This is a genomic window from Pusillimonas sp. DMV24BSW_D, from assembly GCF_011388195.1.
GTDB classification, from domain to species: Bacteria; Pseudomonadota; Gammaproteobacteria; order Burkholderiales; family Burkholderiaceae_B; genus Neopusillimonas; species Neopusillimonas aestuarii.
In genome coordinates, this window is sequence record NZ_CP049990.1 from 1,365,041 (window position 1) to 1,591,334 (window position 226,294).

Here is a 226,294-nt window from a genome sequence, read left to right on the forward strand (position 1 = left end):
ATGCGGCCCCCGATCGCCCTTACAACGCCAGCCCTGATGCCATGATGGTTGGTTTAGGTGCCGTTCGGTTGTCTTTTCAGCCCGATTATCAGGCCCGAAAGTGGATTCCGGTTGTTGACCCCCCGGTTCGGGGTATTCGGGTGCAGGGCGAGGTGACATGGAGCGATGCAGTTTGCCCGGGGTCGCCGCGGGTCTCAACCCAAGTTTTCCCCAGTGCGTCCGGAGCGGTTGTTGTGCAAGTTGATGGAACGGCGGCAGGATCTTGTGGCGAGTTTAGTGTTTATCGTCTTGCGATGAATCAGCCCGCCTACTTCGACGCTGTTTTTCGTTTGTTGTGGCGTGAGCTTGGCGGTACGTTAGGCAGGGGTATTCGACAAGGTGAAACCCCTCCCGGCGCCTCGCTTTTCGTGTGGCATGATTCCGAGACGCTTTCAGATATGATTCGCCAGGTAAATAAGTACAGCAATAACGTCATGGCGCGTACCCTCTTGTTAACGCTGGCTGCTGAGTCCGGCGCCTATGGCGCAACGCCCGAAGCCGGTGCGCGGATTGCGCTCGATTTGTTGCGCCGCCAGGGCATTGATACCCGTGGTTGGGTTATTGATAACGGTTCAGGTTTGTCGCGCGATGGCCGCCTGACGGCGACCGGTTTGGTGCAAATGCTGGATACGGCTTGGAACTCGCCGCTTATGCCTGAGTTCATGTCGTCTTTGGCCATTGCGGGGGTTGATGGAACGGTTCGCCGACGTCTACGTAATGACGAAGCGCGCGGGATGGCGCATTTAAAGACGGGAACACTGCGTGATACCCGGGCGATTGCAGGGTATGTGTTGGGTGAGAGCGGCAGGCGATACGCCCTGGTCAGTATGGCCAATGGCAATCGAACCGGCGCCATGCGATCTTTTGATGATGCACTTATTCGTTGGTTAAGCACTCAGTAAGGGTGGCTGGACTTCAAGTTAAAGGCCGGCTGTAAAACAGCTAAACTTGCTACCTGAGTCTTTTAATTTTCCCGCAGGAATGTTGCATGCCAATACATGAAATACGCCACCCCCTGATCCGACACAAGTTGGGCTTGATGCGCAAAGCGGATCTCAGCACCAAGAATTTTCGCGAAATGTCGCAAGAGGTGGCGGCGCTTCTAACCTACGAGGCAACCAAAGATCTGCCTCTTGAACCTACGGTGGTGCAAGGCTGGTGTGGCCAGATCAATGTAGAGAAAATTGCCGGTAAAAAGGTTACGGTGGTACCGATTTTGCGCGCCGGCATCGGCATGCTTGATGGTGTGCTTACCCTGATTCCGGGCGCCAAAGTCAGTGCGGTCGGCATAGCCCGCAACGAGGAAACCCTGCAGGCGCAAACTTATCTTGAACGTTTGGCGGATTCCCTTGATCAACGTCTGGCACTGATTGTCGACCCCATGTTGGCCACCGGGGGCTCGATGGTTGCGACCATCGATATGCTGAAAAAAGCCGGTGCCAATAATATTCGTGCTTTGGTTCTGGTGGCTGCGCCGGAAGGGATTAAGGCAGTTGAGACTCAGCATCCCGATGTGCATATTTATACGGCTTCGATCGATAGTCATTTAAATGACGATGGCTATATTATTCCGGGCCTGGGCGACGCCGGAGACCGAATTTTCGGCACGCGTCAAAAGCACGCCTGATCGGCTAAAGAGCGTAATCAGTCATTTTATTTAACATTTGTCAATTGCGTTTTAGCGCCAGTCCGGTACTATGAAAAGGTAAGCGGGCCAATTAATCTGGCCCGCCGTGATCACCACTAATTTAACTAAAGGGGTGCAAAAATGGCTAAGAATGAACTGAAAGCTCAAGAAGAAGAGTTTATTGAAGGCGTGAAGGAAAGCCTTGACGACGCTGAGAAGCTGCTTCGCGAAGCAGCCCAGGCAAGCGGTGAAAAAGCTGAGGAATTGCGCGAACGCGCCATGCAATCGCTGCGTCGCACGCGTTCAGCTTTGTACGACACGCAAGATGCCCTGCTTGAGCGGGGTCGTTTGGCCGCACGTGCCACCGACGATTACGTGCATGACAATCCGTGGCAGGCAATAGGTGTCGCGGGCCTTACGGGTTTGCTCATCGGCATGTTGATCAGTCGCCGTTAAGAAACGGCCCGAAATCATGTTCATCGCTTCAAGGGGCCCGTTTTAGATGGCACTTCGACAATCCGCCGGCCAGTTGGCTGCAACGCTGGTTTCCATCGTCGGTACACGTTTAGAGCTTTTCTCAATCGAATTGGCGGAGCAGCGCGTGCGCCTGATCAAGGTCATGTGCCTGACAGTGGGTGCAATATTGTGCCTGGTGCTCGCGTTGCTGGTTGTTTCGCTTTTGGTTGCGCTGTATTTCTGGCCAACCGAATATCGGTACGTGGCACTGGGCTTGTTGGCGTTGGTGTATTTGTTCGTTGGCCTGGGTTTGGCCTGGTGGGTCAGAAAAGAGCTTTGCGCCAACCCTGTCCCCTTCGAAGCAACACTGGATGAACTGAAACGTGACCTTGCTCTGGTCAATCGTTTGCAGGAAGTGGATCGTGCCGATCGCAATCCAGGAGATGCGCCATGAGCTCTACGATGTCGCGCGCCCGAGAGCGCGCTTTGCGAAAAGAGCTGCTTAGGGCCCGCGCGGCCGTCGAGCGCCAGTCGTTGCGTAAATCCACGTGCGACGTCGTGCACGACATCTCGCCCGCAGCATTGGTTCGTAGCGTCGTACCGCGTTCGTTGTCGTCTGGTAAAGGGGCGGGTGCCGCGCTCATGCAGGGCGCCCGCTTTTTAAGCCGTTATCCGTTTCTGGTTTCTACTTTGTCCGGCCTGTTTTCAGGAAGGGGGCGTTCGCGCACTCGCTTATTGAAGGCCGGTGTGGGTGTTGTTGCAGCGTGGCAAATGGTGAAGCTGTTAAAGCCCGGTCAGGGCTCGCCGGACTCATCTTAAGGCGGCACAACATTACCCCAGGCCCAAAGTCGGCCAAATTTCGTCAATTCGGCTTTTAACCTTTTCGTCCATCACAATTGGTCGGCCCCACTCTCGCTGGGTTTCTCCCGGCCATTTGTTGGTTGCGTCCATTCCCATTTTGCCGCCCAACCCGGAAACGGGCGAGGCGAAGTCCAGATAGTCGATAGGGGTGTTTTCCACTAACACAGTGTCTCGTACCGGGTCCATTCGGGTTGTCATGGCCCAAACAACTTCTTTCCAGTCGCGTGGGTTAATGTCCTCGTCGACCACTACGATAAATTTGGTGTACATGAATTGACGCAGGACACTCCAAAGGCCGAACATCACGCGTTTGGCATGTCCGGGATATTGTTTGCGGATCGAGACAACGGCAAGCCGGTAGCTGCACCCTTCGGGCGGCAAATAAAAATCAACAATTTCAGGCAGTTGGCGTTTTAATAAAGGGACGAAAACCTCGTTCAACGCCACGCCCAAGACGGCGGGTTCATCGGGCGGCTTACCCGTGTAGGTACTGTGGTAGATGGGGTTTCGGCGCATGGTGATGCGATCAACCGTGAAGACGGGAAACCAGTCTTGCTCGTTGTAATATCCGGTATGGTCGCCGTACGGCCCTTCCAGGGCCATTTCGTAGCCAGACTCTTTCGGAGGCGTCGTCGCGCCCTGCGGGTTCGTTGGCAGCGCGCCGGGGTCGGTAGACGGCAGTATATGGCCTTCCAGCACAATCTCCGCATACGCTGGGACCGACAGTTCGCTGCCGATTGCTTGCGTTAATTCAGTGCGGGCGCCCCGCAGCAGACCGGCGAATTGATATTCCGAGAGGTTGTCGGGAACCGGTGTGACGGCGCCCAGAATAGTAGCCGGGTCGGTTCCCAGCGCAACGGCAATCGGGAACGGTTGGCCGGGGTTCGCAAGACAGTGGTCGCGAAAATCCAATGCGCCGCCTCGATGCGATAACCAACGCATTATTAATTTGTTGCGTCCAATTTGTTGCTGGCGATAAATGCCCAGATTTTGGCGTCGTGCATTCGGGCCGCGCGTAATTACCAGCCCCCATGTCAACAATGGGGCAATGTCCTCGGGCCAGCAGTGCTGCAAGGGTATTTGGTTCAGATCGACGTCTTTTCCTTCCAGCACAATTTCCTGGCAAGGCGCGCCCCGGATTTTCTTCGGACTCATGTCCCAGAGGGCCGACTTCAGGGTGGCGACTTTTGCGAATGCATCCCTCAGCCCTTTGGGTGCCTCGGGTTCTCGTAACGAAGCCAGCAACTCCCCAATATCGCGTAGGGCACTAACGTTATCGGCGCCCATGCCCAAGGCCACCCGATGCGGTGTGCCGAACAGGTTGGTTAGTACCGGCATGGCTGCCGGCTGACGCTGATGTTGTACGTTGCGGAACAAAAGTGCCGGCCCCTGGGTCTGAAGGACACGGTCGCTGATTTCGGTCATTTCCAGATGTGTGGAAACGCCGGCATGAATTGTCTTCAGTTCGCCAATTGACTCAAGTTGCGCTATAAAGTCGCGTAAATCACGATATTTCAAGAGATATTCACCCCTATGGTTCTAAACAGTTCGGGCCAGGCCCTTGCCCGTATTTTTCGAAGTGTACGCCATCAACTCGCTGAGTTGGTGCACGTGTGTGCTGTATATCTGGGTCTGGCTGTTCTGGTCACTGTTGCACTCAGCCTTACGGTGCCGGCATTGAAGGAACAAACCCGTCAGGTTCATACTGCTTTGCTGGCCAGTTTGCGTCCTGCCTCTCTGCAAATCGATTTGTTTTCCCTGCCGGAGCGGGGTTTTAGTTTCGGTGCTTTGTTGTCGGAGCCCGACTGGGCGAGGAGTGAGTGGGCCGAAGCGCCGTTAACCGATAGCATGCCCGATGCCGATCAACCGTTTTCGCAAGCAATGGCCGAAGCAGATGACTATGTCATTCCAGGGGTAACGTCAGAGCAAAGCAAAGCGCTTCGCAGCTATATCGCTCGCAAATACCGCATCGCGCACAAGGCGGCGGGTGTGCTTATTCAGAATGTGTTTCAAGTCGCACGTCAGCGAGAACTCGATCCCCAATTGGTCCTTGCCGTTATCGCAATCGAGTCTCGCTACAATCCGTTTGCTGAAAGTCATGTTGGGGCGCAGGGGCTGATGCAAGTGATGACACGTGTCCATAAAGAGAAATTTGTTGATTTTGCCGATGGGGTGGATGCCGCGTTGAATCCTTTGGCCAATATTCAGGTGGGCACCCAGATTCTGTACGACTGCATCAAGCGGCGTGGTTCAATTCGCGCCGGTTTGGCTTGTTACGTTGGCGCGACCGGTCCGGGCGACGGCGGTTACGGCAATAAAGTGCTGGCCGAAATGCGCCGTATAGCGCTTGCGTCGGGCATTGCGCCCAGCTTTAAGCTGTAGTTCGGGTTAGCGCAGAAATTGGGCTATGCGTCCAACGGCCTCTTCCAGTCGGTTTAAGCCCAAGGTGTAGGAAAAGCGCAGCATTTTTTGGGCATGTGCGGGGCCAAAGTCGCGTCCGGGCACCGCCGCAACATGAGCCTGGGCAAGCATCTGCTGCGAAAACGCTTCACTGTCGTTACTGTGTCGGCTAACGTCGGCGTAAACATAGAACGCACCATCGGGCTTAACCGGAACGGTTAGCCCCATTTTTTCCAGTTCCGGAACCAGATAATCGCGCCGCTGTTTGAATGAAAGGCGGCGGTTTTCATAGACGCGCATGACTTCCGGCTCAAAGCAACTGAGGGCGGCATGCTGCGCCAGACTGGGTGCGCAGATGGTCAGGCTGGCCGCGAGTTTGTCTATAGCGGCGATCATGGTTTCGGGCACAATCATCCAGCCCAAGCGCCAACCCGTCATGTGAAAATATTTTGAAAAGCTGTTGATAATAATGAGATTGTCATCCAGGGTCAGGGCGCTTTCGGGCTTTTCATCGTAATAAAGACCAAGATAGATCTCGTCCATAATGACGAAGCCGCCACGGGCATGAACTGCCTCAATCAGCTTCTTGAGTTCAGACTGCAAAATGCGTGTGCCAGTGGGGTTGCTGGGCGAAGCGATCACGACACCGCGCGTATCCGGGCCCCAATGCGTTTCGATATCGTGTGCCGTTAGCTGAAATTGTTGCTCGGGCCCGCACGGAATCAACTTGGGTCGACCACCTGCACAGCGTATGAAGTTCTGGTTGGCCGGGTAGGATGGGTCGGGCATGAGTATCTCAGCCCCCGGGTTGATCAATGCCGTACAGGCTAATAAAAGTGCACCGGAGGCGCCTGACGTTACGATAATTCGTTCAGGCTTCACACGGGCACCGAATTCCTCGCCATAATAATGCGCAATGGCTTCGCGCAAGGGCGCAAGGCCTAGTGGGGGGGTGTAACCACTTAGTCCGGCGGATGAAGCCCGGTTCAGTGTTTCCACCACTTGGGCCGGCGCGGTGAAATCGGGTTCGCCGATGCCCAGGCTGATAATGTCGTGCCCTTGTGCAATCAGTGCCGCCCCCTGTTTGAACACCTCAACGGCGTAGAATGGTTGAATCTCGGAGCATCTTTGGGCCAATTCGGGCATAACGGAGTCTCTTTGCAGGTCACGGTTTATTGGGTTTAAAGCGTTATTTAATCGTATTATTCAGTTCAAAGGAAATCAGGCATGCCGTCGCTGTCACGCCGCGCGTTTTTCACGGGTCGGCGCATCACGAATGATCCATGGGAAAATTTTTGCCAACGAATGCGCCGTTTAGTGCAGGGAAGCTTTTTTAACGAGGGTCGGGTCGACGGTTTCGGTCATGCCAGGCTGTCTGCCAAGACACCGGCCGACGCGCATCACGCGCTTATGTTGTGCAATGAATACGAAGTCGTGTTCATGCTTGATGGCTTGGAAGAAGAGGCGCAGCAACCAGGGACGCCGGTATTGTGGGTTGATCCCAGTATCTATTTGAAAACCTGTCAGCCGGTGCCCGAAACAGACGATAAGTGGTTTGTACAGCCAGGCTGTTTCGTTGCGGAGCTTAAGCAAGCCGGCTTGAAGCAGTTTGACGCGTTTCCCGATTATTTAACCGTTGCGGCATTGCTTGCCGATCGAGTTCATATGAATTTGCCCACGGGTGAGCTTGGGCGTATGGGCTTAAGCCATGCCGGCGTGCTGTTCGCCGATGAAACGAAGGCGGTTTTAGGTCCTTTCGGGGAGAGGCAACAACAACCTTTGGGCACTTTAACGTTGCAGCAACTTGCCCCTGCACTTTTTCGCCTTGCTTCAGGAGACTCCGCCAAGCTATGTGCCGACGCCTCTCACTGGCCCGGTCGATATCGCCTCGATGCGTTGATGCCGGTCGATGGTCAAGAAGTGAACTTATCGCACTTACTGTTCGGGCACGGGGGGGACTTATGCTGGGCGGAGTGGTTTGTGTTTCGGGTGATGTCGGAGCCAGTTGAGCCGCTACCGTTCCGGGGTGTGGCGTCGGACGCGTTTGATGATACGGTCGTTTATGCAGTGCAAGATATCGATTTGCACATCAAGAATCAGTTTGACCCCTGTGGTATTTTCCCCCACCCGGGCCAGGCTTTGTAATTTTTTAACCGGGCATGTGTGTATCATTCCCTTTGTTTCATTCTTTTTTGACGTAAACGGACCATCATGGAAGAGAATCTTCGTAAAGCCGCGCTTGAGTATCACGAGAAAGGGCGCCCTGGGAAAATTGCAGTCACCGCCACCAAACAATTGTCGAACCAGCGCGATTTGATGCTGGCCTATTCTCCGGGTGTGGCAGCCGCTTGCGAAGAAATTGTGTCAGATCCCCAAAACGCCCGGCGCTTCACGGCGCGAGGCAATCTGGTTGGCGTCATCACCAACGGTTCGGCTGTTCTGGGGCTAGGCAACATTGGTGCCCTGGCATCGAAACCGGTCATGGAAGGCAAGGCGGTACTCTTCAAAAAGTTTGCAGGTATCGATGTCTTCGATATTGAAATTAACGAATCGGATCCCGAGAAACTGGTCGAAACCATTGCACGTCTGGAGCCCACGTTCGGTGGCATTAACCTGGAAGACATTAAAGCACCGGAATGTTTCATTGTTGAGCGCAAATTGCGCGAGCGCATGTCAATCCCGGTTTTTCATGACGATCAGCACGGGACGGCAATCTGTGTGGCTTCGGCCTTTATCAGTGCTTTGAAAGTCGTCGAAAAAGATATCGACAAGGTCAAGGTGGTGGTGTCCGGGGCGGGCGCGGCAGCGCTGGCTTGTCTTGAGCTGATGGTTGATTTAGGCTTGCCCGCAAAGAATATATGGGTTTCTGACATTGAAGGGGTGGTGTACCAGGGCCGTACGGAGCTGATGGACCCGGAAAAAGCCCGTTACGCGCAGGAAACCGAGGCACGTACGTTGGGCGATATTATCGAGGGAGCCGACGTATTCCTGGGGTTGTCCGCCGGTGGCGTGTTGAAACCCGAGATGGTGGCCCGCATGGCCTCGAATCCCATTATTTTGGCCTTGGCGAATCCCAGCCCTGAAATACTGCCGGAAGACGCCCATGCCGTGCGCGACGATGTTGTGATGGCAACCGGCCGTTCCGACTATCCAAATCAGGTTAATAACGTGTTGTGCTTCCCCTATATGTTCCGCGGGGCGCTCGACGTTGGTGCAACCACGATTACACGTGGCATGGAAAAAGCGGCCGTTGAAGCCATTTCACAGTTGGCGCAGGAAGAGCAGAATGACGTTGTGGCGGCTGCATACGGCAGTTACGGCGTATCTTTCGGGCGCGAGTATCTTATTCCCAAGCCGTTCGATCCGCGTCTTATTTTGCGCATTGCGCCGGCCGTGGCAAAGGCCGCCATGGACGACGGCGTGGCAACGCGCCCCATTGAAGATTTTGACGCATACGCAGAGCAATTGCAGCAGTTCATTTATCGCTCGGGTTCGTTCATGAAGCCCTTGTTTTCCGCCGCCAAAGCAATGGTGCGTGATGGCGGCAAAGCGCGTATTGTGTTCACGGAAGGGGAAGATGAACGCGTATTGCGGGCGGTTCAAATCGTGGTGGATGAACATTTGGCAAAGCCTATTCTCGTCGGACGTCCGGCCGTTCTGGAGGCGCGCATTAAGCGCTTTAACCTGCGCCTTAAGTTGGGTGTGGATGTTGAGGTCACCAATCCGGATTACGACGAGCGTTTTCATCAGTACTGGACAACCTATTGGGAAAAAATGTGTCGCCGGGGCGTCAGCAAAGAGATGGCGCGGGTCGAGATGCGTCGTCGCCTGACGCTAATTGGGGCGATGATGGTGCATCTGGGCGATGCCGACGGCATGATTTGCGGTACGGTTGGGGCCTATGCCGATCACCTGCGCTTTGTTGACGAAGTTATTGGCAAGGCGCCTGGGGCAAAAACGTACGCCGCCATGAATATTCTGTTGCTCTCCGAGCGGACGGTGGCTCTGGCTGATACCCATGTGAATGACGACCCCTCGGCGGAGCAAGTTGCTGAAATTACCATGGCGGCGGCGGCACAAATGCGCCGCTTGAATATTGAACCGAAAATAGCGTTGTTGTCGCGTTCAAACTTCGGCACGGGTAGCTCGGCGTCCGGCGAGAAGATGCGTCAGGCGCTCGAGATGGTACATGCCCAGGCACCCGATCTTGAGGTTGATGGCGAAATGCACGGCGACTGCGCGTTGGACGAATCGCTGCGCGAGCGCATTTTGCCCTCAACGACATTGAAAGGTGCGGCCAATTTGTTGATTTGTCCCAACGTTGACTCGGGTAATATCGCGTATAACTTGCTTAAAACAGCGGCTGGTGGCAATGTTGCGATTGGCCCGTTTTTGTTGGGCGCAAATGCGCCGGTGCATATCCTTACGTCCAGCTCAACGGTGCGCCGCATTGTCAACATGACCGCAATGGCGGTGGTCGACGCAAACACGCTAAGCCCATCCCCGTAATACGTTTTTTATCGGAGGCGCAATGACCCAGTCCGCATTGCAAAAGAAGCTGAAAAAAGGGGGCCAGATTGACGCCCTTTCAGTCAGCCAGGAAGAAGTGGCAAAACAGGCCGACGCGCTGGGTATCACTTATTTCCCCGTTGAGTGTGATCGTGCCCGTAGTCGCTCGGCTGTGCTAAGGGCTGTTGTGAAAGCGGTTGATTTTCCCGAGTTTTTCGGGGGTAATCTGGATGCTTTTTACGATTGCCTGTGCGATACGGTTATCGATCAGAAAGCAGGGCTATGCCTTTGGTTTCACAATTTGCACTCGGGCGATCCGGCGCTTGAGGAAGACTCAAAAGCCATTATCTCGGTTTGTGAAGATGTGGTGGAGTACGCCGCGAATAATGGGCGCAGCTTTTCTTTCGCGGTTCAACACGCCGGAAAACATCCCGACCCCGAGCCGGGTGTTGCGCCGGTTCCGTACTCCGGCAGTTAACGCATCGGCCCCCGCGCCGCTATTCCCAGTCTTGCAGGGCACTAATGGCCGATACCATGGCCAGCCCTGCGGTTTCTGTTCTTAATATGCGCTTGCCAAAACGAACTGGTTTTACCCCGGCCTGATCAGCCTGCGCCATTTCTTCATCCGACCAGCCACCCTCGGGCCCAATGAGCAAGGTGATGTGATTTGAGGATGGGTTCAGCACGTCGCGTAACGAGTGCGGGGCGTCGGGGTGGCAAATCAACGTCAGGTCGGTGGTTGCCAACAGGGATGGCAGTGTTTTTGGTTCGGTAAGTTGCATGAGTTGGTTGCGACCGCATTGGGCGCAGGCCGACTCAATAATTTTCTCCCAATGGCGCATTTTCTTGCCAATGCGTTCGGCGCCCAGATTGACTACACTGCGCCGCGCCATAATCGGAGTGAAGGTGCGTACTCCTGTTTCGACCGCTTTTTCGATGATCCAATCCATTTTGTCCGACGAGACCAACGCTTGTCCTAACGTTAAATGGCCGGGTAATTCAATATTTCGAGTTTCATAATGATGAATATGGGCCAGGGCTTTTTTGCCTTCAAGGATTAAGGTCGCGTGATATTGCCCCTGTCGGCCGTCGAACAATACAATCGGTGTGTCGTGCTTAAGGCGTAAGACTCGAACGGCATGGTGGGCCAGTGTGTCGGGTAGTTCAATCGTATCGCCACATTGCGGCGAGAAGGGGTAGAAAAAGCGCGGAGCAGTCATGGAGGGGTGTCCGGGGTAAGCAAATGGTCCTCGAAGGCCGGGTGCCTGAAAGCCTGTAATTCTAGCGTGCCGCCGTCAAAATGTTGCGTTCATTTGACATGTAACAGGCTAAATGTGCGGTGGGTGTTAAAATGTTCGGCTTTGCAATCTTTCTTTATTGGGGTTTGCCCTGATAGGGTTCGCCTTTATACAGCGAGTATCCAATGAGCGTTTCGCCGACCCAAGACTCTTCCCTGGCTAATGCCGTACGTGCTTTGGCCATGGATGCCGTGCAACAAGCCAAATCCGGACACCCCGGTGCGCCCATGGGCATGGCTGATATTGCTGAAGCATTATGGACGCGCCACCTGCGTCATAATCCAGCCGATCCGGCGTGGCCCAATCGAGACCGCTTCGTGCTGTCCAATGGGCATGGGTCCATGCTTATTTATGCTTTGTTGCATCTAAGCGGCTACGATTTGCCCATTGAAGAATTGCGTAATTTTCGTCAGCTTCACTCGCGTACCCCGGGCCACCCTGAAGTAGGGATTACGCCCGGTGTGGAAACAACGACCGGCCCGCTTGGGCAGGGGGTGAGCAACGCGGTTGGTATGGCGCTGGCCGAGGCATTATTGGCCAAAGAGTTCAACCAAGACGGCCACGCCATTGTTGATCACTTCACATACGCGTTTGTAGGTGATGGCTGCCTCATGGAAGGCATTTCCCACGAGGCCTGCTCGTTGGCCGGAACCCTGAAATTGTCGAAGCTCATTGTCTTCTACGACGACAACGGCATTTCCATCGACGGCGAAGTGAAAGACTGGTTTGCCGACGACACACCCAAGCGCTTTGAAAGCTATGGCTGGAACGTTATTCGTAATGTCGATGGCCATAATGTTGCGGCTGTTGATCAAGCCATTGAACAGGCCAAAGCCGGGGCTGGTGAAGGGCGCGGCCCCACGCTTATATGTTGTCGCACTGTTATTGGTAAAGGCGCGCCGAATGCGGCCGGTACCGAGAAAGTGCATGGGGCGCCTTTGGGCGAAGATGAGATTGCCGCAACGCGTGCAGCAATCGATTGGCCGCATGCCCCATTTGAAATCCCCGATCATATTTACTTACGTTGGGACGGTCGCATTAAAGGGAAGTTGTGGCAGTCGGAATGGGAAAACCAGTTCGACGCCTATGCTAAAGCGCATCCTGAATTAGCGGCCGAATTCATTCGTCGCATGAAAGGTGAGTTGCCTGCTGAGTTTGCAGAGCAGGCTGCGGCGTTCATTAAGGCCACAGCAGAGCGCGCAGAAACGGTTGCCAGCCGCAAGGCATCCCAATTTGTTATTACGGCTTTCGCGCCCTTGCTGCCGGAAATGTTAGGTGGGTCGGCCGACCTTACCGGTTCGAACTTTACCGACTGGAAGGGGGTTGCGCCGGTACGTGCCACGAATGCTGGCGTGCAATTCGGCCGCCATATCAACTACGGTGTGCGCGAATTCGGCATGGCCGCCATTATGAACGGCGTGGCCTTGCATGGCGGGTATTTGCCCTTCGGCGGCACTTTCCTGACTTTCTCCGATTATTCCCGTAATGCCATCCGTATGGCGGCGCTGATGAAGCAGCGGGTGGTACATGTGTTCACGCACGATTCAATTGGCCTGGGCGAAGATGGCCCAACCCACCAATCGGTTGAGCACGCTGCCAGCTTGCGTTTAATTCCAAACTTGCACGTATGGCGCCCCTGCGACACGACTGAAACCGCTGTGGCCTGGGCTGAGTCCGTTTCGCGCCCGGCCAGTATTGGCATGAATGTGAACAATGGCGGGCCGTCGGCGTTGCTGTTGTCGCGCCAGAATCTGCCTTTTGTCGAGCGGGACGACACCACCATCCAGGCAATTTCGCGTGGCGGCTACGTTCTACGCGATGCAGACAACTTCAAAGCCATCATTATTGCGACGGGCTCCGAAGTGTCCTTGGCATTGCAGGCGCAACAGCAACTGGCCGAAAAAGGCATCCCGGTACGTGTGGTTTCCATGCCATGCACCAATGTTTTCGACGAGCAAAGTGCCGAATGGAAACGCAGTGTGTTGCCTGAAGGCGCACCACGTGTTGCTGTTGAAGCCGGCGTGACAGCCGGTTGGTACAAGTATGTGGGTTTAAACGGCGCAGTGGTGGGGCTTGATTCCTATGGTGAGTCGGCGCCGGGTGGGGTGTTATTCAAACATTTTGGTCTCACCGCCGAAAGGGTGGCCGAGGTCGTTGAACAGGTTTTGTAAACAGGAGAAATGTCATGGCAATTCGCGTAGCGATTAATGGGTATGGCCGTATTGGCCGCAATATTTTGCGTGCTCACTACGAAGGCGGTAAGTCTCACGATATTGAAATCGTGGCGATCAACGATTTAGGTGACCCTAAAACCAATGCTCACCTTACCCGTTACGACACCGCTCATGGTCGGTTCCCCGGCACGGTTGAGGTTGACGGTGATTACATGGTGGTCAATGGCGACCGCATTCGTGTGCTGGCCAATCGCAATCCCGCTGAATTGCCTTGGGGTGATCTGGGTGTCGACGTTGTGCTGGAATGCACCGGCTTTTTCACCAGCAAGGAAAAAGCTAATGCGCATATCCAAGGCGGCGCCAAGAAAGTGATTATTTCCGCGCCCGGCGGTAAAGACGTTGACGCCACGGTGGTGTACGGCGTGAATCACAATGTATTGAAAGCGTCTGATACAGTCATTTCCAATGCATCGTGCACGACGAACTGCCTGGCCCCTCTGGTACTGCCTTTGCACCGCAAAATTGGTTTGGAAAATGGTTTGATGACCACTATCCACGCCTATACGAACGACCAGGTACTTACCGATGTTTATCACTCTGATTTGCGTCGTGCGCGTTCCGCCACCTCCAGCATGATCCCCACCAAAACCGGTGCTGCGTCGGCTGTGGGATTGGTTCTGCCTGAATTGAACGGCAAGCTCGACGGCTTTGCCATGCGCGTCCCCACTATTAACGTTTCCATTGTTGACCTGTCCTTTGTTGCCTCGCGCGATACATCGGTTGAGGAAGTGAACGCCCTTTTGAAGGAAGCGGCTGCATCGGCGGAATTGAAAGGCATTCTGGATTACAGCGAAGAGCCTTTGGTGTCGGTAGACTACAACCACACCTCGGCATCCAGCACGGTTGATGCAGGCTTAACCAAAGTCTCGGGTCGTCTGGTCAAGGTGTGCTCCTGGTACGACAACGAGTGGGGCTTCTCCAACCGTATGCTTGATACCACGGTTGCGTTAATGTCAGCCAAATAAGTTGTTTTAGTCCACACAAGGGCGGGGGTTCCCGCCCTTGTTCCATTTCATCGCTCTCTTGTTCTTCACATGCCTACCGTTAAAACCCTAACCGCTCTTGCCCGTTCGAATGCGCTGAAAGACAAACGCGTGTTCATTCGTTCCGATCTGAATGTCCCCTTCAATGATACGGGGGAAATTTCCGAAGATACGCGTGTTCGCGCTTCGGTACCGGCCATTCGCCTGGCACTCGAGGCCGGCGCGGCAGTAATGGTAACTTCGCATTTGGGGCGCCCAACAGAGGGGGCGTTGACTGAAGCCGACTCGCTGGCACCGGTGGCTAAACGCCTGGGTGAGTTATTAGGGATGAATGTTTCGCTGGTGAGCGACTGGGTGGACGGCGTGAATGTTCAGCCAGGCCAAGTGGTATTGCTTGAAAACGCTCGTGGCAACGTGGGCGAGAAAAAGAACGATGAAGCGCTGGCACGCAAAATGGCAGCTTTGTGCGACGTCTATGTAAATGATGCTTTCGGCACGGCGCATCGCGCCGAGGCTACCACGCACGGCATTGCGCAGTTTGCGCCTGTTGCATGCGCGGGCCCCTTGCTCGAGGCTGAATTGGACGCTTTGGGTAAAGCGTTGAAGGCGCCGCGCCGGCCAATGGTGGCCATTGTGGCGGGTTCAAAAGTGTCGACCAAGCTTTCAATTTTGCGTGCGTTGGCCGACAAGGTCGATCAATTGATTGTGGGCGGCGGCATTGCCAATACGTTCATGCTGGCCAAAGGCTTACCCATTGGAAAATCTTTAGCTGAACCCGATCAGGTTGAAGAAGCGCGCGCGGTAATGGACATTATGCAAAAGCGTGGTGCAGACGTACCCATTCCGGTTGATGTGGTGTGCGCCAAAACCTTTGGTGCCGATGCGCCGGCCGAGGTTAAAGACGCCGAAGATGTGGCGAATGACGACCTGATTCTGGATATCGGCCCCAAAACTGCCGCCCAGTTGGCTGATATATTGAAGCAGGCGGGTACCATTGTCTGGAATGGCCCTGTGGGTGTTTTCGAGTTCGATGCGTTTGCCAAAGGCACGCAGACTATTGCGCAAGCCATTGCCGAATCGAATGGGTTTTCCATTGCCGGTGGCGGCGATACGCTGGCTGCCATTGCCAAATTCAATATCACTGATAAGGTCGGATATATCTCAACCGGCGGCGGCGCGTTCCTGGAGTTCCTGGAAGGTAAGACTTTGCCTGCCGTTGATGTGCTGGAACGCAGGGCGCAAGACTAAGGTCCTTTTGAACAACAGGAGTATTGTCGATGTCTGAGTCAGGTCGTTTATCTCGTGCCCATCCCGATCAACTATTAGTGGGTTTGGTTTCTATTTCAGATCGTGCCTCGTCCGGTACATACGAAGACAAAGGCATTCCTGCTTTGCAGGATTGGCTGGACACTGCGTTGACCGAACCTGCTCAGTTTGCGACACGCCTGATTCCCGATGAGCCGGATCAAATTTCAGCAACGCTAATCGAGTTGGTCGATAAGGTTGGTTGCGACCTGGTGCTGACCACCGGAGGAACCGGCCCTTCGCGTCGCGACGTGACGCCCGAGGCGACGCTGGCAGTTGGCACAAAAGAAATGCCTGGTTTCGGCGAGCAAATGCGCCAGATCAGCCTGCGTTTTGTGCCAACCGCGATTTTGTCGCGCCAGGTGGCAGTCATTCGTGAAACCCCCGAACATGCGGCGTTGATTATTAATTTACCGGGCCAACCCAAAGCCATTAAAGAAACGCTGGAAGGCTTGAAAGATGCCGAAGGCAATGTACTGGCGGCAGGCATTTTTGCCGCTGTGCCTTACTGCATTGATTTGATCGGCGGCCCTTATATAGAAACCCGGGAAGACGTGGTGCGGGCGTTCCGTCCCAAGTCGGCGCTTCGGGTAAAATGAACCCTTTATATTAATTTGCTTTCAGGAGTCTTTTCATGGCCCTCGTATCCATGCGTCAGCTGCTCGATCATGCTGCCGAAAACGGTTATGGTATTCCCGCGTTCAACGTCAATAACCTTGAGCAGGTCCAGGCCATTATGGGGGCTGCCCATGAAACCGATAGCCCGGTTATCATGCAGGCCTCCGCAGGTGCCCGCAAGTACGCCGGTGAAGGCTTTCTGAAGTATCTTATTCAGGCTGCTGTAGAAAGTTACCCGCACTTGCCGGTGGTCATGCACCAAGACCACGGCCAATCGCTGGCGGTGTGTCAGGGTGCGATCGACCTGGGCTTTACCAGCGTCATGATGGACGGCTCGTTGAAAGACGACGGTAAAACCATTGCCGAATACGAATACAACGTCGACGTAACCCGTAAAGTGGTTCAAATGGCGCATAAACTGGGTATTACCGTAGAAGGCGAGCTCGGCTGTTTAGGGTCGTTGGAAACCATGAAGGGTGACAAGGAAGATGGCCATGGCGCCGAAGGCACGCTTACCATGGAGCAGTTGCTTACTGACCCTGAGCAGGCTGCCGATTTCGTGCGTCAAACCGAGCTCGACGCCCTGGCGATTGCCATTGGCACCAGCCATGGTGCTTACAAGTTTAGCCGCAAGCCTACGGGCGACATCCTGTCGATTTCGCGTATTAAAGAAATTCACCAGCGCCTGCCCAACACACATCTGGTCATGCATGGTAGCTCGAGCGTTCCCCAAGAGCTGCTTGCCGAAATTCGCGAGTTTGGCGGCGATATGAAGGAAACCTATGGGGTTCCCGTGGAAGAAATTCAGGAAGCCATCAAACACGGTGTACGCAAAATCAATATCGACACCGATATCCGTTTGGCCATGACGGGCGCTATTCGCCGCTTTATGGCCGAGAACCCGTCCAAGTTCGATCCACGCGATTATCTGAAGCCTGCCCGAGCGGCAGCCAAGGAAATTTGTATGCAGCGTTATCAGCAATTTGGTTGTGCCGGTAACGGCAGCAAAATTAAACCTGTTGCGCTTGATGAAATGGCGCGCCGTTATTCGGCCGGCGACCTGGCGCAAGTGGTTCAGTAAATGTCCGCCCTGCATCAGTCCAGCATCCAGTCCTTGCCCCTGCTTGCACGGGGTAAGGTGCGCGATATGTACGCGGTTAACGACGATCTTTTACTTATTGTCGCGTCCGACCGTATCTCTGCATTCGATGTCATTCTCGACGACCCTATTCCCGGGAAAGGGCAGGTGCTTACTGCCTTAACTGAGTTTTGGTTGCAAAAATTGGGGCATATTGTCCCGAATCACGCTACCGGTATCGACCCGGAGTCGGTGGTGGCAGCTAACGAACGCGATCAGGTGCAAGGTCGTGCCATGGTGGTAAAACGCCTGAAGCCTGTCATGGTTGAAGCCGTCGCGCGGGGGTATTTAATTGGATCGGGCTGGAAAGACTATCAGGCAACGGGCGCTGTGTGTGGTATTGCGTTGCCTGCTGGTTTGAAACTGGCCGGCCGTTTGCCTGAAGCCATTTTTACGCCGGCCGCCAAGGCCGAAGTGGGTGAGCACGACGAAAACGTTGAGTTCAACCATTTGGTAGCGGAAGTGGGTCAAGCCATGGCGGAAAAAATCCGTGCCGTTACTTTGCAGTTGTATCGCGAAGCCGCTGAATTTGCGCTTGGCAAAGGCATTATTATTGCCGACACCAAGTTCGAGTTCGGCCTCGACGCGCAAGGGCAGTTGCATTTAATGGACGAAGTTCTTACGCCCGATTCCTCACGGTTTTGGCCGGCGAATGAATACAGTGAAGGTATCAGCCCACCTTCTTTCGACAAGCAGTTTGTGCGCGATTGGCTGGAACAGCAACCCTGGAACAAAACAGCGCCGGCACCGCATTTACCCGACGACGTGATACAGAAAACCGCAGCCAAGTATCACGAGGCGTTAACCCGTTTAACTACTTAAGACATACCGTTGCCGGGTGAAGTCATGGCCGGTTTCGCGTATTGTTTAGGCCATTGTTATTGCCATGAATCAATCATCCTCTGTCTTGAACAATAGTGCCCCCTTGGTGGGGGTTATTATGGGCTCTTCCAGCGACTGGGAGGTGATGCGGCATGCGGTTGATATGTTGACGCAGTTTCAGGTGCCGCACGAGGTTAAGGTTATTTCAGCACACCGCATGCCCGCCGATATGGCGCAGTACGGCGCTGATGCGCGCAGGCTGGGGCTTCGGGCCATTATTGCCGGGGCGGGGGGCGCCGCCCATCTGCCCGGTATGATGGCCGCGCTTACCCCAGTTCCTGTTTTCGGCGTTCCTGTGCCGTCGCGCTATTTACGTGGTGAAGACTCATTACTGTCTATTGTGCAAATGCCTAAAGGTGTGCCGGTTGCCACGTTTGCCATTGGCGAAGCAGGTGCGGCCAATGCGGCCTTGCATGTTATTGCCAATCTGGCCACAACAGATGCACGTCTGGCAGAGCAGCTGGATGCATTTCGCCTAAAACAAACGGAAGCGGCCCGGGCAATGGTTGTGCCTCCGCTGCAGTCTTCTTGAGTTGATGAGTTTATGTCTGACGATCGCAACAACACAATCGTAAAGCCAGGGCAATGGCTGGGAATGATAGGTGGGGGTCAGTTGGGTCGTATGTTTTGTCATGCAGCTCAGCGCATGGGTTACAAGGTGGCGGTGCTTGACCCAGACGCCAATAGCCCGGCCGGTGCTGTTGCAGATTTCCATTTGCTCGCGGCATACGACAATGAATCGGCGCTGACCGAGCTCGCGCAGCGCTGTCCGGCGGTCACTACCGAGTTCGAGAACGTTCCGGCCGATAGTTTGCGGTTTATTCAGGCGCTTGGCTGTAATGTAAGCCCGTCGGGTGATGCCGTGGCGATTGTACAAAATCGAATCGAAGAGAAGGCGTTCATTCAGAAAGCGGGTGTCGAGGTTGCGCCTTATATTCCCGTACGTTCTGAAGATGATTTGCAAAGCGCGCCGGAATCTTTGTTCCCGGGCATTCTGAAGGTGGCGCGTTTGGGTTATGACGGAAAAGGTCAAGCAAGGGTCGCTTCGCGGGTGGAGGCATACGAAGCCTTTGTTGAGTTCAACAAAGTTGACTGCGTTCTTGAAGCCTTGATGCCGCTTCAGCGCGAAATCTCAGTTGTCATGGCGCGCGGCTATAACGATGAATGTGTTTTTTATGCGCCCGCTGTTAATGTGCATCACCATGGTATTTTGGCGGTTTCAAGCGCTTCTCCTCAAGCCGGTGAGCAGGATTTAAGCAATGCGTTGCTTGCTCAGGCGCGCGATGCCGCCGCCGGCATTGCCAGGTCGCTTGATTATCGGGGCGTATTGTGCGTGGAGTTTTTTGTATTAGACGGCGGCGTTCTGCTGGCCAATGAAGTGGCGCCACGTCCTCATAATAGCGGTCACCACACAATCGATGCGTGTGTCTCAAGTCAGTTCGAGCAACAGGTTCGGGTTATGGCCGGTTTACCATTAGGTCATCCGCAGGCGCACAGTGCTTCGGTAATGCTGAATCTATTGGGTGACCTTTGGTTTAACGATCAGGGGCAGTATGAAGAGCCCGATTGGCCGGCCGTTCTGTCGCTTCCCGGAGCGCATTTGCATTTATACGGCAAGGCCGATGCGCGCCCAGGCCGGAAAATGGGGCATATTACCGTTGTTGCCGAATCCCTCCAGCGCGCAACGGATCAAGCTGACGAAGTAAAGCGTTTGTTGAAGCTGCCTTATTAAGTACGGCCGTTAATATTAAAAGCATAAGCCATTTAAGCGTGAATACCCGCACCACTTATGACTCAATCCATCAAGCTGCCCAACAACTGCTGGCGGGGCGGCTGGTTGCGTTCCCAACTGAGACGGTTTATGGCCTGGGGGCGGATGCCGAGAGCCCTGAAGCGGTAGCGCGTATTTACGCGGCCAAAGGACGGCCGTCCAATCATCCGGTTATTGTGCACGTTGCGCCAGGTGCCGACCTTTCCTATTGGGCCAAGAATATCCCCGACGAGGCGCATGCATTGATACGTGCATTCTGGCCGGGGCCGCTTACACTTATCCTTGAGCGTGCAGATCATATTCCAGCCCAGGTCAGTGGCGGGCAGACTACCATCGGGTTGCGCTGCCCCGCGCATCCTGTTGCGCGTCAATTGCTTGAGGTTTTTTCAGCCCTGAAGAACGGTAATGGGGGGGTCGCTGCGCCGTCGGCGAACAAGTTTGGCCAGGTTTCGCCCACCCAGGCAAGTCATGTACGTGACGAGTTTGCTGGTCTGGACGAAACGGACCTCTTTGTGCTTGAAGGGGGCAGTTCTGAAGTAGGGATTGAGTCTACGATTCTGGATTTGTCTCGCCTTGAAAGCGTGGGGCCGGTTTTGTTACGACCAGGGCATATTTCCGCCACCGATATTGCCGGTGTATTGGGGGTAATGCCGCGTGAGCATGCGGACGCAGCGGCGCCGAAAGTATCCGGCTCGTTGAAAGCGCACTATGCACCTCATACGCCGTTGTTATTGCGTTCCCGGGTGGATATTGATCGCCTTGTCGGCTTAGGTGTAGACGCGGTGTTATCGCTTGCCGGTTTGGACTCGACACTACGCGGAAACCAGCGCGTGGCGATATTGGCCATCGGCCCGGTGGCCTCAGATTTAGGCGGGAAATCGGATGCCGGGTTTACGTGGGTGTCGGCAGCGGAAGACCCCGTGGCTTATGCCCGGGATCTGTACGCCAATTTACGACGCCTTGACCTTGGTGGTTTTGATTGCTTGTTGGTGCAGGCACCGCCCGAAGAGGCGGCCTGGCACGCTGTGCAAGACCGATTGAAGCGCGCTGCGGCGGCATTCAGCAGTTAACCTGCTTTTTGCGTGTGTCTCAGCGCGTTTATACACCCAGGTAGCGGGTTAAAAGCTCGGGTTGTTTTGACAGGGTTGCACTGTCTTTTTCTTCCACCACGACACCTTTTTCAAGTACCACGCAGCGGTCGGTGTTGGCCAATACCTTGCGGAAATTCCGGTCGACAATCAGCGTGGACACACCACTTTTACGAATGGTGTCGATAATGCGCCAGATTTCGGCCACGATAAGTGGCGCCAGGCCTTCAGTTGCCTCGTCAAGAATCAGGATATCCGGGTTGGTCATGAGGGCGCGCCCAATTGCCAACATTTGCTGCTCACCGCCCGAAAGCTGTTGCCCGCCGTGGCCAAGGCGCTCAGTCAGGCGTGGGAAGGTTTCCAGTACACGATCGTAGTCCCAATCGTTACGGCCGTTCACGCCTGAACGAGCAGCAACCAGCAGGTTTTCGCGCACATTCAGGTTGGGAAAAATGCCGCGTCCCTCGGGTACATAGGCGACACCTTCACGTGCAACTTGGTAGGGTGCGGAGCGCGTGTGATCTTTGTCGCGAATAACGATATTCCCGCTGGTTGGGCGCAAATGGCCCATCAGGGTGCGAATAAGCGTGGTTTTACCCATTCCGTTGCGGCCCAGAAGACCAACCGACTCGCCCGCCTGAATTTTCAGATTAACGTCGAAAAGAACATGGCTTGCGCCGTAGAAAGTATTCAACCCCTGAGCGTTGATCAATACGGTCATTCGTCTTCTCCCAGGTAGGCCGTTTGTACTTCGTGGTTCGTGCGGATGGCTTCAGGGTCGCCATGCGCAATAACGGCCCCGTTCACCATTACGGTGATGAGGTCGGAAATTCGAAATACGGCATCCATATCGTGTTCCACCAGCAAAATGGCGTGTTCTTTTTTGAGTGAGTCCAGCAGGTCCAACATGCGGTCGGTTTCTTCCGCCCCCATGCCCGCCAACGGTTCGTCGAGAAGCAGAACGGTTGGATGTGTGGCCAGGCACATGGCGATTTCGAGCTGACGTTTCCCACCGTGTGATAACAGCCCGGCGGTGTGGTCGGCGTATTCGGCCAAACCGGTTAGTTCCAGCGCGCGGTCGGCTGCTTCATTACTAATGCGGCAGTTTTTTGCGGGGGTCGCCCAGCTCCAGAATTTTTGGTGCTTGGCTTGCGCCGATAAACGGCAATTTTCATGTACCGTTAAGGTTGGGAAAATGGTGGTGCGCTGGTAGCTTCGGCCCAGGCCGGCACGTGCCCGATTAGGTTGGGGCCACCGAGTAATGTCCGTTCCGTTCATGATAATTGAGCCTTCATTGGGTGGAATTTCCCCGGAAAGCACATTGATGAGCGTGGATTTACCGGCGCCGTTGGTACCAATTACCGCGTGGACTTGACCCCGATCGAGGTCGACGGAAACATTGTCGATGGCGACCAGGCCGCCGAAGCGGCGGGTGACGTTTTTGGCCGACAATAAGGTTTGTGTCATGCTTTACCTCTAGTGTGCAGCAGGTGAGCCGGCCGAAGAGCGGCGGCGGGCGCGAAGTTGTTCAGGCAGTCCGATTAAACCTTTGGGCATGAGCGCTACCAGAATAATAATGGCCAGGCCGAAGGTGAGATGCCAGTGAACGGCAAACTCGCCGAACAATGCTTGCGACTGGAATATTTCCTGCAGCAAAATGAGTGTAATGGTGCCGATAACCGCGCCTGAAAGCCGCCCCATACCGCCCAAAATAACCATGAGTAATACCAGGCCCGACTGTTCCCAGTTCATCAGTTCAGGGTTCACATAACCGTCTTTGGCAGCATAAAGAATGCCGGCAAGACCACCCAAACCACTGGCAATGATGTAAGCCGTGAGCTTATACCCGAATGTTGAAAAACCGGCTGCGCGCATGCGCTGCTCATTTACCAGAATGCCGGTAAGCGCAGCGCCGAAACGCGAACGCATGAGCATGGCAAGAAACACCCATGTAAAGGTTAGGCAAACCAGCACAAACATGTAGAAAACGTAGGCGTTATCGAGATTTAGGATAACCCAATCACCAATGCGGAATTCGGGCCGAACGTACAAATAGATCCCATCGCTTCCGCCACCGATTTTGGTGTCGTGAAAGACGTAGTAAGCCATTTGTGCAAACGCCAGGGTGACCATAATGAAATAGACACCTTTGGTTCGCAACGACAGCGCGCCGGTAATCAGGGCATACACCATGGCGATCCCTATGCTGACGGGTAACATCCACAATAAATTGCCGGACTCGTATTCGGGCGACAATAAAGTAACCGCGTAGGCGGAGATACCGAAGAACGCGGCATGGCCAAGGCTGATGAGGCCGGTGCAGCCAACCAGCAATTGCAGGCTAAGCGCAAATAATGAATAAATCATGATTTTGACGATCAGCGCAGTGTAGTACTCGGACGTGACCAAGGGCAGCAGCGCGGTGACGACAAAAAGTAGCAGGGGCAGAATAAAGTTGCGTATCGAGGAGTGCATTGTTGTTAGCCTTGCTTGAAGAGCCCCTCGGGCTTGAATAACAGGATGGCGGCCATCATGACGTAAACCAGAACGCCTGCGGCTTGCGGAAACAGGACTTGGCCGAAGGTGTCGACAAAACCGATGAGCATGGCCGCAACGAATGCCCCTTTAATTGAGCCAATGCCGCCAATAACGACCACAACGAAACAGATAATAAGAATTGAGTGGCCCATGCCGGGATAAACCGAAGACACAGGAGCCGCAATGGCACCGGCAAACGCCGCAAGCGCAACGCCCAGCGCAAAAACAATACGGAACAAGCGGTTAATATCGATGCCCAGAGAGTTGATCATGTCGCGATTACTGGCGCCGGCACGAATCATCATACCCAGGCGCGTGTGTGTAAGTAACCAATAAAGCAAGCCGGCAACGACCAGACAGACCACCGAAATGAAGAGACGGTAGGTGGGGTAAGTCATGATGTCGCCGAGCGAAATGGCCCCACTTAACCAGGACGGCGTATCGACACCATGAACGTCGTTATCAATAATGATGCTGCGCAGCTCTTCAAACACCAGGATAAGGCCGTAAGTCATGAGGACTTGCTGCAGGTGATCGCGATGATAAAGATAGCTGTAAAAAGCCCATTCCAGGAAGTAACCCAGAATGGCCGACAAAATAACGCAGGCGAGCAGGGTTGTAATAAACCCGCCGCCCACATACTGTTCAACAAGAGGCCCTAGCGCGAAGGCCATGTAGGCGCCGATCATGTAGAAGCTGCCATGAGCCAGGTTGATGATGCCCATGATGCCGAAAATGAGTGTTAGCCCACTGGCAACCAGGAAGAGCAGTAGCCCGTACTGGACAGCGTTCAGACATTGAATAAGGAAAATGACCGGATCCACATGGCCTCCTTTAGTATTGTTTTTTTATAGGGTGATTACATTAGTTTGCAGCCGCGGCTGGGGTCAGCCAGATCCTCAACCGCGATTTTCACAGGAACGTTTTCCATGCCTTTAACTTCGCGCAGGTAGAAATCCTGAACGGGGTTGCCGGATTTGGAGATGGTGAAATCGCCGCGTGGGCTCTTGATGGTTGCATTGCGGATGGCATCGCGCATTTGGTCTTTCTTGCTGATATCGCCGTCAACCGCTTCCATACCGGCCGCCAGCATTTGTGCTGCGTCGTAACCCTGAACCGCATATACATCAGGTGGTAGATCGGGATACTTCTCGGAATAGTTCTCGCGGAACTCTTTGTCGAGGTCGTTATCCAATCCATCGGCGTAGTGCAGCGCAGTGCGCAAGCCCTGAGCGGACTCACCTTGTGCTTTAAGCGTCCCGTCGGTCAGGAAGCCGGCGCCAACCAGAGGGATTTGATCTTTAAGACCTGCGGCTGCGTAATCCTGTACGAATTTCACTGCGCCACCGCCTGCAAAGAACGTATAGACGACGTCAGGCTTGATCGAAGCGATTTCCGTGAGCAGCGGCTGGAACTCAACCTGGGGGAAAGGCAGGGTCAGGTGTTCAACAACTTCGCCGCCGCCTTTTTCGAATGCTTCCTTGAAGCCGTCAGTGGACTCTTTGCCCGCGGCGTAGTTCCAGGAAATGGTTACGGCCTTCTTGTGACCATCTTCCGCAGCGACAACACCCATGGCGTAGCCAGGTTGCCAGTTCGAAAATGAAGAGCGGAAGACGTTCTTGCTGCACAGTGGTCCGGTAATGGCAACGGCGCCGGCATTCGGAATAATGAGGGTAACGTCGTTCTCGGTGGCTGCTTTGGCCAGGGCCATGGCCACACCGGAGTGAACCGTACCGATCAGAACATCGACGTTGTCGCGTTTGATCAGGCGGTTGGCGTTATCGGGGCCTTTGGATGGGTTGGACTCATCGTCGACGCGGAAATAGGTGACTTCCTGACCGGCAAGTTTGCCACCTTGTTCTTCCACATACATTTTGAAACCGTTTTCAATGGCTTCACCCAATTGAGCATAGGTGCCGCTATAAGGCAACATAAAGCCCACTTTGACTTCGGCCGACGCAGCGCCTGCGCCGAATGCGAGAGAAAGGGCGAGTGCGGTGCCCGTTAAGACTTTCTTCATTGTGTCTACTCCTTGGTGTTGTAAAGGTACTGCTATGGCTGCGCATAGGCGCAATAAAAACAGGTTCACGGGTTGGTGGGTGATGTTTCGTTCAGTTTTTGTATGAAAGCCACCAACGCCTGGTTCAGGACTTCCGGCTGATCTTTATGGGGAGAATGACGGCAATCATCAATAATACAGAGTTCTGTGTGCGACACTATCCGTTGTATCCCTTGGATTTGGGCCAGTGTGCCGTACTCGTCGTTTTTCCCCTGAATCGCCAGAACAGGGCATTGGATTTTGGGCAAATAGGCTTCAATGTTCCAGTATTTGAATTCGGGGTTAAGCCAGATGTCGTTCCAACCCCAGAATGCCGAGTCGGGGTTCTGATGATAACGGGAGAAGCGTTGTGGCAGATCAGTGTTCAGGTATGCTTCACGTGCTTGCTCAATGCTGGTTGTTGTGACATCTTCAACAAAAATATGGGGCGCCGCTACTGCAATGGCCTTGGGGCGGCTGGGGTACATCGCCGCATAAAGCAGCGCAATGGAGCCGCCGTCGCTGTGTCCGAACAAAATAGGCCGCTCGTGCTCCATATTCAGCGCTTTCAACAGGGCCGGCAAGGCCTTTTCCGCTTGTGTATGCATGTAACTAAGCGGCCATTTTTCCTCGGGAGGGCGGGGAGTACTGGCGCCGTAACCATAGCGCGAATACACCAGGCCACGGCAGTTGGCTTGTTCGCAAAGTTGCGCCGGCCAATCGCGCCACAAGGCAACAGAACCCAACCCCTCGTGCAGAAAAATAATCAGGTCCCGGTCGGTTTTCTCGGGCGAGATGAACTGGCATTCCAGCTCATAATCGCGATCGTCGATGTGAATGGGGACTTGGCGGTGGGTGATGGACAGATTACTCATGTTGAAATCTTAGCTGTTCTGTTCGCGCTGGCGCAGTCGGAAACGCTGGATTTTACCCGTAGCTGTTTTGGGAAGATCTTCGACAAAATGGATCGTGCGTGGGTACTTGAACGGCGCCAACTGGGATTTCACATAATCCTGCAGTGTTTTCTGAGCCTGGGCGTCTGCGATGATGCCGGAACGCAGTACGACGTAGGCAGATGTTTTTACCAGCCCCTGGCTGTCTTCAACGCCGATGACCGCCGCTTCAAGAACGGTTTCGTGCTGGATCAGTACATTCTCCACTTCAACGGGGGAAACATACTGGCCACTCACTTTGATCATGTCGTCGCTTCGGCCGGCATAAGTGTAATAACCGTCTGCATCGCAAACGTACTTGTCGCCGCTTTTAAGCCAATCGCCCAACATGGTTTCACGTGTTTTGGCGCGATTGTTCCAATACATCAGTGCCGCGCTGGATCCCCGTATATATAGATCACCGATGGCGCCGGCGGCAACGGGTTTACCAGAGTCGTCGCGCAGCTCAACTTCGTATCCAGGTACCGGCTTTCCAGTGGTGCCGTAACGGACATCGCCCATTTGGTTTGACAGGAAAATATGCAGCATTTCGGTGGAACCGATGCCGTCGAGAATGTAGCAGCCAAAATGGCGTGTAAAACGTTCGCCCAGATCTTTGGGCAGTGCCTCACCTGCTGAGGCACAGACTCGCATGGCGACATCTTCCTTGGCCGGCAGGGCGGGCGACGCCAGCATACTGGCGTACAGCGTGGGTACGCCATAGAAAACAGTGGGTTTGTGTTCTACAAGACGTTTGAAAACGGCTTCAGGGGTGGGGCGCTCTCCCATTAGCACGACGGTTGCACCGACTGATAACGGAAACGTCAGTGCATTGCCCAAGCCGTAAGCGAAAAAGAGTTTCGCGGCGGAAAAAGCGATGTCGTCTTCGCGAATCCCCAGTACGGGTTTGCCGTAGAGCTCGGCGGTGTACCAAAGGTTGCCGTGGCTGTGAACCACCCCTTTAGGCTGACCTGTGGAACCCGAAGAGTAAAGCCAGAACGCGATTTCGTCGGCTTTTGTGTGTACAGGCGGCAACTCTTCTGCCTGTTGCATGAGTGTGTCGAAATGGGCTACATCGGCGGGCAGCTCGTTCGCGTCGACCCCGGCTACGACGACCTTCTTGACTTCGTGGCGGGAGTTTTTCATGGCCGACTGAACCGTTTCCAGCAGGCTGGGTGAGGTGAACACCGCTTGCGCCCGACTGTGTTCAAGCATGTACGCATAGTCGTCGGCCGTTAACAGGGTGTTGACCGCAACCGGCACCACGCCGGCATGCAGGCCGCCCAGAAAGACCACCGGCCAATCAACGGTGTCGTGCATCACCAGTAAAATTCGCTCTTCCCGACGGATGTCCAGGTTTTTGAGCAAGCCCGCGAAACGGGCGGAAAGACCGGCCAGCTCACCGTAGGTAATTTTGCGTGTGTCGTCGATATAGGCAGTTTTTGACGCGCGCGAACGGTTGAACTCAGCCAGATACTGGGCGTAATTCAATTCTGCAGGGCAGACTTCCATTTTGTTGTCTCCGAAAAAAGGAGGCCTGTCGGGTTATTGGAAGCACGACAGGCAATAATTTGTTTTATTAACTTTCAGAACCTGCTGCCTGGGCCAATTTGCCCAAGACGTCGGGAGAACCTTGAATGGCCGCGAGCCGGTGATAAAAGCGCAGGGCGCGCAAGCCGCCCAGTTCCTCGCCGCCGCCGGCGCGCCCTGGGCCGCCATGGTTCGATTGCGGCATCACGTTGCCGTGCCCGGTATGGGCTTTGGCTACGTCGTTGTTGATAAGGTGTACACGACCGTGGCTTTCCGCCAGGATTGCGGCTGCTTGCGCCAGGAAATCGGGTTGATTGCTGTATACCGAGGCAACCAATGAACCCATGCCGCGGCGAGTCAGCGTGAAGGCGTGTTCTGTATTGCGATAAGGGATGAGCGTGGCGACCGGGCCAAACACTTCCATTTCGTGAACCAGAGGATGGTCGTCGGGATTGCGCACCCCGAATAGTACAGGTGGCACGACCGCTCTATTTTCGTTGTCGAGATCAATGGTACTTTCCGTGCGGCCATCGAACAGAATATCGCTACATTTCGCCAGTTTTTCAATGCCCTCGAGAATGGCGTCGCGTTGTGAAAGATTCACCAGGCTGCCCATACGAACGCCTTCTTTGCGCGGATCGCCCACCGTAATGGTTTTCAATTTGTCGGAAATAGCCTGCGCCACAGCATCGTATTTCGACTCGGGGACAAAAATGCGGCGTATTGCGGTGCATTTCTGGCCCGATTTGATGGTGAGTTCACGCACCACTTCGCGCACCAGCAACCCGGTTGCGTCATCATCGGTGTCGGGGCCCAGAATCGCACTGTTAATGCTGTCGGTTTCCGCGTTGAAACGTACGCCGTCATGCTTGATGCGGGGATGGTCGCGCAACGATGCGGCCGTGTCGGCCGAACCGGTGAAAGACACGACATCAAGACCGTTCAACGCGTCGAGCAAAGCGTCGGGTCGGCCGCAAACAATATTCAAGGCGCCGGCCGGCAGGATGTTGGCGTCGACGACATCTTTCACCATTTCGTGCGTTAACCAGGCGGTGGAGGTGGCGGGTTTGATGACAACGGGAACGCCGGATAGCAGCGCGGCCGCGGCTTTTTCCCACAGGCCCCACGCAGGGAAGTTGAATGCGTTGATGAAGAGCGCCAGCCCCTGAATGGGGACGTAAATGTGTTGGCTGGCAAAAACGTTGTCTTTTGCCAGCGGAGCCGATTCACCGTCGAGGCGCAGGGCTTTTTCCACCATTTTGGAGCCGGCTTTGGCATAGAAGGACAGCGTGTAGATGGCGCCGTCGACGTCGACCGAACTGTCATTTTGCACCGTGCCGGAATTGCGCAGTGAAATTTCAAAGTACTTATCGCGATTTGCCTGAAGTACTTTCACAATATCGCCCAGCAATCCGGCGCGCTCGGCATAGCTTAATTTTCGCAAGGCCGGCCCGGCTTGTTGCCTGGCGTAATCGTAGGCGGCATGCATGTCCAGGCCATCGGCACTAACGGTGGCCAACGTCTCACCCGTGATGGGGTCGAGAACCGGGCTGCCTTTGCCGCTTCCTTCTTGCCAGCGTCCTTCAAGATAGTTTGCGAGTTTTGTCATAACGTGTCTTTTTCTCGTAGAAACAGGTGCGGTACTGTGATGGGTGCCGTTGTGTAGCGGCCATTTTGCCGAGCACCTTGCAAACAGGCGGCCCAGTGGGCCATAACCTATGAACGGGTGAATTCGATTTTGCCTTCGGGCAAAAGATACAGAACCAATGCCTGGCCCTGACTCACGGTGGGGCGGTGAGCCGTGTCGGGCCCATACACCAGCCAGCCGGCCGGGTGGTTGTCGAACTTTGCAGTGTCGTCGATGGGCATGATCAGGTCGATTTCGCCATTGGGGTGGCGATGGTGCGGCCCGGCCAGGTCTTTCATATCGACCACATCGACCGAATAACCATTGAGCACATCTGTTGGCTTGATAACACGCCCGTAACGAATGCCGCCCCCCTCGTATTGGCACATCCAGCCTTGAGCAACGCCTGTGCGACAGGCGTTGACGATTTCGTTGTAAACGTCGCCCCCGACGGGAAAAGTTTGATTCAGGTCGTCTTGCAACGTTTTATTCAACGGGCGGTCGCCAATATGATTGGTTACTTTTTGAATGAGTTGCTGAAATGTCTCGAGGTTCATTTTTATGTATCCTTTCTTAGCGGAGTCGAGTGTCGGGTCGAAGCAATAAAATGCCATTTAACCCGGCAAGGCGCCCTCGCCAAGACTCAAAATTAGGCCTTTTCTTTCCAATTGTCAAGCATTATAATGCATCTATATCGACTCATTAGGGTTTTTCTGGGTGAACAATAAAGCATTAAATCAGAAAGTCCTGGCGGCTGAGGAGACAGGCAGCCAGGATCGCGACCCGTATCTTATCGCCCTCGGGGAGCGGGTACGGCGGCTACGCGCTATTAGGGGGATGACGCGCAAAGAACTCGCCCGAGCTGCGCGTGTATCCGAACGCCACCTTGCCAATCTTGAGCGAGGTGTAGGAAACGTTTCTATCCTGGTTCTGCTGCAAATTTCCAAGGCATTTAATTGTGTTTTGGCGGAATTGGTGGGAGACGTCACCACTTCCACGCCTGAGTGGCTGCTCATTCGGGAGCTGTTGCAAAATCGCTCGGAGCAGGAGCTTCAGCAGGCACGAGAAGCGCTGGCGCAACTGTTTGTCGGGCAAGCCGTTTCCGCAGCAGGCAATCGTACAAAGCAAATTGCCGTGGTGGGGTTGCGCGGTGCCGGAAAATCAACCTTGGGGCGCATGCTGGCGGCTGATATTGGTTATCCCTTCGTTGAGCTCAGTTCGGAAATCGAGCGCGTGGCCGGGTGCGGCATCCTGGAGATCCACAGTCTGTATGGGCCTACAGCTTATCGGCGTTATGAGAAACGTGCTCTTGAAGAGTCGCTGCAACTGTATCCTGAAATGGTGCTTGCCACGCCAGGGGGAATTGTTTCCGAACCTTCAACCATGAATTTGCTGTTATCCCATTGTTATACCGTATGGGTGAAAGCAAGTCCGGAAGATCATATGGCGCGTGTGATGGCGCAGGGCGACTTCCGGCCCATGGCCGGCAATAATGAGGCCATGGCCGACCTTAAGCGCATTCTGGCCGGGCGCGAGGCATTTTATTCGAAGGCCGACTACGTATGCATGACAAGCCAACGCAGTTTGTCGGAAGTGTTCGATGCGCTGCGTACGCACATCCGCGAGGTTGCCGGCCTGCCTCTTGCGTAAGTGCACTTTAGTGCAAGCATGCATTTTTTTGCATAAAAAAGTTGACGCCGGAAATTTGTTGCATTATTATGCATCAAAAATCAATAGATGCATTATTGTTCCGGTTAAATAATTAGGAGACTCATCCATGAGTGAAGCCGCTACCCTCGTCGATTTTCGCACCGATCCCAGTCAGTACAAGCACTGGGAACTCAGTTTTGATGGCCAGGTGGCCACCCTTGCGATGGACGTGAACGAAGATGCTGGTCTGCGTCCCGGGTACAAACTGAAACTGAATTCCTATGACCTGGGTGTCGATATCGAATTGCACGACGCGTTGCAGCGCATTCGTTTCGAACATCCGGAAGTTCGCACTGTTGTCCTCACCAGCAAGAAAGACCGTATTTTCTGCTCGGGCGCCAACATCTTCATGCTGGGGTTGTCATCCCACGCCTGGAAGGTGAATTTCTGTAAATTTACGAATGAAACCCGTAATGGCATTGAAGACTCCAGTCGCCACAATGGTTTGAAATTTATTGCCGCTGTAAACGGCGCATGTGCCGGTGGCGGTTACGAAGTTGCGCTGGCATGCGACGAAATCCTGCTGATCGATGACCGTTCCTCCGCCGTTTCTTTGCCGGAAGTACCGCTCTTGGGCGTACTGCCGGGTACGGGTGGGTTAACGCGTGTTACCGACAAACGAAAAGTTCGCCACGATCGCGCCGATATTTTCTGCACTTTGGTGGAAGGCGTGCGCGGGGAGCGAGCCAAGAATTGGCGTCTGGTTGATGACATCATCAAGCCTGCGCAATTTGAAGAGGGTGTCAAGAAACGTGCCGCCGAGTTGGCTGAACAAAGCAATCGTCCTGCCGACGCCAAAGGTGTTCAACTGACACGCGTTGAGCGTGAGGAAAGTGATAACGGCGTGAAATACAAGTACGTCGAAATCACGATTGATCGTGAGCAGCGCTCGGCAACCTGGGTCGTCAAAGCGCCCGATGCCGATGTACCGACCGACATCGCCGGCATTGAGTCTCAAGGTGCCGCCTGGTGGCCGCTGCAAATGGCGCGCGAGCTCGACGATGCGATCTTGCACATGCGTACTAACGAGTTGGACATTGGAACCTGGGTTTTCAAGACCGAAGGCGATGCTTCCCGCGTGTTGGCGGCAGATGAAACTTTGCAAAAGCTCGGTGATAACTGGCTTGTTCGCGAAACGGTCGGCATGTTGCGTCGTACGCTTGCCCGTCTCGATGTCTCCTCGCGTTCGCTGTTTGCCCTGATCGAACCCGGTTCATGCTTTGTGGGCACGCTGCTCGAGCTGGCGCTGGCTTGCGATCGTACTTACATGCTGGATGATCCTGAAACCGACAAGCCTGCCCAAATTGCGGTTAATGAACTGAATTTCGGCGCGTATCCCATGGTGAATGCGCTGAGCCGTATCGAACGTCGCTTCTACGAGGAAGCGCCGGCTATTGACGCTGTCCGTGCCAAGATTGGCAGCGCAATTGGTGCTGAAGAGGCAGAGTCGCTGGGTCTGGTTACCTACTCTCTCGATGACATCGATTGGGACGATGAAGTGCGCATTGCGCTGGAAGAGCGCCGTGCATTGTCACCTGATTCGCTGACCGGCCTGGAAGCCAATCTGCGTTTCGGCGTGAAAGAAACGATGGAAACCCGTGTGTTCGGCCGGTTGTCGGCTTGGCAAAACTGGATCTTCTATCGGCCGAATGCCTCGGGCGACAAAGGTGCCCTGCGGTTGTATGGCAAAGGTGAGAAAGCCAGTTTCGACTGGGATCGTGTGTAAGTTAGGCGATAACCAATTAAGGAGTCAACGACATGTCCGGTATTAATTATTCCGAGAAAATCCCAAACAACGTCAATTTGTCCAGTGACCGCACGTTGCAACGTGCGCTGGAGCATTGGCAGCCCAATTACCTGCAATGGTGGCAGGATATGGGTCCGGAAGCGTCCCAGGAGTTGGATGTCTACCTGCGCACGGCGGTTAGTGTAGATCCCAGTGGCTGGGCCCACTTCGATTACGTAAAAATGCCCGATTACCGCTGGGGTATTTTCCTGGCCCCGCAAGACGGTGACCGCAAGATTCACTTCGGTGAGCATTTGGGTGAAGCCGCTTGGCAAGACGCGCCCGGCGAGCATCGTGCCAATTTGCGTCGGATTATCGTCACCCAGGGCGACACGGAACCTGCATCGGTCGAGCAACAACGTCACTTGGGGTTAACAGCGCCTTCACTGTACGACCTGCGTAATCTGTTCCAGGTGAACGTGGAAGAAGGTCGCCACCTATGGGCCATGGTTTACCTGTTGCACCGTTATTTTGGTCGCGATGGTCGTGAAGAGGCCGATGCACTGTTGCAGCGTCACTCCGGTAGCGAAGACAGCCCGCGTATTCTGGGTGCGTTTAATGAGAAAACTCCAGATTGGCTGGCTTTCTACATGTTCACGTACTTTACCGACCGCGACGGCAAATTCCAGCTTAGCGCGTTGTCCGAGTCGGCGTTCGATCCACTGGCACGCACCACCAAGTTCATGCTTACAGAAGAAGCGCATCACATGTTTGTGGGCGAGTCGGGTGTGTCGCGTGTATTGCAGCGTACCGCTCAGGTCATGAACGAATTGAAAACAACTGATCCGGAAGCGATTCGCAAAGCGGGTGTGATCGACTTGCCAACCATTCAGCGTTATCTGAATTTCCACTACAGTGTCACCATCGACCTGTTCGGTGCCGACCAGTCCTCGAACGCTGCTATTTTCTACAGCGCCGGTTTGAAAGGTCGACATGAAGAAGGCAAACGTACCGATGACCACTTGCTGAAGAACGATACCTATCCGATTCTTGAAGTACATAACGGCGAGCTGCGTGAGATTCAGGTGCCTATGCTGAATGCCTTGAACGAAGTACTGCGTGATGACTACATCCGCGATTCGGTTGCCGGTGTGAACCGTTGGAACAAAGTGCTGGAGAAGGCAGGCATTGATTTCCGCCTGACTGTGCCGCACAAAGCGTTCAACCGCCGTATTGGTACTTTGTCAGGAATTCGTGTGTCGCCCGACGGAACGGTATTGACCGAAGAGCAATGGAACGCCAACGTCGACAAGTGGTTGCCGACCGAGGAAGACCGTGCTTATGTTGCTTCCCTGATGGGGCGTGTTGTTGAGCCCGGCAAGTTTGCCAACTGGATTGCACCGCCTCCCATGGGTATCAACCGTCAGCCAATTGATTTCGAATACGTTCGATTCAACTAAAAAAGCGTAGACTAACAGTGTGCCGGGGCGCCTTTACCGGGTGCCCCGGCACATTGATCTTGACAGCATATCGTCACATAGCCGCACATTTTCAGTAGTGCGTTACGGAGACCAAAAATGACAACGGCCACCACAGTCATGAAACAGCATTTAATTGATCCGGAAATTTGTATTCGCTGTAACACCTGCGAAGAAACTTGCCCGATCGATGCCATTACACACGACTCCAACAACTACGTGGTGGATGCGTCGATATGTAATGATTGCATGGCCTGTGTGCCGCCGTGCCCCACCGGCGCAATCGACAACTGGATTCAAGTGGTAAGCGACAACGCTTACTCCATTGAAGAGCAATTTACCTGGGATGAGTTGCCCGAGCCGCAGGAAGCGCCGGAAGGTGCGGAGGTCGTCGAGGCAAAGGCGCCGGCAGCACCAACGGCTTCTGAGGCGCAAGAACAAGAGGGTGACCAAGACCTCGAGAACAAACCATTTACGGCAGCGGGTGCCAGCATACCGCCTTGGTCGGCAGCCCATCCTTATACCAACCTGTATACGCATAAAAACCCGGTTACCGCGACCGTAGTGGGCAATTACCGCGTTACCGACAGCGATACAGACAGCGATATTCATCATATTGTGCTTGATATGGGTGACACACCCATGCCGCTTCTGGAAGGCCAGTCAATCGCGATTTTCCCTGCGGGTGAAGACGAGAACGGCCGTTCTTATCATGCGCGGCAATATTCCATTGCCAGCCCGCGCGACGGCGAGCGCCCCGGTTATAACAATTTGTCGATTACCGTAAAACGGGTTGTGGAAGACCACGACGGCAAACCCGTAAAAGGGGTATGTTCGAATTATTTGTGCGACCTGCAAAAGAACGACTCGGTGAAGTTGATTGGCCCATACGGCAACAGTTTCCTGATGCCGAATCTGCCTGACTCAAATCTGGTCATGATTTGCACCGGTACAGGGGCTGCGCCCATGCGTGCCATGACGGAGCATTGCCGTCGCCTGAATAAAGAAGGCAAATATCGTGGCAAATTAATGTTGTTTTTTGGGGCGCGTTCTGAGCGTGAGTTACCTTACTTTGGGCCGCTCATGAATTTGCCGAAAGACTTTATCGATATCAACCTGGCGTTGTCGCGGCAGGCCGATCGCCCTAAAAAATATGTACAAGACGTGATTCGCGAGCGCGCGTCTGATGTTTTGGCATTGATCAACGATAGCAAAACCTGCATTTATGTTTGCGGCTTGAAAGGCATGGAAGAAGGTGTGTTGGCTGCACTGAAAGACATCGTTACGGAAAGCGGCAAGAAATGGGAAGATGTTCACGCCCAACTTAAAACCCAAGGTCGGTTACACTTCGAAACTTACTAGTATTCAGTTCAATCGATTAAAGGTTGTATTTAATGAAATTCAGTGAGTTTCGAGACGGCATGGTCATCAAGCACCCGCCTGTGGTGCTTGACGAAAAGACCATGATCGACTTTGCCAAACAGTTCGACCCACAATGGTTTCATACTGATCCCGAAAAGGCCGGTAACAGCCGCTGGGGCGGCCTGATTGGCAGCGGTTGGCTTACTTGTAGTTTAGCGATGCGTATGGCAGCTGATTCTGCCTTGGCAGGCTCTGAAAGTTTCGGGTCTCCCGGCGTTGATAAGATTCGTTGGTTGCTACCCACGCGCCCCGGCGATGCTTTGCGTTTGGAGCTTACGGTTAATAACGTGCGCGTTTCAGAAACGCGTAAAGATTTGGGGATCGTGCGCTGGACATGGCGTGTGTATAACCAGAATGATGATCAAGTGCTGGAGTTGGAAGCCACGAGCTTGTTCGATTTGGGGCAGGCCTGATTGCTTGGGGTTTTTAGCGCTCATCTTCAGCAATTCGCAAAGATTTTTTTGGAGGCTGATATGAAAAACCGAAAATTAGTCGCGACATCTGTTCTGGTTTCTTTGCTGTCATTCACTGGTTTAGCCGTTGCCGGCCAACACGGAATGGCTAACCAGCCGCATGCGCCGGGTATGTCCGGCGCGAACAATATGCCTGGCCCGATGGGTAATTCAGCGAATATGCCTCGGTCAGGTATGAGCGGAATGATGATGGGCGATCAAGCCGGCATGGGTGGCATGATGATGGGCGGGTGCCCCTTAATGGCGGGCATGGGTGATGTTTTAAGCCCGCGGGAGCAGATGAAAATGCATGCCGAGATGATGCAATCAATGGGGCAGATTATGCAGAAGTATGCTGACCGCGCCGAATAAAAAGTTAAAAGCTGCCGGGCCTGACGTCATGAGTTGCGTATGTCGTCAGGCTTCTCCGCCGGCCAGTTACTGAACGCGATGAAGTACAAAAGAATCAGGTTGGCTAACGGAATCAATATCAATATACCCATCCATCCTGGGTAACCGATTCGCTTGCAGATACGCCAGGCGGGAATGACCACCAAAACGGCAATAACCAGCATCCATAGCCAGTGGCCAAACCACATACCGTCGTTAAACATGTAATTTCCCATCATGAGGTCCTTTTAAGAAATATTTGTTCTGTAATCGCAATCGCGATCATGGCCACAACCGCTACTGCGATCACGAATGAGTCTGTGTTCAACTTAACCCAAACGAATCCGCCCAGGGCCAGTAAATCCAGGATAATCGCTATGGCGGGAACCCAAGCCTTGGCTTTGATATCTTCGCGCAGATAGCGTAGTACCCCCCAATGTATGGCGATATCCATAACAAGGTAGAACACGATACCTAGCGCAGCAATGCGCGAAAGGTCAAAAAACGCGGTCAGAATCAAGCCCAGAACAACGGTATAAACCAGGGTGTGTTTCTGTATGCTGCCCGGCATGCCGAAATGGCTGTGAGGAACAAGCTTCATTTCCGTAAGCATGGCCAGCATTCTGGAAACGGCAAATATGCTGGCCAGAATACCGCCCGCAGTGGCCAACATGGCAATGGCCACAGTGAACCAGACACCATATTCGCCCAACGCCGGCCTGGCGGCGGCGGCCAGTGAGTAGTCTTGAGTTTTAATGATTTCCGACAGGGAAAGGTTGCCGGCTACCGCAAAGCCTACCAAGGTGTAGATAACGACGCAAGCCGCAATGGAAATGATAATGGCACGGCCCACGTTGCGGTGGGGGTCTTTTACTTCTGAACCGCTGTTGGTGATGGTTGTAAAGCCCTTGAATGCCAGAATGCCCAGAGCAGTAGCACCAAAAAAATTGCCAATACTGTTGCCGGCTTCATTGCTATTGGAAAAGTTAACGGCGATGCCGTCGGCAACCCAGACACCGACTAGACCAAAGATCAGAATACCGCCGATTTTCAGAACGCCGATGAAGGAAGCCGTTCCCTGAATAAATTGATTGCCGGACAAGTTGATGAGAAAAGCCGCCAGAATCAAGAGCACCCCTAATAGGGGTACCATATAGCCGCTGTCGTCGCCACCGAACAGCTGCATGGTATACGAGCCAAAGGTTCGGGCAAGAAAGCTTTGGGCAATGACCATCGAAAAATACATCAGTAATGCATTGAACGCGGTGGGAAGCCGATTCCCATAGGCTTTATGCAGATACATGCCGATACCACCGGCCGATGGGTAGGCATTTGAGATTTTGATGTAGGAATAAGCGCTGAAGCTAACGATAACGGCGGCTGCCAGAAAGGCCAGCGGGAAAAGCGCGCCGGTCATTTGTGCCATTTGTCCGGTTAGCGCAAAGATGCCCGCGCCAATCATGACGCCGGTGCCCAACATGACTGTGCCGCCAAGTGTCAGGCTGTTTTCACGATAGTGGGAAGTTCGGTCTTGATTCTTGCTCATGCAGCCCTTTCATAGCTTTTTTAAAGGGTACGTCTGGTATGAACATTAATCAAGGGTTTAAAAAATTCGCATCGCTGAAGAGCTATGTTGAGAGCATAAAAAAAACGGCAAAGCATGGTCACAAGCTTTGCCGTTTTTATTGACTGCCTTGTTATTGAAGAAATGACTCGGCAATCATAATTGTTAGCATCAGAAAAATGCCTGCAAACCGGTTTGTGCGCGGCCCAGAATCAGGGCGTGAACGTCGTGCGTACCTTCGTAGGTATTCACCACTTCCAGGTTCACCAGGTGGCGTGCAACACCGAACTCGTCGGAGATACCATTACCACCGAGCATATCGCGAGCCATACGGGCAATATCAAGTGATTTGCCGCATGAGTTGCGCTTCATGATGGAGGTGATTTCAACTGCGGCAGTGCCTTCGTCTTTCATGCGGCCCAAACGCAGGCAGCCTTGCAGACCCAGTGTGATTTCGGTTTGCATGTCGGCCAGTTTCTTTTGAATGAGCTGGTTTTGCGCCAGGGGGCGACCGAACTGTTTGCGATCGAGTGTGTATTGGCGGGCGGTGTGCCAGCAGAACTCTGCCGCACCCAAGGCGCCCCAGGCAATACCGTAGCGGGCCGAGTTCAGGCAGGTGAAGGGGCCACGCAAGCCGCTGACACCGGGCATCATGTGATCTTCGCTTACTTCCACTTCGTCCATGACAATTTCGCCTGTAATGGAAGCGCGCAGACCGACCTTGCCGTGAATGGCAGGTGCCGACAGACCTTTCATGCCTTTTTCCAGGATGAAGCCGCGGATTTTGCCGTCGAAGTCACCACCAACACATTTCGCCCACACAACGAAAACGTCGGCGATGGGGGAATTGGTGATCCACATTTTTGTACCGCTTAGCTTGTAGCCACTGTCGGTTTTTACTGCGCGGCTTTCCATGTTGCCGGGGTCGGAACCGTGGTTAGGTTCTGTTAAGCCGAAGCAACCAATCCACTCGCCGCTGGCCAGCTTTGGCAGGTACTTCTGTTTTTGCTCTTCGCTGCCGAATTCGTTAATCGGTACCATCACCAGGGAGGATTGAACGCTCATCATGGAGCGGTAACCGGAATCGACACGCTCAACTTCGCGTGCGATGAGGCCGTAGCAGACGTAATTCAGGCCGGAGCCACCGTATTCAGTGGGGATAGTGGGGCCCAGCAAGCCCAGTTCACCCATTTCACGGAAAATTTCAATGTCGGTTTTTTCGTTGCGGAAGGCTTCCAGAACGCGTGGTGCGAGTTTGTCTTGCGCGTACGCTTGAGCGGCATCCTTTACCATGCGCTCTTCTTCTGTAAGCTGTGAATCAAGTAACAGGGGGTCTTCCCAATGGAAGGATGGGGCCGAGGACATAATGAATGCGCTCCGAAAATAAGTTTAGGTTTAAAGTATTTTACCGAAAACGCAACCCAAGGTAAACGTATTCGTACCAATACTGGCAGGTTATGTGAGTTATTGGCACAATGCAATTGATAAAATTGCACAATGTCGTGACAAATGTGCACGTTTCGAGTCATCACAAAGCCGATATGGGAGAACTAATGCGTAAAGGCGTGCCGAACTTAGGGGCTTTGCAGGCATTTGAGGCAACGGCGCGCCTGGGATCATTTTCGCGCGCCGCAGAGGAATTGTCACTGACCCATAGTGCCATTTTTCGGCAGGTGAATGGGCTGGAGGAGCGCTTGGGTGTCGCGCTTTTTAGTCGTGTGCGTCGGCGTATTGTGTTAACCGATGCGGGGGCGGAATATGCCGCACGTGTTCGCCATCATCTGGAGCAGTTGGAAAAAGACACGTTTAGTTTAATGTCGCGTGCCGGGCTGGGTCATAGTTTGCATATTGCCGTGCTACCCACATTGGCTACGACGTGGCTCATTCCGCGTTTGCCGGCTTTTCAGTCGCGTCATGCCGATATCGCGGTGAGTTTGTCCAGTCGCACGTTGCCGTTTCAGTTTGCCGACCATCCTTTCGATGCGGCTATTTATCATGCCGAGCAGCCGTGGGCCGCCACGCAAGGTATTCGCTTGTTTCCCGAAGAGGCGCTTGTTCCGGTTTGTTCTCCCTTCCTGTATGAAATTGCACAACATGCGTCGGATGGGTTGGCAGGTCTAACGCATTTGCACATGATGTCGCGGCCCGACGCATGGCGTGACTGGTATCGTACGCAGGGTCTTGAATACTTGCCCGGTGTCGCGGCGGGTCCTCGTTACGAGCTCTTCACGATGCTATTGGCGGCAGTGCATGCAGGGCTGGGGGTCGGATTGATTCCGCGCTTTTTGGCTGATGAGGCGCTGGCAAATGGTGACCTGGTCGTGCCGTTCGACGGGGCCCTGGCTGTGCGGCAGTCGTACTATTTCAGTTACCCTGTTCATGTCGGGAAAACCGACGCACTGATTGCTTTTGAGGCATGGCTGCAGGAAACGGTTGAAGAACAGGCGGGTTGAAAAAGATGATGGGAACGAGGCAGGTTGCAGGCTATTTTATCTCGGCTCTGATAGTTGGTAGTTTGTTGTCGGGCATGTCAGTAGCGTTGGCCCGTACACCGGTCAACCCTGAAGAGGCAACAGGTTGGACTGAAAAGTCTTTGGCTCGCGCCGATGACTACATGATTTCAGCCGCGAATCCTCATGCCTCAAAGGCAGGGCTGGCGATACTGGATGCCGGCGGTAGCGCCGTCGATGCTGCGATTGCCGCACAGTTGGTGCTAAGTTTGGTTGAGCCTCAGTCTTCAGGGCTCGGAGGGGGCGGGTTCATGGTGGTGTTCGATGCAGCAAACCAGCGCCTTCGCACTTACGATGCGCGGGAGACCGCGCCGGTGGATTCCAATGGAAGCTATTTCAAAGTTGACGGCGAGGTATTGCCTTTTTGGGATGCGGTGAATAGTGGATTGTCGGTGGGCACTCCAGGTTTGTTGCGTGGCCTGGAAAAAATGCATGCCGATGGCGGGCGCTTGCCATGGGCCGACCTATTCCAGCCGGCAATCCAACTTGCGCGAGACGGCTTTGCGGTGTCGCCCCGTTTGCACGGGCTGCTGCTACGCAGTAAAGAGTTGCGCCAAAGCAAGACCGCCCGGTCTTACTTTTACGATGCGCAAGGCAAACCACGCCCTGTGGGTTATGTGTTGAAGAACCCCGCATTGGCCAGTGTGTTTGAGCAGGTGGCACAACAAGGTGCTGATGCGTTCTATGACGGTGTCATTGCCCACGATATTGTCAGCGCGGTGCGGTCGCACGCAACGCCGGGCACGCTTGCTTTGCCGGATTTGGTCTATTACGAAGCGGTGCCGCGCGAGCCGCTTTGTGTGGCTTATTTAGAGTACGAATTATGCGGAATGGGTCCGCCCAGTTCGGGTCCAGTTACGGTAATGCAAATTTTGCTGATGCTAACGCATACAGATATTCTTGATTACGCCCCTAACTCGCTCGAAGCCGTTCATTTATTTGCCGAAGCGGGGAAGCTGGCGTGTGCGGATCGTGATGTGTATATTGCCGACCCTGACTTCGTGTCCTTTCCTGTGAATACATTGTTGGCCCCCCGTTATATTGCCCGGCGCGCCGCTTTAATTAACCCCGCTCGCGCTATGCCGCGTGCCCGGGCGGGCAATCCGCTTGGAGAAATCTCTACGTTTGGCAAAGACCGTTCTCCTGAGTTACCTTCAACAACACATTTGTCAGTTGTCGATAAAGATGGAAATGTGGTGTCGATGACAACTTCAGTGGAGTCGGCATTTGGCAGCAAAATCATGGTGCGCGGTTTCTTATTAAACAACCAGCTCACTGACTTTTCTTTGCGCGGTGTCGATGAAGCCGGCATGCCGGTTGCCAACCGCGTTGAGCCGAGCAAGCGTCCTCGCAGTTCCATGGCGCCCATGATCGTGCTGCGGGACGGCAAGCCTTATATGGCTATCGGTGCGCCCGGTGGCCCATTCATTATTAGTTTTGTGGCTAAAACGCTATTAGGCGTGTTGGGTTGGGGGCTGGACATTCAAGCTGCAATTGCGCTGCCCAATCGGGGGAGTTGCAATTATGGCACCGAGATTGAGCAGGGAACGCAGCTTGAGTCGCTTGCAACCCCTCTTGAAAAAATGGGCCACAAAGTGCGTTTGGAGTCGCTGCCCAGCGGCTTGCAGGGCATTGTCATCACGCCCGACGGCATCGAAGGCGGAGCCGATCCGCGCCGCGAAGGCGTGGCACTGGGGCGTTAATGTTTTTTAATGAAAGACCACTGTTCGGCTGCCATTCAGCAAAATGCGATGTTCCACATGGCTGCGCACGGCACGTGACAGCACCAGCGACTCAATATCGCTGCCTACCTGGGTAAGATCTTTTGCACTCATATTGTGGTTCACGCGCTCGATATCCTGTTCAATAATCGGGCCTTCATCCAGGTCGGACGTGACATAGTGCGCAGTGGCGCCGATAATTTTGACACCGCGTGCATGCGCCTGATGGTAGGGTTTGGCCCCCTTGAAACTGGGCAGAAAGCTGTGGTGAATGTTAATCGCACGACCCGAAAGCGCACGACACATTTCGGTGCTTAGAATTTGCATATAGCGTGCCAGTACGACCAAGTCTACTTGTTGTTCGTTCACCAGCGCAAGAATGCGTTCTTCCTGTTCCCGTTTTGTTTCGGGGGTGACGGGAAAGTGGTGAAACGGAATGTCATAAGCCTTGGCCATGCCGGCGTGATCGTTGTGGTTCGACACGACACCGACAACGTCGACATTCAACTGGCCGCTGTGTGTGCGAAACAGCAAGTCGTTTAAGCAGTGCCCTTGCCGGCTGGCAAGAATCAGCAAACGCGCTTTGCGTTGCGCATCATGGACACGCGCCTGCATACTGAACTCCTGGGCAACTGCCTGGAACTGCTGTTCAAGCTCTTCTGCTTGCTGATGCTTGGGAAGTTCAAAGTGCACGCGCAGGAAGAACTGTTTGGTTTCGGTGTCGCCGAATTGCTGGGCATCCAGGATATTGCCCTGTCGCTCCAGCAACCAGCCTGAAACACGATGCACAATACCGGTTCGGTCGGGGCAGGACAGGGTCAGAATGTAGTCGTTCATCGTTATCGGTTCGATTTAATCTTGGTTTTCAAGGGCCAGGCGGCATCGCCGTGCGATAGCCAAACAGGCAGTCAGACCTGGCGATTCAATGCCCATTAAATGAACAACACCAGGCACGCCATGCCATGCCGGGCCGGCAATTAAAAAGTCGGCGGCGGGTTGGTCCGGGCCTACAATTTTTGGGCGAATACCGGTGTAAGACGGCATCAGGCCATCGTCTGACAAATTTGGCCAGTATTGTCGCACAGCTTTATAAAAGCGCTCAATGCGGGAAGGGTCAACGGCGTAGTTTATTGTGTCCACCCATTCTGTGTCGGGTCCGAACCGCGCTTGCCCGGCCATATCCAGAGTTAGGTGCACACCCAAGCCTGCTTCGTCGGGCATCGGGTAAATCAGATGCGAAAAGGGTGATCGTTGCATCAGGCTGAAATAATGGCCTTTGCAATAATGGGCGTTTGGGCGCGGTGTGTGCGCATGCCAGGGGAAAAGGCGGGCGATATTCGGTGCCGCCAGGCCGGCTGCGTTTACGACATACCGGGCTGTTAACGACATGGGGTCGGCACCACCGAACTCCAGATGAAAGTTGCCGCTGGCCTGTTCGGCACTTTGAAGCGGTGTGCGAAAGACAAATTGGCAGCCTGCTTGCTCGGCCTGTCCTTGCAAAGAAAGCATAAGGGCGTGGCTATCGATGATGCCGGTTGACGGTGACAGCAAAGCCGCCTGACAAGTGAGTTCCGGTTCCAGGGCAACAGCCTCTGAGGCGGATAGCCATTGAATGTCGGTTACCCCGTTCGTCAACGCGTTGTCGTGCAATGTTTTCAACGCGCCCAACTGGTTGTTGTTGGTGGCGACGATTAACTTGCCGGTTCGTTTGTGCGGTATGTCGTATGCCTCACAATAGTCGTATAAATTTTGTCGTCCGGCCACGCAAAGCCGAGCTTTCAGACTGCCGGCGGGGTAATAAAGGCCTGCGTGAATGACTTCGGAGTTACGCGAACTGGCACCGGTACCGATTTGGCCTTCGGTCTCTACCACCAACACTTCGTGGCCGGCCCGGCTTAGTTCACGTGCTATGGCTAGCCCGATGACACCGGCACCGACGACAATGCATTCAATGTCGACATTCATGAGAGATGCTGAGTTCAGGGTGCCAGGCGTTGGTATGACCAAGCGCTGTTTGGTTGAAGTTCGTAAGCGATTCGGTCGTGCAGCCGCGATGGGCGGCCTTGCCAGAACTCGACATAGTGAGGAGTGAGACGATAGCCCCCCCAATGTTCAGGCCGGGGTGGGTTATCACCCAGCTCATTGGCCAGTTTCCGTGCCCGTGCGTCGAGTGCTTCGCGGGTAATGGGTTGGCTTTGGGGGGAAGCCCAGGCGCCAATGCGCGACGCTAAAGGGCGACTGTGGAAATACGTGTCGGACTCACTTTGTGCAACCTGTTCCACCCGTCCTTCAAACCGAACTTGTCGCTCAAGTTCCGGCCAGAAAAAGAGTGCACTTGCAAAGGGTTGCTCAGCCAGGGCCTGGCCTTTACGTGACTGATAGTTTGTGAAAAACACCAGGCCGCGTGCGTCAAACCCCTTCAGCAAAACGATGCGGGAAGACGGCTGCCCATCCTTTACCGTACCGAGTGTCATGGCAGTGGGTTCAATCACTTCTGCCGTTAGGGCTTCATTGAACCAGAGTTGAAACTGATCGAAGGGATCCGCTTTAACGGTATCTTCACGTAGCGCGTTTTTTTGATAGTCGCGTCGGATATCGGCAATAGACATAATGGTTAGTGTTACGTTTGGGCGCGATTGGCGTAATCAGGTTTGCGGCGGATCGGCGGTATCGTTTCGCAATTGACGAACCAGCGCGTTAAGGCGTGCATCGTGAATGCCGTGATCGCTTAGTGCCTGTGCGGTTTCCAATACGTACTCGATGCAGGGGCCATAGGTACCATGTGCATTGTGGATGATTTCCACCAATTGTGCGTGATTCAAATTGCGAACATAACCATCTTTTTTGCGGTCGACCACAAACACTAGTGCGGGTGTTTGGCCATGTGGTGTTTGACAAAGCAGGTGCCGGGGAATGTATGCGGCACTGGGCATTTCTCGTCTCCACAGTTCATCCAGTGTTTCCGGGATGTCACTGGAACCGACTCGATAAATCATACCGCGGCAGGATCCACCGTTGTCGAGCCCGAATACCAGGCCAGGGCGCTCGGGTGTGCCGCGGTTGATGCGGGACCACAAGCAGAGTGAGCGGTGGTAGCCTTTCAGCAGTGCCGAACGTCGTTCAAGGTAATGAAAGTTCGGGCGCCATACCAATGAACCGTAGCCAAAAACCCATAAGTCCTGGTGTGGTTGCAGGCGACGCATAAACGCTTCAACTGATGCCTGTCGTTCGGCATCAGTCAGGCGCCGAAATGTGCCTGGATTAGGTGTACAGGGGATGTTTGTGGAGACAGCAGTAGTTTTCACAATGCGTTCGACAAGACGATAGCCAGAAGTTTATTTGCCCAATTGGGCCATGATCTAATAGTACTACTATCGTGAGTCGGGTATGTGTGAGTTATGGATAATTTCGAGTCTTCAACAGACGTGGAGCGTCGGTTTTCGGGCCTGGCGCGCTTATATGGTGATGGCGCGCCGGAGCGGCTGGTCAACAGCCATATTGGTGTTGCCGGTTTAGGCGGCGTCGGCTCATGGTGCGCCGAGGCGCTGGCCCGTAGCGGCGTAGGAAATCTGACGCTCATCGACCTCGATCATATTGCCGAATCGAACATTAACCGACAGGTGCATGCTTTAACCGACACGTTGGGGCAGTCGAAAGTCGAGGCCATGGCGCAACGCATTCGGGGTATTAATCCGGCCTGCCGGCTCACGAACATCGATGACTTTGTCGTGCCGGAAAACGTCAGTGCGGTTTTTGGGGAAGACGTTCAATTAATTATTGACTGCACCGATCAAATCAGCGCGAAAGTGGCGATGATTCTTGAGGCTCGTCGCCGCCGTATTCCTATTATTGTTTGCGGTGGTGCGGGGGGTAAAACCGACCTGCTGGCGCTGAAAGTAGACGATCTGGCCTTTTCAACCAACGATGCGCTGTTGGCAAAGTTGCGTAACGTTTTGCGGCGCACCCATGATTTCCCGAAAGGCTCGGTGAGTGGTAAAGCGCGCCGCCGTGTTGCCAAGATGGGCGTGCGCGTTATTTGGTTTGACCAGCCCGCGGTGTTGCCGGCTGCGTGGATGGAGGCAGAAGCGCCGGCCGGGGCGCTACAAGGGTTATCTTGCGCGGGCTATGGTTCTGCGATGGCATTAACCGCAGTCATGGGTTTGGCTGCGGCAAATGACGCCTTACAACAGGTATTGAGGAAAAACGCAAAATCTTAGGCGATGTATCCCTGTACCAAGCGAGTCTTCTGGTTATGCCGCCATAAACGTTTTTAGCACCTGACCCGTGTGTGACCGCTCGGCAATTTTCATAATCGCTTCAGGCGGGCCGTTTTCAACCAGACGACCACCGTTCGTGCCGCCTTCGGGGCCCATGTCCACAATCCAGTCGGCTTCGGCAATGACGTCCAGATTATGCTCAATGACCACCACGGTGTTGCCCGCTTCAACCAGGCGGTGCAGCACATGAATCAGCTTTTCAACGTCGGCCATCGATAGCCCGACGGTGGGTTCATCGAGCACATAAAGGGTGTGGGGTGTGCGTGATGCGCGCCCCGTTGTGATAACGCCTTCGGTTAAGCGTGCCTTGGTGAGTTCGGTAACCAGTTTGATGCGTTGTGCTTCGCCGCCCGACAGCGTGGGCGACGGTTGCCCTAATGTTAAATAACCTAAACCCACATCTTGCATCAGTTTCAGTGCGCGAGAAATTTTCGAATGGGCCGTGAAGTGTTCAACGGCGTCATCCACGTCCATTTTCAAAATTTCACCGGCGCTCTTGCCCTGCCAGTTCACATCGAGTGTGTCGCGGTTGAAACGTTCACCGTTGCAGGCATCACAAGGCACTTTAACGTCGGGCAGAAAGTTCATTTCAATGGTCCGCAGGCCTTGACCTTCGCAAATGGGGCACCGACCATCGCCCGTGTTGAACGAGAAACGCGCCGCCGTCCAGCCACGTAGCCGCGCATCACGCGTGTTGGCAAACAGTTTGCGAATATCATCCCAGAAGCCGACATAAGTGGCGGGGCACGAGCGCGGTGTTTTGCCTATGGGTGTTTGATCAACTTCCAATACACGATCAATGGTTTCCCAACCGGTAATTGATTCGCAGCCGTGCCATTGTGTACTCGATTTACGACCGACGGCATGGGCCAGGTTGTCGAGCAAAACATCGCGCGCCAGCGTGGATTTTCCTGATCCGGAGACGCCGGTGACAACACTGAGGCAGCCGATGGGGATGCGCGCATTGACGTGCTGCAGGTTATGAAGGTGCGCGCCATGGATTTCAATCATCGGGGTTTCGTTGTGAATAACGCGACGCGGTTTGAAAGGGTGCTGCAACGGGTGTTTCAGGTAGCGCCCGGTAAGCGATTGGGGATCCTGCATGATTTCGTCCACGGTTCCCTGAGCCACCACTTGGCCACCCCGCACGCCGGCGCCGGGGCCCATGTCGATAATATGCTGGGCTTTTTTAATGGTGTCTTCGTCGTGTTCAACCACCACAAGGGTGTTGCCGTTCTCTTCAAGGCGGGCCAGCGCTTTCAGCAGAATCTGGTTGTCGCGCGGGTGCAAACCGATAGTGGGTTCGTCCAGCACATAGCAAACGCCTTGCAGATTCGAGCCGAGTTGTGCGGCCAGGCGAATGCGTTGGGCTTCACCGCCCGACAATGTGGGGGCGGCGCGATCCAGGCTTAAATAGTCGAGCCCCACTTCGCGCATAAAGTTCAGCCGCCCTTTGATTTCCTGCAGGATGTCGCGTGCGATTTCCGCATCGCGACCACGTAACACAAGCCCGTTGAAAAAAACATCGGCCTCGGCCACCGACCACGAAGCCAGTTCCGCAATACCTTTGTCGCGCCAGAGTACGGCACGGGATACGCGATTCAGCCGGGCGCCGTTGCACGAAGAGCAACTATGCGCTTCGCCTTCGTACCAGGCATTCCACGCCGTTTCTTCGCCGGTTTGGGTTTCGTCGAACCCTTGCAGGCGCAGGCCGGTACCGAAGCAATCGGTGCACCAGCCATGTTTGGAGTTATACGAAAACATGCGCGGATCGGGTTCAGGAAAACTGGTGCCGCAGCAGGGGCAGGCCCGTTTCACCGAAAAATGCTGTGCCGCAAGCCCTTGCAACGCTTCGAAGTTTCGGCGGTCGTCGATTGGGCCGGATGCGTCGGTAAGCGGTGCCAAGACGGTCAGGGTGCCATGGCCGTGCTCCAGCGCCTGCCGAATGGCCTGGCGCAGCGCCAGCTCTTCTTTCGGATCGACGATCAGATCGGCGATCGGCAATTCAATCGAGTGCTCTTTGTAGCGGTCGAGGCGGGGCCACGGCGATACGGGTATGAATTCACCGTCGACACGAAGGTGAGTGTAGCCTTTGCCTTGGGCCCATTTCGCCAAGTCGGTGTAATAACCCTTGCGCGCCGATACCAGCGGCGCCAACAGGCCAATGTGCTGTCCTTTGTGGTCGCGAATAAGTTGGGCGGCAATTTGTTCGGGCGATTGCGAGCTAACTTCAACGTTGCAGTCGGGGCACATTTGGGTACCCAGTTTGACGTATAGCAAACGCAGAAAATGGTGGATCTCCGTCATGGTGGCCACGGTCGATTTACGCCCACCACGACTGGTGCGTTGCTCGATGGCGACGGTAGGCGGAATGCCGTAGATGGCGTCGACATCGGGTTTGCCGGCCGGTTGCACAATGGCGCGGGCGTAGGCGTTCAACGATTCAAGATAACGGCGTTGCCCTTCGTTGAACAGGATATCGAACGCCAGCGTGGACTTGCCCGAGCCCGACACGCCCGTGATGACCGTGAAGGTATCGCGTGGAATGTGGACGTTGACGCCTTTCAGATTATGTTCGCGCGCATTCAGAATGCTGATGTTGCGGGATAAGTTATGTTGTTTGCGCAACGACGTTTGCAGCGGCGTCCCTGCTTCATTGTTGTGGCTTGTACTGGTTGCTTGATAGGGCTTTGAGGGCTCTGCCAGTGTGGGGGAAGAAAAGACAATATTGCCTTCATATTCGCTTAGCGCCCGGCCTGTATAAGAGCGCGCGTTCTGCATGATGTCGTTGGGTGTGCCGGCGGCAATCAGTTCCCCGCCGCGTTCTCCGCCGTCCGGCCCCAGGTCGAGCATCCAGTCAGCCGCGCGTACCACATCCAGGTTGTGTTCAATAATCAATAAAGAGTGGCCGGCTGCGAGTAGTTTTCGGAACGCGCGCATGAGTCGGGCCACGTCGTCGAAGTGCAGGCCGGTGGTGGGCTCGTCGAATAAAAACAAATTGCCGCGCTTGGCAACCTTGGCACTTGAAAGGGTGCTGCGCGAGGCTGCAGCAAGATGGCCGGCCAGTTTCAGCCGTTGTGCTTCGCCACCGGAAAGTGTCGGTACGGGTTGGCCCAGTCGCACATATTCAAGCCCAACGTCGGCCAGTGGGGCCAGGCCGGTTTGTACATCGCGCAGGCCCGAAAAGAAGCTTAGGGCTTCGTTAACGGTCATCTCCAGCACTTGATCGATGGTCGCGCTGCGGCCTAGATGTTCTACGCGTACTTCCAGTACTTCCGGCCGATAACGTTTGCCGTCGCAATCCGGGCATCGCAAATACACATCCGACAGGAACTGCATTTCCACATGTTCGAAGCCGGTACCGCCGCAAGTGGGGCAGCGTCCATCACCATTGTTGAAGCTGAATGTGCCGGCCGTATAGCCGCGTTCTTTGGCCAATGGCGCCTGGGAAAACAGTTTGCGAATAGCGTCGAACGCGCCGACGTAACTGGCGGGGTTGGATCGTGCCGTCTTCCCAATGGGGCTTTGGTCCACCATGATCACATCGGCAATCAGTTCCGCACCTAATAAATGAGTGAAGGGGCCCGGCGCTTCCGTGGGTTTGCCTTTTTGCTTCAGCAGGGCCGGGTACAGTACGTCTTGCACCAATGTCGATTTGCCTGAACCCGATACCCCGGTAAGGCATACGAGGCGGCCCAGCGGAATGGAAACCGACACATTCTTGAGGTTGTTGGCCGTTACACCTTCCAGTAAAAGTTTTGGTGTGCCGGCTTGCACTGTCATTGGGCGAGGCGCTTCCACACGTAATCGATTGCCCAGATAGTTCCCTGTGAGCGTATCCGCATTGCGCAGTTCATCCGGGTTGCCGTCAAAAATAATTTGCCCACCGCGTTCTCCCGGCCCTGGGCCGATATCAATAATACGGTCGGCGGCCACCATAACCTGCGGGTCGTGTTCCACCACAACCAGGGTGTTGCCGTTGTCACGCAAACGCTGCATGACTTCCACAATGCGATGCATGTCGCGGGGGTGAAGGCCAATAGAAGGTTCGTCCAGAACAAACAGGGTATTGACCAAAGAGGTGCCCAGCGCGGTGGTGAGGTTGATGCGTTGAACCTCTCCGCCGGACAGCGTGCGGCTTTGTCGGTCAAGCGATAAATAGCCCAGCCCGACATCACACAGAAAGTTCAGGCGAGCCCTGACTTCATTCAACAGCAAATCCAGTGCTGCATCGAGCGCCGATCCGAAACTCAATTCAGCGAAAAACCCTTTAACCTGATCGATAGGCAGTTGCATGAGGTCATGCACACTCAGGCCGGGCAGCGCATTCAATTGCGCTTGCGTCCATTCGGCATGAACCGGCATGAAACGGGGAGTGGTACTGGATGCGGGAACGACATGTTGGCCCAGGCGCCAAAGCGTGGCGTCTGGCTTTAGCCGCGCGCCGCCGCAATGGGGGCAGGGGGTGTAGCTGCGATATTTCGATAGCAACACACGTACATGCATTTTGTAGGCTTTGGTCTCCAGCCAATCAAAAAAGCGCTGCGCGCCATACCATTGTGTTTGCCAGGCTTTAGGCCCACCTTTCCAGTTTGGGTCACCATGAATGACCCAGTGCTTCTCGGCTTCGGTCAGATCGCGCCAGGGGGTGTCGAGGCGCACTTCAGCTGCGGGTGCATAACGTTGCAACTCTTGCTGGCATTCCTTATAGCTATTGGTTTGCCAAGGCTTAATGGCGCCTTCCCGTAGCGTTTTGGTCTCGTCCGGCACGACCAGGCCGAAGTCGATCCCCATGACGCGACCAAACCCACGGCAGTGCTCGCACGCGCCTAACGGCGAGTTGAATGAGAAAGTACTGGGTAATGGGCGCGCGTAATCAATGTTGCATTGTGCGCAATGCAACCGGTTACTGAAGCGCCATGCTGTTTCCGGTTCGTCGGGGCCGTCGGAGGCATAAATGGTGATGTATCCCCCGCCTTGTTTAAGGGCGGTATCCAGGGCCTCCATGACACGGCTGCTTTCCGCATTGCCGAAACGAAAGCGGTCTTGTACAACGTGCAATTGCAAACGGGTTTGCGTGTCGGTAGCGGCTTTTTTGCCGGCTTTTGTTTTCGGTTTGCTGCGGGCAGTGTCAACGGTGTGGCTGCCAGTGAAAGTGATCGTTTCCTGATGGTGAACTCGGGTGTAGCCTTGTTGTTCCAGGAACCCGCGAATTTCTTCTTCGCTGAACGAGGCAGGCACAGACACGGGAAAAGTGATGATCAGACGCGGATCGTGTTCACGTGTACGTTCGGCCAGCGCTTGCTGAATTGACCGTGGGTCGTCGCGCCGCACTTCTTGGCCGCAACAGCGGCAAAACAAACGCCCCATACGTGCAAAGAGCAACTTGATATGGTCGTTCAGCTCGGTCATGGTGCCGACGGTGCTGCGCGAGTTGCGTACTGGGTTGACTTGATCGATGGCGATGGCCGGCAAAATGCCTTCAATACGGTCAACCTGAGGTTTATCCATGCGGTCGAGAAATTGGCGTGCGTAGGGTGAAAAAGTTTCCACATAGCGCCGTTGGCCTTCAGCATAAAGGGTGTCGAACGCCAAAGAGCTTTTGCCCGAGCCCGACACACCGGTAAGAACCAGCAGTTCGCCGTTCTGAATGGTGACATCAAGGTTTTTAAGGTTGTTTTGGCGTGCGCCGAATATGCGGATAGGAGCGTTCATGAGAGGTTACAGCAGGCGAATTGAGTTGAACGTGGAGTTTACGGTAGAATAGTGGGTTAAATACAGTTCGGAGAATGTCATGGCTGAAATCAAGCGTAACCGTCGTAACACCATTGAGCGTCGTTGCCTGGGTAAAGCGTTCAAGCGTCTTTTTGTGCGCTCGCCCAAAGGCGTGTTCAAAATGCTGGAAAAAGTAAAGCGCGCCTGATTTCTTTCAGGTTTCGTTGAAAAGCCCGAAGTATTCATTGCTTCGGGCTTTTTGTTTGGTTTTCTGGGTGCACCGGTTAATGTAATTTTTTCGGGTCGCCTGATTGAACATGGAATGCGTCCTCGCCGTTATCCGGTTCATCGTCATCGTCGTCAGGCGCAGGTTCAGGTTCGTCGAGCTGGAATGGCAGTACCCCTTCAATTTCCAGGCTCCAGGCAATTTCATCGCCCTCATGATCCACTTTAATAAAGCGGATACCTTCGAGGTCGGACAATTGAATGGCCCATAAGAACTCGCATTCGTAGATATCGTTTTTACCGACGGTTAACCCGCCCTTATTACCCAAAATGCGCGCTTTCTTTCCGCCGATGGCAACATTGACACCGTCTTCATCGGTTTCGTCTTTCCCTAGTGGAATCCCGAAAATCACCCATTCAAAGCCGGTTTCCTCAGCGTCAATGAGCTCAGCAAGCACGGGCTTGCCAATATAAGCACTCAGGGCGTCGGCTGTGCGGCCGAGTTTGTCGAGTTCTTCTTGGGTGAAAACAAGGGGCGCCGGCGCGCTGGATGTCATAGCGATAACCTGTCTTTCGATTGCAAAGCTTTATTCTAGTTGATTAACCCGTCTTAACAAGAACGGCCTGTTTCTGTCATGGCTGCGGCTTTATTTTTCTTAACAGCCTACAATCGGGGTTTGTTATTTAACGGTTTTTGAATTCAAGGTATGGCTCAATACGTTTACACCATGAATCGGGTCGGCAAAATTGTGCCCCCGAAGAAACAGATTTTGCGTGATATTTCCCTGTCGTTTTTTCCAGGTGCCAAAATTGGCGTGCTGGGCTTGAACGGCGCAGGTAAATCCACCTTGCTGAAAATCATGGCAGGTGTGGATAAAGAAATTGAGGGGGAGGCTATCCCCATGCCGGGTATTAAAGTAGGGTATTTGCCTCAAGAGCCTCAACTCAATCCAGAGCACACGGTCAGGCAGGCGGTAGAAGAGGGCATTGGCGAAGTCTTTGAGGCACGTAAACGCCTCGATGAGGTTTACGCGGCCTATGCCGAGCCCGACGCCGACTTCGACGCATTGGCTGCCGAACAGGCGGAGTTGGAGGCGGTCATTGCGGCAGCTGCGTCCAGCGGTTCAGACGACATCGAAACTCAAATGGAAATCGCGGCCGACGCGTTACGTATACCCGCCTGGGATGCGCAAGTCGACAACCTGTCTGGAGGTGAAAAGCGCCGGGTGGCATTATGCCGTCTTTTGTTGTCCAAGCCCGATATGCTGTTGTTGGATGAGCCCACCAACCACCTGGACGCGGAAAGTGTCGAATGGTTAGAAGTATTTTTGCGCAAATTCCCGGGTACAGTGGTGGCGGTTACTCATGATCGTTATTTCCTCGACAACGCGGCTGAGTGGATTCTGGAGCTCGACCGCGGGCATGGGATCCCCTGGAAAGGGAACTACAGTTCATGGCTTGAGCAAAAAGATGCACGTTTAAAGCAAGAAGAGGCTTCCGAGTCGGCACGCCAGCGCACCATCAAGAAAGAACTGGAATGGGTGCGACAAAACCCGAAAGGGCGTCAGGCAAAAGCTAAAGCACGTCTGGCAAGGTTTGAAGAGCTGTCTTCCCACGAATACCAGAAGCGCAACGAAACCCAGGAAATATTTATCCCCGTTGCCGAGCGTCTGGGTAACGAGGTGATTGAGTTCGACGGCGTTAGCAAGGCTTTTGGAGATCGCCTGCTCATGGATAACTTGAGTTTCAAGGTTCCAGCCGGCGCAATTGTGGGTATTATCGGGCCCAATGGCGCTGGTAAGTCGACCCTGTTTCGCATGATTAGCGGGCGTGAACAACCCGATTCGGGCAATGTGAAAATTGGGCAAACGGTGAAGATTTCCCATGTGGATCAATCGCGTGATGCATTACCCGATGATAAAACGGTATTTGATGCGCTGTCAGACGGTGCAGATCTAATCAACGTGGGTAAGTTTGAAATGTCGTCGCGCGCTTATTTAGGGCGTTTTAATTTCCGTGGCGGCGATCAGAATAAACACGTTGGCAATTTGTCGGGTGGTGAGCGGGGCCGCTTCCATTTGGCTAAAACGCTTATCGCCGGCGGTAACGTACTATTGCTCGACGAACCGTCCAACGACCTGGATGTTGAAACACTGCGTGCGCTTGAGGACGCCCTGCTTGAGTTCGCCGGTACGGTCATGGTGATTAGCCACGATCGGTGGTTTCTCGACCGGATTGCAACGCATATTTTGGCATTCGAAGGTGATTCGCAAGTGGTCTTCTTCGATGGCAATTACCAGGAGTATGAGGAAGATAAGCGTCGTCGATTGGGTGAAGAAGGTGCAAAGCCCAAGCGCATACGCTACAAATCGCTTAAGTGAGTTGTTACAAAATGCGTGTCTAAAATACGTTTTTCATGGTGGGTTTGTTTATATTAAGATACATTATTTGCGTCTCTTAACAACGCCCATGGCCATATTTTGGCAATCTGAACCCATCGCATTTGCGTTTGTTATTCATAAATTGGAGGGATCCATGCAATACAAGAAATTCAGTAAATTGGCTGCAGTGATGGTTTTTGCCGGGGCGATGGCCGGCTGTTCAACCTGGGACAACATGACCGGTCGTGAAAAAGCTGCCGTAACCGGTGCAGGTGTGGGTGGCGTAGTTGGCGCTGCTGCTACAGGCGGCGGTGTGTTGGGTACGGTCGGTGGTGCCGCAATTGGTGGTGTAGTTGGTGATCAAATCGGCAAGCACAACGATTAATTATTCGGCTCGCGCAAAGTAGTTAATTAAATGAAACGGCCCCTGCACTTATGTGCAGGGGCCGTTTCACTTCGCCTTTTTCACGTACTATCTGGCTGAGGGTTACGCGCGTCGGTTGTCCATTTGAGGCATTTCGATTTTTACCTCAAGGACTTCCAGCGAGTCGTGACGATCGAGGTTAACCTTGATGTCGTCGGGCTGAATTTTCACATATTTGGAGATGACGTCCACCAATTCTTTTTGCAGTTCGGGCAGAAAATCCGGGGCGGCGCTGTTTCCGCCGCGCTCATTAATAAGAATAAGCTGCAAACGGTCTTTGGCGACACTGGCCGAGGTTTTTTTCTGCCCCAATAAAAATGAAAGAAACGACATATTACTTACCCCCGAACAGACGCTTGAGCAGGCCGGGTTTTTCGTAGTCGGTAAAGCGTAACGGACGTTCTTCGCCTAAATAACGTGCCACGACGTCTTGGTAGGCTTCAGAAACGTCGCTACCACGAACATGAATGGCCGGTATACCTTGATTTGACGCCTGCAAGACTGATTCTGATTCAGGCACGACTCCTAAAAGCTTAATGCGCAGAATATCCTCGATGTCTTGCAACGACAGCATTTCTCCGTCTGAAACGCGTTTTGGGTTGTAACGCGTTAGCAACAGGTATTCTTTAATAGGATCTTCGCTATGGATGGCGCGATGCGATTTGGATGAAAGGATGCCCAGAATACGATCGGAGTCGCGCACTGACGAAACTTCCGGGTTGGTGACGACGAGGGCATCGTCGGCGAAATAGGAAGCCATAAGCGCGCCTGTTTCAATACCCGCGGGGGAGTCGCACACGATGTATTCGAAGCCCATATGTTTGAGTTCGTTCAACGTTTTTTCGACACCTTCGCGGGTTAAAGCATCTTTGTCGCGTGTTTGGGATGCGGGCAAAATGTAAAGATTTTCAATTTGCTTGTCGCGGATAAGGGCCTGTTTCAGTGTCGCTTCGCCTTGAATAACATTGACGAAATCATAGACAACCCGTCGTTCGCAACCCATAATCAAATCCAGGTTTCGAAGGCCGACGTCGAAGTCGATAACGACGGTTTTAAACCCGCGCATGGCCAGGCCGGAGGAGAAGCTGGCACTGGTGGTTGTTTTGCCCACACCGCCTTTGCCGGATGTCACTACAACAATTCGCGCCATGACGATATTTTTCCTTTATGTTGGATAGAGTAAATCACGTAATCGTATAGCAAAACAGCTATAAAAAGGTAACCGGGTTTAGCCTTTTGAATCCAGCGGCAAAATATCCAGCTTATCGCTTTGCAACTGAACGATGGCCGGCTTGTTGCGAACACTGGCCTCCAGTTCGGCTTCTATGACTCGATAAACTCCGGCTACCGCCAGGAGTTCTGGATCGAGCTGCGTAGCGAAAATTCGTGCGTTGGTATCGCCACGGGCACCGGCCATGGCTTTGCCTCTTAGGGGGCCGTAAACATGGATATTGCCGTCGGCAATGACTTCCGCACCTTGGCTTACCATGCCTACCACAATGAGGTCGCCGCCTTTTGCGTAAATGCGCTGTCCCGATCTCAGGGGGCGGTCTATCACCATGGTGGTGGACGCAGGTTCAATGTTTTCTTTGGGTGTCGAGGCCGGAACGGCATCTGTTTTACCGGCCATTGAGTCGATGGTTTGCGTGGCATTGGAACTTGAGTTCGGGCTCGTGTTTGCCGGCGCAACATTTTTGGAAGGTGCATTCGACAAGTCGACAGCCGTTAAGCCCTCACGTAGCGCCGATTCCAGATTCTTGTCGTTGGCCATCACGCCGATTGGCGATAATTTGTGTGCCCGAAGGGCTTTCAGCAGTGCCTTCCAGTTAATATTTTCCGTCAGGGCGGTTGCATCAATGACAATTGCTTCATTTTCGAAAAATGCACCGGCGTCTTTCATGCGCTGATCCAGCGCGTTAGTGAGCGCGTTGAGGTCGGCACTGTGCAGCACCACACGAATGGCATACAGTGTTGCGCTTTTGAAGTCGAGCGCGCTGAGATCGGGTTTTGAGGAAGAGTCGCTCACGGAATTCAGAACAGTTTATAAGGGATGGGCGCTATTGTGCCTTTCAGCGCGTTGCGTTGCAATATTTCACACCCATGTGTCTTTTAAGGTAACGGCGCGGTTAAGAACCGGTTTTTCCGGGGTTGAGTCAACTTGATCGGCGACAAAATAACCCAAGCGTTCAAATTGCCAGGTTTTCCCGGGGGCGGCAATGGTGCCGGGCTCAAGCCAGCCTTTGATTGTTTGACAAGAGTCTGGGTTCAAGGCCTCAAGAAAGTCTTTGTCGCCGGCATCGGGATGCGGATCTGCGAAAAGACGATCATACAGCCTTATTGTGGCGGGCACGGCATGCTCTACGCTGACCCAAGTAATATTGCCTTTGACTTTGACGGAAGACGCACCGGGCGTACCGCTTTTCGTATCGGGCAGGTACTCGGCGTGGACTTCAATAATGTTGCCGTCTTCGTCTTTCACACACCCCGTGCAAGTAACGATGTAGCCATATTTTAGCCGGACCGTATTTCCTGGGAAGAGCCGGAAATATTTCTTGGGCGGCTCTTCGCGAAAGTCGTCACGTTCAATCCAGAGTTCACGTGAGAAAGGGAACTCCCGTTGGCCGGCTTCGGGGTGATGTGGGTGCCGCGGGGCGTGGCACAGCTCGGTTTGATCTTCAGGGTAATTGGTAATGATCAGCTTGACGGGGTCGAGAACGGCTACGCTGCGATCGGCGACAGGGTCGAGATCATCGCGCAATGCCTGTTCGAGTGTGCTGTAGTCAATACGGGAATCGGCCTTGGAGACGCCAACGCGTTCAACAAACAAACGAATCGATGAAGGCGTATAACCGCGTCGGCGCAACCCGACCAAAGTCGGCATACGAGGGTCGTCCCAGCCTTGTACATGCCCTTCGCGCACCAACTGCAGGAGTTTACGTTTGCTAGTGATGACATAGTTCAGATTCAAACGGGCGAATTCGTACTGACGGGGCAAGGGTTCACCCAATTGGCCAAGTTCGGCCAGCCTGGCCAGAATCCAGTCGTAGAAGGGGCGCTGATCTTCAAACTCCAGCGTACAAATACTGTGTGTGATGCCTTCCAGCGCATCTTCCACAGGGTGGGCCCATGTGTACATGGGGTAAATACACCATTTATCGCCGGTACGATGATGTTTGGCGTGTCGGATGCGATACAGAACGGGGTCGCGCATATTGATATTGGGCGAGCCCATATCAATTTTCGCGCGCAAAGCCATGCTGGCGTCGGGGTGTTTCCCGTCGCGCATTTCTTCCAGGCGTTGCAGTGATTCTTCAGCAGGTCTGTCGCGCCAGACCGAATTTTTGCCCTTCTCGGTGAGCGTTCCCCGGTTTTCGCGCATTTGTTCAGGGGTTTGCTCATCGACGTATGCGTAGCCGGCCTGGATCAAGGATTGGGCGAAAGCGTACATGGTGTCGAAGTAGTCGCTGGCGTAATAAAGGTTTGTTTCACCTTCGTATTGCCAGTTGAAACCCAACCATTTCACCGTATCAATAATCGATTGAACGTACTCGTCGTCTTCTTTTTCCGGGTTTGTGTCGTCGAAACGCAGATGACAAGTGCCTTGGTAGTCGCGTGCCAGGCCAAAGTTCAGACAGATACTTTTTGCGTGGCCAATATGCAAATAGCCGTTGGGCTCGGGAGGGAAGCGGGTACGGATTTTGGCCGGGTCGGGTGTGCCGTTTTGTTGTACCGATAACGGACCCGGGCGTCCGGCCCAGCGTTTACCTGCAAAACGGTTGGCTGCGAGGTCGTTTTCAATAATCGTGCGCAGGAAATTAGAGCTGGGAGTGGAGCTGGATTCCGTGGTCATAAGGTCGAAAGCTAATACGAGAGAGTCAATACAATATTAAAAGAGCATTTTGCCATGATCTGCACCATTTGCCTGTGAGAGAGTCCGCGGTTAGCATTATGTGGCACATTATTCGCGGGATTCTATGACGAACTCACCCCTTTGGTTGGCGCAAATCCAATTTTTCACCAGCTTAGGCTTCCTTTCTTTGTTCCTGCTGCTTGAGTTGGGGTTGGCATGGTTGCTGGTTTATTTTAAGTTGCGGGCGGTGTCGCCGGGCCAACGCGTTTGCTTTATTCAAGCATACCGTTTCTGGGCGCGTATTTTTGCACTGACTAGTATTTTAGCGCTGGCGGCGGGGTTTCCCGTGCTTATTCAACTGGGTACGTTGTGGCCGGGGCTCATGGCCCGCATCGGCGAGGTGGCCGGGCCCTTGCTTGCGGCGGCGGTGTTAACCACTTTCATCATGAAATCCTGCTTTTTGGGCGCGATGCTTTTCGGACAGCGTCGTATGTCGGATCGTGCGCATACGTTAGTCGTCGTCATGGTTGCCTGTGGGACGTCTTTAGCGCTGTTTTGGGTCCTGGCGTTATTTGCCTGGATGCAAGCGCCGGCGGGTGGGCAGTTCCTTGAGGGCCGGTATCAGGTGACGAGTTGGTTCGACGCGCTTTTTAGCCCGTTTCTGTTCACTTTTGTATGGATGACCTTAGCGTTGGCTTTGTTTGGCGCGGCGTTCATGATGATCGGAGTGACGGCTCGGCAATCGTTGTGGCAGCCTGTTGACGATAGTCACAGGCAAGTGTTTCGCACGGGGTTGTTTGCCGCCGTGCTGTCGTCAACGTGCCTGATCGGTGCGTTGGGTGTTTATAGCCAACAGGTGGCTGAACTTCAACCTGGAAAAGCAGCGGCAACCGCCGCGTACTGGCAAACTGGAACGCGTCCCGATATGGCATTGTTCGGCTGGCCTTCGGAAGCACAACAAATAACGCGTGGTGCGCTGGCGATCCCCAGTCTGGGACGATTTGCCTTGGGGCGTGATGAAATGGGCAGAGCAGTTGGGTTGGATGAGTTTGCCGGCATGCATGCGCCGGTCGCTCTAACTTTCTGGTCATGGCGCTTTTTAATTTTGGTTGTTGTTTTGGCTTGGGTGCTTGGAGTGTGGTTTTTGTTCAGGTTGCGTCGAAAATCGTTTGATATTTCGGCCATTTCGCAGCGAATGCGCCGTGGTTTTAGTGGTCTGACTTATCTTGGGTTGCCTGTATTTGTGTTTTGGTTGGCTTATGTATGGTTTGGCCAACTGCCCTATGCGGTCAACGGCAGTGTGACAACAACCGAAATTCTGACCGTTACCGGTGCCGGCGAAATTTTTGCCGGGTTACTGGCTTATAGCGCAGTGTACGTGCTGTTTTTTGTGGCATTTATTCGACTCGTACGGTATTTCATGCGATATGGGGTTATTCCGGTTGGGCGTCAAAGGGGCAGGGCATGATTGATTCTTTGGTTGCGTTGTTGGGTTTGCAAGCCCACGACCCCCATTTTTGGATGCCGTTGGCGTTCATGTTCCTGTTCTTCGCACTTGTTGTTGCAGGCACCGTCCTTGATGGTTTCGATATTGGCGTTGGTTGCCTTGTTCCCTTCGCATCACCCGTTTTGCGTATGCGGATGTTGGCATTGCTAAGCCCTTGGCGCGACGCCAATGAGTTTTGGCTGTTGTTGGGCTTAACCTTGCTTGCGACCGCCTTCCCTTTGGCCTGGGAGGTGGTCATGGGGCAGTTGTACGTCCCGCTAACGTTGCTGGGGTTGGGCGTTTTTATGCGTTCGGCCGCATTTGAATTGCGTTTACGCTCACCGATTGCGTCTCAAAACGGTTGGGCGCTGGTGTTTGCCGTGGGTTCGTGGATGACCGCGTTGGCGCATGGTTATTTGCTTGGGCAAATCGTCACTGGCTACGAGTCGGGAGCAGGCTATGTCAGCTATGCGGGGTTTGTGGCGCTTTGTGCGGTCGCCGCGTATAGCTTGTTGGGCGCTGCGTGGCTCATGATGCGTGAGCCGGGCGAGCTGCGTGTAAGGGCGGCGTATTGGGGGCGTCAGGCAGTGCGCTGGGCGGCTGCGGGTGCGGTCGCTGTGTCACTGGTACTTGCGTTTGCCAACACGGGGGTGTTTTTGCGCTGGACGTCAGGGTCGCAATGGTTGGTAATCGTCTTGCTTTGGGTTTGGATCCTGATCAGTTTCATGATTATTGAAATGATGCTGCAACGAACCATTCATCGTAGTTATCGTCATGCCTGGCTGCCGTTCTTATTGGTTTTGCTGGTTTTCCTGATTACGTTGGGCGGTCTCGGGTATAGTTTTTTCCCTTATCTTGTCCTTGATAACGTCACCATCTGGGACGCCGCCGCCTCGGTGGATGCTTTACGGCTTATATTGGCGGCGGCTGTGATTGCTTTGCCGGTGGCGTTGATTTTCAATATTTGGGTGTACTGGCGGATGTTTGGGGTGTCGCGTCCCCCTCAACCTCCGGCTTTTCGGCAACGGGCAAATTAACTTTCACCTCAAGCCCGGGGCCGGGCTTGGCGTTTGCCAGGCTTAAATGCCCGCCGTGGGCACGGGCAATGGCGTCAGACAGGGCTAAACCCAATCCAACTGATCCGGTTCGGGTGCGCGCTTTGTCCAATCGGGAAAATGGCCGCAGGGCTTCAGCATGCTGCGCAGCGGCGATCCCGGGTCCGTAGTCACGTATATGAATACATGCACTACCTTCTTCCAGCGTAAGCGACACCTCTACCGGGGGCTCGCCGTGATTCAAGGCATTGGTGACCAGGTTGTCAATCAGGCGCCCCAGCGAAACCGGATCCGCCTGAATCCAGACGGTGGTTGTTGGCATACCCATTAAACGAACCTCACTGCCGGCGGTTTCCCAGGCGTTGATTTGCTCATCCAACCATTGAGTCAGGTTGAGGGGGCTGAAATGATAGGTGCTGGGGTCGGTTCCACGAACAAAACCAATAAATTGGTTAACCATGCGCTGCATATCTTGAATGTCTTTGCGCAGACCGTCTTTAACTTCGCCATCGTCGATCATCTCAGCACGCAGCCACATGCGAGACAAAGGGCCTTTCAAATCGTGGGGCAACCCGGCAAGAAGCGTGCGCTTGACCGTTTCCGACTCGCTAAGTGCATCCAGCATGGCATTGAAACGCTGCCCCAAAACTTTTGTTTCCGTCGGGCCCGACGGCGTTACACGTTGCGGCTGGCCGGCTGCCAATTGATCGGCTGCCCGTGCCAGTCGCGTAAGCGGACGGGTAATATGCCAGGAAAAAGCGGCGGCGACCAACAACAGTAGTCCCATCCCCCCCAGCCAGGCGAGAATTGTTTGGCTGCTAACGGGGGGGGATAAGCGATCAAGGGGGATAACCAGCCATTCCCGGGTGCGCTTGTCGGGGTTGTCGAAGCGGTTGTCGAGAGAAATATAAAGTCGGGGGAGTTCGCCTCGCGATAATCCAACGCGTGTGCCATCATCAAGCCGGTTGTTCAGGGCCGTTACGAAATGGCGCAGTTCACGTCGTAAGTCGTCGGGTGGTGAGCGTCGTTGTTGATCTGTTTCTTCCTGATTTTTACGTCTTCTTTCGATATTCCGGGTATTGGAAGGCAGCGTTCGAGACCATAATTGCCACTCGCCCCGCGACGCGTGCTTGACCAGTTCGGCTCGCGCATGTTCCGGTACCTGAGCCAGAGAGGCGCGTAAAGTTCTAATTGTGGTGGCAGTAACTTCAACCGTTACCTCTTCGGTGAATTTCTGACGAAAATGCGCAACTGTTGCAAGTGTGGCGGCCTGTACCACCAGCAAAGTGCCCAGTGTCAGCAAAATTAACCGCGTGCTGAGCGAACGCGGTACCAGGCGCTGCGTGAAATGCTTGAATTTCATATTCAGGGCGAAAACCGGTATCCAACCCCCCATACGGTTTGAATGTAATGGGGTTGTTTGGGGTCATTTTCTATCGCGCGACGTAACCGCAGTATGGCGATGTCAATTGCCCGATCATTTCGTTCACCTTCTTCGTCGTCGCGCGCGAGCGCAAGCAGGCGCTCTCGTGATAACGCTTTGCCGGGGTTGCGAACCAGCGCTTCGAGCAAGTTAATTTCGCCACCAGTAAGTTTGATGGGGGTGTTGTCTTTCAGAAGTTGCCGGCGTGCAGGGTCGAACGTGAACGGTCCGAAATGAACAGGTTGTTCTTTAACCAGCGCGGAGGCGCCTTTTTTGCGCCTCAGTACGGCCTCTATGCGGGCCAGCAGTTCTCTTGGGTCGAAGGGTTTGCCCAGATAATCATCGGCGCCGGCCTCCAGGCCGAGTACACGATCGATAGTGTCATCGCGCCCGGTGAGCAAAATAACGGGAATATCCTCCCCCATTTGGCGTAGGCGGCGGCAGGCTTCAGCACCATCGCCATGAGGCAACATGCGGTCGAGCACGATGAGATCGGGCGTGTAGCGTTCAATGCGTGCAGGCAGGTCGTGGCTATCGTTCGATAGCAAAGTGTCGTAGCCATGACGATTCAGGTAGTCGGCCAGTAATTGCCTGAGCGCCGGATCGTCATCAACAACCAGGACTTTGGTAAGCGTTTTTTCCATGGTGCGTCAAGTTTGCTGGCTGAATCAAATTTGGGCAAGAGGTAGAAACCAATTGAAATCTGTTGCGTACTATAAAATGCCCGCTGAGCTGTATTCCAATAGGGGCGGCTCGGTAACGCATCCTGTCTTAACTGCTAATAGATTTTTTTGGTTTATTAATGTCTTTCTCTTCCTCTTCTCCTCTGGACGTCTTACAGCAGGTTTTTGGTTATGACTCGTTCCGGGGGAATCAACATGAGATTATCGAACATGTTGTAAATGGGGGAGACGCTTTGGTTCTGAAGCCCACCGGGGGCGGCAAATCCCTCTGCTATCAAATTCCAGCATTGGTACGTAAAGGAACCGGTATCGTGGTGTCACCGCTTATCGCGTTGATGCAGGATCAAGTCGATGCATTGCTTGAGTTGGGTGTACGTGCCGCTTTTTTGAACTCCACACTTGACTGGCGCGAGGCACGTCAGGTGGAGCAGGGGTTCAGGGCGGGGCAACTCGATGTGTTGTACGTGGCGCCGGAACGATTATTAACGGAACGGTGTCTGGCTTTGCTTGAAGAGGGTGATATAGCACTTTTCGCCATTGATGAGGCTCATTGTGTGTCGCAATGGGGGCATGATTTTCGACCAGAGTACCTGGGCCTGTCGTTATTGGCCGAACGCTGGCCGCAGGTGCCCCGGATCGCGTTAACGGCTACAGCCACCACAGCAACGCGTCATGAAATTATTCAACGGTTGGGGCTGGAGCAGGCCGGGCTGTTTATTTCCAGTTTTGACCGTCCCAATATTTGCTACCGGATGGTTGAGAAACGCGAAGTAAAACGACAGTTGCTTGATTTCATTCAATCTGAACATCGCGAAGATTGTGGGGTGGTTTACGCGCTCTCGCGATCACGCGTTGAGGATACAGCAGCGTTTTTGGCCCGCAATGGTATTGCGGCGCTTCCTTACCACGCCGGTTTGTCGGCTACACAGCGTGCGCAGAACCAAGCCCGTTTTTTGCGCGAGGAGGGGGTGGTGATGGTGGCAACCATTGCATTTGGAATGGGGATTGATAAACCCGACGTTCGTTTTGTTGCCCATATCGACATGCCCAAGTCTGTTGAGGGCTATTACCAGGAGACAGGTCGTGCCGGTCGCGACGGTTTGCCGGCGACAGCGTGGCTGGCATACGGTTTGCAGGATGTGGTGCAACAACGCCGGATGATTGATGAGTCGACTGGTGATGAAGTGTTCCGGCGTCGTTCCGCTGCGCAACTCGACGCTATGCTTGGGTTGTGTGAAACCGTGGATTGCCGTCGTCAGCGGCTGTTGGCTTATTTTGACCAGACTATCGGGCCTTGTGGCAATTGCGATGTTTGCTTGAGTCCTCCGGAATCGTGGGATGGAACGGTTGCCGCGCAGAAATTATTGTCGGCGGTTTATCGCTTGTGGCGTGAACGCGGGCAGCGGTTTGGCGCAATACATTTAATTGATATTTTGCGCGGCAAGACAACCGACCGCATCAGGCAGAATCAACATGACTCTCTGTCGGTGTTTGGTGTGGGTAAAGATTTGTCGGAGCAGGCCTGGCGCGGTGTTTTACGCCAGTTGCTCGCACGCAATATTCTTGCGGTTGACCAAGAGGGCTACGGTACATTGGCGTTAACCGATGAAAGCCGGGCTGTGCTGAAAGGTGATGCCACCCTCATGTTGCGCAAAGAAACTCTGGACGCGCGTAAAACGCGGCCGGCCAGGCAACGTGCGGCAATGGACGATTTACCGGCTGATGCGCTTGCGCGTTTTGAGGCGTTGCGGGCGTGGCGCGCCGAAACGGCCCGCAGCCATGGGGTTCCGGCCTACGTTATTTTCCATGATGCTACGTTGCGGGAGGTTGCGCTGTCGTGCCCGCAAAGCTTGAGCGACCTGGCTCATATTAACGGTGTCGGTGCCCGTAAACGCGAGGCATACGGCGAAGAGTTGCTGAGCAGCATAAGGTCGGTCTGATGCCTGGGCCGCACGTTTGCGGGTGGCGTTGACGCGTTTATTCAAAAAGGTCGGGTGTGTTGTCGCGTGATGTGGGGGCGGCAAGGCCCAAATGACGCCAGGTTGTCTGTGTGGCCATGCGTCCACGGGGGGTGCGTTGGAGATAGCCGTGCTGGATCAGGTATGGCTCGATAACGTCTTCAATCGTGTCACGCTCTTCGCCAATGGCTGCTGCAAGGCTGTCGACACCTACCGGACCGCCGTCGAATTTGTGCACGATTGCATCAAGCAGTTTACGGTCCATTAAGTCGAGCCCCTGTGGATCGACATCCAGCATCGACAGCGCGGCGTTGGCTGTATCCGCGTTGATCACGCCGTCGGATTTCACCTCGGCATAATCGCGCACCCGTCTAAGCAGTCGATTGGCAATTCGAGGGGTGCCGCGTGCCCGCCGCGCAATTTCCTGGGAGCCATCCGGCGTAATCGTGACATTCAGCAAGCCTGCACTGCGGGAGACAATATGGGTAAGGTCGGTAACGCTATAAAACTCAAGGCGCGAAACAATACCAAAGCGGTCGCGCAGGGGGTTGGTTAGCATACCGGCGCGTGTGGTGGCACCCACCAGTGTGAAGGGTTGCAGGTCGATTTTTACGCTGCGGGCTGCCGGGCCTTCACCGATCATGATGTCGATCTGGAAGTCTTCCAATGCCGGGTAGAGAATTTCTTCTACGACCGGCGACAAACGATGGATTTCATCGATGAACAAAACATCGTTGCGTTCGAGATTGGTTAGCATGGCGGCGAGATCGCCGGGACGCTCAAGGACAGGCCCTGATGTTTGGCGCAACTGGACGCCCATTTCCTGCGCAATAATGTGTGCCAGCGTGGTTTTACCCAGCCCGGGGGGGCCAAAAAGCAGAACGTGGTCGAGCGATTCGCTGCGTTGTCGTGCGGCGGTAATGAAAATTTCAAGTTGTTCGCGCACATTGTGCTGCCCGACGTAATCAGACAGCATGCGTGGGCGCAGGGCCCTTTCAAGCGTATCTTCGTTAGGGGAGGAGGATTGCGGTGCGACGATTCGCGGCTCTGACGCGGTGCCCGAGAAGGAATCAGAATGAATAGCCATGGCTCAGTTCAGCTTGAAATATTGCGTTAATCGTACACGAGAACGATGGGGTCGGCGACTCTAGCGTGCCAGCGACTTCAGGGCCTGGCGGATGCCGTCGGAAACATCGATATCGGCGGGCAGCGCCTTCAATGCCGCCTGGGACTCACTGTTTGAGTAGCCCAGCGCCATGAGTGCGTTCAAAATGTCATCGCGACCGGAGCCCGTGTTGCCGCCACCACCATGATGGGCCGGCGTGCCGAGTTTGTCTTTGAGTTCGAGCAGCAGACGTTCAGCCGTTTTTTTGCCGATGCCGGGTACACGTGTTAGACGGCCGGTTTCCTGTTCCCGAATGGCCAGTGCCAAGTCATCGGTGGTCATGCCTGAAAGTACCGCCAAAGCCGTTCGCGCACCGATCCCGGTAACCTTGATTAAAGCGCGAAAGGTGATGCGTTCCTGAGCAGTAAGAAAGCCATACAGCACATGGGCATCTTCCCGGATGGCCAGATGGGTGTACAACGTAACCTGGGCGCCCATATCAGGCAGGTCGTAAAGGGTGCTCATGGGTACATCGATTTCGTATCCCAGCCCACCTGCTTGTACGCAAATAGTGGGTGGGGTTTTGTCGAGTAACGTGCCGGTAATGCGTCCGATCATGTCGATCCCTTATTCAATAATGTTCAGCGCGACAAACGGCCGCCGCGCAAACGCGCGCCGCCCCGGCCTGATAGTGCTCCGCCGGCATGTAGTTTTGCGGCCAGAGCACCCACGTGTGCATGGCAAATAGCACAAGCCAGGGCATCGGCCGAGTCCGGCGAAGGCAAACCGTTCAGGTTCAATAAACGCTGAACCATGGCTTGTACCTGTTCTTTGGCGGCGTGGCCGTTTCCAACGACGGATTTTTTTATTTGCAGTGCCGTATATTCGTGGACGTCGAGGTGATGGTCGGCCAGCGCACACATTGCCGCGCCGCGCGCCTGCCCCAATAGCAAGGTTGAGGTGGGATTCGTATTTACAAATACTTTTTCCAGCGCGGAAACGGTGGGGTGATGTGCCTGAATGATCTCCCTGACATTATCCAGAATGGTTTTCAGGCGCTGCGCCAGGGGTAGGTCGGCCGGAACCTGAATGGTGCCACTGGCCACATAGCCAAGGCGCATGCCTTCGACATCGATAATGCCGAAGCCGGTGCGCCGAAGGCCGGGGTCAATGCCAAGGACTCTCATTAATGACGGAAATGACGGGTGCCGGTGAGCACCATGACAATACCGCGTTCGTTGGCGGCGGCAATGACTTCGTCGTCGCGCACGCTGCCGCCGGGCTGAATAACACACGTAGCACCGGCTTCGGCCACTACGTCCAGGCCGTCACGGAAAGGGAAGAAAGCGTCGGAGGCGACGGCGGAACCGGCCAGACTCAGACCCGCGTTTTCAGCTTTGATGGAGGCAATGCGTGCCGAGTCAATACGGCTCATTTGGCCCGCGCCAACGCCCAGTGTCATGCCGTTTGCGGCAAAGACAATGGCGTTCGATTTCACATATTTTGCAACTTTCCAGGCAAACAGCATGTCGTGCAATTGTTGGGGAGTGGGTTGCTTATCCGTAACGACCTTAAGCAGGCTTTCATCCACCTGGAAGGTGTCTGGAGTTTGTACCAGCCAGCCTCCGCCAACCCTTTTAATGTCCATCGGGTTCTGGGCATTACCACTGGGCACCTCAAGCACGCGAACGTTCTTTTTGCTGGTAAATACGGCCAGTGCTTCGCCTGAATATGCCGGAGCCAATAGCACTTCGACAAACTGTTGTTCCGTAATCGCCCGGGCGGTTTTTTCATCAACCGGACGGTTAAAGGCAATAATGCCGCCGAAAGCAGATGTAGGGTCGGTTTTGAAGGCTTTTTGATAAGCTTCTTCCGAATTTTCCGCTACCGCCACGCCACACGGATTGGCGTGCTTCACAATTACGCAGCCACACGTTTCAAGGCTGCGTACGCACTCCCAGGCTGCATCGGCATCGGCAATGTTGTTGTAAGAAAGTTCTTTGCCCTGAAGCTGGCGATAGCTTCCCAACAGACCGGCGCCGACCGGTTGGTCAACATAAAACGCAGCAGCCTGATGCGGGTTTTCGCCATAGCGTAGCGTTTGTTCGCGTTTCATTTGCACTGTAAGCACTGCCGGCCAAGGGGTGCGCTCGGGTTCTGCGTTTTGTGCCGGCGCTTCGTTTGCCAGGCTGCTTAAGTAGCCGGCAATGGCCCCGTCGTAGGCTGCGGTATGGGCATAAACCTTTGCTGCCAGGGCCAGTCGTAGGGCGTAGGAGGGCTTACCGGCTGGGCCGTCGATATCGGCCAGTACTTTTTTGTAATCAACTGGATCGATTACAACGGCGACGCCGCCTTCTTCGGTACCATGATTTTTTGCCGCCGCCCGCAACATGGCCGGCCCGCCGATATCAATGTTTTCCACTGCATCGGCAAAAGTGCAGCCCGGCTTGGCAATGGTTTCGCGAAAGGGATATAAATTCACAACCAGCAAATCAATGCGGTCTATATCGTGCGCTTCCAGCGTTTCTAAATGTTCAGTACTATCGCGACGTGCCAGTAGCCCGCCATGAATTTTTGGGTGTAACGTTTTGACGCGGCCATCGAGAATTTCCGGTGAGCCGGTGTGTTGGGCTACTTCGGTAACAGGCAGGCCCGCGTCGGCAAGCATTTTTGCCGTGCCGCCGGTTGATAAAAGTTTAATGCCGCGCTCAACCAGTGCTTGGGCAAATTCAACGATACCGGTTTTGTCGGAAACCGAAAGCAGGGCGGTTTGTATCTTCATGGGTACGACTCAAAAGTAGATGGGTTCAAGGTTGCAAATCGTGCGTGCTGAGTTTTTTGCGCAGGGTGCTGCGCGTAATACCCAGCATGGCGGCCGCTTTTGACTGGTTGCCGTGCGTTTTTTCAAGCGCGATTTGCAAAACCGGTTTTTCAACGCAATTGACCACCATGGCCAGAATATCGTGTGGCTCAGTGTCTCCCAGGTCGGCGAAATAACGTTCCAGATGCTCGCGTACACACTGTTCAATGGGGTTGGGATAGTTCATTCTTTTCGCTGTTGTGAGTTCAGGCGGCCAGCGCCTGTGATGGTGTTGTTAAATATTGTTCGGGTGCGAACTGGTCGAACCAGGCTGCCAGGGCGGCGAGTTGTTCTTGACTTTGGTCGCTTTGATTGATGCGTTGAATTAAGGGCGCGCTAAGGGGAAGTTTGCCCAGATACCATCCAACGTGTTTGCGTGCCGATCTTACACCAGTGTACTCGCCGTAGAAACGATAGTGATCTTCAAGGTGTTCGAGCAGGCAATCGCGTAATTCCCCGAAGGTAGGGGGAGGCAGGTAAGTGCCGGTTGCCAGAAAATGATCGATTTCCCGGAAAATCCAGGGGCGGCCTTGGGCTGCGCGGCCGATCATAATGGCATCGGCCCCCGTGTAATTGAGAACAAAACGGGCTTTTTCCGGACTGTCGATATCGCCGTTGGCGATAACGGGGATCTGCAAGTGGCTTTTGACTTCTTTGATGGTGTCGTATTCCGCATGCCCGTTGTATAAGTCGGCGCGCGTGCGCCCATGTAATGTAAGGGCGGAGATGCCCGTGTTTTCCGCCAATTTGCCGATGCGAAGTGCATTGCGCGAGTGGTGATCCCATCCGGTGCGGGTTTTGAGCGTGACGGGGATGCCGAATGGTCGACACGCGCTAACGACGCTTTCAAGAATGCGGGCAATGAGGTCTTCGTGACGCAGCAAAGCGGAGCCGGAGGCGACATTACACACTTTCTTAACCGGGCAGCCCATATTGATATCAATAATTTGGGCGCCTTTGCGAATATTGAAAACAGCGGCTTCCGCCATCATTTCAGGGTCGGCTCCCGCAATTTGCACTGCGATGGGGTCGATTTCCCCGTCGTGGTTCAGGCGACGTGATGTTTTGACGCTGTTCCATAAGCGAGGATTACTGGCTGCCATTTCAGAGACGGCATAGCCCGCACCCAACCGCTTGCACAGTTGCCGATAGGGGCGATCGGTTACACCTGCCATAGGCGCAACAAATACATGATTGGGGAGGGTCCAGGGGCCGATTTGCATGGGGGCATTTTAACGTTCCCTGACCAGGGTGGGGAGAGGGAAATAAATTCGGTTACCGACGCAGGCCTTGTAACAGATGATGAGCAAGCGGCATACGCGCTCCAAAACTGAGGTCCATACCGAATAAGGCCAGCCCTGCCGCATGTTCTACAAGAGGCTGTTTGGTTGCGAATATGCGCGGCAGGAAGTCGGTAATGCCTGTGGTGAGCCAACGGTCGGGTTTGCGCAGCTGTGTGTAGTGTTCCAGCATTGGGCCGGGATCCTGGCTTGGTTGAGTGAGCCAAAAACGCAAAGTGTGTGCAAGCTGCGCTGCGTCCCGCAAACCCAGATTAAGCCCCTGGCCTGCAACCGGATGCACTGTTTGAGCGGCATTACCGATTGCAATACCTCGCCGGCTGATGCGTGTGGGGCCTGCATGAAGAGACAATGGGTAAACAGCGCGCTCGCCAAGCACTGATAAGGTGCCCAACCGCTGGCCGAAAATACGTTGAAGTTGTGTATTGAAATCGGGCTCAGGCGCCTGACGCAGCTGTGCGGCGGTGTCGGGTTGGCAGCACCACACCACTCCATAGTGGTTTGAGCCGGAGGGGTGGGGCAGCAGTGCCAGCGGGCCCTGCTGCGTAAACCGTTCGAATGCCCAACCCGGGCGGTGTTCGCTTGCCGTAACCACAGTTAATACTGCACATTGATCGTATTGTTTCTCGAGCCCTTTTGGGCGAATGCCGTCAGATTGCACACCGATATAAGCTTGAATTCTGTCGGCATCGTTCACGACTTCAGGCAGCGCATTGAATTGCAGTTCGGCTTTGTTCAGTTCAATGCAAGTAATACCGCTGTTGCTCAGTGCGTGGTGTAATTCGGTTAACAGGTCAGTGTAGCTGATCACGCCCCCAAGTTCCGGAACATTAAGGTCGGCATGTTGAATCAGGGTTCGGCCCAGCCGGCCTTGTTGCGAAACATGAACCGTTTCAATGGGCCGGTAATTTGACGGCCAGGCATGCAGTTTACGTAGCAGCTCAATACTGCCATGGTTGACGGCAATTGAGCGCGGGTCGGGCGCGTGATCGGGTGACGTGCCCGGGCGCGCGAATGACGCGCCAACCAGCGCAATCCGTTCGGGCTGTGGGGCGTAGCGCGCAAGCATTAAGGCAAGCGCGCTACCAACCGGGCCGGCGCCCGTGATCACAATATCGTAGTCGGGGTCAGACATAATTGGGCCGAGCTTGAATACAATTCGGCTATTCGGTTATGAGTTTAAGCAATGTCTACACATCGAAGTAAAGTTATTGTATCCCTGCTGGCGGCTGTGCTGGGCGTGTTTGGAGCACATTGGTGGTATCTGCATCGTCGTGGTGCGTGGTTGTTTACGCTGGTAACCGCCGGCCTGTTGGCGTTTGCGCTTAGCCGCCCGGTTTGGTGGGACACACCCGCTTTTTTGCTTTTGTTCATTCCGGCCGCAGCCGGTTATATTGAGGCACTCATCTTCTGTCTTAAGCCCGACAGTTGGTTCGATCAGCGCTATAACAATGGTGTGCCGGTTACTAAAACCGGCTGGGGGCCGGTTGTAATCGCTATTCTCACCACGTTATTTGGCGCAACAGTCGTTATGTTCGGTCTCGCAATGACCGTGATTCATGTTTATGAACAGTTGGGTTGGCTGGATGGCTATACTTACTGAAAAATAGCCTGGCCCCTTGTCGAACAAGCTTCTACAGGCTATAATTTTGCTTCTTTGGTTATACAGGAGCTTTCTGCGGTGAATACCGACTCAAGCGACGACAGTTGTCGATTATCTATCGACCGAACAAGTCACTAGGGCGATTTCGGCAGTAAGCCATGCCACGCCCGGTGACACAAACAAGGGTGTGGCAGTCAATTTTTCGGAATTCTTCCGAACAACCGACTCCACTTTGAATATGAATAGATTCTGCGCAGTCAGTGCGCGGGTCATCACGCTGTGCTTATTTTCGTCAAAATGGCACGCGGAGGAGTTGTGTTATGCGTTTATTCAATCTTTTTTTGCGTCGTGCCGGTGTACAAACCATGCCGGCTGGTATTGTCAAAAAGCCGGCCGTGTCGCGTTTAACGCTGGTTTGTTCCCGCGCAAACATGGGGCAAATTCGTAAAACACTTTATCGCGACTTCGGTGTGGCGGGGCTGAGCGTTGGTTCAATGCAGGTCGACCGCGCACCCGATCCGGCGCTGGTCACAGCGTGTGTCACGGTTTCTTGCCCCGATGACTTGAAGCCGGCACTGATGAATCAGGCGCGCCAATTGAAAAAACTGGAAGGTGTGCGCGATGTACGCTGGGGCGATCATCGGCATATTGTTTTAAACTAAGCCGGTTGTCTTTCACAGAATCTGTGTCATGGATGTCCTCGGTTGGTTGACGCCGTGGGAGTTCTCCCCGGCCTTATTGCTCATGTTTTTCGTGGGCATTGTTTTGTTTGTTCGTGGCACACGTGTGCATCGGGTTTCGGCAGCGCGTCAGGCGCTGTTCTGGGTGGGCCTGGTGTTTCTTTACCTGTCGCTTCATACCCGCGTTGATTATTACGCCGAGCGCTTGTTCTTTGCACATCGGCTGCAGCATCTTGTGCTTCATCATCTTGGCCCGCTGCTTATCATGGGGGCGTACCCGGGGCAGGTGCTGCGTGCCGGCTTGCCTTTGTCGCTACGGGCTTGGTTACGTCGGTTTTTGCAAACACCGTTTGGGCGCTTCTGGGTTTGGTTGTTAACGCACAAAATCCTTGTGCCGTTCATGTTCGTGTTTCTCGTTGTGGTCTGGCTGATTCCCACTGTCCAGTTTTATTCCATGCTCGATTGGCGCTTGTATCGCCTGATGAACTGGTCAGTGGTTATTAGCGGCTTTTTGTATTGGAATTTGATTCTCGATCGTCGGCCAAGCCCTCCTGCGGTTATGTCGCCGGGCGGGCGAATTATTTCCCCGGTTATTACCATGGTGCCGCAAATGGTGGTGGGAGCCATCATTACCTTCACCGAATATGACCTTTACCCAATTTTCGACCTCTGCGGTCGGGCTATTCCAGGCATGTCCGCCGTGACCGACCAAGGTATCGGCGGTCTTACAATGTGGATTCTGGCGGGGTTTGTCGAGGTATTCGGTTTATTGTTTGCATTGGGTACGCTAATGCGTTTGTCCGCCAAAAAGCGGTTGAAGACACCGCGTCCGCGCGCTATACCGGCTAAGGCATCGGGGGCGGCATGAGGTTAAAGCGCTGGCTGTGCACGGCTTTTCTGGTGTGTGCTGCGGGAGTGAATGGTTTGCAGGCCCAACCTGTGGGGTTGCCAAGCATGGGTGCAGCCTCCTCGGCCGACCTTTCTCCCGCGTTAGAGCAAACCCTGGGCGACGCCATTATGGAACAAGGGCGTCGTTTCCCTTCTTACATTAACGATGCCGATGTCTCTCAATATTTGTTGGGCCTGGGGCGTCGTTTAAGCCAGGCTTCATCGGGCGCAGATGTCACCGTCTTTGGCGTTCGCGACCCTTCAATTAATGCGTTCGCGCTGCCGGGGGGCTACGTTGGTATTAATAGTGGTCTCATCGTGGCGGCCGATAACGAGTCACAGTTGGCTTCGGTTGTTGCGCACGAAATCGCGCACGTCTATCAACGCCATGTTGCCCGCGGCATGACACAAAGCACGAAGTCACGAAATATTGCATTGGCGTCAATTGCCGGCGCGTTGCTTGCAGCTTTGGCGGGTAGTGGTGATCTGGCCATGGGTGTTGCGGCATTCGGCCAGGCGGCGGCGGTTGATCAACAACTTGGTTTCTCGCGTCAGGCTGAACAAGAGGCGGATCGGGCCGGCTTTGAGATGCTCACCAAGGCAGGGTTTGATCCGGCGGGAATGGTGCAGATGTTTTCCAAGCTCGAGAACGCCGCACGGCTGAATCGAGGTGAGGGTGGCGGTGCTTACGCAAGTACTCATCCGCTTTCCATTCAGCGTATGTCCGATATTGAAAACCGTGCAAGGGGAATGTCGGCAGGGCGGCATCAAGATAGTGACGCCTTCTGGTTTGTTCGGTCCAAGCTGCGCGTTCTTCAAGCGCGCGACTCTGGCTCCGCACGCAATGCCGAGTCTGTGTTGCGGCAAGAAGCGTCCCAATATGAAGGGGTCAGGCGTGCTGCGGCGTGGTATGGGCTGGCGTATCTGGCGTGGGAACGCAAGGCATATGACGAGGTTGCGCAGGCCTTGCGCCAAGCCGGAGCTCAAGGGGTTCAGTCGCCGCCCATGGCCAGCCTGGAAATTGATTTGGCGATGGCCCGGAATCAAGTTGAACAAGCACGTCAAATTGCTGATCGGGCTCTGGCGCGTTGGCCCGAGAACCAGGGAGTAGGCTTGGCCGCCGTTGAGGCATTATTGAAGAACAATGAAACGTCCGCTGCGTTAAAACAGCTGGACAATTTAATTGAGCGCTGGCCTGAAGAGCCGCGGTTTTATCAACTGCAGGCGCAAGCCTTTGAACGTCTTGGTCAACCGGTTAAGGCGCGTCGGGCCATGGCTGATTATTACGAAAAAATGGGTGCTTTGGCGGCTGCGGTAGAACAGCTTCAGCAGGCAAGGGGACTTTCCAATGATTTCTACGAGCAATCAGAACTTGATGTGCGTATTCGGGAACTTCAGGACCGGGTGAGAACCAATCGTGAGTTACTTGAACAGTTCAGATAAGGCGTTCGAAATAGTTGGCCATTCGGTTAGGCAGCCAGTTCAGGTTGCCGGGAAAGCCACCGGTAATAAAACCCACGTGCCCACCTTGCGCCGGTTGGTGCAACAAAATGGCATCCGAGCATTCGCTCGTTCCAGGTAAAGATGCCTCGGGTATAAACGGATCGTTGCGGGCGTTTAAGATGAGCGTGGGCCTGCTGACTGACTTGAGCACGGGTTTGGCCGAGGCGCGAGTCCAATAGTCAAGTGCATTCTTATAGCCATGCATGGGCGCTGTGTATAAGTCGTCAAAATCACGTATGGTTTTAACTTGTCCTAGCTTGAAAGTATCCGTGATGCCGGGAAAACGCTGTGCTTTTTCGCGAATTTTGGTGATCATGCTTTTCAGAAAATAGCGCGAATACACCTGACGACCAGCCGGTGTGCGCGATAAAGCCTCTCCTGCCGCCACCAGATCGAGTGGTACTGAAATAGCCGCACAGGCATGCAGCCAATGTGTATCTTCCGCATTTTCACCCAAGTATTTAACCAGTGCATTGCCGCCTAACGAAACCCCGGCGGCGTGCCATTTGGCGTTGGGAGCTTTGGCTTTGAGTTGCGCCAAAATGAAGCCGATTTCATCGGTGTCACCCGAGTAGTATGCTCGGGCCATTCGGTTTGGAAAGCCTGAGCATCCGCGGAAATGCGCGACAACAACAATCCAGCCGCGTGCCCGAAAATAGTGCGCAATAGATTGCGCGTAACGGCTTTGGCTGCTGCCCTCCAAGCCGTGAAACAGGACCAAAGCCGGGATATCGTGGGCATGGTTGAGAGCTTGCCGGTCGGGTGGTTCCAGCCAGCGTCGGGCGGCTGTATGTGCCAAAGCGGGATCGGGTTCAACTTTGCGGTTATCGGCGGAACGATCGGCGAACAATCCCGGTGCAGTCCAATCGAAGTCGACAAAATCGCCGTCGGGTGTGGTGACACGTTCGCGTATAAATGCAACCCGATGAAAGCGGGCGCCTGCAGCGCCCCAAATCGTTTGCATATGTCCATTCGGTAACCACCAGGGTGTGGGACAGACGGAAGGATCGAATTGAGCGTTCACTGAGTGCGTAAAGCCCTTGAAATTAAAACTTGAGGGGGGAGCCAGGTTAATGGCCGTGCACTGTCTGGCCTGGTTTGAGCTGGTAAGTTGCGCTGCAATAAGGACAAACGCCCTGGCCGGATTTGGCCACTTCGATATAAACCCGGGGGTGCATTGACCAAAGCGGCGCTTTGGGCCCGGGGCAATATACCGGCAGGTCGGAGGCATCGACCTCGATGACGTCACCATGGGGAACAGATTTGTCTTCTGCGCGATTCATGAAGGTTCCTGAATAGAAGAATACCGAATGGCGGCATTGTACCAATTGCGGGCATTCACGCAGAATGACTCAACAAACTTGGTTGAGTCGGATATCATTTATCGTTTTAGCATCAACTGTCAGCATGCTGACATATTTTATAACGGGGTTTTGCCTTGTCCTTGCCGTCCAGCCATTCGGTGTCCTTGAAGCGGGCACGCGCCTGGCATAGTTTCAACACAGGTTTTCGTCAGGTTGCACCTACCATGGTTGCAACAAGTTTATGGGGCTTTGTGACCGGCATCGCCATGATCAAAAGCGGCATGTCCGAGGTGATGGCGACCTTGATGACATTGTTTGTGTACGCGGGTTCCGCCCAGCTCACTGCTTTGCCGCTGATTGTTGCTGGTGCACCGGTCTGGCTGATTTTTTTGGCCGGTTGCGTAGTAAATATTCGTTTTGTTATTTTCGGTGCCGCATTGCAGCCTTATTTTCGCCGTTACCCTTTTCTGCAACGCCTGGGGTTAGGGTATTGGTCCAGCGACATGGTTTTTGTCTTATTCATGACGCGCTACGGTGATGCGAAAAAGCGGGGGACCCGGGATCAACTCTATTTTTATCTTGGGGTGATCGTTCCAGGCTGGATTTCCTGGCAGATTGCCTCTATTGCCGGCATTTATCTGGGTGCGGTCATTCCTCAGTCGTGGTCGCTCGAGTTTGCCGCCACGTTGGCCTTGCTGGCCATTACCGTTCCGCTGGTGAAAAATATCCCCATGGCGGTTGCGTTGGTGGTGGCGGGTTGTATTGCCTGGGTAGGGCAACCACTGCCGCTGCGGCTGGGGCTGGCCGCTGCCGTTATAGGTGGAATTGTGGCGGGTGTTATGGCCGAAAAGCATCGTGATCGTGCTATAGGAGGGCGTCATGTTTGAACCGGGGACTGACGCTTACATTTTGGCCGTCATTGTATTTTTGACGCTATGCAGTTTGATTACCCGAGCCGGATATTTTTTGTTTGGCGACTATCTGCCCTTAACCGACGGCATTCGACGCGCGCTGCGTTATGCGCCGCCGGCAGCGCTAATCGCCATTGTAGTGCCTGAGGTTTTGCCTTGGGGGGAAGGTGCGGCTGCCTTTGTAGACCTTAAAATGCTGGCGGTGTTGGTTGCAGTGCTCGTTTATTTGCGTACTCGCAGTGCGGTGTTGGTGATGGTAAGTGGGATGGTGGCGTATTGGGTAATACGCGCGCTATTGGGCTAGGTGGGGCGAAAAGGGGTGCGATAACGCTAAGTCGTGGATATTTAACGACACTTTCGACCGCGTATCGACGTCGCATTTCGACCTGTACGTCCGCCTGCGTTAAAATAGTCGTGTTTTAAATCCGCATGGGCGCATTAATTTGCCGTGCGGCATAACCCGATTTCGATGGCAGATACCACTATTTCAGATCTTACTCCCCAGACTTTTTCCGAGCTCGGATTGCATGCCGACATCCTTAAAGCGGTAGCAGCAACGGGATACACATCCCCCACTCCGATTCAGGCGCAAGCCATTCCCGTTGTAATGCAAGGCCGCGATGTAATGGGTGCAGCCCAAACCGGCACAGGCAAAACCGCTGCATTTACACTACCTATTCTGCACCGGCTTATGTCGGTTGCCAATTCCAGCGCATCGCCGGCGCGCCACCCGGTTCGCGCATTGGTTTTAACGCCCACTCGGGAGTTGGCCGATCAAGTTGCCGACAACGTTTCAACATACGGTGCTTCAACACCATTGCGTTCGGCAGTCGTTTTTGGTGGTGTTGATATCAACCCGCAGCGCGATGCATTGCGTCGAGGTTGTGAGGTGTTAATTGCGACGCCTGGTCGGTTGCTTGACCATGTAGAACAAAAGAACGTGAACCTCGGTCAGGTCGGCATTCTTGTGCTCGATGAAGCGGATCGGATGTTGGATATGGGTTTTCTGCCCGATCTCGATCGTATCGTGCGTCTGTTGCCTGCGCAGCGTCAAACGCTATTGTTTTCCGCCACATTCAGTAATGAGATTCGCAAGCTGGGTCGCAGTTGGTTGAAAGATCCTGTTGAAATTGAGGTTGCAGCGCGTAATGCGACAGCGGAAAATGTAACTCAAATTGCCTATCCGCTGGGGGGTAACGATAAGCGGTTGGCAGTGACGCACCTTGTGAAGTCGCGCGGCCTGAATCAGGTGATTGTGTTTTGCAATACGAAAATCGGTACCAGCCGCTTGGCCCGCCAGCTTGATCTCGACGGTATTCGTTCAGAATCCATCCATGGCGACAAAAGTCAGCTTGAGCGCATGAAGGCGCTTGAGGCGTTCAAGGCGGGTAAGCTTGAGGTTTTGGTGGCCACAGATGTCGCGGCGCGTGGGCTCGACGTTGCAGGTGTGCCTTGTGTCATTAATTACGACTTACCTTACAACGCGGAAGATTACGTGCATCGCATCGGGCGTACCGGGCGTGCCGGAGCCTCGGGCGAGGCCATCGCACTCTTTGCACCTGATGAAGAGCGCTTTTTGCTTGACATTGAAAAGCTGATTAAAAAGAAAATTCCGCGTGGCACCCTAGATTTGCCGACGCCGGCGCGTCGATCTTCTTCCTCTTCTGCATACGAGAGCCGTGGCCGCCATCGTGATAGCAGCCGTTCTCGTGCACCTGTGGATGATTTTTTCTCGCGCCCGTATGTTGCCGCAAATGTTGAAGCCAAGCCACGTTTACCCACCCATACCAGCGATACTAAAAATACCCGCAAATCGGTAGGTGTTTTGTTGGGTGGGCGTTAGTTATTCACCAGCATGGCAACCGGCCCTGGGCCCGACTCCGACACAGGTAGCTCGGGCGCTTTGCGCAGCAGCGTTTCCAAATGCCCAATGTGAGGCAATAAGGGTCCGAAAAAACGATTTCCGCTATCGTCCTGAATCAGGACGGTGGGAAAGTTTTCAACGTCTTCCTCATCAAGCAACTCCGGATTTTCTTCGATGTCCACCCATATAAAAGTGTGGGTGGGCCATTGTGCAGCCAGGGCGCGAAAATCATTCAAATATTGTCGGCAGGTGTCGCACCATTCTGCGCAGTAGCAAATAACGGAAACCCCTTTGTGTATCGGTTCGGATGCAAATGCCGTTTGTAATGCGGTAAGGTCGTTGGGGAGTAGATAAAAAGACATGAAACGCGATGAAATGGTTGGCGGTCACAAAAAGAATGGGCTTTTGATTATGATAGACCAATGTCAGGAAAAAGGTTGATGCATGAATGATCGCAATGATGTAGTTGTCAATCGGAACGGGCCTGGAAATCGGGGTATGAACGCGGTAACCGAAGCGATGAAACGGGCGCTGATATCTCAGTTCCATCCGAAGATGTTGTTAGCCCTGTTTCTGCCGTTCATTATCGCGCTCTTGGGCGCAATTATTCTGATTTGGGCTTTTTGGGAGCCGCTAACCGGGTGGTTGAATACTGAGATGGCCCAATGGGGCGTCGTGAATACAGTTGACGAATGGATGCTGGCTATTGGTCTGTTTTCCATCAAGCTGTATATGGTGCCGTTACTCGCTGTAGTCATTCTATTGCCGTTGTCCGGCATCCTGGGCCTGGCCATTGCCGCTATTTTCGTCATGCCTATCGTGCTTCGCCATTTGGAGCGGCGTCAGTACCAGGGCTTACGCCGGCAAGGCAGTGTCATTGCCGTTCAGGGCGTTTGGAACGCTGTGTGGGTGGGGGGGTTGTTTGTGATTGGCTGGTTGCTCACCATGCCTTTGTGGTTGATTCCTCCATTTGCTGTGTTGTTACCTGTTTTTTGGTGGGCTTTTGCGTTTACCCGTATGTTGCGGGTTGACTCCGTGCTGGAGCATGCCAGCCCTCAGGAGCGTCGTTTGCTTTGGCGTCGGCATGGTCGAGAATACTGGATATTGGGCGGCATTATGTCACTTATTAATTTGTTCCCACCGGCTTGGCTTGTGCTGCCGGTTTATTCCGCGCTGGTGTTTGCGCATTTCAGCTTGAGCGCGCTTGAAAATATGCGACAAGAAACGGTGGTTGATGTTTAACTATTTACACGAACGAGGTTAAAGCGGGTAATGAGTACAACAAGAATAAGGCTGATTATCATCGGCGATGAAATTCTCTCGGGGCGGCGGCAAGACAAACATATGCCCAAGCTTATTGAATTGTTGGGGCAGCGTGGTTTGCAACTGGGCGGTGTTGAGTTGGTGTCGGACGATCGTCCCACTATTGTGCAAACGCTTAAGCGCAGTTTTGCCAGTGACGACGTGGTTTTTTGCTGTGGCGGGATTGGCGCAACCCCAGATGACCAAACGCGCCAATCGGCGGCTGAAGCCTTGGGGGTTGATTTGGCCTTGCACCCTGAGGCCGAGCGCCTGATTTCAGAGCGCTGCGCGGAAATGGCGGCCAAAGGTAACGGGAGTGCCGATATGAGCTTGCCGGAAAACAAACAGCGTCTGCAAATGGGGGTATTTCCAGTGGGGTCGGAAATTGTGCCGAACCCGTATAACAAAATTCCGGGTTTTTTCATTTCAAATCATACTTTCATGCCCGGTTTCCCGGTTATGGCATGGCCGATGATGGAGTGGACACTGGACCATCGTTATCGCCAATTGCACCATCAAACCCCGCGCGTTGAGCATTCGTTTCTGGTTTACAGCTTGCCGGAATCCCGAATTACCCCCGCCTTGGAGGAGCTGGAGCGTCGTTGGCCTGGTGTAAAAGCCTTTAGCCTGCCCAGCATGGGTGACGGGCGTTCGCATATCGACTTAGGGGTCAAAGGAGAGCCACAAGCTGCCTCTGAAGCACTTGCGTATTTGCGGCAAGCCGTTATAGAGGCGGGTGGATCGCTGACACCTTAGGCAGGTTTTGAGTACAACGCTTGAAAAAACTTGCACAGTGACGGCATAATTTCATAATATGATAATGTCGCAGTGCATCATTTTCATTGGTTAACTCATATCATGTCCGAATCGCGCGCTTCAGCCAATTCTTCACCTATTTCCATTCAAGTTTTAGAGCGAGCCATGTTGCTGCTCGATGTTTTGGCACACCAAGCGGAACCCGTCGCGCTGAAAAGCCTGGCGGCGCGAACTGGGTTACATACGTCAACAACGCATCGAATTTTGAATGATCTCGTGGCCGGCCGTTATGTTGAACGAGTGGACAGTGGACTGTATCAATTAGGGATGCGGTTGCTGGAGTTGGGTGCTTTGGTGAAAGGGCGTTTGAATGTACGCCAGGTGGCGCTTGAGCCCATGAGAGAGTTGCATAAGCTTACCGGTCAAACGGTTAATCTGGCCGTGCGGCAGAACGACGAAATTTTATATATCGAGCGCGCCTGGAACGAGCGTTCGGGCATGCAGGTTGTTCGCGCTGTGGGCGGGCGTGCACCATTGCATTTAACTTCGACCGGTAAATTATTTCTTTCGGTTAGCGATGTGCGGCAAGTTAAGGCTTATGTGGCGCGTACGGGCCTGGCGGGCGCCACGCCTAACAGCATCATCGATGCCGAGCTGCTTGAGCAGGAGTTGGCTGGTATCCGGCGATCCGGCTATGCCCGTGATAACGAAGAGTTGGAGTTGGGCGTGCGATGCATTGCCGCCGGTATTTACGATGATGCGGGTAACTTGCAGGCCGGTTTATCCATTTCGGCGCCTGCGGAGCGTATGCACGATGAGTGGATCGCAGCCTTAATTGAAACCGCTGGACGAATTTCAGAGGCGTTAGGTTACGAAGGGGTGCGTCTTGAGCAAGCGTGGCATGCCTAAGCGAACATATTCATATTGCAACGCGTCAAAAAAGTATTGACATGGTTGTTTTTTAAGGTTAAATTTAAATTGTGCAGTGCAATATTTAACCTTTTAAAGGAAACACCATGAGCGCAATTCCACAATCTATTTATGCTAACCAGAAAGCGTCGCTCGACAAGATCCTGGCTGCTCAGGGTTCAATCTTCGGCGGCTTTGAAAAACTGGTTGATCTGAATCTTAAAGTCTGGAAAGCAACTTTCGATGACGTTGCCCGTGTATCGCAGCAGGCTATCGAATTGAAAGACCCTCAGGACGCAGTTGCTTTCACCAGCAATGCAATGCAACCCAATGCCGACAAGGCAGTGGCTTACAGCAAACATGTATACGACATTTTTACTTCGGTTCAGGCCGACTTAACCAAACTCACTGAAGAGCAGGTTAATGAAAGCCAGCAGCAATTGCATGACGCCATTGAGGAGTTTGCAAAATCTGCCCCTACCGGTTCTGAAAGCGCCATTGCGCTAATGAAGTCGTCAGTGGTTAGTGCAACGAATGCTTATGAAACTGCCACCAAGGCAGCCAAGCAAGCGTCCGACGCCGCTCAGTCGAACATCACCGCTGCAACCAATGCCAGCTTGAAGGCGGCAACTGAAGCTGCTGAAGCAGGCAAGAAAGCAACAAGTCGCGCTCGTAGCGCGTCGTAATGAGCGGGTTGCCGCCGGCGATGCGTGGTTAACCTTCCAGGTTTTGGTCACGCAACGCTTGAACGCATTCAGTAATCAGTGCCGGGCCATTGTAGATAAGCCCGGTGTATAACTGAACAGCGTTGGCACCTGCCCCGATTTTCTCGCGTGCTTGCTGGGAACCCAGTATGCCGCCGACACCAATAATGGCAAATTCTTTGCCTAGCTGTCGTCGCAAACGGGCAATCACGGCTAAAGAGAGCTCATGAACGGGCGGCCCCGACAGGCCGCCCGTTTCATTTGCGTGAGGCATACCTGTAACGTCATCACGACTTAAGGTGGTGTTGGTTGCAATGACGCCATCTACACCATAGCGTTGAAGAACCGCCGCGATGGCGTCGACTTGTTCCGCGGATAGATCGGGTGCGATTTTCACAACGAGCGGAACACGCTTCTGGTGTTTGTCTTCCAGTTCCTTTCGGGCTGTTTGCAACTGCGACAATAAGTCGGTAAGTTCGCTTGCCTCTTGCAATGCGCGTAAATTCTGGGTGTTGGGCGATGAGATATTCACCGTGACGTAATCGGCATGCGGGTATACGCCGTGGTAACCAATCAGGTAGTCGTCTACTGCGTTCTCGATAGGGGTTGTGGCGTTCTTGCCAATATTCAAACCTAATATGCCGCCCTCGGATCGCCAGTGACTTTTCTGTACATTTTTCAGGAATATGTCAAGACCGTCGTTATTAAACCCCAGGCGATTAATCAGCGCATGGGCTTCGGGTAGCCTGAATAATCTGGGCTTGGGGTTGCCACTTTGCGGTTTTGGGGTCACGGTTCCGACTTCGATAAAACCGAATCCAAGATTGCCCAACGCGTCAATGTGGGCACCGTTTTTGTCGAGCCCGGCGGCCAGACCTACAGGGTTGCGTAATTTCAACCCCATTAGCGTCGATGGCAAAGCCGGCCGATTTTCCACTAGCCTGCGTGTCAGGTTGCAGTCGTAAGCCTTCTGTAAAGCGTTCAGAGTAAGTTCATGGGCCTGTTCGGCATCGAGCGAGAACAGAGCCGGGCGCGCCAGCGCATAAGAATTGAAAAGAAACGACATGAAAATTCAGATTAACTGGTGTGGGTTAACCCACCGGCCATTGACATAGATTTGATGGGGGTGGAATTGGGATTTATATGCCATTTTACGGCTTTCCGAAATCCAGTATCCAAGATAAAGCCAAGGGAGTTGAAGCGCGCGGCAGCGTTCAATTTGCCAAAGAATGCCGTACGTTCCCAGGCTGCCTTGCGCTGCGGGCTCAAAGAAGGTGTAAACCGCCGACAAGCCGTTGTCGAGGATGTCGATGATCGAGATCATCATGAGTTGCCCGTCGACCGGCTCGCGGAACTCGACAAGTGAGGAGTTCACCCGGCTGGTCAGTAAAAACTGGTTGTACTGCGCCTCGCTGTCGTCATCCAGTCCGGAGTCATGGTGGCGCGCCTGAATATAGCGCTGATACAGTGAAAAATGTTCCGGCTTGAATGCAAGAGGCTGGGTACGTGCACGCAGGTTTTGATGTTGTTTCCAAATTCGTTTCTGAGTGCGATTGGGCGAAAACGCGGCGACATCGAGACGAATAGGCTTGCATGCATGGCAATTGTCGCAATGCGGCCGGTAAGTAAACAAGCCGCTGCGCCGAAACCCCTGTTCCACCAGGCGTGAGTACATATTGCTGGTAATGAGATGCATCGGGGCTGCAACCTGCGATCGCGCCTCGCGACCCGATAAGTAACTACAGGGGTAAGAGGCCGTTGCATAGAACTGCAGGCTGTGGCATTTAAGGTCGGCGGGGTCGCTCATAAATAATATGCAAACAAATGTCGGCACGGATATTATGGCGGGTTTGTCGCTCCCTGTGCAAACACCCCGTGCTGTAAAAGCTGGCCCGACTGCCAGGGAGGCGCCGGGCGCTCGAGGGTTTTGGCTAATGCGTGCAGAAAGTGGGCGCGTGAAACGGGCTTGGCGCCCAAGCTGGCCAGATGCGTTGTTTCTTGTTGACAATCGATTAGCTCAACGCCGTGGTTCTTTAGAAAACGGGTCAGGTAAACCAAAGCAAGTTTGGAGGCATCGCTGACTCGTGTGAACATCGATTCGCCAAAAAAGCAGCCCCCTATACTTACCCCATATAAACCGCCCACCAGCTTCCCTTCATGCCAGGTTTCAATGCTATGGGCAAAGCCGGCACGATGCCACTCTGTATAAACATCCTTAATCCAGGGTGATATCCAGGTGCCGGGTTGCCCGCCGCGTGGCTGGCTGCAGGCATCCATGACCGCTTCAAAGGTCATATTTGCAGTAATGCGAAAGGGCGCGTTTGGTTGCTGTTCTGTTTGCTGTATTGGCTTGAGCTTTTTTTCCAATGAGCGCGACACTTTAAGGTCGGAGCAACGCAAAACCATGCGTGGGTCAGGGCTCCACCATAAAACAGGGTCGCCATCGCTGAACCAGGGAAAAATCCCTTTTGAATATGCTTCATGGAGGCGCTGAATACTTAAGTCGTAACCGGCGGCCAGCAAACCGTCGGCCGGCGCGGTTGCCGGGTGGGGCAAGGGCTGGTCGGGTTTTATCCAAAGAATAGACGACACGTTGGAGCCCGATGACTTAATGCAGATGCAATAACCAATTCATGCGCTAAAAATCATGCATTGGAAGAGGAACATCGTAGTGATGAACCGGCGGCTTTTTGTCGGGTGAGTCGAAAACACCGTTTTTCTTATCATCCAGATAGTGTTCCAGCGTTGTTATAACGGTGCGAAAGGCCAGTTCATCCCAAGGGATGGTTTCCGGACTGAAAAAATCTGCCTCCAGGCTTTCAGGCCCGGGTGCCAGCTCAGGGCTCAACACTTTGGCCAAATAGAAGAAGTGGACCTGTTCGGCATGAGGCACATTGATAACGGTATAAAGTGGGCCAAGTTCAATTTGTGCGCCCGCTTCTTCCTGAGTTTCCCGCATTGCCCCTTGCGCCGTTGTTTCGCCTAGCTCCATGAAGCCGGCTGGTAGCGTCCATTTGTTGTATCGGGGTGAAATGGCGCGACGGCACAGTAGGATTTTGTCATTGAAAATGGGTAACACCCCCACGACATTGCGCGGGTTCTGATAATGAACCGCACCGCAGCTTTGACACACTGCGCGTAAACGATTGTCATCTGGTGGCGTAATGTAGGAGATTTCGGTTGCGCACTGGCTGCAGAACTTTTGTGACCGCGGCGCGGGGAAATAGAACGAGGACGGTTGAGTAGTCATAAAACGTTGAATTGTTATGGACGCTGGAAGTGCGCGATTCAGTTAAGCATAGCCTAAGGCCGGCAGTCGTACAAAGCCAAGTTGCGCCTCTAGCCAGGGCGCCGGACAGTATCGCAATGGTACCGTATTCTCTGCGACGGATTGTAAAGCGCTACTTAACAATAATGTGGTTGACGTATCTTGAGGAATACGGTCGGGACAGTCGGTGAGTTTTTGACCATCGGCGGTATGCAGTTGCTCCAGTACGGCCAGCGTATCACGGCCGGCGATCAGGCCGGGGCCGTGTTCTGTCTGGGCGTAAAGTTTGCCGGCGTCGTCAAGCCACCAGGCCTGAATATGCTGAACTGCTTGTTGGGTGTGTGTTGTGAGAGCGCCGGTTTCGTTTGTGTGAAAAATGTAGGGCGCGGCATCAAGACGCACATATACTTTTTGCGGCCCATTCTGAAAATACCATTGGCCGTTATCGCAGTGTGTGTAGTTACGATTGATGAAACCAATAATTTGCGCATTTGTAATTGATTCGCCGGGCGTGTCGGCATGGGTGGCATCGCCTTTTGGATGCAGGCGCCACTTACCGGTTTCCGTTAAGGAAAGCCAGCCATATACGTCGGGTACACTTGGCCAGCGGGCCATTGCTTCAAGAACGCGTTTGTCCATGCAAGCATGTTAGCACTTGGCGTGAGTGATGGTGATGGGGATAAGTACTGGAGGCGCAACTCGGAATCGAACCGGGGTACACGGATTTGCAATCCAAATATCAACCTCAATAACCATGCGGGTTTCGGCTGTTTTTTGCTTCGCAAAGTAGCATTTTTAGCCATTTTGAAAGCCCCTGTTTATGCGGGTGTCGTTCGAATTGCGAAGCAAAAACTACCGTGTCGGGCCCACCTTTTTACCCAGCCTATGCCTCACATAGTGAGCGGTCATTTTTTCACTGGTGTGGCCTAATTGGTCTTTGGCTGCGGACATGCCTTGAGTGTCCTCTTTGTCGGTTCCGGCCTTGGCGCGAAGGTCACGAAACTGGAACGACTCGGGGTCAATCCCGGTTTCTTTTCTGACGTCTCTGAGCCAGGCTGCTACCGTCCTACGCGAAACCGGCCTGCCGTACTGGTTGAGTACCAAGTAAGTGCTGATGATCTTGTATTGGCTGCGACGGGCCCTGACTCGCTGAATGACTGCCTCCAGTTCCCCGGTAACCGCGATTCTCAATTTGGCCGAAGTCTTCCCCTGACGGATGTGTAAATACCCGTCTTTAATGTCGTGCTCAGTCAGTGACACGGTGTCGGCTGGCCTTTGCCCGGTCAGGTATGCCAAATCCATGGCATCCCGTAGCGGCTCTCCAGCAGCCTTCCACGCGGTCTGATACATGGAGTCCTCAACGTACACATCGCGGCCCGATTCCTTCAGGGCTTTAACACCCTGGCATGGGTTTGTTGCGGCCGTCAAACCAATTGATCGAGCGTAATTAAAAATAATACTAAACAGCGCCCGCTCTCGGTTCGCCCTAACGTGTCCGGTTTCTTTGGTGATCTTCTGGCCATTTTCCTGCATCCACTTCTTGGCTTTTGCAATTCGCCATTGCAAGAACTGGTTGATGTGTACCGGCTCGATTTCATCTAAAAAACCGTCGCCAAAGAATTCGCGCAAATTCACAAGTTCTTTCGGTGTGTCTTTCTGGCTGCGAAAGGACTTGGTCGGCAGGACCTCAACAAGATAACGATCGGCGGCGTCATTAAATGTTGGGCTAACCACGTTTTCTAATTGTTCGTATTTGGCCCATTCTTGCAAAGCCAGAATGTAATCACTGCCCAGGGCTTTTTCCTTTCTGCCTGCCATTTCATAGTAGTAGTAGGTTTTCCCGCTACGTTGCTTTCTGGCTCTCATGCGCGGGGGCAGGTTGGTATTTTTGTATGGCTTTCGGCCCATATTGTCACCTCATTTGTAACACCTTCGGCTGCCACTTCGGTTTCGGATTTTCGATTTTACGCCCGGTTAGGACTTCAGCAACTACCATCGGCTTGCCCCTGGCGCTTGGATAAAATGGCACTCCGATTTTGCGCAAGTGTTCGCATTGCAATTGTTCTCGTGTTTTGCCACCTTTGCCGGTTCGGATTTCGGTAAAGTCGGCCAACTGTTCATCTGTAAGGAACATGTCTGCACCTCCAATTTCCACGCTTTCGCGGTTACTTTCAGTATTTCAGTGATTCGGGTCATTAGGGCTTTGCATTAACCAGTTCTGTCACGTAGTCGCGCATGTGTCGTGACAGTTCTTTCATTGATTTGTCAATTAATACGCCGTCGCCCATGTGCGCTTCATCGAATGACAAGCCGCTGTTGCGCTCTTTAAACCAATCATCGAAGCTTGGCGCCTTCGCGGGCTCGGCTGGCTGTGTCCGTTCAATCTGAGCATGTATTTCTGCTGCTCTCTCGCAAGCCTCAATCGTCCCGCCATCAAACAGCTTTACGTAGGCGCTGATACGGTGCCAGTTAGGGCCAGCCTCATTGACTCGTGCAATGGCGTCTTTGTGCAGGTAGTGCTTTTTGCAGTTCACATCGGTTATGCAGATCATAGCTTGTACCTCCTTCTGGAAATTGATCCCAGGTGCGCCCGTCGAGCAACCGGCCCGCTAATTTTTTGCCGACTCGAAATACGTGTCGCGCATCTTTGGCAACTGGATTTGCTGCTTCGCCGCCTGAGTAGATTCCATTCGTCTCAACCCATCCGCCTGACTGCGCTGCATCAAAGGCTTCGTCGTCAAGGCTCGCCGCAGAAGCGTTGGCGAACTCTCCCCACTGTTTGAAAAGAAATGGCACGCCAGCCGCTTGGCACTGATCGCGCAGGGAGCGTGCCCAGTCTGGGTGCATGGGCCGGGCTCTGGGGCCACTTTCACCGCCGACGATGACCCAGTCCAGCGCAGGACCATCGGAGCCGCCACACTTCGTCGCACGAAAGCCGGAAAGCGCGTTGTCACAGTATGCCCAGCCACTGTCCGGTGAGCTTCGCATAATCCGCGTCAGATCGACGGGCCCCAGCAAGGGTTCCATGGACAGGAACCGTACACGCGCCGGCACGGCCAGCTGCTTGGGAATGTCTCGGTCGGCCTCTGCCTGGTTGACGATGGTGGCGCCGAGCCAAACGTTTGCTGGCGGTTCACCGTCCAGCCAGCACCCGATCCAGTTGGCAAGGGCCCCGCGTGTGCCGTGGTTCTGAGCCACTGAAAGCGATTCCGCGATCATGCCGCGCACGTTGCCGACTCGCTTGGTGAGAAGAAGCCAGTCCAGGTTTGGCGTCGCGCGAATGATGTCTAGCAGGTCGACACGCCAAGCCGTCGACACTTGGTTGTCAAATACATCGGCCAGGCTGGCACAGAAAACGCGCTGGCGGCGTCCATGCTTAGCAAAGAATTCCGCATGCTTTGCGTTCCAAGCCAATGGCTTTTTCCAATTGGCGGCGCTGGTACGGCGCCGTGCTGCGCCGGGACCCCAATTGACAGGTTGACCACCGGAGAAACGGGCATTACGCGTCTCGGCATAGCAGTGGTCGCACCCGGGGCCGACCTTTTGGCAGCCCTCCCACGGATTAAAGGTGTGATCCGTCCATTCGATTTTTGAGTTTTCGCTCATAACCGACCCCCAAGCAAACGACTGCTCGGCCCCTGTGGACTCTGCTTGTCGCCACGTAGCTTTGCTATCAGCGCTTCAAGGTATTGGTTGTGCTTAACGACCAGGTCGTAATCATCAAGCAGCACATAGTCGCCATCAGGCTTTTCGACGATTTCCGGCACCGAAATACCGTTGCTGTAGAACTTGGTTCCTAATCCGAATCTTTTCGGGGCAGGACAGTTATTGACCGGCTGCCCGTAACCCGGCGTGGAATCAGTGTCTTTATCGGTTGTCATGGGGTTTTCCAGTGGGTTATTCACAGTTTGTGGGGATAAGTTGGGTTACTTGATCCGATGCACGCGCCGGTCAATGACCCCTGGAGGCAAGTTGTCGTTACCGATGGCCTCGAGGAACGGAGTTTCGCCGCCATTGTTGGCCCGGATGTAATCGACCTCCACCTTGGCGCTGTTGATAATCACCTGGCTCATATCGCTGATGGCCTTAGCTTGTTCGACGCTCAATTTGTCTTTCTTGAGCAAGTCCATTGCGTCGAATAGACCCTCACGTAGATCGTTGATGTTTCTGGACACGATTAATTCTCCTGTTCAAGGCACCGCGCAATTGGATGGCATGCGCAATCTCTTTCGGGTAATTGTGTAAAGTGTTGCGCCGCATGTTTTCGGCGCGGGTGATAAGTTCAAGCCGATCAACGGTGATTTCGTCGTACTCGACGGTGTGTAATCCGGGCTTAAATCTAACAATGTGACCGTCAGGTATCGGGCCGCACTCCCTTTCCCACACAAGATGGGCCACAGGCCGCCACCGCTTTGCCGGGTAAAGGTTTGGGTCGTCAGTTACCTTTTGCTCTAAGGCCCCATATTTGGTGACGCGAAGCGACCCAAGAGGAACGTAATTGTGTTGGGCGGCACCATGCATTTGGCCTTTTTTGAACTGCGTTCTTTTGGTGTTGGGGTGGTGGCCAGTTAAGCCTGGCTTGCCCTTGTTCCACGGTGTATGCCCGGCTTTGAACTGCGTTTCTTGCCCCACTTGATCACCTCGACGCAACCGGCTGGCATGAGGGCTTGCCAAGTACTCTTCGGTTTTCTTGATCCCAAGACGCTTTGCCTGGCCATAGACTTGCTTTACGGTTCTGCCGAGTTCTTTGGCGATTATTTTGGTTGGGGTGTTGGGATAGTATTTTTTAATTGCCTCCAACTCGACTTGCGTCCAGCTTCCTTTCCCACCTTCGGTAAGTGTGCTTTGTTTTATGAGGTCTAGCATTGTCGTTCCTCGAGCAGTTCTTTAATCTGCACCTGCCTCAAAATGTCATTGACATCATCAGGATTACTTCGGGCTAAAGCTCCCTGCAGGCGCGGTATGTCACGCTGAAGCTTGGCCAACAAGGTCGCCGATACCGGTATCGCGTATTCGATCCCTTTGTGAAACTCTTTCAGCGAATCTAACGGCAGGTTCACCTGGTGGCGCAGCTGGTACATTTCCAGATGGTCGATAACGCCCTGCAGGGCCACGGCGGTGTCGTACCACTGACCGTCTTCCAAATCTCGAAACATCGGCACACCACGTGCAGAGCAATTCAGGGTGCCGTCTTTGGCGATCTGATCCACGATGTCTTGCAGGGGGCTGAAGGCTCGATAGGCTTTAACCAGCATCGGGATTTCGGCGCGTTTGGGGCAATAGTGTTTGCTTCGCTTTCTCATGCCTCACCTCGGGTCAAGAAAGTATCTAACAGGGTGGCTTCAATTACCCCGGCCAAGTCGCCCAAAGAGCCCGTGTTATCGATCACGGCGTCAGGCCAAATGGCTGCGACTTCCGTTTCCGATTGGTGGTCGACATGTTTTGCTTCCGCGACCGGTCGGCGTACTCTCCAGATTGATCCACCAAGCGATTGAATGAACTGCGCCTCGTTCAGAAAACGAACATCGGTTATGACGAGGCGTCTGATGCCATCCAAAGCCATGCAATCTATCCAATGTCGCATCAGGTCTGTCCAATACCGCTCGTTTTGGTGCCGTCGGTACTCAGTTCCCCACCAGCGCATGATTTCCCTGGGGGATCTGGCTTCGGCCAGGTCAACACCCAGTTCCGTCATCCGTTGAATGAACCCTGAGTCGGCGCAACGATTAATGGCCAGCGCTGGGGTGCGGCGCTCTTTCTGTTCAACTGAAAAGAGCGCACCATCGATCCGGAATGCAGAAATGATTTCGCGGCGAAGGGGTGCGGCAAAGGCGGTGGTGGCGAAATCATGTTGAGAAAACATGATGTCAGCACACGTGTCCTTGCCGGCGCCGGCTCGACCGGCCAGGCCAATTAGGTGAAGTGAGCTGCGCGTATTCTTTGGTGCGCACGCCAGTACAGGATTAGTGGCCATAATTTCCTCTTCAATGTTTCCGGTAGGTTTTGGTTAAGTCGCCTTTGACGGTGTGACCTCTTCGGCGCAGTTGATTTGAAAAGCGGGCGCGATCATGGTGGCTGTGCGATGCTTGCCGCAATAAGCCGTAATAGCTGTTGGCCGATTCATATAGGTTCTTTGAGTCCATTGACCTGACTCGGTCCATGGCGAGATTGAACGTGCGCCGGCGTAGCGTACGATGCCATGGCTTGATTACCTGCCCAACAAAATCAACACCACGATCAAGCGGTTGGAGAATCGTTTTCTTTGGGTTTAAGCTGGCATTGAGTTCGTTTTGCAGGACTGTTTCGATTTGATGTCGTGCTTGGTTCAGCCACTGCGGCGACTCGTGCAGTAGTACGAAATCATCCACGTAGCGTATGTAGTGCCGGCACCTTAGGCTGTGCTTTACGAACTGATCCAGCACGTTCAGATATACGTTTGCAAAGAACTGGCTGGAAAGGTTGCCTATGGGCAGGCCCAAATGAGAGGGCTGATTGCACAGGCGTTTATGTGGCGGTACCAGCTTTAGCAGCGCTGGGTTGCCACGCAATTCGTAGTTTTCACGGGGATCATGAAACAAGATGATGTCTGCCAACTGGAGCCACCATGGTTCATGGATGTGCCTGGCCAACAAATTGCGCACGATCCGTTTATCGATGCTCACAAAGAAGTTGGCCAGATCGCACTTCATATAGTGCGCAGGTCGGCTCCAGTTTTGAGTAATGCTCCGGGCTTTGGATTCAAGCCGCGTGGCTGCGTAGGCAGTTCCTCGGCCTGGGATACATGCGCAGGAGTCGGCGATAAAGCGAGCCGTGAATCGTGGGGAGATTTTGTTGTGCAGTAAGTGATGAACCACGCGGTCGCGGAAAGTCGCGGCCCACACCTCTCTTGGCTTGGGGTGGGTGATGATGAAGCAAACCGATTTGCCGGGCCGGTAATGCCCGTGTACGAGCTCGTCGTGAAGTTCACGCAGGTTTTCTTCCAGGTTCTCCTCAAAAGCAAGGGCGCTGGCACTATTGCGTTTTCGTTCACGGCAGTCAAAGTAAGCGTCCAGCATTTCGCCAAACGTAAAGTCAGCAGGTGCGCTCCAATCTGCGGACGGCACGGGCGCGAAGCTCGACACCCTTGTCGTTGTTGTTCTGATTGCCGTTGTTGAAGTTCTGATTCCAGGCGTAGCTGGACTCATCGTGCTATCTACGTCGCCCGGTCGATTAGTCAACGGGGAAACTGCGCAGGACCTGGCCGGCAATGTGACGGGGGTTTCCTTTGTGCGCATGTCGGTGCCTTTGTGAGGCAGCGGCACGACCAGATTGAATTTCCGCTCAGTCATGACGGCCTTGACCTCCATGAATCGGGCGGGTTGCGGCGCGGCGCCATCCATTGGCCTGCTTACCAATACTCGTTGTTAATTCGACCGCCTTTGCGTAGCTCGGGCGGGAGATAACACGCTTGTCGTGACCGAGCCGTAGCATCAGGTTGATTACCTGGACCCGCTCCAACAGTTCAATAAGGTGCGGTTCTTTGTCTTGTGCGACATTGGCCCGAAACACCAGGACAACAATTTCAATGCACTCGTTGGAAATTTTCTCGCCAATCGAGCGTTTGAAATTACGGTCCATGTGCTTAACGAGCTCGGTGACAACATCGAGCAAGTTGTAAGCGACCTTGTAAATGGGCAGGTTGGTGTGGATGGCCATGCTGGTTAAATGACTGAATTAATCAATAATTAATCTGCGGACGGCACGGGCGCGAAGCTCGACACCCTTGACGAAGGTGTCCTGAATGCCGTTGGTGAAGAGCTGACCCCAGGCGCGGCTGGAATCGCTCTCGTGTTCCTGGTTCGACCAGTACCAGGTGCTGGCGAATTCACCACGTAGGTTCGCAAACAAAAGGGCCTGTTCCTGACGTGAGGGCAGGTCGCAGCCATTTTTTGCCGCCCATTTACCCGCTTTGGCCCACGTGGCTTCTTCAATCTCGCCTGGCAGTAGGATCAAATGGTGCGAAGGCTGGCCTTCAGTGCCGAGTGCGATGCCGGCGTAACGTTCGCCCGGGAAAAGCTTGATTGTTGTGGCCGGAACTTCGTAGTCGTTCGGCTGTAGCTGGTTTGCGTACGTGTTGATCAGGCCTGCCAAGCGCTCTTGCTCGGCTTTGATCGATTCAAGTGTGATGGCTGTCATGCTCACCTCAAATTGTTAAATGATTAAATGGGCAATCTGCGGACGGCACGGGCGCGAAGCTCGACACCCTGGTCGAGGCTGAGCTGACCGCCGTAGCTGAAGTACTGCAACCAGGCGTAGCTGGAATCGATTTCGTGCTCCTGGTTCGACCAGTACCAGTCTTTTTGGAACTGATCCCTGCAGGTGTTCCAAAGCATGGCAAGCTCGATCTTGTTGGGCAGGTCGCCGCCGATGCTCTTGGCCCATTCAAGCTGCTCCGACCAACTGGCGTCGTCGTTGTCGCCCGGTAGCAGAATGAGGTGGTACACGTCCCCGCGTTGATCGCCGATTGCGCCGATATAAGTTTCGCCTTCGGCAAGAGGGGGTATTTGTAGTTGCTGCATGGATGCTCTCCTTTTGGTTTAGTCGATATCGCCGGCGGCGATTCGTTTCACGTCGATGCGTGGTTTTGGTGCTGGTTTTGCCCTTGCTTGTTCAAGTGCAAGAGCGGTATTTGATAAAGCGATCGCCAAACAAGGAATTTCCAGTGCCTGTTCGAATGAAAGTCTTTGTATGCGGGCAAGCTTGAATGCCTTTAGGAGCTGGTCTCGGGTCGCTGTTGACTTCATGGCTTCACCTTGTCAGCCTGCGGCGATGTGCCTGGCCACCAGATAGGCGGCTGAGACCGCGATCAAAAAAGCCCACGCACCCAGCCATGCGACTTTTGGTATGCATTCGCTTTGGCTAATTGGTCGCAGGCGGTACTTGTTCGACAGATACGGCCGCAGGTACTTCATCCAGATGCTATCCAATGCGGCCGCAAGGGCCAGGGCCGTGGTGAGTAGGAGTAGGTATGCGGTCGTTGTCATTGCTTTGCCTTAACTGTTCTGTGGTGCATGACTAAAGTATAGAATTATCTAAACATTAATGTCAAGAAAAATCTAAACTTAATTTGTACATGCCTTCTGCGGCGTTACGAAAAAGCTCTAAAAAAGGGGGAGCAGTAGTTAGTTAGCGCCGAGGGGCTGGTTCAAAGCAGCCTTTAGCGATCTGTGTCTGGCTCTCGATTATGTCGAAGAGCGTGTCGATGTCATGGCCTGCCGATTCAATTGTGTCTCGGCCGGTCTGGATGTACGTAAATAATGCGAGTTCAATTGCTTTAAGTGCGCGATGCCCGCTGTCGAATTCATCGCTCGCGATTTGAACGTATCCGTCGTGCTCTGGTTTCTTGTTATCATTCATGCCGCTATCCTTATATAGCAAGTTGCAGTATTAATGCCTCGGAGGGTCCAAGCTCCGGGGCGTTTCTTTTACAACTGCAAATTACACTGTATAAAAATACAGTACAAGTAATAACCAGTGGATAACTTGTGGATAGCTTTTGGGAGCCGTTTAGGGGTGTGGCGCTGCGGGAATGATTGAGGGAAAACCCCAGTCAGAACGACCGGGAATTAGGGAGGGACAATAAAAAACCCGCCGGGGCGGGTTAGAGTGCGGATAAATTAGAGGCCCGGGAACGGAATTTGCCTAGCCCCTGTTCTATGTTCCAGAACTCGAATAACTTCGTATTCGGTTTTTGCCCCGCTGGTGGATTGCCATTGTCTAACGCGTACGTCGCACACCAGTACATCGCCTTTCGCGAAACTAATTTGGTTCATATCTACCTTATGCTGAAAATCGGCGTCAGCGATAGACGCGCTGATTGTCGAGTTTCCGTCATGCAGACGCCACTTGTTGTCTTCCTTGAAAGCCAAAGAGACTATTGAGAAAACCATCTTCCTTGTTTCATCAACTAACAAGTCATCTTGCGCTTGCGGCGCGGAATACCAGCTCACTTCATCGGAACTGATCGTTGCAGATGCCTTACTTTCTGTGCCAGCATAAAACTTATTCACGCCTTCTTTTGTAAGGGGCTCAAGCATACGTTCTGTCGCTTCCCTTACAGCCATGTCACGCAATAACCTCAAAACAGCAAGCTCAATTTCAAGTTGATCATTGTCAACATGTAGAATTGCGGTGTTTTCTTTAGCTTCTACGCGTTGAATTTGCCTGCCTTTTAACCATCCTAGGACCTGAAGCAAGCCCTTGCGTCCTGCGCTCGCCGAAATACCCAAAAGAGCCAATATAGAGCTCGCATTCGCAACAGCAGCAGCGCCGTCAGATGCGAAAATATCGCGCATTTTAGTTAGCAAATCGGTAATAAGCGAAAAATCAATCCCGAATGATCCGGTTTTGAAACTTCCTTTCACGTTCACCTGAGGCCTTACCTTTTCGCCACACAATGCTTGCGTAGAAGCGGAAAGCAAATCGCCAACAGCAAGAAGCGCAGGCGCAAGCTCTTGAACGTCCATTTGAGACGTTTCAAGTGCGGGGCCGTCGAAGGTAATACGGAAATCACTCATATCTGTCATTCTAGCTTTTTCCTGTTGATTTATACAGATTAAGTCGCACCCCACATCAAACTAAACTTTCGTTACTTACAGGGCAATATCACCCCTTCCTGATCCCCACCAACCTACAGCCCGAACCCGCACCAAAGGGGGGCTATGCTTTTTTGATGTCCAGGCCAAGCAAGTTGGCCGACTCAAGCAAAGAGTCTTCAACTTTCGACAATTCAGCTGGTTTCAGGCTGCGTATCTTTTGTTCATCAACGCGTTTAAAAGGCCAGTCTTTAGAGCCGTCTGCTGGCCAATCAAACCATCCGTCTGGGAGGTCGCATGCAACCTCCAATTTTTCGACAACTCCTTCACCCATGCTTAGGCCGCCGTTGTAAGACGGAGACAAAAATTGACCGATGCGGGCACGAGCATATCCATACTGAGCCCCAAATTTCGCCTGATTTCCTTCAGCTCGTTCTTGGATGAGCTGCTGCAATCGTGCGCGGCGGTTTGCGTGTTTTTTTAGCCTTCGGTCCATTTTGAGATTAAAGCAAGAAAATTCTAAACCGTGGTCTAGATAATTCTTGACTTAATGTATAGAAATATCTAAACTTTATTGCATGAACGCGAATCAAATTATCGAAATCATGGGCGGGCGGGCTGAGGTGATGCGCATAACACGTCTCAGTAAAGGCCGACTTTCGCAATGGGTGAAGCAAAACGAAATCCCCCGTGCGTGGATGATGTTTTTCCACGAGCGACACCCTGGAGTTATCCCTCATCCAGACACCCTCAAGCCAGAACTCAAAGAGGCTGAACATGCGTGAAATCTACTCCCGACTTGTTTTGTGGTTGATTCGGCCTGCGCTTGAGCGGCATCAGTCGAAATCGAAACCGTCGCTAATCAATGCCCAGCAGATCATTGACGTCATGCTCAAAGACCTGCGTAAAAACGGGCCGATTAGTCGCGGCATGAAAGGGGGCCTGTAATGGACAAGCCCATCTTGCGCAATGTCGCCGTCGATGTGGGCGGCGACGTTATTCAAATGTCGTTCTGTGACGCTAGCCTTTTGCACGTTCGCGAAGTGTCTTCAAAAGATTGGTCAGCTCATTTTCAAGTAATGAAATCGCCTGTTTGGAGGCATCTGGCCCGACCATTGTTGCTCTTATTGCTGCGCCTGCTTCTTCTATCGCATCGGCGAGTTTCAGCAGCCGTGGATCGCCTCGATCAAAAGCTACTTGGGTCAAAGCCATGACGGTTACGTACGCAAGATTCGATTGGGCCAAAGCTACATCAGCAGTCGTTTGCGGGTCTTTCATGGTCAATCCTTTTCGTAAAAGTTTGGTTACTGGAATCTCCGAGCTTAATCGATTGGGATTGACCGCCTCAATGCAAGGTTGTCGCGCCGTAAGGTCCCGCTCCGTAGGCTTCATTGAAAAGCAACCGATCAAAAACGCCGTCTATGTGGTCGTCGGTTGGTTCTCCAAAGGCGCTGCGGGCAAGGTAGGTCGCATATTCATAAAGCTCCTGCATGTCTTCGTGAGAGAGGGTTACTCCGTTTCCGATATCCAAAAATCTTCTCCTTTAGTTATTCGAAGTGTTATTTCCATTGCGTTCATCTTCGCTTATAGAGCATGGTCGCGCCACGTCAAAAAGGGCTGATATATGACAACACCCAATAATCAATGCGAAATTAGCGCTCATTCTTGGGGTCGAGGCGTTCCTTCATCCAATGAAGAGCGGCGTCGGGGCTTTGAAGCGCTTCTTTATCCGCGAGTGCCTTACGAACAAGTTCAATATTTGCGTCAGCCTGCCACTCAAAACTCGAAATCGTCTGCTCGGAACAGTTCTGAGCGACAAAGAAGTCCTTTCCGAACGCCACATCACGATGTAGCTCTGACTCTAGGGCTCGTAGCCCTTCTAGTGGCAATACCCTTATTAGGGAAGCAAGTAGGGAGTTTTGAGCGATGAACTTCCCCAGCAGAGAATCAATATTGTGCTCGTCCATGGTCAGTCCTTTTCGGAAAGGTTTGGTTACAGGAATCTCTAAGCTTAACCGATTAGGATTGGCCGCCCATAATCCGTGGAAGCCCGAAAAGTCCGATGAGCGTATTCCCATTGGACCTCCCGACACCATTTCCAAGTTCAAAGGTGATCTATGACAGTGTTCATTGAAGTGGGGACGCGCGTGCGGTTGCCTAGCGGCCTGCAGGGGTCTTTTGTGCGTTGGAGTGCTCGGGTTGTGGATAAATATGCGCCACGCACCGAACGAGAATACGAGCGCGTAGCCGTTTTAAAGGTGAACGGTGAGGTGCTGGAGTTCAGTGAGCGTTTCATACAGCGCGTGTTGATTGGGGAGGCGCAATGAGCTATTCATTTGAGGTAGCCGCTTTGTCCACGGTTTCCGACTATGACGGCGGCGCGAAGGCATTGGGCGCAGTGGTGGACATCAATGGCTCTGTTCTGTCGCACAAGGTGTGCCTAACCGACAAAGCCAACCATTTAACGGTGCCGCAGGCGCGAAAGATCATGCAGGCAACAGGTGACTACCGCATGCTGCATGGGCTGGCCACCGACCTGGACCATATTTGCATTCAAGTCTCCAGCGTGGGCAATGGCAATCGCATGTTTCGCTCGATCTCGGATGCGGCGCGGGAATTCGGTGATTTTCTTGGAGCGGTGACGGCTTCTGTTGAGGATGGCAACGTCACCCCAAATGAGTTGCGTCGCATCGACCGTGAACTGGCCGAAATGATTGTGGCGGCGAATCAGCTTCGGTCTTTGTGTGCAGCTACCAAAAGCAAGAGGTAAGCCTATGTCACGTCCTCCTGATCCCAAAACTACCGAAGCCTTGGCGGCGTTGCTTGAGCAGCCGATGACCGCACGTGAGCTTTGCTTGCGACTTGGCTTGCCCGAGCGCACGGTGAAAAACATTTGTCATCGTCTGGTGACGCGTGGCCAAGTGCAGGTTGTGCGCCGGCAGAGGATTCCGCAAGCCCGTCGACCGGTTGCTTGTTACGGCAAAAGTGTCTCATCGACCATTTTCGACTATGGGGTCTCGGCGCTATGGCGATAAACGCAATTGAAACCTATGTGCTGGGGCTAAGCCACGAGCCGCCTTAAGCTCCCGTCAATTAAATCCCTTATCCAATTTATGTTTGTGCCTGCTTTTCAGCGGGTACAGGGTTTTTGTTTTCTCAAGAAACGTAGAGGTGTGTATGACGCATCCTGTCCAGTCGGCGCCAACAGCGCAGCGCAGCCAGGTGAACCGCCTGGTTGATCAATGTATTCCCACGTTCGAGGATTTCTGGTCTGCGTGGCCACGTCGAGAGGCCAAGAAAGCAGCATTGAGGGCTTGGGGCAAGTTGTCCACAACCAAACAGATCGCGGCTTTTCAGGCGCTGCCAGATCATATTGCCCAGTGGCGCAAGGAAGGGCGGGCACGCTGCCATATTCCACACCCGGCCACCTGGTTGAATGGTGAGCGCTGGGAAGACGAATTGGGTGGTGACGTGTTCCCGCCACTGCCAAAGCCCAAACGCCAAAGTGGCCCGCCCTGGTGGACATCGCACGTGTTGATGGAACGTAAAGGTCGGGAAGTAGGTGCAGGACCGGCCAGGCCGGGTGAGACAACCGAACAGTACAAAGCGCGTATTCAAGCCGTGCTTGACGAAAACCAGCATTACGAAGCGTAGAGACGCGGGCGTGGGTCCCGCGCCTTTAAACGCAACAGGGCCTGTATGGGCCGGCAGGACAAGAAACACCGCGCCACCGCGAGCGCGTAAGAAACCGGTACCGGTACGTTGCTTGGCAACTAGGGTGCAACTCCCGAACAATCCGGCGGGCTGGCCGTATCCACAGGCCCGGGGGCAGGCGTAATAAGCCTGAGGTGTGGATCCGCGAAAGCGGGTGGAAGCCGTCCTCTCTACCTCCTTTTTTTGTGCGTGGGGGGTAGGGGGGGCCTTTTGTGGAAGTGACAGGGGATAACAGTGTCTTTTAGGAAAGAGAATCGATGCAGGAACTCATTTTCGTCCAAAATTGCCTGGAGGCCATTCAATGACTCATAAACGTTTGCCTGACATTCAGGCACGGTTCGATGCATGGGGTTTGTGGGTAACTCGTGGCGGCGGTGCCGCCGGTGGCGCAATGCATCCATTGGCTAGGTTGATGGAGTGGAAAAGCGGCAAGCGTGTGAGCGTAAGTGGCGACGGTGGGTTCACGTCATTCGTGCCGGTTGATGATATTGAGTGTGGCTTAACCGACGAGGCCATAGGGTCACTGCCGCCTGACCTGCGCGATGCGGTGAGGGCATGGCACACATGTAAAGGCGGGACGTTGGATACGGTTTCACGCGACCTGGGTGTTGTTCGTGGAACTTTGCATCGGCGGCTTTGCCAAGCTGACTATCGTGTTGCTGAGTGGCTAATGGAGCGCAGCAAGCGACCCAAAACGTGCGCCCTGTAACATTTTGAATTATGAGACATATACTGGATCGTGGATAATCCTGTACATTCCTGCGGAGCTTGCGACGCAATGCTCTGAACAACAAAGCCCGAGCCTTCAAACAGCCGGGCTTTTTGTTTTCTGGTTGTCTCCTGAGGCTTTTTCGAAAGCCCTTGTCCCGGCAGCATGCTGATGCTTGCCGGGTTTTCTTTTTTGGAGGTCGAGATGTTTGGTTCTGATGATCCCGATAAGTGCATATTCTCACCCAGGCGTCATAAGGGGCTGGGGCCTGGCATATCGATTTCCCATTCTTGAATGGCAACAATCAAAACTCGAATCAGCTTGGCATGGTGGATACGTTGGTACTTGATGGGCGTTGTGCTCATGGCAAGGCTGACGAACTCTGAGCCAGACCCTGAAAAGGTTGGCTATTGGGTAGCGAGGTCGGTTCGAACCAAAGTAATCAAATGAGCGAACCTACTTCAGCGCAGCGTGGTTACGGCTACAAGTGGCAGAAAGCACGTGAGTCGTTCTTAAAGAAACACCCGCTTTGTGTGTTTCATGGTCAGCAGGGTAGAACGGAGTTGGCAACCGTGGTCGACCACAAGGTCCCACCCCGAATGAAAGAAGCCATTGAAAGCAATGATCCAGAGCAGCTGAAAGAGGCAAGGCGCTTGTTTTGGGACCGCAACAACTGGCAGTCATTGTGCAAGACCTGTCACGACAGCATCAAACAGCGAATGGAGAAGTCGGGCGCTGTCGTAGGCTGCACATTGGATGGCCTCCCCTTGGATTCCGGACACCACTGGAACCGGTAGGGGGGGTGAAAAAGTCCAACGGGCCTGCGCTCTAGACCGCTCCCCCCAATCTCTTTGCAACGGCGGGAAAAATGGGAGGGGGGTATACCGAAATACATAGGTGATTTATGGCTGGTAACAATAATTCTGGCAGAAAGGCTTTGCCGGCCACTGTGCATTTGTTGCATGGAAATCCGAGCAAAAAAAGTGCGGCTGAATTGAAGGCGGCGCAACCGGGTAAACCAGATTCCGAATTGGCAGTGAAGATCCCGCCGTGTCCTGCGTTTTTAACGACTGACGCTAAGGCTGAGTGGAAGCGCATTGCCAAAGACCTGAAAGTGCTGGGCATGGTCAATGAGCTGGACCGAGGTGAGTTAGCGGTTTACTGCCAGGCATGGGCCGATTGGAAGAAGGCGCGGGAAATGATCGAGGGCCTGGGTGAGCTGGGCATGATCGACGAAACGCCGAACGGCTTCAAGCAAATCAGCGTTTGGATGCAGATCGCCAATCGTGCCGAGGAACGCATGAACAAGGCCGGCTCAAACTTTGGCTTCAACCCGGCAGCGCGAGCCAAATTAGGTCATACACAAACGCCTCAAGGTGAGCTTTTCCCGAATGAGCAAGCAAATACCGCAGCCAAGTATTTTTGAGGGGATTCAGGCTTACGTTGATGCTGTCACGTGCGGGGAAATTGATGATCCTGTAACCCTGTTTGCCGCGAAAACACTGCGTGGTGATTATGTTGCAGGACTCCATGTGCGTGATGCATGTGCCCGTCATCTGCGTGACCTGGAGCATGGGGCAGATCGAGGTTTAGTTTGGGACCTCCAGGCGGTTCACCGTGCGATTGGGTACTTTCGTGAAGTGCTTTGTTTGAACGGTGGGGAATACGAAGGCGAGCCGTTCAACCCGAATCCATGGCAGTGCTTCGTTATCGGCTCGTTGCACGGATGGCGTGCGAGGGATGGTTACCGACGCTTTCGTGTGGCCTACGTAGAAACGGCCAAGGGGTCGGGCAAGTCTCCCCTTGCAGCGGGCATGGGCTTGTATGGTCTGACCGCTGATGGTGAGGCCCGGGCGGAAGTGTACGCGGCCGCGACGAAAAAAGATCAGGCAATGATTCTTTTTCGCGACGCGGTGGCGATGGTCGATCAGTCGCCATTGTTGAATGACCGTATTGAGAAGTCCGGGCGTGGCGAGAAAGTTTGGAACCTGGCATATCCCGCCGCCGGTAGTTTCTTTCGGCCCATTAGTGCTGATGATGGTCAGTCGGGGCCTCGGCCCCATACGGCGTTGCTCGATGAGATTCATGAGCACAAAAGCCGCACAGTGGTTGAGATGATGCGGGCCGGCACAAAAAACCGGCGCCAAGCGCTGATTTTCATGATTACCAATAGCGGCGTGAACAAAACAAGCGTTTGTTGGGAGTACCACGAATATGGTTGCAGGGTGTCGGCGGGACTGGTCGAGGATGACAGTTTCTTTGCTTTCATCTGCGGCATCGATGAGGGCGACGATCCTTTTAAAGATGAGTCGTGCTGGCCCAAGGCAAATCCTTCGCTTCAGTTCGGTCGCGAGGGAGAAGAAAACGGCGGGGTTCCGGGCTACAAATATCTGAGGGAACAGGTCACTGAAGCTAAGGGCATGCCCGGTAAAGAGTCAACGGTGCGCCGCCTGAACTTTTGCCAGTGGGTCGAAGCGGCATCGCCATGGATTGGCGCCGATGTTTGGCTGGGTTGTAAAGATGATCCAGTCGACGATGCGTTGCTTGAAGACCGTCGGGCTTGGGGCGGGTTGGATTTGTCCAGCACGCAGGATTTAACCGCCTTCACGCTGATTTTTGAGCCGGTTGAGCATGACCCTTTTTGGAGAACCCGGGCGTGGTTCTGGCTGCCGGGTGACGGGTTGCACGAAAAGGCCGAGCGAGATCGGGTGCCTTACTTAGCGTGGCGGGATGCGGGACATTTAATCGCCTTGCCTGGCCGCGCTATCAACAAGTTGGCTGTACTTCACCAGCTTCATCAAATTGCTGGCTTGTATGACATTCAAGGAATTGCTTACGACCGGTGGCGAATTGAAGACTTGAACTCTTTGATGGGTAACGAGGGGGTAAGCCTGCCAAATTTGGAGCCCTTTGGCCAAGGTTTCAAAGATATGGGTCCTGCCATTGATGAACTGGAGCGTCGGCTACTTGACCGTGAGCTTAAACACGAGGGCAATCCGGTATTAACTTGGTGCGCTGCAAATGCCATTACCAACTCGGACCCGGCAGGGAACCGCAAAATTGCCAAAGACAAGGCAACTGGACGGGTTGACGGAATTGTGGCTCTAACCATGGCCACGGGTTTGGCCAGCCGGGAACCGGCGAAAGAAGAGTCTGTGTATGAGCAACGCGGCGTTCTATTATTTTGACAAGGGTACATGATGGGGATATTTAGCCGGCTTCTCGGCAGGCGTCCACACGCCCAGGCCGGCGGGGCTAGTCTTAGCGACATTATTCGCGGAGGCAATACGAGCTCTGGGGCGATAGTGACTGAAGCGTCTGCGATGCGCGTGGCTGCGGCGTGGCGGTGCGTCAATATTATTGGTGGCGCGGTAGCGACACTCCCGCTTGACTTAATTGCGCGTGAAAGCGAGAACGTCCGTCGTCCGGCTGTCGGCCATCCACTGCGTCCGGTATTAACGGTCAAGCCCAATCCTTGGCAAACGCCTTCCGAGTTTCGTCGGATGATGCAGGCGCATTTGCTGCTTCGCGGTAACGCATACGCGCGGAAGGTAATGGTGGGGCGCAATGTTGTTGCTTTGATTCCATTGCATCCAGACCGCGTGCAGGCCGAGCAGCTCAACTCACTTGCTATGCAATACAAGGTGAGCGGCGCCAACGGGTCGACCACGATCCTGGCCCAAAAGGATGTTCTGCACCTTCGCGGGATGTCTCTTGATGGCGTTACCGGTATGTCGGTGTTGTCGAACATGCGCGAGTCGTTGGGTCTTGCGTTGCAGACTGAACAGGCGGGTGCGCGGCTCTTTAAGAACGGCCTGTTAGCGGGTGGGGTAATCGAGCATCCGGGCAAGTTATCGGCGGAAGCGGCGAAAAACCTGAAGGAATCTCTCGATGAAAAAAACGCCGGCGCGGAGAATGCGGGCAAATGGATTCTCGCCGAAGAGAACATGAAGTTAAACCCTGTCTCGCTTTCGGCAGAAGATGCGCAGTGGTTAGGAACACGAGACTTTCAGCGCTACGACATTGCAATGTTTTTCGGCGTGCCGCCTCACATGATTGGGGCGACCGAGAAAACGACGAGCTGGGGTTCGGGCATCGAGTCGCAGGGTATTGGGTTTGTTACTTACACCCTGAATGATTGGATAAAGATATGGGAAGAGTCGATCAAACGCGATCTTCTACCCGAGGCCGAGTGGGAAACCATAGATGCCAGATTCAATGTTAACGGCCTGCTTCGTGGTGATGCGAAAGGCCGTTGGGAAAGTTATGTGAAGGCTTTGCAGTGGGGCGTGTACTCGCCCAATGAGGTGCGAGCCATGGAAGATCAGAACCCGCGCGAGGGCGGTGATGTGTACTACGACCCGCCGAATACTGCGGGTAATAATCAAGAGGAGCCGAGCAATGAGCCTGCGCCAGTTACCGAAAATTAATGCGCTTTCTATCGATGGAGTTAAGTGGGATGCACCCAGCGATGCAGTGGGGCGGTGGGATGCGGCTGTCAAAGGCGCGGCGGACGCCGACACGATCACCATATACGACATGGTCGGTTCTGACGGTTGGTCTGACGGCGTGACGGCAAAACGAGTTGGGGCTGCCCTTCGAGCAATCGGTTCTCGCGACGTGACGGTGCTGATCAATTCCCCAGGCGGTGATTTTTTCGAAGGGTTGGCAATTTACAACCTCTTACGTGAGCATCCGCACAAAATCACGGTCAAGGTCGTTGGGTTGGCGGCGTCGGCGGCATCGATTATTGCCATGGCAGGCGATGAGATTCAAGTCGCCAAATCGGGATTCATCATGATTCACAATGCCTGGTCGCTGGTGATTGGGAACCGGCACGATTTGCGCTCCGCTGCCGACGTCATGGATCAGTTTGATGCGAGCATGGCCGACCTTTACTCTATTGCCGCCGGCATCGATGTGAAAGAGGCTGCGCAACTTATGGACGCAGAAACCTGGATGAATGGTCAGGCCGCCGTCGACGCCGGGTTCGCAACAGGTTTATTGCCTGCCGACGAGATTATCGAAGAGCAGGACCAGAAAAACTCAGCCCTTGCCGCCAAGCGGCGGGTAGATAGTCTTTTAGCAAAGCAGGGCATGCCGCGTTCCGAGCGGCGTGCTTTGCTTGAACAAATTAAGGGTACGCATGACGCTGCCCCAGGTGCTACGCACGACGCTGGTACCGATCTAGTGCCCGATCTTTTGCGGGCGATAGCAGCACTGAGGCAGTAACCCTAAACCCTACCCATGGCCCGCATTTGTGCGGGCTTTTTCATTTGTGGAGTAAACAATGAAACCCAATCATCTTATTCGCGGTATCCAGTCGGTGCACGCCGACGCATCCAATCCTAAGGAAGTGCTGGCCGAACTACAACGCGCCTGGCATGAATTTAAGGTCTCCAATGACGCGCAGCTTGCTGAGGTTAAGAAAGGCGTCCATGACGCCCTGTCCGCTGCCAAGCTGGAGAATATCAATGCGGCCATGAACGAGATGCAAGCCACTATTGCAGAACTCGCCGTCAAGGCAGCGGGCTTTGAAATGGGTGGCACAAAGCAGGCAGACAAAGATGTCGTCGCTCATGCGAGCGCATTTAACCAGTGGTTTCGCAAAGGTACCGAGGCAGGTTTGCGTGATCTGGAAGTGGCGGCTCGCCTCACAACGCAATCTGACCCGGACGGCGGTTTTGTTGTGCCTTCGGAAATGGAAAACACCATTGACCGCGTATTAGGCACCCTCTCGGCGATGCGTGGCCTGGCAACGGTTCGCCCCATCGGCGCAGCTTCTTATAAGAAGTTAGTCAGTCTTGGCGGCGCCACTTCCGGCTGGGTCGGTGAGAGCTCAGCTCGCTCCGAAACAGGCACGCCTAACTTGTCAGGGCTGGAGTTCCCAGTAATGGAGCTATACGCGCAGCCTGGGGCTACTCAAACCATGCTGGACGACGGTTCGATGAATATCGAGCAGTGGTTAGGTGATGAGGTGTCGATTGAGTTTGCCGAGCAGGAAGGGGATGCGTTCATTAACGGAAATGGCGTCGCCAAACCTCGTGGTCTGTTGTCTTATCCTGTGGTTGCCAATGCAAATTACACCTGGGGCAAGGTTGGCTTTGTTAAAAGCGGCAAGTCGGGTGGTTTTGCGGATCCTACTACTTCGGTCAGCCCAGCAGATGCATTGATTGATCTGTACTACGCGCTTAAGTCCGGCTATCGCACTGCTGCCTCGTGGCTGATGTCGGATGTCACGATGAACAAAGTGCGCAAGTTTAAGGATGCTGAAGGATCGTACATTTGGGCGCCGCCCACTGGCGCTGGTGAAGTTGCCACCATCCTTGGGAAACCTGTGCAAACCGACGACGGCATGCCCTCTGCGACCACGAACGGTAATTTGGCGGTTGCCTTTGGTGACTTCAAGCGGGCGTACTTAATCATCGATCGGATTGGTATTCGCGTGTTGCGCGACCCATACACCAGTAAGCCTAATGTTCTGTTTTACACGACCAAGCGGGTGGGTGGCGGCATACAGAATTTCGAGGCCGTCAAGTTTCTGCAGATCAACAGCTAATAGGGTATCGGCCCCAGCGCCGATCCTCTAAGGCCACTTCTTTAATAGCGTTTAAGGAAATCATTATGAAAGACTTGAAAAACAATATCGCGGTGGTGTCCGCGTTAGCCGCGGCCGTGCACACAGCGACCAAAGCCGACGCAGCCATTGTTGATTTGCAGGGCGCCAATTCGGCAACGGTTGTTATCAACACAGGTGCCATTGCCGGCGCGGGTGACTTTACTGTCAGTTTGGTGCATGGCGATGAGTCAGATTTGTCTGATTCGGCAGCCGTCACCGCTGGTGATTTGCTGGGCGAGTTCCCGGCGAGTTTGGCGGCCGACAGCGCCTATAGCGTTGGCTACCGCGGTGTGAAGCGTTATCTGCGTGTAGTTATTACCCAAAACAGTGGGACTTCCATCGCCGCAGCAGCTGTGATCGTTAAGGGTCATTTGAACCTGGCTCCTGCGGTTTAACGTAATAAGGGCGTCCTTTGTGGCGCCCATTCACTGGATAGCCGCATGTCGCTAAAAGTAATTACGCCGCCCGCTGCAGAGCCGGTCTCCTTGCAAGAAGCGAAGTTGCACTTGCGGATAATTGCTGCATTGTCGGATACAGCTACGCATCCGGAAGATGCGATGATTGAGTCACTGATCGTCGCGGCTCGCCAAGGTGCGGAGCATCTGACTGGGCGAGCATTGATGCCGCAAACGTTCGAGCTTGGGTTGGACGGCTTTGTCGATAAGATCAAGCTTCCGATGCCTCCTTTGGTTTCGATTACGAGCCTGACATATGTGGATGTCGCAGGCAACGTCCAGGTTCTGGACTCTGCTGATTATGAAGTGGACACTTATAGTGAGCCAGCGAAGATCGTCAGACCGTATGGGACTTTCTGGCCCGCTACAAAATGCCAGCCCAATGCAGTAATGATTCGCTATGAAGCGGGTTACGCAAATGCGACTGATGTGCCAAGCCAGATCAAAAGTTGGATGCTGCTACGTATTGGTTCTTTATACTCGAATCGCGAAGACGTGAACGTTGGCAACATTGTTACCGATTTCAAGTTTGCCGATCGTCTGCTTGACGCCTACAGGACCTATTTATGAGAGCGGGAATACTTGACCGGCTGATCAAGGTTCAGCGTCAGAGTGCGACGGAAGACGATTGGGGTGTGCCGGTATCAGGCTGGGTTGAGGTTGCCACTGTTTGGGCGAGCGTTAAACATGCTTCAGGCCTTGAAACGGTTAAAAGTGGCGTTAATGTATCGGTTGTAAAAGCTTCAATTCGTATTCGACGTAGAACCGATGTGACCGCAGGGATGCGAGTGTTGTGCGAAGGCAAGGTTTATGACATACGCGCCGTGCTTGAAGATGTGAGTGATCGGGTGTACACAGACCTGGTTTGTGAATTAGGGGCAAACAATGGCTAAGCAAGCGGTTCGCGTTGAAGGATTGCGAGAACTAGGCATGGCCTTGAAAGAATTGGACAGTGGGGTACAGAAACGTATTGCGCGGTCTGCTACCGCAGCTGGGGCCCGAGTCATTGCCAAAGAAGCCAAGCAGCGTGTGCCGGTTGATTCTGGCAAGGTAAAGAAGAACATTCGCACCGCTAACCTAAAGCCAAAACAACCAGGCACTCAGGAAACCGCAGTGGGGGTGAGGGTCAAAGGCAAAACTGCCGACTCGGCCTTTTACTGGCGATTTCTTGAGTTTGGCACTGCCAAGATGGAAGCCAAACCCTTTCTAAGGCCGGCTTTTGAGGCGAAGAAGATGGAAGCCGCCGACAAGATTAAAGAGCAGCTGGGCAAACGCCTGGAAGCCGAAGCCAAGAAGATCGGCCAGACCATAGGCAAGGTGAACCGAAAATGAGCCTAGAAACTGATTTACGTACTGCGCTCTTGCCGTTGGTCAACGCTGGTGTTCATTTTGGCGTTGTGCCTGTGGATAAATTGCCCACTGACGCCAACAGAATGACATGGACCGCCATTGTCTTGCCCACGCAAATAGTGACGCCAGAAAATACGATCTGCGGTGCGTCGGACATGGAAGACTATCGGGTGCAGATTGATGCCTACGCAGGGCATCCCGGCGTGTTGGCAGGCTTACGAGCGCCCATATTCTCAGCGATTGACGCGACTTTTGAGCACGCTGAGCGAATCAATGATGTTTATGAGTACGACGCTGACACCAAACTTCACCGACGAATGATTGAGTACAGCATCCGCTTCTAATTACTTTCAACTTTTACACTGACCCGCCTTGTGCGGGTTTTTTATTGGAGCAATGAAATGGCACAAGGCAAAGTCACCCCGGTTAAAGGGTCGAAACTTTTCGTTCAAACAGGCGTGTCTGAAACGCCTGAAACTATTGATTCGGTCACCGCGACGAATCCCGGCACAATTGACATTACCGCGACCACTTTGGTTAAGGGCGATATCGTCACCATATCGGGTGTTGGTGAGGGTTTCGATGGCGAGTATGCAGTGAGCGACGTAGCAACCGGCACCGTTACACTAGCAGGCGCTGATTGGTCTGACCTTGAGGTGCCCGGCAGCATCACCGGTGCCGAAGCGGCCAAACATGAGTTTTCAGCCAATTGGTGCGAGGTTAACAGCTTTAACCGCGCCGGTGGCACGATTAACCAGACTGACGTCTCAACTTTTTGTTCTGCCCGCCGCGAGTACGACCCCGGCCTGGCGGATTCGGGCACGATTCAGTTTAACTTCAACTACGCCCCTGCAACTACGGTTCAGGACAAGTTCAAAGAGTACGAAAACAGCGCTGGCAAGTTCTGGATCAAGCATGTATTGCCACGTAACCAGGGCACGATGCTTTATTACGGCGGCATTCAAACTGGCGTAGGCGCTGAGGGTTCGACCGGTGGCGTGTATACGTCCAGCGTCACCATCCAGCTTTCCGGTGATTACTACCGCATCGCGGCGTAAGGAGGGCAAATGTCAGCTAAACAATTGAAAGAGGCATTCGCCAATCAGAAACTGAACAGCGCCGTTGTTGAAATTGATGGTGTTGGCAAGGTCCTGATTCGAGAGTTAACCTTCGGCGACATTGAGCACTTAGACTCTTCCGGAACTCAGGATGGGAACGCGCGAAACCTTGCATTGGCGCTGTACTCGGAAGACGGCAAAGAACGGATTTTCGATCCAGATAATCAAGACGATGTGGAGATTATTAAAGGTTTATCGAATCGTATGGTTAACAGGATTGCAGGAGCGCTTCAGGTAAAAAACTAACGCCCCGGCGCGAGTTCATGATCGAGCTGAGTCTCGCGTTGGGGAAAACCCTCGAAGAGCTGCGGCAAATGCCTGAATCGGATTTCAGGCTGTATGAGCAGTATTACCGCAAACAGCCATTTGGTAACTGGCGTTCCGATTACAACGCCGCGCGAGTTGCACAGGCGATGGCCGGCGGCAAGCTGGAGGATTTGATGCCGTTCTGGTTTGAGAGTACGGGCGATGATCCGCTTGAGGATTTATTTGCAGGCGCGGTTGAGTTATAGCCTTTGTAGTTATCGACAGGGGTTTAGCCGTCCAGTGTCGAAGAACACAATAACTGTTTTTGTATACAGTATTGTGTGTTACGCTACTCCTTGCTATGTTGTTTCAAATTTTACAATTTGAAGGAATGTAGCGATGTTGGCTTTAGATCAGTTGGAAATAAGTCGTATTATCGTCCACCATATCCCGGGATCGGTTAACAAGGAGACAGCGACACCTTCGTGTTCAAATGAGTTGTTAGCGTTGCCACCGGCTGGCTTAGATATGTTTTCTAAACGCCTAGCAAAATCTTTGGGTCACAGCTCTAAAGGTATCAGGGTAGATATACAAAATACTGATGCTCATGGGTTTTTTCAGCGTGCGGCCCAAATGATGTTAGCAACAGAGACTGTTGAAGACTTTATAGCAACTTCGAAAGTTTTCGCTCAGTTACTATGCGATGCGCAGGGGATTAAAGCCTTAGTAGAAAGCAAGCTTTTGGTTATGTCAGGAGTTACTGGTGAGTTTCAGCGTCCCTTTGTTGCGGTTGTAAAAGCGGATATGCAGGACGCCTTAGCTGAGCTTCCTGCGGATGGAGGCGCAACAATCAGCTATTTAGAGAATATTTTTTTAACTGAGGCACAGCGTCTTTTTAAAATAGGCTTTCTGCAGCAGAACGTTGCGAGGCCCAGGATTAATGATGGCTTGAGAAATATTGAAGATTACACGATTCATTTATTTGATCATTTGCTGACATCAACGGAAACTCGCAACGCAGCGCACTACTTTTATGCTGGTTTTTTAGGTACTGATGTTGCCGCATCGGATAGAAGGCTGACGCAGGATTTTTATGAGAAAACATTGAGGTTCTTTGAGTCGAGGAACTATGATGCTGATGAGTTGATAGAAAAAGGGGAAACGTTAAGATCGGAGTTGAGAAGCAACGATGCGACAATTTCAACTTCAGACTTTGCTCAAAAGTATCTGGAACCAGCGGAAGCAGATGATTATGAGCAGTACATGAGAAACCAGGCGTTTCCTGCCCATGCTATCGTGAAGGATACTGAGTATGTCAAGAATAAAATTAAGCGACGCAGAAAGCTTGTATTTAGCTCGAAAGTGATAATCACCACTCCGTCAGATGGTGAGGATCTCGTTATGGTTGAGGAAGCGAAGGACGATACTACTATCGTGACTATTTCTGGGAAGTTGACTAAGAGTGAATAATGAACGCAGAGTTTCTTGATTGGTTTTCGGCAAAAGAAACTGCTTTTGCGCAGTGGGGTGAGTTTGTTGTCGAAACAATCAAAGCGCGTGTTCGGGCAGATATTGGTGATGCGAGATATGCGAGCTTTTTTAAGATTGAGCCATCGTATCGGGTCAAGGTTATTGATTCGATAAAGGAAAAGCTTGAGCGCAAAAAATACTCTCATCCACATGATGAGATGACTGACTTGGTTGGAGCACGGTTTGTCGTTTTATTGCGGTCGGATATTGATGTCTTGGATCGAGTAATTCTCAATAGAAGTTGTTGGTCGGTTAGTAAAGATAGAGACTACATAAACGAGACTCTTTCTGATCCCTCCGTTTTCGATTATCAGTCTATGCATTACTTGGTTCGAAACCCGGCAACTCGCATCCTGGCGGATGTGGAGATCCCGGAGGGTTTGGCTTGTGAGGTGCAAGTCAGGTCTTTATTACAACACGCGTACGCAGAGCTAGTTCATGATGATATTTATAAGGCTGATGTATTTGTGCATGAGGGCACAAAAAGATTGGTGGCCAGAAGTATGGCTCTCATGGAATCAACAGATGGAATATTCGTCGAAATATCTCGGGAACTTGAAAACATCAGGAGCGCTCAAACGTGTTTGTTTGAGGCGGCCAGACTGGTATATAGAGACATCAACTCCGATGCTGAAGATAAGCCAACAGAGCTTTATCATGTAATAGCTGATACGTATCGCGACGCCCTGAAAGAAGTTTCTCAACGTGACCTTAATGATCTGATGAAAGATCATCGTCGCCGACAACAAGTTAGAAACAGGGCACTGGATTCTTGCTTATTCTCGGATCCAGCATGCGTGCTTGTCTATTGGTTAACTGCCAATAGAACACGACGTACCTTTCGCGAATGGCCGAGAGATGATCTTAGGAAAGATTTAGAGCAAATAGCTGCCGATTTGGGCATAGCTCCGCAATAGCGAGTTCATACAAAATATAATTTTTTATTCTCGGCTCTGCTTCGGCAGGGCCTTTTTTATGGGTGTTCGTTATGGCTGGTGGTGCGTTAGGTCGCTTAAACGTTTTGCTTGGGCTGGACAGTACCGAGTTTTCGCGCGGCCTGAATCGGTCGGAGTATCAAGCGAAAAAGACGTTTGAGAACTTTGAGCGACAGGCCAAGCGGGCTGCTACCGCTTTTGTGGCCATCGGTGCGGTGGCAGGTGCTGCCTTTGTCGCCTGGACGAACGAAATGGCGCAGACCGGTAAAGAGTTGGATCGGCTGTCTACGCTATCAGGTACAAATGCGGAAACGCTTCAGCGCTGGTCTTACGCTGCCCAGTCGGTGGGTATTGAGCAGGAAAAACTATCAGACATTCTCAAAGACACGCAAGACCGGGTCGGTGACTTTCTGACTACCGGCGGCGGGCCGATGGCAGACTTCTTTGAAAACATTGCGCCAAAGGTTGGTGTCACCGCCGAGCAGTTTCGCAATCTTTCAGGGCCTGATGCTCTGGGTTTGTACGTTTCCAGCTTACAAAAAGCAGGGTTGTCTCAATCCGAGATGATCTTTTACATGGAAGCAATGGCGTCGGATTCGTCATTGCTGATTCCGCTGTTGCGTGACAGCGCTGCCGGCATGTCTGAAATGGGGGCAGAAGCTGAGCGTCTTGGCCTTGTTATGACCAACGAAACAGTTGCGGCGGCGAAAGAACTAGACAGGAATTTGCAGCAACTGACGGGTGTTGTGAAGGGCGCGTCAACAACAATGGCAAATTCATTTTTACCGGTGATGCTTGATGTTTTTGATGCATTTAAAGACACAAAAGAAGAAACATCGTTGCTATTCGGCGAGACTCAAAAACTGAGCAACGACAAAAACTTAGATGACTGGGCGCAGAATACGGCTTTGGTATTTGCTCATGTTTATGACGCTGTGAGCGCAGTTGTAGACATGGTAATAATAGCTGGCAGTAGCATCTCCGCTGTTGTGGCTGACAGTAAAGCGGCATTAGCGACAATGGCAAACATTCTGCCAGATTGGGGTGTGCCGGGTCTGATGGCGAAATCAGTTGGTATTGATGCGTCAGACGAGGGCGTGCGACGTATTGTTGAAGAAGCCGCAAAAGCCAGAGAAAAAGTTAATCAACAGCTATCAAATATATGGAATAAGCCGCTTTTAACCGACGCTTTGCGTGATAGTTTTAGCAACGACGAATTACGCATGTGGGAGGCGATGCAGTTGCCCACGATAACAGTTAGGCCAGATGGGGTAGGCTCATCCAGCAAAGCTAAACAAGAGCGCGACATCGTGTATGGCAGCATCGAACAATTGCTTGAGGCGGAAGGTGAGCTTATCCGCATGACTGAGCAGTATGGAATTGTTCATGAAAAAACAATGGACGGTGTTTCGGAATTCACGCTCGAGGCTGCTCGCAATATTCAGAATTCCTTGGGTGACGGCCTATATAGCATCCTCACTGGCAACTTCCAGGATATCGGCCAATCATTTGGCGACATGATTACGCGCATGGTTGCTGATGCAGCGGCGGCAAACTTAGCTGAAGCTTTGTTCGGCAATTACAGTAAAGACGGGGAAGTGGGGGGGCTTATAGGTCGTGCCGTGAGTTCCATATTCGGGCCAAGCATTACGGCAGGCTCGGGGTTTGATCTTGGCGCACAGAGCTATTTGAATACGCCACCCACTTTCGCATCCTGGTCGTCATTCGATTCTGGTGGCTACACCGGCCCGGGCGGCAAATACGAACCTGCGGGTATCGTGCACCGCGGTGAGTATGTGTTGAATCAGCAAGCCACGCAGCGGGTGGGGGTGGGTGTATTGGATCGAATCAATAAGGGTTATGCAAATGGCGGACTGGTCGGCAGCGCCGCGGCTGGAGGCTCACCTCAAGTCATTCTGAACAACAATTCCAGTCAACCCCTTTCAGCAAGTCAGCCCGAGGTGAGCTTTGACGCAATGGGACGGATGATGATCAAGGTGATGTTGAATGACTTGCAAAAGAATGGGCCTTATGCTCGCCAACTTAAAAGGTCGATGTGATGGCTACATTTCCTTCATACGCAAAGCTGTTGCGCGCCGGATATTCGGAAGAGCCGGATTACGGTGTTTTACGCACCGAAATGGATGGCGGCATTGCTAAGCAGCGTCCACGCTACACGACGCCTATAGTGACGCGGGAGGCCCAGATCAAGGTAAGCAGCAAGGCCGATAAGGCCTCGTTTGACGAATGGGTGAGAACAGAGATCAACGGCGGCGCAAGCTGGTTTACATGGATTGATCCGCTCAGCGGTACAAGCAAGCAGGCGCGTATCGTTGGTGGAAAATACCAGTGGACAAGTCCTGGGATAGTTTGGGTTGCCGCTTGCCAAATAGAGACAATCGGATGACGTACACAAATCAAGGTCGTCGTGTTCTAAATGCAACCAGCCCCGATGAGCCATTACTCGAGTTGATCGAAATCACTCATGCTGACCTGGTCGTGCCGGCAAGGTTTGTTAATGACACGGTGGAAATAACGAGCAACGGTGGGCTGTTCCACGCAACCTCGTTCCGATTGACCAGGCCTGACGATGTGGATGAGCAAACGCCCACTGCAAAATTGGCAGTAGACAACGTTGGACGCGAGCTCACGCAATGGCTGGAAGTAAGCAATGGCGGCAAAGGTGCGCGGTGCCGAATCCTCGCGGTCCTGCGTTCAGACCCCGATGTGTATCAATTCGATATGACGCTAGATTTGTCGGGCATTTCGGTTAACAACATGGAAGTATCCAGCACGCTTGGCTTTCAGAACACGCTGATGCAGCCAGCCGTTGCAGTGCGCTACGACACGATCACTGCGCCGGCGATGTTCTAGTAAGTTGTCATACTGCGTGCTAGTATTTCCATATGTAAAAGAACCTATGAGGGGCTTGATGCGGTGGATTGTTTTGTCGATTGTCGTGGCGCTGGCGGGGTGCTCTGGTATAGAGCCAGGGAAAACATATCCGTCTGAAGCGTTTAACGTATCGGTAACTTATCAAGAGGCGTACCGTCGCGCTCAATCGCACGGCCATGAGTGTTTGTCGACATTCGTTACGAGCGGAGACTTATACACTGATAACCAAACTGGCATTGTCCGCGTTTCGATACCTAAGTTTATGTACACCGGCAGAGAGTCGCTTAAAGTAAACGTGTCCGCTACAGGGGAGAGCAGTGCGAAGGTAGTCGCCACTGTTGACAATGTTGGCGTATTCGACCAAAGGCAACTTGAAGCAATAAGAAAAACTATTGAATCAGGTTCTCCTAACTGTAGGTAAAAAAACTCACATATCTATAACCGCCTCCGGGCGGTTTTTTATTGGCTCACTTCGGTGGGCCTTTTTTATGGGCGTTAGAAATGCATTGGTCTGACAATTACGTAGGCATTCCGTACATACCTGAGACTGCCGACTGCGCCGTACTGGCGGTGCGCGTAGCGAAAGAGGTATTCGGCAAAGACATTTCATTGCCCGTTGCGCATGCCGCCACCATTCGCGCCCAGGCTAAGCAGATCAACGACTTGAAAGACGATTATGCGGAACGCATCAATGCGCCGGCAGACGGCCAGCCTGTGTTGCTGGTTGGGCGAGGGCATAGCTGTCACATCGGCATCATGTGCTGGACCGCTGGCGAGTGGTGGGTTTTGCATGCCAACCAGTCATTTCAGTTCGTGACGCGTGAAAGGCTCCGAGACATGACACGCATTCATTATCGGGTTGAGGGTTTCTATAAATGGCTGTAACCGTCGAAAATCCTTCGCTGGTAGTCCATCCACATGCATTGGTGGGCGACGGACGCCTTTCAGTTGTTGAAGCATTTCGAGAGCGTGAAACGCTAGGCGCGTACATCAAGAGAACCGGCGTTGTTGTGCCTGCTGGTCCTGTGGCGGTGTGGCATAACGGCGTTCGCGTGCCTGATGCTTTGTGGCAGCAATTGATCCCGCGCACCGGGGACCAGGTTGTGATCCGTGCTCGTGTGATTGGTGGTGGCGGCGGAAATAAAGTCTTGCGCACTGTCGCAATGGTTGCACTTGTTGTTCTGACTTATGGTGCTGGGTCTTTCGGCGGTTTAGCGGCAATGGCTGGAAGCTACTCAGCATTGGCTGGGGCGGCCTTGATGATCGGCGGCACGCTCCTGATCAACGCACTCATACCCCCGCCTACCGCTACGGCCGCACAGCTCGGCCAGGGCGGCAAGTATGAGTCCAGCCCGACTTACGCCATATCTGGTGGGCGTAATCGGCTGCGCCCGTGGGAGCCGATGACATTGATTTTCGGGCGCCACAAGGTTGTGCCGGACCTGGGTGCAAATTATTACACCGAGTACGTTGGCGAAGATCAGTACCTGAATCAAGTTTTCAACTTTGGGTTGCAGGCCGGCTCTCTTCAGTTGTCTGACTTCAAAATTGGCAACACGCCGATCAACAACTATCAGGGTGTTCAGCTTCAAACGTCGAATGCCACAGGCGCATTAACGCTGTTTCCGGGCAACGTAGACACGATTCAAGGCTTTGCACTTGCTTCTGGGGTGGTAAACAGTCGCACGACGGCAGCCAACACCAACTACATATCTGTTGAACTGGCAGCGCAACTCTTTTACGTGCGCGATGACGGGGGTATTGACGCTCGCTCGGTTGATTTGCGAATCCAGTATCGGCCCGTAGGTGGGGCGTGGACGGACATAGGGTTGTTGCAAGACGCCATCTATGCCACGCACTATTGGAGCCTTGAATATTTTGACGCCTATGCAGGCATGTATCAGTACAAGTACGGCTCGACGAACTACGCAGATCACACCGAAGGCGAGCAAGAGCTTATATCTGCAGGCGACTACTACAACCCACCGATTTATGGCCGCTGGCGCTGGAAGCCGCATCCGTTTCAATTAGGGCAGCCGTGGCAGGGCCAAGCGCCTGATCCGGTGATTGGGTATTCCAGCACGCCTGGGGTGCGCATGACTGGCGCCAAGCAAGAGCCGACACGCCGTACGGTTTCGTGGTCGGTCGCCCCTGGCCAATATGAGGTACGCGTATGGAAAGTTACCGGTGACATTAAGAACAGCCGCGAGTCGAACGAGGCGGCAGTCAATCAAATTCTGGCTTATCAACCTGACACCGCTGACTATACCTGGCAGCAGCGGGTTGCTTTACGAGCAAAGGCCACCGGGCAACTAAACGGTGCTATTGATGAGTTCAACGCTATTGCGCAAGTCTATTGCCCTGTCTGGAATGGCTCGGCCTGGGTGTGGGCGGCGACAAGCAACCCGGCGTGGTCGTTCTTGTGGTTTGCTCGCGGCAAATATGATTCATCCAGTGGCAACCGTGTTTATGGTGCCGGACTTCCCGACGCTCAGATTGACATTGAGGCGGTCAAAGCCTGGGGGGCATGGTGCGATCAAAAGGGTTTGACGTTTGATTATGTGCTTGATCGCAAAATGTCTTCGGCGCAAGTCTTGCAGATGATCGCTCGGGCTGGCCGTGCATCCCCAACGTGGCAGACCGGCAAATTGGGCGTGGTGTGGGATGCAGCAGACTTGCCTGTTACAGCGATATTTGGCCCGTTCAATATTAAGGCCGGTTCGTTCGAGATTGATTACATCGCCGAGGGAACCGCTGACGAGATTGTGCTCAATTTCATCAATCCTGCGCGTAACTGGCAAATGGATGAGGTGCGCGTCAAGGTACCTGGCGCAACAACAACGAATAACCCGCTTCAACTTGATTTCGACGGCTGCACGAATCCAGTGATGGCGGGGCGCGAGGCAAACTTACTTGCGGCAAGCCAGGTTTGGCATCGTCGGCGGGTGTCGTGGGAAACCGATATCGAAGGTTGGGTGGCCGGTCGAGGGGATGTGGTACAGATCAGCCATGACCTAACCGTGTGGGGGTACTCGGGCCGGATGCTGGCCAGGGACGGAAACGTTATCACGCTTCAAAACACGGTACCGTCCGACGGGGCCGGAACGATGTTGATTCGTGGGCCTGAGGGCCAGATGAAAACAGTGTCGGTTACGTCTGCCGTGGGCGATGTGGATACCGTGACAATCACATCGGATATGTCGGACTTTCCCTTGCCGGGCGATGAGGGTTATGAGGATGTCCCGGTCGTGGACTGGGTATGGATGTTCGATCCACTGGCAACGCCTGGTCGCAGGTTCAAGATTACGTCAGTTGAGCCCACCGAGGATGGGGTGAAATTTGAGGCCATTGACGACGACCCCGAATACTACGCCAGCGAAAACAACCCATACTTATATACCCCGCCGAAAGATGGTGCTTTGCTGGCTGGGGTTGTTTTCAGTATCGGGTTCTCCGAGACGCTTGTTAACGTCCAGGCCGATATATCAGAGGTCAGTATCAATTGGGTGCTGTCGCGCTCAATGGCCGCCGAGGTCGTGTTCAGCATTAACGGTCTGGCTCAACCAGCCGTCAGGACAGACAACCGGAAAATATCCATTCAAGCAAAAACGCTTGATGTTGTGAACGTGACGGTGACGCCTGTGGGTTCTACCGGGCGTGGCCAGCCAACAACGAACAGTTACACTGTTGAAGGCCTGACAACGCCACTACCGGCGCTCACCGGTCTGAACAGCGTGTTCCGAGACGGCCTGACAACGCTGGTTTGGGAAAGGGTGGTTGATATTCGTCAGCCTCAATACGAAGTGCGCCTTGGGGCTAATTGGGCCAATTCGCGCATTGTGGCGATCACGAGCAACCTAGAAACCTTGGCTGTTGGCAACGGTACGTATTGGGTAGCGGCGAGATTTAACTACCGTGGCACGATTGTTTACGGCCCTGCCGATAGCCTGCAAATATCCGGGGCGACATTGGTTCGCAACGTCATCATCGTGCAAGACGAGGCACCGGACTGGACAGGCACATTAACGGGCGGTGCCTATGTTTATGACGGTTCGCTAACACTTGAGCCGCAAGGTGACTTTCTGGCGATACCTGATGTTTTCCAAGAGCAAGACATTCTTTGGTACGGCGGGCCAGCATCGAGCGGGACGTATACAAACCCAATTGCCGAACAAGTCGATATCGGGTATGTCACGCCGGTTCGGGTGGATTTTGACGTTGACGTTATTGCCCGGAACCTGACTACCGATATTTTGCTAGCGCCGGATATTTTTGCGATAGAGGACATCCTGAATGGCTCAGATTTGCAGAAGATCACGGTTCGACCTCAGATTCGCCATGCTCAGGTTGCAGGCGTTTGGACGCAGTGGCGCGACCACGTACCCGGCCTTTACAACGCTCGATACTTTGATGTGCGAATCATCCTCGAAACGAGCGACCCGCTCATTGTGCCGTTCATCGACAAATTCGAATGGTCGATTGACGTACCGGACCTGACACAACGCGCCGAAGAGGTGGCGGTCGGAACGGGCGGTTTAACGGTCACGTACGACAAAGAGTTTCATGCTCGACCAAACGTTCAGATCACGATTTTGGACGCCGAGGAAGGCGATCAGGCAAAGCTAACAAGTTCAGACGCGGCTGGGTTCACCGTCACGATCATAAACGGCGGGCCAGTCGAGCGAAGTATTAACTGGATCAGTCAAGGTTACTAGCCCCTTCGGGGGCTTTTTTAATGGGAAATTGATATGACACAAAGTTCAATCCAGCTAAACACAACACCGCCGTATTCTGGCGCTGATGCAGTCGATGATACCAACAAAGCATTGCAGACCATTGCAACCGACTTCGCAGGGACAACTGATCCGGCAGGGCTGGACGGATGCGGGCCTTATTGCACCTGGGCCGATACCGCCAATGGTTTGCTGAAAAGGCGTAATGCGGCTGATACGGCTTGGGTGGTCGAAGGTGAGTTATTCCAGTACAAGGCCAACCGCAACGGCGATGGAACGCAAAACTTTAACGTTGCCTCGCTCAACGGCGGTCAACTAGCAGGCTTTAGAAACAAGATTATTAATGGAAACCCAGTAATTAACCAACGCGGCGTTTCCGGTACCGTAACATTAGCGGCAGGCGAATATGGGCATGATCGCTGGAAAGCAGGTAGTGGTGGGTGTACATACACGTTTAACACAGTTGAAAATATCACGACGATTACTATTTCTTCTGGCACATTGATGCAGATTATTGAGGGGGTTAACTTAATGTCAGGGCAGCATGTTTTGTCTTGGCAAGGTACGGCACAAGGACGTGTGGATTCAGGAAGTTATGGCAATTCTGGTGAAGTATTGGGAACGGCTGTCGGCGGGACGAACCAGGCCGTTGAATTTAGTACAGGAACCCTTAGTTTAGTGCAGTATGAGTCTGGTACAGTGCCTACGCTTTTTGAATTTCGAGGTTTTTTTGAAGAAACCTTATGTTTTCGTTACAGTGAATTAGTAAATGGGTATGCTATATCCACTCTTGGCGAGGTTTCTATTGTTGAGTTTAAGGCTAAAAAAAGGGGTACACCTAGTTATTCAGGTTTAGTCTTGAGCAGTGGGTCAGGTGCGGTATTTTCTGCTGTTCCTAATACATCAGTAGCGACAGCATCAAATCCTCAAGGGTGCTATGGAATTATCCAATCAGCAGTTAACTCTGTGCAGGCATACTTCAGGCTATTTATTGACGCGGAGCTATAAAAATGAACATACAAACAGTAATCGAACACGACGACGCGTACATAATAAACGGGGACATTACTGTAATGAAAGGCAGTGGACACCGTTTTCTTATTGATATTGCTGACTGGATAGCACAAGGCAACACGCCCGAGCCATACGTAGAGCCTCCAGCACCCGTGCCTCAGTCTGTCACCCGCCGTCAGGGCCGGTTAGCACTGCTGCAAACACCGCACGGGGAAGTCACTAAACTGGATGTCGTCGAGGCGGCCTTGGAATCCATTTCGGACCCTATGCAAAAGCGAGCGGCCCTGATCGAATACGACGCCGATACTTGGGCACGCAACAACGCATTTTTGCAGGCCATGTGGGCCCAGCTTGGCGGCACCGAGCTTGAATTGGATAACCTATTTAGGACGGCCGCAACGCTTTAGCAGCCACAACCATTGAACCCAGCCCCTTTCGAGGGGCTTTTTTTATGTCCAACCGAAAGGGGAAGAGATGCCAGCTGATTGGTTTAACCACTTGGAAAAGATCCTGCCTGGCTTGCTGGGAAGTATGGGGGCAATGCTGTGGATACAAGGATCGTGGAAACGAAAGCTAGCGCTGTTTGCGTTTGGCGGCGTTATGGCTTGGTATGCCACGCCTTGGATTTATCAAAAAACCGGAATTAGCGAGGGCTTTCTGGGGCTGATGGTTGGGCTTTTCGGGATGGCAATTGTCGATTCGGTATTTCGGATCTGGGCAGATCTCGGTTTGTCATCGATTGTGCGCGAATTTATTCGGGCCCGACTCGGGCTGCCACGGGAGTGAACCATGGAAGAGTTTGTTATTGCGCTGTTGTGCTTTGTCAGTCTGGCCTGTGTGGCCGGCGCGTTCAGTCAGTGTTATTCAGGCACTTTGTTGCAACGAATTGGCATGGCCTTAATCGCCTTTTGGGCCATGTGGCGGGCTGCGCTGATTATTCAGGAAGGGGATGTGCACCCGAGTATGGCCTTGGGTGCGCTGGGCATGGCGGTATTTGCCGCCGGCACGATGATTAAAACTTGGTTGTGGAGGTATCGAAAATGACGCTTGGTCAGAAACAACGAAAATTTACTCGAATGATTGCGGACTTGATCTGTTTCGCCTATAGCCAAGGTTATGAGCTGACTTTCGGCGATGCTTACCGCGATCCTCGTGTGCACGGACATGTTGGGCAAAAGAAATCTTATAGCAGCGCCAATAGCCTACATAAAGAACGCTTGGCGGTGGACTTCAATCTTTTCAAAAACGGCCAGTATTTGACCTCGACCGAGGATCATCGTCAGCTTGGGGAGTATTGGGAGTCTATCGGTGGCTCATGGGGTGGGCGGTTCAATGACGGCAATCACTACTCGATTGAGCATGGTGGTCGTAAATGATTAAGGCACTGATTGGTTGGAAAGGGTACGTGGTTGCGGCCGCTCTGGCTGGAGTGGGCGTATGGGTAGTTCAGGGCTGGCGATACGATGCAAAGATCAGTCGCATTGAGACTGCCCAGGCAACCGCTCTGGCCAACGCCCAGGCGAAAGCGCGACAAATAGAGCAGGCCAGTCAGGCCGCAATAGAAGAGGTAGCGAAAAATGCTGATGAAAAAATTGCCGTGGCTACGGCTGATGCTGATGCCGCTCGTAATAGTGCTGGCCGGCTGCGCACAGAGCTTGCCCGCTTACGTCGAGCATCCGAAAATGCCGTCGTTGCCAGCTCAGGCAAAAGCGAGTCTGGTATCGACACCATCGGTGTGCTCATCGACGTGCTCGAAGGGGTGGAACGAAACGGTCGAGAAGTCGCTGAATATGCTGACCGGCTCAAAGTAGCTGGGTTTGCATGTGAAAGGGCATATGAACGTTTGCGTTAGAGTTGTCGATCTATGATGTCCGAACTGCGTATCTGACGCAACAAGATCAAACGTACTTATGGTATAATCTTTGTAACGATATGGGTGTCCATGCAAAATCAGGGGGATTCCAATGAAGTATTACAAGAAGTTTATTCCAGAAAAATGGCAGGTATATGCGTATGAAGCGGATGGATCACAAGATGACCATATTGGTGAAGAGATGATCCCGATAACAGTAGAAGAGGCGAAAGAAATAGCGAGCGCTGAGAAGGATCACGTAGCCCTTGATATTCTAAGAGCAGGCTCTACAGAGCGAAATTGGAGGTGGCCGCCTAAAGCCTACCAGGAAGCTATAGGTCAAATTGCAGTATGCTCTTCTAGCCTTGAGGTTCTCATCCGTACTGCAATCTGGCATGTTGCGAATCTGGATAGTTCAGTTGGTAGAGCGTTCACCGGCAAGGCTCGAATTGGTGAGCTTTGCGAAATGTTGAAAGCGCTAATTGAAATCAAAGCTCCTCATCTCAAGGACGATGTCGCGCAAATCACATCGCAGATCAAGGAAGCATTTACTCGCCGGGCTATCTATATCCATCAGGTATGGAGCGTCAAAGACGGATTGCCTGCTGTTGGAAAGCTTTTTATTGAGAGGTATGAGCGGCTTGAGAATCTATCGCCAGTCTCTTTGAGTGACATGTACAAGTTGGCAGACGACATGCACGCTGTAGAAGGGAGGATTATGTCTCAGATAATTGCTCCTTTATTACCTCAACCCGAACGCGGCTCAAATTAGCCGCTACTAAACGGTGGGACTCCGTACTTCTGGAGCCAGCACGTGGACGGAAGATGTGGCGAGACGTCGAGTTGCCACGTCAAATAGGCTCTCCTGCGTCCGCCAACTGATATCTACTATTTCCTATCTTTTTGGTCACCTGCCACCAATGAAAGGCCGATTCCGACCTTGGGGTAGAGAGTATCTCAAGCGCTTGGTTGACAGTTATACCTGGGTCAACCCACTCAAGGGCATTGTCGGGGCTTAAACATATTGGCCGTCGGTCGTGAATGTCCACCATACCGCCTGCAGCGTCATCGGTCACGATCGCGAACCCCGTTTCAGCAAGTACGTCTTTGCCTGGTTCCCAGGCAGTAATCCCTGCCATCAATATCGGCGCTTCATCTTTCGGGCTGATGTACCACGGCTGTTTGTCGCCTTTTTCGCCTGTCCACTCATACCAGCCGTCTGCCGGCACAATGATTCGACGCGTTAGAATGGGCTTCCAAAAGGGTGAACCTTTAAGCACGGTGTCCAGGCGCGCGTTGCTGGCCGGTCCGCGCTTGTACCAGGGTGGTTTATACCCCCAAAACAGGCGGTCAAACTGCTCTGTGCCATCGCCTATTCGGTGGAAAACTATTGGGCGGGTACCTGGCGGCACGTTGTACTTGAGACCGTCATCGAGAATTTTGCGCATATTGGTACGCAGCGTCTCGCCGTATTCATGGACTTCCCGCGCCTGTCGAATCCTGCCACACATTTTTGTCCTCGAACATTATCCGCCATGTCTGATAGTAGCGGTGTCCCTCGATTTCTTCAAAGCCTGTGACAACCATTATTCGATCACTGTCGAGCGCTATTAATTCGGGTTCATGCAAGTCCGGGATAGGTGAAGCTATGTAGCCTCCGAATTGATCGTGACGCGACAAGGTCAGCCGGGCAGTTGTTCGCTTTAGTTCAGGGTGGGGCATCCAATACATATGAACTGGACCGGGAACGGCCGCTTCCCAATCACGGTCGTGAAGTAATTTGCCAAAACGATGGGTTCGTATAATTGATGCTTTCATTGTGCTGTATAAATATACAGCAATTTAGGGTTTAGCAAAGGCGCAGTTAACAACAAAAAGCCCACCGAAAGGGCGGGCTGATTTTCGTTTTTGCGAAGCAAAGGGTGTTTTGCGAAGCACGGCAGGTTTTGAAAGTGCTGGAAACCCGCGTAAATATTGGAGGCGCAACTCGGAATCGAACCGGGGTACACGGATTTGCAATCCGCTGCATAACCACTCTGCCATTGCGCCGTGGGGAACGTACACGTTACATTGTACGTAAAAAAGGGAAGCGTTGTGGGCTTCCCTTTAGGTATCTGGAGCGGGAAACGAGTCTCGAACTCGCGACCTCAACCTTGGCAAGGTTGCGCTCTACCAACTGAGCTATTCCCGCAAAAAAAGCACTGCTTTTTGTTCTTAAAACCCGTGTTGCCTGTTTCAAGAAGCTTCGCAGTATATATGAAATTTTTTACTTGGGCAACTTAACAGCTTTGGCTGTTCCTTTGCCGGGCAAAAAATTTTCCTAGCTACGAAAGAACAAGATAATAACATATTTTTTATTTCAACGTGGTGTAATACAGGCTGTTGTTTATTGCATATGGCAGTTTTAGTACATGACACAAACAGTGCCGTTGAACTCAGTCGTTCCTTGCGCGCAAGATCTTACTGCGCTTAATACTTTTGGCTTGCAGGCCAAAGCACAGGCTTATGTTCGTTTTACCGATCGCGCGCAATTGCCTGCAATTACTCAGCTTACCGGCCAGTGCAGGCAGGTGTTTGTGTTGGGTGGGGGCAGCAACGTGGTGATGGCGCCTCATGTGAACGCCTTGGTGGTTCATGTTGCAACGAAGGGAATCCGCCTGCTCGAAGCGTCAACAGAAGGTTATCTGGTGCAAGCACAGGCCGGAGAAAATTGGCACGACTTTGTGCGTTATTGTCTTGATCAGGGCTGGTTCGGGTTGGAAAATCTGGCGTTGATTCCGGGTACGGTGGGTGCCGCGCCGGTTCAGAATATCGGCGCTTACGGTGTTGAGCTTGATCAGTTTGTGCATCAGGTGCAGGCGTGGGATATGGCGCGTGGCGAAGAGGTTTGTTTTACTCGTGAAGAATGTCGTTTTTCATACCGCGATAGTTTTTTTAAACAATCGGCGCCGGGGAGATGGCTCATTTTGTCAGTTCAGTTTTTCTTGCCGCGCGAATGGCAGCCAACATTGGGTTATCCCGATTTAGCGCGGCACGAAGGGCTACGGGCAATGGGTAACGCCGTAACCGCGCCTGCATTATTCGAAGCGGTGTGTGAAATCCGGCGTAAGAAGTTACCCGATCCGGCGGTTTTGGGTAATGCCGGAAGTTTCTTTAAGAACCCGGTTGTGAGTGCCGCCCAGTTTGAGGAAATCAAACGTCGTCACCCCAATGTCATTGCCTATGCCATGCCGGCAGGTGGCATGAAGCTCGCTGCCGGCTGGTTAATTGACCGCGCCGGTTGGAAGGGTAAGCGCATCCGGAATGTAGGAGTACATGGCCGCCAAGCACTGGTGTTGGTTAATCACGGCCAGGCAAGCGCGCTTGAGGTGCGTTATTTGGCCGATGAAATACGTAAGGATATTCGCCTGCGCTATGGTGTTGACTTGGAGCAGGAGCCTGTAAACGTTGTTTGAAGTACTTTTTACGCCGCTGGAAATACCGAAATAAGTTACACCGATAGGACGTCTTGCATGTCGAACAGCCCGAATTCCTTGCGGGCTAGATAGCGAGCCGCGCGCAGGCTGCCTTGCGCGTAAGTGGCGCGGCTGCTGGAACGATGCGAGATTTCTATGCGTTCACCGTCGCCGCAAAAATAAACGGTGTGATCACCGATAATGTCCCCCCCGCGCAGCACTGAAAAGCCGATTGTGCCGTCTTTGCGTGGGCCGGTGTGCCCGTGTCGTGCCCAGTCGGCCACGTCGTCGAGCTTTTTGCCCCAAGTACGCGCGATTGTCTCACCCATTGAAATAGCGGTACCTGAAGGTGCGTCGACTTTATTGCGATGGTGGGCTTCGAATATTTCGGCATCATAGCCATCGTTCAGCAGCCGGGCGGCCATTTCCAATAGTTTGTATGTGGCATTTACACCAATGCTCATGTTGGATGCAAAGACGATAGCGGTTTTTTGGCCGGCGGCTTGAATTGCTTGTTTGCCCTCGGTGTCAAAGCCGGTGGTTCCAATAACACACTTCACGTTGTGCTTGATGCAGGCCTGCAGATGGGTCAGCGTGCCCTCAGGTCGGGTAAAGTCGATTAAGCAGTCGGCATTTGCCAGGGCGTCGAGATCATCGGTAATGAGAACGCCCGTTGTATGCCCCAGGAACCCCCCCGCATCCTGACCAAGGCACGCCGCGCCGGGGCGGTCGAGTGCGACGCTCAGGGTAAGGTCGGGGGATTGAATGACGGCTTCAGTCAGCATACGGCCCATTCGGCCGTCAGCTCCTGCAATGGCGATACGCATGGGTTTCCTTTTAGCGGAGTGGTTCAGTATTGGTTTGCCCAGGGATTTGCGGACGTTGGGGTTGTTCTACGTTAATACCGATATCGGTATCCGGGCCCACCTGCTCTTCACGAGATGTGTTTTCGGTTGCCGTGTCGTCTTCACGTTCAGCCGCACGGGCTTCCGTTTCGTCGACGCTACCGGTGTCGTTGGACTGAAATGGTTGGCGGTTTGGTTGTTTATCACCCTCCCAGCGAACCAGGACATCCCCTTCAAACCAGACAGTGAATTGGCGTTCTTCCGGTTCGCCGTAACCTGGTTGGTTGTAAAACACATAATCCCAACGGTTGGTGCGGAAAATATCCTGCAAAATCGGGGTGCCCAGCACAAAACGCACCTGTTCGCGTGTCATGCCCTGTTCCAGTCGTGCGACTTGCTCGGCGGTGATCCAGTTTCCTTGTTGTACGTCGGCCCGGTAGGGAAAACCCCATTTTGTGCCGCCGCACGCAGAGAGTGAAATGGCCAAAACGCCGATGGCAAGGCTGCTGCGCCAGGTTCTAAAGAAGGATTTGACAGTGGTTACCACGAATTGCCCCTGTTATTCAAATGAATAAAACCGTTATGATAAAGGCTTAACAATAAATGCAATGATAGCGTTACTCGAGATTCGGCGTTTTTTTGCCGTGTCATCCTACGGATTTCCGTCTTTTTGCCCGGGATTTATCACATGAATGATCAAAATGAATTAAAGAGCATGGGTTTGAAGGCGACGTTCCCGCGCCTGAAAATCCTTGATGTTTTCCGTAAGTCCGACCAGCGTCATCATAGCGCCGAAGATGTTTATCGTGCACTGTTGGCTGAAGACGTGGATATCGGCCTGGCTACGGTTTACCGGGTGCTTACTCAGTTTGAGCAGGCAGGTATTCTGTCTCGCAGCCAGTTCGACGGCGGTAAAGCGGTGTTTGAACTTAACGACGGCGACCACCACGATCACCTTATTTGCACCAGTTGCGGCAAGGTGCTCGAGTTTACCGACCCTGAAATTGAAAAGCGCCAGCATATTATTGCCAAGGAAAAGAAGTTCACCCTGGAAAGTCATACCATGATGCTGTATGGCATTTGCAAAGAGTGCAACAGCAAATAAGCTGGGGGCCCGGTTAGCGTGCCAGCATTTCTTTGGCATGACGAATGGTGGTGTCGGTAATTTCCAGCCCCCCCAGCATCCGGGCTACTTCGTCGACCCGGTCAGTGGGAGCCAGCAACTCAATCGTCGACTTGGTTTTGTTTTGTGTGACCCTTTTGCTGACGCGATAGTGATGGTGGCCGTATGCCGCCACTTGCGGCAAATGCGTTACGCATAAAACCTGGTGCTGTTGCCCCAGCGATTTCAATAACTGGCCCACCACTTCAGCCACGGCTCCGCCCACACCACTATCGACCTCATCGAATATCAGGGTGGGGACGCGTGCAGCCTGGCTCGCGATAACCGATAGTGCCAGCGAAATGCGGGCCAATTCCCCTCCGGATGCCACCTTGGCCAATGGCCTCGGGGTGGCGCCCGTATGGCCTGCGACTAAAAATTCGATGTTTTCAAGCCCGTGAGCCGTTTCGCCGCCGTTACTCAGGCCAATTTCGAAGCGCCCGCCTTTCATGGCCAATGTTTGCATGGCGTCGGTTACTTGTCGGGACATGGTTTGAGCCGCTTTCGCCCGTGCTTTGGAGAGTGCTTTGGCGGCTTTCAAATATTGCTGATAATAGGTGTCGACGTCTTGTTGAAGATGAGAAATGTCGGCGTTGGCACTGGCTTCGCGTAGCTTTTGTGTAATTTCGGCCTGGAATTCTGGAATATCCTCGGGCTCGATCCGAAACTTGCGGGCGAGTTCGAAAATGGCGGACATGCGCTGTTCCGCCTGCGCCAGCCGCTCTGGATCCAGGTCAATGCGGTCAAGATAGGCATTGAGGTCGGAAACGGTTTCCGCCGTGGCAATACGCGCTGATTCCAGTGTTTCGTACAAGCTGCGCACGGCTTCGTCGTGACGCAGCATTTGTTCCATTTGTTGTGCGGCCATATTCAAAAAGTGGCGCGCCCCTTGGTCGTCGTTGTCGAGTGCTTCCAGTGCACGATTGGCATTTTCGAGCAAAGACTGCGCATGAGCCAGGCGATGATGTTCCGTGGTTAAGGTTTCCCATTCCCCCGGTTGCAGGTCCAGGCGCTCCAACTCGGAGGCTTGCCATTCCAGACGGTCGCGCTCTTCGTTGAGCTTGTCGGTTTGTTCAAGCGCCCGCGCGAGGTGTCGTTTTGCCGTTTGCCAGTGTTGCCAGTGTTGTTGTACTTCTTGCGCCAAGGTGTTGTGGCCCCCCTGCGTGTCGAGCAGCGCACGTTGGCTGGCAGGTTGCAACAGGCTTTGGTGGGCATGCTGGCCGTGGATGTCGACAAGATGCTCACCGAGCTCCTTTAATTGGGCCAGCGTGGCCGGAATGCCGTTTATGTAGGCTTTGCTGCGACCTTGCTGGTCGATTACGCGCCGTAGCACCAATTCGTCGTGGTCCGTTTCCAGGCTTTGTTCTTCCAGCCATTGCGTTAAGGTTTCCGGCGCCCTGAACAGTGCGCTAATGTCGGTACGTTTACAGCCTTCGCGAACAAAACGGGCATCGCTGCGCGCGCCTAATACCAGGGAAAGCGCATCGATAAGAATAGATTTGCCCGCGCCGGTTTCTCCGGAAAATACAGTAAAGCCGGCGTCGAAATGCAACTCGGCCTGATCAACAATGACGAAATCCCGAAGGTGCAGGGTGCGCAACATAAATTATTCGCCCTCGTTGGAAAGCTGGGGGATCTGGTTCCAAAGCAGCTTGCGTCGCAGGGTTGAAAAGAAGCTATAACCCAGGGGATGCACAAAACGAACGTTGTCTTTGGAGCGCTGTACGTCGATTCTGTCGCCCGGTTGGCATTCAGACCAGGCCTGCATGTCGAAATGCACGCTGGCACCGGATTCAACCCGCCCCAGGGCAGTGACTGTCATGCTAAGGACGCCGCTGTCGGGAATGACGATCGGCCGATTGGATAAGGTTTGTGGGGCGACTGGAACAAGCAGGATGGTTTGCAACTGCGGGTGCAGAACGGGCCCATTGGCCGACAGGGCATAAGCGGTTGAACCCGTGGGGGTTGAAATGATTAGGCCGTCGGCGCGCTGGTTGTAAATAAAGTTTCCGTCCAGTTCAACGCGCAGGTCAATCATGCCGCCCCGACCGGCACGGTTGATGACAACGTCATTCAGTGCGACCCCCGAGAACATGACCTGGTCGCCGCGCATGACCCGGCCTTCAAGCATGAGCCGCTCTTCAATGTCGTAGTGGCCCCCAATAACCTGGCTCAGCGCATCGGTGGCGGTGTGAATGGGAATATCGGTGATGAAACCCAGGCGCCCATGGTTGATGCCGATAAGGGGGACGTTGCTGCGCGCCAAAATACGGCCCGCACCTAACATGGTGCCGTCGCCGCCCATGATGACGGCAAGATCCGCATGTTCGCCTATTTCAGCGTAAGATGCCGTCTTGAATTCGGTAACGCCGGTATTGATTGCCGTGTCGGATTCAACCAGCACAGTGCACCCGGCGCTTTCAAGATGCCGGGCCAGCCTGCGCAGTGGTGCGTCGAGCCCCGAGTCTTGGTAGCGCCCGATTAGCGCAACGGTTTTAAAATGCATTGTGCCGATACCTTGTATATGATGATTTAGGTGAGTTCAATTTATTATAGGGTCGTGTCCGTTGTTATTGTGGCGGATCTGTTGACAAGTTTGTCTTGCTGGAGTGTAAGGTATCACCATGGACATGGATGACAGAGCGAAGTCACTGCTGAAAGCATTAATCGAACGATACATTGCCGATGGCCAGCCGGTCGGTTCGCGTACGCTTTCGAAAATGTTCGAGCTATCGCCCGCGACAATTCGCAATGTCATGGCCGACCTAGAAGAACTTGGCCTGATTCAAAGTCCTCACACTTCGGCGGGCCGTGTGCCTACGCCTAGGGGCTACCGCCTCTTTGTAGATCGTTTGCTGGCCACGCAACGCTTTGAAATTCTTCAGCCTTCGCAAATTCGGGAAATGTTGCCGGTAACCGATCCAAGTCGCACGGTGAATGCGGCGGCTACTTTGTTGTCGAATTTAACCCGCTTTGCCGGAGTTGTAATGGCGCCCAAGCGCACTCAGGTTTTTCGGCAAATTGAATTTATTCGCCTTTCCGACCGGCGTGTATTGTTGATTATCGTCACGCCGGACGGCGATGTGCAAAATCGTATTCTGTTTGTTCAACGCGATTATCTCGATCAGGAACTGACGGAAGCCAGTAATTTTTTTAATCAGCATTTTGCCGGCAAGTCGTTCAACGAAGTGCGTGTTGCCATCAAAGACGAGCTCTCCTCTTTGAAGGAAGATATTTCGCGGCTGATGCAGCAGGCGGTTGAAGCGGGTACCGTTTCCGATGAAACCGATGACGGCGTTTATATTTCGGGTGAAAGAAAGTTGCTCGACGTGTCCGATATTGCTTCTGATATGGATCGTCTGCGCCGCATGTTTGCGCTGTTCGAGAAAAAAACCGATTTACTTCAGTTGCTCGATGTTTCCAGCCGGGCGGAAGGCGTGCAGATATACATTGGCGGTGACTCGCAACTGGTGCCGCTTGAGGACGTTTCGGTCATTACTGCGCCCTATGGTATCGACGGTAGAGTAGTGGGTACACTGGGTGTAATCGGGCCAACCCGTATGGCTTATGATCGCGTCATCCCTATCGTTGATATTACGGCTAAATTGTTATCCAACGCTTTAAGCCATCACTCTTCTTCCTGAACCGATTAAAGGGCGTCAATGCCTTCTTTACTTCCTTCCCGCTATTATCCGGAACCACATGATCCCCAAGGGTTAGACCCTGAGCCGCCGGTACGGCCTTCTGGGCCGATCGGTATTTTGGTGGTGAACCTTGGCACACCGGATGAGCCCTCTGCATCTGCCATTCGGCGTTATTTGGCGCAGTTTTTGTCGGATCCACGTGTTATTGAGATACCGCAATGGATCTGGCGCATTATCCTGCATGGCATTATTTTGCGAACGCGGCCTCGCAAGCTGGTGCCCCGTTATCGGGGAATATGGCTTGAGCAAGGTTCCCCCTTGGTGGTTTACAGCCAGGCACAAGCGGCCGGGCTTGAAAAGGCGCTGCAAACGGGGGGGGCAGATGTTCGGGTCATATTGGCTATGCGTTACGGAAATCCTTCCATAGAGGCGGGCATCGACGCACTGCGCAAGCACGGGTGTGAACGTATTCTTACTGTTCCCTTGTATCCGCAATATGCGGCCAGTACCACCGCCACTGTGGTCGACGCCGTAACTGCTCACACAGCGCGTTTGCGTAATCAGCCGGAACTGCGTTTTATCAAGCGCTATCAGGATGATCCCGGCTACATACAGGCGTTGGTGAGCAAATTAACTGCATTTTGGAATGCGCATGGCAAGCCGGAGCGTTTATTGCTTAGTTTTCACGGTTTGCCCCAGCGCACCATTTTGCAAGGCGATCCCTATCATCGCGATTGCATGGATACAGTTCGCGCCATTAAGGCACATTTACCGCAGGAAGACGCCGAACGCGTTTATGTCTCGTTTCAAAGCCGTTTTGGGGCTGAAAAATGGTTGCAACCTTATACCGAGCCTACGTTGAAGGCTTGGGCCCAGGAGGGGATAAAACATATTGATGTCATGTGCCCTGGCTTTTTGGCGGATTGCCTGGAAACGCTGGAAGAGATTCAAGAAGAGTGCCGTGAGGCGTTTTTGCAGGCCGGTGGAGAGACATTCAGATATATCCCCTGTTTGAATGATGATGCCCAATGGGTGGACGCACTTTCTCAAATTGTGCGTCGACATCTTTCGGGGTGGTCGGAAAAGGCGTAAGTTATTTGTACTAATGTCTTGAAATGGGGGCGCTTGCCCCCATTTGCATTTGATCGAATCAAACAGAAGTGGAGTGCGTGGTTATGTCGAAACAGAATGAGCCCCTTGACCCTAAGGACGATAAGCAGGTTGCGAAAGCTTCGGAGTCTGCAGATGAAGTGTTATCCGAAGGGGAGGGTGCCGCCGATGTAGAGCCGGCCGTCGAACTGGAGTCGGCCGAGGCGTTGGCAGCCAAACTGGAAGAGGCGCAGGCTCAGGTGGGTCAGTATTACGAAGAGCTATTACGGGCGAAAGCGGAAACCGAGAATATTCGGCGTCGTGCTCAGGATGATGTGGCCAAGGCGCGTAAATTCGGTATTGAGTCATTCGCTGAAAGCCTGGTACCGGTTAAAGACAGTCTTGAGGCTGCGCTTGGGTTGAAAGATCAAACCCCCGAAGCTTGGCAGTCGGGGGTTGAAGCCACGCTGAAACAATTGATAGGCGCATTTGAGCGTAATCAGCTTAAGGAAGTGGCGCCGGCGGAGGGTGATAAATTCGACCCCAATTTGCACCAGGCCATTTCTTCGGTTCCGTCCGATCTGCCGGAAGGCGCGGTTGTGCAAATGCTGCAGAAGGGCTATACGATTGCTGATCGCGTGCTCAGGCCCGCCCTGGTGGCGGTGTCTTCGGGCAAGCCGGCGCAATAGTCAGGCGCGCTCACGGCGCAAAGAAAAAAACTCTGTGGGGTATGCCTTGAAAAGTTTAAGGCAGGCCCCACTTAAGAATCAGTCAAGTTTGTTTCCAACTGAATTGAACGCAATTTTTAAGGCGATACATTATGGGCAAAATTATTGGTATTGACCTGGGCACGACCAACAGCTGTGTTGCTGTGATGGACGGCGGCAAGGTCAACATTATTGAAAACTCGGAAGGTGCGCGCACCACGCCGTCGATTGTGGCGTACATGCAAGACGGCGAAATTCTGGTGGGTGCGCCCGCCAAACGTCAGGCAGTCACCAATCCGGCCAACACGCTTTACGCGGTCAAGCGCCTGATTGGTCGTAAATTTGATGAAAAGGCGGTTCAGAAAGATATTGATCTGATGCCTTATAAAATCGTCAAGGCAGACAACGGTGATGCTTGGGTTGAGGCGCAGGGCAAGCAATTGGCCCCTCCCCAGGTGTCAGCCGATGTGTTGCGCAAAATGAAGAAAACGGCGGAAGACTATCTGGGTGAAGAAGTCACCGAGGCGGTCATTACTGTGCCGGCCTACTTCAACGACAGCCAGCGCCAGGCAACCAAAGATGCCGGGCGCATTGCAGGCCTTGAGGTCAAGCGTATTATTAACGAGCCCACCGCGGCCGCATTGGCTTTCGGTATGGATAAGACCGAAAAAGGCGATCGCAAAATTGCGGTTTATGACCTGGGTGGTGGTACGTTCGACGTCTCGATCATTGAAATCGCCGATATCGACGGTGAAAAGCAGTTCGAAGTGTTGTCGACCAACGGCGATACTTTCCTGGGCGGCGAAGACTTCGACCAACGCATCATTGATTACATTATCGATGAGTTCAAGAAAGAAAGCGGCGTTGACTTGTCGAAAGACGTTTTGGCTCTGCAGCGCTTGAAAGAGGCGGCTGAGAAAGCCAAGATCGAGCTGTCTTCCACGCAGCAAACCGAGATTAACCTGCCTTATATTACCGCCGATGCCTCAGGTCCCAAGCATTTGAACCTGAAACTGTCGCGCGCCAAACTGGAGGCATTGGTTGAAGAGCTCATCGAGCGCACCATTGAGCCATGCCGCATTGCCATTAAAGACGCAGGTGTCAAGGTTTCAGAAATTCACGACGTGATTTTGGTTGGCGGCATGACACGCATGCCGAAAGTACAGGAGAAGGTTAAAGAGTTCTTCGGTCGCGATCCACGTAAAGACGTCAACCCCGATGAAGCGGTTGCTGCCGGCGCGGCTATTCAGGGCTCGGTATTGTCCGGCGATCGCAAAGACGTTTTGCTGCTCGACGTGACACCGTTGTCGCTGGGTATTGAAACGCTTGGTGGCGTCATGACCAAGATGATTCAGAAGAACACGACGATTCCCACCCGTTTTTCGCAAGTGTTCTCAACTGCCGACGACAATCAGCCGGCCGTAACCATCAAGGTATTCCAGGGTGAGCGTGAAATCGCAGCGGGTAACAAGAGCCTGGGTGAATTCAACCTTGAAGGGATTCCGCCGTCACCGCGTGGCGTGCCGCAAATCGAAGTTACGTTCGATATCGACGCCAATGGTATTTTGCATGTGTCTGCGAAAGACAAAGGTACCGGTAAAGAGAACAAGATCACCATTAAAGCCAATTCGGGTCTAACAGATGACGAAATTGAGCGCATGGTGAAAGATGCCGAGGTCAATGCTGAAGAAGACCGTCGTATAGCCGAATTGGCCACGACGCGAAACCAGGCCGAAGCATTGGTACATTCCACCCGCAAGTCGCTGGAAGAGTATGGCGACAAGCTGGAAGCTTCCGAGAAAGAAGCCATTGAGGCGGCTATCAAGGAAGTGGAAGAGGTCCTTAAAGATGGCGACAAGGAAGCGATTGACGCCAAGGTTGAGGCACTGACATCAGCTTCGCAGAAGCTCGGCGAAAAGATGTACGCCGATATGCAGGCTCAGGCAGCGGCGCAGCAAGGTGCCGATGGCGCGACCGCCCAGCAACCGGAAGACGAGAACGTCGTTGATGCCGACTTCAAAGAAGTTAAGCGCGACGACAAGTAAGGGCTCGTTTTAGCGGTTCTTAGCCCGGTTTCTGGTGTTTTCCGGAAATCGGGCGTTGTTGTTTATTACTGATTCAATTTAAGCGCAAGCAGGCGCAAAGAAAATATGGCAAAACGCGACTTTTACGAAGTGCTGGGCGTAGGGAAAAATGCGACCGAAGATGAATTACGAAAGGCCTACCGCAAGCTGGCCATGAAGTATCATCCTGATCGCAACCCCGACAGCAAGGAGGCCGAAGAGAAATTCAAGGAAGCGAAAGAAGCTTATGAGATGCTCAGCGACCCTGAAAAAAGAGCGGCATATGATCGATTCGGTCATGCAGGTGTCGACCCCAATGCGGCTGGTGCCGGCATGGGCGGTGCCGGTATGGGCGGCGCAGGCTTTGCCGACGCCTTTGGTGATATTTTTGGTGAAATTTTTGGTGGCGCCGGAGGCCGGCGTGGCGGCCCGCAGGTGTACCGCGGTGCCGACCTGAAATACACCCTGGAAATTTCGCTTGAGCAAGCGGCTACAGGCTTTGATACTGAAATACGGGTACCCAGCTGGGAAAATTGCGATACTTGCAAAGGCTCAGGTGCCAAGCCGGGAACCCAGCCGCAAACATGCAGTACTTGCGGTGGTAATGGCGCGGTGCGGATGCAGCAGGGTTTTTTCAGTGTGCAGCAAACTTGCCCAACCTGTCATGGCAGCGGCAAGGAAATTACGGATCCGTGCGTGGCATGCGATGGCGTGGGCCGGATTCGACGCAATAAAACGTTGCAAGTCAAGATTCCCGCCGGCATTGACGACGGCATGCGAATTCGTTCGGCCGGCAATGGCGAACCCGGCGTAAATGGTGGGCCGCCCGGCGACCTTTACGTTGAAATTCACCTTAAGCAGCATTCTATTTTCCAGCGTGACGGCGAGGACTTGCATTGTGAACTAACGATTCCGTTCACGACGGCTGCATTAGGGGGCGATGTTGAGGTGCCCACACTGAGCGGCAAAGGCTCCATTACGATTCCCGAGGGCACGCAAACAGGTAAAACGTTCCGTCTGCGCGGCAAGGGTATCAAAGGTATTCGTTCGAGTTATCCCGGTGATCTCTACTGCCACGTTGCAGTGGAAACGCCCGTACGACTCAGCGAAGACCAAAAGAAATTGTTGCGCCAGTTCGAGGCGTCTTTGTCGCAAGGTGGGGAGAAACACTCCCCCAAAAGCGACTCCTGGACAGATCGGGTAAAAAACTTTTTTAGTTAAAGTTTATTCACCTTGTTTTGTTTCGGCGTTTGCCTGGTTGGGGAAGTCCCCCGCCAGGGCGCTACTCAGGGCTTGAGGCTGAAAATATTTGCGGGCGGCAGCATTGACCTGCTCCAATGTCAGGGCCTCAAGCTCTTTGTCTATTTTGGCCGACCAGGCAAAGCTTCTGCCTTCCTGCATGTAGTCCAGCCATACACTGGCAAGCACGCCATCGTTACTGCGATTCAAACGACGCAAATTCATTAATGCGCGAATAGCTTCGTTAAGCTCTTCTTGCGTGAAGCCATCCTGTATTGCACGTTCAAGCTCCTCATTCATTGCCTGTTTGAAACGCTGCGCGTTTTCGGGTGCCAGAATGGCCGATAGCGACCATTCACCGCTGGGCTCGAACGCCGAGGCGTCAATACTGCTGCCTACGTCGTACGAAATACCTTCCTCTACGCGAATACGAGACCATAGTCGTGACGACGACGACCCACCTAGAATGTAGTTGGCCACGTACAAGGCCGTATAGTCGGGGGCATCGTCTTGAACATTTAATGGTTGAAACGCCATGAAAACGGCGTTTGCCTTGTCGGGTGTGTGTAAGGTGAATTGTTCCGGCTCCACCTTGCGGAAAGGCTGTTCAATGCGTTTATATTCAGGGGCCGATTTCCAGTTTTTGAAGGCCTGCAAAAGCGCATTTTTCGTATTTTGAGGGTTAAATGAGCCAACTGCACTGAAACGTAGTGTGGCCGCCCCGTAAAAGCGTTGATGAAAGTTGATCAGTGCATTGCGATTCAGTGAATTGATTTCGTCCAGCGCCTCTTTGAAAGTGGGTACATAACGAATATCAGAGGGTGGCCACGGGTTGTCGTGTCGCGCGAGTGTGCGAGATGCAACCGAACCGGGTTGTGTCATTGCGCTTTCTATTGAAGCGCGAGCTTGGGTTTTGTAGCGATCCAATTCCTCGGCAGGGTAGGTGGCTTCGCGCAGAATGTGACCCACCAGTTCTATAACATCGGGTAAATTCTTTCCGGGTACAGAGATATTGATGCCAACTTGATTACCGCCTCCGCCAAAGCCTACCTGTGCCTGCAGTTGGTCGAAGCGGTCGGCAATTTCCTGGCGCGTGTACTGGGTTGTTCCACGGGTCAGTAACGCGGCCGCTGTGCTTGATACGGTACGCAGGTTTTTCAGGTCTTCGGCGCTGCCTGCCTGAAGCAGGAGACGAGCTTCAACCCGGTCGCCACGGGTGGGTTTGGGCAGTAAGGCAAGTTCAATAGTGCCATTGTCCAAAGACAAAGTTTCACGAACGGTTTGCGCGTCGATATTCTGGGGAGAGGCTTCGAATGCCGCGGTTGGATCGTTTAATTCGCGCCCCTCAAAGTCTTTCAGCAACGCGGCTGGATCCGTTGCCTTCGGTTTTGGGGCACGTTGGGTTGATTCCGTTGGAATATATAAGCCGGTGGTGCGGTTTGAAGGCACCAGGTAGGCCGAGGTGACTTCCTGGACGGCTTCTAAATTTGCTTTTTCGGCTTGTTCGCGCGTCCAGTAGAACAAGCGCCAATCACCTAATGCTGCACTTTCAGAAAGCGCTGAAGCCAGCGAGGCGGGGTCGGCATGGGTTTGTTCCCAACTCGTCATCCATTGGGTTCGTGCTCTCTCAAGCTCCTCGACGGTGAATGGCTGGGTTTCAAGGTCTTCAAGTGTTTCGGTTAAGATATTCAGCGCTTCGTCCGGATTCATGCCGTTTTCCAGTTGCGCCCCGAAAAGCGCATAGCCCGGCTGCCGCATAGGCCTTGCAAAACCAAAGCTGTGAGCTGCCAGGCCCTTCTGAACCAAGGCCTTGTAAAGGCGTCCGGAGGGGGTGTCGGCCAGTATCATGGCGCCAAGATCAAAGGCGACGAATTCAGGGCTGGCTGCCGCCGGAATATGGTATTGCGCGAGCACCAGCGGCGTGCCGCCTTGCCGGCGTACGATAACCTCTTGCTCCCCTTCCTGGACAGGTTCTATGGTGTATTCGGGCGGAAGACTGCGCTTTGGCCGTGGAATTTCCGAGAATGCGTTTGTCACCAGATTAAGGGTCTTTTGCAGATCGAAGCGGCCCGAAACGATCAGCACAGCATTGTCGGGTTGGTAGTACAGACGATAAAAGGCGCGCAATTGCTCGATATCAACATTCTCAACGTCGGATCGTGCACCAATCGTGTCGTTGCCATAGTTGTGCCATTGGTAGGCAGCCGATTGCACTTTCTGCATGAGCGATTCGAAAGGGCTGTTTTCGCCGGCCTCCATTTCATTGCGGACAACAGTCATTTCCGTGCCGAGATCGGCGCGTGAAATGGTGGCGTTAACCATGACGTCGGCTTGCCAGCGTAAATACCATTCAAGCAGTTCGGGGTCGGATGCAAAGGTAGCGTAATAGTTGGTTCTGTCGCTGGATGTGGATCCGTTGGCACGCAGCCCCCGTTTTGAGAATTCCGCCAGCGCGTTGGGTAGACTTGGGGTGCCCCGGAACAACATGTGTTCCAGTAAATGCGCCATGCCGGTTTGACCGTAGTTTTCGTGGCGGGAGCCGACCAGATAAGTCATGTTGACGGTGACAGAGGCTTTGGAGGCGTCAGGGCTAAGCAGCACGGTTAACCCGTTCTCCAGCGTGTACTGTCTGGTGCCTTCTACGACAGGGCCGGCCGTGACGCCTTCAGGCAAAACAACTTGGCTGTTTTGTGCCCATGCAAATGAGCATGGGAGTAAAAACATGGCCAGTATTGCCAGCAGGCGGTTTGGTTGCTTTAAGAAACTGAAGGAAAAGGCGGGGCGTCGATTTGAAGTTTGCATGCGCTGGAAAAGTTGGGTTTAACCGTTGGAATCGTTACTTGGACAAATGCCGCATGGCCTGTTCAAGACCACTAACCGTGACCCCGTACATATGGTTGTGCACAAGGTCGCGGATAATGCCGATAGACTGACGGTAGGGCCAATAACCTTCGGGCTCCGGGTTAAGCCACACAGAACGGGGCCAATTATCCAGCAGGCGTTGCAACCACGCGGCACCTGTTTCCCGATTGTGATGCTCCGCCGAGCCACCGGGTGTCAGGATCTCGTAAGGACTCATCGTTGCATCGCCTACAATAATCAACCGCCAGTCATCGTTGTATTTGCGTATGACATCCCAGGTTTCAATTCGTTCCGAGTGTCGGCGATGATTGTGTTGCCAAAGGAATTCGTATGGGCAATTGTGGAAGTAGTACACCTCCAGGTGTTGGAATTCACTGCGTGCGGCGGAGAAGAGTTCCTCGACTTGTTTGATGTGGTCGTCCATGCTGCCACCCACGTCGAGCAACATGAGTACCTTAACGGCGTTATGTCGCTCGGGGACCAGTTGGAGGTCCAGCAAGCCTGCGTTGCGAGCCGTTTGCCGAATAGTGTCGTTCAGATCAAGTTCCAGCGCGGCACCTTCGCGAGCGAATCGTCGTAAACGGCGCAAAGCCATTTTGAAATTACGTGTGCCCAGCTCTTGCGAATCGTCGTAATCGCGATATTCGCGCTTTTCCCACACTTTTACCGCGGTTCGGTTACCGGCCGACGGACCATTTACACGGATGCCTTCGGGGTGATAGCCGCCATGACCAAAGGCCGAGGTGCCACCCGTCCCAATCCATTTGCTGCCGCCGGCATGACGCTCGTCTTGCTCTTCAAGCGTTTTCTTGAAAAGCTCCATCAGCTTGTCCCAGCCGTGTTTCTCAATGGCCGCTTTCTCTTCCGGCGTTAGTTTTTTCTGGAACTCTTTGATGAGCCAATCGAGCGGTATCTCTTTGTCGACTGGCACGGCTGCTTCAATTTGTTGATAGAAGGCGCCGAACGCCTGATCGTAGCGATCGAATAACGTTTCGTCTTTAATCAACACCAGGCGCGCCAAATAATAGAAATCATTCAGCGACGGTGGCATGATTTTGCTTTTCAATGTGCTCAGGAGGGTGAGGTACTCCTGAACAGAGACGGGTAAACGGTGCTCACGCAGGTGATAGAAAAAATCAAGCAACATAACGGCTTAAGCTTCCTTAGCGTCGTTGACTGGCACGGGTAACGGCTGCCAATCGTTGCAGCAGGGTCAGGTCTTGCTCATTTTTCAACAATGCGCCTGATAAGGCGGGAAGCCCTTGAGTGGGATCACCGATTTCGTCGGCGGAGACGGATTCGGCGACCAGAAGTCGCAACCAGTCGAGAAACTCAGACGTTGAGGGCTTTTTCTTCAGGCCGGGGACGTCACGTAATGTGAAAAAGGTGTCCAGTGCTGCTTCAAGCACGTCGTTTTTGATGTTGGGGTAATGAACGTCGACAATTTCCTGCAGTGTGTCGCGATCGGGAAAGTTGATGTAGTGAAAGAAACATCGACGCAAAAATGCGTCGGGCAGATCTTTCTCATTGTTCGACGTAATGATGATAAGCGGCCGGTGCTTGGCAGTAATGGTTTCACGCGTTTCATAAACATGGAAGGACATCTGGTCCAGCTCACGCAACAGGTCGTTGGGAAATTCGATGTCGGCTTTGTCGATTTCATCGATAAGCACCACAGTGGGTTCGTCGGCTTCAAAGGCCTCCCAAAGCACCCCTTTCACAATGTAGTTTCCGATGTCCCGAACTTTTTCGTCGCCTAACTGGGAATCGCGCAGGCGTGATACAGCGTCGTATTCGTAAAGCCCTTGATGGGCCTTGGTGGTGGATTTCACGTGCCATTGCAGTAAAGGGCGGCCCAAGGCGCGTGCAAGTTGTTCGGCCAACATGGTTTTGCCTGTTCCGGGTTCTCCCTTGATAAGCAGGGGGCGCTCAAGTGCAAGAGCGGCATTGACTGCCAGTTTGAGATCGTCGGTGGCAATGTATTGATCTGTTCCTTCAAAACGGGTTGTATTGGAAGCGGGATTAAGTGTCATGAAAAAGTCCGTATTAAAATGCAGTTCACGCAACGTTAACCAATCAGTTAACGGTAGTGTCGATAATTATCGTACAATTCTAAGGATTTGTCGGTCACCTAGGGGTGGTCGGCCGTTTATTTACCGCCAAACAAGAGCTACTATGAAGTTGCGAACAAAAATGACGCGCACGCTGTCTGCGCTAGCCGTTATGGCATCCTGTGGGTTTATCGGGCAGGTTCAGGCTCAAGAGTCTGGGGCCGCCAATGCGAAAGCCGCGGTGAACAAAGTGTCCATGTGCATTGGTTGCCACGGCATTGAAGGGTACAAGTCCAGCTTTCCCGAGGTTTACCATGTACCAAAAATTGCAGGGCAAAACGCCGAGTACATTGTGGCGGCGCTGAAGGAATATGCCAGTGGTGCAAGAAGCTTCCCCACAATGGAAGCCATTGCCAAAAGCCTGTCTGAACAAGACATGGCCGACCTGGCCGCTTATTATTCCAACCTCAAATAATCGGGAGCTCTCATGAAGAAACTAACACTCGCCCTGTTGGGTTCGGCGTTGTTGGCGGTAGCTCCTTTGGCTTCCGCAGCTGATTTGGCGGCCGGTCAGGCGGCTTATCAGAAATTCAACTGTGCCAGTTGCCATGGTGCCGATGCCAAAACACCCACCATGCCTGCTTATCCTATTCTGGCAGGCCAGCATGCCGACTATCTTGAACATGCGCTACGCGCCTACCAAAGAGGGCAGCAAGGCGAACCGGCTTCAGCCAATGTACGTAAAAACGCCATTATGGGTGCGTTCGCTGCCCAGCTTTCCAGTCAGGATATGAAAAACATCGCTGCCTGGTTGTCCAGCTTGCCTTCGCCGCTTAGCACCAAGTAACGTTTTCGGCGTTCGCCGATAATTTTATTGAGAAAGGGGCGCAATTTACGGCGCCCTTTTTTGAATGAATTCAGCTCCGAGTCGTGCGGCGCTGAATCAGTTCCAGGTAGGTGTCGTTATTGAAAGGCTTGCCCAAGCGTTGGGCTTCCCATACGACTTCACCCAAACATTCCATTATTTCATGCGCCGCTCCATGGGCGCCCACTTTTTGTGCCAGTGAGTCGTGCGCTGCGCGAATGCCGGGTGGGTGATCAATTGAGAGTTGTTCTGAAATGGCCAGATGCATCGACAGATGAAGAAAGGGGTTGGTTCGGCCGCTTTCCACAGTATATTCGGCGTTCAGAGCGTCTTTGCGCAATAATTCATCGTGGTATTCGGGATGTTGCTGAATCCAGTCAACCGCCATTGTTTCAAGCGGCGTCAGCACCTGATTATTCAGATGCTTTTGCCAGGACTCGGTAAAAAACGTGCGAACTTGCTCTCGTGAAGGATTGAACATTAAGTTGAAGCGGTATTAATTGCCAATATCCTATTCTACGACGAGGAGGAGCCGAATACCGAACGCATCCGGGACATTAAAGAGCCCTTGTCGGCGCCCGCAGCGCCGGTTTGGTCTTCCGATGTGCTCTCGCCTTCGGCTGTGGATGGGATTTTGTTCATTGTCGCAGGTTCCGGCTGGGTTTCACCCGTGATGCGTTCAGCCAGTTTCCGGCCGAAATCGTCCCACATGCGGTCGGCTTTGGTTTTCACCATATTCATGCCGAAACTGCCCAGACGGCCAAGAAGCTCAACGTTCACGATTGTGCGAAATTCGGTTTCGTTGGGGCCTAACTCAGTAAGAAAGACTTCGCTGGTGTGTTTTAGCGAGCTGGTCAGGCTGGAGTCTTCCCCTTTACCTTCGCTTTTCAGGTACTCGGGCTCGCGCGTTTCAACCACAAAGGTGCGGACTTTGAAACGCGCACTGATGAACGACATTTTGACGTGGATGCTGACCAGATATTCTGTATCGCTAATAACGTCAATTGATTCCATGCCCGGAACACAGGCGCCCATGACATTAGGGTCGAGCAGCATGGCCCAAACTTTTTCCCTGGGCGCTGCAATTGTCATTTTCTTTTCAATTTCCATTTAATTTTCCTGCTGCGGATTGGATGGACTCAACAATGCCCACATAGCCGGTGCAACGGCATAAATTGCCGTTCAGGCCTTCGCGGATCTCTTCTTCAGTTGGATTGGGCGTGTGATTGAGCATGGCGGTTGCCGTCATGATGAAGCCGGGCGTGCAATAGCCGCATTGCAAACCACCGCAGTTCATAAATGACTCCTGCACCGGATGTAGTTGCCCGTCTTGTGATAGCCCTTCGATCGTCGTGATGTCTTTGCCATTGGCTTGAACCGCCAGGGACAAGCACGATTTCACCACCTCACCGTCGACAATGACTGAGCATGCGCCGCAAATGCCGGTTTCGCACCCTCGTTTTGTGCCTGTCAGGTTTAAGTCGTCTCTAAGAAAGTCGGACAGCAAACGTCGGGAGACGACCTCAACCGTCATTTCCTCGCCATTTACGGTCACGTCGATTGTATGTTTACTCATAGATCGCTCCTTATTGCTGATCGAGGTTGAACAAAGCGCCGAGAGAGCGACGCAATACAACACGCGTCATTTCCAGGCGATATTCGGCGGAGCCTCGGGAGTCGGATATGGTTGATAAGTCTTGTACGGCAAGATCGGCTGCCTGCGCACAGACTTCGGTGGTGATGGTTTTGCCCTCAAGATAGGCTTCAGCTTTGTTAAGGCGGGTAGCCGTTGTGGTTGAGGCGCCCATGGCAATGCGAATTTGCCCGCAGGTTCTGCGATCTGCTGTTTGAGCCAATAGGGCAATATTCACTAATGGCCGATGCTCGGCTGGTGTTCTAAGAAAGCGAGTGTAGGATCCGAGAACATCGTCAGGTAAAGCGGGAATCAGGATGTGGGTTACGATTTCATCAGGTTCCAGTGCGGTTTGAAAATAATCCACCAGAAAATCGTCAATTGCCAGGCATCGTTCTCCTTTCGGACCCATCACGACAATTTGGGCGCCCAGTGCCAGTAGGCAGCCGGGCGGGTCGGTAGCGGGGTCGCCGTAACAGAGATTGCCACCAATGGTGCCGGCGTTTCGCACTTGTGGATTGGCAAGGCGCGAGGCCATGCTGGCCAGGATAGGGAAATGTTGGTTAATGACTTCAGACCGAGCGATATCGGCATGGCGTACCAATGCGCCAATTTGTAGGCCGACACCTTCTTCAAACTCAATTTTTCGCAGGTTATCGAGCTTACCCAGGGAAATTAAGTGAGACGGTGACAACATGCGTTGCCGCATACCCAGCAGTAGTGCAGTCCCTCCGGCAATAATCCGGCTGTCTTCACCAAAATCAGCCAGCATTTTGCATGCGTCTTGCGCTGTTGTTGGTTCAAGATATTCAAAATCATGCATGATTCGCTCCTTCATTGCGTTTGTCGCGCAATGCTGCGAGAACTTTTTCGGGCGTGATGGGCAGCGAGTTGATACGCACTCCAATGGCATCGTAAACCGCGTTTGCGATGGCCGCCGCGCCGGGCAGAATGGCCGTCTCGCTCGCACCTTTCGCCCCATAAGGCCCGTTAGGGTCGTTCGATTCGATAATGCCGCTTTGCAGGGTAGGGACGGAATTAGCCGTTGGCATGTTGTAGTCGGCAAAGTTGCCGTTCATCAGGCGGCCGTCCTGGAAGTCGAGATTTTCATAGAGTGCCCACCCGGTTGATTGGGCCGTGGCGCCCGAGGTTTGTCCGTGCACCGCCATGGGGTTCAAGGCTTTGCCGCAGTCATCCGAGGTGTAGCTCTGCACCAAGCGTACTTGCCCGGTTTCAGTATCCACTTCCACTTCAACTGCCTGGGCGGCAAATGAATAGGCAGGTGCGACGTCGCCGTAATAGTTTTTGTCGGCCATGACAGTAGGCGGGTCGTAAGTGGCTTTGGCGTAGACACCCTCGCCGCCATGTCGGAATAAATGCAAACGCACTGCGTCGGGTAAAGATACTGACTTTTCCCGGTTGTTCTTGACGACAATGGCGCCGTTCTCGACCTTAAGGTCGGAGGCTTGAACGTTCAGTTTTTCTGCAACGACGGCAAACAGTTTTTCTCGTGCTTCACTGGCGGCCATGCGCACGGCATTCCCAGCGATAATGGTGACGCGCGATGCAATGGCGCCGATACCGAACGGTGATACGTCGCTGTCCGGTTGCGATACGGTGACGTGGCTGATTGGAATGCCCAGTTCATGCGCACAGACTTGTGCCATCATGGTAGTGGCGCCTTGCCCCATATCCGACTCGGCCGATAAAAGTGTCACCCGGCCATCCTCGTTCATTTTTACCACGGCGGTGGAACCGTCCCAATTGCCTAATTGCCGATTGGCACTCACGTGAATGCCGGCTGCAACCCCCAACCCGCGCTTAATTGCTGCTGTGTGAGGGACCGATTTATTGGAACCACGTTTATCGGCCCATCCAATGGCTTCAGTGGACTGCTTGATGCAGTCGGACAGCCCGCAACTGCGCATGACCCAACCATGCACGCTGGTGTCGCCCGTTTGGATGGCATTGCGCAATTGCATTTCAACTGGGTCCATGCCAATTTTTTCAGCCAACATCGTAAGGTGGCTATTCAACGGGAAAGCCATTTGCTGGCCGCCGAAACCCCGGAATGCGCCGCTGGGGATATGATTGGTGTAAACCAGCTTGCCGCGTGCCCGTACGTTTTCGATGCGGTGCATTGAGTCGCTGCGCATGGAAGTAACGTGAATAACATGTGAGGCCAGCCCTGTGTAGGCGCCGTTGTTGCCGATAATCATGGAGTCTTTGGCAACGATGAGGCCCTCTTTTGAAACCCCCATGCGAAGCCAAACGGTGGCGCCCATGCTGGTTGGGGCGCCCAGGAAGTCTTCAAGCCGCGTGTTTACCAAACGCACCGGCTTGCCGGTTTTCAATGCCAGCAGCGCCGCAATGGGTGTGTTGGCATCTTCAACGGCTTTGGCGCCAAACGCGCCGCCTGTTATGGTTTGAATGAATCGAACGCGTGAATGAGGGACATCAAGCGCTTCGGCAAGGCGCGAGCGCGACATAAATACAGATTGTGTGGGTGCCCAAACGGTAATGCGACCATCGCCGTCGACGGCGGCCAGGGTGCCCATAGGCTCCAGATAACCCGGGTATTGGGGAGGCATTTCATACGTGGCTTCGTAAATAGCGGCTGCTGAATCAAAGCCTTTGTCCACGTTACCCCGGTCAACATGGGTTTCATAAGCGATATTGCCGGTTCCGTCGTGAATTTCAATGGCGCCCGGCTCCAACGCGGAAAAGGGGTCTAGCAAAGTGGGTAGCTCTTCGTACTCAACGCGAATAAGCTCAAGCGCGTCTCGCGCGATTTCATCACTGACGGCGGCGACGGCGGCCACTTCCTCGCCTGCAAACCGGACTTTGCCGGCGGCAAGAATACGCCGCTCTTTACGTGCAGAGCCCCACATGCGGGTGGGGGTGTCTTCGCCTGTAAGGACGGCTTTGACACCTTTGAGTGCTCTGGCACGCGAGGTGTCGATGCTAATGATTCGCGCGTGGGGATAAGGGCTGCGCAATACTTTGCCGTGTAGCATGCCTGCCATTTTCAGATCGCCCGCATATTGGGCTGTACCGGAAACTTTGGTGCGGGCAGTTACTTGCGGAATGCGTGCGCCGATAATGGATTCGCTCATGGTGCAAGCTCCCTGTGTCATATGATTGTAGGCGCACATTAGCGCGAATTATGTTGATGTGTCAACATAGGATAAACATCAATTAAATTGTTTTTGAAAAACTTTAATCGAGTGTCAGTTTTCCGTTATCGCAGGCTTCATGCAGCTTCATGAGCGCGGAATACATTATTTCGCGTTCGGTTTTGGTCAGTTGCGCCAGGACGGCGGCCTGCAATCGTTGGGCCACCGGCATGACGATTTCATGTTTGGTCAGTCCAGCATGTGTAATTTCACAGATCAGTTTTTTCTTGTGGCCGCCCGGTTCCGGCTGAACTTTGCAGAAGCCGTGTTGCTCGAGCGCGCGCAAGGTCCGGCTGACCAAAGCTTTATCGGAGCCCGACAAGGCCACCAACTCGCTGAATGGAATGGGTGCAAATCGCGCCAATAGCGATAATAACCGCCACTCAGAAACCGTCAGGCCATATTTTTCTGCGTATTTGGTTGTGACCTCACGTCGCAAGGAGTTGGCCAACTGCACGATGACAGTACTGGGGAATTGGTCAACCGTCAGGTTATGACCGTCTTCCTGTACATTTGTCCATGGGCAGTTGTCGGGGTTCGGGCGAATGCTGCGCCCTTTAGGTTTGGTGTCCATGCAGGGTTCTGTTTTAGAAGTGGGTAGGCAATGTCCGCCATTGCAAAGCAAAGAGTGTAATGTGTCCGCTGGGCGGCAGCAAACAAGTCGGTACATTGGGCCTGCAGTGCGATAACCAGGTTCAACGACGGCATGTAAAATGAGTTCAACCTTTTCCAATTGGGGGAATGCATGTCGTTTTATGACGAGATGTGGGTGAATCCGGGCGTGACTAAGCCGGCGGTTCGTTCACACTACCAAGCGTTTGAGTCTTGGCTGAAAGAGCAGGCGTTCCAGGATATTACCCATAAAAGGGAAGAAGCCGAGCTTATTTTTCAGCAGGTTGGTATCACGTTTGCCGTGTACGGTGATCAGGCGGGTACCGAGCGTACGATACCTTTTGATATTATTCCGCGCATCTTTCCCGCAGCCGAATGGGCCTTGCTTGAAGAAGGCTTGCGTCAGCGTGTTACGGCATTGAATATGTTTTTGCACGATATCTATCACGAGCAAAATATTCTGCGCGCCAATCGTATTCCTGAGGATCTGGTTCTTGCCAATACGCAGTTTCGTCCCGAAATGGTGGGTGTGGATGTACCCCACAATATTTATGCGCACATTGCCGGAATTGATATTGTTCGCGCGGGAAGTGGTGAATTTTATGTGCTTGAAGACAACCTTCGCGTGCCTTCCGGAGTGAGCTACATGCTTGAAAACAGGCGCATGATGATGCGCCTGTTTCCCGAACTTTTTGCGTCCAACCGAATTACACCGATAGCGCATTATCCCAGTTTGTTGCTAGATGCCTTAACCAGCGCGGAACCGGGGGGAGTGGACGACCCCACAATGGTGGTTCTTACGCCCGGCATGTATAACTCGGCCTATTTCGAGCACGCTTTTTTGGCTCAGCAAATGGGTGTCGAACTGGTTGAGGGGTCAGATCTTTTTGTGAAAGATAATTATTTATATATGCGCACTACGCGGGGTCCTCAGCGGGTTGACGTTATTTATCGCCGTGTTGATGACGACTTTCTTGACCCGGCCGTTTTTCGGGAAGACTCACAACTGGGTGTTAAAGGTCTGATGTCGGTTTACCGTGCGGGTAATGTAACGCTCTGCAATGCAATTGGAACGGGTATCGCCGATGACAAGTCGGTGTACCCCTATGTACCGGACATGATTCAGTTTTATTTGGGCGAAAAGCCCTTGTTGAAGAACGTCGAAACCTTTGTGTGCCGACGTCCGGAAGATCTCAGTTATGTATTGGCGAATTTATCCAATTTGGTTGTTAAAGAAACGCATGGGGCCGGAGGGTACGGTATGCTGGTTGGGCCTTACGCAACAAAAAAAGAGCTTGATACATTTAGTAGCCTGATTAAGGCCGATCCGACCCGTTATATTGCGCAACCCACTCTGGCGCTTTCTACATGCCCCACCTTTGTGGAAGAAGGGGTTGCCCCGCGTCACATCGATTTGCGTCCTTTCGTTTTAACGGGCTCGAAACGCATTTCCATGGTGCAAGGTGGGCTGACACGTGTAGCACTAAAAAAAGGGTCGTTGGTGGTTAACTCGTCGCAAGGCGGCGGAACCAAAGATACCTGGGTTGTAAGTTAAGCGGCACACAACTGCCAAAGATGCGAGGGCAAGCATGTTAAGTCGGACTGCAGACCATTTTTTCTGGATGGCACGTTATGCGGAACGTGCCGAGAACACCGCCCGAATGCTGGAAGTAAGTTATCAAACAGCGCTGCTGAACACGATCGATCAGTATGTAGAGGGAAATTGGCGCGGTGTATTGGAAATTTCCGAGTTGTCCGACCAGTACTTCGCGACATTTGCGCGTGCCTCGGCAACTGATGTCATCGATTTTATGGTGCAAGATCCCGATAACCCGTCCTCGATGTTGAGTTGCATTCGCGCAGCCCGGGAGAATGCCCGCGCGGTGCGTGGTGTTTTGCCTACGGAGGTGTGGGAAACGCTTAATGGAACTTGGCTTGACATGAACAAAATGCTTAAAGGTCGAGTTTTGCAAAAAGATCCGGTACGCTTGTTTGACTGGATTAAATTGCGCTCCCATTTATTGCGTGGTGTTCAGGTTGGAACGATGTTGCGTGATGAGGCTTATCACTTCACGCGTTTAGGGACTTTTCTGGAACGTGCAGACAATACTGCTCGAATTCTTGACGTTAAATTTCAGCGGGGGACTCCGCACGATTCGGCAGGTAGCCAGGTTGACGTGTCAGCAGAGTTTTACTATTGGGCATCATTGTTGCGTTCGCTTTCCGGCTTTGAAATCTACCGCCGTCTTTATCGTGATGCCATTAGTTCGCGTGCGGTAGTTGAGTTGCTGGTACTGCGTGAAGACATGCCACGCTCTTTGACATCGTGCACAGGAAACGTAGCCAAAATGGTGGCGTCTTTGCACGACTCGTCTTCTCACACAACGGTCAAGATGGCAGGGCGGCTCTATGCCGACTTAAAATACGGCTCGGTCAGTGAAATCTTTGCGACTGGTTTGCATGGATACCTTGAAACTTATCTTTCGCGTGTAAATGAGTTGGGTGAACGAATTAGCCGAGATTTTCTGGTTCCGTTCAAATGAGACAAGACGCATTACTTAACCAGTATTTGAATCATGCCGGTCACTACAATGAACTGCTGGATCAACATGGTGCTGTAAGACCTCATTGGGTACCGCTTGTGCGCCAGTTGGAGGGCTTCGCTGAAAATTCTTTTCAGGAGCATATCGATCTTGTAGCTGAACGGCTACGCAGTTTTGGACTCAGTTATAACGCTTATTCCGAAGTTGAAGGGTTGTATCAGCCCTGGCGTTTAAGTTTGGTGCCGGTAGCGGTTGAGCAGGACGAATGGGCCACGATTGCCGGCGCGATCGCGCAACGGGCAAAGCTGTTGGATTACATTTTGTCGGATATTTATGGCGAGCAACAGCTTTTGTCGAATAGCGATATTCCGGCCACTTTAGTGCTTGGTCAAAAAGGGTACTTGTGGCCCTGTCAGTATTTGCTTCCCAGCGACACCCCGAAATTGCACCTTTATGCGGCCGATATTGCACGTTGCGCCGACGGGCGCTGGAAATTAATTGCCGACTACACACAAGACTGCCGGGGGGCTGGGTTCGCTTTGCAGAATCGTCAAATCGTAGCGCCCCTTCTTGCCGAAGCATTTTCCGCCTCACATGTTCGACACCAAACAGCCTTTTATGAAACATTGCAGCAGACGCTTAAGCACTATGCAGCGAATCGTGCTGATAACCCAATCGTCGTTCTTTTGTCGCCGGGTCCGGAACACGATCTTTATTTTGAGCATGCCTATTTGTCGAGTCAGTTGGGCTTCCCGTTGGTCGAAAGCGCCGATCTGACAGTGCGAGACGACTTTTTATATATGAAAACACTACGGGGCTTGAGAAAAGTCCATGTGGTTTTGCGTTGCATGAACGATCGGGAGTGTGACCCGATGGAACTGGATGCGGGGTCAATGTTGGGTGTGCCCGGGCTGGTTCATGCGATTCGGCAAGGCAATCTGATTATGGCAAATGCGCTGGGTAGTGGTGTGCTTGAATCGCCCGGCTTGCAAGCGTATTTGCCGGGTTTGTGCAGCAAGGTACTTGGTGAGCCATTGAAAATGCCGTCGGTGCAAACATGGTGGTGCGGAGACGCCGGTTCGCTGGACTACGTGTTGGCTCATTTAAATGATCTGGTTATTAAACCTGCGTTCACAGGCATGAGGCAGGATACGGTTTTGGTAGGTGCTTTGAGCCAAAAAGAACAGCAGTCACTTCGTGAAAGTATTGAGGCGCAACCCCAGGCGTATGTCGCGCATGAGGCGTTGGATCTGGCGCTGACCCCCGATATTGCCGATGCCGGGTCAGCGTCTTTGGATGCTTACCCCTATCTGGTGCGTGTTTTTGCCGTGGCCAGGCCGGATGGAACTTATGCCGTCATGCCCGGCGGCATAGCGCATGTGGGTTATGACCGTAGCCAAACGTTGATTTCTCGTCGTAATCAGGGGGCGAGCAAGGATGTCTGGGTAACCCAGGTATCCTTGTCCGCCAAAAAAGGGCTTTCGAATGGCGAGGGTCCTGACCCCGCTGACGCCCAAATAGCTTCGGACCTGAGTCTGGAAGATTTGCTGGCCTCTCATGTCGATGTTTCAGCGCGTGTCGGTGACAACCTTTTTTGGATGGGGCGCTATGGCGCACGTTGTGAGCATGTTGTGCGTTGTCTGCAATTACTGGCGGGTTTGGTGGGCAATGACACGCAAATTGATCAACAAAAAGTGGCATTGGTGCACAAGTTGTGTGAGCAAATGTTCATTATGCAGGCCGGGCCGGCCGTCCACCACCCAACGCAGGGAGCGCTCGACTTGCTTCGAGCTGCGGTTTCCCAGTCCGACGCTGTTGAGTCTTTGGTAAACAATGTTTATCGACTTTATTTTTGTGGGTGGAATGTTAAAGAGCGGCTCTCGCAAGACAATTGGCTGGTGATCAGCAAAATGCGAAATTCGGTGGCAGTGATGCCGCGTTCATTGCCTGCGGTGCAGTCGCATCTCGATAACCTGGCGTTAATGTGCGCCTCGTTGGGCGGGTTTGTGCATGAGCAGATGACGCGCGACGACGGCTGGTCGTTCCTTGAACTGGGAAGGGTGGTTGAGCGGCTGCGCCATGCCGGACAGGTGATGGCATATTTTTTGCAGCTTCCCTCTGCCGAACAAAAGATTTTTGAGGGTAGTGCCCTGAGACTGTTGAACAGTGTGGTGACGTATCGCGCCCGCTATCGACGGGAGCCGGAGTTGCTGTCGGTTATTTACATCACTTTGTTTGATCCGACCAACCCGCATTCGCTGAAATATCAGTGTGAAAAAATTCGTTCCCGCTTGAACGATTTTGAACTAAACGGTGGGCAATCCGTTGCGCTACTGGACACCTTGGGTGAGCAGTTGCAATCGTTTGATCTGGGCCAGTTTGTTGCGCCTCAAGTGGATCATCGTCTGGTTTGCGAACGTTTGGTTGGGTTATGTGAACTAGCGCAAAAATTGGTGGATACGTTAACGCGTGACATCAGTCGGCAGTACTTCTTACTCGCAGACCATTATCACGATAATGACGTGGTCGATGTGCGTAACGAGGTGGCGTCATGAGTGTCAGTATGGTCTATCAGGTAATGCATGACACCTTATACCGCTATCAATTACCGGTCAGTTTGTCACGTCAGATTCTGCGCTTGACACCGCGGCAATTACCTTGGCAGGACGTGTATTCGTGTCACGTTGATATTCAGCCACTACCGTCGCATATCCATACAATGCGCGACGCATTCGGCAATGAGGTTTTATTGTTTTGCCTGGAACAAGAGCATACTGAGCTTGAGTTCCGGTCGCGCTCCAGAGTTGAGGTTAAACCACGCTACTTGCCTGCTTCATCGGTTGATTTGCCGTTGGAGGAGGTGATTGATTTTTATCGATTTGCACCGGGTAAACGTTACTCGGCTTCGGATTTTGAGGCGATGAAGTTCTTGTACGAGTCGTCGCATGTTCGCGTTAAACGCGTGTTTGCTGATTGGACTCGGGAAATGATGTTTCCCGGTCAATCTTTGTGTGGGCTTGTTCGGGCTTTGCAGAACAGAATTTATTCAGAGTTTACTTTTGATCCGGCGGCAACAACTGTGTCAACACCGGTAACCGACGTGTTCGATCATCGTAAAGGAGTGTGCCAGGACTTCGCGCATCTAATGTTGTCGTGTTTACGTTCGGTTGGTTTGGCTGCGCGTTATGTTAGTGGTTATATCCTTACGCACCCCCCGGAAGGGCAGGCTCGCCTGGTTGGGGCAGACGCGTCGCATGCCTGGGTGTCTGTTTATATGCCCGGCTTTGGATGGATTGATAGCGACCCCACCAACAATATTTTTGTGAATACCGAGCACATTACCTTAAGCTGGGGCCGTGATTATGCGGACATTTCCCCGGTGCGTGGCATGATGATCGGCAGTGGCGCGCATACATTGGATATTGCTGTGACGGTCTGCCCTGAAAATGAATCAAAAATGGGGCTTAACACGCCACTGAGTCATTTTGAACGCTGAACGGTGTCGATAAACAACATTACTGACCCTGCGGTTTGCAATTCAGAATATAAATTGAAATAATTGATAATAATTTTCAATATCAATATCAACATTATTATGAATCGTACCGTTCCGTTTATAGGATTTTCTCTCGCGCTAATGGGGTCATGGGGGGCTGCAAGCGCACAGGAATCATCAGTACAAACGCTAAAGCCCATTGTGGTGGAAGCCAGCGCAGATGCTTCTTCTGAAGGCTTATCGCCCGTATTTGCTGGAGGGCAGGTGGCCACCGGCAGTAGGCTGGGCATATTGGGAACGGTAGATGTAATGGATATGCCGTTCAACAGTGTGGAATATACAAACCAGTTTATCCGTGATCAGCAGGCCCACAGTGTGGCGGATATTCTTCAAAGTGATCCCACGGTGCGCATTGCACGGGGGTTTGGCAATTACCAGCAGCTTTACATGATCCGCGGGTTTCCGCTTTATTCCGACGACGTTACATACAACGGGTTGTATGGGCTGCTGCCCCGGCAGTATCTGGCTGCTGAGTTTATCGAGCGTCTTGATGTTTTCAGAGGGGCCAACGCTTTTCTCAACGGGGCGGCTCCGGGTAACAGCGGTTTGGGAGGCTCAATCAATGTGGTACCCAAGCGGGCGCCTAATGAGCCGCTTATGCGTGGGTCTGCCGGCTGGGAAAGTGGGAATCAGGGTTATGTAGCCGTGGATATGGCTCGGCGGTTTGGCTCGGAGAGTCGCACGGGGATACGGCTAAATGCGGTCACGCGCTCGGGTGGTAGTGCAGTGGATGACGAGCACCGACGATTAGGCGCTGTCGGTTTAGGTGTCGACTGGAAAGGTGACCGCGCCCGTCTGTCTGCCGACATTGGTTGGCAAGATCATCGCCTTAAAAGAAGTCAGCCCAGCATCACGTTTGCCTCGGGACTCGAAATTCCATCGGCTATTGATGCAGAACGCAATGTGGCGCAAGACTACACGTTTTCCAACGCCCGCGATGTTTTTGGCACCTTACGTGGCGAGTTCGATGTGACCGACCGCATTGTTGCCTGGGCGGCATTGGGTATGAGAGAAAGTGAAGAGTCTTCTTTGCTTGCTAATCCGACGGTCACTAACGCAATGGGTGATATGACTCAGAACGCTTTTCGTGGGGAACGTAAAGACAGCGTGTTAACCGGTGAGATTGGGGCGCGGGCGGAATTTGAAACCGGTTCAGTTGGGCACAAAGTGAATGTTGCGCTTAATTTCTATCATTTTGAAAGCAAGAACGCCTACGAGTACTATCCAACCACCAATTCGAATTTGTACAACCCGGTAACGCAACCTTTGCCGGCGGCACCCTCGTTGTCGGGAGGGTCGTTGGATGATCCCAAGCGCACACTGCAAACGCGTAATCACAGCATTGCTATTTCCGATACGCTGGCATTCGCACAAGAGCGCGTTTTACTGACGGTTGGAGCTCGCTATCAGGTAATCGACAATCAATCGTACGACTACAACACAGGCCAGGCAAACCAGCCGTCGAATCGTTCCACCGCCATTTCGCCGGTGGTGGGTTTGGTGGTTAAACCTACCGATACTATTTCACTGTACGCCAATTATATTGAAGGGCTCACACAAGTTGGCCCGGCCTCGGGTTTTAATCCAGTACCGGTAAATCTGGGCGCCACTTTTGATGCAGTCAAAACGAAACAGAAAGAGGTGGGTATCAAGTTCGATAACGGTGACATCGGCTTGGGTGCTTCTTTGTTTACGCTGGATCAACCTACCGCCTATGTTGATCCAGCTACGCGCATCTATGGTGTTTACGGAAAACAGCGTAATCGTGGCGCGGAATTAACTTTTTATGGTGAGCCGATGCGTGGTTTGCGTGTATTGGGTGGCATGACCTTCCTTGATGCAAAACAACAGCAAACGGTGGGCGGCGCGAATGACGGTAACCGCGCTATTGGGGCACCCAAATTTATTGCTAATGCAGGGCTTGAGTGGGATGTGCCCGGTTCCAGTGGGCTGACTTTAAGTGGCCGTGTGGTGCACACTTCATCGCAATATGTTGACGCTGCCAATACACAGCAAATTCCGGCCTGGACCCGTGTTGATTTGGGCGCGCGCTATCTTACCGAGGTGCAAGGCCACTTGCTTACATTGCGTGCCGATGTTTTAAACGTGGCAAACAAGAACTATTGGGCGTCGGCAGGTGGCTACCCAGGTTCAAGTTACCTTACCGTTGGCGCACCTCGCACGTTCATGCTCTCGGCGTCTCTCGAGTATTAATGGCGTATACGACAGGTTATTGATTTTATGTTGCGTCGGGTCGCCACTTTATTGCACCGTTGGGTCGGGTTGTTTATTGCCCTTTTTCTGGTTGTCGCCGGTTTAACCGGTGCGGTGATTTCCTGGGAACATCAAATTGATGAATGGTTGAACAAAGACCTCTATACGGTCAGTTCAGAAGGGACTTTCTTACCGTTCGACGAGCTGGCGGGTCGGGTTGAAGCCGGCGATCCGCGCGCGCAGGTTGTCTATATGCCTTTGCAATATGAAGCAGGGCATTCTGTGTCATTCATGGTGCAGCCAAGGGTTGGGCCGGATGGGCAATTGTACGATTTGGGTTACGACCAGGTTTTCATGGATCCGGTAACCGGTGAAATAATCGGGCAGCGCGATACGTCGAATGTATCCCTTTCAACGCGCACGCTAATGCCATTTTTGCGTCAGTTGCACGAGAATTTGCATGTTCCGGCTTTTTGGGGCTCTGATCGCTGGGGTTATCAGCTAATGGGGATCATTGCTTTAGTGTGGTTGCTGGATAGTTTTATTGGCTTCTATTTAACGCTGCCCAAACGAAATTCATCTGCGCGTTCAACAACCGCGCGTTCAAGAGCCAGTTGGTTTCAGCGCTGGAAACCTGCGTGGAAAATGCGCTTGAATGCTGGGGCGTACAAATTGAATTTTGACTACCATCGTGCTATTGGCCTATGGGCATGGGGTTTGATTTTTATTATTGCGTTTACGTCTTTTTCCCTGAATCTGTACAGGGAAGTGTTTTACCCGGCGATGTCCTTGGTTTCCAAGGTGACGCCGGGTCCTTTTGAAACCCGGCCGTCGACCCCATTTAACCAGCCGATCGAGCCCAACCTCACTTTCACGGACATACACCGACTGGCCCTGGAAAGAGGGCGGCAGGAGCAGTGGGAGCGTCCGCCTGCCGGCATTTTTTACGCCAGAAACATGGGTTTTTATAGTGTGGCATTCTTTCATCCCGGAGCCGACCATTCCAGCGGGGGTATGGAAATAGCGAATATGTATTTTGATGCTCAAGACGGTCGATATCTTGGAGAATACGTACCTTGGAAGGGAACCGCCGCAGATATTTTCGTGCAACTGCAGTTTCCGTTGCATTCCGGGCGTATTTTAGGTTTGTTTGGCCGTATTTTAATGTCGGTAATGGGTTTGCTTGTGGCAGCTTTGGCAATAACGGGTGTTGTGATTTGGGCCAGAAAACGACGTGCCCGACGTTTCAGCGCACTGGCAGAAAATTAAAAAACAGCAAACCTTGAACGTAGTTGATGCCGACGCGTCGCAGGTTTTCGTCCATGAGGTTGGCAATCAGATCGAGCCGCCCGATGATTTGGCCGAATTCCCGTTCGAAACTTAAGTTGGTGCCGTCGGGGCCGATTTCATTAGCCAACAATAAAGGCTGGTTATGTTTGTCTTTGCGTGTGGCCAGTAGCCATGCCGCAATTTCTACGTTGCGTGCGGCATTGAATACATGTTGTGCGTCGATTGAGTCAGTTACGTAGAAGCGGGTTTTGCCGTTGTGTGCGCGGATAATGGTATCGGCCAAACCATACACAAACGCCGCAACCCGGTCGCCCGGGTAGGTGGGATCCAGCGAAACAGACAGAATTTGTATATCGCTCAAACCCCGCAGTGCGCTGGGCGGCGTGCGTGCGTCAATCGCCGTGTTGCTGCGCTTAATGGCTTCTTCAATATTTTCTGCGGTCGTCTTGCGCCATTGGTTCGGGTTACGACGATATAGCTTTTCAGTGAGCACTTTCAAACTATCGAGGTTGTCTCGCATGGCAATCGTGACCGTGCGGTTGAAGTCGGTTTGTACCATTTGGTCAAACGTCATGTCTTCGTTGCTGGGGCCTTTGCCGTTGGGATTGTTAATGGCCGTGCACCCGCCAAGGATGAGGTTGATGACCAGAACCAGACCGAGTGTGCGTCGTTGCTTCATTCCAGGGGGCGCTTCAGGCATTGCTGCCCTACTTAAACAGTGTATGGCTTCAAAGACATGTGTTGCACTTTAGCAGAAAAGCCGGGCTCGAATAGATGCTTGTTTGGCGGTAATGTGACGAGAATTCCACTTGAAACGGAACTTTTTGCCCCAAAATGGTGCGCTACGCCTAAGGTGGTGAGTACCGATTGCACCATTTAGTAACTTTATGCACGACCTAAGTGCAATCCCTAAGTGTCAAGTTGTAGCAAGTCGTGCACAATTCGTTTCATGCAGGTGAGGAGACAAGCCCTGCATGGGCAAACCGATAATTCGGATATAAAACTATATCTGCCATTAAATGGCAGGAAGCGGTACCCATAATAATCAAGAAAAGCAAAGGCCGGTGAATATTCACCGGCCTTTGTATTTTGCTTTGTTATTACTTGTTAATCAATCGATTGGGTTTTGGGAATATCAAGCAAAACCTGTACCGCACCCGCCCCGCCATTCTGTTCATTGCATTCGGTAAATGCAATGACGTCGTCGAATTGCGTTAACCATCTTCTAACTGAATCCTTCAGCACGGGTGTTCCTTCGCGCGAGCCGTAACCTTTGCCGTGAACGATACGGACGCATTTCACCCGATGAGAAAGGCATGACTGCAAGAACTGCTCCAGGCGCGTGCGCGCTTCGTCCAGAGTTGCACCATGCAGGTCCAGGCTGGCTGTAATGGGCCATTTCCCGCGTTTTAGGTTTTTCAGTACGTCGGGGCCAGTGCCTAACCTAAGATAGCTCCCCGGTTCCCATTTAGGTTGAGACGGGTGGTAGTGGTCGGAAAAGCGTTGCGACAGGGGTTCCGTGTTACGACCTGTTGCCGATTGCCGTTTTTGCCTTAATACGTTGGGGTGTGCTTTGGGCGTGGGCGGCAAAATGACAATATTCGAAGGTCGAAGTGGTTTAACTGTGCGCACCGCGCGTTTAAACAACGCGCGGTCTTCAGGCGTGAGTGTTTGAGCAGCGATGCCCGAATCGGAAGGGCGACCCTGCGGATTTTTTAAGGCATGGTTCGGCCTTTCTGCAGGTTCGACTGATTTTTCGGGCGGTTCCGCCAAAGCTTGTCGGTGCAACTTTTTAAGGTCGGTCAAGCCGTGTTTATTAAGCTTCATTCTCCAACCAGCGCTGTGCGTCCAGTGCCGCCATACAACCCGTGCCGGCGCTGGTAATGGCTTGACGATAAACATGATCCTGGACGTCTCCGGCAGCAAAGACACCTGGCACCGACGACATCGTTGCCAAACCGTTCAAACCACTTTTCGTAATGATGTAGCCATTTTCCATATCCAGTTGGCCGCTGAAGATATCTGTATTGGGTTTGTGGCCGATGGCAATAAACACACCGGTAACATCGAGGTCTTCAGTTTCGTTGGATTGGTTATTGCGGATACGTACACCCGTGACGCCGCTGTTGTCGCCCAAAACCTCTTGCAATTCATAGAAAAGCTTCAGGCGCATGTTGCCGTTGTTGACCTTTTCCATCATTTTGTCGACCATGATGGGTTCGGCGCGGAACTTGTCGCGGCGGTGAATTAACGTAACAGAGTTGCATATATTTGAAAGGTAGAGTGCTTCTTCAACCGCCGTATTGCCGCCGCCAACGACTACAACATCTTGTTTTTTATAGAAAAAACCGTCGCATGTCGCGCACGCGGATACGCCGCGACCCATGAACGCCTCTTCAGACGGAAGACCCAGGTATTGGGCCGACGCGCCGGTGGCGATGATCAGGGCGTCGCATGTGTAGACGTCGCCTGAGTCTCCATTAAGGGTAAAGGGTCGTTTTGATAAGTCGACGCCGGCGATATGGTCGAATACCATCTCGGTTTCGAAGCGTTCAGCATGTTCCTGGAAACGCTGCATGAGGTCGGGGCCTTGCACGCCGGCTGCATCTGCAGGCCAGTTGTCGACATCTGTTGTGGTCATGAGCTGGCCTCCCTGTTCAAGCCCGGTGATGAGAACGGGTTTCAGGTTGGCGCGGGCAGCATAGACGGCCGCGGTATAGCCGGCAGGGCCGGATCCAAGAATGATGACTTTGGCGTGTTTTGCAGTGGTCATGACAGAATATCCGAAATTAGTGTCAGCCAATTATAATGAGTCCATGTCTAGATTACCGGCAGCACCTACCCGTTCCTCGCGCAATGTGCGCAATGGCCCCTCACCCCTGCAAACCCGGGTATCCGGTTTGCTGCGCGAGGCGCGTTGGATTTTCTTCGCCGCACTGGCGTCTTGGCTGGCATTGGTGCTGGCGACCTGGTCGCCGTCTGACCCCGGCTGGTCGCACTCCGTGCACTCTAGCGTAACATTGAACCGTGGCGGTACGCTGGGCGCTTATATTGCCGATTTGTTGTTGTTCCTATTCGGTTATTCGGCCTGGCTTTGGGTGATTCTGCTTGCGCAACGTGTTGCGGTCGGGTTTTATCGCCTCACCGGTCACTTGATGCCTGATTCGGCGCGGCCAGACCCTTTACCCCGCCTGCGTTGGGAAGTCGGGGTTGGTTTTTTTCTTCTGTTTATCGGCGTCATGGGTACTGAAGCGTTGCAGCGACCCACGGTCGCGGCGGCCCTGCCGGCAGGGGCCGGCGGCGAACTGGGCAAGTTATTGGGTCAGGCGCTGGCGTATCTTTTGGGAATGACAGGCTCGTCGCTATTACTGCTGGTGTTTATTGCAGTGGGCGCAAGTCTGTTTTTCCGTTTTTCCTGGCTTAATGTGGTTGAGCGGGTCGGGGCCGCGGTTGAACGTTTACTGGTTCGCCTTTGGCAGTTCAAAGTTGCTCGTGAAGATCGCAAGGTAGGAGAAACCAAAAAGGCTGAACGTGAAGAGAAAGTGGTTGCCACTCAGGAAAAGCTGGTGCACGAGCAGCCGGTTCGCATCGAGCCGGCCATTGTGGCGATTCCGCGGTCTGCACGTGCCGAAAAAGAAAAACAGAAAACTTTGTTTGCGCCACCCTCCGATGCTTCGGGGGATATTCCTGAAATTGGATTGTTGGACGCCGTAACAGATGCCCCGGAAACGGTTTCGCCGGAAACCATTGAGTTCACCTCGCGCCTCATCGAGAAGAAATTGTCTGATTTCGGGGTGAGGGTCACGGTTGTGGCCGCCCAGGCTGGTCCGGTCATTACGCGTTACGAAATTGAGCCCGACACTGGTGTGAAAGGCAGTCAAATTGTGAATCTGGCCAAAGACTTGGCACGTGCGCTCAGTTTGGTTAGCATCCGTGTGGTGGAAACCATTCCCGGCAAGAATCTAATGGGGCTTGAGCTTCCTAACCCGCGCCGGCAAATGGTGAAGCTATCCGAGATTATCGGCTCGCAAACTTATCACTCCGGCGCGTCGACGCTCACCATCGCTTTGGGTAAGGATATTGCCGGCAACCCGGTGGTGGCCGACTTGGCCAAGATGCCTCACCTTTTGGTGGCCGGCACAACCGGCTCGGGTAAGTCGGTCGGAATCAACGCCATGATTCTGTCGCTTTTGTACAAGGCCGACGCGTCGCAAACACGGTTGATCCTGATTGATCCGAAAATGCTTGAAATGAGTATTTACGAAGGGATTCCGCATTTGCTTGCGCCGGTTGTAACCGATATGCGTCATGCCGCCAACGCCTTGAACTGGTGCGTGGGCGAAATGGAAAAGCGCTATCGGTTGATGAGCAAAATGGGTGTGCGTAATTTGGCGGGTTACAACAACAAAATTCGTGAAGCCACCAAACGCGGTGAAACTATTCCGAATCCCTTCTCTCTAACTCCCGACGAGCCCGAACCGTTATCGACGTTGCCGACCATTGTGGTCGTTATCGATGAGCTGGCCGATTTGATGATGGTTGTGGGCAAGAAAATCGAGGAGCTGATTGCGCGTTTGGCGCAGAAAGCCCGCGCTGCAGGGATTCATCTTGTTTTGGCGACACAGCGCCCCAGTGTCGACGTAATTACCGGTTTGATCAAGGCAAATATTCCGACACGTATTGCTTTCCAGGTCTCCTCCAAGGTTGATTCCCGCACCATTTTGGATCAAATGGGGGCGGAAACACTGTTGGGCCAGGGCGATATGCTTTATATGCCTCCCGGCACAGCATTGCCGGTACGGGTGCATGGTGCGTTCGTCAGCGACGACGAAGTCCATCGTGTGGTGGAGCGCTTGAAAGAGCAGGGTGAGCCAAATTACGTTGAGGGCTTGCTGGAAGGAGCGGTTGAGGGTGAAACAGGTGATGGCGTAAGCAGTGTTACCGGATTTGCCGACGCAGAAACCGATCCTTTGTACGATCAGGCGGTTGAGGTCATTCTTAAGAACAAACGGGCGTCTATTTCCTCGGTTCAACGTCATTTGCGCATTGGTTATAACCGCGCGGCACGGTTGCTGGAACAAATGGAGCAAGCCGGACTGGTGTCGGCCATGCAGGCAAATGGCAATCGTGAAATTCTGGTCCCTGGAGATTCCGCTAATGCAGATTAAATCTTTCTTGCTGGCTGTTGTTATCGGTGTGTTGCCAATGTTGGGCCAGGCCCAAACCAGTGCGCGGGCGCAATTAAGCCAGTTCAACGAGCAGGTTCAAGCCGCGTCCGGTAAGTTCTCCCAGCAAACTGAAACGCAAACAGGTGAAACAAAGGCCCCGCAAACCGGCGACTTTTCCTTCAAGCGGCCCGGTCGATTTAAATGGGAAATTATTCAGCCTTACGAACAGTTAATCGTTTCCAACGGTCGGCAGGTCATGCAATACGACCCCGATCTGGCACAGGTAACCGAGCGGTCGGTGGACGAGTCTGTCGGGGCGTCGCCTGCGGCCATTCTGTTTGGTTCGGGCGAGTTGGAAGAGGCTTTTGAAATTCAAGAGTTACCGGCCAAGAACGGTGTTGCCTGGTTACGGGCCAAACCAAATAGCGCGGATGCCGGATTTCAACACGTTGATCTGGGCTTTAAGGACGGCCTGCCGGTTGAACTGAAGCTGCTTGACGGTTTCGGGCAAACCACCGTGATTCGTTTTGAGTCGGTACGAACAAACCCGGAGCTCCCCGATGACGCCTTCCGGTTTGTCGTTCCCGATGGCGTCGATCATGTCGTTTTGCGGCAGTAATGGATCTTTTTTCTCACACTTCCCATAAGTTGGCTTCCGGGGCGCCTTTGGCGGAGCGCTTGCGGCCTCGCACATTGGATCAGGTTGCAGGGCAAATACATTTGTTGGGTGAAGGCAAGCCGTTGCGTGTTGCCTTTGAGTCGGGGCGACCGCATTCAATGATCTTCTGGGGGCCTCCAGGTGTGGGTAAAACCACGTTGGCTCGATTGATGGCCGCTGGATTCGATGCTCAATTTCTGGCTATCTCCGCTGTATTGGGGGGGGTCAAAGATATACGTGACGCCGTCACTGCCGCACAGGTGGCGCAAGGCCAGGGGCGCCGCACCATTTTGTTTGTTGATGAAGTGCATCGCTTCAATAAAGCGCAGCAAGACGCTTTCTTGCCGTATGTTGAAAGCGGCCTGTTCACTTTTATTGGCGCGACCACTGAAAACCCGTCATTTGAGGTGAACTCAGCGTTATTGTCTCGGGCCAGGGTCTATGTTCTCGAGCCGCTTTCACCAGAAGACTTAACGCGATTGGCGGCCCAAGCTTTGGCGGTATTGAATGACGATGAAACCCGCGAAGCGAATGCCGGCGTGCTGACGCTCAGCGACGACGCATGCAAACAGTTGGCTGCCTGGGCTGACGGTGACGCCCGTCGTTTGATCAACGCAGTGGAAGTGGTGGCCGAAGCGGCCCGCGCGGCGGGTCGGTCGCTGATTGATCCCGAATGGCTGGAGGTTGCCTTATCGCAGAACTTGCGCCGTTTCGACAAAGGGGGCGATGCGTTTTACGATCAAATCAGTGCTTTGCATAAGTCCGTTCGGGGCTCGAATCCAGACGCTTCCTTGTACTGGCTTTGTCGCATGTTGGACGGCGGGGCCGATCCCAAGTATCTTGCGCGCAGAATTATCCGTATGGCATGGGAGGATATTGGTTTGGCAGACCCCCGGGCCATGCAGATCGCCAACGAGGCGGCAGTTACATACGATCGTCTGGGTTCTCCCGAGGGTGAATTGGCACTCGCACAAGCCGTTATGTATCTGGCCATTGCCGCCAAAAGTAATGCCGGCTATGTTGCGTACAATCAAGCAAAGGCATTTGTAAAACAAGATAAAAGTCGTGAGGTGCCTGTGCATTTACGTAATGCGCCTACGCGGCTAATGAAAGAGTTAGGGTATGGGCATGCGTATCGTTATGCCCATGATGAGCCGCACGGCTATGCGGCCGGCGAAACCTATTTGCCGGAGGGCATGCCGGCGCAAAATTGGTATCAGCCGGTTGCGCGCGGCATGGAAATAAAAATTGCTGAAAAAATGGCGTTCTTGCGTAGCCTGGACGACGAGGTTAAATCATGACATACCAACATATTAAGGTGCCCGGCTCAGGGGAAAAAATTTGCGTTGATGCTGTTGGGGGGCTGCAGGTTCCCGACCAACCCGTAATTCCTTTTATCGAGGGCGACGGTACCGGAGCGGATATTATGCCGGTGATGCGCAGCGTGACTGATGCCGCGGTTGATAAGGCCTATGCCGGGCGCCGTGCCATTCATTGGATGGAAGTGTACGCCGGAGCCAAGGCAGCGCAGATCTATGGCGAAGAAGGTTTGCCGAAAGAAACGGTGCAAGCAATCAAGGACTTCAGCGTCGCCATTAAAGGCCCGCTTACCACCCCGGTAAGCAGTGGTATTCGTTCGTTCAATGTGGCTTTACGCCAGCAGCTCGATTTATATGTCTCGTTGCGGCCGTTGCGCTACATCAAAGGCGTGCCTTCACCGGTGTGTCATCCGGAAAGAACCAATATGGTGCTTTTCAGGGAGAACGCCGAAGACGTGTATGCGGGAATTGAATACCCGGCCGAGTCGAAACAAGCACACGCACTCATTCAGTTTCTTCAGGATGAATTGCAAAGCAGCCAGATCCGATTCCCCGACACAACCGCTATCGGCATTAAGCCCATCTCTCGCGAAGGTACCCAACGACTCGTGCGAAAAGCGATTCAATACGCCATTGATCACGATCGTCATTCGGTCACGCTGGTACATAAGGGCAATATTATGAAATTTACCGAAGGGGCATTTCGTGATTGGGGATACGAGTTGGCGCGCACGGAATTTGATGCACAACTGGTCGACGGCGGCCCTCGGTGCCGCATTCGTAATCCCCGCACCGGTCGGGACATCGTTGTGAAAGATACGTTGGCTGATGCTTTCTTGGCTCAATCGCTGTTGCGACCGATGGAGTTCGATGTCATTGCGACGTCGAATCTGAATGGCGACTATTTTTCTTCAGCACTGGCGGCGCAAATTGGGGGCACCGGGATTGCGCCGGGCGCGAACCTTTCGGATACCGTTGCGTTGTTCGAGGTAACCCATGGTTCTTCCCCCCAATATGCAGGAAAAGACTACGTCAACCCAAGCTCCGCCATTCTTTCAGCCGAGATGATGTTGCGTCATATGGGCTGGATTGAGGCGGCCGATCTGATTCTGAAGGGGCTTGAGGCCGCGATTGAACGGAAGGTGGTTACCTATGATTTTGCCCGTCTGATGCCAGGTGCCAGTCAAGTATCTTGTTCGGGCTTCGGCCGTGAAATTGTTGAAGGAATGTCGTTGCAGTGATGTGGTCGTTATAATACGATCATTGTCTTGTATCTTATATAAGATTTAAAAGCCCAACCCAGGTTTACGAGGAAACTATGACTTCTAAGATTATCTATACCCTGACCGACGAGGCGCCTGCTCTGGCAACCCATTCCCTGCTTCCCATGGTAGAGGCTTTTGCGCGCACCGCCGGGATCGCCATGGAAACGCGTGACATCTCGCTGGGGGGGCGAATTTTGGCGGTGTTTCCCGATAAGCTGACTGCCGAGCAGAAAACCCCCGATGCGTTGGCCGAGTTAGGTGAGCTGGCGAAAAAGCCGGAAGCCAACATTATTAAATTACCGAATATCAGTGCCTCTATTCCCCAACTGAAAGCAGCAATTAAAGAATTGCAGGCTCAGGGCTACGCCTTGCCTGATTATCCCGACGAGCCCAAGAACGATGAAGAAAAAGACATTAAGGCACGTTACGACAAAGTCAAAGGCAGTGCGGTCAATCCCGTTTTGCGCGAAGGTAACTCTGATCGCCGGGCGCCTTTGTCGGTAAAGAATTATGCGCGCAAGCATCCGCATCGTATGGGCGCCTGGAAGTCCGATTCCAAAGCGCATGTCGCCAGCATGGAAGAGGGCGACTTTTATGGTAGTGAGAAATCGGTTACGGTCGACCAGGCGGGCGATGTCAAAATCGAATTGACTGCAAAAGACGGCGGCAAAACGGTTTTGAAAGAAAAAACCGCCTTGAAAGCCGGTGAAGTCATTGATGCGGCAGTGCTGTCGGCCGGCAAATTACGCAGCTTTCTGGAAGCGCAAATTGAAGATGCCAAAAAACAGGGTGTGCTGTTTTCCGTGCATCTGAAAGCGACCATGATGAAGGTGTCCGACCCGGTAATTTTTGGTCATGTGGTGTCGGTTTTCTATAAAGAGGTATTGGCCAAGCACGCTGATACGCTTGAAAAGATTGGTTTTGATCCCAACAACGGCATTGGCGATTTGTACGCAAAAATCGCGGCGTTACCTGAAGATCAGCAAAATGCGATCAAGGCTGATATCGACGCTTTGTATAACGAGCGCCCTTCGTTGGCCATGGTGAATTCCGATAAAGGCATCACCAACCTGCACGTGCCCAGCGACGTCATTATCGATGCTTCTATGCCTGTCGTGGTGCGTGATTCCGGCACCATGTGGAATTCAAAAGGTGAGCAGCAGGAAGCGAAGGCTGTGATTCCAGATCGCTGCTATTCCGGCGTGTATCAGGCGGTTATTGAAGACTGCAAGAAAAATGGTGCCCTTGACCCGGCAACGATGGGCAGTGTGCCTAACGTCGGCCTGATGGCGCAGGCGGCTGAAGAATACGGTTCTCACGATAAAACCTTTGTGATTCCTGCCGACGGCGTGGTGCGCGTCACCGATGCCGCGGGCAACGTGTTGCTTGAGCACGAGGTGGAAAAAGGGGATTTGTGGCGCATGTGCCAAACCAAAGACGCCGCCATTCAAGACTGGGTCAAGCTGGCGGTAACACGCGCACGCCTAAGCAACACGCCGGCAGTTTTCTGGCTTGACGCACAACGCGGTCACGATGCCCAACTGATTCAGAAGGTAGAGCGCTACCTGAAAGACCACGATACAAACGGTCTGGATATCCGCATTATGAAGCCGGTTGATGCCACGCTGTTCTCACTCGAGCGCATTCGCCAAGGTAAAGACACTATTTCGGTGACCGGCAACGTGTTGCGCGACTACCTTACCGACCTGTTCCCTATTCTGGAAGTGGGTACCAGTGCGAAAATGCTGTCCATCGTACCGCTGATGGCCGGTGGTGGTTTGTTTGAAACCGGTGCGGGTGGTTCAGCGCCCAAACACGTTCAGCAGTTTGTGGAAGAGGGCTTCCTGCGTTGGGATTCGTTGGGCGAGTTCCTGGCTTTGGCGGCATCGCTGGAGCATCTGGGTAATGCTTACAACAACCCACGCGCTAAACTGCTCGCTGAAACGCTTGATCAGGCTACGGGTAAGTTGCTCGATGAAAACAAGTCGCCCGAGCGTAAGGTGGGTGGTCTTGATAACCGCGGCAGCCACTTCTATTTAATTATGTTCTGGGCGCAAGCGCTGGCTTCACAAACCACCGATACAGAATTGCAGGGCAAGTTTACGCAATTGGCGAAAACGCTCAAAGAAAATGAAGCGAAGATTCTGGAAGAGCTGAAGGCAACCCAAGGCAAGCCGGTTGATATCGGTGGTTATTATCGTCCGGATAGCGCCAAGGCCGACGCCGCAATGCAGCCCAGTGCAACGCTGAATACTGCTATTGCCGCGTTGGCGTAAAGGTATTGGGCGTTGTTTCGCTAAGTTTATAGTTTCAGGCCAATTATGTTAGACCCTCAGTTGTTGCGTAAAGATTTATCCAGCGTGGTCAGTGCGCTGGCCCGCCGCGGTGTCACCTTCGATACCGCGCGTTTTGAGGCGCTGGAAGCGCGCCGTAAGGCAGTGCAGGTTGAAACAGAGAATCTGCAGGCGCGCCGCAACGCTGTGTCGAAACTGATTGGCCAATTGAAATCACGCGGCGAAGATGCATCAAAGGAAATGGAAGAGTCACAAGCTCTTCCCGGCAAGCTCAAAGAGCTGGAACACGCGTTGTCGGACATTCAGGCGGAATTGAGTGATTGGCTCATGACAATTCCCAACATACCGCACCCGTCGGTGCCGGAAGGCGCGTCTTCCGACGATAATGTTGAAGTGCGCCGCTGGATTCCCGGAGAGTCCGACGCCAATGGCAACCCCGCCCCTTTGGCATTCGAGCCGCTTGATCACGTCACGCTAGCCGAACGTTTCGGGCTGGATTTCGAATCGGCGCGCAAATTGGCGGGGTCGCGTTTCATGATGTTGCGTGGCCACGCTGCTCGTTTGCATCGTGCTATGGCGCAATTCATGCTCGATCTGCAAACAGAAACCCATGGTTACACTGAGTGCTACACGCCTTATATTGTGAACAGTTCAACCTTGTATGGAACGGGCCAGTTGCCCAAGTTCAAGGACGACATGTTTTGGGTGACGAAAGGCGGGCATGATCATTCAGTGGATGAGCATGGGAATCCGATTGAGCATGAAGACCTTTATTTGATTTCCACTTCGGAAATTACGTTGGCGGGGTCGATGCGTGACACGATCACGCCTGTTGCCGATCTGCCTATCAAGCTTACCGCTCACACACCCTGCTTTCGTTCCGAGGCAGGTAGCGGCGGGCGAGATGTTCGTGGCGTGATCCGTCAGCATCAATTCGACAAGGTTGAGCTAGTCCAAATTACGCATCCCGATGAGTCATACGCCGCCCTGGATGAAATGGTGCAGCATGCCGAGTCGGTTTTGCAGAAGTTGAAAGTGCCGTATCGCGTCATGCTGTTATGTGGCGGTGATATGGGTTTTGGGGCAGCCAAAACGTACGACATTGAAGTGTGGCTGCCGGCGCAAAATACCTGGCGCGAAATTTCTTCGGTATCGAACTGTGAAGCCTTCCAGGCGCGCCGTTTGCAGGCGCGTTACCGCCCTGAAAAAGGTAAACCTGAATATCTGCACACGTTGAATGGCTCAGGTCTGGCTGTAGGGCGGGCACTGGTTGCTGTGGTGGAAAATTACCAGCAGGAAGACGGTTCCGTTATCGTGCCAGACGCGTTGCGGCCTTATATGGGCGGCTTGGAACGTTTGTAGAAAAACAGGTTGTGGTTCGGGCGACGCAGACGCGAGTGGGCGAACTTGCGTGGCTTGTTGACCAAGTGCCCGCTTAACGAGGCCGGCCTGACTTTGCCTGGTATGGGCGACGTTGAAGCGGGGTGGTGATGCTTGTGATGTCGGGCGGCGCCTACGGATTCTCGTACGGATTGATGTGAATTAGCTTCGTTGCTTTTTTGTTCGGAATCCGTCTGAGGGGTGGCATCGGGCGATAAGTACGATAGCGCTGTAAAAAGCAGTACCGTCCAAAATAACAACGATATTAAAACGGCCAGCGTACCGTTCAAACTGCCGTAACCGGCTGACTCAGAGGCCCGGATATTAAGTGCGTCGGCCATGAATGGAATGTTGCCCAGTCCTTCGACCACAAGGTTTCCGGGAACGCGATAGAGCTCTTTGGCAACCAGCCAGAACTCCCATAGGCTATACGTGCCGTCGTTATTCAGGTCGGCATTGAAATTCAGTGTTTGTACGGCCATGGCAACCTCCTGTAGGGCAAGCCTCTGTGGCACTGTGACCAAAACCGAATCAGATGCAGCGCCGCAGCACTTTTCATCGTGATTTCATATTATCGCTGTCAAGTATTCGGTGCAAGCCTCTTCTTTACGTTTCGCCAAGCGTACAGGAACGCCGGGTGTGCTGCGCCTTTGCTGGGAGCGGTCACGAGGCACCATTCAGGGAGGAAATTAACGTAAGTTAATATAGAACGCCCACAAAACAAATCGGAGAAGAGGTTTGACTTCAGGGCGTCCGGGCTGGGTTTTCTATATATCTGCATTGATTTTATGTTTGTTTGTGCTGGGTGGCGCATTGCAACCAGCGGAACTGGCGGCGGGCGCCTCCCAGGCACTGAACTTCACAACATCGCATTTTGGCTGGCTTTACCTGGTTATTACTACCGGCTTTCTGATTTTTTGCCTGGGCATCGCGTTAAGTCGTTATGGCAACATCCGGTTGGGCGCAGAAGGTGAAGCGCCGGAATTTTCGTATTTGTCCTGGCTGGGGATGATCTTTTCGGCCGGTATGGGGGTCGGGCTGGTTTTCTGGGGTGTGGCCGAACCCATGACGCATTTTATTTCCCCGCCACTGGGCCAAGGCGAGGCATACAGCCCGCAGGCTGCAAGTGTAGCAATGCAGTATTCCCTTTTTCACTGGGGCTTTCACCAGTGGGCCAATTTCGCCGTAGTGGGGTTGGCCATTGCCTATGTGCGTTTTCGTCAGCAGCGGGGCGGTCTGATCAGTGAGGCATTCCGGTCAACACTGGGCGACCGGGTTAATGGGGGTGTGGGGCACGCCATTAATATTCTGGCTGTTGTATCAACCGTGTTTGGGGTGGCGACAACGCTGGGCCTTGGCATGATTCAGATTAACAGCGGCGCTCAGGCTGTGTTTGGTTTGCCGTTTGCGGTTGATTCGCAACTGCTTATATTGGCAGGGGTCAGTCTAATCTTTTTGTTGTGCTCGATGGCTCCTTTGGAAAGTGGTGTGCGTTATGTCAGTGATTTGAATATGGTGCTGGCAGCGGTACTACTGGTTTTCGTATTCTTTGCAGGGCCGACCGATTTTATTACTGCGGCCATGACCAATGCTGTTGGTGGCTACTTCAACAATATGTTCGGCATGAGTTTCGTTATGTCGCCTTACACAGGGGAAGACTGGGTTGAACGGTGGACCATTTTTTATTGGGCATGGGGTTTGTCCTGGGCGCCGTTCGTTGGCTCGTTCATTGCGCGTATCTCGCGGGGTCGAACGATTCGGGAGTTCTTGCTGGGCGTTATTGGTACCCCTGTTTTGCTCAGTGCTTTGTGGTTCTCCACATTTGGTGGCTCAGCGCTGTATTTCGAAATGTTTGAGGGCGCCGGCCTGGGGATGTTGGTAAGCGAGGAGGTAAGTGCCGGGCTTTTCGGGATGCTGGATCTACTGCCTGCCTACGACCTTACAGGGTTGTTAACGCTATTGGTCATCGTGCTGTTTGTGATTACGTCGGCTAATTCAGCGACGTTTGTTTTGGGGATGTTTACCGCAAAAGGAGTTTTGGTGCCGTCTCGCCCGCTACGCTTAATCTGGGGTGTTGTGCAGGTGGGGGTGGCTGCCGTCCTTTTGCTGACCGGTGGGTTGGAAGCGTTGCAAACGATCTCTATTGTGGCTGCGTTTCCGTTTATGGTGCTGATGGTCTTCATGGCCGCGTCTTTGCTGAAATCGTTGCGTGACGAGGTGCGTCAGACCGAACTTCATGAGGCCATGATTCGGGAGCGTGTGTTGCGAATGCTGGATGAGCATGAAGCGCAGCGGCGTCAGCCTGAGAACATGAGCGAACGCCAAAAATAAGAACATATTCAGAAATTTTGGTTGTCGTTGCGTAATTTGCGCTGGCGCACTGTTGAAAGTAACAAAGGCCGTATATAGCGACCTTCCAGCCCGTGGCGATAATTAAATCCGGGGTTCGCATTTTCGGCGATGGGCGTTAGCAGGGTGGCGTTGTCGCTTTAATGTATGCTCCTGTTTTAAGGTAACGCCATATAGCCCAAAACAAAAAAGCCGCCAAAATTCAATTTCGGCGGCTTTAATATTGACTCACTGGCGGACAGGGTGAGATTCGAACTCACGATACGCCTAAACGTATACCGGATTTCGAGTCCGGCGCATTCGACCACTCTGCCACCTGTCCGTGTTGCGGTCACTTCTCAGCAAGACTGCTATTCTAGCAATAATTCAAACACCTTGCACAAACCGTTAGCTGTTTCAGTTAGGGCTTTTATATAGAATAAAACCCTTCTGGGCCGCTCAGGTATGCGAACGAAGAGAAAGGGGAATTGATGCTGGTAGGAAAGAAAGCAGTGGTAACGGGGTCAACCAGTGGCATTGGGTTGGCAATTGCACGGGAACTGGCTGCGAACGGCGCAGATATCGTGCTGAATGGATTTGGGAATGCCAATGAAATTGAACAACTGCAAGCTAATTTGCGTTTGGAGTACCCGGTTAAGGTGGAGTACATCCATGCCGACTTGAGCCAGGCTGAATCAGTGCGTCAGTTTGTAGAACAATCTGTTCAGGCGCTGGGCAATATTGATATTTTAGTGAATAATGCAGGTATTCAGCATACTGACTTCATCGAGGATTTTCCGGTGGACCGCTGGGATGCCGTTATTGCGTTGAATTTGTCGGCAGTATTTCACGCAACCGCGGCTGCTTTGCCGCATATGAAGAAGCAGGGTTGGGGGCGCATTATTAATATCGCTTCTGCTCATGGTTTGGTTGCATCCGCTCAAAAGGCGGCTTATGTCGCCGCCAAACATGGCGTGGTCGGGTTAACCAAAGTGACAGCGCTGGAAACCGCGGGAACGGGCATTACCGCGAATGCCATTTGTCCGGGATGGGTGCGTACGCCCTTGGTTGAGCGTCAAATTGAAGCGTTGGCTGAAAAGCATGGGGTGGATATTGAAGCGGCGGCAAAGTTGCTGCTTGAGGAAAAGCAGCCTTCATTGCAGTTTGTGATGCCAGACCAAATTGGCGGGGCCGCAGTATTTCTGGCTTCCGATGCCGCCCAGCAAATGACGGGTTCAACGTTGAGCCTGGATGGGGGCTGGACGGCGCGCTAGGTGTGCTTAAGGGGTTGGTTATAAAAGGTTTGATGTAAAGGAAAGGGAAATGTTGCTTTTATTGTCACCAGCGAAAAAGCTGGATTATGAATCGGCCGTTCGAACGTCGTTGCATACCCAGCCGCTTTTTGTTGAGCAGGCGAAGCCTCTGATTGATATTTTGCGCAAGAAGTCGGCTGCCGAGGTGGGCGAATTGATGAGCCTGAGTGATTCGCTTGCAGAGCTGAACGTTGAACGTTACAGCAATTGGACTTCTAAATTCACTTTGAAAAACGCCCGTCAGGCTGCGCTGGCTTTCAATGGGGATGTATACGAAGGCCTGGAGGCGCCCTCGCTATCGGATGCGCAACTGAAATGGGCACAAGACCACGTTGCGATTCTGAGCGGCCTGTATGGGGTGTTGCGCCCGCTTGATCTCATGCAGCCTTATCGGCTTGAAATGGGTACCAGGCTTGAAAACCCAAATGGCAAAAACCTGTATGAGTATTGGGGTAGTTCAATTGCCGAATATTTAAATGCACGCCTGAAAGATCATAAATCCAAAATTATTCTGAATTTGGCGTCGGAAGAGTATTTCAAGGCAGTCGATAAAAAGACACTGTCGGCTGATGTCATTCAGTGCGTGTTTCAGGATTATAAAAACGGGGCCTGGAAAGTGATTAGCTTTCATGCCAAGCGGGCGCGCGGCTTAATGGCGCGTTTTGTCATTGAAAATAAAGTAGATGACCCCAAGAAATTGACGCAATTTGCTTCTGAAGGATATGCCTACGATGCTTCGGCCTCGACGGATGCCAAACTGGTTTTCCGCCGTAAACAGGCTTAATGCGAAGGGATGGCATGCAGAACGCAACACGGGTTTTTTTGTTCTTTTCGTTTGGGTATTTTGTTTCTTATCTTTATCGCGGTATTAACATTGGCTTTGCGCCGTTTTTAACCTCGGAAATTGGCTTGTCGGCGGGCGACCTCGGCATGCTAACCAGTTTGTATTTTCTAGGTTTTGCGTTGGCTCAGATTCCGGCCGGAGCCGCGCTTGATACGTGGGGGCCGCGCCGCGTTAATGCTGCGTTTATGCTGGTGGCCGCTGTAGGTGCCGTGGTGTTTGGCTTAAGCGAGAGCTTAACCAGCCTCATGGTAGGGAGGTTGCTTATTGGTATTGGCGTCTCGGTTTGTTTGGGTGCCGCCTTCCAAGCCATGGCATTCACTTTTCCTACCCACCGCTTACCAATGGTGAACGGGGGTGTGGTGGCAATTGGGGGTTTGGGTGGCGCCGTAGTTGGAACGCCGCTCGCGCTTCTTCTTGGCGTCATTTCCTGGCAAGTGGCCAGCTATTTGGTCGCATTTATCACGGTTGTGGTCGCGGGTTTGTTGTATTTTGGTTCTCGCGACGTGGGGCCTGGGCGGACGCCAGACAAAGCGCGCCCCGGCTTGGGTTCGCAGTTTCTCGGTACTTGGGAGCTCGCGAAAACCCCGTTGTTTTGGCAGATTGTGTTGTTTCCCTCAACGGCCAGCGGTGTATTTTATGGGGTCCAATCTTTGTGGATGAAGCCGTATCTGCTGGACGTGAAGAACTTGCCGCTATCGACTGTCGACGGCTTGGTGTCCATGTTGGGCTTTGCTGCAGTGATTGGCAGCATAGTGTCTGGGGTTGCCGCGCGTCGTATCGAGAAAATGGGTATTAGTCTGTATCACTTGGTCGGTGTATTCACCGGTTGCTTTATGTTGGTGCAATTGATGATTTTGCTGGACGCGCCCGTGCCGCGCATTTTCTTGTGGGCCTCCTACGGCTTTCTGGGCGGTACGAACATTTTGATCTACGCCGTGCTGGTAGAAACGTTCCCCCGTCATATGCTGGGCCGTGTGGGTACAACCTTCAATATGTTGGTGTTTTTTCTTATCTTCCTGTTTCAGAACGTAATTGGTTGGGTGGTGGAATTGTGGGAACCGATTACCGCAGGGGTGTATCCGGCAGTTGCACATATGACCGCATGGTATCTGTTACTGGGCTTGCAGGCACTGACAGCAGTTTGGTTTTTTGCCAGTAAGGCGCCCAGGCCGATTGAAGATCCCTACGCTAGGCAAGTATAGCTTGTGGCCCGCTTTGCGGCTTTTCGAAGACTTGCATTTCCTGGTGAATCAATTGTGCGGCGCGGCTCATTTGCCGAATCGGGTAGGCTAGCGCCGCCAAATCTCCTTCAGTTTCAATGCTCACTGGAATCGGTACATTACGGTCTTCCAATAATGCGTCGATGGCGTCGAGCGACTGTTGGATGCCTGTTGGAATCTCGGGCAGTTGCGCCAATAGTGGAATCGCAGCACTGATTTGCGATGCCAGCAAGTGATTCTGGATGAGTAGGTGGTTGACCTCGGGAACATTCTTCTGACACCGAGTGGGTTCCGCCATCATTCGGTAAAACGCCGACGTTAGGTTACCCAGCGCAATGTAAGCGTTCTTGCGAGCCAGGCGCCAATTGACGTCGGCCTCATGGACTTGCTGGGTGAGCGTTGCAACATCAAGGTCTTTTGCGATCGAGGAATTGACTGTTTGATTTTCGATGCCTACAAGCGTGCGGTTTAAGTCGGCATACTGCAGCCCGGTGCGGTAGAAGCGATGGTTGGCTGTACGTGCCGCTTTAGCCAGCGAACCCATGAAATTGTGTTCCCACCAAGGCAGAATGTAGCTGCACCCCAGGGCGACCAGGCTGCCGATTACCGTATCAACCAAGCGTTCGCCAATAAGGAAGGTTGACGCCGGAGCGGTTAAATTGAAAGCCAGCAGGATACACAGGGTATTGAAGGTCGCCGAGGCCATAAAGTTAAGCTGAAGCATGCTGTACCCCAATACGCACGCGACAACCAGGATAAAGAAATAAATGTCGATATGCGGGTTGAGGTTCAGAATAATCAGCGCCAGCAGGCAGCCTATGAAAGTACCCAGCAAACGAAGCAGGTTGCGTTGTCGTGTCAGGGCGTACCCTGGCTTGAGCACAATAATGGTCGTCAGAATAATCCAGTAGCCATGTATCGTGAAACCGGGATCGCGCCCTGACATCTGAAGTAGCAGGGTTAAACCGTGGTCGATCGCCAGTGCGATGATTGCGGCAATGGTGACTCGAACCGCATAACGAAAACTGGGAGAGTCCAGCCGCAGGTTGCTGGTGATCATGCCAAGGCGCAACTCATTGTGTGTCAGGAAGCGGCCCAGGGTTTTATTAAGACGGGTATCAACCAAAGAAGACGCCCGCCGTGCGTGGGTGTGTTCCGTCATGCGTTCCACAATGCGCGCCGCGTTACGTAAACGGCGCAGCACTTGAACCAAAAGTGTATAGACCTCAGCGTTGCCTTGAGCAAAACCATTTTGTCGATATAGCTCCAGCTCGTATTCAATAGCCCGTATTTCCGCCTTAACACTGCTGCGTTCCGTGACGGGTTTGTGGCGGGCAACATCGAGAGCAATTTGACGCGTGTTGTTGGCCAGTTTGCGCAGAGCATCCCGAGCAAAAATGAGAACATCGCTGGTAGCCAGGGTGCGTTGCAAGGTTGCATAGTCGGTTTGCGTTGCCACCAGGGTGTCAAGCAGCGCGACCATATCAATGAATATATTCAATGCGGTGTAACGTTGCTGATCGGAGCGTGACTGACCGGTGGGGAGCTCGCGTAATACGGTGTTTCGGGCGGCTTGTTGCGTATCGGTCATGGCCGATTGTGTGCGCATCAATTGGCGGTAACTTTCTTCCAGGTCGTGATTGACGTCGTATAAGCGTGATCGCGCTTCGATGTAGTCGGCGGTGGAAAAAAGGGCAACTGAAAGTGCTTGCCGCTCTTCCCGATGCCAGAAAACACGGTGAATAAAAGCGCTGAATGCAAAGTAAAAAACGCCGCCACCGAATGAGCTTAATGTATGGATAAGGACTTCATGTGTTTCCAGGGGCTGACGCATTGTCAGCGTCATGATGAACAGGCAGGCAAATCCCATCAGACCACCCTGGCGGCCGTACACAGTAAACATTGAAAAAATGAAACACAGGGTGGGGATGACAAACCAGAGCAGAATCGGGTGTGTCGTACTTAATCCGGTAACGGCAGTGGTCAGTGTTCCAAGCAAGACTGCGCCGATCATGTTGTTGAAGCTATAGCGGCGCGGGCTGCCTGGTTGATCGATAACGGCAACGCAGGCGGCGCCGATAGCAGCCACCATTGCCATGCCGTATTGTTGGAAAAAAAAACTTAGAAACAGTGCCGGAATAATGACGCCGGTTGCCTGGCGCAGTCCGCCAAGAAAATAGTGGCTGTAAAAAAAACGCTGCAGTTGGGGGAGGGTGGAAGCCATATTTGTTGCGTTTACTGCGTTGTTCTGTAGGCACAGAGCCCGCTGGAAGTTTTCAAGTATAGAGGCTTAATGTGTGAAATGTGCGACGTTGGCCGATTTAATCTGCAAAATCAAACGTTTCCATTTGATTCTGTTGCTGCAACGCGGTAAAGTAATCGTTTGGTTCGCCTGCTTATCCTGGGTGAGCCGTAAAGGTATGGCTTTTTGCCGGGTTATCCGCCTGGTTTCTTGCGCCTCAATATTTAACGTGCGATTTGCGGTTGGCCGCGCCACAAGCGTGTGTTGCCAACGCTTTCCGTTTCTACCTCTTGCATTCGTTTGAATGCGTGCACTGCATGTCGATGGGTGCGTGTCGGTTCTGCAAGGTGTCTGGGTGGCGTGGCTCCGTGGGTCACAAAGCGCCGGATTATGTTGCCGATGCCGGTGCAGCCCGGGCCGTAAGGGCCAGTCGGTGTGTCAGGGCCGGTTATGAAAGGAATTTATTATGGAACTCAATGGCGCCGACATCGTAGTGCGCTGCCTGGCTGAACAAGGTGTTGATCACATATTCGGCTATCCCGGTGGTGCGGTACTTTACATCTACGACGCAATCTACAAGCAAGATAGCTTCAAGCATATTCTGGTTCGTCACGAACAGGCTGCTGTTCATGCGGCCGATGCGTACTCCCGTTCGTCCAATAAAATAGGCGTTGCGCTGGTCACCAGTGGGCCTGGCTTAACGAATGCTGTTACAGGCATTGCCACTGCATACATGGACTCCATCCCCATGGTGATCATTAGTGGTCAGGTGCCGACAGCGGTCATTGGTGAGGATGCCTTCCAAGAGTGTGATGCAGTGGGTATCACACGCCCCTGTGTCAAACACAACTTCCTGGTACGTGACATAAAAGACCTTGCCGAAACCATGCGCAAGGCGTTTTATATCGCCAAAACAGGGCGTCCCGGCCCCGTGTTGGTCGATATTCCCAAAGACATTACCATTGCGACCTGCAAGTACACTGCCCAAAAGGGCGAAGTGGCGATGCGCTCCTATATGCCGGTTGTGAAAGGGCATCAGGGGCAAATTAAAAAAGCCGTGCAAATGCTGCTGACGGCAGAGCGCCCCATGATTTATTCCGGTGGGGGTGTTGTGTTGGCCGATGCAGCTGATGAGCTGCGCCAATTGGTTGATTTGGTGGGCGCACCGTGTACCAACACTTTAATGGGCTTGGGTGCGATCGCATCCACCGACCCGCGTTTCGTGGGCATGCCCGGCATGCACGGTACTTACGAAGCCAATATGGCCATGCAGAACTGCGATGTGCTGGTCGCCGTCGGTGCGCGTTTCGACGACCGTGTTATTGGTAATCCCAAGCACTTTGCGCAAAACCAACGCAAAATCATTCATATCGACATCGACCCATCCTCCATTTCCAAGCGTGTCAAGGTCGATGTACCTATCGTTGGTAATGTTAAGGACGTTCTGCAGGAATTTACCAATCTTTATTCGCAAATGGCGGTGGCGGAAGACCGCACTGACCCGGCGCGTATTGATCCGTGGTGGAAGCAAATCAATACTTGGCGCGGCAAAGAATGCTTGCGCTATAAGTCGTCCGATGAGGTGATCAAACCTCAGTTTGTTGTTGAAAAGCTCTGGGAAGTGACGGGTGGCAATGCCATTGTCACGTCCGATGTCGGCCAGCATCAAATGTGGGCGGCGCAGTATTACGGCTTCAAAGAGCCGCGTCAGTGGATCAACTCCGGTGGCCTGGGCACCATGGGCGTGGGTTTGCCTTATGCCATGGGGGCGCAAATGGCCAACCCCGGGCGTGATGTGGCGGTGATTACGGGTGAAGGTTCCATTCAGATGAACATTCAGGAATTGTCCACCTGCAAACAATATCATTTGTCACCTAAAATTCTTTGCCTGAATAATCGTTATCTGGGCATGGTTCGCCAGTGGCAGCAAATTGATTACGGTTCGCGCTACTCGGAATCGTATGTCGATGCCTTGCCTGACTTCGTTAAATTGGTGGAAAGTTACGGCCACGTAGGTCTGCTTATTGATAAACCCGCCGACGTCGAACCGGCGTTGCGCGAAGCATTCGGCAAACATAAAGATCGTTTGGTGTTCCTTGATTTCATTACCGACCAAACGGAAAACGTTTGGCCGATGGTGAAAGCAGGTCGTGGCCTGACGGAAATGTTGCTGGGTTCAGAAGAGTTATAAGGGCAGACTTATGAAACATGTCATTTCCATCCTTATTGAAAACGAACCCGGCGCATTGTCTCGTGTGGTGGGGCTTTTTTCGGCACGTGCCTATAACATTGAAACGTTAACAGTCGCGCCAACCGAAGACACTACGCTGTCGCGCATGACAATCGTCACGACGGGTTCCGATGAAGTTATCGAGCAAATTACCAAGCACCTGAATCGTCTTATCGATGTGGTGAAAGTGGTCGATCTTTCCGAAGGGCCGCATATTCGTCGCGAACTGATGCTGATCAAGGTTCGGGCTGTGGGTAAAGAGCGCGAGGAAATCAAGCGAATGGCCGACATTTTCCGCGGTCATATCGTCGATGTAACCGATAAGGCTTACACCATTGAACTGACCGGTAATCAGGAAAAAATTGAAGCCTTTATCGGTGCGCTCGACCGTAGTGCCATTCTGGAAACCGTCCGTACGGGCGTGTCCGGCATTGGTCGAGGCGAACGTGTTTTAAAATTGTAGGTTTGCAGGACATTTTTGCCCGCCTCAGGCGGGCATTCGATTAACCATTATGGGTCGGCGTAAACCCGGCTCTACTAAAATACGCTTTGTACTGGAGCAAGATAAATGAAAGTTTTTTACGACAAAGATTGTGACCTCTCGCTGGTGAAAGGTAAACAGGTTGCCATCATCGGTTATGGTTCGCAGGGTCACGCCCATGCGCTTAATCTGCATGAGTCCGGCGTGAATGTCGTGGTGGGTTTGCGTAAAAGCGGTGCGTCATGGTCGAAAGCGGAAAACGCCGGCCTGAAAGTGGCTGAAGTGGCCGACGCGGTAAAAAGTGCCGATGTTGTCATGATTCTGTTGCCCGATGAAAATATTGCTCAGGTATATAAAGATCACGTCGACGCGAACCTGAAGTCGGGTGCTGTGTTGGCGTTTGCTCACGGCTTCAACGTCCATTATGGTCAGGTTCAGCCGCGTGCCGACGTCGACGTCATCATGGTTGCGCCCAAGGCACCGGGCCATACCGTTCGCGGCACTTATAGCCAAGGCGGCGGTGTTCCCGCGTTGGTGGCGGTTCATCAAGACAAATCCGGCGCCGCACGCGATATCGCGCTTTCGTACGCTTGCGCCATTGGTAGCGGCCGTGCCGGTATCATTGAAACCAACTTCCGTGAAGAAACCGAAACCGATTTGTTCGGCGAGCAGGCCGTTCTGTGCGGTGGTACCGTTGAACTGATCAAGGCTGGCTTTGAAACACTGGTTGAAGCCGGTTATGCACCTGAAATGGCATATTTCGAGTGCCTGCACGAGCTGAAACTGATTGTCGACCTGATCTACGAAGGCGGCATTGCCAACATGAACTACTCGATCTCCAACAATGCAGAGTACGGTGAATATGTCACCGGCCCCCGCATTGTTACGGAAGAGACCAAAAATGCTATGCGTCAGGTTCTGCGTGATATTCAAACAGGTGATTACGCCAAGAGCTTCATCCTTGAAAATCAGGCCGGGGCGCCCACCATTCTTTCGCGTCGTCGTTTGAACGCCGAGTCTCAAATTGAGCAGGTCGGTGGCAAGTTGCGTGCAATGATGCCTTGGATTGCGGCCAACAAATTGGTTGATCAATCCAAGAACTAAGATCTTTCCGGATCCATAAAGCGGGGTCAGGTTCGCTGCAGTTGTTGCAAGGCCTGGCCCCGCTTTTTCTTTGAAGCCTATGAAAAAACCGCCTTACCCCCATCCTGTTATTGCTCGCGAAGGTTGGCCTTTTCTGGCCATCGCTGTTGTGGTTGCAATTGTGGTTACGCTTTGGTCACCAGGCGTATCAGTAATTTTCTGGCTGCTGGCCTTGTTTGTGCTGCAGTTTTTCCGTGATCCGGAGCGCGTGGCGCCCGATGGCGAAGCGAATGTGTTAAGCCCCGCCGACGGACGTATTGTGGCGGTTGAAGAAACGCACGACCCCTACGCCAATCGTCAGGCGCTGAAAATAAGCGTGTTCATGAATGTTTTCAATGTGCATTCAAATCGCTCTCCCGTAAATGGTACGGTGGAGTCGATTGCGTATTTCCCTGGCAAGTTTTTTAATGCTGCACTCGACAAAGCGTCGCTTGAAAACGAGCGTAACGCCATGGTACTTAAAACAGATTCCGGGCAAACTGTTACCGCAGTTCAAGTGGCCGGGTTGGTGGCAAAGCGGATTCTTTGCTACGCTAAGGAAGGTGAGCGCTTGTACAGCGGTCAACGTTATGGTTTTATCCGTTTTGGTTCCCGGGTCGATGTTTATTTGCCGCTGGGTTCACGGCCCCGGGTTGCAATCGGAGACAAGGTCAGCGCGACCAGTACAGTGCTGGCTGAACTTTCAAGTTAATTTTCTTTATGCCTAATTTGTCTTCAGACGAAACCCGCCGACGCCGCAGTATTTATTTGCTGCCCAATGCATTCACAACGGCTAATTTGTTCGCCGGCTTTTATGGCATTGTGCAAGCCATGAATGGTCGCTATGAAATTGCTGCTATTGCGTTGTTTCTGGCTTTGGTGTTCGATGGCATGGACGGTCGCGTGGCCCGCCTCACCAATACGCAGTCTGCATTCGGTGAGCAATACGATTCCATGGCTGACATGACGTCGTTTGGTATTGCCCCTGCACTCATCATGTACGAATGGATGTTGCATGACCTTGGTCGATGGGGCTGGTTGGCTGCGTTTATTTATGTGGTCGGGGCGGCATTAAGGCTGGCACGGTTCAATACCAATATTGCGGTGGTCGACAAGCGTTTCTTCCAGGGGTTGCCTAGTCCGGCCGCTGCCGCTTTGGTGGCGGGTTTTATGTGGCTCGCCGTTGACAACAAGTTTCACTTGCAAGATGGCGCAATTGCCTGGATAGCTTTCGCGGTAACGGTCTATGCAGGTGTGGCCATGGTCACCAACTTGCCTTTCTACAGCGGCAAGAGTTTTGCGCTGGGTCGCAGTGTTCCGTTTTGGGTCATTTTGGTATTGGTAGCCGCGTTTGTGTTTGTCTCCAGCGATCCTCCGGTTGTCTTGTTCGGTTTATTTGTGGTGTATGGTTTGTCGGGTTGGGGCGTTTTGTTGTGGCGTTTGCGCAAGGCAAAGCAATTAAGCTTCAGGCGCGCTAACGAGGATCAGCCACCTGGCAACGACGCCGAAAATCGTTAGAACATGCCGAACCGGTTGCGTTCGTACATAGGGTCGGGCCCGGGGTGAAAACGGGTTACCTGGTTGCCGTCTCGCCCTAAATAAACATGCATAAGCGAGTTCCATACGCCGTCCTGCTGGTAACGGTAGCTCCATACAATTTGGCGCACAGACGGCAGACCAACCGCTGACTTTTCGGCCGGTGGCCCGAATTCACAAAGCAGTTTTTCCGGTGTCCATACGCCCTCGCGCAACATACTGAAATGCGCGTCGGTTAAAACAGGTTTTACCCCTTCAGTTCGCCCCTCTTTATCGGTATTGGTGGCCCAGGCCTGCTGACCAAAAGGCTGCAGGCTCCAGATTAACCGTGTACCGCCGTTTTCAAGCGGACATTGATAGGTTGGGGTGCCGAACCGGCCGATCATTTGTTGGGCCGGTGTTCCAGGGGGAACGGAAGTGATGCTGGCGCATCCGGTTATTAACGCAAGCACGCCTGAAATTAAAACCGATTTGAATAGAATGGTTTTCATGGAAGTTGCACCTGGCAGTACGTTCCTGCAAATTCTACCGGATCAGTTATAATTCCACATCTGTCTTGCCGTATTTGGCCCACTTGGTTTGGGTGGCATAGGCAGTTAGTCGTATTTATCTATCGTTCACGTCAAGGCACCTCGGCCTTGTCGCATGTTCAAGAGGAAATCTCATCATGTCTGTAGCAGAAATCAAGAAGTCCGATATTGTTTCGCAGTTCGCGCGCAAGCAGGGCGACACCGGTTCTCCGGAAGTTCAGGTGGCATTGCTCACCGCTCGCATCAACGAACTGACCGACCACTTCAAAACGCATAAAAAAGACCACCATTCGCGTCGCGGTTTATTGCGCATGGTTAGTCGCCGTCGCAAATTGCTCGATTACCTAAAGAGCCGTAATCCCGACGCTTACCGCACGCTTATTGAAAAGCTTGGCTTGCGTAAGTGATATCAGGGGCTGGTTCCCCATGATGTACAACCGTGGACACTACGAGACAATCGTGGTGTGCACGGTTTTTTTATTGTAAGGATACTGTGTAATGTTTAATAAAGTGACCAAGTCGTTCCAGTACGGCCAACACACTGTTGTAATGGAAACCGGCGAGATTGCTCGCCAGGCAACAGGTGCCGTATTGGTATCAGTTGATGATACCGTGGTGCTGGCAACGGTTGTTGCCGCCAAAAATGCCAAGCCCGGGCAGGATTTTTTCCCGTTAACCGTCGATTACGTCGAAAAGACTTATTCGGTTGGTCGTATTCCCGGTGGGTTCTTTAAGCGCGAAGGCCGTCCTTCTGAAAAGGAAACGCTTACATCGCGCCTGATTGACCGCCCATTGCGCCCTTTGTTTCCGGAAGGTTTTTACAACGAAGTACAGGTCATTATTCATGTGCTGTCGGTGAATCCGGAAGTAGACCCCGACATTCCCGCCATGATTGGCGCTTCCGCCGCTTTGGCTATTTCGGGCATTCCGTTCAATGGGCCTATCGGCGCAGCGCGAGTGGGTTATGTCGACGGCGATTACGTTTTGAATCCCACCACTTCGCAGTTGCAGGTGTCGGGTATGAATCTGGTGGTTGCCGGTACGGAAGCGGCCGTACTCATGGTTGAATCCGAAGCGAAAGAGCTGTCGGAAGAGGTCATGTTGAATGGTGTGATGTTTGGTCACGAACAAATGCAAGCCGCCATCAATGCCATTCATGATTTGGTAAGCGAAGCAGGCAAGCCCGAGTGGGATTGGCAGGCACCGGCCCGCAACGAGGCTTTGATCACAGCAGTTAAAGCAGTTGCAGAAGAGGGTTTGAAAGAGGCTTATCAAATCCGCGAAAAGCAAGTGCGTACTACACGCCTGCGCGAGGTTTATGCTGAAGTAAAAACCAAACTTGAAGAGCATGCCGCGGCTAAAGAAGCACCTGTGCCCGATTCAGTGGAAGTTGAGAATATTCTGTTTGATCTGGAGTCGGCCATTGTGCGTGGGCAAATTTTGGCTGGGGAGCCCCGCATCGACGGGCGCGATACACGCACTGTTCGCCCCATCAGTATTCGTTTGGGTGTTTTGCCTCGTACTCACGGCAGTGCCTTGTTTACCCGCGGTGAAACCCAGGCGTTGGTGATCTCCACACTTGGTACCAAACAAGACGAACAGATTATTGATTCGGTAATGGGTGAAAGTCGCGATCGCTTCATGTTGCATTACAACTTTCCACCGTTCTCAACAGGTGAAACCGGCCGTTTCGGCTCGCCCAAACGTCGGGAAATTGGTCATGGCCGTTTGGCCAAGCGTGCCCTAATTGCTGCGTTGCCGGCCCCGGAAGATTTCCAGTACACCATCCGTATTGTGTCGGAAATTACCGAGTCTAATGGCTCGTCCTCTATGGCGTCCGTATGCGGTGGTTCGTTAGCCATGATGGATGCCGGTGTGCCGGTTAAAGATCACGTTGCCGGCGTGGCGATGGGTCTTATCAAAGACGGTGGCAAGTTTGCAGTGCTTACCGATATTCTGGGTGATGAAGATCACCTGGGCGATATGGATTTCAAGGTGGCCGGCACACAAACCGGTGTTACCGCACTGCAAATGGACATCAAGATTCAGGGTATTACCCGCGAAATCATGCAGGTTGCTTTGGCGCAGGCCAATGAAGGGCGTATGCATATTCTGGGTAAAATGAAAGAAGCCATTGAAGGGTCGCGTACCGAACTTTCCGAGTTTGCCCCGCGCATGCTTACGGTGAAAATCAACCCTGAAAAAATCCGCGACGTAATCGGTAAAGGTGGCGCCACCATTCGTGCGCTGACTGAAGAGACAGGTACTAATATCGACATCGGCGACGATGGCACTATTACCATTTCCAGCGCCGACCTCGACAAAGCCCGTGAAGCCGAGCGTCGTATCAAAGAGCTTACGGCCGACGTTGAAGTAGGGCAAGACTATGAAGGCCCGGTTCTGCGTTTGCTCGACTTCGGCGCCATTGTGCAGGTTTTGCCAGGCCGTGACGGTTTGCTTCATATTTCCGAAATTGCCAATTACCGTATCAACAATATCAATGATGTGTTGAAAGTAGGTCAGGTAGTGAAAATCAAAGTGATTGAAGCCGATGACAAAGGTCGTTTGCGTTTGTCCATGAAGGCGATCGGTGGTATCGAGGCACAAGGAGGTCCAACCGAGCCGGTTCCGCCCGCTGCCCCAGCCGCAGAATAACCTTCTGCGTTAGTTTGAAAAAATTATGCCGGGTACGTCCCGGCATAATTTTTTGTTTCATCGATATCGAGAAACAGACATACGCTGTGCCTGCCGGTGGATGAGGTACAAATCAGGTTCTGCTCAACCATTCAGATCTTGCAGTAAGCGTCGGTGGGTTCGTACCTCTTTCAGCACATCGCCAAACGTATTTAGATTGCGTGCCTTCAACGCAGGGATAATCTTAAGTATGGCGTCCGCTGTTGCGGTGGCGTCGCCAATAGCCGTATGGCGGGCTTCTTCGGAAATCGTGATGCTCAGTCGATGCGCCAGGGCGTCAAGGCTATGGCTTTCTCTTTCGCCAAACAACACGGCCGATAACAGCACAGTATCAAGTATAGGATTGGAAAAGCGACAGCCGGTTTGGGCTTCATATTTTTTCAGGAAGCCCATATCGAATGGCGCATTGTGTGCCACCAAAACCGCGTTTCGGGAAAATTTGTGAAAGCGCTGGACGGCGGTGGAGATATCCGGTGCATTGGCAACCATGGCGTCGGTAATTCCGTGCACCTTTGTGCTTGCGGCAGGGATGGTGCGCCCGGGGTTTACCAGCGTATCAAATACTTCATTTTGTATGCGACGACCGTTCACAATACGTACAGCTGCAATTTGCACGATATCGTCTTGTTCGGCATTTAGGCCGGTTGTTTCCGTATCGAATACAACATAGGTCAGTTCGTCTAATTGCGTGGCCGAGACTTCCGCATTACCGGCTTTTGATAGCAAACCGAAGTCGTATACAACCGTTCGTGGTATGGAAGGTGGGCGGCGCTGAGCCAACCGTGCTTCACGCAGAAACAAATTTACCTGCGGCCTGGCGGCATGTGAGTTGGCCAGCCAATAGGCGCCGTGGATTGAAAGAATGCCTTTCACGGTCATATTTGCCAGGCCAACATCGACAGGCTGACCGGACAACGTATCCAGATCGTGTTGCTCCAGCGGCTTCCCCTGCCATTCGACTTGAAGCTTCGCGCCGGCTTCTTCGGGCGTGATAACCAGCTTGATTTGTTCTGCGGGGGACGGCAGGCGCTGTACCAGTAACGAGAGCACAGCAATGATTTGAAAACCATCGCAGCGTAATATGAGTTCGGTGCTGTCGATAGCAATCAGCAGACCTTTGCTGCGCAAGGTTGCTTGCAACGTAGCTGCGAGGTCGCTGGAGCGGATCATGGATAATGGCCAATCACCGGGGCGATCGGTGTTGGCCCGAATGCTGTGTGTGGCAAGATCCCCTGTTACATCTCTGATTGTCAGTATGTAACCGGGCAGGCGCTGCCGCCCATCTGTTTCGGAGCCGGGTGTTTCGTCGAGAAGGCGCATACGTGCAGCTAAAACGCGTCCTTCCTCGACGGTAGCGCAAAGAATATCCGATGCAGCCTCCGGATCTTGCGTGCGTAGCAATCGCTCGTATGCGTGTTCTATTGACGAGGTATAGAGATAATCGGAAACCGGTCGATTCAAACCCGGTGAGATCCCAGTTTCAAGGCCGCCCAACAAGCTCATGACGTGACCGTTGTAAAACACAAGTTGATGCTCTGCGGAACAGATCATCACACCGACAGGAACGTCGCCTAACAGTCTTTCCAACCTCGTCTTTTCAAGCGCCAGTTGTTCAGTTTCCCGCTCAACCGTCCGCTGCAGAATGGTGCGTGTGTCCAGGTAAGCGTGGGCAAGCTCAGTGGCCGCAGTTTCAAGGTCGCCCAAGTAGGGGTTAGGAGCAGCGTGGGGAAACTGGGTGATTTGGCTGTGTGTGCCGGCACGTATCAAACCAGTTAAACGCTGTGCACGTCGGGCGATATTTTCGTCGATTAGTAACCAGACCCAGGTAATCAGACCGCTAATAACAAAACCGGCAATGACGCCACCGATGACAACGGCTTCCAGAATGTCAGGATCATTTGCCCGATGGTAGCCATAAATTAACCCGCCGGCCAGGGCTGCAAGGCAGCCTGTCGCCAGACCCGCAAATAACAGGGCCAGGCGGCGTCGGGGGCGGTGCGAAGTTGCCATATGACGTTGCTGGGTTAAGTGGGCCGGGCTTTGTGTTCGCACGCTATTTCCAGCAATGCGGTATCGTTCTGGGCCGGCTGCCACTGCGTTCCGGTAAGTGTCGCATCGGCAGACAAACGGGCGGTGGCACTTAAATCGGCACGTAGCTTTTTATTGCAGTCGAAAGCAACGACGGCGGTGCGTGTTGCTTGCCATCTTTCAACCAGAAATACCTGAATTCGAACCAATTCCGGGCGCATTTCCGACCGGCTGATGCCGGCAGTATCGACAGCCACAAAACGTGAAACGACAGGGGCAAGATAGGTCCAGGGCGCCCACGGCATCGCGCGTTCGCCCGTCCCTACGACAACAACGTGATCGGGTAGTGCGGATTGCATGCGGTTAAACCAGGTGTACTCATTCCAAACGGAATAGGTGATGACTGAAGCACCGATTGCGAAAGGCATGATCCAGCGCGGTAACTGGCGCCCCCTTCGCCGCATGAGTCGCCCGAGAATAAAAACAAGACAGGCGGCCAGTACGCCAATGGCCAGCATCGCGATGTAATCACCCAGCATGAAAAAGAAGTCTCCTGTGAATATTTTGCCCGTATTGGTTTTATACCGGCATTCTGCGGCCTTGGCTAATAGCAGCCTGCATCGTTCTTACAACGACAAAAGCATCGCGCAAATGATGACGTTGAAAATCAGGTAATTCAGAAAGTGATAGGTAGTTATCGGGTTTTTGTCCTGCCTGGATGAGGCGCATTTGGTTTTCTAGTCGCAGCGTTGCAATTAAATCGTAGGCTGCAATCAGTTCCCTCGCCCCGGCGCTTGAAATCATGCCGACTTGTTCGGCGGCTTGGAGGCGCGCACGTGTGTTGATTTCCCTAAGTTGGCTTTGCAGTGCGTAAACCCGAGCCAGATCAGTTACTGGAATGACGCCGTTATGTTTCAAGTCGACCTGGTTGCCGCCGCGTGTTGTTCGAACCGTTGAGAAGCCGCGCAGCAACCCCAAAGGCGGAGTATGTTTCAGGCTGTTGGCGACCATATGGGCCATAAAAATGGATTTTTTTGAAGCGGCTTCAAGCGTTTCGGCCTGCAGGTTTTGAAACAGGTCGGTCTTGCCTGCAATAGGGCGCAGATCGAACATAACCGAGGCCAGCATATGTGATTCAGGCGCATGGCGTTTCATTCAAGTATCAAAGTAGTTTCGCCAAGTGGATACCGGTTGTCGCCATCTCGAGTTGCTTGCCATCATGTCGCCCGGGCAGTAAACATAGCCGCACGCATTCAAGCCGTCGCACACAAAGCGGGCAAGTTGTTCAAAGTACGGCATGTCGTCGGGCGTGACGCGGTCGTCCAGAAACAGGCAATTATCCTGGTCGGAAACACCGGTTTGTTCCTGCCGCCCCTGACTGCCACAGGCGAGCCATAGGTAAGGTACAGGGGGGGCGCCCAAGTGCTCCTCAGCCATCGCGAGTAAGCGGCGGGTAATGGCATCGGTAATATCGGTGATATGGCGAGTGACGATTTCGTGGCGCTGCTGGCCGGCCACCATTTGTACCAGCAAACGGGGTAGCGTCGAGGTGATGCCCACCATTTTCTCAATACTGCTTGCCTGGCTGATATCGTGAATGAGCAAGGCGCTACTGACGGCCTGGAAACGGGTTAGGTCGGTTTGCGTGATAATGCCCGAGAACTGATCCCGATCAATCACGGCAAGATGGCCGATGTTGTGCTCCATCATAGTGCGCAACACATCCGAGCCCAGTGCATTCGGTGATAGCGTGGGGGGGTTGGGTGTCATGACCTCGCGTACGGGAACCGAGGCATCCAGTGCCTGAGCGAGTACACGAAAGGTTAAGTCGCGAACCGTAATCATCCCCACCAGTTTCTGTGTGTCTGCCGTGACAACCGCCAGGCATGAGATATTCTGATCACGCATGGTTTGTGCAGCGCCGGCCGCGGTGGTTTCGGGTGTGCACGAGATGGCTTTGCGCGTGATTAAGTCTCTGACCCTCAGGGAGTTGAGGTCGCCGGGTTGGTGTCGTGCCCGTTCGCCGTAATAGAAGTAATGCGCTACGGCTGGAAACTGTTTGATAAGTTGATGCAGTGTCGCAGCGGGTATCAGTAATGTTACAGCGTCTGTTTTGGCACGGGCGGTGGTAGACGCCTTGCCGTCACGTAGTAGGCCGCGCTCGCCGAAGCTTTGCCTTTTTGCCAATTGAGACACGCGCTTTCCATCGCGATCACTGATGTCAATGGTGCCCGAAACAATAATATGAAGGCCTTCAAGTGGCGCGTCGATTTTGTAAACAAACTCACCACTTGAGTAATGACGGGTCGAAACTGTTTCGGCCAGGGCGCTCAGTTGACTGGCGGGCAAACCATTATAGGGGGCCACAGTTTCAAGAAATTCAACAGCTTCGGAACGCGACAAGACGGTTTGTACCATGGGCGGTTTGAAGAAAATGGGTACGCCGCAATGGCGTACCCTTCATGTGAAAAAGTCCGGGCAGGGAACCCCGCCCGATTTGTCTCAGGTTAATGGTGTGTCGCGGCACCGGCTCCTTTCGGAACGCGGATTGATTCGACCAATTCCTGAACATGTTGCGGAGGGGCCGCAGTGGCCGACGACACCAGATAAGCCACAACAAAATTAACCAACGCCCCCACTGCGCCGATCGAAAGTGGCGATATACCAAAGACATAGTTTGCGGCGGTATCTGGCAGGTTGTTGGTGCCGGGGATGAAGAACCAGCCTTTGTACACAAAGATGTAAATGGCAGTGAACAGCAGGCCGATTAACATACCGGCAATGGCGCCTTGCTTATTGATGCGTTTCCAGAAGATGCCCATCATGAGTGCAGGGAAGATGGTTGCCGCGGCCAGACCAAAGGCCAGCGCCACCACCTGCGCGGCGAAGCCCGGGGGGTTAAGCCCCAGCCAGGTTGCCAGGATAATGGCAAAGGTCATGGATATTCGTGCCGCCGTGAGTTCTCCTTTTTCGGTAATGTCGGGCTTAATGGACCCTTTGATCAAATCGTGAGAGATGGCTGACGAAATAGCAAGCAATAGCCCCGCCGCTGTTGAGAGTGCTGCAGCAAGTGCCCCGGCTGCCACCAACGCAATCACCCAACCTGGTAGCCCCGCAATTTCCGGATTGGCCAAGACCATGATGTCGTTGTCGATTTTCACCAGTTCGTTGCCTTTCCAGCCGCGCTCTTGAGCCATTTGCATAATGGGTGAGTCGGCTGGGGCTTTATCGTTGTAGTACTGGATTCGGCCGTCGCCATTTTTGTCTTCCATATTCAGCAGGCCGGTTGCCTCCCACGTGCGAATCCATGAAAGCTCGGGCTTGGTTTGAATGTCCTCCAGGGAAAGCGCGGGGCCGCTGGTAGCGGTGCTGGTGATGGCGGCCGGCCACATGGTGGTGGTCAGGTTCAGACGAGCCATTGAGCCTACTGCGGGTGCTACGGTGTAAAGCAAGGCAATGAATACCAACGCCCAGCCTGCAGAGGAGCGGGCATCCGCCACTTTGGGTACGGTGAAGAAGCGGATAATGACGTGTGGTAAGCCCGCCGTGCCAATCATGAGCGAAAGCGTGAACAGGAACATGTTAAGCCGATTGGGCGTATCTGCCGTATAGGCGGTGAAGCCAAGCTCAGTGACCACCTCATTGAGTTTGGTTAATAGGCTGATATCCCCACCTGAAGGCGCATACCCACCGATAAAACCCAGTTGGGGAATAACGGTTCCGGTGAGATTCAGTGAGATAAAAAGCGCCGGTACCGTATACGCAATAATGAGCACGACATATTGCGCCACCTGAGTATAGGTAATGCCTTTCATCCCCCCGAATACCGCGTAAATAAATACGATTGCGGCACCGATATAAAGGCCGACATCGGTGGACACCTCTAGGAAACGAGAGAACGTCACCCCAACACCGCGCATTTGTCCGATCACGTAAGTAATGGAAATGACGATAAGGCAGATGACGGCCAGGACACGCGCCCCGTTTGAATAGAAACGTTCACCAATGAATTCCGGGACAGTGAATTTGCCGAACTTTCGAAGGTAGGGAGCAAGTAGCAGCGCCAGCAACACATAACCGCCTGTCCACCCCATAAGAAAGGCAGACTGTGTGTAGCCGCCGGTAGGCGCCAGAGCGATGATACCAGCCATGGAAATGAACGAAGCGGCGGACATCCAGTCGGCCCCTGTAGCCATCCCGTTGAGTACCGGGTGCACTCCCTGGCCGGCTGCGTAGAACTCGGACGTTGAGGCCGCACGTGACCAGAAGGCGATACCGATATAAATGGCGAAGGTGACCCCGACAAATATCAGATTAAGGACAAATTGATCCATAGGGTTCCCCTTACTCTTCAACGCCGTGTTCGCGATCCAGGGAATTCATCAACTTCGCATAAACGAAGATCAGTATGATGAATACGTAGATCGAACCGTTCTGAGCCATCCAGAACCCGAAATCTGCTCCGCCTACCGAGATGCCCATTAGGGCGGGGCGCAGAATAATGCCAAGACCGAAAGAGCAAATGAACCAGATAATGAGTGAAATCAAGATAATGCGGAGATTTGCCTTCCAATAGGCGTCAGAGGATGTTTTGTCCACCATAAATAACTCCTTGTCGTTGTCTCCATGAGGCACACTTATGCCACGTGCGTCTCCCCCTATGAACAGCGACCCGGGCTTGCACAGGCCGGGTGGCCGTATACGAAACAACCCCGCACTGCGGCGGGGTTGAAAGTATTCTTTGGTGTAGCAGATGTTCAAGGGCGTGAATCGCGGGGCTGACAAAACCCCTTGCGGTTAGCGTTACCGCTTGTTTGCAACAGAACAACCTTGCGCAGGTTTGACTTCTGTAAGCCATTACGGCCCTCCCTTGTGGGCGCATCTTCGGCACGACACATGCCGGGATGCCGGAATCTTGTTATTTGTTATTGCTTCTTATTTGTTTTTTGGATTCTATACCGGTTTATCCGATTTGTATAAGGTTTCTTGATACTGTGTCAATCGGGATAAAAACGAGCGTGGTTGAAATACGTCGTTAGGTGCTGTACCGGTAAATGTAACGGAGAAACCCAGAAGGCTTCAGAGTAGGGAAAACAGGGTGGTGCGTCCAGCCGGAATCGAACCGGCACGCCCTATGGGCGAGAGATTTTAAGTCTCTTGCGTCTACCAATTCCGCCATGGACGCGAAGCCCCAAATTATGACATAAATTTGCGTGTCTGGCATACAAGGTCAATCAGTACAGATGCAGCGTACATTCTTTTCGCCAAGTTTTCGTTGACGGTGTGAGGAGCGCCGCTCTATATTCAATAATCTTTTTCGGACGATGGGCAGGGCAGGAGAACAATGGCTAATTTCGACGCGCCCGTTCGTAAACGGAAGGGGGCTTTTTCCTCTGCGGTCTTTACCTCCCGGCGTTCGCGGGCGGTTTGGTCGCCACGCTCCCGGGTTTCCACCATCACCTTGGTTTATGCAATGGTGTCCATCGTCTGGATCTATTTTTCAGATTATGCATTGCTCAGTTTTGCCTTGGATCAGGAAACATTGGCACGTTGGAGTGTTTTCAAAGGGTTGGGGTTTGTCGCGGTAACGTCGGCATTACTCTTTTGGTTAATGTGGAAGGCGTTTGGTGCGCTGGAGCAGGCTTATGCGGCACTGCGCGAGCTAAATGGATCGCTTGAGGAGAAGGTGTCCGGTCGTACCCATGAATTGGAAAATGCCCTGAACAGGGCGCGCGATGCAGACCGTTTAAAGTCGGCTTTTCTGGCAACCATGTCACACGAATTACGAACGCCGTTGAATTCTATTATTGGGTTTACCGGCATCGTTTTACAGGGTATGGCCGGCCCGCTGACTCCCGAGCAGCAACGCCAGTTAGGCATGGTGCGCGGGAGCGCACGACATTTGCTTGACCTAATTAACGATGTGCTCGATTTATCAAAAATTGAGGCGGGCCAACTCCAGGTACGCGCTGAGGCCTTCAATATTGCCGATTCAGCTCAGAAAGTAGTCGGTTTGGTTCAGCCGCTGGCGGAACAAAAAGGTTTGCGTTTGCAGATGGAAATTGCGCCCGATGTCGGCAGTATGTATAGCGATCGCCGTAGGGTGGAACAAATTCTTATTAACTTATTAAATAATGCAATTAAATTTACAGACGAAGGCGGCGCTGTTATTCAACTAACCTTGGATCCGGCGTTTCATGTAAACGAGAAGGTGCCGCCATGCCAAGCCCTTCGCATTCAGGTTCATGACACCGGCATTGGCATCAGGCCTGAAGATATCGGTACGTTGTTTCAGCCTTTTAGTCAGGTCGATAATGGGCTCACGCGGGCGCACGAGGGTACCGGTCTGGGCCTGGCAATATGCTCGCGACTCGTTAAGTTGCTTGGAGGAACGATTACGGTACGCAGTGTGTGGTCGGAAGGTACCGTTTTCACAGTGACGCTACCGCTGGAGATGTCATGACCTTATTGCCGTTACAGATACTGATTATTGAAGATAACGAACAAAACCGGTATTTGCTGACTTTCCTTCTCGAAAAGCGCGGTCATACGGTGCAATCCGCGATTGACGGGGCGTCCGGGATACGCAAGGCTCAGCAGTGGCGGCCCGATCTTATTTTGCTTGATATTCAGCTCCCGACCATGCATGGTTATGATGTTGCGGCGGAACTTCGTCGCCACGCGTCAACGGCTCATATTCCCATTGTGGCGGTCACGTCATATGCAATGCCGGGCGACCGTGAGCGGGCGATTGAGTCTGGTTGTGACGGCTATGTTGAAAAGCCGATCGACCCGGATACATTTGTAATGCAGGTTGAAGCGTATTGTGACAGCGCGGAATCAGGAGGCCGGCGTGGCTCAGGCTCTGGTTGTTGACGACAAGGAAGAGAATGTTTATTACCTGCGTGCGCTGCTTGAGGCGGTTGGGCATCAGGTGATGGCGGCTCCCAATGGTGCAGTGGCACTTGAAAAGGCGCAGGCAGCGCCTCCCGATATTGTTATTTCTGATTTGCTGATGCCGCAAATGGACGGCTATGCATTGTTACAAGCCTGGAAAAGCGATCCCCTTTTGCAGGGCATTCCATTTATTGTTTATACCGCAACGTATACCGAACCCGAAGATGAAAAGCTGGCTCGTGATCTTGGTTGCGACGAGTTCTTGCTGAAACCCACTGAGCCCGATGTCTTTTTGTCGGTTATGAATGAAGTGCTTGAGCGTGGATTTGTGACTCGGCCGTCCCATCAGGCGGCATTGGCGCGTTATGAAAATGAGCCCTTATTCAAGTTGTATAGCCATACTCTGGTGCGCAAGCTCGAAGAGAAATCAACCGAACTTGAGCGTGTGAATCGGGTGTTACGGCAGGATATAGAAAGGCGGGAGCGCGCGGAAGCCGCGCTGCGCGAAAGTGAGGAACGCTTTCGCTTGCTTGCCGAAGCAACAACCGACGTGGCTTGGGATTGGGATATCGCCACTAACCGTTACTGGGTCAGCGCGGGTTGGTTTCCGGTTCTGGGGCATCCTGTGCCCGCCGCCGATCAGTTAGGCTCACTTTGGCAGGCGTTGTTGCATCCTGATGATCGTGTTCGGGTACTGGATTCACTTGAGCAAGATTTACAGTCGGATGTGCAGATCCGGTTCGTTAAGTACCGGTTGCGGCATGGTAACGGACATTGGTTGCATGTTGATGATCGCTCGCACATTCTTCGAGACGAGAGCGGCAGAGCGAAACGCGTGGTTGGAGGCCTCACCGACAGGACCCGGCAGATTAGGCTGGAAGAGCAAATACAACGAACACAACGATTGGAGTCGCTTGGTCAGTTAACCGGTGGTGTGGCACACGACTTCAACAATCTTTTAACCGTTATCTTGGGTAATGCTCAGTTGTTGTCGGAAGAAGTGCAGCGCGACCCACGTTTGATTACGCTGGCGAACATGATTCTGCAGGCAGCTGAAAAAGGGGCGGAACTAACCCGTCATTTACTTGCAGTCGCCCGCCGTCAACCACTTGAACCAGAGACTTTGAATGTTGAAACAGTAGTGCGTGGCATGTTGCCGCTGCTAAAGAATGTATTGGGTACGCGAATTCACATCAATTTTGATTTCCCTGCAGACCTGCCCCCTATTCTTGTCGACGCCGGACAGTTGGATAACGCCCTGTTGAATTTGGCTGTTAACGCTCGTGATGCGATGGTTGAGGGAGGCAGTTTTAATATTTCAGCCAGCGCAATACAGGTTGATGATGAAAGCAATGAGTTGGAAATGGATTCGAATCTGGCTCCGGGTCGCTATGTTGTCTTATCGGTGGCCGATACTGGCGCGGGCATTGCCGCAGATGACTTGCCCCATGTATTTGAACCCTTTTTTACAACCAAGGCCGAAGGGCAGGGCTCGGGTCTTGGATTGGCGATGGTCTTTGGCTTTACGCTTCAGTCGGGAGGTCATGTTAGTGTTGAATCGGAACAAGGGCAGGGGGCGAAATTCACCCTCTATTTACCGTGCGCCCAGGGTGACGCAACAACTGGCAAGGCAGCTTCAACCTTAGCTCAAGTTGCGCTAAAAGCCAGGGGAACGGTGATGGTGGTTGAAGACGATGCCGACGTTCGCGCGTACGTGGAAAGCGCACTGAAATCGGCGGGCTATCATGTTTGCCCGGCTCAAACACCTGAACAGGCGCTTGCGTTTTTACGCGCGGGGCAAGAGTGTGATTTATTGTTTACCGATATTTTGATGCCCGGCATGAACGGGCGCGAACTGGTTAAACGCGCGCGTGTCTTAAGGCCTGAGTTGAAAGTTTTGTACACCACGGGTTACGCAGGGCATGACATACATGCTTCGCTGGGTCAGGCCGATCTGGACGACGATGTTTTGCATAAGCCGTACCGCCGCGAAAAGCTGGTGGCGGCGGTAGGGTTGGCTATGCGTGGTTAGTTAACCTGCTGCTGTTTGATCCAGTTACCTTGTTGGTAGCGGTCAAGATAGTTCACGGTAAAGCCCGTTATTGTGCCATTTTCGGTGTGGAATTTAACCGATGAAATAGAGCCGGCGGGTTCATTTTCACTGAATGGCTTCATGGCAAAGGTATTGCCGTCCCAATGGGTTAAAGGGTAGGTTTGTGGCGTTGGCCCCAAAGCTATTTGCAGTTTGCCCTTGTTTAATTGAATGCGTGCCGGGCCAAAATAGTTGTTGTTGAACTGGCCGGTGTATTGATTCAGGGGCAGGGCTGCTTTGGGTTCCGCGGGAGGTGCTTTACCAACTAAATCACCAACAGGGTCGAACATGCCCGACAAAACATGATTGTAGCCTGCATACCAGTCACGTCTGACTTCACCGTAAGAGACAAGGTCGATAAACTCCGCTGCAATCGCTTCGGCTGCGCCGACCGGGCTGGCATTCGTTAAAACAATAATGCCCAGGTCGGCCGATGGCACGATACGAAAATGGGTGCCTGTGCCCAGCAGGAAAGCGCCTGAATGGTTTATCGTCGTGCGTCCATTTGCTTCGATTCCGTAGTCGAAACCAAAGCCGTAGGCGCTGGGGCGCGATATGTCGGTTGCCACTTGGTGGGTAATGGTTTGAATGCTCATGGCAGGAACCAGAGATTCTTGTGATGCAATGGTTTTCCCGTCGAGTTTGCCATTGGCCAGCAAAAATTTCAGCCATTGCGACATATCTTTGATGTTGGATGAAACACCGCCTGCAGGGGCTTGCGCATTGGGGTTGCGTTTGTATAGTGGCTTGAATTCACCCTTGGTTAAAGCATGCAAAGATGCTCGATTCCGGTGCGCGAGGTAGTCTTCGTGTCTTGCACTTGACGCTGTCATACCCAAAGGCAGGAACAAGTCCTTTTCCAATAACGCTTCGTACGGTTGGCCGGCCGCCGCGGCAACGGCCTGACCGGCTGTGGTCGTGCCGAAATTAGCGTACGCGTAAGAAGACCTGAACGGGTTCAGGTCAAGCAGGTGTAATTTGCCAAGGATGTAGTCGCGGTCGTACCCCAAGTCTTCCAGTGCATCACCCGCAGCGAACGGCAGACCGGTACGGTGCGCCATAAAGTCGCCGATGGTTGCGTTTTGAGTGACGTAGGCGTCTTTTAGTTGAAACTTGGGTAAATGCTGAACAACGGGGTCGGCCCAGCTTACCCTCCCTTGCGTTATCTGCGTGGCAATAAGAGAGGCCGTTAATGACTTCGACAAAGAGGCGAGCATGAAGACAGTATCTTCATTCACGGGTTCAGCTTTGCCGACTTCGCGAACGCCAAAACCCTGGCGAAACACAACCTGGTTGTTGTGCACGACCGCGACGGCCAGCCCAGGTATGCCGCTGCGCTCCATAATGCGTTTAACAATTTTGGGTAATGCAGCAATCGCCTGACCTGGGTCTGGTTGTGCCAAGGCGATTACATCATCGCTGGGTGACGCCCCCAGGACCAAGTCCAGGGGGGTGGCCATTGCTGGGGCCGCGGCCCCAGCAAAGATGCTTACAGTTGCAAAAGCGAACGGACGAAAAACGCGACAGAGTTTTTGCATGCGGCTAGGCCTCGGCCGCTTCTGGTTCAGCTTCCTCAAGCAGCGGCAGGGGCTCCAGTACCGTTTTCGGGTCTTTGGCTTCCTTTTGAATTTGCATATCCAGCATTCTGCGCGCCCTTACGGCAGCTTCGTCCAGTCGGATAGCAACGTTGGGGATACTTTCTCCCCCCATTTCATCCAGCTGTTTTTGTTGGATTTCAAGAATAACCTTGTCTTCATTAAAGGTGTCGTCAATGGATTTTTTGATGCCCTGGGTGAGTTTGTCGTCGCCCAGATCAAAGTTGCGGTCAACCGCCCAGAAATAGTGGGTGGATTTTTCCGTTTCGGGGGTGAGCAAGTGCAGAACATGCATGACGTGAGCCTGTGAGCGGTCTTTCTCAACAGGGTATACACCCACGTCGGTCATGTTGATGCCCGGCATCAGGTTAATCGCTGTTTGCCAGCGATTGATCGGGCTACTGCTTTTGAGCACCATTTCGAAGAAAGGGGGAGGATCGATATTCGGCATTTCGCGGTGCGCACGAATGAGGCGATCACCGTTTACCGTCACGTTAAGAGGGTAGTTGGCGATTGACTCTTCTTCTTCATTGCCGATAGTGCGGGTATGCACATAACTTTCATGACTCAGATCAAGCAAGTTATCGTTCATAAGACGAAAGTCGCATTCGAAATGATGGTAACCCAGCGAAGGCGTCCAGCCAGGCGAATCATTCCAGTGAACATCGGGAATCAGGGTGTCGGAGGCCAACTCTGGATCTCCCATCCAGATCCACACAAAACCGTGGCGCAATACAGTTGGAAAACGTTTGACACAGGCTTTTGCCGGAATTTGGGTTTGCCCTGGAATGGTCGTGCATGTGCCTTGGGCATTGAACTTCATGCCGTGATAACCGCATTGGAGTTCGTCGCCAATCCGTTTGCCGACCGATAAGGGCATCAGGCGATGAGGGCAAAGGTCTTGCAAAGCGGTAGTTTCGCCTTCAGACGTGCGATAAATAATGACATTTTCGCCCAGCAACTTACGGTTAATGGTTGTTTCTTCGAGTTCATGCTCAAAGGCGGCAACATACCAGGTGTTTTTCAGCCAAATCATTGTTTGCTCCTCCAACAATTACTTTATTGTTTCATCAAAATGACAGGTTTTTATTGTTCAGGTCGAACTTGCGTTTCCGGATTTTCTAAAAAGCGGGCGAGTTCGATGGATCGTAAAGCCACGCAAGGCTTTCGTAACCTTGGTGGTCCGTTCGCGACTCAAGCATATTATTACGCAATTCACGCGTAACGCCGGCTGCGTGGTAGGCTTCGCCATACAATCGCGCGGTCAGTTGAACACGCCCTGTACGCAAGTAGCGCTTATCCTGGTAGCGTGCGAACGCCTGCTCGAAGTTCTGTGTGTTTCGTAGTTCGCCGGCCAGGCAAACCGCGTCTTCCATGGCCATGGCGGCACCCTGCGCCATATATTGAAGCATGGGGTGGGCGGCGTCGCCAAGCAATGTTACACGGCCCTTCGACCACGTTTTAACCGGCTCCCGATCGCACAACACCCACATCCGCCAGGTTTCAATTTTTGACAGAAGCTCTTTTACCGGTTCGCAGTTGTGTGCAAAGCGGGCGTGCAATTCCTCGGGGTCGGCCTTGGCGTCCCAACCTTCTACATAGCGGTCGCTGTGGAAGACGGCGACCAGGTTGTACAGCGCCCCTTTTCGCAACGGGTAGTGAACCAGGTGGTTGCGTGGGCCGGCCCATAAAACCATATCATTGCGGTACAGATGCTTGGGAACTTCCTCAATGGGAAGAACCGCGCGGTAGGCAATATGGCCTGCAACCCGCGGCGGCCCGTCATTCAAAAGCCGGCTGCGAATGCGCGACCAGAGGCCGTCGCAACCAATGAGCGCTGCGCCGTCAAAAGTGCGATTGTCTTCGGTGGTGACTCTAACGCTATTGCCTGTATCGTCATACTCTGCGACTTTGCAGCCCGTGTGAATCGTCACGTTGTCGTTATTTTCACAGGCTTCAACCAGCGCGCGGTGCAAATCGGCGCGATAAATAACGCCGTAAGGCTTGCCGAACCGATCAATAAAGGCCTGGCCCATTTTCATGCTGGTAACCTGATCGCCGGTCAGGCCGTCCATCATGACCAGATGCTCTGGATAAACAACGCTTTTTTCTATTTCGGCGGTAATACCCAATGCATCGAACATTCTGAACGCGTTGGGCCCTAATTGAATGCCGGCGCCAATTTCCGAGAGTTCATCTGCTTGCTCAAGCAACGATACTGCGTAACCGGCTTTACCTAGCATGATTGCGGCAGCACAGCCGCCGATGCCGCCGCCCACAATAAGAATGGGGGCGTTAGCCGAGTGAGTTGTTTCATTCATATACGGTTTTCTCCTTTATCCCGTATTCTCGGTTGTCGCCTACTCTAATTCAATATAATCAACTTTATACTTTTCATTAGGCGTGGTTATGAAGAAGCTGGCCAATATCGATTTGAAGCTGCTTCAATTGTTCGATGAGATCTGTAAAACGCGAAACTTGTCTCGTGCAGCGGAAAATCTGAATTTGACGCAACCGGCTGTTAGCCTCGCTTTGGGGCGTTTGCGTCAGCATTTTGGTGACCCGTTGTTTGTTCGTGTCGGCGGCAAAATGGTTCCCACGCCTATTGCTGAACAATTACACGAGTTGGTCGCCAATGCAATTGCTTTGCTTGAGGCAACCATGGCCTACCAGCCCCGGTTTGATCCTGCGAATGACGCACGATTGTTTCGCATTGCCATGACCGACGTGGGGCAAATTGTGGTGTTACCGCATATCTTGAACACATTCCGCGATATTGCACCGCATATTCAGGTTGATGTCATCACAATTACCAATGAAATTGCCGATCAGCTCCAGCATGGAGATGTTGATTTGGCATTGGGATTCGTGCCCGATCTTGACGGACGGTATGTTCAGCAAAAGTTGTTTGAAGACGGGTTCGCCTGTTTGGTACGCGAAGATCATCCGCGGGTTAAAGAGGCACTGACTGTTCGAAGTTTTCAGGATGAGGAGCACGTGATTGTGAAAACGTCCGGCACCGGCCATCTGATCATTGAGCATAATCTCCAGCAGCAGGGCCTGAATCGCAAAGTAGGCGTTCAGGTGCCCAATTTCATCGGCGTGGCAACGGTCGTGGGCAGTTCCAACCTAATCGCTACGTTGCCAGGCCGCGCAGCCAAGTTGCTCGCGCGTGCGCACGATGTTCGTGTCATGAAATTACCTGTCGACATGCCGTCGTATTACGTGCGGCAAAGCTGGCATGAGCGTATGCAGCACGACCCGGCCCATAAGTGGTTGCGCAAAAAGGTTGCGGAGATTTTCGGTTCTAACTAGTTGTTGTTGGTACAAACGCTAATCGGGGTCGGCGTTGCCGTTGCACGCGCTTGGTGTATGCTGGCAATGCCCTGTTTCAGTTGACCCTAAATGTTGCTCATCGATCTCATCTATAACATTAGTCTGCTGCTTTCCCTGATGGTTTTTTATCAGGTTGTGGTGTCACGCAACAAGCGTGAAAAGGTGTCGCGCAAGGTTATTTTAGGGTTGTTGTTGGGTGCGGTCGCCGTGGTGGGCATGTTGGCTCCCCTGGAGTACGGCGAAGGCATTATTTTCGATGGCCGCTCTATTGTGTTGTTTATAGCGGGCCTTTTTGGCGGGCCTGTGTCCGCTGGGGTGTCGGCGTTACTGGTGGGAGCCTATCGTATTTGGTTGGGTGGTGCCGGCATGCCGGTTGGGGTTGCCACAATTGTCATGTCGGCGGGAATCGGCGTTATTTTCTACTATTTCCGACAGCGATACGGCAGTTTAACGGCCGTCCAGGCATTCGGTGCGGGGCTGGCGGTGCATTTGTTCATGCTGCTCTTGTTTCTGTTGCTTCCCAATGGGGTAGGGTTTGCGATTGTTGAACAGATCTGGCTAACCGTTTTATTGGCTTACCCTGCGGGCACGGCAGCGGTGTGTCTTTTGTTTCAGGATTACGAGGAACAGGAGAAGACCCGGGAGAATCTGAAATGGTTGGCCTATTACGATGCGCTTACTACGTTACCCAATCGCCATTATCTGGCTGAGCAAGTCGACAATGCCTTGTCGCTGTGTTTAGGTTCAGGGGAAAAAGGTGCTGTATTACTGATTCATCTCGATCGGTTTTCGCGGCTGAACGATGCCAGGGGCTACGACGTGGGCGATCGTTTGTTGCAGGAAGTGGCCCGCCGGTTGAAAGAGACGCTGGGGCAAAATGGTACGTTGGCGCGCATGTCCGGCGGCGATTTTTTTGTTTTGCTGAACGAAAATTTTGCATCGGATTCCCAGTTGGAGCAGGTAGTGACTGACTGGATTACGCGTATCAGAGCGGAATTGCGAACACCGGTTGAACTCGACGATCTGAAGATACCGGTTTTTGTGAGCATTGGGGTGACGTTTTTTCCGCACGACCGCTTCGATACGCCGGTTCAAGTGTTGAAACGCTCCGATATTGCCATGCACCGGGCCAAGTGGAAAGGCGGCAATCAAAGTATCTTTTATGAACAGTCCATGTCGGTAGTGGCGGAGCAACAGTTTCAAATCGAGCGCGAATTGCGCGTTGCTATTGCCGATAATCAACTACGCCTGTATTTTCAATCGCAAGTTAACACCAAAGGCAACGTGGTTGGTGCCGAAACGTTTGTACGCTGGCTGCACCCTGAGCGCGGGCTGATCTCGCCAGGCGTGTTTATCCCAATCGCGGAAGAAACCGATTTAATCGTTGAATTGGGAGAGTGGGTGTTGCACGGGGCGTGCGAAATACTGGCCAAAGATTCAAATGGCTTAATTCCGGGGCGATTGGCGGTCAATATTAGCCCGCGTCATTTCATGCACCCTGGCTTTCTCGCGTCGGTTCAGCATATCCTGCAGGCAACCGGCGCGAACCCCGCACGGCTGACTTTTGAAGTAACAGAATCATTGTGGATCCATGATCTGGTCGATGTAACCGAAAAAATGCGCACGTTAACAAAGCTTGGCATTCATTTTTCCCTGGACGATTTCGGCACCGGCTATTCCTCATTGACTTACATTAAGCATTTACCAATACACGAGCTGAAAATCGACAAAACATTTGTTCAGGATGCACCCAATGCAAAAGATAGCGCCGCGCTTGTTGAGTCGATTCTGGCGGTTGCATACCATATGAATCTGCAGGTTGTTGCCGAGGGGGTGGAAACACATGAACAGGCTGATTTCCTGAGTGCCCGGGGTGATGTGGTGTATCAGGGGTATTTGTTTTGCAGGCCCGAGCCTTTCGAACAATGGGTAAAACAACTGGCTAAATAAGAAAAAACCCCGCTTAACCGATATGGGTTGAGCGGGGCTCGGAATGTATAAGTTACTGAATTAGTTGAACTTATTTTTTCGGTGCTTTGGCATAGCGCAGGTAAGGCAACTTAATGTCCAGCTCACCGAATTTTTCACGGGCCTGGTCGTCTTTTAGGCTCAGGGCAACGATAACGTCCTGACCGGGTGTCCAGTTGGCGGGAGTGGCAATAGGTACCCCGTCGGTAGCCTGAACGGCATCCAGTGCGCGCAGAATTTCGGCAAAATTGCGGCCGACCGACATAGGATAAGACATCGTCAGGCGTACTTTTTTGTCGGGGCCGATAATAAACACAGTGCGAACTGTTGCGCTGTCGGCCGGCGTGCGCCCGTCGGGCAAATAGGCGTCGGCAGGCAGCATGTTGTAGAGCTTGGAGACTTCCAAAGACGTGTCGTCGATAATGGGGAAGTTGGCCGGTGCTCCCGCCACTTTTTCGATGTCGCGTTTCCATTTCTGGTGGTCGTCAACGCTGTCTACTGAAACACCCAACACTTTCGTGTTGCGCTTTTCGAACTCGGGTGCCAATTGGGCAACCGCGCCGAATTCCGTGGTGCAGACGGGGGTGAAATCTTTGGGGTGTGAGAACAGAATCGCGTAGCTGTCGCCGATCCAGTCGTGTAGTGTGATTTTGCCGGCGGTTGAGTCGACGGTGAAATTGGGAGCAACGTCGTTAATACGTAATGACATGGTTTAACCTCTTTCTTGAAAATGGACTGCTTTAAATTGTTATCCGGTTCAGATTCATCCGGTGTCGCACTACTCATTAATACTAGCGCAAATAATTCGGGTTTTCCATAGGTTGTCTGGGTAAATATCCAACCCGGTATTGATAAGCATCAAGCATCGCGCCTTTACTGTCAACGAAGCTTGGGTAATATGGTTATCTGGTAATTTATTTATAGGGTGTCGTTATGATTTTTCGCCAGTTATTCGACAACACATCTTCAACCTATACTTATTTGCTCGCAGATGAAACTCACCGGCAGGCGATGCTGATTGATCCGGTATTTGGGCAAGTGCGTCGTGATTTGGCACTGATTCGGGAACTGGGTTTGACGTTGGTGCTTGTTGCGGACACGCATGCGCATGCGGATCACATTACGGCGGCATGGTTGCTCAGACAGAAAACAGGGTGTCGGATTGCATCAGCGAAGGTGATTAATGCCGATCATACCGACGTGGCGCTGGAGGAGGGCGAGGAGTTTGGGGTAAAGGGTGTTCGGTTAAAGGCGATCTCAACACCGGGTCATACCGACGGTTGCATGAGCTTTATTCTAGAAGACGAGTCAATGGTCTTTACTGGTGACACGCTTCTGATTCGTGGATGCGGGCGCAGTGATTTTCAGCAGGGTAGTGCACATCGCTTGTACCACTCAATTACCGGCAAGTTGTTTGCTTTACCCGATCCCTGCCTGGTGTATCCTGCGCACGACTATCAGGGCCGCACAGTCAGCACGATCGGCGAAGAAAAAGCGTTCAACGCGCGCGTTGGTGCAGGGGCCAGCGAAACGGATTTTGTTGAATATATGAATGCAATGAAATTACCGCATCCGAAATTAATTGACGAAGCTGTGCCGGCCAATTTGCGCAGTGGCCGTCCAGAGAACGGTAAACTCCCGGAGGAACCGGGTTGGGGCGATATCCGTATTACCTACGCCGGCGTACCTGAAATTGATGAGGAGTGGCTGGAGCAGCATTTGGGCGAGGTCACGGTGCTCGACGTGCGGCTGGATGATGAGGTGAAAGACAATCCTCAGTCCAGGCGTTTGGTTGATGTGCACATTCCGTTGAACCAGTTGCGTGACCGTCTCGAAGAAATTCCGCGAGATAAACCGGTGGTTGCCATGTGCCGGTCGGGCCGGCGTTCTTCGTTGGCCGTGTCGATTTTGAAAGATGCCGGGTTTGAAAAAGTAGCAAGCTTGAGTCGGGGTTTTGTCACCAGTATCCCGTAAATTTTGGAGTTAATTTATGTCAGAAATTGAAATCCCTTATGGTGCTTATTGGTCGACGCCGTTTGCCCGGTGGCAAGGTAGTTTGTCGCATTTGCATAGTTTGAAATTTGCGGCGCATGTTGCAAAAGATGCGTTGAAGCGACGGCAGGTCGACCCGGAAAGTTTCGACTTTGCGGCCTTGGGCATGTCGGTACCACAAAAAGGGTCTTTCTATGGCTTGCCTTGGCTTGCAGGTGAAATGGGTATACCCCACCTTGCCGGCCCTACCATTAGCCAGGCTTGCGCAACCGGCGTGCGGCTATTGCAAACGGTGGCGTCAACCATCCGCGAAGGCGACTCACAGGTGGCGCTGGCCATTGCTTGCGACCGCATATCGAATGGGCCGCATATTTATTATCCCGCACCCCAAGGGCCTGGTGGAACGGGAGATCATGAAAATTGGGTGCTCGATAGTTTCAACTGGGATCCCTACACCGGTGTCAATATGGTAACCACCGCGGAAAACGTTGCCAAAGAATATGGTTTCACCACCGACGAGCAAAATGAACTGACACTCATCCGTTATGCGCAGTATGAAAATGCGTTAAAGGACGACAGTGCATTCTTGCGCCGCTTCATGGACCTGCCTTTCAGTGTGCCCGATGCCCGGTTCAGAAAAGAGCAAACAGTGCTTTCGGGAGATGAGGGCATTTTCCCCACGACACGTGAAGGGTTAGCCAAGTTAAAGCCGGTTATGGAAGGCGGGACGGTTACATTTGGCGGCCAAACGCACCCGGCCGACGGCAACGCCGGCATTGTGCTGACGAATGCTGACCAGGCGAAGGCGTTATCGCGTGACCCAGGCATTAAAGTTAGTATTGTGTCGTTTGGGCAGGCACGGGTAAAAGCGGCTCATATGCCGGCGGCAACCATTCCCGCAGCGCGCCGGGCGTTGCAAGCCGCCAACCTGACAGTGAACGATCTAACCGCCATCAAAACGCATAATCCTTTTGCGGTAAATGACCTGGTGCTGGCTAAAGAGCTAGGGTTGTCGCTTGAAGGCTTTAACGATTATGGTTGCTCGTTGGTCTGGGGGCATCCCCAGTCGCCCATGGGGCTGCGCGCGGTTATCGAGTTGATTGAAATGCTGGTGATCAAGGGGGGCGGGTACGGAATGTTCGTGGGTTGTGCGGCGGGCGATTCCGCGATGGCGATTGTGATTAAGGTGGAAGACCGCGCTTAATATTTTCAAGGTTGGGCCCGTTTGAGGTTTTAACGATCAGGAGCACAAATGAAAGTCGTTGTAATTGGCTCGGGAATTAACGGCTTGGTCGCAGCAGCAGAGCTGGCTCTGGCCGGCCATGAAGTAACCGTACTTGAGCGTTTGGATCGTCCGGGCGGTGCGGTACGTACAGAAGAACTGACATTACCCGGGTTTCGCCACGACGTGGCGGCTATGAATTTATCCATGTTTGCCGGGTCGGGCTTTCATAAGAGCCATGCGGAAACACTGGCTATGCACGGTTTGGAGTTTGTGCCGGTTAACCGCCCGTTTGCGTCTGTGTTCCCCAACGGCGACTACTTCGGTGTATCAACCGACATTGAAGAAACGTTAGCCACAATTCCCAACGCGCAGGACAAAGCCGCGTGGAAGGCTGGGCTTGCGTCGTTTCCGGCCAATGCGGGTGCCTTGGTGGCTTTGCTTTCGGCCAGGATGTCCAAGCGGGGGCTGACAAAAGCCGGATGGCAGATCTTTCGCAGCCTTGGGCTTGCCGGCTTGTTTGAGCTTAAACGTTTAATTGTGTCTTCTCCCCGAAATTGGGTGGAGCAAACTTTCTCCGACCCGCGTCTGCATGCGGCACTGTCAACTTGGGGTTTGCACCTTGATTTTGCGCCGGATATTTCCGGTGGAGCGATATTTCCCTACCTGGAAAGTTTTGGCGGTCAGGCGATGGGTATGGTCATAGGCAAAGGCGGAGCTGATACGGTTACGCGTTCGCTCATCAAGCTGATTGAGTCGCGTGGTGGGCAGGTGCGTTGTGATGCTGAGGTCGCCTCCATTACAGTTGCAAGCGGTCATGCCCGAGGCGTTCAACTGACAAATGGGGAAACGGTGCAGGCCGACCGCGTTTTGGCTAACGTGGCACCGCGCGCGCTATTGAACATGCTGTCCGACCATAGCGGCGATGCACGATTCGATCAGGGTATGAAGGCCTTTCGACACGCGCCCGGCACGATGATGATTCATTTAGCCTTGTCCGACTTGCCTGCCTGGCAGGCGGAAGCGTTGCGTCAATTCGCGTATGTCCATATCGGCCCGTCTATCGACGTATTGGCGCAAACCTATCAGCAGGCAATGGCGGGGTTGTTGCCCAGCCAGCCTGTGCTGGTAGTGGGGCAACCCACGGTTTACGACGCGTCCAGGGCGCCAGAGGGTAAACATGTGCTGTGGGTGCAGGTACGCTGTTTGCCGGCACAGGTGGTGGGTGATGCAGCCGGTATCATTCAGGGCCGTGCGTGGGGCGACATAAAAGAGGCCTACGCCGATCGCGTCATACAACAAGTTGAACAATACGCACCGGGTTTGTCCGGTCTGATATTGAAGCGTCATGTGGTTTCGCCCCTTGACCTGGAGTCGGAAAATCCGAATCTCGTGGGCGGCGATCAAATTTGCGGGTCACACCATTTGTTCCAGAATTTTCTCTTTCGCCCGGTGCTGGGTTTTGCCGATGGGCACACCCCGGTGAAAGGGCTGCATATGGTGGGGGCGGCAGTGTGGCCGGGTGCAGGCACCGGGGCGGGTTCCGGATATATGGTGGCGCAAGATTTGCGGGGATGATTTGGGGTTAATACCAGTGGGTATTTCAACCTTCAAACATTAATATGAAAAGTAAATCGTCACTTACTTAAGTACTAAAAAAGGGAACCCACCATGAAGCAAACCCGACGCGACTTTTTGCAGTTCAGCATGACAGCGGCCGGTATCTCGGCACTTGGTATGCCCGCCTTTGCACAGAATGGCGGTAAAGACCTTGTTATTGCGTACAACACAGGGCTGCCCAGTTGGGATCCAACCACCGGCCCGTCGGCGGTAAATCCGAAACTGCAGGCTTTGTATCTGTCGGTTTTCGATCGCTTTATCCAGCAAGAGCCCGACCTGAGCTTTTCCCCCGGCTTGCTCACCGAATGGGGCTTTACCGACGACAACAAGAAAGTTCGTATGGTGGTGCGAGAAGGGGTCAAATGGCACGACGGCTCCGACTTTACGGCCGAAGACGTCGCCTGGTCATTGGAACGCGCCGGCGACCCCGCCACCGGAAATCCCGGCCAGTTTGTCTGGAAGAATCTGGCCAACTTTAAAGTAGACGGCAATGTCGTGACCGCCGACGTGGTGCAATTTGAACCCACAATTTTCAAATGGATGGCGTTCCTTACCGGCTATGTTTTGCCTAAGGCGTATTACGAGAAAGTGGGGGCGGAAGGCTTTGAAAAAGCACCGATTGGCACAGGGCCTTACAAGCTCGATGCTTACGAGCGAGGTGCTTACATGCGTTTGGTGGCAAATGAAGACTACTGGGGGGGCAAGCCCGCGTTCGAGACGGTCACCATTAAATTCGTGCCCGATGCAGCCAGTCGCGTTGCGGAAATCGAATCGGGTAACGCCCAGGTCACGATGGAAATCCCCTATGAAGAATTTGACCGCCTGAAGCAAGAGCCAGGTCTGAAGGGCGAGGCCTTCCCTATTGCCGACGTGGGTATGATCTTCCTGAACGATGTAGGCCCCATGCTCGATAAAAACGTTCGCCTGGCGGCGCATCATGCGATTGATAAGCAATTAATTATCGATCGTTTGCTGCGTGGTTACGGCGTTCCGTTGGCCACGTTGGAGGCACCTGAGTACGATGCTTTCGATCCGAACCTGAAAATGGAGTACAACCCGGAAAAAGCCAAAGAGTTGCTGGCAGCCTCGGGTTACTCCACCGATAACCCGGTGAAATTCACCATCCAGACCACGCGTGGTTTCAAACCCAAAGACTACGAAATGATTCAGGCTATCGTGGGGATGTGGCGTAAGGTGGGTATCGAGGCCGATATCGAAATTTACGAAATTGCCAAGCATTTTGAATTACGTGCCGCCGACCAACTGGCTCCCGCTGCGTTCTATAACTGGGGTAACGCTATTGGTGATCCCACCACGTCAACCGGTCATGCCATGTTCGGTCCGTCGCCACACTCGGTATGGGATACGCCCGACCTCATCGAAAAGATCGGGCCCTTGTGGGCGGAACCTGATGAAGCCAAACGAATCCAGGGCTGGAAAGATGTCAGTGCCTACATTTTGGAGAACGGTTACGTCATTCCGATTTTGCAGTACGTGCTGCCGGTTATTCATTCCGATAAGGTCGTGGTGCCGCCCACCGCAACGGGTGATGTCACACCCGCTTCCATGAAGCCGGCGTCTTAAGGTAATACGTCAGGCACCCTGGCGGGTGGTTCTTAAGAGCCACCCGCTTTCTTTCGCAACGCCGTTGTAGTTTTCATGCTGAAACCCATTCTTATTCGTTTGGCCACAATGCTGGTAACGCTTGTTGGTGTGGCCATTGTGGTGTTTATTCTTATTCGGGTTGCACCGGGTAACCCTATTGCCATGATGATATCGCCCGGCGCATCCGAGGCTGATATTGCCGCTTTAACCGCCTTGTATGGTCTTGATAAACCCCTGGTTCAACAGTTTTTTATATGGGCGGGGGGTGTTCTTCAGGGTGATTTCGGCACGTCAATTACGTTAAAGCAACCGGTTGCGGAACTGGTTTTGGCCCGTTTGCCTGCCACGCTGGAGTTATCAATTCTGGCGTTGTTGATTGCGTTGGCGATTGGGGGTTTCACGGCGGTGTTGGGCGCGAAAGAGCGCGGTCGAAGCACTGAAACAGCGGTCGACCTATTTAACGGGGCTACGTTATCGATCCCCGACTTTTTGTGGGGTTTGTTGCTTATTTTGTTGTTTGGCGTGTTATGGCCTGTGTTTTATATTTCCGGACGGGTTTCGCCGCAGTTGGATTTCGACTTCACTACCCATTTCTATTTATTTGAGGCATTGTTGCGCTTGCGTTTCGACGTTTTGCAAAACTTGTTGGCGCATATGCTGATGCCCGCACTGGCCTTGGCATTACCGTTGGCCGCCATTATTTCGCAGTTACTCAAGCAAAGCCTGAAAGAAGTGCTGCAACTCGATTACACCGTTCTAGCGCGTGTACGAGGGTTTACCGAGACGCAAGTGATCTTGCGCGAGGCCTTGCGCAATGCGGCATTGCCCACGCTAACGCTAATAGGCGTGCAGTTCACGTTCTTGATCGGCGGCACTGTGATTGTCGAACGTTTATTTGCTTATGAAGGTTTGGGGAATATGGCGATTGATGCCGTCATAAATCGCGATTTGCCTCTTATTCAGGGCATTGTATTGATGTTTGCCTGCTTGTTTATATTGGTTAATTTGGTGGTCGATTTGCTCTATACCGTCCTGAATCCGAGGTTGCGTCATGGCTGAAGCGACATCCGGTGTATTGCGCGCTGAGCCCAGGGCAAGGGCGCGTCAGTTCAACTTTCGTCTTTGGTTGTCGGCGGGTTGGCTTACGGTGCTGGTACTGGCGGCCTTACTGGCGCCGTGGATTGCACCGCATAATCCGCTTACTCAGGACTTGCTGTACGGGCGGCTTCCACCTTTTGGGTTCGACGGCTATGAAGCGGGATATTACCTTGGTACTGACAGCCTCGGGCGCGATGTGTTGTCCCGCGTTATTTACGGTGCTCGGATCGCGCTGACTGTTGCGCTGGTCGCGGCAACGGCGGCCTGTGTTTTCGGTTCTGTATTGGGGCTGCTGGCGGGCTATTTCGGGGGTTGGGTCGACAGGGTGGTCTCCCGGCTGATCGACGTATGGATGGCATTTCCACCGGTTCTGTTTTCCATTTTGCTGGTGGCTGTGCTGGGCACGGGGCTGACATCCGTTATTCTGGCCATTGCGATTATCGATTGGACGCGTTTCGCCCGCGTCATTCGCGCTGAGGCGATGGTGCAAACACGCATGGATTACGTGCATTCGGCGAAAATCGGCGGCGCAACCCGTATGGGGACATTAGTGGGCGAGGTGATGCCTAACGTCCTTCCCACTATTGTGGCTTTATTGGCGCTTGAAATGGGGGTGGCCGTTATTGTGGAAGCCATTTTAAGTTTTGTGAACTTATCCATCTCTTCCGATTCGCCTACGTGGGGCGGTATGATTGCTGAAGGCAGAGCATCCATTCATTTCGCGTGGTGGGTGCTGGTAGCGCCATTGGTCGTGCTCTTCCTTACCGTGCTTTCCTTTAGCCAGCTGGGTGAAGGATTGAAAGCGCAGTTTGACCCTTTGTCGAGGTAAGCGGCATGACACCTATTAATAGTGCGCAGCCAATACTTGAGGTTAAGGATCTGAATGTCGCCTTGCGTGGGGGTCAGCGCTTGCTGCGTCAGGTTTCATTAGAGGTAAAGCCGGGTGAGGTTCGGGCGCTGGTGGGCGAAAGCGGGGCCGGTAAAAGTATGATCGGTAAAGCCGTGTTGGGTGTATTGCCGCGCAACATCGAGATCACGTCGGGTGAAATTCTTTTGCAAGGAGAAAATCTCGATCAACATAGTGCTGCACAGCGCCGCCAAACCGTTGCAGCCACCGCATCGCTTATTCCGCAGGATCCACTTACCGCCTTGAACCCTTCCCGGCGCATTGGGCCGCAAATTACAGAAAGGCTGGTGAAACGCTTGGGCTGGCGTCAGGATGCCGCCCAGGCGCGCGCTTTGGAGTTGCTCGAGCGAGTGTATATTCGTGACCCCAAACGGGTCATGTCGTCTTACCCACACGAGCTTTCCGGTGGCATGCGACAGCGGGTATTGATTGCCGCAGCATTTGCGCCCAAACCCAAGCTTATCGTTGCCGACGAACCCACAACCGCGCTTGATGTGACTGTACAAAAGCAAATTCTGCGGCTTATTCGCGAGCTGCAAGCGGAATCCGGCACGGCAGTACTGTTTGTGACCCACGACATGGGTGTTGTGGCCAAAATCAGTCAAACCGTGACGGTCTTATTTGCAGGAAAGGTCATGGAAAGCGCTGATACCGCCAGTATTTTCGCCAACCCTCAACATCCTTATACGCGTGCACTCATTAGCGCGACACCGCGTTACACTCATCCTAATGAACCGATGCGGCCGGTGCCGGCGGAGCTGATAGCGGCGTTGACGCAAGAAGTCGCGCTTTCCGACGTAAATGGGGGGTCGCATGGCTGAGTCATTATTTTCAGTAAGAGATCTGCATCTTGCCTTGCCCGACATGACGCGCAAGCCCTTATTCGGGCCTGCGCCGCGTATTGAAATTTTAAAGGGGTTGTCCTTCGATTTGCCGGCAGGTGAAATTACCGGCATCGTGGGTGAAAGTGGTTCGGGAAAGTCAACGTTGGGGCGTGTTCTGGTTCGGTTGCTTGGCGTGTCTTCCGGGCAGGTTCTGTTTCGAGGTAAAGATATTTCGCATCTCGATGAGGCCCAGCTCAAACCCTTAAGGCGCGACCTGCAAATGATTTTCCAGGATCCCATGTCGTCGCTGAACCCACGTCATACGGTGGGTCGCATTGTGGCTTCGCCAATCAAGCGCTATGGCATCGATGCTCCCGAGAAAAAAGCGTATGAAGCGCTGGAGCGAGTAGGCTTGTCGACGGCTTTTGCAAAACGCTATCCACATGAATTATCGGGCGGACAACGCCAGCGCGTGGGAATTGCGCGCGCGGTGGCGTTGAATCCTGCCTTTATATTGGCGGATGAAATTGTGTCCGGGCTTGACGTGTCGTCGCAGGCACAGGTGCTTACCCTGTTGCGTGGCTTGGCTGCTGATATGAATCTGACGATTGCGTTTATTAGTCACGACCTTTCCGTTATTCGCACCGTGTGTTCGCAGGTAATGGTGTTGAATCGTGGTGAAATTGTCGAGGCCGGCCGCTGTGATCAGGTTTTTGACGCCCCTCAAAGCGAAGTAACGCACGCGCTGATCGATGCCATTCCATTGCCGGAAATGGATGATGAATGGTTTGACAGCATTAAGTTCGATAAGGTTTGATATTTCGATTAAATCGTGCGAAATTGTCGTTTAGATAATTGAGGTTTCAACTAAAGGAGAGAGTATGAGTACCGCTACAAATAGTCTTGAACAACTGGCTACCGGCAATTTCAAGGTGGTTGATCTTACCCACACTTTGTCGTCAGATTTTCCTGCCTTGCAATTGCCGCCGCAATTCGGTCAGGTCACGGCATTCAAAATGGAGACAATCTCTCAGTACAACGATGCCGGACCGGCCTGGTACTGGAATAACTTTACCTGTGGCGAACACACAGGTACGCACTTCGATGCGCCGATTCACTGGGTTACCGGTAAAGATCATCCTAACAACACGGTTGATTCCATCGACCCCAAGAATTTTATTGCGCCTGCAGTGGTCGTTGATGCGACGGCCCAGGTTGCAGAAAATGACGATTGGGTGCTGACCGTTGATTATTTAAAGCAATGGGAAGACAAGCACGGCACGATTCCCAAAGGCTGTTGGGTAATCTTTCGCACAGGTTGGGCTGCTCGCCTCGAGAAAGATCCGGCTTCCTACGCCAACGTTAAGGAAGACGGCGCACACACCCCCGGGCCTTCGCAAGAAGCCGTGGAGTGGATGATTAAAGAGCGCGATGTGTTGGGTTTCGGTGTCGAAACCATTAACACCGATGCGGGGCAGTCGTTCGGTTGGCCCATGCCTTATCCTTGTCATACACTCATGCATGGCGCCAACAAATACGGTTTGCAATGCCTGAATAATCTTGATCAGTTGCCGCCGACAGGCGCCATTATTGTGGCTGCACCGTTGAAGATTAAAGGGGGGTCGGGTAGCCCGTTGCGTGTGTTGGCACTGGTACCTTAAGGTCTAATTATGAGTAATCAAGCCCAGATCATTGTGGTGGGTGGCGGCATGAATTCGTTGGCGTGCGCCGCTCTTTTAGCCAAACGGGGAAAGTCGGTTTTAGTGCTCGAGCGTAACGATCGGCTCGGTGGCTGTATTCGCACCGAAACGCTGTTTCCTGGCTTCACGCACGAGGTGTTGTCGTCGTGGTATCCGCTTTTTATGGGCGGCGGCGCGTATGCCGAGCTGAAAGATGATCTGGCTGCGTTGGGTGTTGAGTTCGTGGCCAACGAGTACACCACGGGCATCGCCACACCCGACGGTCAGTTGTTGGCCTTAAAGCAGGATATCGAAGACAGCGTAAAACGCATTAATGCCATTGCGCCGGGCGACGGAGACGCGTTCGGCGCAATGGCGGCCAAACTGTTCGAGCAAGACGCCGCACTGACATTCGGTTTGCTGGGTCACTCGCCCTACAGCGGTAAGGTAATGCGTTTGTTCTTTTCTGAATGGCGTAAGCGAGGGCTCGACGGTTTGTTGCAGTTTACGTCGGAATCGGTGGAATCATTCAGGCGTTGGTCGTATCGCGAGCTGAATTCCGATATTACCCGTGCCATGATGAGCCCCTGGGTGCTGCATTCAGGCTTGGGCCCCGACGATGCCGGCGCCGCCTTAATGGGCAAACTTACCTTTGCCGCAGTTGTTGCCGGGGGTATGCCGGTGGTAAAAGGCGGTGGTCAGCGTTTGGTAGAGGCCCTGCAAACTTTTATTGAACAGCGGGGCGGGCAGGTTTTAACCGGCACAGAGGTTGAGTCGGTTACCGTAAGCGGTTCAAAGGCTACGGGCGTAGTGGCTAATGGCCAAGCGTACCAGGCCGGCGAAGCAGTGGTTTGTAATGTCACGCCACCTCAGCTTTACGAGCGGTTGTTGCCCAACATACCGCAGAAACTCAACCAGCGCGCCAAGGGTTATCACTTCGGGCGCGGTTGTATGCAGGTGCATTTTGCCTTGAACGGGCCTGCGCCTTGGCGTGATCCTGAAATGTTGAAAGTGCCTTTGGTGCACTTAACCGAAAGCATGGAGAACGTAGCGCTGTCTGTGGTGGAAGCCAATAATGGTTTGTTGCCGCGCTTCCCCACCATCGCCATTGGCCAGCCCGTTGCGGTTGATGCCGGCCGGGCACCAGAGGGTAAATGGATTCTATGGCTGCAACTGCAAGACATGCCTTCACGGCTGAAGGGCGACGCTGCGGGTGAAATTCAGGTGCCGTCCGACGGGCGCTGGAATGGAACCGTGCGCGAGGCCATGGCCGATCGAATTCAAAAGCGTATTGAAACGGTGTTGCCTGGGCTGGGCGAATTAATTATTGGTCGTAAGGCGTTTTCACCTGGCGATTTGGAAGCCATGAATTGCAATTTGGTGGGTGGTGACCCTTATTCCGGCGTATGCTCGCCCGATCAATTCTTTTGGTTACGGCCTTTTGCCGGCAGCTCCGGCGCGCGCGGACATCGTACGCCTTATAAAAATGTGTATCACATTGGCGCCTCTACCCATCCTGGGCCGGGTTTGGGTGGTGGTTCCGGGCAAATTGTGGCCGATATACTGGCGCGCAAATAAGGGCTTTAGTTGGTTTTTCAAGGCAAGTGTGCCAGGCATAAGGCCCTTAAAGCAGCCTGGTGCCACCTGCCCCGCGCGGTATCTGGCAGTCGTACTAGTTAGTCTTGACGGCCGGTGACTTCAACCAGATGAAAACCAAACTGCGTTTTGACGGGGCCTTGAACGACGCCGACAGGAGCGCTGAATACGACCTCATCGAATTCCCGCACCATTTGACCTCTGCCGAAGGTGCCGAGGTTGCCGCCATCGTTCGACGAAGGGCAGCGCGAGTTCTCTTTGGCAACCTGGGCAAAATCGGCGCCGTTTTCAATGGATGCTTTAAGCTCGAGACAGCGGTCTTCGGTATCAACAAGAATATGGCGGGCTGAGGCTTGGGTCATGTAGAGCTCCTTTTAAATTAGGCTTTCCATTATAAATGGCACGTCAAATGCAGATAAGGTAGATAAAAAAGCCCCTGATCATCAGGGGCTTGATTTATTTATTTGGCGGAAGCGGTGAGATTCGAACTCACGGAGGGCGCAAACCCTCGCTGGTTTTCAAGACCAGTGCATTCAACCGCTCTGCCACGCTTCCTGAAAATGGTCTAATTACGCGTTGGTGCTAGGCTTGCTACTACTACTGTAAGCTTAACTTGCCAATGCAAGCCCGCTAGTTTAGCCTATGCGCTTTGAATTGTCCAAGGAGTACTTGTCATGAAAGTGGTGGAAATTACCCAGGCGGGCGGGCCTGAAGTGCTGGTGCCTGCCGAGCGCCCCATGCCGGTGCCCAATGAAAACGAAGTGTTGCTGAGGGTGATTTCGGCGGGGGTAAACCGGCCGGATGCTTTGCAGCGCGCAGGTAATTATCCGCCGCCTCCCGGTGCTTCTGACATTCCAGGCCTTGAGGTTGTAGGTGAAATTGTCGACGGTAATGTCGGCGACAGCGGCTTTGCCAAGGGTGACAAGGTTTGCGCTTTAATTACCGGTGGCGGTTACGCGGAATATTGCGTCGCACCGATCGATCAGTGCCTGCCGATTCCCAAAGGTTTGTCCGATATCGAGGCGGCGGGTTTGCCTGAAACGTATTTCACGGTTTGGAGCAATGTGTTCGATCGCGGGCGCCTGGCAAAAGGAGAGTCGTTGCTGGTTCATGGCGGAGCCAGTGGTATTGGCACGACGGCCATTCAACTTGCCGTAGCCATGGGTAACCCTGTTTATGCCACAGCGGGAAGTGATGAGCGAGTGCAGGCAGTTGAAAAACTGGGCGCCGCCAAAGGGATTAATTACAAAACACAGGATTTCGTTGAAGAGATTCGTGCCCTGACCGATGGCCAAGGGGTGAATGTCATTCTGGATATGGTGGCGGGCGATTACATTAACCGCGACTTGAAATGTTTGGCTGATGATGGGCGAATCGTGATTATTGCCTTATTGGGTGGCGTGAAGGGCACGCTGGATTTCGGTCAGATTTTACGTCGCCGTTTAACGGTAACGGGGTCAACCTTGCGTCCGCGTTCGGTTAGTTTCAAGGCGGAAGTGGCGCACTCGTTGCGTGAACATGTATGGCCGTTACTTGAAGCCGGCAAGATTAAGCCTATTGTTCATGCTACTTTCCCGCTTGAAGAGGCCGCCAAGGCACATGCCATGATGGAAGCGGGCGAGCAAATCGGTAAAATTATTCTCACGGTTTAACCGCGACAGGCTCAACGAGATCGAATAAATCACGCTACAATAGCGGGTTTATTCGATCCCGGCTTTACTCATGACTACCTCGCAAGCGCGTCAACGTTTGGTTATTGGCAATTGGAAAATGAACGGCAGCCTGGCCGACAACGTCAAGTTGCTGGAAGCGCTGCGCGCCGGTGCCGACGTTAGTGCGGATGTGGGGGTATGTGTGCCGTTTCCCTATCTGGCTCAGGCCCAGGCTTTATTGGAAACCAGCAAGGTGTCCTGGGGCGCCCAAGATGTGAGCGTACACGAATCGGGTGCTTACACCGGTGAAGTCAGTACAGCCATGTTGTGCGACTTCAATTGCCGCTGGGTGCTGGTTGGCCATTCCGAGCGTCGCAGCTATCATGGCGAGTCAAGTGAACTAGTGGCACAAAAAGCACAAGCTGCCCTGCAGGCGGGTTTGGTTCCGGTTGTTTGTATTGGGGAAACCCTGCAAGAGCAAGAGGCGGGTGAAACTGCCGATGTTATTGCGGCTCAGTTAAAGCCGGTTTTGGCGTTGGGGCCACAAGCGGTGGCCAAAATGGTTATTGCTTACGAACCGGTTTGGGCTATTGGCACCGGGCGTACGGCAACGCCCGAGCAGGCGCAGGAAGTGCATGCACTGATCCGCGCGGCGTTGCGCGAATTGGGTGCAGAGCAGGTGCAGGTTTTATATGGTGGCAGTGTTAAGGCTGCCAATGCGGCAAGTTTGTTTGCCATGCCGGACATCGATGGCGCGCTGGTGGGCGGCGCATCGTTGGTGGCGGAAGAATTTTTACGTATAGCGGCGGCCTAAGGGCCCGGAGTAATTTCAAAATGGAATGGTTGTCTTCTTTTCTTCTGGCGATTCAGGTAATTTCCTCGCTAAGCATTATTGTGTTGGTGCTGTTGCAGCAAGGTAAAGGCGCCGACATGGGGGCGGCTTTCGGCAGTGGTTCGGCCGGCAGCGTCTTTGGCGCAACGGGTGCGGCGAATTTTTTGTCGCGCATGACCAAATGGGCGGCGGTTATTTTCTTTGCCTCAACAATCGGCCTGGCCTGGGTGTCACACCGTACGGGTGACTCCATTCTTGATTCGGGTATCATGCAGGGCTATGAAGAAGAAGCGCCGGTGGAAGGCCCCGCGGTTCCTCAAGCTCCGGGTGCGGGTTCCGAAGTGCCTGCCACAGGTTCTGAAGTTCCCGGCATGGGTTCCCAGGTACCTGCAACGCCCAACGCCGGAACAGACGGCACGTCGTCTGCCGAGGTGCCTGAGGTACCCGCTTCTAACGCAGCAACAGAATAAATTGTTAAAAGCATGCTAAAATAGCGTGCTTTGCTAACAAGCAATTTAGCCGACGTGGTGGAATTGGTAGACACGCTATCTTGAGGGGGTAGTGGCGAGAGCTGTGCGAGTTCGAGTCTCGCCGTCGGCACCAGAATTTTAAAAAACCGTAACCAGTCCGGGTAGGTACCCTGAAGGTTGCGGTTTTTTTTCGCGTGGCGCTTTCATTCACCGTTGATGAACCGGCTTAGATGCTGATTAGTAAATGCAAATCGTTTACAATCTCAGTATTGAAATTGAAAACAACGGTTAAGGGCGAGATAAAGCATGATTAAGTTATCCAAGTTGGGGCATGTGTTTGGAGCGGTGCTGTTGATGGTTTCGTCCGCCTCGTGGGCCGCCACACCCGAAGCTGTAACCAAAACCTATGCAGACATTGCGCACGCTGCCTATACAGATGCACTGGATTCTGCACGCGATCTTCAGGCGTCGATCAATTTGCTTTTGGAAAAACCCAGTGCCGAAACCATGGCGGCGGCGCGCCAAGCCTGGATCGACTCGCGTGTACCTTATCAGCAAACTGAGGCATATCGTTTCGGCAACCCCATTGTGGATGCCTGGGAAGGCAAGGTGAATGCCTGGCCGCTTGACGAGGGCATGATTGATTATGTTGATGCGTCGTATGGCACTGACTCCGATTTAAATGCCTATTATGTGGTGAATGTCATTGCTAATCCGCAGTTGAAAATTGGTGGGCAATCAGTTGACGCCTCGGAAATCACCCCTGATTTATTGCGTAATGTATTGCATGAAGCGGATGGTAATGAGGCGAACGTTGCAACGGGCTATCACGCTGTTGAGTTTTTACTTTGGGGGCAAGACTTGAATGGCACGGGGCCTGCTCCGGAAGGGCGCAGTGGCACCCCGCAGGAGCGGCACTCGGGTAACCGCCCTTATACTGATTACAGCTTTGAAAACTGCACCAACGGAAATTGTGAACGTCGAGCTCAATACTTACGTGTGGTAACCGACATGCTGGTGTCCGACCTCGAACAAATGGTGTCATATTGGCAGGATCAGGGCCAGGCGCGTGAAGCGGTTGTGTTGGATCCTAAAGCGGGTCTGATCGCCATGCTGACCGGGCTGGGTAGTCTTTCTTACGGAGAGCTGGCGGGTGAACGCATCAAACTGGGTTTGATTCTTCATGATCCGGAAGAAGAGCACGATTGTTTCTCGGACAACACCCATAATTCACACTACTACAACCAATTAGGGATGCAAAACGTTTATTTGGGCGAGTATCTTGCGGTTGACGGCACATTAACAGAAGGCCCGTCGTTAAGCGATTTGGTACGCCAACATGACCCCAAGCTGGACGAAGAAATGCGCTCACGGTTGTCGGCCACGCTGGCAGCGATGGAAATCATGCGTGAACGCGCGAAACACGTTGAAACGTACGATCAAATGATTGCATCAGGCAACGCCGAAGGCAACGCGGTAGTGCAATCGGTGGTGGATCATCTTGTTGCGCAAACGCGTAGCATTGAGCGGGTGATTGCATTGCTCGACTTGGGCGGAGTTCAAATCGAAGGCTCTGACAGCCTTGACGGTCCCTCGGCCGTCTTCCAATAAGCAGACGACTCATGACGCAGTTCGCGCACTATGCCATGGGTGGCCGGTCTCTGTTGCTTGCATTCTGTCTTGCAATCGGTGGGCCGGCGTACAGCCAATCGCAGCAAGTCGCACCCGATCAGGCGCGACCCGATTTGTCTGATGCGTCTTATGAACGGGTTCAGGCGGTGACCGACTACACTGAAGACTTCTCGCAAGCCGAGTCGTTTGAAGTTATGCAAGGCGGCGCGGGAACAGTTGATAAGCGAGTGAATGCCGATATTTTTTCCCATCCGGCTGCCAACTTAAGTTTTGAAGAGCGCCAGCAGTTTCTTGTCGGGAACGGTTTATTTCGCAAAGACTGGGTTTCGTCGCCCTCGTCTACACTTGCGTCCGATGGATTGGGGCCGCTATTCAACGCCCGATCCTGCCAGGCATGCCATGTCAAAGATGGTCGAGGCACGGTGCCGGGGTTTGACCCCGAAGCGCTCACGGGGAATATGGCCTTATTGATACGTTTGTCATTGGCCCATAATCAAGACGACGCCGTCGATTCAGTGATCGAGGCCTTAGAGGCGCCCGATCCTATCTATGGTCATCAGTTTCAGCCTTTTGCTGTTCCCGGTTTAAGTCGAGAGGGGGATTTGCAGATTCGGTATGAATCGCAGGAAGTTGCTTTGAACGGCGGCGAAACAGTTGAGTTGATGAAGCCGGTTTACGAGCTAACCGACTTGGCATATGGCCCGCTGCATAAAGATGTGCGTTTATCCCCTCGGTTGGCTTCGCCAATGGTTGGATTAGGTCTGCTTGAGGCGATTCACCCTAACGATATTTTTCGTAATATCAATCGCCCTGAGGCAAAACAAGACGGTATTACCGGGCGTGTACGTTGGGTGGAAGACCTTGTTACGGGTGAAAAAGCCTTGGGGCGTTTCGGTTGGAAAGCCGAGCAGCCTAGCGTCAAGCAGCAGGCCGCAGTGGCGTTTTCCGCCGATATGGGTTTGTCGACTCCTTTGGTGCCGTCACCGTATGGCGAATGCACGTCTGCTCAAAAGGCGTGTTTCAAGATGCCGCATGGTGTTCAAAAAAGTCAGGGGGCGCATGAGGTACCGGGTGAGCTGCTGGATTTCGTCAGCCGGTATTCCGAAAACCTGGCGTTGCCTCAACGCAGAAATGTTAATGATGCGCGGGTGTTGGCCGGGAAAAAGTTGTTTTACGAAGCCAACTGCGTGGCCTGCCATGTGCCTAAATATGTCACGCGCCGAGATGCAACGCATCCCGCCCATCAATTCCAACTGATTTGGCCGTATACCGATATGTTACTGCACGATATGGGGCCGGGCCTGGCCGATGAAGGAGGCGCATGGGCGCGGGAATGGCGTACGCCGCCTTTGTGGGGTATTGGGCTTACCAAAACGGTTAATCCGAACGCGACCTGGCTGCACGACGGGAGAGCCCGAACGTTACTGGAGGCCGTGATGTGGCATGGCGGCGAGGCACAGGCTGCGCGAGACCGCGTGGCCGCCATGACGCCAAAAGATCGCGACAATTTATTGAAATTCCTGGAGTCTTTATGAAGCGCCTTGAGACGAAGGCACACGCTTGCGCCGTACGGATGACGGCGTTTTGTATGGTGGCGATATTAAGTTATATGGGTGTGAAACCTGCGTTGGCGCAAGGTAGCGAAAAGCATTCTGCGTCAGTTGCCGGCAGCGAGGTCGGCCGACTGTGGGTTGAACGCGCGATTGCGCCGGGTTTTCAGCATTTGGCGCAACAGTCACGTAACTTGCAGCAGCATGTTGAACAAGGGTGTATCGAGGCGGATCCGGCGTGGCTGCATAAAACCGCTTCGGATTTTGAGTCGGTCGTTAAAGCCTGGTCGGGTGCGGCCTTCCTGCGGTTTGGCCCTTTGGTTGAAGACAATCGCTATGAACGTTTAAGTTTTTGGCCTGACCCCCGTGGTGTCATGCTGCGGCAGGTTTCGGGCATGCTGCAGCAATATCAGGGTGAAGAGCCTGCCGTGCCGATCGGGCAGTCGAGTGTTGCGGTTCAAGGGCTTCCGGCGCTGGAGTATGTTTTGTATCGGGATAAAGGCGTGTTGAATCATTTCTTGTCGGCAGATGAGCGCAGGCCGCTGTGCCGTTATGCCGCTGATCTTACGAAAAACATTGCGTCAGTAGCCGGTGAGTTAAGTGAGGCGTGGTTATTGCCCAATGGCGAGTATGCGCAGCGTTTTGTTAAGCCTGGGGCAAATAATCCGGTCTATCGCAGCAACCAGGAGATTTTGTCGGAAGGCGTCAAGGCGTTATCGACTGGTTTGCAGTTTGTGCGCGATATTCAACTTGCCCCGCCGTTAATGGGGTCTGAGACAAAAGTGGCGGTCAAGAAGGCGCCGTATTGGCGCAGCGGTTTAACCGGCCCAGCGATCGCGGCTTCACTGACGGGGATGCGGGCCTTTGTGCTTGCCCCCGATTTGTTGCCTGCTGATCAGGAATGGATTGTGGAGCAAATTGAAGCGGAACTGGGCCGCGCAGCGCAACAGGCTAACGCGTTGCCTTTGGCAGATGAAGCAGTTCCGTCGCCTTCCTTGCGACAGGAGTGGATGCTTTTGGGACGTATTGTTGATAATGCGAAAGAT

Annotated in this window: 227 protein-coding genes and 6 tRNA genes (2 of these 233 cut by a window edge); 134 read left to right on the forward strand and 99 right to left on the reverse strand. The window is 53.2% G+C overall.

Annotation, left to right across the window (positions count from 1 at the left end; translation table 11 throughout):
* From dacB to G9Q38_RS06635, 5 genes are all read left to right on the forward strand, one after another.
* On the forward strand, positions 1-941 hold the 3' portion of the coding sequence (dacB, locus tag G9Q38_RS06615) for a D-alanyl-D-alanine carboxypeptidase/D-alanyl-D-alanine endopeptidase (protein ID WP_166129136.1). The gene continues 523 nt to the left of window position 1, outside the view; the window shows 941 of its 1,464 coding nt (coding positions 524-1,464); its start codon lies beyond the left edge, outside the window; it ends in the stop codon at positions 939-941.
* Between the two features lie 86 nt (positions 942-1,027).
* The gene (upp, locus tag G9Q38_RS06620) at positions 1,028-1,666 is read left to right on the forward strand and encodes a uracil phosphoribosyltransferase (protein WP_114420123.1); all 639 of its coding nucleotides are present in this window, start codon (positions 1,028-1,030) and stop codon (positions 1,664-1,666) included.
* 141 nt (positions 1,667-1,807) lie between these two features.
* Entirely contained in the window at positions 1,808-2,122 is a 315-nt protein-coding gene (locus G9Q38_RS06625; RefSeq protein ID WP_119441111.1) for an ElaB/YgaM/YqjD family protein, read from the forward strand.
* Positions 2,123-2,168: 46 nt separating this feature from the next.
* On the forward strand, positions 2,169-2,576 hold the full coding sequence (locus G9Q38_RS06630) for a phage holin family protein (RefSeq protein WP_166129139.1): 408 nt from the start codon (positions 2,169-2,171) through the stop codon (positions 2,574-2,576).
* Positions 2,573-2,941 (forward strand): hypothetical protein, encoded by a 369-nt coding sequence (locus G9Q38_RS06635; protein WP_114420120.1) that lies wholly within the window; start codon positions 2,573-2,575, stop codon positions 2,939-2,941. Before G9Q38_RS06630 ends, G9Q38_RS06635 begins: the two co-directional genes overlap by 4 nt.
* 12 nt (positions 2,942-2,953) lie before the next feature.
* Here the strand turns inward: G9Q38_RS06635 and G9Q38_RS06640 are convergent, their stop codons facing one another.
* On the reverse strand, positions 2,954-4,501 hold the full coding sequence (locus tag G9Q38_RS06640) for a UbiD family decarboxylase (RefSeq protein ID WP_166129142.1): 1,548 nt from the start codon (positions 4,499-4,501) through the stop codon (positions 2,954-2,956).
* A 15-nt stretch (positions 4,502-4,516) separates the two neighbouring features.
* Between G9Q38_RS06640 and G9Q38_RS06645 the strand changes: the two genes are divergently transcribed.
* Positions 4,517-5,365, forward strand: coding sequence for a lytic transglycosylase domain-containing protein (locus G9Q38_RS06645; RefSeq protein ID WP_166129146.1), 849 nt, complete (start codon positions 4,517-4,519; stop codon positions 5,363-5,365).
* A 6-nt stretch (positions 5,366-5,371) separates the two neighbouring features.
* Here the strand turns inward: G9Q38_RS06645 and G9Q38_RS06650 are convergent, their stop codons facing one another.
* Entirely contained in the window at positions 5,372-6,529 is a 1,158-nt protein-coding gene (locus G9Q38_RS06650; protein ID WP_166129148.1) for a pyridoxal phosphate-dependent aminotransferase, read from the reverse strand.
* An 81-nt stretch (positions 6,530-6,610) separates the two neighbouring features.
* Here G9Q38_RS06650 and G9Q38_RS06655 point away from each other — a divergent pair, with 81 nt between their 5' ends.
* The 3 genes from G9Q38_RS06655 to G9Q38_RS06665 all read left to right on the forward strand — a co-directional run bounded on the left by G9Q38_RS06655 (position 6,611) and on the right by G9Q38_RS06665 (position 10,370).
* Positions 6,611-7,528, forward strand: a complete 918-nt coding sequence (locus G9Q38_RS06655) for a hypothetical protein (protein WP_166129151.1) — start codon at positions 6,611-6,613, stop codon at positions 7,526-7,528.
* A 66-nt stretch (positions 7,529-7,594) separates the two neighbouring features.
* Entirely contained in the window at positions 7,595-9,892 is a 2,298-nt protein-coding gene (locus G9Q38_RS06660) for an NADP-dependent malic enzyme (protein WP_166129154.1), read from the forward strand.
* A 22-nt stretch (positions 9,893-9,914) separates the two neighbouring features.
* On the forward strand, positions 9,915-10,370 hold the full coding sequence (locus G9Q38_RS06665) for a barstar family protein (RefSeq protein WP_114420114.1): 456 nt from the start codon (positions 9,915-9,917) through the stop codon (positions 10,368-10,370).
* Between the two features lie 19 nt (positions 10,371-10,389).
* Here G9Q38_RS06665 and G9Q38_RS06670 read toward each other — a convergent pair whose 3' ends face one another.
* Complete coding sequence (locus G9Q38_RS06670; RefSeq protein ID WP_166129157.1) at positions 10,390-11,112, reverse strand: 16S rRNA (uracil(1498)-N(3))-methyltransferase; 723 nt, start codon at positions 11,110-11,112, stop codon at positions 10,390-10,392.
* A 203-nt stretch (positions 11,113-11,315) separates the two neighbouring features.
* Between G9Q38_RS06670 and tkt the strand changes: the two genes are divergently transcribed.
* The 9 genes from tkt (at position 11,316) to G9Q38_RS06715 (ending at position 21,191) form a co-directional block, all read left to right on the forward strand.
* Positions 11,316-13,361 (forward strand): transketolase, encoded by a 2,046-nt coding sequence (tkt, locus tag G9Q38_RS06675; RefSeq protein WP_166129159.1) that lies wholly within the window; start codon positions 11,316-11,318, stop codon positions 13,359-13,361.
* 14 nt (positions 13,362-13,375) lie between these two features.
* Complete coding sequence (gap, locus tag G9Q38_RS06680; protein WP_166129162.1) at positions 13,376-14,389, forward strand: type I glyceraldehyde-3-phosphate dehydrogenase; 1,014 nt, start codon at positions 13,376-13,378, stop codon at positions 14,387-14,389.
* A gap of 69 nt (positions 14,390-14,458) precedes the next feature.
* On the forward strand, positions 14,459-15,655 hold the full coding sequence (locus tag G9Q38_RS06685) for a phosphoglycerate kinase (RefSeq protein ID WP_166129164.1): 1,197 nt from the start codon (positions 14,459-14,461) through the stop codon (positions 15,653-15,655).
* Positions 15,656-15,684: 29 nt separating this feature from the next.
* The gene (mog, locus tag G9Q38_RS06690) at positions 15,685-16,311 is read left to right on the forward strand and encodes a molybdopterin adenylyltransferase (RefSeq protein ID WP_166129167.1); all 627 of its coding nucleotides are present in this window, start codon (positions 15,685-15,687) and stop codon (positions 16,309-16,311) included.
* Positions 16,312-16,346: 35 nt separating this feature from the next.
* The gene (gene fba / locus G9Q38_RS06695; protein WP_166129170.1) at positions 16,347-17,411 is read left to right on the forward strand and encodes a class II fructose-bisphosphate aldolase; all 1,065 of its coding nucleotides are present in this window, start codon (positions 16,347-16,349) and stop codon (positions 17,409-17,411) included.
* A complete protein-coding gene (locus G9Q38_RS06700; protein WP_166129172.1) occupies positions 17,412-18,290 on the forward strand; it encodes a phosphoribosylaminoimidazolesuccinocarboxamide synthase in 879 nt (292 codons plus the stop codon).
* 64 nt (positions 18,291-18,354) lie between these two features.
* The gene (gene purE / locus G9Q38_RS06705; RefSeq protein WP_166129175.1) at positions 18,355-18,882 is read left to right on the forward strand and encodes a 5-(carboxyamino)imidazole ribonucleotide mutase; all 528 of its coding nucleotides are present in this window, start codon (positions 18,355-18,357) and stop codon (positions 18,880-18,882) included.
* Positions 18,883-18,894: 12 nt separating this feature from the next.
* On the forward strand, positions 18,895-20,082 hold the full coding sequence (locus G9Q38_RS06710; protein WP_166129178.1) for a 5-(carboxyamino)imidazole ribonucleotide synthase: 1,188 nt from the start codon (positions 18,895-18,897) through the stop codon (positions 20,080-20,082).
* Positions 20,083-20,120: 38 nt separating this feature from the next.
* Entirely contained in the window at positions 20,121-21,191 is a 1,071-nt protein-coding gene (locus G9Q38_RS06715) for an L-threonylcarbamoyladenylate synthase (protein WP_166129180.1), read from the forward strand.
* Between the two features lie 28 nt (positions 21,192-21,219).
* Here G9Q38_RS06715 and G9Q38_RS06720 read toward each other — a convergent pair whose 3' ends face one another.
* The 9 genes from G9Q38_RS06720 to G9Q38_RS06760 all read right to left on the reverse strand — a co-directional run bounded on the left by G9Q38_RS06720 (position 21,220) and on the right by G9Q38_RS06760 (position 30,431).
* Positions 21,220-21,930, reverse strand: coding sequence for an ABC transporter ATP-binding protein (locus G9Q38_RS06720; RefSeq protein WP_114420104.1), 711 nt, complete (start codon positions 21,928-21,930; stop codon positions 21,220-21,222).
* Positions 21,927-22,676, reverse strand: a complete 750-nt coding sequence (locus G9Q38_RS06725; protein ID WP_166129183.1) for an ABC transporter ATP-binding protein — start codon at positions 22,674-22,676, stop codon at positions 21,927-21,929. Before G9Q38_RS06725 ends, G9Q38_RS06720 begins: the two co-directional genes overlap by 4 nt.
* A 9-nt stretch (positions 22,677-22,685) precedes the next feature.
* Positions 22,686-23,684 carry a branched-chain amino acid ABC transporter permease gene (locus G9Q38_RS06730; protein ID WP_166129186.1) on the reverse strand — a complete coding sequence of 333 codons (999 nt, stop codon included), beginning with the start codon at positions 23,682-23,684 and terminating at the stop codon, positions 22,686-22,688.
* 5 nt (positions 23,685-23,689) lie between these two features.
* On the reverse strand, positions 23,690-24,571 hold the full coding sequence (locus tag G9Q38_RS06735) for a branched-chain amino acid ABC transporter permease (RefSeq protein WP_166129189.1): 882 nt from the start codon (positions 24,569-24,571) through the stop codon (positions 23,690-23,692).
* Between the two features lie 35 nt (positions 24,572-24,606).
* Complete coding sequence (locus G9Q38_RS06740) at positions 24,607-25,767, reverse strand: ABC transporter substrate-binding protein (RefSeq protein WP_166129191.1); 1,161 nt, start codon at positions 25,765-25,767, stop codon at positions 24,607-24,609.
* 65 nt (positions 25,768-25,832) lie between these two features.
* A complete protein-coding gene (locus G9Q38_RS06745) occupies positions 25,833-26,660 on the reverse strand; it encodes an alpha/beta fold hydrolase (protein WP_166129194.1) in 828 nt (275 codons plus the stop codon).
* A 9-nt stretch (positions 26,661-26,669) separates the two neighbouring features.
* Entirely contained in the window at positions 26,670-28,229 is a 1,560-nt protein-coding gene (locus G9Q38_RS06750; protein ID WP_166129197.1) for a benzoate-CoA ligase family protein, read from the reverse strand.
* A gap of 67 nt (positions 28,230-28,296) precedes the next feature.
* A complete protein-coding gene (locus G9Q38_RS06755) occupies positions 28,297-29,856 on the reverse strand; it encodes a 3,4-dehydroadipyl-CoA semialdehyde dehydrogenase (protein WP_166129200.1) in 1,560 nt (519 codons plus the stop codon).
* A gap of 107 nt (positions 29,857-29,963) precedes the next feature.
* Positions 29,964-30,431, reverse strand: coding sequence for a DUF4863 family protein (locus G9Q38_RS06760; RefSeq protein ID WP_166129203.1), 468 nt, complete (start codon positions 30,429-30,431; stop codon positions 29,964-29,966).
* 160 nt (positions 30,432-30,591) lie between these two features.
* Between G9Q38_RS06760 and G9Q38_RS06765 the strand changes: the two genes are divergently transcribed.
* The 6 genes from G9Q38_RS06765 to G9Q38_RS06790 all read left to right on the forward strand — a co-directional run bounded on the left by G9Q38_RS06765 (position 30,592) and on the right by G9Q38_RS06790 (position 37,034).
* Positions 30,592-31,524, forward strand: coding sequence for a helix-turn-helix transcriptional regulator (locus G9Q38_RS06765; RefSeq protein ID WP_228276210.1), 933 nt, complete (start codon positions 30,592-30,594; stop codon positions 31,522-31,524).
* 127 nt (positions 31,525-31,651) lie between these two features.
* Positions 31,652-33,310 (forward strand): 2,3-epoxybenzoyl-CoA dihydrolase, encoded by a 1,659-nt coding sequence (gene boxC / locus G9Q38_RS06770; RefSeq protein WP_166129205.1) that lies wholly within the window; start codon positions 31,652-31,654, stop codon positions 33,308-33,310.
* A 32-nt stretch (positions 33,311-33,342) separates the two neighbouring features.
* Positions 33,343-34,770: a benzoyl-CoA 2,3-epoxidase subunit BoxB gene (boxB, locus tag G9Q38_RS06775; protein WP_166129208.1), complete on the forward strand. Its 1,428-nt coding sequence runs from the start codon at positions 33,343-33,345 to the stop codon at positions 34,768-34,770.
* 117 nt (positions 34,771-34,887) lie between these two features.
* A complete protein-coding gene (gene boxA, locus G9Q38_RS06780; protein ID WP_166129211.1) occupies positions 34,888-36,150 on the forward strand; it encodes a benzoyl-CoA 2,3-epoxidase subunit BoxA in 1,263 nt (420 codons plus the stop codon).
* A 32-nt stretch (positions 36,151-36,182) separates the two neighbouring features.
* The gene (locus G9Q38_RS06785) at positions 36,183-36,623 is read left to right on the forward strand and encodes a MaoC family dehydratase (protein WP_166129214.1); all 441 of its coding nucleotides are present in this window, start codon (positions 36,183-36,185) and stop codon (positions 36,621-36,623) included.
* A 60-nt stretch (positions 36,624-36,683) separates the two neighbouring features.
* The gene (locus G9Q38_RS06790) at positions 36,684-37,034 is read left to right on the forward strand and encodes a hypothetical protein (RefSeq protein WP_166129216.1); all 351 of its coding nucleotides are present in this window, start codon (positions 36,684-36,686) and stop codon (positions 37,032-37,034) included.
* 26 nt (positions 37,035-37,060) lie between these two features.
* Here G9Q38_RS06790 and G9Q38_RS06795 read toward each other — a convergent pair whose 3' ends face one another.
* From G9Q38_RS06795 to G9Q38_RS06805, 3 genes are all read right to left on the reverse strand, one after another.
* The gene (locus tag G9Q38_RS06795; protein ID WP_166129219.1) at positions 37,061-37,291 is read right to left on the reverse strand and encodes a hypothetical protein; all 231 of its coding nucleotides are present in this window, start codon (positions 37,289-37,291) and stop codon (positions 37,061-37,063) included.
* Positions 37,288-38,598, reverse strand: a complete 1,311-nt coding sequence (locus G9Q38_RS06800) for an APC family permease (protein WP_166129222.1) — start codon at positions 38,596-38,598, stop codon at positions 37,288-37,290. Before G9Q38_RS06800 ends, G9Q38_RS06795 begins: the two co-directional genes overlap by 4 nt.
* Positions 38,599-38,787: 189 nt before the next feature.
* Entirely contained in the window at positions 38,788-39,981 is a 1,194-nt protein-coding gene (locus G9Q38_RS06805) for an acyl-CoA dehydrogenase (protein WP_166129225.1), read from the reverse strand.
* 188 nt (positions 39,982-40,169) lie between these two features.
* Here G9Q38_RS06805 and G9Q38_RS06810 point away from each other — a divergent pair, with 188 nt between their 5' ends.
* A complete protein-coding gene (locus tag G9Q38_RS06810) occupies positions 40,170-41,069 on the forward strand; it encodes a LysR substrate-binding domain-containing protein (RefSeq protein ID WP_166129227.1) in 900 nt (299 codons plus the stop codon).
* A gap of 8 nt (positions 41,070-41,077) precedes the next feature.
* Positions 41,078-42,829 (forward strand): gamma-glutamyltransferase, encoded by a 1,752-nt coding sequence (gene ggt / locus G9Q38_RS06815; protein WP_166132336.1) that lies wholly within the window; start codon positions 41,078-41,080, stop codon positions 42,827-42,829.
* 6 nt (positions 42,830-42,835) lie between these two features.
* Here the strand turns inward: ggt and purU are convergent, their stop codons facing one another.
* Genes purU through G9Q38_RS06835 form a run of 4 tightly spaced genes read right to left on the reverse strand, consistent with a single transcriptional unit; the run spans position 42,836 to position 46,152 of the window.
* Positions 42,836-43,690 carry a formyltetrahydrofolate deformylase gene (gene purU / locus G9Q38_RS06820; RefSeq protein ID WP_205962362.1) on the reverse strand — a complete coding sequence of 285 codons (855 nt, stop codon included), beginning with the start codon at positions 43,688-43,690 and terminating at the stop codon, positions 42,836-42,838.
* 9 nt (positions 43,691-43,699) lie between these two features.
* Positions 43,700-44,812: an NAD(P)/FAD-dependent oxidoreductase gene (locus tag G9Q38_RS06825; RefSeq protein ID WP_166129233.1), complete on the reverse strand. Its 1,113-nt coding sequence runs from the start codon at positions 44,810-44,812 to the stop codon at positions 43,700-43,702.
* Between the two features lie 14 nt (positions 44,813-44,826).
* Positions 44,827-45,456, reverse strand: coding sequence for a pyridoxamine 5'-phosphate oxidase (gene pdxH / locus G9Q38_RS06830; protein WP_166129235.1), 630 nt, complete (start codon positions 45,454-45,456; stop codon positions 44,827-44,829).
* Between the two features lie 36 nt (positions 45,457-45,492).
* On the reverse strand, positions 45,493-46,152 hold the full coding sequence (locus G9Q38_RS06835) for a gamma-glutamylcyclotransferase (protein ID WP_228276211.1): 660 nt from the start codon (positions 46,150-46,152) through the stop codon (positions 45,493-45,495).
* Positions 46,153-46,245: 93 nt separating this feature from the next.
* Between G9Q38_RS06835 and G9Q38_RS06840 the strand changes: the two genes are divergently transcribed.
* Entirely contained in the window at positions 46,246-47,064 is an 819-nt protein-coding gene (locus G9Q38_RS06840; protein WP_166129238.1) for a tRNA threonylcarbamoyladenosine dehydratase, read from the forward strand.
* 33 nt (positions 47,065-47,097) lie between these two features.
* Here the strand turns inward: G9Q38_RS06840 and uvrA are convergent, their stop codons facing one another.
* Complete coding sequence (gene uvrA / locus G9Q38_RS06845; RefSeq protein ID WP_166129241.1) at positions 47,098-52,839, reverse strand: excinuclease ABC subunit UvrA; 5,742 nt, start codon at positions 52,837-52,839, stop codon at positions 47,098-47,100.
* A 79-nt stretch (positions 52,840-52,918) separates the two neighbouring features.
* On the opposite strand from uvrA, the gene G9Q38_RS15320 reads away from it, so the two are divergent.
* Entirely contained in the window at positions 52,919-53,047 is a 129-nt protein-coding gene (locus G9Q38_RS15320) for a hypothetical protein (protein ID WP_255455254.1), read from the forward strand.
* Between the two features lie 76 nt (positions 53,048-53,123).
* Here G9Q38_RS15320 and G9Q38_RS06850 read toward each other — a convergent pair whose 3' ends face one another.
* The gene (locus G9Q38_RS06850) at positions 53,124-53,621 is read right to left on the reverse strand and encodes a hypothetical protein (RefSeq protein ID WP_166129244.1); all 498 of its coding nucleotides are present in this window, start codon (positions 53,619-53,621) and stop codon (positions 53,124-53,126) included.
* A gap of 150 nt (positions 53,622-53,771) precedes the next feature.
* Between G9Q38_RS06850 and ettA the strand changes: the two genes are divergently transcribed.
* Together ettA and G9Q38_RS06860 are read left to right on the forward strand one after the other, a co-directional pair.
* Positions 53,772-55,445, forward strand: coding sequence for an energy-dependent translational throttle protein EttA (gene ettA, locus G9Q38_RS06855; RefSeq protein ID WP_166129246.1), 1,674 nt, complete (start codon positions 53,772-53,774; stop codon positions 55,443-55,445).
* 154 nt (positions 55,446-55,599) lie between these two features.
* The gene (locus G9Q38_RS06860) at positions 55,600-55,830 is read left to right on the forward strand and encodes a YMGG-like glycine zipper-containing protein (protein WP_114420169.1); all 231 of its coding nucleotides are present in this window, start codon (positions 55,600-55,602) and stop codon (positions 55,828-55,830) included.
* Positions 55,831-55,932: 102 nt separating this feature from the next.
* Here the strand turns inward: G9Q38_RS06860 and minE are convergent, their stop codons facing one another.
* The 4 genes from minE to G9Q38_RS06880 all read right to left on the reverse strand — a co-directional run bounded on the left by minE (position 55,933) and on the right by G9Q38_RS06880 (position 59,719).
* Positions 55,933-56,202 (reverse strand): cell division topological specificity factor MinE, encoded by a 270-nt coding sequence (minE, locus tag G9Q38_RS06865; RefSeq protein WP_166129249.1) that lies wholly within the window; start codon positions 56,200-56,202, stop codon positions 55,933-55,935.
* A gap of 1 nt (position 56,203) precedes the next feature.
* Positions 56,204-57,019, reverse strand: coding sequence for a septum site-determining protein MinD (minD, locus tag G9Q38_RS06870; RefSeq protein WP_114420054.1), 816 nt, complete (start codon positions 57,017-57,019; stop codon positions 56,204-56,206).
* A 78-nt stretch (positions 57,020-57,097) separates the two neighbouring features.
* On the reverse strand, positions 57,098-57,895 hold the full coding sequence (minC, locus tag G9Q38_RS06875) for a septum site-determining protein MinC (RefSeq protein ID WP_166129252.1): 798 nt from the start codon (positions 57,893-57,895) through the stop codon (positions 57,098-57,100).
* 66 nt (positions 57,896-57,961) lie between these two features.
* Positions 57,962-59,719 (reverse strand): glutamine--tRNA ligase/YqeY domain fusion protein, encoded by a 1,758-nt coding sequence (locus G9Q38_RS06880; RefSeq protein WP_166129254.1) that lies wholly within the window; start codon positions 59,717-59,719, stop codon positions 57,962-57,964.
* Positions 59,720-59,843: 124 nt separating this feature from the next.
* On the opposite strand from G9Q38_RS06880, the gene G9Q38_RS06885 reads away from it, so the two are divergent.
* Positions 59,844-61,187: a cytochrome ubiquinol oxidase subunit I gene (locus G9Q38_RS06885; RefSeq protein ID WP_166129257.1), complete on the forward strand. Its 1,344-nt coding sequence runs from the start codon at positions 59,844-59,846 to the stop codon at positions 61,185-61,187.
* Complete coding sequence (locus G9Q38_RS06890) at positions 61,184-62,242, forward strand: cytochrome d ubiquinol oxidase subunit II (RefSeq protein WP_166129260.1); 1,059 nt, start codon at positions 61,184-61,186, stop codon at positions 62,240-62,242. Before G9Q38_RS06885 ends, G9Q38_RS06890 begins: the two co-directional genes overlap by 4 nt.
* Here G9Q38_RS06890 and G9Q38_RS06895 read toward each other — a convergent pair.
* Together G9Q38_RS06895 and G9Q38_RS06900 are read right to left on the reverse strand one after the other, a co-directional pair.
* A complete protein-coding gene (locus G9Q38_RS06895; protein ID WP_166129263.1) occupies positions 62,163-63,623 on the reverse strand; it encodes a sensor histidine kinase in 1,461 nt (486 codons plus the stop codon). The genes G9Q38_RS06890 and G9Q38_RS06895 overlap by 80 nt on opposite strands.
* Before the next feature lie 2 nt (positions 63,624-63,625).
* Complete coding sequence (locus G9Q38_RS06900; RefSeq protein ID WP_166129266.1) at positions 63,626-64,327, reverse strand: response regulator; 702 nt, start codon at positions 64,325-64,327, stop codon at positions 63,626-63,628.
* A gap of 158 nt (positions 64,328-64,485) precedes the next feature.
* On the opposite strand from G9Q38_RS06900, the gene recQ reads away from it, so the two are divergent.
* Positions 64,486-66,306 carry a DNA helicase RecQ gene (gene recQ / locus G9Q38_RS06905; RefSeq protein WP_166129268.1) on the forward strand — a complete coding sequence of 607 codons (1,821 nt, stop codon included), beginning with the start codon at positions 64,486-64,488 and terminating at the stop codon, positions 66,304-66,306.
* A 37-nt stretch (positions 66,307-66,343) separates the two neighbouring features.
* Here recQ and ruvB read toward each other — a convergent pair whose 3' ends face one another.
* Genes ruvB through G9Q38_RS06940 form a run of 7 tightly spaced genes read right to left on the reverse strand, consistent with a single transcriptional unit; the run spans position 66,344 to position 72,722 of the window.
* Positions 66,344-67,411, reverse strand: coding sequence for a Holliday junction branch migration DNA helicase RuvB (gene ruvB, locus G9Q38_RS06910; RefSeq protein ID WP_166129271.1), 1,068 nt, complete (start codon positions 67,409-67,411; stop codon positions 66,344-66,346).
* Positions 67,412-67,471: 60 nt separating this feature from the next.
* Entirely contained in the window at positions 67,472-68,047 is a 576-nt protein-coding gene (ruvA, locus tag G9Q38_RS06915) for a Holliday junction branch migration protein RuvA (protein WP_166129273.1), read from the reverse strand.
* A 23-nt stretch (positions 68,048-68,070) separates the two neighbouring features.
* Positions 68,071-68,616 (reverse strand): crossover junction endodeoxyribonuclease RuvC, encoded by a 546-nt coding sequence (gene ruvC / locus G9Q38_RS06920; protein ID WP_166129276.1) that lies wholly within the window; start codon positions 68,614-68,616, stop codon positions 68,071-68,073.
* On the reverse strand, positions 68,616-70,211 hold the full coding sequence (purH, locus tag G9Q38_RS06925; RefSeq protein WP_166129279.1) for a bifunctional phosphoribosylaminoimidazolecarboxamide formyltransferase/IMP cyclohydrolase: 1,596 nt from the start codon (positions 70,209-70,211) through the stop codon (positions 68,616-68,618). The genes ruvC and purH overlap by 1 nt, the downstream gene beginning before the upstream one ends.
* 25 nt (positions 70,212-70,236) lie before the next feature.
* Entirely contained in the window at positions 70,237-70,476 is a 240-nt protein-coding gene (locus G9Q38_RS06930) for a helix-turn-helix domain-containing protein (RefSeq protein WP_166129281.1), read from the reverse strand.
* Positions 70,477-70,495: 19 nt separating this feature from the next.
* Positions 70,496-71,512: a tRNA dihydrouridine synthase DusB gene (dusB, locus tag G9Q38_RS06935; protein WP_166129284.1), complete on the reverse strand. Its 1,017-nt coding sequence runs from the start codon at positions 71,510-71,512 to the stop codon at positions 70,496-70,498.
* A gap of 52 nt (positions 71,513-71,564) precedes the next feature.
* Positions 71,565-72,722: an FAD-dependent monooxygenase gene (locus G9Q38_RS06940; protein ID WP_166129286.1), complete on the reverse strand. Its 1,158-nt coding sequence runs from the start codon at positions 72,720-72,722 to the stop codon at positions 71,565-71,567.
* 51 nt (positions 72,723-72,773) lie between these two features.
* Here G9Q38_RS06940 and G9Q38_RS06945 point away from each other — a divergent pair, with 51 nt between their 5' ends.
* The 4 genes from G9Q38_RS06945 (at position 72,774) to G9Q38_RS06960 (ending at position 76,201) form a co-directional block, all read left to right on the forward strand.
* A complete protein-coding gene (locus G9Q38_RS06945; RefSeq protein ID WP_166129289.1) occupies positions 72,774-73,190 on the forward strand; it encodes an NINE protein in 417 nt (138 codons plus the stop codon).
* Positions 73,191-73,510: 320 nt separating this feature from the next.
* Positions 73,511-73,852, forward strand: coding sequence for a hypothetical protein (locus G9Q38_RS06950; RefSeq protein WP_119515234.1), 342 nt, complete (start codon positions 73,511-73,513; stop codon positions 73,850-73,852).
* Between the two features lie 19 nt (positions 73,853-73,871).
* A complete protein-coding gene (locus G9Q38_RS06955; RefSeq protein WP_228276221.1) occupies positions 73,872-74,738 on the forward strand; it encodes a cytochrome c oxidase assembly protein in 867 nt (288 codons plus the stop codon).
* Complete coding sequence (locus tag G9Q38_RS06960) at positions 74,735-76,201, forward strand: M48 family metalloprotease (protein ID WP_228276212.1); 1,467 nt, start codon at positions 74,735-74,737, stop codon at positions 76,199-76,201. The genes G9Q38_RS06955 and G9Q38_RS06960 overlap by 4 nt, the downstream gene beginning before the upstream one ends.
* Here G9Q38_RS06960 and G9Q38_RS06965 read toward each other — a convergent pair.
* The gene (locus G9Q38_RS06965) at positions 76,194-77,225 is read right to left on the reverse strand and encodes a YheT family hydrolase (RefSeq protein WP_166129295.1); all 1,032 of its coding nucleotides are present in this window, start codon (positions 77,223-77,225) and stop codon (positions 76,194-76,196) included. The genes G9Q38_RS06960 and G9Q38_RS06965 overlap by 8 nt on opposite strands.
* A 106-nt stretch (positions 77,226-77,331) precedes the next feature.
* Entirely contained in the window at positions 77,332-77,544 is a 213-nt protein-coding gene (locus tag G9Q38_RS06970) for a zinc-finger domain-containing protein (protein WP_114420018.1), read from the reverse strand.
* Positions 77,545-77,789: 245 nt separating this feature from the next.
* On the opposite strand from G9Q38_RS06970, the gene G9Q38_RS06975 reads away from it, so the two are divergent.
* From G9Q38_RS06975 to G9Q38_RS06985, 3 genes are all read left to right on the forward strand, one after another.
* Positions 77,790-78,452 carry an AzlC family ABC transporter permease gene (locus G9Q38_RS06975; RefSeq protein ID WP_166132339.1) on the forward strand — a complete coding sequence of 221 codons (663 nt, stop codon included), beginning with the start codon at positions 77,790-77,792 and terminating at the stop codon, positions 78,450-78,452.
* Positions 78,445-78,780 carry an AzlD domain-containing protein gene (locus G9Q38_RS06980; RefSeq protein WP_114420014.1) on the forward strand — a complete coding sequence of 112 codons (336 nt, stop codon included), beginning with the start codon at positions 78,445-78,447 and terminating at the stop codon, positions 78,778-78,780. The genes G9Q38_RS06975 and G9Q38_RS06980 overlap by 8 nt, the downstream gene beginning before the upstream one ends.
* 165 nt (positions 78,781-78,945) lie before the next feature.
* Positions 78,946-80,319, forward strand: coding sequence for a DEAD/DEAH box helicase (locus G9Q38_RS06985; RefSeq protein ID WP_205962341.1), 1,374 nt, complete (start codon positions 78,946-78,948; stop codon positions 80,317-80,319).
* Here G9Q38_RS06985 and G9Q38_RS06990 read toward each other — a convergent pair.
* Complete coding sequence (locus tag G9Q38_RS06990) at positions 80,316-80,702, reverse strand: thioredoxin family protein (RefSeq protein ID WP_166129297.1); 387 nt, start codon at positions 80,700-80,702, stop codon at positions 80,316-80,318. The genes G9Q38_RS06985 and G9Q38_RS06990 overlap by 4 nt on opposite strands.
* A gap of 136 nt (positions 80,703-80,838) precedes the next feature.
* Here G9Q38_RS06990 and G9Q38_RS06995 point away from each other — a divergent pair, with 136 nt between their 5' ends.
* From G9Q38_RS06995 to phaP, 4 genes are all read left to right on the forward strand, one after another.
* Complete coding sequence (locus G9Q38_RS06995; protein WP_228276222.1) at positions 80,839-81,582, forward strand: EI24 domain-containing protein; 744 nt, start codon at positions 80,839-80,841, stop codon at positions 81,580-81,582.
* A gap of 30 nt (positions 81,583-81,612) precedes the next feature.
* Positions 81,613-82,398, forward strand: coding sequence for a competence/damage-inducible protein A (locus G9Q38_RS07000; protein WP_166129302.1), 786 nt, complete (start codon positions 81,613-81,615; stop codon positions 82,396-82,398).
* Between the two features lie 102 nt (positions 82,399-82,500).
* Positions 82,501-83,307, forward strand: a complete 807-nt coding sequence (locus tag G9Q38_RS07005; protein ID WP_166129305.1) for an IclR family transcriptional regulator — start codon at positions 82,501-82,503, stop codon at positions 83,305-83,307.
* A gap of 107 nt (positions 83,308-83,414) precedes the next feature.
* Complete coding sequence (phaP, locus tag G9Q38_RS07010; RefSeq protein WP_166129308.1) at positions 83,415-83,993, forward strand: TIGR01841 family phasin; 579 nt, start codon at positions 83,415-83,417, stop codon at positions 83,991-83,993.
* Between the two features lie 28 nt (positions 83,994-84,021).
* Here phaP and G9Q38_RS07015 read toward each other — a convergent pair whose 3' ends face one another.
* The 23 genes from G9Q38_RS07015 to G9Q38_RS07125 form a co-directional block, all read right to left on the reverse strand.
* Positions 84,022-85,077 carry a quinone-dependent dihydroorotate dehydrogenase gene (locus G9Q38_RS07015; protein ID WP_166129310.1) on the reverse strand — a complete coding sequence of 352 codons (1,056 nt, stop codon included), beginning with the start codon at positions 85,075-85,077 and terminating at the stop codon, positions 84,022-84,024.
* A gap of 6 nt (positions 85,078-85,083) precedes the next feature.
* Positions 85,084-85,818 carry an arginyltransferase gene (locus G9Q38_RS07020; protein WP_166129313.1) on the reverse strand — a complete coding sequence of 245 codons (735 nt, stop codon included), beginning with the start codon at positions 85,816-85,818 and terminating at the stop codon, positions 85,084-85,086.
* Between the two features lie 32 nt (positions 85,819-85,850).
* The gene (gene aat / locus G9Q38_RS07025) at positions 85,851-86,603 is read right to left on the reverse strand and encodes a leucyl/phenylalanyl-tRNA--protein transferase (RefSeq protein WP_166129316.1); all 753 of its coding nucleotides are present in this window, start codon (positions 86,601-86,603) and stop codon (positions 85,851-85,853) included.
* Between the two features lie 46 nt (positions 86,604-86,649).
* Complete coding sequence (locus G9Q38_RS07030) at positions 86,650-87,261, reverse strand: NUDIX hydrolase (RefSeq protein ID WP_166129319.1); 612 nt, start codon at positions 87,259-87,261, stop codon at positions 86,650-86,652.
* Between the two features lie 42 nt (positions 87,262-87,303).
* A complete protein-coding gene (locus tag G9Q38_RS07035) occupies positions 87,304-87,918 on the reverse strand; it encodes a DUF2946 family protein (RefSeq protein WP_166129321.1) in 615 nt (204 codons plus the stop codon).
* A gap of 213 nt (positions 87,919-88,131) precedes the next feature.
* Positions 88,132-89,187: a tyrosine-type recombinase/integrase gene (locus G9Q38_RS07040; protein WP_166129324.1), complete on the reverse strand. Its 1,056-nt coding sequence runs from the start codon at positions 89,185-89,187 to the stop codon at positions 88,132-88,134.
* Between the two features lie 4 nt (positions 89,188-89,191).
* Positions 89,192-89,413, reverse strand: a complete 222-nt coding sequence (locus G9Q38_RS07045) for a DUF4224 domain-containing protein (RefSeq protein WP_119515221.1) — start codon at positions 89,411-89,413, stop codon at positions 89,192-89,194.
* Positions 89,414-89,474: 61 nt separating this feature from the next.
* Positions 89,475-89,831, reverse strand: coding sequence for a hypothetical protein (locus G9Q38_RS07050; protein ID WP_166126482.1), 357 nt, complete (start codon positions 89,829-89,831; stop codon positions 89,475-89,477).
* Positions 89,761-90,885: a phage Gp37/Gp68 family protein gene (locus tag G9Q38_RS07055; RefSeq protein WP_166129326.1), complete on the reverse strand. Its 1,125-nt coding sequence runs from the start codon at positions 90,883-90,885 to the stop codon at positions 89,761-89,763. Before G9Q38_RS07055 ends, G9Q38_RS07050 begins: the two co-directional genes overlap by 71 nt.
* Positions 90,882-91,160, reverse strand: a complete 279-nt coding sequence (locus tag G9Q38_RS07060) for a hypothetical protein (RefSeq protein WP_166129329.1) — start codon at positions 91,158-91,160, stop codon at positions 90,882-90,884. The genes G9Q38_RS07055 and G9Q38_RS07060 overlap by 4 nt, the downstream gene beginning before the upstream one ends.
* A 45-nt stretch (positions 91,161-91,205) precedes the next feature.
* A complete protein-coding gene (locus tag G9Q38_RS07065) occupies positions 91,206-91,454 on the reverse strand; it encodes a hypothetical protein (protein WP_166126484.1) in 249 nt (82 codons plus the stop codon).
* The gene (locus tag G9Q38_RS07070) at positions 91,426-92,145 is read right to left on the reverse strand and encodes an HNH endonuclease family protein (RefSeq protein WP_166129331.1); all 720 of its coding nucleotides are present in this window, start codon (positions 92,143-92,145) and stop codon (positions 91,426-91,428) included. Before G9Q38_RS07070 ends, G9Q38_RS07065 begins: the two co-directional genes overlap by 29 nt.
* Positions 92,139-92,582, reverse strand: coding sequence for a hypothetical protein (locus tag G9Q38_RS07075; RefSeq protein WP_166129334.1), 444 nt, complete (start codon positions 92,580-92,582; stop codon positions 92,139-92,141). The genes G9Q38_RS07070 and G9Q38_RS07075 overlap by 7 nt, the downstream gene beginning before the upstream one ends.
* Positions 92,579-93,253: a deoxynucleotide monophosphate kinase family protein gene (locus G9Q38_RS07080; RefSeq protein ID WP_166129337.1), complete on the reverse strand. Its 675-nt coding sequence runs from the start codon at positions 93,251-93,253 to the stop codon at positions 92,579-92,581. The genes G9Q38_RS07075 and G9Q38_RS07080 overlap by 4 nt, the downstream gene beginning before the upstream one ends.
* Before the next feature lie 10 nt (positions 93,254-93,263).
* A complete protein-coding gene (locus tag G9Q38_RS07085; RefSeq protein ID WP_166129339.1) occupies positions 93,264-94,607 on the reverse strand; it encodes an RNA-directed DNA polymerase in 1,344 nt (447 codons plus the stop codon).
* The gene (locus tag G9Q38_RS07090) at positions 94,600-94,974 is read right to left on the reverse strand and encodes a four helix bundle protein (protein WP_166129342.1); all 375 of its coding nucleotides are present in this window, start codon (positions 94,972-94,974) and stop codon (positions 94,600-94,602) included. Before G9Q38_RS07090 ends, G9Q38_RS07085 begins: the two co-directional genes overlap by 8 nt.
* Before the next feature lie 18 nt (positions 94,975-94,992).
* Positions 94,993-95,454: an Lcl C-terminal domain-containing protein gene (locus G9Q38_RS07095; RefSeq protein WP_166129345.1), complete on the reverse strand. Its 462-nt coding sequence runs from the start codon at positions 95,452-95,454 to the stop codon at positions 94,993-94,995.
* 23 nt (positions 95,455-95,477) lie between these two features.
* The gene (locus G9Q38_RS07100) at positions 95,478-95,837 is read right to left on the reverse strand and encodes an Lcl C-terminal domain-containing protein (protein ID WP_166129348.1); all 360 of its coding nucleotides are present in this window, start codon (positions 95,835-95,837) and stop codon (positions 95,478-95,480) included.
* 18 nt (positions 95,838-95,855) lie between these two features.
* Positions 95,856-96,062 (reverse strand): hypothetical protein, encoded by a 207-nt coding sequence (locus G9Q38_RS07105; RefSeq protein WP_166129350.1) that lies wholly within the window; start codon positions 96,060-96,062, stop codon positions 95,856-95,858.
* Positions 96,063-96,074: 12 nt separating this feature from the next.
* Positions 96,075-96,302, reverse strand: a complete 228-nt coding sequence (locus G9Q38_RS07110; protein ID WP_166129353.1) for a hypothetical protein — start codon at positions 96,300-96,302, stop codon at positions 96,075-96,077.
* A 142-nt stretch (positions 96,303-96,444) separates the two neighbouring features.
* Complete coding sequence (locus G9Q38_RS07115) at positions 96,445-96,675, reverse strand: hypothetical protein (RefSeq protein ID WP_166129355.1); 231 nt, start codon at positions 96,673-96,675, stop codon at positions 96,445-96,447.
* 260 nt (positions 96,676-96,935) lie between these two features.
* Positions 96,936-97,844 carry an LAPAL motif-containing putative phage structural protein gene (locus tag G9Q38_RS07120; protein ID WP_166129358.1) on the reverse strand — a complete coding sequence of 303 codons (909 nt, stop codon included), beginning with the start codon at positions 97,842-97,844 and terminating at the stop codon, positions 96,936-96,938.
* 133 nt (positions 97,845-97,977) lie between these two features.
* Positions 97,978-98,307: a hypothetical protein gene (locus G9Q38_RS07125; protein WP_166129360.1), complete on the reverse strand. Its 330-nt coding sequence runs from the start codon at positions 98,305-98,307 to the stop codon at positions 97,978-97,980.
* Between the two features lie 124 nt (positions 98,308-98,431).
* Here G9Q38_RS07125 and G9Q38_RS07130 point away from each other — a divergent pair, with 124 nt between their 5' ends.
* On the forward strand, positions 98,432-98,638 hold the full coding sequence (locus tag G9Q38_RS07130; protein ID WP_166129363.1) for a hypothetical protein: 207 nt from the start codon (positions 98,432-98,434) through the stop codon (positions 98,636-98,638).
* Positions 98,631-98,801 carry a hypothetical protein gene (locus G9Q38_RS07135; protein ID WP_166129366.1) on the forward strand — a complete coding sequence of 57 codons (171 nt, stop codon included), beginning with the start codon at positions 98,631-98,633 and terminating at the stop codon, positions 98,799-98,801. Before G9Q38_RS07130 ends, G9Q38_RS07135 begins: the two co-directional genes overlap by 8 nt.
* A 72-nt stretch (positions 98,802-98,873) precedes the next feature.
* On the opposite strand, the gene G9Q38_RS07140 is transcribed toward G9Q38_RS07135, so the two are convergent.
* From G9Q38_RS07140 to G9Q38_RS07150, 3 genes are all read right to left on the reverse strand, one after another.
* Positions 98,874-99,131, reverse strand: a complete 258-nt coding sequence (locus G9Q38_RS07140) for a hypothetical protein (RefSeq protein ID WP_166129368.1) — start codon at positions 99,129-99,131, stop codon at positions 98,874-98,876.
* A 67-nt stretch (positions 99,132-99,198) separates the two neighbouring features.
* Complete coding sequence (locus G9Q38_RS07145; protein WP_114419603.1) at positions 99,199-99,384, reverse strand: hypothetical protein; 186 nt, start codon at positions 99,382-99,384, stop codon at positions 99,199-99,201.
* Between the two features lie 121 nt (positions 99,385-99,505).
* A complete protein-coding gene (locus G9Q38_RS07150; RefSeq protein WP_166129371.1) occupies positions 99,506-99,820 on the reverse strand; it encodes a hypothetical protein in 315 nt (104 codons plus the stop codon).
* Between the two features lie 150 nt (positions 99,821-99,970).
* Here G9Q38_RS07150 and G9Q38_RS07155 point away from each other — a divergent pair, with 150 nt between their 5' ends.
* The 34 genes from G9Q38_RS07155 (at position 99,971) to G9Q38_RS07315 (ending at position 125,795) form a co-directional block, all read left to right on the forward strand.
* Positions 99,971-100,180 (forward strand): hypothetical protein, encoded by a 210-nt coding sequence (locus tag G9Q38_RS07155; protein WP_166129374.1) that lies wholly within the window; start codon positions 99,971-99,973, stop codon positions 100,178-100,180.
* Positions 100,177-100,623 (forward strand): phage regulatory CII family protein, encoded by a 447-nt coding sequence (locus tag G9Q38_RS07160; protein ID WP_166129376.1) that lies wholly within the window; start codon positions 100,177-100,179, stop codon positions 100,621-100,623. The genes G9Q38_RS07155 and G9Q38_RS07160 overlap by 4 nt, the downstream gene beginning before the upstream one ends.
* A 4-nt stretch (positions 100,624-100,627) precedes the next feature.
* On the forward strand, positions 100,628-100,888 hold the full coding sequence (locus tag G9Q38_RS07165; protein ID WP_166129379.1) for a MarR family transcriptional regulator: 261 nt from the start codon (positions 100,628-100,630) through the stop codon (positions 100,886-100,888).
* A gap of 142 nt (positions 100,889-101,030) precedes the next feature.
* Positions 101,031-101,507: an LvrA C-terminal domain-related protein gene (locus G9Q38_RS07170; protein WP_166129381.1), complete on the forward strand. Its 477-nt coding sequence runs from the start codon at positions 101,031-101,033 to the stop codon at positions 101,505-101,507.
* A 361-nt stretch (positions 101,508-101,868) separates the two neighbouring features.
* Entirely contained in the window at positions 101,869-102,276 is a 408-nt protein-coding gene (locus G9Q38_RS07175; protein WP_166129384.1) for a hypothetical protein, read from the forward strand.
* Between the two features lie 446 nt (positions 102,277-102,722).
* Entirely contained in the window at positions 102,723-103,073 is a 351-nt protein-coding gene (locus tag G9Q38_RS07180; RefSeq protein ID WP_166129386.1) for an HNH endonuclease, read from the forward strand.
* A gap of 107 nt (positions 103,074-103,180) precedes the next feature.
* A complete protein-coding gene (locus tag G9Q38_RS07185; protein WP_166129389.1) occupies positions 103,181-103,702 on the forward strand; it encodes a phage terminase small subunit P27 family in 522 nt (173 codons plus the stop codon).
* Positions 103,668-105,464 (forward strand): terminase large subunit, encoded by a 1,797-nt coding sequence (locus G9Q38_RS07190; RefSeq protein ID WP_166129392.1) that lies wholly within the window; start codon positions 103,668-103,670, stop codon positions 105,462-105,464. Before G9Q38_RS07185 ends, G9Q38_RS07190 begins: the two co-directional genes overlap by 35 nt.
* Positions 105,465-105,581: 117 nt before the next feature.
* Positions 105,582-106,706, forward strand: coding sequence for a phage portal protein (locus G9Q38_RS07195; RefSeq protein ID WP_166129394.1), 1,125 nt, complete (start codon positions 105,582-105,584; stop codon positions 106,704-106,706).
* The gene (locus G9Q38_RS07200; RefSeq protein WP_166129397.1) at positions 106,678-107,508 is read left to right on the forward strand and encodes a head maturation protease, ClpP-related; all 831 of its coding nucleotides are present in this window, start codon (positions 106,678-106,680) and stop codon (positions 107,506-107,508) included. The genes G9Q38_RS07195 and G9Q38_RS07200 overlap by 29 nt, the downstream gene beginning before the upstream one ends.
* Before the next feature lie 58 nt (positions 107,509-107,566).
* Entirely contained in the window at positions 107,567-108,835 is a 1,269-nt protein-coding gene (locus tag G9Q38_RS07205; RefSeq protein WP_166129399.1) for a phage major capsid protein, read from the forward strand.
* A gap of 65 nt (positions 108,836-108,900) precedes the next feature.
* Positions 108,901-109,290, forward strand: coding sequence for a hypothetical protein (locus tag G9Q38_RS07210; RefSeq protein ID WP_166129402.1), 390 nt, complete (start codon positions 108,901-108,903; stop codon positions 109,288-109,290).
* A gap of 45 nt (positions 109,291-109,335) precedes the next feature.
* On the forward strand, positions 109,336-109,920 hold the full coding sequence (locus tag G9Q38_RS07215) for a head-tail connector protein (protein ID WP_166129405.1): 585 nt from the start codon (positions 109,336-109,338) through the stop codon (positions 109,918-109,920).
* The gene (locus tag G9Q38_RS07220; RefSeq protein WP_166129408.1) at positions 109,917-110,243 is read left to right on the forward strand and encodes a phage head closure protein; all 327 of its coding nucleotides are present in this window, start codon (positions 109,917-109,919) and stop codon (positions 110,241-110,243) included. The genes G9Q38_RS07215 and G9Q38_RS07220 overlap by 4 nt, the downstream gene beginning before the upstream one ends.
* Complete coding sequence (locus tag G9Q38_RS07225; RefSeq protein WP_166129410.1) at positions 110,236-110,682, forward strand: HK97-gp10 family putative phage morphogenesis protein; 447 nt, start codon at positions 110,236-110,238, stop codon at positions 110,680-110,682. Before G9Q38_RS07220 ends, G9Q38_RS07225 begins: the two co-directional genes overlap by 8 nt.
* Positions 110,679-111,044, forward strand: coding sequence for a tail completion protein gp17 (gp17, locus tag G9Q38_RS07230; protein ID WP_166129413.1), 366 nt, complete (start codon positions 110,679-110,681; stop codon positions 111,042-111,044). The genes G9Q38_RS07225 and gp17 overlap by 4 nt, the downstream gene beginning before the upstream one ends.
* Positions 111,045-111,101: 57 nt before the next feature.
* Positions 111,102-111,758 (forward strand): phage tail tube protein, encoded by a 657-nt coding sequence (locus G9Q38_RS07235; protein ID WP_166129416.1) that lies wholly within the window; start codon positions 111,102-111,104, stop codon positions 111,756-111,758.
* 9 nt (positions 111,759-111,767) lie between these two features.
* Complete coding sequence (locus tag G9Q38_RS07240) at positions 111,768-112,064, forward strand: hypothetical protein (RefSeq protein WP_166129418.1); 297 nt, start codon at positions 111,768-111,770, stop codon at positions 112,062-112,064.
* 17 nt (positions 112,065-112,081) lie between these two features.
* Entirely contained in the window at positions 112,082-112,330 is a 249-nt protein-coding gene (locus G9Q38_RS07245) for a phage tail assembly protein T (RefSeq protein WP_205962342.1), read from the forward strand.
* A 133-nt stretch (positions 112,331-112,463) separates the two neighbouring features.
* Positions 112,464-113,534: a nucleoid-associated protein gene (locus G9Q38_RS07250; RefSeq protein ID WP_166129421.1), complete on the forward strand. Its 1,071-nt coding sequence runs from the start codon at positions 112,464-112,466 to the stop codon at positions 113,532-113,534.
* On the forward strand, positions 113,534-114,511 hold the full coding sequence (locus tag G9Q38_RS07255) for a GTP pyrophosphokinase (RefSeq protein WP_166129424.1): 978 nt from the start codon (positions 113,534-113,536) through the stop codon (positions 114,509-114,511). The genes G9Q38_RS07250 and G9Q38_RS07255 overlap by 1 nt, the downstream gene beginning before the upstream one ends.
* Positions 114,512-114,780: 269 nt before the next feature.
* Positions 114,781-116,589: a phage tail tape measure protein gene (locus G9Q38_RS07260; protein ID WP_228276213.1), complete on the forward strand. Its 1,809-nt coding sequence runs from the start codon at positions 114,781-114,783 to the stop codon at positions 116,587-116,589.
* A complete protein-coding gene (locus G9Q38_RS07265; RefSeq protein WP_166129426.1) occupies positions 116,589-116,936 on the forward strand; it encodes a hypothetical protein in 348 nt (115 codons plus the stop codon). The genes G9Q38_RS07260 and G9Q38_RS07265 overlap by 1 nt, the downstream gene beginning before the upstream one ends.
* A complete protein-coding gene (locus G9Q38_RS07270; RefSeq protein WP_166129428.1) occupies positions 116,933-117,403 on the forward strand; it encodes a DUF1833 family protein in 471 nt (156 codons plus the stop codon). The genes G9Q38_RS07265 and G9Q38_RS07270 overlap by 4 nt, the downstream gene beginning before the upstream one ends.
* Positions 117,404-117,461: 58 nt before the next feature.
* Positions 117,462-117,845: a BPTD_2524 family lipoprotein gene (locus tag G9Q38_RS15365; protein ID WP_370523886.1), complete on the forward strand. Its 384-nt coding sequence runs from the start codon at positions 117,462-117,464 to the stop codon at positions 117,843-117,845.
* Between the two features lie 80 nt (positions 117,846-117,925).
* Positions 117,926-118,309, forward strand: a complete 384-nt coding sequence (locus G9Q38_RS07275) for a hypothetical protein (protein WP_166129430.1) — start codon at positions 117,926-117,928, stop codon at positions 118,307-118,309.
* Positions 118,300-122,139: a TipJ family phage tail tip protein gene (locus G9Q38_RS07280; RefSeq protein ID WP_166129433.1), complete on the forward strand. Its 3,840-nt coding sequence runs from the start codon at positions 118,300-118,302 to the stop codon at positions 122,137-122,139. Before G9Q38_RS07275 ends, G9Q38_RS07280 begins: the two co-directional genes overlap by 10 nt.
* 33 nt (positions 122,140-122,172) lie before the next feature.
* The gene (locus G9Q38_RS07285; RefSeq protein ID WP_166129435.1) at positions 122,173-123,165 is read left to right on the forward strand and encodes a hypothetical protein; all 993 of its coding nucleotides are present in this window, start codon (positions 122,173-122,175) and stop codon (positions 123,163-123,165) included.
* Positions 123,166-123,167: 2 nt separating this feature from the next.
* On the forward strand, positions 123,168-123,578 hold the full coding sequence (locus tag G9Q38_RS07290) for a hypothetical protein (RefSeq protein WP_166129438.1): 411 nt from the start codon (positions 123,168-123,170) through the stop codon (positions 123,576-123,578).
* Between the two features lie 67 nt (positions 123,579-123,645).
* Positions 123,646-123,957 (forward strand): hypothetical protein, encoded by a 312-nt coding sequence (locus tag G9Q38_RS07295; protein WP_166129440.1) that lies wholly within the window; start codon positions 123,646-123,648, stop codon positions 123,955-123,957.
* Positions 123,958-123,960: 3 nt separating this feature from the next.
* Positions 123,961-124,215 (forward strand): hypothetical protein, encoded by a 255-nt coding sequence (locus tag G9Q38_RS07300; protein ID WP_119515161.1) that lies wholly within the window; start codon positions 123,961-123,963, stop codon positions 124,213-124,215.
* Entirely contained in the window at positions 124,212-124,547 is a 336-nt protein-coding gene (locus G9Q38_RS07305; protein WP_166129443.1) for a M15 family metallopeptidase, read from the forward strand. Before G9Q38_RS07300 ends, G9Q38_RS07305 begins: the two co-directional genes overlap by 4 nt.
* A complete protein-coding gene (locus G9Q38_RS07310; RefSeq protein ID WP_166129446.1) occupies positions 124,544-125,023 on the forward strand; it encodes a DUF2514 family protein in 480 nt (159 codons plus the stop codon). The genes G9Q38_RS07305 and G9Q38_RS07310 overlap by 4 nt, the downstream gene beginning before the upstream one ends.
* 112 nt (positions 125,024-125,135) lie before the next feature.
* Positions 125,136-125,795: a hypothetical protein gene (locus G9Q38_RS07315; protein WP_166129449.1), complete on the forward strand. Its 660-nt coding sequence runs from the start codon at positions 125,136-125,138 to the stop codon at positions 125,793-125,795.
* Positions 125,796-125,874: 79 nt separating this feature from the next.
* On the opposite strand, the gene G9Q38_RS07320 is transcribed toward G9Q38_RS07315, so the two are convergent.
* The 3 genes from G9Q38_RS07320 to G9Q38_RS07330 all read right to left on the reverse strand — a co-directional run bounded on the left by G9Q38_RS07320 (position 125,875) and on the right by G9Q38_RS07330 (position 127,214).
* Positions 125,875-126,534, reverse strand: coding sequence for an SOS response-associated peptidase (locus tag G9Q38_RS07320; RefSeq protein WP_166129451.1), 660 nt, complete (start codon positions 126,532-126,534; stop codon positions 125,875-125,877).
* Between the two features lie 464 nt (positions 126,535-126,998).
* Positions 126,999-127,072: transfer RNA gene (locus tag G9Q38_RS07325), tRNA-Cys, on the reverse strand.
* A 66-nt stretch (positions 127,073-127,138) separates the two neighbouring features.
* Positions 127,139-127,214, reverse strand: a tRNA-Gly gene (locus tag G9Q38_RS07330).
* 220 nt (positions 127,215-127,434) lie between these two features.
* Between G9Q38_RS07330 and murB the strand changes: the two genes are divergently transcribed.
* On the forward strand, positions 127,435-128,478 hold the full coding sequence (gene murB, locus G9Q38_RS07335; protein ID WP_166129454.1) for a UDP-N-acetylmuramate dehydrogenase: 1,044 nt from the start codon (positions 127,435-127,437) through the stop codon (positions 128,476-128,478).
* 35 nt (positions 128,479-128,513) lie between these two features.
* On the opposite strand, the gene dapB is transcribed toward murB, so the two are convergent.
* Positions 128,514-129,305 carry a 4-hydroxy-tetrahydrodipicolinate reductase gene (dapB, locus tag G9Q38_RS07340; protein WP_114419991.1) on the reverse strand — a complete coding sequence of 264 codons (792 nt, stop codon included), beginning with the start codon at positions 129,303-129,305 and terminating at the stop codon, positions 128,514-128,516.
* Between the two features lie 10 nt (positions 129,306-129,315).
* Positions 129,316-129,870 carry an outer membrane protein assembly factor BamE gene (locus tag G9Q38_RS07345; protein WP_166129457.1) on the reverse strand — a complete coding sequence of 185 codons (555 nt, stop codon included), beginning with the start codon at positions 129,868-129,870 and terminating at the stop codon, positions 129,316-129,318.
* Between the two features lie 141 nt (positions 129,871-130,011).
* On the opposite strand from G9Q38_RS07345, the gene fur reads away from it, so the two are divergent.
* On the forward strand, positions 130,012-130,428 hold the full coding sequence (gene fur, locus G9Q38_RS07350; protein WP_114419986.1) for a ferric iron uptake transcriptional regulator: 417 nt from the start codon (positions 130,012-130,014) through the stop codon (positions 130,426-130,428).
* Between the two features lie 13 nt (positions 130,429-130,441).
* On the opposite strand, the gene recN is transcribed toward fur, so the two are convergent.
* Positions 130,442-132,088: a DNA repair protein RecN gene (recN, locus tag G9Q38_RS07355; protein WP_166129460.1), complete on the reverse strand. Its 1,647-nt coding sequence runs from the start codon at positions 132,086-132,088 to the stop codon at positions 130,442-130,444.
* A gap of 3 nt (positions 132,089-132,091) precedes the next feature.
* Positions 132,092-132,991, reverse strand: a complete 900-nt coding sequence (locus tag G9Q38_RS07360) for an NAD kinase (RefSeq protein WP_166129462.1) — start codon at positions 132,989-132,991, stop codon at positions 132,092-132,094.
* Between the two features lie 124 nt (positions 132,992-133,115).
* Here G9Q38_RS07360 and hrcA point away from each other — a divergent pair, with 124 nt between their 5' ends.
* The 5 genes from hrcA (at position 133,116) to dnaJ (ending at position 139,209) form a co-directional block, all read left to right on the forward strand.
* Positions 133,116-134,129 carry a heat-inducible transcriptional repressor HrcA gene (gene hrcA / locus G9Q38_RS07365; RefSeq protein ID WP_166129465.1) on the forward strand — a complete coding sequence of 338 codons (1,014 nt, stop codon included), beginning with the start codon at positions 133,116-133,118 and terminating at the stop codon, positions 134,127-134,129.
* Between the two features lie 18 nt (positions 134,130-134,147).
* On the forward strand, positions 134,148-135,221 hold the full coding sequence (gene hemH, locus G9Q38_RS07370; RefSeq protein ID WP_166129468.1) for a ferrochelatase: 1,074 nt from the start codon (positions 134,148-134,150) through the stop codon (positions 135,219-135,221).
* An 83-nt stretch (positions 135,222-135,304) separates the two neighbouring features.
* Positions 135,305-135,907 (forward strand): nucleotide exchange factor GrpE, encoded by a 603-nt coding sequence (gene grpE, locus G9Q38_RS07375; RefSeq protein WP_166129470.1) that lies wholly within the window; start codon positions 135,305-135,307, stop codon positions 135,905-135,907.
* A gap of 131 nt (positions 135,908-136,038) precedes the next feature.
* Positions 136,039-137,970 (forward strand): molecular chaperone DnaK, encoded by a 1,932-nt coding sequence (gene dnaK / locus G9Q38_RS07380; protein WP_114419976.1) that lies wholly within the window; start codon positions 136,039-136,041, stop codon positions 137,968-137,970.
* 105 nt (positions 137,971-138,075) lie between these two features.
* On the forward strand, positions 138,076-139,209 hold the full coding sequence (dnaJ, locus tag G9Q38_RS07385) for a molecular chaperone DnaJ (protein ID WP_166129473.1): 1,134 nt from the start codon (positions 138,076-138,078) through the stop codon (positions 139,207-139,209).
* Between the two features lie 3 nt (positions 139,210-139,212).
* Here the strand turns inward: dnaJ and G9Q38_RS07390 are convergent, their stop codons facing one another.
* From G9Q38_RS07390 to G9Q38_RS07400, 3 genes are all read right to left on the reverse strand, one after another.
* Positions 139,213-141,951: a M16 family metallopeptidase gene (locus G9Q38_RS07390; protein ID WP_166129476.1), complete on the reverse strand. Its 2,739-nt coding sequence runs from the start codon at positions 141,949-141,951 to the stop codon at positions 139,213-139,215.
* Between the two features lie 112 nt (positions 141,952-142,063).
* Positions 142,064-143,236: a vWA domain-containing protein gene (locus tag G9Q38_RS07395; RefSeq protein ID WP_166129478.1), complete on the reverse strand. Its 1,173-nt coding sequence runs from the start codon at positions 143,234-143,236 to the stop codon at positions 142,064-142,066.
* 16 nt (positions 143,237-143,252) lie between these two features.
* Positions 143,253-144,122 carry an AAA family ATPase gene (locus tag G9Q38_RS07400; RefSeq protein ID WP_114419969.1) on the reverse strand — a complete coding sequence of 290 codons (870 nt, stop codon included), beginning with the start codon at positions 144,120-144,122 and terminating at the stop codon, positions 143,253-143,255.
* Between the two features lie 142 nt (positions 144,123-144,264).
* On the opposite strand from G9Q38_RS07400, the gene G9Q38_RS07405 reads away from it, so the two are divergent.
* Positions 144,265-144,615, forward strand: coding sequence for a c-type cytochrome (locus tag G9Q38_RS07405; protein WP_119515147.1), 351 nt, complete (start codon positions 144,265-144,267; stop codon positions 144,613-144,615).
* A 12-nt stretch (positions 144,616-144,627) separates the two neighbouring features.
* Positions 144,628-144,987, forward strand: a complete 360-nt coding sequence (locus G9Q38_RS07410) for a c-type cytochrome (protein WP_166129481.1) — start codon at positions 144,628-144,630, stop codon at positions 144,985-144,987.
* Positions 144,988-145,057: 70 nt separating this feature from the next.
* Here G9Q38_RS07410 and G9Q38_RS07415 read toward each other — a convergent pair whose 3' ends face one another.
* The 6 genes from G9Q38_RS07415 to G9Q38_RS07440 form a co-directional block, all read right to left on the reverse strand.
* The gene (locus G9Q38_RS07415) at positions 145,058-145,486 is read right to left on the reverse strand and encodes a DUF1841 family protein (protein ID WP_166129483.1); all 429 of its coding nucleotides are present in this window, start codon (positions 145,484-145,486) and stop codon (positions 145,058-145,060) included.
* A gap of 35 nt (positions 145,487-145,521) precedes the next feature.
* Positions 145,522-146,115, reverse strand: a complete 594-nt coding sequence (locus G9Q38_RS07420) for an SRPBCC family protein (protein ID WP_166129486.1) — start codon at positions 146,113-146,115, stop codon at positions 145,522-145,524.
* Positions 146,105-146,581 carry a (2Fe-2S)-binding protein gene (locus G9Q38_RS07425; RefSeq protein WP_166129489.1) on the reverse strand — a complete coding sequence of 159 codons (477 nt, stop codon included), beginning with the start codon at positions 146,579-146,581 and terminating at the stop codon, positions 146,105-146,107. Before G9Q38_RS07425 ends, G9Q38_RS07420 begins: the two co-directional genes overlap by 11 nt.
* Positions 146,582-146,591: 10 nt before the next feature.
* Positions 146,592-147,461, reverse strand: a complete 870-nt coding sequence (locus G9Q38_RS07430; RefSeq protein ID WP_166129491.1) for an FAD binding domain-containing protein — start codon at positions 147,459-147,461, stop codon at positions 146,592-146,594.
* On the reverse strand, positions 147,454-149,754 hold the full coding sequence (locus tag G9Q38_RS07435; protein WP_166129494.1) for a xanthine dehydrogenase family protein molybdopterin-binding subunit: 2,301 nt from the start codon (positions 149,752-149,754) through the stop codon (positions 147,454-147,456). Before G9Q38_RS07435 ends, G9Q38_RS07430 begins: the two co-directional genes overlap by 8 nt.
* Before the next feature lie 103 nt (positions 149,755-149,857).
* Positions 149,858-150,388: a MarR family winged helix-turn-helix transcriptional regulator gene (locus G9Q38_RS07440; protein ID WP_166129496.1), complete on the reverse strand. Its 531-nt coding sequence runs from the start codon at positions 150,386-150,388 to the stop codon at positions 149,858-149,860.
* Between the two features lie 171 nt (positions 150,389-150,559).
* On the opposite strand from G9Q38_RS07440, the gene G9Q38_RS07445 reads away from it, so the two are divergent.
* The 6 genes from G9Q38_RS07445 to G9Q38_RS07470 all read left to right on the forward strand — a co-directional run bounded on the left by G9Q38_RS07445 (position 150,560) and on the right by G9Q38_RS07470 (position 160,008).
* Positions 150,560-151,981 carry a circularly permuted type 2 ATP-grasp protein gene (locus tag G9Q38_RS07445; protein WP_166129499.1) on the forward strand — a complete coding sequence of 474 codons (1,422 nt, stop codon included), beginning with the start codon at positions 150,560-150,562 and terminating at the stop codon, positions 151,979-151,981.
* A 34-nt stretch (positions 151,982-152,015) separates the two neighbouring features.
* Entirely contained in the window at positions 152,016-152,969 is a 954-nt protein-coding gene (locus G9Q38_RS07450; protein WP_166129502.1) for an alpha-E domain-containing protein, read from the forward strand.
* Complete coding sequence (locus G9Q38_RS07455; protein WP_166129504.1) at positions 152,966-155,524, forward strand: circularly permuted type 2 ATP-grasp protein; 2,559 nt, start codon at positions 152,966-152,968, stop codon at positions 155,522-155,524. Before G9Q38_RS07450 ends, G9Q38_RS07455 begins: the two co-directional genes overlap by 4 nt.
* Entirely contained in the window at positions 155,521-156,465 is a 945-nt protein-coding gene (locus tag G9Q38_RS07460; protein ID WP_166129507.1) for a transglutaminase family protein, read from the forward strand. The genes G9Q38_RS07455 and G9Q38_RS07460 overlap by 4 nt, the downstream gene beginning before the upstream one ends.
* Before the next feature lie 99 nt (positions 156,466-156,564).
* Complete coding sequence (locus tag G9Q38_RS07465) at positions 156,565-158,739, forward strand: TonB-dependent receptor (RefSeq protein WP_166129509.1); 2,175 nt, start codon at positions 156,565-156,567, stop codon at positions 158,737-158,739.
* A 27-nt stretch (positions 158,740-158,766) separates the two neighbouring features.
* Positions 158,767-160,008, forward strand: coding sequence for a PepSY-associated TM helix domain-containing protein (locus tag G9Q38_RS07470; RefSeq protein ID WP_228276214.1), 1,242 nt, complete (start codon positions 158,767-158,769; stop codon positions 160,006-160,008).
* Here the strand turns inward: G9Q38_RS07470 and G9Q38_RS07475 are convergent.
* The 3 genes from G9Q38_RS07475 to trxB all read right to left on the reverse strand — a co-directional run bounded on the left by G9Q38_RS07475 (position 159,986) and on the right by trxB (position 162,802).
* The gene (locus tag G9Q38_RS07475; RefSeq protein WP_228276215.1) at positions 159,986-160,729 is read right to left on the reverse strand and encodes a hypothetical protein; all 744 of its coding nucleotides are present in this window, start codon (positions 160,727-160,729) and stop codon (positions 159,986-159,988) included. The two genes, G9Q38_RS07470 and G9Q38_RS07475, sit on opposite strands and share 23 nt — an antisense overlap.
* A gap of 407 nt (positions 160,730-161,136) precedes the next feature.
* Entirely contained in the window at positions 161,137-161,856 is a 720-nt protein-coding gene (locus G9Q38_RS07480) for a Smr/MutS family protein (RefSeq protein ID WP_166129512.1), read from the reverse strand.
* A complete protein-coding gene (gene trxB, locus G9Q38_RS07485; RefSeq protein WP_166129515.1) occupies positions 161,846-162,802 on the reverse strand; it encodes a thioredoxin-disulfide reductase in 957 nt (318 codons plus the stop codon). Before trxB ends, G9Q38_RS07480 begins: the two co-directional genes overlap by 11 nt.
* 43 nt (positions 162,803-162,845) lie before the next feature.
* Here trxB and G9Q38_RS07490 point away from each other — a divergent pair, with 43 nt between their 5' ends.
* From G9Q38_RS07490 to serS, 6 genes are all read left to right on the forward strand, one after another.
* A complete protein-coding gene (locus tag G9Q38_RS07490) occupies positions 162,846-165,197 on the forward strand; it encodes a DNA translocase FtsK (protein ID WP_166129517.1) in 2,352 nt (783 codons plus the stop codon).
* Complete coding sequence (gene lolA / locus G9Q38_RS07495) at positions 165,187-165,816, forward strand: outer membrane lipoprotein periplasmic chaperone LolA (RefSeq protein WP_166129520.1); 630 nt, start codon at positions 165,187-165,189, stop codon at positions 165,814-165,816. Before G9Q38_RS07490 ends, lolA begins: the two co-directional genes overlap by 11 nt.
* Positions 165,816-167,156 (forward strand): replication-associated recombination protein A, encoded by a 1,341-nt coding sequence (locus tag G9Q38_RS07500; protein ID WP_166129522.1) that lies wholly within the window; start codon positions 165,816-165,818, stop codon positions 167,154-167,156. Before lolA ends, G9Q38_RS07500 begins: the two co-directional genes overlap by 1 nt.
* Positions 167,153-168,415 (forward strand): NADP-dependent isocitrate dehydrogenase, encoded by a 1,263-nt coding sequence (icd, locus tag G9Q38_RS07505; protein WP_166129525.1) that lies wholly within the window; start codon positions 167,153-167,155, stop codon positions 168,413-168,415. The genes G9Q38_RS07500 and icd overlap by 4 nt, the downstream gene beginning before the upstream one ends.
* A gap of 77 nt (positions 168,416-168,492) precedes the next feature.
* A complete protein-coding gene (locus G9Q38_RS07510; RefSeq protein WP_166129528.1) occupies positions 168,493-170,715 on the forward strand; it encodes an NADP-dependent isocitrate dehydrogenase in 2,223 nt (740 codons plus the stop codon).
* Between the two features lie 45 nt (positions 170,716-170,760).
* A complete protein-coding gene (gene serS / locus G9Q38_RS07515) occupies positions 170,761-172,095 on the forward strand; it encodes a serine--tRNA ligase (protein WP_166129530.1) in 1,335 nt (444 codons plus the stop codon).
* Here serS and G9Q38_RS07520 read toward each other — a convergent pair.
* Positions 172,068-172,595, reverse strand: coding sequence for a hypothetical protein (locus G9Q38_RS07520; RefSeq protein WP_166129533.1), 528 nt, complete (start codon positions 172,593-172,595; stop codon positions 172,068-172,070). The genes serS and G9Q38_RS07520 overlap by 28 nt on opposite strands.
* A gap of 256 nt (positions 172,596-172,851) precedes the next feature.
* On the opposite strand from G9Q38_RS07520, the gene G9Q38_RS07525 reads away from it, so the two are divergent.
* The gene (locus tag G9Q38_RS07525; RefSeq protein WP_166129535.1) at positions 172,852-174,444 is read left to right on the forward strand and encodes a BCCT family transporter; all 1,593 of its coding nucleotides are present in this window, start codon (positions 172,852-172,854) and stop codon (positions 174,442-174,444) included.
* Positions 174,445-174,694: 250 nt separating this feature from the next.
* Here the strand turns inward: G9Q38_RS07525 and G9Q38_RS07530 are convergent.
* A tRNA-Ser gene (locus G9Q38_RS07530) sits at positions 174,695-174,784 on the reverse strand.
* Positions 174,785-174,932: 148 nt separating this feature from the next.
* Here G9Q38_RS07530 and G9Q38_RS07535 point away from each other — a divergent pair.
* The 3 genes from G9Q38_RS07535 to G9Q38_RS07545 are packed head-to-tail and all read left to right on the forward strand — an operon-like array spanning position 174,933 to position 177,800.
* Entirely contained in the window at positions 174,933-175,715 is a 783-nt protein-coding gene (locus tag G9Q38_RS07535; protein WP_166129538.1) for a 3-hydroxybutyrate dehydrogenase, read from the forward strand.
* Positions 175,716-175,764: 49 nt separating this feature from the next.
* The gene (gene yaaA, locus G9Q38_RS07540; protein WP_166129541.1) at positions 175,765-176,538 is read left to right on the forward strand and encodes a peroxide stress protein YaaA; all 774 of its coding nucleotides are present in this window, start codon (positions 175,765-175,767) and stop codon (positions 176,536-176,538) included.
* Between the two features lie 14 nt (positions 176,539-176,552).
* Complete coding sequence (locus G9Q38_RS07545; RefSeq protein WP_166129543.1) at positions 176,553-177,800, forward strand: MFS transporter; 1,248 nt, start codon at positions 176,553-176,555, stop codon at positions 177,798-177,800.
* Here the strand turns inward: G9Q38_RS07545 and G9Q38_RS07550 are convergent.
* Complete coding sequence (locus G9Q38_RS07550) at positions 177,787-180,042, reverse strand: FUSC family protein (RefSeq protein WP_166129546.1); 2,256 nt, start codon at positions 180,040-180,042, stop codon at positions 177,787-177,789. The genes G9Q38_RS07545 and G9Q38_RS07550 overlap by 14 nt on opposite strands.
* Before the next feature lie 484 nt (positions 180,043-180,526).
* Between G9Q38_RS07550 and G9Q38_RS07555 the strand changes: the two genes are divergently transcribed.
* From G9Q38_RS07555 to pssA, 5 genes are all read left to right on the forward strand, one after another.
* A complete protein-coding gene (locus G9Q38_RS07555) occupies positions 180,527-182,251 on the forward strand; it encodes an acetolactate synthase 3 catalytic subunit (protein ID WP_166129548.1) in 1,725 nt (574 codons plus the stop codon).
* A gap of 10 nt (positions 182,252-182,261) precedes the next feature.
* Positions 182,262-182,753 carry an acetolactate synthase small subunit gene (ilvN, locus tag G9Q38_RS07560; protein WP_114419916.1) on the forward strand — a complete coding sequence of 164 codons (492 nt, stop codon included), beginning with the start codon at positions 182,262-182,264 and terminating at the stop codon, positions 182,751-182,753.
* Between the two features lie 105 nt (positions 182,754-182,858).
* Positions 182,859-183,875, forward strand: coding sequence for a ketol-acid reductoisomerase (gene ilvC / locus G9Q38_RS07565; protein WP_114419914.1), 1,017 nt, complete (start codon positions 182,859-182,861; stop codon positions 183,873-183,875).
* A 79-nt stretch (positions 183,876-183,954) separates the two neighbouring features.
* Positions 183,955-184,605, forward strand: a complete 651-nt coding sequence (locus G9Q38_RS07570; protein ID WP_166129551.1) for a phosphatidylserine decarboxylase — start codon at positions 183,955-183,957, stop codon at positions 184,603-184,605.
* Positions 184,606-184,613: 8 nt separating this feature from the next.
* Complete coding sequence (pssA, locus tag G9Q38_RS07575; RefSeq protein WP_166129553.1) at positions 184,614-185,411, forward strand: CDP-diacylglycerol--serine O-phosphatidyltransferase; 798 nt, start codon at positions 184,614-184,616, stop codon at positions 185,409-185,411.
* Here the strand turns inward: pssA and G9Q38_RS07580 are convergent.
* On the reverse strand, positions 185,408-185,920 hold the full coding sequence (locus tag G9Q38_RS07580; protein WP_166129556.1) for a hypothetical protein: 513 nt from the start codon (positions 185,918-185,920) through the stop codon (positions 185,408-185,410). The two genes, pssA and G9Q38_RS07580, sit on opposite strands and share 4 nt — an antisense overlap.
* A 176-nt stretch (positions 185,921-186,096) precedes the next feature.
* On the opposite strand from G9Q38_RS07580, the gene rpsO reads away from it, so the two are divergent.
* Entirely contained in the window at positions 186,097-186,366 is a 270-nt protein-coding gene (rpsO, locus tag G9Q38_RS07585; RefSeq protein WP_114419908.1) for a 30S ribosomal protein S15, read from the forward strand.
* A 91-nt stretch (positions 186,367-186,457) separates the two neighbouring features.
* Complete coding sequence (gene pnp, locus G9Q38_RS07590; RefSeq protein ID WP_166129558.1) at positions 186,458-188,614, forward strand: polyribonucleotide nucleotidyltransferase; 2,157 nt, start codon at positions 186,458-186,460, stop codon at positions 188,612-188,614.
* A gap of 123 nt (positions 188,615-188,737) precedes the next feature.
* Here the strand turns inward: pnp and G9Q38_RS07595 are convergent, their stop codons facing one another.
* From G9Q38_RS07595 to G9Q38_RS07620, 7 genes are all read right to left on the reverse strand, one after another.
* Entirely contained in the window at positions 188,738-190,663 is a 1,926-nt protein-coding gene (locus G9Q38_RS07595; RefSeq protein WP_166129561.1) for a 3'-5' exonuclease, read from the reverse strand.
* A gap of 14 nt (positions 190,664-190,677) precedes the next feature.
* On the reverse strand, positions 190,678-191,220 hold the full coding sequence (locus G9Q38_RS07600) for a hypothetical protein (protein ID WP_166129563.1): 543 nt from the start codon (positions 191,218-191,220) through the stop codon (positions 190,678-190,680).
* A 40-nt stretch (positions 191,221-191,260) separates the two neighbouring features.
* On the reverse strand, positions 191,261-191,836 hold the full coding sequence (locus tag G9Q38_RS15220; protein WP_205962343.1) for a putative nucleotidyltransferase substrate binding domain-containing protein: 576 nt from the start codon (positions 191,834-191,836) through the stop codon (positions 191,261-191,263).
* Positions 191,837-193,099 (reverse strand): DUF294 nucleotidyltransferase-like domain-containing protein, encoded by a 1,263-nt coding sequence (locus tag G9Q38_RS07605; protein WP_205962344.1) that lies wholly within the window; start codon positions 193,097-193,099, stop codon positions 191,837-191,839.
* 89 nt (positions 193,100-193,188) lie between these two features.
* Entirely contained in the window at positions 193,189-195,015 is a 1,827-nt protein-coding gene (locus tag G9Q38_RS07610; RefSeq protein WP_166129566.1) for a sodium:solute symporter family protein, read from the reverse strand.
* A 10-nt stretch (positions 195,016-195,025) separates the two neighbouring features.
* The gene (locus tag G9Q38_RS07615; RefSeq protein ID WP_114419897.1) at positions 195,026-195,283 is read right to left on the reverse strand and encodes a DUF4212 domain-containing protein; all 258 of its coding nucleotides are present in this window, start codon (positions 195,281-195,283) and stop codon (positions 195,026-195,028) included.
* A gap of 497 nt (positions 195,284-195,780) precedes the next feature.
* A tRNA-Leu gene (locus G9Q38_RS07620) sits at positions 195,781-195,866 on the reverse strand.
* A gap of 159 nt (positions 195,867-196,025) precedes the next feature.
* On the opposite strand from G9Q38_RS07620, the gene G9Q38_RS07625 reads away from it, so the two are divergent.
* The 3 genes from G9Q38_RS07625 to G9Q38_RS07635 are packed head-to-tail and all read left to right on the forward strand — an operon-like array spanning position 196,026 to position 199,610.
* Positions 196,026-197,144 (forward strand): sensor histidine kinase, encoded by a 1,119-nt coding sequence (locus tag G9Q38_RS07625; RefSeq protein WP_166129569.1) that lies wholly within the window; start codon positions 196,026-196,028, stop codon positions 197,142-197,144.
* Positions 197,141-197,557, forward strand: a complete 417-nt coding sequence (locus G9Q38_RS07630; protein WP_228276216.1) for a response regulator — start codon at positions 197,141-197,143, stop codon at positions 197,555-197,557. The genes G9Q38_RS07625 and G9Q38_RS07630 overlap by 4 nt, the downstream gene beginning before the upstream one ends.
* Positions 197,508-199,610 (forward strand): hybrid sensor histidine kinase/response regulator, encoded by a 2,103-nt coding sequence (locus G9Q38_RS07635; RefSeq protein WP_166129571.1) that lies wholly within the window; start codon positions 197,508-197,510, stop codon positions 199,608-199,610. The genes G9Q38_RS07630 and G9Q38_RS07635 overlap by 50 nt, the downstream gene beginning before the upstream one ends.
* Here the strand turns inward: G9Q38_RS07635 and G9Q38_RS07640 are convergent.
* The 3 genes from G9Q38_RS07640 to G9Q38_RS07650 form a co-directional block, all read right to left on the reverse strand.
* The gene (locus G9Q38_RS07640; protein ID WP_205962345.1) at positions 199,607-201,130 is read right to left on the reverse strand and encodes a serine hydrolase; all 1,524 of its coding nucleotides are present in this window, start codon (positions 201,128-201,130) and stop codon (positions 199,607-199,609) included. The genes G9Q38_RS07635 and G9Q38_RS07640 overlap by 4 nt on opposite strands.
* Before the next feature lie 82 nt (positions 201,131-201,212).
* Positions 201,213-202,301 (reverse strand): aromatic ring-hydroxylating dioxygenase subunit alpha, encoded by a 1,089-nt coding sequence (locus tag G9Q38_RS07645; RefSeq protein WP_166129576.1) that lies wholly within the window; start codon positions 202,299-202,301, stop codon positions 201,213-201,215.
* An 85-nt stretch (positions 202,302-202,386) separates the two neighbouring features.
* Entirely contained in the window at positions 202,387-203,586 is a 1,200-nt protein-coding gene (locus G9Q38_RS07650) for a 3-hydroxybenzoate 6-monooxygenase (protein ID WP_166129579.1), read from the reverse strand.
* A gap of 88 nt (positions 203,587-203,674) precedes the next feature.
* On the opposite strand from G9Q38_RS07650, the gene G9Q38_RS07655 reads away from it, so the two are divergent.
* Entirely contained in the window at positions 203,675-204,580 is a 906-nt protein-coding gene (locus G9Q38_RS07655) for a LysR family transcriptional regulator (RefSeq protein ID WP_166129581.1), read from the forward strand.
* Between the two features lie 90 nt (positions 204,581-204,670).
* The gene (locus G9Q38_RS07660) at positions 204,671-206,551 is read left to right on the forward strand and encodes a putative bifunctional diguanylate cyclase/phosphodiesterase (RefSeq protein ID WP_166129584.1); all 1,881 of its coding nucleotides are present in this window, start codon (positions 204,671-204,673) and stop codon (positions 206,549-206,551) included.
* Between the two features lie 70 nt (positions 206,552-206,621).
* Here the strand turns inward: G9Q38_RS07660 and G9Q38_RS07665 are convergent, their stop codons facing one another.
* Complete coding sequence (locus tag G9Q38_RS07665) at positions 206,622-207,278, reverse strand: peroxiredoxin (protein WP_166129587.1); 657 nt, start codon at positions 207,276-207,278, stop codon at positions 206,622-206,624.
* A 224-nt stretch (positions 207,279-207,502) separates the two neighbouring features.
* Here G9Q38_RS07665 and G9Q38_RS07670 point away from each other — a divergent pair, with 224 nt between their 5' ends.
* From G9Q38_RS07670 to G9Q38_RS07715, 10 genes are all read left to right on the forward strand, one after another.
* Positions 207,503-208,543, forward strand: coding sequence for an MBL fold metallo-hydrolase (locus tag G9Q38_RS07670; RefSeq protein WP_166129589.1), 1,041 nt, complete (start codon positions 207,503-207,505; stop codon positions 208,541-208,543).
* Between the two features lie 16 nt (positions 208,544-208,559).
* Positions 208,560-209,765, forward strand: coding sequence for a thiolase family protein (locus G9Q38_RS07675; protein WP_166129592.1), 1,206 nt, complete (start codon positions 208,560-208,562; stop codon positions 209,763-209,765).
* 48 nt (positions 209,766-209,813) lie between these two features.
* Positions 209,814-211,361: a phytoene desaturase family protein gene (locus G9Q38_RS07680; protein WP_166129596.1), complete on the forward strand. Its 1,548-nt coding sequence runs from the start codon at positions 209,814-209,816 to the stop codon at positions 211,359-211,361.
* A gap of 93 nt (positions 211,362-211,454) precedes the next feature.
* Entirely contained in the window at positions 211,455-212,987 is a 1,533-nt protein-coding gene (locus tag G9Q38_RS07685) for an ABC transporter substrate-binding protein (RefSeq protein WP_166129598.1), read from the forward strand.
* A 75-nt stretch (positions 212,988-213,062) separates the two neighbouring features.
* A complete protein-coding gene (locus G9Q38_RS07690) occupies positions 213,063-214,067 on the forward strand; it encodes an ABC transporter permease (RefSeq protein ID WP_166129601.1) in 1,005 nt (334 codons plus the stop codon).
* Positions 214,060-214,935, forward strand: a complete 876-nt coding sequence (locus tag G9Q38_RS07695) for an ABC transporter permease (RefSeq protein ID WP_119440997.1) — start codon at positions 214,060-214,062, stop codon at positions 214,933-214,935. The genes G9Q38_RS07690 and G9Q38_RS07695 overlap by 8 nt, the downstream gene beginning before the upstream one ends.
* Before the next feature lie 5 nt (positions 214,936-214,940).
* Complete coding sequence (locus tag G9Q38_RS07700) at positions 214,941-215,834, forward strand: ABC transporter ATP-binding protein (protein ID WP_166129603.1); 894 nt, start codon at positions 214,941-214,943, stop codon at positions 215,832-215,834.
* On the forward strand, positions 215,827-216,654 hold the full coding sequence (locus tag G9Q38_RS07705; RefSeq protein WP_166129606.1) for an ABC transporter ATP-binding protein: 828 nt from the start codon (positions 215,827-215,829) through the stop codon (positions 216,652-216,654). Before G9Q38_RS07700 ends, G9Q38_RS07705 begins: the two co-directional genes overlap by 8 nt.
* Positions 216,655-216,718: 64 nt before the next feature.
* The gene (locus tag G9Q38_RS07710; protein ID WP_166129609.1) at positions 216,719-217,498 is read left to right on the forward strand and encodes a cyclase family protein; all 780 of its coding nucleotides are present in this window, start codon (positions 216,719-216,721) and stop codon (positions 217,496-217,498) included.
* A gap of 9 nt (positions 217,499-217,507) precedes the next feature.
* Positions 217,508-219,094 carry a phytoene desaturase family protein gene (locus G9Q38_RS07715; protein WP_166129611.1) on the forward strand — a complete coding sequence of 529 codons (1,587 nt, stop codon included), beginning with the start codon at positions 217,508-217,510 and terminating at the stop codon, positions 219,092-219,094.
* Positions 219,095-219,192: 98 nt separating this feature from the next.
* On the opposite strand, the gene G9Q38_RS07720 is transcribed toward G9Q38_RS07715, so the two are convergent.
* Both G9Q38_RS07720 and G9Q38_RS07725 read right to left on the reverse strand, forming a co-directional pair.
* Positions 219,193-219,474: a peptidylprolyl isomerase gene (locus G9Q38_RS07720; RefSeq protein ID WP_166129614.1), complete on the reverse strand. Its 282-nt coding sequence runs from the start codon at positions 219,472-219,474 to the stop codon at positions 219,193-219,195.
* A 103-nt stretch (positions 219,475-219,577) separates the two neighbouring features.
* A tRNA-Ser gene (locus G9Q38_RS07725) sits at positions 219,578-219,667 on the reverse strand.
* A 119-nt stretch (positions 219,668-219,786) separates the two neighbouring features.
* Between G9Q38_RS07725 and G9Q38_RS07730 the strand changes: the two genes are divergently transcribed.
* From G9Q38_RS07730 to G9Q38_RS07760, 7 genes are all read left to right on the forward strand, one after another.
* Entirely contained in the window at positions 219,787-220,764 is a 978-nt protein-coding gene (locus tag G9Q38_RS07730; protein ID WP_119516947.1) for an NAD(P)H-quinone oxidoreductase, read from the forward strand.
* 70 nt (positions 220,765-220,834) lie between these two features.
* On the forward strand, positions 220,835-221,578 hold the full coding sequence (tpiA, locus tag G9Q38_RS07735; protein WP_166129617.1) for a triose-phosphate isomerase: 744 nt from the start codon (positions 220,835-220,837) through the stop codon (positions 221,576-221,578).
* A 20-nt stretch (positions 221,579-221,598) separates the two neighbouring features.
* Positions 221,599-222,066 carry a preprotein translocase subunit SecG gene (secG, locus tag G9Q38_RS07740; protein ID WP_119440989.1) on the forward strand — a complete coding sequence of 156 codons (468 nt, stop codon included), beginning with the start codon at positions 221,599-221,601 and terminating at the stop codon, positions 222,064-222,066.
* A gap of 48 nt (positions 222,067-222,114) precedes the next feature.
* Positions 222,115-222,199: transfer RNA gene (locus G9Q38_RS07745), tRNA-Leu, on the forward strand.
* Positions 222,200-222,420: 221 nt separating this feature from the next.
* Positions 222,421-223,677: an imelysin family protein gene (locus G9Q38_RS07750; RefSeq protein ID WP_228276224.1), complete on the forward strand. Its 1,257-nt coding sequence runs from the start codon at positions 222,421-222,423 to the stop codon at positions 223,675-223,677.
* Between the two features lie 11 nt (positions 223,678-223,688).
* Entirely contained in the window at positions 223,689-225,233 is a 1,545-nt protein-coding gene (locus G9Q38_RS07755; RefSeq protein WP_228276217.1) for a di-heme oxidoreductase family protein, read from the forward strand.
* Positions 225,230-226,294, forward strand: the 5' portion of a protein-coding gene (locus G9Q38_RS07760; protein ID WP_166129622.1) for an imelysin family protein. The gene runs 69 nt beyond the window's last position; 1,065 of the gene's 1,134 nt are visible here — the first part of the coding sequence; the start codon lies at positions 225,230-225,232; its stop codon lies beyond the right edge, outside the window. The genes G9Q38_RS07755 and G9Q38_RS07760 overlap by 4 nt, the downstream gene beginning before the upstream one ends.

Bases quoted from the DNA above. Each gene is read 5' to 3' on its own strand.
- upp (WP_114420123.1), top strand. From the start codon at position 1,028: ATGCCAATACATGAAATACGCCACCCCCTGATCCGACACAAGTTGGGC.
- G9Q38_RS06625 (WP_119441111.1), top strand. From the start codon at position 1,808: ATGGCTAAGAATGAACTGAAAGCTCAAGAAGAAGAGTTTATTGAAGGC.
- G9Q38_RS06630 (WP_166129139.1), top strand. From the start codon at position 2,169: ATGGCACTTCGACAATCCGCCGGCCAGTTGGCTGCAACGCTGGTTTCC.
- G9Q38_RS06635 (WP_114420120.1), top strand. From the start codon at position 2,573: ATGAGCTCTACGATGTCGCGCGCCCGAGAGCGCGCTTTGCGAAAAGAG.
- G9Q38_RS06645 (WP_166129146.1), top strand. From the start codon at position 4,517: ATGGTTCTAAACAGTTCGGGCCAGGCCCTTGCCCGTATTTTTCGAAGT.
- G9Q38_RS06650 (WP_166129148.1), bottom strand. From the start codon at position 6,529: ATGCCCGAATTGGCCCAAAGATGCTCCGAGATTCAACCATTCTACGCC.
- G9Q38_RS06655 (WP_166129151.1), top strand. From the start codon at position 6,611: ATGCCGTCGCTGTCACGCCGCGCGTTTTTCACGGGTCGGCGCATCACG.
- G9Q38_RS06660 (WP_166129154.1), top strand. From the start codon at position 7,595: ATGGAAGAGAATCTTCGTAAAGCCGCGCTTGAGTATCACGAGAAAGGG.
- G9Q38_RS06665 (WP_114420114.1), top strand. From the start codon at position 9,915: ATGACCCAGTCCGCATTGCAAAAGAAGCTGAAAAAAGGGGGCCAGATT.
- G9Q38_RS06670 (WP_166129157.1), bottom strand. From the start codon at position 11,112: ATGACTGCTCCGCGCTTTTTCTACCCCTTCTCGCCGCAATGTGGCGAT.
- tkt (WP_166129159.1), top strand. From the start codon at position 11,316: ATGAGCGTTTCGCCGACCCAAGACTCTTCCCTGGCTAATGCCGTACGT.
- gap (WP_166129162.1), top strand. From the start codon at position 13,376: ATGGCAATTCGCGTAGCGATTAATGGGTATGGCCGTATTGGCCGCAAT.
- G9Q38_RS06685 (WP_166129164.1), top strand. From the start codon at position 14,459: ATGCCTACCGTTAAAACCCTAACCGCTCTTGCCCGTTCGAATGCGCTG.
- mog (WP_166129167.1), top strand. From the start codon at position 15,685: ATGTCTGAGTCAGGTCGTTTATCTCGTGCCCATCCCGATCAACTATTA.
- fba (WP_166129170.1), top strand. From the start codon at position 16,347: ATGGCCCTCGTATCCATGCGTCAGCTGCTCGATCATGCTGCCGAAAAC.
- G9Q38_RS06700 (WP_166129172.1), top strand. From the start codon at position 17,412: ATGTCCGCCCTGCATCAGTCCAGCATCCAGTCCTTGCCCCTGCTTGCA.
- purE (WP_166129175.1), top strand. From the start codon at position 18,355: ATGAATCAATCATCCTCTGTCTTGAACAATAGTGCCCCCTTGGTGGGG.
- G9Q38_RS06710 (WP_166129178.1), top strand. From the start codon at position 18,895: ATGTCTGACGATCGCAACAACACAATCGTAAAGCCAGGGCAATGGCTG.
- G9Q38_RS06720 (WP_114420104.1), bottom strand. From the start codon at position 21,930: ATGACCGTATTGATCAACGCTCAGGGGTTGAATACTTTCTACGGCGCA.
- G9Q38_RS06725 (WP_166129183.1), bottom strand. From the start codon at position 22,676: ATGACACAAACCTTATTGTCGGCCAAAAACGTCACCCGCCGCTTCGGC.
- G9Q38_RS06730 (WP_166129186.1), bottom strand. From the start codon at position 23,684: ATGCACTCCTCGATACGCAACTTTATTCTGCCCCTGCTACTTTTTGTC.
- G9Q38_RS06740 (WP_166129191.1), bottom strand. From the start codon at position 25,767: ATGAAGAAAGTCTTAACGGGCACCGCACTCGCCCTTTCTCTCGCATTC.
- G9Q38_RS06745 (WP_166129194.1), bottom strand. From the start codon at position 26,660: ATGAGTAATCTGTCCATCACCCACCGCCAAGTCCCCATTCACATCGAC.
- G9Q38_RS06750 (WP_166129197.1), bottom strand. From the start codon at position 28,229: ATGGAAGTCTGCCCTGCAGAATTGAATTACGCCCAGTATCTGGCTGAG.
- G9Q38_RS06755 (WP_166129200.1), bottom strand. From the start codon at position 29,856: ATGACAAAACTCGCAAACTATCTTGAAGGACGCTGGCAAGAAGGAAGC.
- G9Q38_RS06760 (WP_166129203.1), bottom strand. From the start codon at position 30,431: ATGAACCTCGAGACATTTCAGCAACTCATTCAAAAAGTAACCAATCAT.
- boxC (WP_166129205.1), top strand. From the start codon at position 31,652: ATGAGTGAAGCCGCTACCCTCGTCGATTTTCGCACCGATCCCAGTCAG.
- boxB (WP_166129208.1), top strand. From the start codon at position 33,343: ATGTCCGGTATTAATTATTCCGAGAAAATCCCAAACAACGTCAATTTG.
- boxA (WP_166129211.1), top strand. From the start codon at position 34,888: ATGACAACGGCCACCACAGTCATGAAACAGCATTTAATTGATCCGGAA.
- G9Q38_RS06785 (WP_166129214.1), top strand. From the start codon at position 36,183: ATGAAATTCAGTGAGTTTCGAGACGGCATGGTCATCAAGCACCCGCCT.
- G9Q38_RS06790 (WP_166129216.1), top strand. From the start codon at position 36,684: ATGAAAAACCGAAAATTAGTCGCGACATCTGTTCTGGTTTCTTTGCTG.
- G9Q38_RS06795 (WP_166129219.1), bottom strand. From the start codon at position 37,291: ATGATGGGAAATTACATGTTTAACGACGGTATGTGGTTTGGCCACTGG.
- G9Q38_RS06800 (WP_166129222.1), bottom strand. From the start codon at position 38,598: ATGAGCAAGAATCAAGACCGAACTTCCCACTATCGTGAAAACAGCCTG.
- G9Q38_RS06805 (WP_166129225.1), bottom strand. From the start codon at position 39,981: ATGTCCTCGGCCCCATCCTTCCATTGGGAAGACCCCCTGTTACTTGAT.
- G9Q38_RS06810 (WP_166129227.1), top strand. From the start codon at position 40,170: ATGCGTAAAGGCGTGCCGAACTTAGGGGCTTTGCAGGCATTTGAGGCA.
- ggt (WP_166132336.1), top strand. From the start codon at position 41,078: ATGGGAACGAGGCAGGTTGCAGGCTATTTTATCTCGGCTCTGATAGTT.
- G9Q38_RS06825 (WP_166129233.1), bottom strand. From the start codon at position 44,812: ATGAATGTCGACATTGAATGCATTGTCGTCGGTGCCGGTGTCATCGGG.
- pdxH (WP_166129235.1), bottom strand. From the start codon at position 45,456: ATGTCTATTGCCGATATCCGACGCGACTATCAAAAAAACGCGCTACGT.
- G9Q38_RS06840 (WP_166129238.1), top strand. From the start codon at position 46,246: ATGGATAATTTCGAGTCTTCAACAGACGTGGAGCGTCGGTTTTCGGGC.
- uvrA (WP_166129241.1), bottom strand. From the start codon at position 52,839: ATGAACGCTCCTATCCGCATATTCGGCGCACGCCAAAACAACCTTAAA.
- G9Q38_RS15320 (WP_255455254.1), top strand. From the start codon at position 52,919: ATGGCTGAAATCAAGCGTAACCGTCGTAACACCATTGAGCGTCGTTGC.
- G9Q38_RS06850 (WP_166129244.1), bottom strand. From the start codon at position 53,621: ATGACATCCAGCGCGCCGGCGCCCCTTGTTTTCACCCAAGAAGAACTC.
- ettA (WP_166129246.1), top strand. From the start codon at position 53,772: ATGGCTCAATACGTTTACACCATGAATCGGGTCGGCAAAATTGTGCCC.
- G9Q38_RS06860 (WP_114420169.1), top strand. From the start codon at position 55,600: ATGCAATACAAGAAATTCAGTAAATTGGCTGCAGTGATGGTTTTTGCC.
- minE (WP_166129249.1), bottom strand. From the start codon at position 56,202: ATGTCGTTTCTTTCATTTTTATTGGGGCAGAAAAAAACCTCGGCCAGT.
- minD (WP_114420054.1), bottom strand. From the start codon at position 57,019: ATGGCGCGAATTGTTGTAGTGACATCCGGCAAAGGCGGTGTGGGCAAA.
- G9Q38_RS06880 (WP_166129254.1), bottom strand. From the start codon at position 59,719: ATGACCACGGAATCCAGCTCCACTCCCAGCTCTAATTTCCTGCGCACG.
- G9Q38_RS06885 (WP_166129257.1), top strand. From the start codon at position 59,844: ATGACGAACTCACCCCTTTGGTTGGCGCAAATCCAATTTTTCACCAGC.
- G9Q38_RS06890 (WP_166129260.1), top strand. From the start codon at position 61,184: ATGATTGATTCTTTGGTTGCGTTGTTGGGTTTGCAAGCCCACGACCCC.
- G9Q38_RS06895 (WP_166129263.1), bottom strand. From the start codon at position 63,623: ATGAAATTCAAGCATTTCACGCAGCGCCTGGTACCGCGTTCGCTCAGC.
- G9Q38_RS06900 (WP_166129266.1), bottom strand. From the start codon at position 64,327: ATGGAAAAAACGCTTACCAAAGTCCTGGTTGTTGATGACGATCCGGCG.
- recQ (WP_166129268.1), top strand. From the start codon at position 64,486: ATGTCTTTCTCTTCCTCTTCTCCTCTGGACGTCTTACAGCAGGTTTTT.
- ruvB (WP_166129271.1), bottom strand. From the start codon at position 67,411: ATGGCTATTCATTCTGATTCCTTCTCGGGCACCGCGTCAGAGCCGCGA.
- ruvA (WP_166129273.1), bottom strand. From the start codon at position 68,047: ATGATCGGACGCATTACCGGCACGTTACTCGACAAAACCCCACCCACT.
- ruvC (WP_166129276.1), bottom strand. From the start codon at position 68,616: ATGAGAGTCCTTGGCATTGACCCCGGCCTTCGGCGCACCGGCTTCGGC.
- purH (WP_166129279.1), bottom strand. From the start codon at position 70,211: ATGAAGATACAAACCGCCCTGCTTTCGGTTTCCGACAAAACCGGTATC.
- G9Q38_RS06930 (WP_166129281.1), bottom strand. From the start codon at position 70,476: ATGAACTATCCCAACCCCATTGAACAGTGTGTACGCGAGCATCTGGAA.
- dusB (WP_166129284.1), bottom strand. From the start codon at position 71,512: ATGCAAATCGGCCCCTGGACCCTCCCCAATCATGTATTTGTTGCGCCT.
- G9Q38_RS06940 (WP_166129286.1), bottom strand. From the start codon at position 72,722: ATGTCTGACCCCGACTACGATATTGTGATCACGGGCGCCGGCCCGGTT.
- G9Q38_RS06945 (WP_166129289.1), top strand. From the start codon at position 72,774: ATGTCTACACATCGAAGTAAAGTTATTGTATCCCTGCTGGCGGCTGTG.
- G9Q38_RS06950 (WP_119515234.1), top strand. From the start codon at position 73,511: ATGCGTTTATTCAATCTTTTTTTGCGTCGTGCCGGTGTACAAACCATG.
- G9Q38_RS06960 (WP_228276212.1), top strand. From the start codon at position 74,735: ATGAGGTTAAAGCGCTGGCTGTGCACGGCTTTTCTGGTGTGTGCTGCG.
- G9Q38_RS06965 (WP_166129295.1), bottom strand. From the start codon at position 77,225: ATGCAAACGATTTGGGGCGCTGCAGGCGCCCGCTTTCATCGGGTTGCA.
- G9Q38_RS06970 (WP_114420018.1), bottom strand. From the start codon at position 77,544: ATGAATCGCGCAGAAGACAAATCTGTTCCCCATGGTGACGTCATCGAG.
- G9Q38_RS06975 (WP_166132339.1), top strand. From the start codon at position 77,790: ATGGTTGCAACAAGTTTATGGGGCTTTGTGACCGGCATCGCCATGATC.
- G9Q38_RS06980 (WP_114420014.1), top strand. From the start codon at position 78,445: ATGTTTGAACCGGGGACTGACGCTTACATTTTGGCCGTCATTGTATTT.
- G9Q38_RS06985 (WP_205962341.1), top strand. From the start codon at position 78,946: ATGGCAGATACCACTATTTCAGATCTTACTCCCCAGACTTTTTCCGAG.
- G9Q38_RS06990 (WP_166129297.1), bottom strand. From the start codon at position 80,702: ATGTCTTTTTATCTACTCCCCAACGACCTTACCGCATTACAAACGGCA.
- G9Q38_RS06995 (WP_228276222.1), top strand. From the start codon at position 80,839: ATGAACGCGGTAACCGAAGCGATGAAACGGGCGCTGATATCTCAGTTC.
- G9Q38_RS07000 (WP_166129302.1), top strand. From the start codon at position 81,613: ATGAGTACAACAAGAATAAGGCTGATTATCATCGGCGATGAAATTCTC.
- G9Q38_RS07005 (WP_166129305.1), top strand. From the start codon at position 82,501: ATGTCCGAATCGCGCGCTTCAGCCAATTCTTCACCTATTTCCATTCAA.
- phaP (WP_166129308.1), top strand. From the start codon at position 83,415: ATGAGCGCAATTCCACAATCTATTTATGCTAACCAGAAAGCGTCGCTC.
- G9Q38_RS07015 (WP_166129310.1), bottom strand. From the start codon at position 85,077: ATGTCGTTTCTTTTCAATTCTTATGCGCTGGCGCGCCCGGCTCTGTTC.
- G9Q38_RS07020 (WP_166129313.1), bottom strand. From the start codon at position 85,818: ATGAGCGACCCCGCCGACCTTAAATGCCACAGCCTGCAGTTCTATGCA.
- G9Q38_RS07030 (WP_166129319.1), bottom strand. From the start codon at position 87,261: ATGACTACTCAACCGTCCTCGTTCTATTTCCCCGCGCCGCGGTCACAA.
- G9Q38_RS07035 (WP_166129321.1), bottom strand. From the start codon at position 87,918: ATGGACAAACGCGTTCTTGAAGCAATGGCCCGCTGGCCAAGTGTACCC.
- G9Q38_RS07040 (WP_166129324.1), bottom strand. From the start codon at position 89,187: ATGGGCCGAAAGCCATACAAAAATACCAACCTGCCCCCGCGCATGAGA.
- G9Q38_RS07045 (WP_119515221.1), bottom strand. From the start codon at position 89,413: ATGTTCCTTACAGATGAACAGTTGGCCGACTTTACCGAAATCCGAACC.
- G9Q38_RS07050 (WP_166126482.1), bottom strand. From the start codon at position 89,831: ATGATCTGCATAACCGATGTGAACTGCAAAAAGCACTACCTGCACAAA.
- G9Q38_RS07055 (WP_166129326.1), bottom strand. From the start codon at position 90,885: ATGAGCGAAAACTCAAAAATCGAATGGACGGATCACACCTTTAATCCG.
- G9Q38_RS07060 (WP_166129329.1), bottom strand. From the start codon at position 91,160: ATGACAACCGATAAAGACACTGATTCCACGCCGGGTTACGGGCAGCCG.
- G9Q38_RS07070 (WP_166129331.1), bottom strand. From the start codon at position 92,145: ATGCTAGACCTCATAAAACAAAGCACACTTACCGAAGGTGGGAAAGGA.
- G9Q38_RS07075 (WP_166129334.1), bottom strand. From the start codon at position 92,582: ATGAGAAAGCGAAGCAAACACTATTGCCCCAAACGCGCCGAAATCCCG.
- G9Q38_RS07080 (WP_166129337.1), bottom strand. From the start codon at position 93,253: ATGGCCACTAATCCTGTACTGGCGTGCGCACCAAAGAATACGCGCAGC.
- G9Q38_RS07085 (WP_166129339.1), bottom strand. From the start codon at position 94,607: ATGACTGAGCGGAAATTCAATCTGGTCGTGCCGCTGCCTCACAAAGGC.
- G9Q38_RS07090 (WP_166129342.1), bottom strand. From the start codon at position 94,974: ATGGCCATCCACACCAACCTGCCCATTTACAAGGTCGCTTACAACTTG.
- G9Q38_RS07095 (WP_166129345.1), bottom strand. From the start codon at position 95,454: ATGACAGCCATCACACTTGAATCGATCAAAGCCGAGCAAGAGCGCTTG.
- G9Q38_RS07100 (WP_166129348.1), bottom strand. From the start codon at position 95,837: ATGCAGCAACTACAAATACCCCCTCTTGCCGAAGGCGAAACTTATATC.
- G9Q38_RS07105 (WP_166129350.1), bottom strand. From the start codon at position 96,062: ATGAAGTCAACAGCGACCCGAGACCAGCTCCTAAAGGCATTCAAGCTT.
- G9Q38_RS07110 (WP_166129353.1), bottom strand. From the start codon at position 96,302: ATGACAACGACCGCATACCTACTCCTACTCACCACGGCCCTGGCCCTT.
- G9Q38_RS07115 (WP_166129355.1), bottom strand. From the start codon at position 96,675: ATGAATGATAACAAGAAACCAGAGCACGACGGATACGTTCAAATCGCG.
- G9Q38_RS07120 (WP_166129358.1), bottom strand. From the start codon at position 97,844: ATGACAGATATGAGTGATTTCCGTATTACCTTCGACGGCCCCGCACTT.
- G9Q38_RS07130 (WP_166129363.1), top strand. From the start codon at position 98,432: ATGAACGCGAATCAAATTATCGAAATCATGGGCGGGCGGGCTGAGGTG.
- G9Q38_RS07135 (WP_166129366.1), top strand. From the start codon at position 98,631: ATGCGTGAAATCTACTCCCGACTTGTTTTGTGGTTGATTCGGCCTGCG.
- G9Q38_RS07140 (WP_166129368.1), bottom strand. From the start codon at position 99,131: ATGAAAGACCCGCAAACGACTGCTGATGTAGCTTTGGCCCAATCGAAT.
- G9Q38_RS07150 (WP_166129371.1), bottom strand. From the start codon at position 99,820: ATGGACGAGCACAATATTGATTCTCTGCTGGGGAAGTTCATCGCTCAA.
- G9Q38_RS07155 (WP_166129374.1), top strand. From the start codon at position 99,971: ATGACAGTGTTCATTGAAGTGGGGACGCGCGTGCGGTTGCCTAGCGGC.
- G9Q38_RS07160 (WP_166129376.1), top strand. From the start codon at position 100,177: ATGAGCTATTCATTTGAGGTAGCCGCTTTGTCCACGGTTTCCGACTAT.
- G9Q38_RS07165 (WP_166129379.1), top strand. From the start codon at position 100,628: ATGTCACGTCCTCCTGATCCCAAAACTACCGAAGCCTTGGCGGCGTTG.
- G9Q38_RS07170 (WP_166129381.1), top strand. From the start codon at position 101,031: ATGACGCATCCTGTCCAGTCGGCGCCAACAGCGCAGCGCAGCCAGGTG.
- G9Q38_RS07175 (WP_166129384.1), top strand. From the start codon at position 101,869: ATGACTCATAAACGTTTGCCTGACATTCAGGCACGGTTCGATGCATGG.
- G9Q38_RS07180 (WP_166129386.1), top strand. From the start codon at position 102,723: ATGAGCGAACCTACTTCAGCGCAGCGTGGTTACGGCTACAAGTGGCAG.
- G9Q38_RS07185 (WP_166129389.1), top strand. From the start codon at position 103,181: ATGGCTGGTAACAATAATTCTGGCAGAAAGGCTTTGCCGGCCACTGTG.
- G9Q38_RS07190 (WP_166129392.1), top strand. From the start codon at position 103,668: ATGAGCAAGCAAATACCGCAGCCAAGTATTTTTGAGGGGATTCAGGCT.
- G9Q38_RS07200 (WP_166129397.1), top strand. From the start codon at position 106,678: ATGAGCCTGCGCCAGTTACCGAAAATTAATGCGCTTTCTATCGATGGA.
- G9Q38_RS07205 (WP_166129399.1), top strand. From the start codon at position 107,567: ATGAAACCCAATCATCTTATTCGCGGTATCCAGTCGGTGCACGCCGAC.
- G9Q38_RS07210 (WP_166129402.1), top strand. From the start codon at position 108,901: ATGAAAGACTTGAAAAACAATATCGCGGTGGTGTCCGCGTTAGCCGCG.
- G9Q38_RS07215 (WP_166129405.1), top strand. From the start codon at position 109,336: ATGTCGCTAAAAGTAATTACGCCGCCCGCTGCAGAGCCGGTCTCCTTG.
- G9Q38_RS07220 (WP_166129408.1), top strand. From the start codon at position 109,917: ATGAGAGCGGGAATACTTGACCGGCTGATCAAGGTTCAGCGTCAGAGT.
- G9Q38_RS07225 (WP_166129410.1), top strand. From the start codon at position 110,236: ATGGCTAAGCAAGCGGTTCGCGTTGAAGGATTGCGAGAACTAGGCATG.
- gp17 (WP_166129413.1), top strand. From the start codon at position 110,679: ATGAGCCTAGAAACTGATTTACGTACTGCGCTCTTGCCGTTGGTCAAC.
- G9Q38_RS07235 (WP_166129416.1), top strand. From the start codon at position 111,102: ATGGCACAAGGCAAAGTCACCCCGGTTAAAGGGTCGAAACTTTTCGTT.
- G9Q38_RS07240 (WP_166129418.1), top strand. From the start codon at position 111,768: ATGTCAGCTAAACAATTGAAAGAGGCATTCGCCAATCAGAAACTGAAC.
- G9Q38_RS07245 (WP_205962342.1), top strand. From the start codon at position 112,082: ATGATCGAGCTGAGTCTCGCGTTGGGGAAAACCCTCGAAGAGCTGCGG.
- G9Q38_RS07250 (WP_166129421.1), top strand. From the start codon at position 112,464: ATGTTGGCTTTAGATCAGTTGGAAATAAGTCGTATTATCGTCCACCAT.
- G9Q38_RS07255 (WP_166129424.1), top strand. From the start codon at position 113,534: ATGAACGCAGAGTTTCTTGATTGGTTTTCGGCAAAAGAAACTGCTTTT.
- G9Q38_RS07260 (WP_228276213.1), top strand. From the start codon at position 114,781: ATGGCGCAGACCGGTAAAGAGTTGGATCGGCTGTCTACGCTATCAGGT.
- G9Q38_RS07265 (WP_166129426.1), top strand. From the start codon at position 116,589: ATGGCTACATTTCCTTCATACGCAAAGCTGTTGCGCGCCGGATATTCG.
- G9Q38_RS07270 (WP_166129428.1), top strand. From the start codon at position 116,933: ATGACGTACACAAATCAAGGTCGTCGTGTTCTAAATGCAACCAGCCCC.
- G9Q38_RS15365 (WP_370523886.1), top strand. From the start codon at position 117,462: ATGCGGTGGATTGTTTTGTCGATTGTCGTGGCGCTGGCGGGGTGCTCT.
- G9Q38_RS07275 (WP_166129430.1), top strand. From the start codon at position 117,926: ATGCATTGGTCTGACAATTACGTAGGCATTCCGTACATACCTGAGACT.
- G9Q38_RS07280 (WP_166129433.1), top strand. From the start codon at position 118,300: ATGGCTGTAACCGTCGAAAATCCTTCGCTGGTAGTCCATCCACATGCA.
- G9Q38_RS07285 (WP_166129435.1), top strand. From the start codon at position 122,173: ATGACACAAAGTTCAATCCAGCTAAACACAACACCGCCGTATTCTGGC.
- G9Q38_RS07290 (WP_166129438.1), top strand. From the start codon at position 123,168: ATGAACATACAAACAGTAATCGAACACGACGACGCGTACATAATAAAC.
- G9Q38_RS07295 (WP_166129440.1), top strand. From the start codon at position 123,646: ATGCCAGCTGATTGGTTTAACCACTTGGAAAAGATCCTGCCTGGCTTG.
- G9Q38_RS07300 (WP_119515161.1), top strand. From the start codon at position 123,961: ATGGAAGAGTTTGTTATTGCGCTGTTGTGCTTTGTCAGTCTGGCCTGT.
- G9Q38_RS07305 (WP_166129443.1), top strand. From the start codon at position 124,212: ATGACGCTTGGTCAGAAACAACGAAAATTTACTCGAATGATTGCGGAC.
- G9Q38_RS07310 (WP_166129446.1), top strand. From the start codon at position 124,544: ATGATTAAGGCACTGATTGGTTGGAAAGGGTACGTGGTTGCGGCCGCT.
- G9Q38_RS07315 (WP_166129449.1), top strand. From the start codon at position 125,136: ATGAAGTATTACAAGAAGTTTATTCCAGAAAAATGGCAGGTATATGCG.
- G9Q38_RS07320 (WP_166129451.1), bottom strand. From the start codon at position 126,534: ATGTGTGGCAGGATTCGACAGGCGCGGGAAGTCCATGAATACGGCGAG.
- murB (WP_166129454.1), top strand. From the start codon at position 127,435: ATGACACAAACAGTGCCGTTGAACTCAGTCGTTCCTTGCGCGCAAGAT.
- dapB (WP_114419991.1), bottom strand. From the start codon at position 129,305: ATGCGTATCGCCATTGCAGGAGCTGACGGCCGAATGGGCCGTATGCTG.
- fur (WP_114419986.1), top strand. From the start codon at position 130,012: ATGAATGATCAAAATGAATTAAAGAGCATGGGTTTGAAGGCGACGTTC.
- recN (WP_166129460.1), bottom strand. From the start codon at position 132,088: ATGTTGCGCACCCTGCACCTTCGGGATTTCGTCATTGTTGATCAGGCC.
- G9Q38_RS07360 (WP_166129462.1), bottom strand. From the start codon at position 132,991: ATGCATTTTAAAACCGTTGCGCTAATCGGGCGCTACCAAGACTCGGGG.
- hrcA (WP_166129465.1), top strand. From the start codon at position 133,116: ATGGATGACAGAGCGAAGTCACTGCTGAAAGCATTAATCGAACGATAC.
- hemH (WP_166129468.1), top strand. From the start codon at position 134,148: ATGCCTTCTTTACTTCCTTCCCGCTATTATCCGGAACCACATGATCCC.
- grpE (WP_166129470.1), top strand. From the start codon at position 135,305: ATGTCGAAACAGAATGAGCCCCTTGACCCTAAGGACGATAAGCAGGTT.
- dnaK (WP_114419976.1), top strand. From the start codon at position 136,039: ATGGGCAAAATTATTGGTATTGACCTGGGCACGACCAACAGCTGTGTT.
- dnaJ (WP_166129473.1), top strand. From the start codon at position 138,076: ATGGCAAAACGCGACTTTTACGAAGTGCTGGGCGTAGGGAAAAATGCG.
- G9Q38_RS07390 (WP_166129476.1), bottom strand. From the start codon at position 141,951: ATGTTTTTACTCCCATGCTCATTTGCATGGGCACAAAACAGCCAAGTT.
- G9Q38_RS07395 (WP_166129478.1), bottom strand. From the start codon at position 143,236: ATGTTGCTTGATTTTTTCTATCACCTGCGTGAGCACCGTTTACCCGTC.
- G9Q38_RS07400 (WP_114419969.1), bottom strand. From the start codon at position 144,122: ATGACACTTAATCCCGCTTCCAATACAACCCGTTTTGAAGGAACAGAT.
- G9Q38_RS07405 (WP_119515147.1), top strand. From the start codon at position 144,265: ATGAAGTTGCGAACAAAAATGACGCGCACGCTGTCTGCGCTAGCCGTT.
- G9Q38_RS07410 (WP_166129481.1), top strand. From the start codon at position 144,628: ATGAAGAAACTAACACTCGCCCTGTTGGGTTCGGCGTTGTTGGCGGTA.
- G9Q38_RS07415 (WP_166129483.1), bottom strand. From the start codon at position 145,486: ATGTTCAATCCTTCACGAGAGCAAGTTCGCACGTTTTTTACCGAGTCC.
- G9Q38_RS07420 (WP_166129486.1), bottom strand. From the start codon at position 146,115: ATGGAAATTGAAAAGAAAATGACAATTGCAGCGCCCAGGGAAAAAGTT.
- G9Q38_RS07425 (WP_166129489.1), bottom strand. From the start codon at position 146,581: ATGAGTAAACATACAATCGACGTGACCGTAAATGGCGAGGAAATGACG.
- G9Q38_RS07430 (WP_166129491.1), bottom strand. From the start codon at position 147,461: ATGCATGATTTTGAATATCTTGAACCAACAACAGCGCAAGACGCATGC.
- G9Q38_RS07435 (WP_166129494.1), bottom strand. From the start codon at position 149,754: ATGAGCGAATCCATTATCGGCGCACGCATTCCGCAAGTAACTGCCCGC.
- G9Q38_RS07440 (WP_166129496.1), bottom strand. From the start codon at position 150,388: ATGGACACCAAACCTAAAGGGCGCAGCATTCGCCCGAACCCCGACAAC.
- G9Q38_RS07445 (WP_166129499.1), top strand. From the start codon at position 150,560: ATGTCGTTTTATGACGAGATGTGGGTGAATCCGGGCGTGACTAAGCCG.
- G9Q38_RS07450 (WP_166129502.1), top strand. From the start codon at position 152,016: ATGTTAAGTCGGACTGCAGACCATTTTTTCTGGATGGCACGTTATGCG.
- G9Q38_RS07455 (WP_166129504.1), top strand. From the start codon at position 152,966: ATGAGACAAGACGCATTACTTAACCAGTATTTGAATCATGCCGGTCAC.
- G9Q38_RS07460 (WP_166129507.1), top strand. From the start codon at position 155,521: ATGAGTGTCAGTATGGTCTATCAGGTAATGCATGACACCTTATACCGC.
- G9Q38_RS07465 (WP_166129509.1), top strand. From the start codon at position 156,565: ATGAATCGTACCGTTCCGTTTATAGGATTTTCTCTCGCGCTAATGGGG.
- G9Q38_RS07470 (WP_228276214.1), top strand. From the start codon at position 158,767: ATGTTGCGTCGGGTCGCCACTTTATTGCACCGTTGGGTCGGGTTGTTT.
- G9Q38_RS07475 (WP_228276215.1), bottom strand. From the start codon at position 160,729: ATGCCTGAAGCGCCCCCTGGAATGAAGCAACGACGCACACTCGGTCTG.
- G9Q38_RS07480 (WP_166129512.1), bottom strand. From the start codon at position 161,856: ATGAAGCTTAATAAACACGGCTTGACCGACCTTAAAAAGTTGCACCGA.
- trxB (WP_166129515.1), bottom strand. From the start codon at position 162,802: ATGACCACTGCAAAACACGCCAAAGTCATCATTCTTGGATCCGGCCCT.
- G9Q38_RS07490 (WP_166129517.1), top strand. From the start codon at position 162,846: ATGTCTAGATTACCGGCAGCACCTACCCGTTCCTCGCGCAATGTGCGC.
- lolA (WP_166129520.1), top strand. From the start codon at position 165,187: ATGCAGATTAAATCTTTCTTGCTGGCTGTTGTTATCGGTGTGTTGCCA.
- G9Q38_RS07500 (WP_166129522.1), top strand. From the start codon at position 165,816: ATGGATCTTTTTTCTCACACTTCCCATAAGTTGGCTTCCGGGGCGCCT.
- icd (WP_166129525.1), top strand. From the start codon at position 167,153: ATGACATACCAACATATTAAGGTGCCCGGCTCAGGGGAAAAAATTTGC.
- G9Q38_RS07510 (WP_166129528.1), top strand. From the start codon at position 168,493: ATGACTTCTAAGATTATCTATACCCTGACCGACGAGGCGCCTGCTCTG.
- serS (WP_166129530.1), top strand. From the start codon at position 170,761: ATGTTAGACCCTCAGTTGTTGCGTAAAGATTTATCCAGCGTGGTCAGT.
- G9Q38_RS07520 (WP_166129533.1), bottom strand. From the start codon at position 172,595: ATGGCCGTACAAACACTGAATTTCAATGCCGACCTGAATAACGACGGC.
- G9Q38_RS07535 (WP_166129538.1), top strand. From the start codon at position 174,933: ATGCTGGTAGGAAAGAAAGCAGTGGTAACGGGGTCAACCAGTGGCATT.
- yaaA (WP_166129541.1), top strand. From the start codon at position 175,765: ATGTTGCTTTTATTGTCACCAGCGAAAAAGCTGGATTATGAATCGGCC.
- G9Q38_RS07545 (WP_166129543.1), top strand. From the start codon at position 176,553: ATGCAGAACGCAACACGGGTTTTTTTGTTCTTTTCGTTTGGGTATTTT.
- G9Q38_RS07550 (WP_166129546.1), bottom strand. From the start codon at position 180,042: ATGGCTTCCACCCTCCCCCAACTGCAGCGTTTTTTTTACAGCCACTAT.
- G9Q38_RS07555 (WP_166129548.1), top strand. From the start codon at position 180,527: ATGGAACTCAATGGCGCCGACATCGTAGTGCGCTGCCTGGCTGAACAA.
- ilvN (WP_114419916.1), top strand. From the start codon at position 182,262: ATGAAACATGTCATTTCCATCCTTATTGAAAACGAACCCGGCGCATTG.
- ilvC (WP_114419914.1), top strand. From the start codon at position 182,859: ATGAAAGTTTTTTACGACAAAGATTGTGACCTCTCGCTGGTGAAAGGT.
- G9Q38_RS07570 (WP_166129551.1), top strand. From the start codon at position 183,955: ATGAAAAAACCGCCTTACCCCCATCCTGTTATTGCTCGCGAAGGTTGG.
- pssA (WP_166129553.1), top strand. From the start codon at position 184,614: ATGCCTAATTTGTCTTCAGACGAAACCCGCCGACGCCGCAGTATTTAT.
- G9Q38_RS07580 (WP_166129556.1), bottom strand. From the start codon at position 185,920: ATGAAAACCATTCTATTCAAATCGGTTTTAATTTCAGGCGTGCTTGCG.
- rpsO (WP_114419908.1), top strand. From the start codon at position 186,097: ATGTCTGTAGCAGAAATCAAGAAGTCCGATATTGTTTCGCAGTTCGCG.
- pnp (WP_166129558.1), top strand. From the start codon at position 186,458: ATGTTTAATAAAGTGACCAAGTCGTTCCAGTACGGCCAACACACTGTT.
- G9Q38_RS07595 (WP_166129561.1), bottom strand. From the start codon at position 190,663: ATGGCAACTTCGCACCGCCCCCGACGCCGCCTGGCCCTGTTATTTGCG.
- G9Q38_RS07600 (WP_166129563.1), bottom strand. From the start codon at position 191,220: ATGCTGGGTGATTACATCGCGATGCTGGCCATTGGCGTACTGGCCGCC.
- G9Q38_RS15220 (WP_205962343.1), bottom strand. From the start codon at position 191,836: ATGAAACGCCATGCGCCTGAATCACATATGCTGGCCTCGGTTATGTTC.
- G9Q38_RS07605 (WP_205962344.1), bottom strand. From the start codon at position 193,099: ATGGTACAAACCGTCTTGTCGCGTTCCGAAGCTGTTGAATTTCTTGAA.
- G9Q38_RS07610 (WP_166129566.1), bottom strand. From the start codon at position 195,015: ATGGATCAATTTGTCCTTAATCTGATATTTGTCGGGGTCACCTTCGCC.
- G9Q38_RS07615 (WP_114419897.1), bottom strand. From the start codon at position 195,283: ATGGTGGACAAAACATCCTCTGACGCCTATTGGAAGGCAAATCTCCGC.
- G9Q38_RS07625 (WP_166129569.1), top strand. From the start codon at position 196,026: ATGGCTAATTTCGACGCGCCCGTTCGTAAACGGAAGGGGGCTTTTTCC.
- G9Q38_RS07630 (WP_228276216.1), top strand. From the start codon at position 197,141: ATGACCTTATTGCCGTTACAGATACTGATTATTGAAGATAACGAACAA.
- G9Q38_RS07640 (WP_205962345.1), bottom strand. From the start codon at position 201,130: ATGGCCACCCCCCTGGACTTGGTCCTGGGGGCGTCACCCAGCGATGAT.
- G9Q38_RS07645 (WP_166129576.1), bottom strand. From the start codon at position 202,301: ATGATTTGGCTGAAAAACACCTGGTATGTTGCCGCCTTTGAGCATGAA.
- G9Q38_RS07650 (WP_166129579.1), bottom strand. From the start codon at position 203,586: ATGAATGAAACAACTCACTCGGCTAACGCCCCCATTCTTATTGTGGGC.
- G9Q38_RS07655 (WP_166129581.1), top strand. From the start codon at position 203,675: ATGAAGAAGCTGGCCAATATCGATTTGAAGCTGCTTCAATTGTTCGAT.
- G9Q38_RS07660 (WP_166129584.1), top strand. From the start codon at position 204,671: ATGTTGCTCATCGATCTCATCTATAACATTAGTCTGCTGCTTTCCCTG.
- G9Q38_RS07665 (WP_166129587.1), bottom strand. From the start codon at position 207,278: ATGTCATTACGTATTAACGACGTTGCTCCCAATTTCACCGTCGACTCA.
- G9Q38_RS07670 (WP_166129589.1), top strand. From the start codon at position 207,503: ATGATTTTTCGCCAGTTATTCGACAACACATCTTCAACCTATACTTAT.
- G9Q38_RS07675 (WP_166129592.1), top strand. From the start codon at position 208,560: ATGTCAGAAATTGAAATCCCTTATGGTGCTTATTGGTCGACGCCGTTT.
- G9Q38_RS07680 (WP_166129596.1), top strand. From the start codon at position 209,814: ATGAAAGTCGTTGTAATTGGCTCGGGAATTAACGGCTTGGTCGCAGCA.
- G9Q38_RS07685 (WP_166129598.1), top strand. From the start codon at position 211,455: ATGAAGCAAACCCGACGCGACTTTTTGCAGTTCAGCATGACAGCGGCC.
- G9Q38_RS07690 (WP_166129601.1), top strand. From the start codon at position 213,063: ATGCTGAAACCCATTCTTATTCGTTTGGCCACAATGCTGGTAACGCTT.
- G9Q38_RS07695 (WP_119440997.1), top strand. From the start codon at position 214,060: ATGGCTGAAGCGACATCCGGTGTATTGCGCGCTGAGCCCAGGGCAAGG.
- G9Q38_RS07700 (WP_166129603.1), top strand. From the start codon at position 214,941: ATGACACCTATTAATAGTGCGCAGCCAATACTTGAGGTTAAGGATCTG.
- G9Q38_RS07705 (WP_166129606.1), top strand. From the start codon at position 215,827: ATGGCTGAGTCATTATTTTCAGTAAGAGATCTGCATCTTGCCTTGCCC.
- G9Q38_RS07710 (WP_166129609.1), top strand. From the start codon at position 216,719: ATGAGTACCGCTACAAATAGTCTTGAACAACTGGCTACCGGCAATTTC.
- G9Q38_RS07715 (WP_166129611.1), top strand. From the start codon at position 217,508: ATGAGTAATCAAGCCCAGATCATTGTGGTGGGTGGCGGCATGAATTCG.
- G9Q38_RS07720 (WP_166129614.1), bottom strand. From the start codon at position 219,474: ATGACCCAAGCCTCAGCCCGCCATATTCTTGTTGATACCGAAGACCGC.
- G9Q38_RS07730 (WP_119516947.1), top strand. From the start codon at position 219,787: ATGAAAGTGGTGGAAATTACCCAGGCGGGCGGGCCTGAAGTGCTGGTG.
- tpiA (WP_166129617.1), top strand. From the start codon at position 220,835: ATGACTACCTCGCAAGCGCGTCAACGTTTGGTTATTGGCAATTGGAAA.
- secG (WP_119440989.1), top strand. From the start codon at position 221,599: ATGGAATGGTTGTCTTCTTTTCTTCTGGCGATTCAGGTAATTTCCTCG.
- G9Q38_RS07750 (WP_228276224.1), top strand. From the start codon at position 222,421: ATGGTTTCGTCCGCCTCGTGGGCCGCCACACCCGAAGCTGTAACCAAA.
- G9Q38_RS07755 (WP_228276217.1), top strand. From the start codon at position 223,689: ATGACGCAGTTCGCGCACTATGCCATGGGTGGCCGGTCTCTGTTGCTT.